The sequence below is a fragment of the Deltaproteobacteria bacterium genome, from assembly GCA_016709225.1.
Lineage (GTDB): Bacteria > Myxococcota_A > Polyangia > Nannocystales > Nannocystaceae > Xiheibacterium > Xiheibacterium phototrophicum.
This window is the reverse complement of sequence record JADJEE010000001.1, coordinates 346,029-576,714: the sequence shown is the minus strand read 5'-3', so window position 1 is coordinate 576,714 and position 230,686 is coordinate 346,029. Positions and strand designations below refer to the sequence as shown.

Annotated in this window: 184 protein-coding genes, 1 tRNA gene and 2 pseudogenes (2 of these 187 only partly in view); 93 read left to right on the top strand and 94 right to left on the bottom strand. The window is 72.0% G+C overall.

Annotation, left to right across the window (positions count from 1 at the left end; genetic code table 11):
- A protein-coding gene (locus IPH07_02405; GenBank protein MBK6916230.1) for a tetratricopeptide repeat protein crosses the window boundary here: on the top strand, nt 1-6,060 show its 3' portion. 3,084 nt of this gene lie to the left of the window's left edge; the window shows 6,060 of its 9,144 coding nt (coding positions 3,085-9,144); the start codon falls outside the window, past its left edge; it ends in the stop codon at nt 6,058-6,060.
- 66 nt (nt 6,061-6,126) lie between these two features.
- Here IPH07_02405 and IPH07_02400 read toward each other — a convergent pair whose 3' ends face one another.
- The 3 genes from IPH07_02400 to IPH07_02390 form a co-directional block, all read right to left on the bottom strand.
- Nucleotides 6,127-6,687 (bottom strand): hypothetical protein, encoded by a 561-nt coding sequence (locus IPH07_02400; protein ID MBK6916229.1) that lies wholly within the window; start codon nt 6,685-6,687, stop codon nt 6,127-6,129.
- 109 nt (nt 6,688-6,796) lie between these two features.
- The gene (locus IPH07_02395) at nt 6,797-7,789 is read right to left on the bottom strand and encodes a hypothetical protein (GenBank protein ID MBK6916228.1); all 993 of its coding nucleotides are present in this window, start codon (nt 7,787-7,789) and stop codon (nt 6,797-6,799) included.
- 130 nt (nt 7,790-7,919) lie between these two features.
- Entirely contained in the window at nt 7,920-9,083 is a 1,164-nt protein-coding gene (locus IPH07_02390) for a triacylglycerol lipase (GenBank protein ID MBK6916227.1), read from the bottom strand.
- 203 nt (nt 9,084-9,286) lie between these two features.
- On the opposite strand from IPH07_02390, the gene IPH07_02385 reads away from it, so the two are divergent.
- Nucleotides 9,287-10,252 (top strand): S1 family peptidase, encoded by a 966-nt coding sequence (locus IPH07_02385; GenBank protein MBK6916226.1) that lies wholly within the window; start codon nt 9,287-9,289, stop codon nt 10,250-10,252.
- A gap of 39 nt (nt 10,253-10,291) precedes the next feature.
- Here the strand turns inward: IPH07_02385 and IPH07_02380 are convergent, their stop codons facing one another.
- Nucleotides 10,292-11,971 (bottom strand): hypothetical protein, encoded by a 1,680-nt coding sequence (locus IPH07_02380; GenBank protein ID MBK6916225.1) that lies wholly within the window; start codon nt 11,969-11,971, stop codon nt 10,292-10,294.
- A 14-nt stretch (nt 11,972-11,985) separates the two neighbouring features.
- Nucleotides 11,986-13,167, bottom strand: coding sequence for a prepilin peptidase (locus IPH07_02375; GenBank protein ID MBK6916224.1), 1,182 nt, complete (start codon nt 13,165-13,167; stop codon nt 11,986-11,988).
- 63 nt (nt 13,168-13,230) lie between these two features.
- On the opposite strand from IPH07_02375, the gene IPH07_02370 reads away from it, so the two are divergent.
- From IPH07_02370 to IPH07_02330, 9 genes are all read left to right on the top strand, one after another.
- Nucleotides 13,231-13,902, top strand: a complete 672-nt coding sequence (locus IPH07_02370) for a hypothetical protein (protein ID MBK6916223.1) — start codon at nt 13,231-13,233, stop codon at nt 13,900-13,902.
- 118 nt (nt 13,903-14,020) lie between these two features.
- Complete coding sequence (locus tag IPH07_02365; protein ID MBK6916222.1) at nt 14,021-14,254, top strand: hypothetical protein; 234 nt, start codon at nt 14,021-14,023, stop codon at nt 14,252-14,254.
- A gap of 26 nt (nt 14,255-14,280) precedes the next feature.
- The gene (rsfS, locus tag IPH07_02360) at nt 14,281-15,144 is read left to right on the top strand and encodes a ribosome silencing factor (protein MBK6916221.1); all 864 of its coding nucleotides are present in this window, start codon (nt 14,281-14,283) and stop codon (nt 15,142-15,144) included.
- Between the two features lie 27 nt (nt 15,145-15,171).
- Entirely contained in the window at nt 15,172-15,600 is a 429-nt protein-coding gene (locus IPH07_02355; protein ID MBK6916220.1) for a 23S rRNA (pseudouridine(1915)-N(3))-methyltransferase RlmH, read from the top strand.
- Between the two features lie 44 nt (nt 15,601-15,644).
- The gene (locus IPH07_02350) at nt 15,645-16,280 is read left to right on the top strand and encodes a ComF family protein (GenBank protein ID MBK6916219.1); all 636 of its coding nucleotides are present in this window, start codon (nt 15,645-15,647) and stop codon (nt 16,278-16,280) included.
- Nucleotides 16,281-16,348: 68 nt separating this feature from the next.
- Nucleotides 16,349-16,837 (top strand): SsrA-binding protein SmpB, encoded by a 489-nt coding sequence (gene smpB, locus IPH07_02345; protein ID MBK6916218.1) that lies wholly within the window; start codon nt 16,349-16,351, stop codon nt 16,835-16,837.
- Complete coding sequence (locus IPH07_02340) at nt 16,834-17,469, top strand: hypothetical protein (protein MBK6916217.1); 636 nt, start codon at nt 16,834-16,836, stop codon at nt 17,467-17,469. Before smpB ends, IPH07_02340 begins: the two co-directional genes overlap by 4 nt.
- Nucleotides 17,466-18,947: an AAA family ATPase gene (locus IPH07_02335; protein MBK6916216.1), complete on the top strand. Its 1,482-nt coding sequence runs from the start codon at nt 17,466-17,468 to the stop codon at nt 18,945-18,947. The genes IPH07_02340 and IPH07_02335 overlap by 4 nt, the downstream gene beginning before the upstream one ends.
- A 60-nt stretch (nt 18,948-19,007) precedes the next feature.
- On the top strand, nt 19,008-20,552 hold the full coding sequence (locus IPH07_02330; protein MBK6916215.1) for a leucyl aminopeptidase family protein: 1,545 nt from the start codon (nt 19,008-19,010) through the stop codon (nt 20,550-20,552).
- 1 nt (nt 20,553) lies between these two features.
- Here IPH07_02330 and IPH07_02325 read toward each other — a convergent pair whose 3' ends face one another.
- Nucleotides 20,554-20,922 (bottom strand): PilZ domain-containing protein, encoded by a 369-nt coding sequence (locus IPH07_02325; GenBank protein MBK6916214.1) that lies wholly within the window; start codon nt 20,920-20,922, stop codon nt 20,554-20,556.
- A 253-nt stretch (nt 20,923-21,175) separates the two neighbouring features.
- On the opposite strand from IPH07_02325, the gene IPH07_02320 reads away from it, so the two are divergent.
- Nucleotides 21,176-21,358 (top strand): hypothetical protein, encoded by a 183-nt coding sequence (locus IPH07_02320; protein MBK6916213.1) that lies wholly within the window; start codon nt 21,176-21,178, stop codon nt 21,356-21,358.
- Entirely contained in the window at nt 21,355-21,744 is a 390-nt protein-coding gene (locus tag IPH07_02315; GenBank protein MBK6916212.1) for a hypothetical protein, read from the top strand. The genes IPH07_02320 and IPH07_02315 overlap by 4 nt, the downstream gene beginning before the upstream one ends.
- 21 nt (nt 21,745-21,765) lie before the next feature.
- Here IPH07_02315 and IPH07_02310 read toward each other — a convergent pair whose 3' ends face one another.
- Entirely contained in the window at nt 21,766-23,043 is a 1,278-nt protein-coding gene (locus IPH07_02310; GenBank protein MBK6916211.1) for a penicillin-insensitive murein endopeptidase, read from the bottom strand.
- A gap of 291 nt (nt 23,044-23,334) precedes the next feature.
- Here IPH07_02310 and IPH07_02305 point away from each other — a divergent pair, with 291 nt between their 5' ends.
- Both IPH07_02305 and IPH07_02300 read left to right on the top strand, forming a co-directional pair.
- Nucleotides 23,335-24,240, top strand: coding sequence for a hypothetical protein (locus tag IPH07_02305; GenBank protein ID MBK6916210.1), 906 nt, complete (start codon nt 23,335-23,337; stop codon nt 24,238-24,240).
- Between the two features lie 231 nt (nt 24,241-24,471).
- Complete coding sequence (locus IPH07_02300; GenBank protein ID MBK6916209.1) at nt 24,472-24,915, top strand: hypothetical protein; 444 nt, start codon at nt 24,472-24,474, stop codon at nt 24,913-24,915.
- A 16-nt stretch (nt 24,916-24,931) separates the two neighbouring features.
- Here IPH07_02300 and IPH07_02295 read toward each other — a convergent pair whose 3' ends face one another.
- The 3 genes from IPH07_02295 to IPH07_02285 all read right to left on the bottom strand — a co-directional run bounded on the left by IPH07_02295 (nt 24,932) and on the right by IPH07_02285 (nt 26,877).
- Nucleotides 24,932-25,345 carry a VOC family protein gene (locus IPH07_02295; GenBank protein ID MBK6916208.1) on the bottom strand — a complete coding sequence of 138 codons (414 nt, stop codon included), beginning with the start codon at nt 25,343-25,345 and terminating at the stop codon, nt 24,932-24,934.
- A complete protein-coding gene (locus IPH07_02290) occupies nt 25,342-25,746 on the bottom strand; it encodes a rhodanese-like domain-containing protein (protein MBK6916207.1) in 405 nt (134 codons plus the stop codon). Before IPH07_02290 ends, IPH07_02295 begins: the two co-directional genes overlap by 4 nt.
- A 69-nt stretch (nt 25,747-25,815) precedes the next feature.
- Entirely contained in the window at nt 25,816-26,877 is a 1,062-nt protein-coding gene (locus tag IPH07_02285) for a hypothetical protein (protein MBK6916206.1), read from the bottom strand.
- A gap of 118 nt (nt 26,878-26,995) precedes the next feature.
- Between IPH07_02285 and IPH07_02280 the strand changes: the two genes are divergently transcribed.
- Nucleotides 26,996-27,820: a tetratricopeptide repeat protein gene (locus IPH07_02280; GenBank protein MBK6916205.1), complete on the top strand. Its 825-nt coding sequence runs from the start codon at nt 26,996-26,998 to the stop codon at nt 27,818-27,820.
- Between the two features lie 24 nt (nt 27,821-27,844).
- Here IPH07_02280 and IPH07_02275 read toward each other — a convergent pair whose 3' ends face one another.
- Both IPH07_02275 and IPH07_02270 read right to left on the bottom strand, forming a co-directional pair.
- On the bottom strand, nt 27,845-29,425 hold the full coding sequence (locus IPH07_02275; protein ID MBK6916204.1) for an ABC transporter permease: 1,581 nt from the start codon (nt 29,423-29,425) through the stop codon (nt 27,845-27,847).
- 46 nt (nt 29,426-29,471) lie between these two features.
- Nucleotides 29,472-31,322, bottom strand: a complete 1,851-nt coding sequence (locus IPH07_02270; protein ID MBK6916203.1) for an ABC transporter permease — start codon at nt 31,320-31,322, stop codon at nt 29,472-29,474.
- Between the two features lie 60 nt (nt 31,323-31,382).
- Between IPH07_02270 and IPH07_02265 the strand changes: the two genes are divergently transcribed.
- The 5 genes from IPH07_02265 to IPH07_02245 all read left to right on the top strand — a co-directional run bounded on the left by IPH07_02265 (nt 31,383) and on the right by IPH07_02245 (nt 35,734).
- Nucleotides 31,383-32,045: a PilZ domain-containing protein gene (locus tag IPH07_02265; protein MBK6916202.1), complete on the top strand. Its 663-nt coding sequence runs from the start codon at nt 31,383-31,385 to the stop codon at nt 32,043-32,045.
- On the top strand, nt 32,042-32,653 hold the full coding sequence (locus IPH07_02260; GenBank protein ID MBK6916201.1) for a hypothetical protein: 612 nt from the start codon (nt 32,042-32,044) through the stop codon (nt 32,651-32,653). Before IPH07_02265 ends, IPH07_02260 begins: the two co-directional genes overlap by 4 nt.
- 227 nt (nt 32,654-32,880) lie before the next feature.
- Complete coding sequence (locus tag IPH07_02255) at nt 32,881-33,810, top strand: hypothetical protein (GenBank protein ID MBK6916200.1); 930 nt, start codon at nt 32,881-32,883, stop codon at nt 33,808-33,810.
- Nucleotide 33,811: 1 nt separating this feature from the next.
- Nucleotides 33,812-34,867, top strand: coding sequence for a hypothetical protein (locus IPH07_02250; protein ID MBK6916199.1), 1,056 nt, complete (start codon nt 33,812-33,814; stop codon nt 34,865-34,867).
- Between the two features lie 69 nt (nt 34,868-34,936).
- Complete coding sequence (locus tag IPH07_02245; GenBank protein ID MBK6916198.1) at nt 34,937-35,734, top strand: hypothetical protein; 798 nt, start codon at nt 34,937-34,939, stop codon at nt 35,732-35,734.
- A gap of 8 nt (nt 35,735-35,742) precedes the next feature.
- Here IPH07_02245 and tatA read toward each other — a convergent pair whose 3' ends face one another.
- Nucleotides 35,743-35,994 carry a twin-arginine translocase TatA/TatE family subunit gene (gene tatA / locus IPH07_02240; protein MBK6916197.1) on the bottom strand — a complete coding sequence of 84 codons (252 nt, stop codon included), beginning with the start codon at nt 35,992-35,994 and terminating at the stop codon, nt 35,743-35,745.
- A gap of 297 nt (nt 35,995-36,291) precedes the next feature.
- Between tatA and IPH07_02235 the strand changes: the two genes are divergently transcribed.
- The 4 genes from IPH07_02235 (at nt 36,292) to IPH07_02220 (ending at nt 41,400) form a co-directional block, all read left to right on the top strand.
- Nucleotides 36,292-38,262, top strand: a complete 1,971-nt coding sequence (locus tag IPH07_02235; GenBank protein MBK6916196.1) for a transglycosylase SLT domain-containing protein — start codon at nt 36,292-36,294, stop codon at nt 38,260-38,262.
- Nucleotides 38,262-39,464, top strand: coding sequence for a molybdopterin molybdotransferase MoeA (locus IPH07_02230; GenBank protein ID MBK6916195.1), 1,203 nt, complete (start codon nt 38,262-38,264; stop codon nt 39,462-39,464). Before IPH07_02235 ends, IPH07_02230 begins: the two co-directional genes overlap by 1 nt.
- 5 nt (nt 39,465-39,469) lie before the next feature.
- A complete protein-coding gene (locus IPH07_02225; GenBank protein ID MBK6916194.1) occupies nt 39,470-40,480 on the top strand; it encodes a hypothetical protein in 1,011 nt (336 codons plus the stop codon).
- A 161-nt stretch (nt 40,481-40,641) separates the two neighbouring features.
- Entirely contained in the window at nt 40,642-41,400 is a 759-nt protein-coding gene (locus IPH07_02220) for a serine/threonine-protein phosphatase (protein ID MBK6916193.1), read from the top strand.
- Nucleotides 41,401-41,454: 54 nt separating this feature from the next.
- On the opposite strand, the gene IPH07_02215 is transcribed toward IPH07_02220, so the two are convergent.
- Together IPH07_02215 and IPH07_02210 are read right to left on the bottom strand one after the other, a co-directional pair.
- A complete protein-coding gene (locus IPH07_02215; protein MBK6916192.1) occupies nt 41,455-42,693 on the bottom strand; it encodes an IgGFc-binding protein in 1,239 nt (412 codons plus the stop codon).
- Nucleotides 42,694-43,222: 529 nt separating this feature from the next.
- A complete protein-coding gene (locus IPH07_02210; protein ID MBK6916191.1) occupies nt 43,223-44,494 on the bottom strand; it encodes a hypothetical protein in 1,272 nt (423 codons plus the stop codon).
- Between the two features lie 73 nt (nt 44,495-44,567).
- Between IPH07_02210 and IPH07_02205 the strand changes: the two genes are divergently transcribed.
- From IPH07_02205 to IPH07_02190, 4 genes are all read left to right on the top strand, one after another.
- The gene (locus IPH07_02205; protein ID MBK6916190.1) at nt 44,568-45,197 is read left to right on the top strand and encodes a sigma-70 family RNA polymerase sigma factor; all 630 of its coding nucleotides are present in this window, start codon (nt 44,568-44,570) and stop codon (nt 45,195-45,197) included.
- Between the two features lie 71 nt (nt 45,198-45,268).
- The gene (locus IPH07_02200; GenBank protein ID MBK6916189.1) at nt 45,269-47,284 is read left to right on the top strand and encodes a hypothetical protein; all 2,016 of its coding nucleotides are present in this window, start codon (nt 45,269-45,271) and stop codon (nt 47,282-47,284) included.
- 92 nt (nt 47,285-47,376) lie between these two features.
- Nucleotides 47,377-48,741 (top strand): protein kinase, encoded by a 1,365-nt coding sequence (locus tag IPH07_02195; protein MBK6916188.1) that lies wholly within the window; start codon nt 47,377-47,379, stop codon nt 48,739-48,741.
- 15 nt (nt 48,742-48,756) lie between these two features.
- Nucleotides 48,757-49,485: a hypothetical protein gene (locus IPH07_02190; GenBank protein MBK6916187.1), complete on the top strand. Its 729-nt coding sequence runs from the start codon at nt 48,757-48,759 to the stop codon at nt 49,483-49,485.
- 110 nt (nt 49,486-49,595) lie between these two features.
- Here IPH07_02190 and gcvP read toward each other — a convergent pair.
- Nucleotides 49,596-52,569 (bottom strand): annotated as a pseudogene (gene gcvP, locus IPH07_02185) (aminomethyl-transferring glycine dehydrogenase).
- Between the two features lie 84 nt (nt 52,570-52,653).
- Entirely contained in the window at nt 52,654-54,204 is a 1,551-nt protein-coding gene (locus tag IPH07_02180) for a GGDEF domain-containing protein (protein ID MBK6916186.1), read from the bottom strand.
- Between the two features lie 137 nt (nt 54,205-54,341).
- Between IPH07_02180 and IPH07_02175 the strand changes: the two genes are divergently transcribed.
- A complete protein-coding gene (locus IPH07_02175; GenBank protein MBK6916185.1) occupies nt 54,342-55,436 on the top strand; it encodes a CHAD domain-containing protein in 1,095 nt (364 codons plus the stop codon).
- 7 nt (nt 55,437-55,443) lie between these two features.
- On the opposite strand, the gene IPH07_02170 is transcribed toward IPH07_02175, so the two are convergent.
- Together IPH07_02170 and IPH07_02165 are read right to left on the bottom strand one after the other, a co-directional pair.
- Entirely contained in the window at nt 55,444-55,710 is a 267-nt protein-coding gene (locus IPH07_02170) for a hypothetical protein (protein MBK6916184.1), read from the bottom strand.
- Between the two features lie 147 nt (nt 55,711-55,857).
- The gene (locus tag IPH07_02165; GenBank protein MBK6916183.1) at nt 55,858-56,118 is read right to left on the bottom strand and encodes a DUF4169 family protein; all 261 of its coding nucleotides are present in this window, start codon (nt 56,116-56,118) and stop codon (nt 55,858-55,860) included.
- A 288-nt stretch (nt 56,119-56,406) separates the two neighbouring features.
- Between IPH07_02165 and IPH07_02160 the strand changes: the two genes are divergently transcribed.
- Nucleotides 56,407-57,594, top strand: coding sequence for a choice-of-anchor L domain-containing protein (locus tag IPH07_02160; GenBank protein ID MBK6916182.1), 1,188 nt, complete (start codon nt 56,407-56,409; stop codon nt 57,592-57,594).
- Here the strand turns inward: IPH07_02160 and IPH07_02155 are convergent.
- A complete protein-coding gene (locus IPH07_02155; GenBank protein ID MBK6916181.1) occupies nt 57,522-57,989 on the bottom strand; it encodes a hypothetical protein in 468 nt (155 codons plus the stop codon). The genes IPH07_02160 and IPH07_02155 overlap by 73 nt on opposite strands.
- Nucleotides 57,990-58,159: 170 nt before the next feature.
- Between IPH07_02155 and IPH07_02150 the strand changes: the two genes are divergently transcribed.
- From IPH07_02150 to IPH07_02140, 3 genes are all read left to right on the top strand, one after another.
- On the top strand, nt 58,160-59,476 hold the full coding sequence (locus tag IPH07_02150) for a tetratricopeptide repeat protein (protein ID MBK6916180.1): 1,317 nt from the start codon (nt 58,160-58,162) through the stop codon (nt 59,474-59,476).
- The gene (locus IPH07_02145; protein ID MBK6916179.1) at nt 59,473-60,048 is read left to right on the top strand and encodes a hypothetical protein; all 576 of its coding nucleotides are present in this window, start codon (nt 59,473-59,475) and stop codon (nt 60,046-60,048) included. The genes IPH07_02150 and IPH07_02145 overlap by 4 nt, the downstream gene beginning before the upstream one ends.
- 158 nt (nt 60,049-60,206) lie before the next feature.
- Nucleotides 60,207-61,583: a hypothetical protein gene (locus IPH07_02140; GenBank protein ID MBK6916178.1), complete on the top strand. Its 1,377-nt coding sequence runs from the start codon at nt 60,207-60,209 to the stop codon at nt 61,581-61,583.
- Between the two features lie 90 nt (nt 61,584-61,673).
- Here IPH07_02140 and IPH07_02135 read toward each other — a convergent pair whose 3' ends face one another.
- On the bottom strand, nt 61,674-62,555 hold the full coding sequence (locus IPH07_02135; protein MBK6916177.1) for a sigma-70 family RNA polymerase sigma factor: 882 nt from the start codon (nt 62,553-62,555) through the stop codon (nt 61,674-61,676).
- Nucleotides 62,556-62,598: 43 nt separating this feature from the next.
- Here IPH07_02135 and IPH07_02130 point away from each other — a divergent pair, with 43 nt between their 5' ends.
- The 4 genes from IPH07_02130 to IPH07_02115 all read left to right on the top strand — a co-directional run bounded on the left by IPH07_02130 (nt 62,599) and on the right by IPH07_02115 (nt 69,642).
- Entirely contained in the window at nt 62,599-65,145 is a 2,547-nt protein-coding gene (locus tag IPH07_02130) for a tetratricopeptide repeat protein (GenBank protein ID MBK6916176.1), read from the top strand.
- Between the two features lie 39 nt (nt 65,146-65,184).
- Nucleotides 65,185-65,682 carry a hypothetical protein gene (locus tag IPH07_02125; protein ID MBK6916175.1) on the top strand — a complete coding sequence of 166 codons (498 nt, stop codon included), beginning with the start codon at nt 65,185-65,187 and terminating at the stop codon, nt 65,680-65,682.
- A 94-nt stretch (nt 65,683-65,776) separates the two neighbouring features.
- Nucleotides 65,777-68,548, top strand: a complete 2,772-nt coding sequence (locus IPH07_02120; protein MBK6916174.1) for a trypsin-like serine protease — start codon at nt 65,777-65,779, stop codon at nt 68,546-68,548.
- A 197-nt stretch (nt 68,549-68,745) separates the two neighbouring features.
- Nucleotides 68,746-69,642 carry a hypothetical protein gene (locus tag IPH07_02115; GenBank protein MBK6916173.1) on the top strand — a complete coding sequence of 299 codons (897 nt, stop codon included), beginning with the start codon at nt 68,746-68,748 and terminating at the stop codon, nt 69,640-69,642.
- A gap of 55 nt (nt 69,643-69,697) precedes the next feature.
- Here IPH07_02115 and IPH07_02110 read toward each other — a convergent pair whose 3' ends face one another.
- From IPH07_02110 to tsaE, 3 genes are all read right to left on the bottom strand, one after another.
- The gene (locus tag IPH07_02110) at nt 69,698-70,705 is read right to left on the bottom strand and encodes a hypothetical protein (GenBank protein ID MBK6916172.1); all 1,008 of its coding nucleotides are present in this window, start codon (nt 70,703-70,705) and stop codon (nt 69,698-69,700) included.
- A gap of 137 nt (nt 70,706-70,842) precedes the next feature.
- Entirely contained in the window at nt 70,843-71,037 is a 195-nt protein-coding gene (locus IPH07_02105) for a hypothetical protein (GenBank protein MBK6916171.1), read from the bottom strand.
- A 301-nt stretch (nt 71,038-71,338) separates the two neighbouring features.
- Entirely contained in the window at nt 71,339-71,884 is a 546-nt protein-coding gene (gene tsaE / locus IPH07_02100; GenBank protein ID MBK6916170.1) for a tRNA (adenosine(37)-N6)-threonylcarbamoyltransferase complex ATPase subunit type 1 TsaE, read from the bottom strand.
- Nucleotides 71,885-72,031: 147 nt separating this feature from the next.
- Here tsaE and IPH07_02095 point away from each other — a divergent pair, with 147 nt between their 5' ends.
- From IPH07_02095 to IPH07_02080, 4 genes are all read left to right on the top strand, one after another.
- Nucleotides 72,032-74,155: a M1 family metallopeptidase gene (locus IPH07_02095; GenBank protein ID MBK6916169.1), complete on the top strand. Its 2,124-nt coding sequence runs from the start codon at nt 72,032-72,034 to the stop codon at nt 74,153-74,155.
- Nucleotides 74,152-74,931: a hypothetical protein gene (locus tag IPH07_02090; GenBank protein MBK6916168.1), complete on the top strand. Its 780-nt coding sequence runs from the start codon at nt 74,152-74,154 to the stop codon at nt 74,929-74,931. The genes IPH07_02095 and IPH07_02090 overlap by 4 nt, the downstream gene beginning before the upstream one ends.
- A gap of 120 nt (nt 74,932-75,051) precedes the next feature.
- A complete protein-coding gene (locus IPH07_02085) occupies nt 75,052-76,644 on the top strand; it encodes a serine/threonine protein kinase (GenBank protein MBK6916167.1) in 1,593 nt (530 codons plus the stop codon).
- Nucleotides 76,620-78,737 carry a hypothetical protein gene (locus IPH07_02080; GenBank protein MBK6916166.1) on the top strand — a complete coding sequence of 706 codons (2,118 nt, stop codon included), beginning with the start codon at nt 76,620-76,622 and terminating at the stop codon, nt 78,735-78,737. Before IPH07_02085 ends, IPH07_02080 begins: the two co-directional genes overlap by 25 nt.
- A gap of 79 nt (nt 78,738-78,816) precedes the next feature.
- Here IPH07_02080 and IPH07_02075 read toward each other — a convergent pair whose 3' ends face one another.
- The 8 genes from IPH07_02075 to IPH07_02040 all read right to left on the bottom strand — a co-directional run bounded on the left by IPH07_02075 (nt 78,817) and on the right by IPH07_02040 (nt 87,718).
- On the bottom strand, nt 78,817-79,776 hold the full coding sequence (locus tag IPH07_02075) for a hypothetical protein (GenBank protein ID MBK6916165.1): 960 nt from the start codon (nt 79,774-79,776) through the stop codon (nt 78,817-78,819).
- A gap of 88 nt (nt 79,777-79,864) precedes the next feature.
- Complete coding sequence (locus tag IPH07_02070; GenBank protein MBK6916164.1) at nt 79,865-80,506, bottom strand: RNA polymerase sigma factor; 642 nt, start codon at nt 80,504-80,506, stop codon at nt 79,865-79,867.
- A gap of 18 nt (nt 80,507-80,524) precedes the next feature.
- A complete protein-coding gene (locus tag IPH07_02065) occupies nt 80,525-81,460 on the bottom strand; it encodes a sugar kinase (protein ID MBK6916163.1) in 936 nt (311 codons plus the stop codon).
- Between the two features lie 14 nt (nt 81,461-81,474).
- Nucleotides 81,475-82,386 (bottom strand): S-methyl-5'-thioadenosine phosphorylase, encoded by a 912-nt coding sequence (gene mtnP, locus IPH07_02060; protein MBK6916162.1) that lies wholly within the window; start codon nt 82,384-82,386, stop codon nt 81,475-81,477.
- A gap of 51 nt (nt 82,387-82,437) precedes the next feature.
- On the bottom strand, nt 82,438-84,075 hold the full coding sequence (locus tag IPH07_02055; protein ID MBK6916161.1) for a CAP domain-containing protein: 1,638 nt from the start codon (nt 84,073-84,075) through the stop codon (nt 82,438-82,440).
- A complete protein-coding gene (locus IPH07_02050) occupies nt 84,072-85,256 on the bottom strand; it encodes a carbohydrate-binding family 9-like protein (protein ID MBK6916160.1) in 1,185 nt (394 codons plus the stop codon). The genes IPH07_02055 and IPH07_02050 overlap by 4 nt, the downstream gene beginning before the upstream one ends.
- Before the next feature lie 31 nt (nt 85,257-85,287).
- Nucleotides 85,288-85,938, bottom strand: coding sequence for a hypothetical protein (locus tag IPH07_02045; protein ID MBK6916159.1), 651 nt, complete (start codon nt 85,936-85,938; stop codon nt 85,288-85,290).
- 10 nt (nt 85,939-85,948) lie between these two features.
- Nucleotides 85,949-87,718 (bottom strand): serine/threonine protein kinase, encoded by a 1,770-nt coding sequence (locus tag IPH07_02040; protein ID MBK6916158.1) that lies wholly within the window; start codon nt 87,716-87,718, stop codon nt 85,949-85,951.
- Between the two features lie 61 nt (nt 87,719-87,779).
- Between IPH07_02040 and IPH07_02035 the strand changes: the two genes are divergently transcribed.
- On the top strand, nt 87,780-88,535 hold the full coding sequence (locus IPH07_02035; GenBank protein MBK6916157.1) for a hypothetical protein: 756 nt from the start codon (nt 87,780-87,782) through the stop codon (nt 88,533-88,535).
- Nucleotides 88,536-88,592: 57 nt separating this feature from the next.
- Complete coding sequence (locus tag IPH07_02030) at nt 88,593-90,056, top strand: YihY family inner membrane protein (protein MBK6916156.1); 1,464 nt, start codon at nt 88,593-88,595, stop codon at nt 90,054-90,056.
- Nucleotides 90,057-90,068: 12 nt separating this feature from the next.
- Here IPH07_02030 and IPH07_02025 read toward each other — a convergent pair whose 3' ends face one another.
- From IPH07_02025 to IPH07_02010, 4 genes are all read right to left on the bottom strand, one after another.
- Complete coding sequence (locus IPH07_02025) at nt 90,069-92,180, bottom strand: caspase family protein (GenBank protein ID MBK6916155.1); 2,112 nt, start codon at nt 92,178-92,180, stop codon at nt 90,069-90,071.
- Entirely contained in the window at nt 92,177-93,058 is an 882-nt protein-coding gene (locus IPH07_02020; protein ID MBK6916154.1) for a hypothetical protein, read from the bottom strand. Before IPH07_02020 ends, IPH07_02025 begins: the two co-directional genes overlap by 4 nt.
- Nucleotides 93,055-93,783 carry a sigma-70 family RNA polymerase sigma factor gene (locus tag IPH07_02015; protein MBK6916153.1) on the bottom strand — a complete coding sequence of 243 codons (729 nt, stop codon included), beginning with the start codon at nt 93,781-93,783 and terminating at the stop codon, nt 93,055-93,057. Before IPH07_02015 ends, IPH07_02020 begins: the two co-directional genes overlap by 4 nt.
- Before the next feature lie 64 nt (nt 93,784-93,847).
- Complete coding sequence (locus IPH07_02010) at nt 93,848-94,936, bottom strand: hypothetical protein (protein ID MBK6916152.1); 1,089 nt, start codon at nt 94,934-94,936, stop codon at nt 93,848-93,850.
- A 162-nt stretch (nt 94,937-95,098) separates the two neighbouring features.
- Between IPH07_02010 and IPH07_02005 the strand changes: the two genes are divergently transcribed.
- The 4 genes from IPH07_02005 to IPH07_01990 all read left to right on the top strand — a co-directional run bounded on the left by IPH07_02005 (nt 95,099) and on the right by IPH07_01990 (nt 107,471).
- On the top strand, nt 95,099-95,821 hold the full coding sequence (locus tag IPH07_02005; protein MBK6916151.1) for a hypothetical protein: 723 nt from the start codon (nt 95,099-95,101) through the stop codon (nt 95,819-95,821).
- Nucleotides 95,822-95,966: 145 nt separating this feature from the next.
- Nucleotides 95,967-96,575: a hypothetical protein gene (locus IPH07_02000; protein ID MBK6916150.1), complete on the top strand. Its 609-nt coding sequence runs from the start codon at nt 95,967-95,969 to the stop codon at nt 96,573-96,575.
- Entirely contained in the window at nt 96,572-104,722 is an 8,151-nt protein-coding gene (locus IPH07_01995) for a hypothetical protein (GenBank protein MBK6916149.1), read from the top strand. The genes IPH07_02000 and IPH07_01995 overlap by 4 nt, the downstream gene beginning before the upstream one ends.
- Before the next feature lie 955 nt (nt 104,723-105,677).
- On the top strand, nt 105,678-107,471 hold the full coding sequence (locus tag IPH07_01990; protein ID MBK6916148.1) for an RHS repeat-associated core domain-containing protein: 1,794 nt from the start codon (nt 105,678-105,680) through the stop codon (nt 107,469-107,471).
- Between the two features lie 18 nt (nt 107,472-107,489).
- Here IPH07_01990 and IPH07_01985 read toward each other — a convergent pair whose 3' ends face one another.
- Nucleotides 107,490-108,905 carry an IS3 family transposase gene (locus tag IPH07_01985; GenBank protein ID MBK6916147.1) on the bottom strand — a complete coding sequence of 472 codons (1,416 nt, stop codon included), beginning with the start codon at nt 108,903-108,905 and terminating at the stop codon, nt 107,490-107,492.
- Between the two features lie 238 nt (nt 108,906-109,143).
- Between IPH07_01985 and IPH07_01980 the strand changes: the two genes are divergently transcribed.
- Nucleotides 109,144-109,407, top strand: a complete 264-nt coding sequence (locus tag IPH07_01980) for a hydrolase (GenBank protein ID MBK6916146.1) — start codon at nt 109,144-109,146, stop codon at nt 109,405-109,407.
- Nucleotides 109,408-109,673: 266 nt separating this feature from the next.
- A complete protein-coding gene (locus IPH07_01975) occupies nt 109,674-109,964 on the top strand; it encodes a hypothetical protein (protein MBK6916145.1) in 291 nt (96 codons plus the stop codon).
- 183 nt (nt 109,965-110,147) lie between these two features.
- On the opposite strand, the gene IPH07_01970 is transcribed toward IPH07_01975, so the two are convergent.
- The 3 genes from IPH07_01970 to IPH07_01960 form a co-directional block, all read right to left on the bottom strand.
- On the bottom strand, nt 110,148-110,714 hold the full coding sequence (locus IPH07_01970) for a transposase (protein MBK6916144.1): 567 nt from the start codon (nt 110,712-110,714) through the stop codon (nt 110,148-110,150).
- Nucleotides 110,715-110,898: 184 nt separating this feature from the next.
- The gene (locus tag IPH07_01965; GenBank protein MBK6916143.1) at nt 110,899-111,705 is read right to left on the bottom strand and encodes a hypothetical protein; all 807 of its coding nucleotides are present in this window, start codon (nt 111,703-111,705) and stop codon (nt 110,899-110,901) included.
- 5 nt (nt 111,706-111,710) lie between these two features.
- The gene (locus tag IPH07_01960) at nt 111,711-112,631 is read right to left on the bottom strand and encodes a hypothetical protein (protein MBK6916142.1); all 921 of its coding nucleotides are present in this window, start codon (nt 112,629-112,631) and stop codon (nt 111,711-111,713) included.
- 248 nt (nt 112,632-112,879) lie between these two features.
- Between IPH07_01960 and IPH07_01955 the strand changes: the two genes are divergently transcribed.
- Complete coding sequence (locus IPH07_01955) at nt 112,880-114,649, top strand: hypothetical protein (protein ID MBK6916141.1); 1,770 nt, start codon at nt 112,880-112,882, stop codon at nt 114,647-114,649.
- 76 nt (nt 114,650-114,725) lie between these two features.
- Complete coding sequence (locus IPH07_01950) at nt 114,726-115,364, top strand: RNA polymerase sigma factor (GenBank protein ID MBK6916140.1); 639 nt, start codon at nt 114,726-114,728, stop codon at nt 115,362-115,364.
- On the opposite strand, the gene IPH07_01945 is transcribed toward IPH07_01950, so the two are convergent.
- Entirely contained in the window at nt 115,349-118,420 is a 3,072-nt protein-coding gene (locus IPH07_01945; protein ID MBK6916139.1) for a tetratricopeptide repeat protein, read from the bottom strand. The two genes, IPH07_01950 and IPH07_01945, sit on opposite strands and share 16 nt — an antisense overlap.
- A 296-nt stretch (nt 118,421-118,716) precedes the next feature.
- Nucleotides 118,717-120,765, bottom strand: a complete 2,049-nt coding sequence (locus tag IPH07_01940) for a fibronectin type III domain-containing protein (protein MBK6916138.1) — start codon at nt 120,763-120,765, stop codon at nt 118,717-118,719.
- Nucleotides 120,766-120,952: 187 nt separating this feature from the next.
- Here IPH07_01940 and IPH07_01935 point away from each other — a divergent pair, with 187 nt between their 5' ends.
- Nucleotides 120,953-121,576 carry a class I SAM-dependent methyltransferase gene (locus IPH07_01935; GenBank protein ID MBK6916137.1) on the top strand — a complete coding sequence of 208 codons (624 nt, stop codon included), beginning with the start codon at nt 120,953-120,955 and terminating at the stop codon, nt 121,574-121,576.
- An 86-nt stretch (nt 121,577-121,662) separates the two neighbouring features.
- Here the strand turns inward: IPH07_01935 and IPH07_01930 are convergent, their stop codons facing one another.
- Together IPH07_01930 and IPH07_01925 are read right to left on the bottom strand one after the other, a co-directional pair.
- Entirely contained in the window at nt 121,663-122,991 is a 1,329-nt protein-coding gene (locus IPH07_01930) for a TldD/PmbA family protein (GenBank protein MBK6916136.1), read from the bottom strand.
- Nucleotides 122,988-124,622, bottom strand: coding sequence for a TldD/PmbA family protein (locus tag IPH07_01925; protein MBK6916135.1), 1,635 nt, complete (start codon nt 124,620-124,622; stop codon nt 122,988-122,990). Before IPH07_01925 ends, IPH07_01930 begins: the two co-directional genes overlap by 4 nt.
- A gap of 421 nt (nt 124,623-125,043) precedes the next feature.
- Here IPH07_01925 and IPH07_01920 point away from each other — a divergent pair, with 421 nt between their 5' ends.
- Nucleotides 125,044-125,733 carry a hypothetical protein gene (locus IPH07_01920; protein MBK6916134.1) on the top strand — a complete coding sequence of 230 codons (690 nt, stop codon included), beginning with the start codon at nt 125,044-125,046 and terminating at the stop codon, nt 125,731-125,733.
- A 10-nt stretch (nt 125,734-125,743) separates the two neighbouring features.
- Here the strand turns inward: IPH07_01920 and IPH07_01915 are convergent, their stop codons facing one another.
- Nucleotides 125,744-126,778 carry a hypothetical protein gene (locus tag IPH07_01915; GenBank protein MBK6916133.1) on the bottom strand — a complete coding sequence of 345 codons (1,035 nt, stop codon included), beginning with the start codon at nt 126,776-126,778 and terminating at the stop codon, nt 125,744-125,746.
- Between the two features lie 131 nt (nt 126,779-126,909).
- Here IPH07_01915 and IPH07_01910 point away from each other — a divergent pair, with 131 nt between their 5' ends.
- From IPH07_01910 to IPH07_01900, 3 genes are all read left to right on the top strand, one after another.
- On the top strand, nt 126,910-128,487 hold the full coding sequence (locus IPH07_01910) for a DUF1549 domain-containing protein (protein ID MBK6916132.1): 1,578 nt from the start codon (nt 126,910-126,912) through the stop codon (nt 128,485-128,487).
- Between the two features lie 15 nt (nt 128,488-128,502).
- A complete protein-coding gene (locus IPH07_01905; GenBank protein MBK6916131.1) occupies nt 128,503-129,738 on the top strand; it encodes a DUF1501 domain-containing protein in 1,236 nt (411 codons plus the stop codon).
- A gap of 140 nt (nt 129,739-129,878) precedes the next feature.
- Entirely contained in the window at nt 129,879-131,378 is a 1,500-nt protein-coding gene (locus IPH07_01900) for a hypothetical protein (GenBank protein MBK6916130.1), read from the top strand.
- On the opposite strand, the gene IPH07_01895 is transcribed toward IPH07_01900, so the two are convergent.
- Nucleotides 131,366-132,118, bottom strand: a complete 753-nt coding sequence (locus tag IPH07_01895) for a YIP1 family protein (GenBank protein MBK6916129.1) — start codon at nt 132,116-132,118, stop codon at nt 131,366-131,368. The genes IPH07_01900 and IPH07_01895 overlap by 13 nt on opposite strands.
- Before the next feature lie 165 nt (nt 132,119-132,283).
- On the opposite strand from IPH07_01895, the gene IPH07_01890 reads away from it, so the two are divergent.
- Both IPH07_01890 and IPH07_01885 read left to right on the top strand, forming a co-directional pair.
- Complete coding sequence (locus tag IPH07_01890) at nt 132,284-132,976, top strand: methyltransferase domain-containing protein (protein ID MBK6916128.1); 693 nt, start codon at nt 132,284-132,286, stop codon at nt 132,974-132,976.
- Complete coding sequence (locus tag IPH07_01885) at nt 132,943-134,970, top strand: 2,3-oxidosqualene cyclase (protein ID MBK6916127.1); 2,028 nt, start codon at nt 132,943-132,945, stop codon at nt 134,968-134,970. Before IPH07_01890 ends, IPH07_01885 begins: the two co-directional genes overlap by 34 nt.
- Nucleotides 134,971-135,013: 43 nt before the next feature.
- Here the strand turns inward: IPH07_01885 and IPH07_01880 are convergent, their stop codons facing one another.
- The 13 genes from IPH07_01880 to IPH07_01820 form a co-directional block, all read right to left on the bottom strand.
- A complete protein-coding gene (locus tag IPH07_01880) occupies nt 135,014-136,297 on the bottom strand; it encodes an HlyC/CorC family transporter (GenBank protein ID MBK6916126.1) in 1,284 nt (427 codons plus the stop codon).
- Nucleotides 136,294-137,550, bottom strand: a complete 1,257-nt coding sequence (locus tag IPH07_01875) for a M20/M25/M40 family metallo-hydrolase (protein ID MBK6916125.1) — start codon at nt 137,548-137,550, stop codon at nt 136,294-136,296. Before IPH07_01875 ends, IPH07_01880 begins: the two co-directional genes overlap by 4 nt.
- A complete protein-coding gene (gene argB / locus IPH07_01870) occupies nt 137,547-138,401 on the bottom strand; it encodes an acetylglutamate kinase (protein MBK6916124.1) in 855 nt (284 codons plus the stop codon). Before argB ends, IPH07_01875 begins: the two co-directional genes overlap by 4 nt.
- Nucleotides 138,398-139,489, bottom strand: a complete 1,092-nt coding sequence (gene argC / locus IPH07_01865) for an N-acetyl-gamma-glutamyl-phosphate reductase (protein MBK6916123.1) — start codon at nt 139,487-139,489, stop codon at nt 138,398-138,400. Before argC ends, argB begins: the two co-directional genes overlap by 4 nt.
- Nucleotides 139,490-140,330: 841 nt before the next feature.
- Complete coding sequence (locus IPH07_01860; protein ID MBK6916122.1) at nt 140,331-141,230, bottom strand: hypothetical protein; 900 nt, start codon at nt 141,228-141,230, stop codon at nt 140,331-140,333.
- A gap of 21 nt (nt 141,231-141,251) precedes the next feature.
- Nucleotides 141,252-141,419 carry a hypothetical protein gene (locus IPH07_01855; protein MBK6916121.1) on the bottom strand — a complete coding sequence of 56 codons (168 nt, stop codon included), beginning with the start codon at nt 141,417-141,419 and terminating at the stop codon, nt 141,252-141,254.
- Between the two features lie 90 nt (nt 141,420-141,509).
- Entirely contained in the window at nt 141,510-141,923 is a 414-nt protein-coding gene (locus tag IPH07_01850; GenBank protein MBK6916120.1) for a hotdog fold thioesterase, read from the bottom strand.
- 71 nt (nt 141,924-141,994) lie between these two features.
- Nucleotides 141,995-142,465, bottom strand: coding sequence for a hypothetical protein (locus IPH07_01845; GenBank protein MBK6916119.1), 471 nt, complete (start codon nt 142,463-142,465; stop codon nt 141,995-141,997).
- A complete protein-coding gene (locus IPH07_01840; GenBank protein MBK6916118.1) occupies nt 142,462-145,413 on the bottom strand; it encodes a tetratricopeptide repeat protein in 2,952 nt (983 codons plus the stop codon). Before IPH07_01840 ends, IPH07_01845 begins: the two co-directional genes overlap by 4 nt.
- On the bottom strand, nt 145,410-147,104 hold the full coding sequence (locus IPH07_01835) for a sigma-54-dependent Fis family transcriptional regulator (GenBank protein ID MBK6916117.1): 1,695 nt from the start codon (nt 147,102-147,104) through the stop codon (nt 145,410-145,412). Before IPH07_01835 ends, IPH07_01840 begins: the two co-directional genes overlap by 4 nt.
- Nucleotides 147,105-147,118: 14 nt before the next feature.
- Nucleotides 147,119-147,529: a hypothetical protein gene (locus tag IPH07_01830; protein ID MBK6916116.1), complete on the bottom strand. Its 411-nt coding sequence runs from the start codon at nt 147,527-147,529 to the stop codon at nt 147,119-147,121.
- 27 nt (nt 147,530-147,556) lie between these two features.
- Nucleotides 147,557-147,958: a hypothetical protein gene (locus tag IPH07_01825; GenBank protein ID MBK6916115.1), complete on the bottom strand. Its 402-nt coding sequence runs from the start codon at nt 147,956-147,958 to the stop codon at nt 147,557-147,559.
- 196 nt (nt 147,959-148,154) lie between these two features.
- Nucleotides 148,155-148,865, bottom strand: a complete 711-nt coding sequence (locus IPH07_01820; protein MBK6916114.1) for a hypothetical protein — start codon at nt 148,863-148,865, stop codon at nt 148,155-148,157.
- 120 nt (nt 148,866-148,985) lie between these two features.
- Here IPH07_01820 and bioA point away from each other — a divergent pair, with 120 nt between their 5' ends.
- Nucleotides 148,986-150,323 (top strand): adenosylmethionine--8-amino-7-oxononanoate transaminase, encoded by a 1,338-nt coding sequence (gene bioA / locus IPH07_01815; GenBank protein ID MBK6916113.1) that lies wholly within the window; start codon nt 148,986-148,988, stop codon nt 150,321-150,323.
- Complete coding sequence (locus IPH07_01810; GenBank protein MBK6916112.1) at nt 150,320-151,639, top strand: hypothetical protein; 1,320 nt, start codon at nt 150,320-150,322, stop codon at nt 151,637-151,639. The genes bioA and IPH07_01810 overlap by 4 nt, the downstream gene beginning before the upstream one ends.
- A 4-nt stretch (nt 151,640-151,643) precedes the next feature.
- Here the strand turns inward: IPH07_01810 and IPH07_01805 are convergent, their stop codons facing one another.
- The gene (locus tag IPH07_01805) at nt 151,644-152,759 is read right to left on the bottom strand and encodes a hypothetical protein (GenBank protein MBK6916111.1); all 1,116 of its coding nucleotides are present in this window, start codon (nt 152,757-152,759) and stop codon (nt 151,644-151,646) included.
- Between the two features lie 253 nt (nt 152,760-153,012).
- Nucleotides 153,013-153,654, bottom strand: coding sequence for a hypothetical protein (locus IPH07_01800; GenBank protein ID MBK6916110.1), 642 nt, complete (start codon nt 153,652-153,654; stop codon nt 153,013-153,015).
- Between the two features lie 152 nt (nt 153,655-153,806).
- Between IPH07_01800 and IPH07_01795 the strand changes: the two genes are divergently transcribed.
- From IPH07_01795 to IPH07_01785, 3 genes are read left to right on the top strand one after another with little or no spacing between them, the layout of a single operon-like run.
- Nucleotides 153,807-155,432, top strand: coding sequence for a site-2 protease family protein (locus IPH07_01795; protein MBK6916109.1), 1,626 nt, complete (start codon nt 153,807-153,809; stop codon nt 155,430-155,432).
- 2 nt (nt 155,433-155,434) lie between these two features.
- Nucleotides 155,435-156,178 (top strand): tRNA (adenosine(37)-N6)-threonylcarbamoyltransferase complex dimerization subunit type 1 TsaB, encoded by a 744-nt coding sequence (gene tsaB, locus IPH07_01790; protein ID MBK6916108.1) that lies wholly within the window; start codon nt 155,435-155,437, stop codon nt 156,176-156,178.
- On the top strand, nt 156,175-156,939 hold the full coding sequence (locus IPH07_01785; protein MBK6916107.1) for a crotonase/enoyl-CoA hydratase family protein: 765 nt from the start codon (nt 156,175-156,177) through the stop codon (nt 156,937-156,939). Before tsaB ends, IPH07_01785 begins: the two co-directional genes overlap by 4 nt.
- Nucleotides 156,940-156,988: 49 nt before the next feature.
- Here IPH07_01785 and IPH07_01780 read toward each other — a convergent pair whose 3' ends face one another.
- The 5 genes from IPH07_01780 to IPH07_01760 all read right to left on the bottom strand — a co-directional run bounded on the left by IPH07_01780 (nt 156,989) and on the right by IPH07_01760 (nt 162,211).
- Complete coding sequence (locus tag IPH07_01780) at nt 156,989-157,522, bottom strand: hypothetical protein (protein ID MBK6916106.1); 534 nt, start codon at nt 157,520-157,522, stop codon at nt 156,989-156,991.
- Nucleotides 157,519-158,382, bottom strand: coding sequence for an alpha/beta hydrolase (locus IPH07_01775; protein ID MBK6916105.1), 864 nt, complete (start codon nt 158,380-158,382; stop codon nt 157,519-157,521). The genes IPH07_01780 and IPH07_01775 overlap by 4 nt, the downstream gene beginning before the upstream one ends.
- A gap of 99 nt (nt 158,383-158,481) precedes the next feature.
- Nucleotides 158,482-160,050, bottom strand: coding sequence for a HAMP domain-containing histidine kinase (locus IPH07_01770; GenBank protein MBK6916104.1), 1,569 nt, complete (start codon nt 160,048-160,050; stop codon nt 158,482-158,484).
- Nucleotides 160,047-160,676 (bottom strand): DUF4390 domain-containing protein, encoded by a 630-nt coding sequence (locus IPH07_01765; protein MBK6916103.1) that lies wholly within the window; start codon nt 160,674-160,676, stop codon nt 160,047-160,049. The genes IPH07_01770 and IPH07_01765 overlap by 4 nt, the downstream gene beginning before the upstream one ends.
- Nucleotides 160,673-162,211, bottom strand: coding sequence for a BamA/TamA family outer membrane protein (locus IPH07_01760; protein ID MBK6916102.1), 1,539 nt, complete (start codon nt 162,209-162,211; stop codon nt 160,673-160,675). The genes IPH07_01765 and IPH07_01760 overlap by 4 nt, the downstream gene beginning before the upstream one ends.
- 257 nt (nt 162,212-162,468) lie before the next feature.
- Between IPH07_01760 and IPH07_01755 the strand changes: the two genes are divergently transcribed.
- Nucleotides 162,469-162,849 carry a response regulator gene (locus IPH07_01755; protein MBK6916101.1) on the top strand — a complete coding sequence of 127 codons (381 nt, stop codon included), beginning with the start codon at nt 162,469-162,471 and terminating at the stop codon, nt 162,847-162,849.
- Between the two features lie 16 nt (nt 162,850-162,865).
- On the opposite strand, the gene IPH07_01750 is transcribed toward IPH07_01755, so the two are convergent.
- A complete protein-coding gene (locus IPH07_01750; protein MBK6916100.1) occupies nt 162,866-163,606 on the bottom strand; it encodes an NTP transferase domain-containing protein in 741 nt (246 codons plus the stop codon).
- 362 nt (nt 163,607-163,968) lie between these two features.
- On the opposite strand from IPH07_01750, the gene IPH07_01745 reads away from it, so the two are divergent.
- Nucleotides 163,969-166,251 carry a DUF4388 domain-containing protein gene (locus IPH07_01745; protein ID MBK6916099.1) on the top strand — a complete coding sequence of 761 codons (2,283 nt, stop codon included), beginning with the start codon at nt 163,969-163,971 and terminating at the stop codon, nt 166,249-166,251.
- Nucleotides 166,252-166,259: 8 nt separating this feature from the next.
- Here the strand turns inward: IPH07_01745 and IPH07_01740 are convergent, their stop codons facing one another.
- Together IPH07_01740 and IPH07_01735 are read right to left on the bottom strand one after the other, a co-directional pair.
- Nucleotides 166,260-167,162, bottom strand: coding sequence for an N-acetylneuraminate synthase family protein (locus IPH07_01740; protein MBK6916098.1), 903 nt, complete (start codon nt 167,160-167,162; stop codon nt 166,260-166,262).
- 139 nt (nt 167,163-167,301) lie between these two features.
- The gene (locus IPH07_01735; GenBank protein ID MBK6916097.1) at nt 167,302-169,626 is read right to left on the bottom strand and encodes a S46 family peptidase; all 2,325 of its coding nucleotides are present in this window, start codon (nt 169,624-169,626) and stop codon (nt 167,302-167,304) included.
- Nucleotides 169,627-169,860: 234 nt separating this feature from the next.
- Between IPH07_01735 and IPH07_01730 the strand changes: the two genes are divergently transcribed.
- From IPH07_01730 to IPH07_01715, 4 genes are all read left to right on the top strand, one after another.
- Complete coding sequence (locus IPH07_01730) at nt 169,861-170,907, top strand: hypothetical protein (protein MBK6916096.1); 1,047 nt, start codon at nt 169,861-169,863, stop codon at nt 170,905-170,907.
- 56 nt (nt 170,908-170,963) lie between these two features.
- A complete protein-coding gene (locus tag IPH07_01725) occupies nt 170,964-171,962 on the top strand; it encodes a DUF3829 domain-containing protein (GenBank protein ID MBK6916095.1) in 999 nt (332 codons plus the stop codon).
- 166 nt (nt 171,963-172,128) lie between these two features.
- Nucleotides 172,129-172,869: a carboxypeptidase regulatory-like domain-containing protein gene (locus IPH07_01720; protein MBK6916094.1), complete on the top strand. Its 741-nt coding sequence runs from the start codon at nt 172,129-172,131 to the stop codon at nt 172,867-172,869.
- A gap of 88 nt (nt 172,870-172,957) precedes the next feature.
- Nucleotides 172,958-173,305 (top strand): hypothetical protein, encoded by a 348-nt coding sequence (locus IPH07_01715; protein ID MBK6916093.1) that lies wholly within the window; start codon nt 172,958-172,960, stop codon nt 173,303-173,305.
- A 22-nt stretch (nt 173,306-173,327) separates the two neighbouring features.
- Here the strand turns inward: IPH07_01715 and IPH07_01710 are convergent, their stop codons facing one another.
- Together IPH07_01710 and IPH07_01705 are read right to left on the bottom strand one after the other, a co-directional pair.
- A complete protein-coding gene (locus IPH07_01710; GenBank protein ID MBK6916092.1) occupies nt 173,328-174,581 on the bottom strand; it encodes a hypothetical protein in 1,254 nt (417 codons plus the stop codon).
- Between the two features lie 68 nt (nt 174,582-174,649).
- Nucleotides 174,650-175,516: an RNA polymerase factor sigma-32 gene (locus IPH07_01705; GenBank protein ID MBK6916091.1), complete on the bottom strand. Its 867-nt coding sequence runs from the start codon at nt 175,514-175,516 to the stop codon at nt 174,650-174,652.
- Nucleotides 175,517-175,865: 349 nt separating this feature from the next.
- Between IPH07_01705 and IPH07_01700 the strand changes: the two genes are divergently transcribed.
- The 4 genes from IPH07_01700 to IPH07_01685 all read left to right on the top strand — a co-directional run bounded on the left by IPH07_01700 (nt 175,866) and on the right by IPH07_01685 (nt 179,894).
- A complete protein-coding gene (locus tag IPH07_01700; protein MBK6916090.1) occupies nt 175,866-176,912 on the top strand; it encodes a zinc-binding dehydrogenase in 1,047 nt (348 codons plus the stop codon).
- Complete coding sequence (locus IPH07_01695; GenBank protein MBK6916089.1) at nt 176,909-178,420, top strand: hypothetical protein; 1,512 nt, start codon at nt 176,909-176,911, stop codon at nt 178,418-178,420. The genes IPH07_01700 and IPH07_01695 overlap by 4 nt, the downstream gene beginning before the upstream one ends.
- A gap of 103 nt (nt 178,421-178,523) precedes the next feature.
- Nucleotides 178,524-179,027 (top strand): DUF2505 family protein, encoded by a 504-nt coding sequence (locus tag IPH07_01690; GenBank protein ID MBK6916088.1) that lies wholly within the window; start codon nt 178,524-178,526, stop codon nt 179,025-179,027.
- 102 nt (nt 179,028-179,129) lie between these two features.
- On the top strand, nt 179,130-179,894 hold the full coding sequence (locus IPH07_01685; GenBank protein ID MBK6916087.1) for a hypothetical protein: 765 nt from the start codon (nt 179,130-179,132) through the stop codon (nt 179,892-179,894).
- Between the two features lie 27 nt (nt 179,895-179,921).
- Here IPH07_01685 and IPH07_01680 read toward each other — a convergent pair whose 3' ends face one another.
- The 6 genes from IPH07_01680 to IPH07_01655 all read right to left on the bottom strand — a co-directional run bounded on the left by IPH07_01680 (nt 179,922) and on the right by IPH07_01655 (nt 185,993).
- Entirely contained in the window at nt 179,922-181,061 is a 1,140-nt protein-coding gene (locus tag IPH07_01680) for a DUF418 domain-containing transporter (GenBank protein MBK6916086.1), read from the bottom strand.
- Complete coding sequence (locus IPH07_01675; GenBank protein ID MBK6916085.1) at nt 181,058-182,431, bottom strand: OmpA family protein; 1,374 nt, start codon at nt 182,429-182,431, stop codon at nt 181,058-181,060. The genes IPH07_01680 and IPH07_01675 overlap by 4 nt, the downstream gene beginning before the upstream one ends.
- A 121-nt stretch (nt 182,432-182,552) precedes the next feature.
- On the bottom strand, nt 182,553-183,911 hold the full coding sequence (locus tag IPH07_01670) for a hypothetical protein (GenBank protein MBK6916084.1): 1,359 nt from the start codon (nt 183,909-183,911) through the stop codon (nt 182,553-182,555).
- The gene (gene queF, locus IPH07_01665) at nt 183,908-184,273 is read right to left on the bottom strand and encodes an NADPH-dependent 7-cyano-7-deazaguanine reductase QueF (protein ID MBK6916083.1); all 366 of its coding nucleotides are present in this window, start codon (nt 184,271-184,273) and stop codon (nt 183,908-183,910) included. Before queF ends, IPH07_01670 begins: the two co-directional genes overlap by 4 nt.
- A gap of 100 nt (nt 184,274-184,373) precedes the next feature.
- A complete protein-coding gene (locus IPH07_01660; GenBank protein MBK6916082.1) occupies nt 184,374-185,327 on the bottom strand; it encodes a hypothetical protein in 954 nt (317 codons plus the stop codon).
- 108 nt (nt 185,328-185,435) lie between these two features.
- Entirely contained in the window at nt 185,436-185,993 is a 558-nt protein-coding gene (locus IPH07_01655; GenBank protein ID MBK6916081.1) for a sigma-70 family RNA polymerase sigma factor, read from the bottom strand.
- Nucleotides 185,994-186,134: 141 nt separating this feature from the next.
- Between IPH07_01655 and IPH07_01650 the strand changes: the two genes are divergently transcribed.
- The 5 genes from IPH07_01650 to IPH07_01630 all read left to right on the top strand — a co-directional run bounded on the left by IPH07_01650 (nt 186,135) and on the right by IPH07_01630 (nt 193,496).
- Entirely contained in the window at nt 186,135-188,990 is a 2,856-nt protein-coding gene (locus IPH07_01650) for a protein kinase (protein MBK6916080.1), read from the top strand.
- Between the two features lie 15 nt (nt 188,991-189,005).
- Nucleotides 189,006-189,419 (top strand): hypothetical protein, encoded by a 414-nt coding sequence (locus IPH07_01645; GenBank protein ID MBK6916079.1) that lies wholly within the window; start codon nt 189,006-189,008, stop codon nt 189,417-189,419.
- A gap of 191 nt (nt 189,420-189,610) precedes the next feature.
- A complete protein-coding gene (locus IPH07_01640; GenBank protein MBK6916078.1) occupies nt 189,611-192,289 on the top strand; it encodes a protein kinase in 2,679 nt (892 codons plus the stop codon).
- Nucleotides 192,290-192,481: 192 nt separating this feature from the next.
- A tRNA-His gene (locus IPH07_01635) sits at nt 192,482-192,555 on the top strand.
- A 38-nt stretch (nt 192,556-192,593) separates the two neighbouring features.
- The gene (locus IPH07_01630; GenBank protein MBK6916077.1) at nt 192,594-193,496 is read left to right on the top strand and encodes a hypothetical protein; all 903 of its coding nucleotides are present in this window, start codon (nt 192,594-192,596) and stop codon (nt 193,494-193,496) included.
- Between the two features lie 24 nt (nt 193,497-193,520).
- Here IPH07_01630 and IPH07_01625 read toward each other — a convergent pair whose 3' ends face one another.
- The gene (locus tag IPH07_01625; protein MBK6916076.1) at nt 193,521-194,126 is read right to left on the bottom strand and encodes a hypothetical protein; all 606 of its coding nucleotides are present in this window, start codon (nt 194,124-194,126) and stop codon (nt 193,521-193,523) included.
- A 177-nt stretch (nt 194,127-194,303) separates the two neighbouring features.
- Between IPH07_01625 and IPH07_01620 the strand changes: the two genes are divergently transcribed.
- Nucleotides 194,304-195,263 (top strand): serine/threonine-protein phosphatase, encoded by a 960-nt coding sequence (locus IPH07_01620; protein MBK6916075.1) that lies wholly within the window; start codon nt 194,304-194,306, stop codon nt 195,261-195,263.
- A 13-nt stretch (nt 195,264-195,276) separates the two neighbouring features.
- On the opposite strand, the gene IPH07_01615 is transcribed toward IPH07_01620, so the two are convergent.
- Nucleotides 195,277-196,098, bottom strand: a complete 822-nt coding sequence (locus tag IPH07_01615) for an N-acetylmuramoyl-L-alanine amidase (GenBank protein MBK6916074.1) — start codon at nt 196,096-196,098, stop codon at nt 195,277-195,279.
- 143 nt (nt 196,099-196,241) lie between these two features.
- Between IPH07_01615 and IPH07_01610 the strand changes: the two genes are divergently transcribed.
- The 3 genes and pseudogenes from IPH07_01610 to IPH07_01600 all read left to right on the top strand — a co-directional run bounded on the left by IPH07_01610 (nt 196,242) and on the right by IPH07_01600 (nt 198,919).
- Entirely contained in the window at nt 196,242-197,828 is a 1,587-nt protein-coding gene (locus IPH07_01610) for a hypothetical protein (GenBank protein ID MBK6916073.1), read from the top strand.
- A gap of 21 nt (nt 197,829-197,849) precedes the next feature.
- A pseudogene (locus IPH07_01605) lies at nt 197,850-198,452 on the top strand (IS5 family transposase).
- On the top strand, nt 198,365-198,919 hold the full coding sequence (locus tag IPH07_01600) for an IS5 family transposase (protein MBK6916072.1): 555 nt from the start codon (nt 198,365-198,367) through the stop codon (nt 198,917-198,919). Before IPH07_01605 ends, IPH07_01600 begins: the two are co-directional and overlap by 88 nt.
- A gap of 58 nt (nt 198,920-198,977) precedes the next feature.
- On the opposite strand, the gene IPH07_01595 is transcribed toward IPH07_01600, so the two are convergent.
- From IPH07_01595 to IPH07_01585, 3 genes are all read right to left on the bottom strand, one after another.
- Nucleotides 198,978-199,148 (bottom strand): zf-TFIIB domain-containing protein, encoded by a 171-nt coding sequence (locus IPH07_01595; GenBank protein MBK6916071.1) that lies wholly within the window; start codon nt 199,146-199,148, stop codon nt 198,978-198,980.
- 140 nt (nt 199,149-199,288) lie between these two features.
- On the bottom strand, nt 199,289-201,472 hold the full coding sequence (locus IPH07_01590) for a zinc-ribbon domain-containing protein (protein ID MBK6916070.1): 2,184 nt from the start codon (nt 201,470-201,472) through the stop codon (nt 199,289-199,291).
- A 101-nt stretch (nt 201,473-201,573) separates the two neighbouring features.
- Nucleotides 201,574-201,801 carry a hypothetical protein gene (locus tag IPH07_01585; protein MBK6916069.1) on the bottom strand — a complete coding sequence of 76 codons (228 nt, stop codon included), beginning with the start codon at nt 201,799-201,801 and terminating at the stop codon, nt 201,574-201,576.
- Between the two features lie 118 nt (nt 201,802-201,919).
- Between IPH07_01585 and IPH07_01580 the strand changes: the two genes are divergently transcribed.
- From IPH07_01580 to IPH07_01565, 4 genes are all read left to right on the top strand, one after another.
- On the top strand, nt 201,920-202,675 hold the full coding sequence (locus tag IPH07_01580; GenBank protein MBK6916068.1) for a response regulator transcription factor: 756 nt from the start codon (nt 201,920-201,922) through the stop codon (nt 202,673-202,675).
- Nucleotides 202,672-204,105, top strand: coding sequence for a HAMP domain-containing protein (locus IPH07_01575; GenBank protein MBK6916067.1), 1,434 nt, complete (start codon nt 202,672-202,674; stop codon nt 204,103-204,105). The genes IPH07_01580 and IPH07_01575 overlap by 4 nt, the downstream gene beginning before the upstream one ends.
- A 64-nt stretch (nt 204,106-204,169) precedes the next feature.
- Nucleotides 204,170-204,844 (top strand): orotate phosphoribosyltransferase, encoded by a 675-nt coding sequence (gene pyrE, locus IPH07_01570; GenBank protein MBK6916066.1) that lies wholly within the window; start codon nt 204,170-204,172, stop codon nt 204,842-204,844.
- Nucleotides 204,841-205,419, top strand: coding sequence for a hypothetical protein (locus tag IPH07_01565; protein MBK6916065.1), 579 nt, complete (start codon nt 204,841-204,843; stop codon nt 205,417-205,419). The genes pyrE and IPH07_01565 overlap by 4 nt, the downstream gene beginning before the upstream one ends.
- Here the strand turns inward: IPH07_01565 and IPH07_01560 are convergent, their stop codons facing one another.
- From IPH07_01560 to IPH07_01545, 4 genes are all read right to left on the bottom strand, one after another.
- Nucleotides 205,420-206,289, bottom strand: a complete 870-nt coding sequence (locus IPH07_01560) for a radical SAM protein (protein ID MBK6916064.1) — start codon at nt 206,287-206,289, stop codon at nt 205,420-205,422.
- A gap of 49 nt (nt 206,290-206,338) precedes the next feature.
- The gene (locus IPH07_01555; protein MBK6916063.1) at nt 206,339-208,204 is read right to left on the bottom strand and encodes a hypothetical protein; all 1,866 of its coding nucleotides are present in this window, start codon (nt 208,202-208,204) and stop codon (nt 206,339-206,341) included.
- A gap of 186 nt (nt 208,205-208,390) precedes the next feature.
- Nucleotides 208,391-209,299 carry a phosphoribosylformylglycinamidine synthase subunit PurQ gene (locus IPH07_01550; protein ID MBK6916062.1) on the bottom strand — a complete coding sequence of 303 codons (909 nt, stop codon included), beginning with the start codon at nt 209,297-209,299 and terminating at the stop codon, nt 208,391-208,393.
- Between the two features lie 25 nt (nt 209,300-209,324).
- Nucleotides 209,325-210,065: a hypothetical protein gene (locus IPH07_01545; GenBank protein ID MBK6916061.1), complete on the bottom strand. Its 741-nt coding sequence runs from the start codon at nt 210,063-210,065 to the stop codon at nt 209,325-209,327.
- A 156-nt stretch (nt 210,066-210,221) separates the two neighbouring features.
- Here IPH07_01545 and IPH07_01540 point away from each other — a divergent pair, with 156 nt between their 5' ends.
- A complete protein-coding gene (locus IPH07_01540) occupies nt 210,222-211,940 on the top strand; it encodes an outer membrane protein transport protein (GenBank protein MBK6916060.1) in 1,719 nt (572 codons plus the stop codon).
- Nucleotides 211,941-211,956: 16 nt separating this feature from the next.
- Here IPH07_01540 and IPH07_01535 read toward each other — a convergent pair whose 3' ends face one another.
- The 3 genes from IPH07_01535 to IPH07_01525 all read right to left on the bottom strand — a co-directional run bounded on the left by IPH07_01535 (nt 211,957) and on the right by IPH07_01525 (nt 217,973).
- Nucleotides 211,957-214,503, bottom strand: coding sequence for a S9 family peptidase (locus IPH07_01535; protein ID MBK6916059.1), 2,547 nt, complete (start codon nt 214,501-214,503; stop codon nt 211,957-211,959).
- Between the two features lie 30 nt (nt 214,504-214,533).
- Complete coding sequence (locus tag IPH07_01530) at nt 214,534-214,875, bottom strand: hypothetical protein (GenBank protein ID MBK6916058.1); 342 nt, start codon at nt 214,873-214,875, stop codon at nt 214,534-214,536.
- A 125-nt stretch (nt 214,876-215,000) separates the two neighbouring features.
- Entirely contained in the window at nt 215,001-217,973 is a 2,973-nt protein-coding gene (locus tag IPH07_01525) for a phosphoribosylformylglycinamidine synthase (protein ID MBK6916057.1), read from the bottom strand.
- Nucleotides 217,974-218,376: 403 nt separating this feature from the next.
- Here IPH07_01525 and IPH07_01520 point away from each other — a divergent pair, with 403 nt between their 5' ends.
- Entirely contained in the window at nt 218,377-218,946 is a 570-nt protein-coding gene (locus tag IPH07_01520) for a hypothetical protein (GenBank protein MBK6916056.1), read from the top strand.
- Between the two features lie 106 nt (nt 218,947-219,052).
- On the opposite strand, the gene IPH07_01515 is transcribed toward IPH07_01520, so the two are convergent.
- The 4 genes from IPH07_01515 to IPH07_01500 form a co-directional block, all read right to left on the bottom strand.
- Nucleotides 219,053-220,570: a hypothetical protein gene (locus IPH07_01515; protein ID MBK6916055.1), complete on the bottom strand. Its 1,518-nt coding sequence runs from the start codon at nt 220,568-220,570 to the stop codon at nt 219,053-219,055.
- Between the two features lie 304 nt (nt 220,571-220,874).
- Nucleotides 220,875-222,401 (bottom strand): hypothetical protein, encoded by a 1,527-nt coding sequence (locus IPH07_01510; protein ID MBK6916054.1) that lies wholly within the window; start codon nt 222,399-222,401, stop codon nt 220,875-220,877.
- A 347-nt stretch (nt 222,402-222,748) separates the two neighbouring features.
- Nucleotides 222,749-225,439, bottom strand: coding sequence for a leucine--tRNA ligase (locus tag IPH07_01505; protein ID MBK6916053.1), 2,691 nt, complete (start codon nt 225,437-225,439; stop codon nt 222,749-222,751).
- Between the two features lie 178 nt (nt 225,440-225,617).
- Entirely contained in the window at nt 225,618-226,112 is a 495-nt protein-coding gene (locus IPH07_01500; GenBank protein ID MBK6916052.1) for a hypothetical protein, read from the bottom strand.
- On the opposite strand from IPH07_01500, the gene IPH07_01495 reads away from it, so the two are divergent.
- Nucleotides 226,111-227,094 (top strand): hypothetical protein, encoded by a 984-nt coding sequence (locus tag IPH07_01495; GenBank protein MBK6916051.1) that lies wholly within the window; start codon nt 226,111-226,113, stop codon nt 227,092-227,094. The genes IPH07_01500 and IPH07_01495 overlap by 2 nt on opposite strands.
- A gap of 110 nt (nt 227,095-227,204) precedes the next feature.
- Here IPH07_01495 and IPH07_01490 read toward each other — a convergent pair whose 3' ends face one another.
- Nucleotides 227,205-228,404: a hypothetical protein gene (locus IPH07_01490; GenBank protein ID MBK6916050.1), complete on the bottom strand. Its 1,200-nt coding sequence runs from the start codon at nt 228,402-228,404 to the stop codon at nt 227,205-227,207.
- A gap of 96 nt (nt 228,405-228,500) precedes the next feature.
- On the opposite strand from IPH07_01490, the gene IPH07_01485 reads away from it, so the two are divergent.
- The 3 genes from IPH07_01485 to IPH07_01475 form a co-directional block, all read left to right on the top strand.
- The gene (locus IPH07_01485; GenBank protein ID MBK6916049.1) at nt 228,501-229,022 is read left to right on the top strand and encodes a VCBS repeat-containing protein; all 522 of its coding nucleotides are present in this window, start codon (nt 228,501-228,503) and stop codon (nt 229,020-229,022) included.
- Nucleotides 228,965-229,810, top strand: a complete 846-nt coding sequence (locus tag IPH07_01480) for a VCBS repeat-containing protein (GenBank protein MBK6916048.1) — start codon at nt 228,965-228,967, stop codon at nt 229,808-229,810. Before IPH07_01485 ends, IPH07_01480 begins: the two co-directional genes overlap by 58 nt.
- Nucleotides 229,811-229,996: 186 nt before the next feature.
- A protein-coding gene (locus tag IPH07_01475; protein MBK6916047.1) for a hypothetical protein crosses the window boundary here: on the top strand, nt 229,997-230,686 show its 5' portion. It continues 1,356 nt past the right edge of the window; the window shows 690 of its 2,046 coding nt (coding positions 1-690); the start codon lies at nt 229,997-229,999; its stop codon lies beyond the right edge, outside the window.

Genomic DNA, 230,686 nt, shown 5'->3' with positions numbered 1-230,686 from the left:
GCCGAGCGCGACCTCGAGCAGCCGGCGCGCGCACTGGCGTTCCTGCGGCAGGCGCTGGCGATCGACCACTTCGACGCGCGCATCGTGTCACGCGTGCACGAGCTCGCGGCGAAGGCGGGGCTGTGGCGGGAGTTGCTCGCGATCCACGAGGAGCGCTTCGGCTACCTCGGCGAGGCCGGGCTCGCGGGTGCGCAGGTCGATCTGTGCCTCGAGGCGAGCCGCTTGGCGCAGGCGAAGTGTCTCGACGCGCCGCTGGCGTTCGAGTGGGCCGAGCGCGGCTACCTCGCGGCGCTGCGCTCCGACCTGACGCTCGCCGCACCCGGGAAGCACCTGCGCTCGCTGGCCGAGGCACACGGCTGTTGGCGCGAGCTGCTCGAGGCCTTCGACCACGAGATCGCGGCGCTCGAGCGCCGCGAGTCGACCGACGCACTGGTCGCCCGACTGCGCGAGGCCGCCGGCGTGGCGCTCTCGCGGCTCGGCGACGCCGCCAAGGCGATCGGCTACCTGCAGCGGGCCCACCGCGCCGCACCGCTCGACGAGGCGCTCGCGGACGAGCTCGAGCGCACCGCACGGGAGCACGGCGCGTGGCAGGCGGTGATCGAGCTGCACGGCGGTCGACTCGGTCGCGCCGCGTCCGACCTCGGCCGCTACGACGCCTGCCGTGCGATCGCCCGCATCTACGAGGACGAGCTGCACGATCCCGAGAAGGCGTTCGAGTGGCTCCGGCAGGCCTGGCAGGACCTGCGCAAGACCGACACCACCCTCGCCGACGACGCGTTCGAGCAGATCCTGCAGGTGAGCGAGCGCCACCGCCTGTGGGCCATGCTCTGCGATCTGCACCTCGAGCGGGCGCGCAACGCCAGCGCCGGCGAAGCGACCATCGCCGCGCTCGAGAGCGCGGCGCAGATCTTCGACGAGCGGCTGCAGGATCCCCTGGCCGCGATCCGTGTGCTCGCGCATGGCCTCGACGAGGCCGGCGGCGACGTGCTGCTGCCGGACATCCGCCGGCTCTCGTTGTCGGTCGACGAGCGCCGCGACGGCGATCTACCGCCGGTCGGCGCGCTCGTGCTGCTGCAGCTGCTGCAGCGCTTGGTCGGGCGCAGCCGCGATCGCGACCGCACCATCGCGCTGCTGGCCGAGCGCGCCGAGATCCGCGAGCTGCGGCTGGGTGACCGCGCGGCCGCGATGGCCGAGTGGATGCGAGTGCTGCGGCTCGACCCCGACGACGAACGTGCGATCGCCGAGCTCGAGCGGCTCGCCGATGAGGGCGACCTGTGGCAGCTGTACCTGATGGTGCCGGCGGCGGCGCTCGAGGTCGCGCCGCAGCCGGTCGATCAGGCGCAGCTGCTGATCCGCATCGCGCAGCTGTACGAGGGCTCGCTCGGGCGACCCGAGTACGCCCTGCGCGCGCGGCTGTGTGCCTGGCGCACGCGCCCCAGCCTCCCCGCTGCCGACGGCGACGTCGGCGACGAGCATGCCGCGATCTGGCGGCTGGCCGAGCACACCGGCGGCTACCACACGCCACCGGTGCCCCGTGATCCGATGCTCACGCCCACGCTGGCACCGCCCGAGATCGCCGACGCCGCGGCGTGGATCGGCGCCGGCCTCGAGCCGCGCTTGGTCGAGACGATGCCGTCCCCACACGCGCCGCGCGTCGAGATCGCCGCACCCACGCGCGTCGGCGGGCCCCACACGCAGGAGATCCTGCTCGACGATCCCGACAGCGTGTCGGCGGCGGCCCCAGCCCCGACCGCCGCGCGCCCCGACCTCGCGCCGCCGATCTCGGTCGACCCCGAGAGCCTCGACTTCGAAGACCTCGAGGTCGACGAGCTCGAGGAGCTCGACGACGGCGCGGAGCTGCCGACCGTCGACCCGACCGTCGCGGTGATGCAGGCGCAGCTGCTGCAGCTGCAACGCGCCGACAACACCCGCGCATCGGCGGTGGTCGTGACGGCCCCGCCGCCGCCACCGCGCGCACCCGACCAGGGCCTGCCCGCGCTGCCGAAGCTCACGCGCCCAGTGCTGCCGGCCCGCCCGCGCGTCGCCAGTGCTTGGGAGGAGGTCGCGCTCGCGTACACCGAGATGCCGGCCGACAGCAAGCTGGCCAAGGTCGAGGTCGCGTTGTCGCTCGCGCGCCTCTGGGAAGAGGGCGCGCACAACCTCGAGCGCGCGTTCCAGGCCCTCGAGCGCGCGCTGCTGTGGGTGCCACGCCACGAAGAGGCGCTCGAGCGACTCGAAGGCCTCGCGGCGCGCCACGGCGTGATGGAGCGACTGCTGCAAGCGTACGAGCTGCTGCTGGCCGAGTCGGCCATGCCCGAGCACGTCGTCGCGCACAATCTCCGCATCGCCGAGCTCCACGCGGCGGCCGAGCACTGGGACGAGGCCGAGAGTCGCTACCGCGCCGTGCTGGCGGTCGCGCCCCACCACACCGGCGCGATGCGAGCGCTGCTCGACATCTACCGCGGCCTCGAGCAGCACGCGCAGTGGGCCGGGGTGTGGAGCGACCTGCTCGAGGTCGAGGCGCCGGATCTCGACGCCGACGAACGCATCGCGCGCACGCTCGAGCTCTGTCACGTGTTCGAGCAACGTCTGGCGCGTCCGCGTGAGGCCATCGAACGACTCGAGCTGCTCGCGCGCGAGCTGCCCGATCGCCGCGAGCTGCACGACGAGCTCGCGCGGCTGCTGATGTCGCAGCGACAGTGGCAGCAGGCCATCGAGGCCCTGCGCGTGGCCGCCGACCACGTGCCCGACGAGGACTACCGCCTGGCGGTGCTGGCCCAGATCGCCGACATCTACGAGCACAAGCTGAGCCTGCCCGACCGCGCCATCGCGGCCTGGCTCGAGCTCACCGAGCTGCGCGAGGATCCGGTCGCGCTGGCGCGGCTGCAGGAGCTCTACCTCGCGACCGGTCGCTTCGAGCCGGCGCTGCCGATCATCGAGCAGCGACTGGCGGCGTGCGACCCCGCCGACGGCGAGACCCGCACCTCGTTGCTGGTCGCCAAGGCGCGTGCGCTGCAAGAGGGCGGCGGCGATCCCGATGCCGCCACGGCGACGCTGGAGGAGCTGGTCCGCACCGCGCCCGACAACGACGAGGTCGCGCTCGCGCTCAGTCGGCTGTATCGCCGCCAGGGGCGGCGCGACGACGGCGTGACGCTGCTGCGCGGGCACCTCGAGCGGGCCGCCGCCGGCGACGAGGCCCGTCACGTACGCGTCGCGACCGCGCTCGCCGAAGTGCTCGACCGCGAGGACCACGATCCCAAGGGCGCGTTGGCGGTCATCGCCGCCGCGCTGGCGCAGCGGCCCGGGGTCGCGGCGTTGCTGCGCGCGCAGGCCAAGCTCGCCCGCGCCGTGCACGACGAGGCGCTGTTGGTCGAGTCGCTGGCGGCGCTGCCCGACTCCGACGGCCTGCTCGAGGCGGCCGACCTGCTGCGCGCGCGACTGCACGACAACGCCCGCGCGCTGCGGCTGTACTCCCGCGTGCTCGCCGAGGCCAAGGTCGCCGCCGACGATCCGGAGTCGCCGCGCCGCCTGGCATCGGCGCTCGAGGGCCTGGTGCGGCTGCGCGTCGACGACGGCGACATCGCCGGCGCGATGGAGTTCATGGATCGCCAGCTGGCCGAGATGAAGGGCCCGACGATCCGTGCGCAGCTGCTGGCCGAGATGGGCCGCATCACCTACCGCAGCACCGGCGACATCGCGGCCGCGCGCGTGCGCTTCGACGCCGCGCTCGCCGAGGATCCCGAGTACGCCCGCGCGAAGCTGGGGCTCGGCGAGATGCTGGCGGAGGCCGGGCGTCACGAGGAGGCCGAGGCACTGCTCGAGCAGGCCGTCGACGCGCTCGGCCTCGGCGGCGATCCGGTGCAGCTCGCGGGCGGCCTGCTGGCGCTGGCGCAGGTGCTCGAGCAGAGCAGCCGCCACGCGGACGCCCACCGACGGCTCACGCTGGCGGCGCGGCACGACCCCGCGAACCTCGACATCCGTGCGGCGCTGGTGCGCAACCGCGTGCTGGCGGGGCGCCACCGCGAGGCGCTGATGGCCGCCGACCAGCTCGAGGAGCGACTCGCCGAGGGCTTCGAGCGCACGCCCAAGCAAGTGCGGCTGCTGAGCGATGTGTTCGCGTTCGTGGCCGAGAGCGCGCTGGCGCTCAAGCAGGTCGAGGAGGCGCTGGCCCGCTACCGTCGCGCTGCGCTGCTCGACCCCAGCAACCCCAACGCCCTCGAGCCGCTGATCGGCCTGTGCCAGGAACGCGGCGCGCTCGTCGAGGCGGCCGAGGCTGCGGCTCGACTGGCGCGCGAGGTCGGTGACCCGCGCGCGCGCGGTCAGAAGTTCATCGACGCCGGCATGCTCTTCAACGACGCCGCGGCCGCGCTTGCGGACGGCGGTGATCCGCAGGGCCCGCAGACCGAGGCCGAGCTGCGCCGCGCCGCGTTCGAGAACATCCGGCTCGGGCTGGAGCTGCTCGAGGAGCACAACGTCGCCGCACTCGACCGCACCCAGCTCGAGGTCGCCTTCCGGGCCACGGCCGTGCACGACCCCACGATCGCGCTGCGTTGCCTCGATCGGCTGCTGCTGCAGCCCGACCTCGGGCGCGAGCGCCGGCACGACCTCCTGCTCGAGGGCTCCGAGATCGCACTGGCGCAGCCCGAGCGGGCCGAGCTGGCCGAGCGCTTCGCGAGGCAGGCCCGCGAGCTGCTGCCGAACTCATCGGCGGCCGTGCTCGCGCTGGCGCGCGTGCTCGAGGCCAACGGCCGAGAAGACGAGATCGAGCCGCTGGTGGAGAGCTTCTTCGCGGCGCTCGGTCGTCGCACCCGTGGCACCGACGTCGCGCCCCGCATCGCGCTGCTGCTGCGACTCGCCGAGATCCAGCGCATGCGGCCCGAGAAGGCCATCGCCGCGCTGGAGCTCGCGCTCGAGCTCGACCCGCACGCGCTCGGTCCCGCCGAGCGACGGACCCTCGCGGCGCTCTACGATGCGGCCGGGACCCAGGGCGAACGCGTGCTCGCAAACTTCGTCGAGGTGCTGACGGTCGATCCGCTCGACATCCGCGCGCTCGCGTTCATGGCCGCGCACCACGCCGAGCTGGGCGACCTCGATCGCGCGTGGGCGCTCTACGGTGTGTTGCAGCTCGCCGCCCCCGAGCACACCGCCGCTGCGGCGTTCTTCGACGGCGTCGAGCTGACCTCGGTGCCCGCCGGTGAGTTCGTGCCCGCCAGCGTGGTGCCAGCGCTGCCGGCCGACGGCGGCGTGGGCGAGGCCCTGCTCGCGCTGCAGGACGGCGGTGCGGCGCTGCTCGCCGAGCAGCTGCCTCGGCTCGAGATCCCGCCCGAGGCCCGCGTGTCGCCGCTGGGCGAAGGCCTGCTCGCGCAGTGCTGGGGCGAGGTGCTCAAGCGCCTCGGCAACAGCAAGGTCGCGCTCGTCGCCCGGCACGCGCTGCCGGAGACCCTGCCCGGGCTCGACGACGGTCCCGAGTTCGAGCCGGGGGCGCTGCTCGAGGTGCGCTGCCAACAGCCGCCGGTGATCCTCGCCCACGAGGCCGCCTTCGCGATCGACGACCCCGCCGTGCTGCGCTTCGCGCTCGCACGCGCGCTCCACGGCACGCGGCCCGAGGCATTGTTCGCGATGGGCCTTCGGCGGGGCCGCTTCGCGCAGCTGCTGTCGGCGCTGCTGCAGGCGTTCCACCCCCGCCACGGCCGTCGCAAGCACCACGCGCGCGACGACGACGCGACGCGCCTGAGCCAGGAGCTGCTGCGCAAGCTCCCGATGCGCACGGCCCGACAGCTCGGCAGCCTGTTCAAGGACCACGAGAACGAGCCCTTCGACAGCTCGCAGTGGCGCGCGTGGGTGCGGCGGGCCGGCAGTCGCATCGGCCTCGCGATCGCTGGGGACCTCGGCGCTGCCATCTGCGTGGTCACCGGCGCCAAGACGCCGCTCACCGGCGCCGAGCTGCTCGCACGCGCGGAGGTCGACGACGACCTGCGCGACCTCATCGGGTTCGCGACCAGTGGCGCGTACGCCGGGGTCCGACGCACGCTCGGCTACGCGGCCCGCGAGCGCGCGTAGCCAACGCCCTCACCCGCGCCCCCCGAGTGTCGATGACGACCGCTCGGGGTCCGCCGGCGCGGCGCACTACGGCATCGCGCCGCCGTCGATCCAGTCGTCGAAGAGCTGGATGTCCGCGTCGGCCAAGGGTGTTCCCTCGACGCCGACGGGGTTGCCCATCATGTCGGTGCCCAGCTCGAGCGGCATCTGGCGCAGGATCGAATCGGTGCCGTGGAGGGCGCGGCTGAGGAAGCTGCCGGCCGAGTCGTTGGGCACCACGAAGCTCGAGTCGCTGCTGTACACCGGCGCCTGCGTGGTGAGGACCGTGTAGGCGTTGGCCGCGGTGAGGTCCATCGCCGCATAGACGCCGCCGGCCTCATGGCAGCCCGCGACGCAGTTGGCGTCGATGAGCGGCTGGATCTGCGTGACGAAGTCGACCTCGGCCGGAGCCGTGTCCGTGCTCGAGCCCGAGTCGGACGCGGTGGTCGCCGTCATGGTCGTCGACGCCGTGGTGGCGGACGTCATGGTCGTCGATGCAGTGGAATCACCTGACGAGCCGCTGTCGGCGGCGTCGTCGTTGCCGTCGGCCGGACATGCGGTCAGAGCGAGCAGCAGGGCCGCCGCGAGCGATGGGATGCGAAGGGACATGGTAGTTGGGCTCCTTTCGAGCGGGCGCTCGAGCGCCCGCGCCTTGAGTAACCCAAGTTGGACGGGGCGCCAACTCCCGCGACCCCAGCAACCGCGTTCATCCGCGGGTCTAGAAGCGACCCTGCAACAGCAAGCCTTGGGAGGTCTGTCCGATCGCGGGCACGATCGTCATGTACGCGCGCTCGCGGTCACGGCGGTACGCAGTGCTCGGCACGCCGCCGTCGGCGGCCTTGCGCTTCTTCGCGCCGACCACGATGAGCGGCAGGCCGACCGCGAGACCGACCACGGCGACGCCCACGCCGACGAAGCCGAGCACGTTCGCGCGCTTGCCGGCCTTGTCGAGCTCGTCGACCTCGGGATCGCCCGGCATGTGCTTCTCGACTTCCTTCTGCTTGCTCGAGCTGATCGCCAGGCCCGCGATCGCGATCGACGCGCCACCCACGCCCACGGCCGTGAAGATCGAGCCGGCCGCAATGAGCCCGGTCCCGGGCTTGGCGTCGCCCTTCTCGCGCTTCTTCTTCTTCTTCTTTTTCCCCGCGCCGCCAGAGGCGACCTCGGAGGCGGCGGTCTTCTCGGCCTCGATCTCCTCGATGAGCGCCTGCGCCCGCTCGATCTGCGCGTCGGCCTTGTCGATGAGGCCGGAGGCGTCGGACGGCGAGATGACCTGCCAGTCGCTGGTGACCTGACCGGCGTCGACCGCCGCGTAGAAGTGAAGGATGTCGAGCGCGATGCGGGTGGTCGCGATCGCGGCCTCGGCGGCCTCGGTGTCGCGGTCCTTCTGGGCCACGTCGAGTCGCGCCTCGCCGGCCTCCAACATGGTGATCGGATCACCGAGCTCCTCGGCGTTGCGCTGCAGCCCGTCGGCGACGTTGCCCATGTTGCCGGCGTCGCGCTCGGCCTGCACCGAGTCGCGGATCGCTTGCCGCTTGGTGTCGGCCTCGGCGCTCGACAGCGCGGGGTCGCTCGACTCCTCGACGGCTGCCTTGGGCTTCTTCTTCTTCTTCGCCATCATGGCGAACGGCGCCCCTGCGACGCCGACACCGTGGGCCTGTGCGGGCGTGGGCAACAGCGTGCCCGCACACCACGTGAAGATCAGCCCCATCGACGCGCTTGCGGTTCGCCTGCCTGCCACGTCACCGACGATATCACGAATGGCGAGGCCGCCCGCCAGCGCCCGGCCGCACCCGCCTTCGCCGCACTACGCAAAAAGCGACAAAAGGTGCGCAGCTTCGCTAGCCGTATCCGCCGCGAGCGTCGTCCCGCGCACCCGCACTGCGAGCGATGAAGCGCCCGACCGCCCCCCACAACGCCCGAAACCGCGTGCGATCGAAACCCGAGCGCGTGACCAGCCAGTCGACATGGCTGGCGCCACCGTCGGGGTCGCCGTAGTAGCCCATGACGTCGAGGTGGTCCGCGCGCGCGACGTGGATGATCTCGCCCCAGATCTGCGAGCGGGTCGGGACCATGCCGTCGTTGGCGGTGGGCGCCGGCACCTTGCCGTACGCGCTGACCAACGCCTCGACCTGCGCGTCGGTGAGCGCGCCCAGCCGCGACAGCGGCATCGGCGAGGTCAGGCGATACAGCGCGTGGTAGAGCGCATGGGTGAGCTGCGCGATCGGATCGAGGCCGACCCGCAGCGAGCCCCACACCTGCGGCGGACGGGCGCGCGTCACGACGCACGCGTAGTCGACCCCGGGTCGATCCTCGGCGGCGGAGTTGAAGAGGTCGAGGCCGTCGGGTGTGATCTGGGGCAGCAGCGCCTGGTCGCCGCGCACGTGGCCGAGGAAGCGCTCCAGCGACTCGGAGCGCTCGTCGTCGAAGTCGGCGAGCACCTGCTCGTAGAGCTGCTCGAGCACGCGACCGCCGAGCCCGACGAGATCGTCGAGCCGCACCAACAGCTGCGCCGCCCTCACGGCGCCCCGCAGCGGGCGCTTGCCTGCGCGCAGGCCGTAGAGCGTGACCACCGACAGCGTCTGCAGCAGCCGCTGGCCCAACACACCGGTCGCCAGCGTCGCCAGCGGTGTGCCGTAGTGCGGCGTCGCGACCGTGACGACCGAGCGCGTGCGACGGCCGATCGCCGCCAGGTCGGCGGCGGTCGGCAGCGAGACCTGCGGCGTCATCATGAGCCGCACGTCGAGGCCGCCCGACGAGTGCCCCACGAAGTGCAGCGGGCCGTCGCCGGGCGCGATGGTCTCGACCGCCTCGGCGAGGATCGCCGCGCGCGATCGCAGCGACGCGGTCGGCAGCGTACCGACGGCGCGCACGTCGGCGCGGATGCCCAGCTGTTCGAGGCGCACCGTCAGCTGCTCGCACACGCGCGAGAAGTAGGTCAGCTCGCCGAGGTTGTGGAACCCGAAGAAGCCGGGGACGAGCACGACGTGATGCAGTTCGGACAAGGGTCGCTCCAGCCCAGCATACGCGCGTGGTGGATACGCGCGTGGTGGATACGCGCGTGGTGGATGCGCGCGTGGTGGTGGCACTTGGGCCCGATCGGCCGCGCGGGGATGCCGGCCGGCCCCGAGCTCGCAGGTGCCGCGGGGGCCCACTGCGGGCCTGCAGTCGACCAGCGCCGCCGCCGCGTGCTATATTGGCGAGATTCATGGGGTCACGGCGGCTGGGGTTCCAGGTGGCGATCGCGGCAGCGTGTCTCGGTGGCCCGGGAATCGCGGCGGCCGAGGTGCACGAGCTGAGGGTCGGCACGTCGATCGATCCGATCATCGGCGGCCAGGTCACGGAGCCCGGTGAGTTCGACGGCGTGGTGGCGATCCAGGCCGGCAACGGCCTGTGCACCGGCACCGTGGTCGCGCCGCGGCTGGTGCTGACCGCGGCACACTGCCTCGATCACCTGAGCAGCGACGCCGACGTCGTCGTGCACTACGGGCAAGAGATCAACCAGATGACGATCCAGGCCACCGGCTGGGGCGTGCATCCGCAGTTCTGTCCCGACTGCAAAGAGGACATCTACGACTACGGCTACGTCGAGATCGGCGCCGACTTCAACGTGCCGGGCGGCTACACCCTGCCGGTCGTGACGCAGGAGGAGTGGGACCAGGCCATGACCCCGGGCAAGGAGGTCACACTGGTCGGCTACGGCGACTCGTCCGATGACGGCGCGGTGCAGGGCGGCATCGGCATCAAGCGCAAGGTCACCACGACGATCCGCAAGATCAGCCCGGCGGGGCTCGAGTTCTACGCCGGCGGCAACGAACAGGACTCGTGCAACGGCGACTCCGGTGGCCCCGCGTTCGTGCGCGTGGCCTCGGGCGCGCTGCGGCTGGCCGGCATCACCTCGCGGGGCTCGAGCCCGTGCGGCAACGGTGGCTACTACGGCGCGCCCTACCCCGCGCTGTGCTGGATCCGCGATCAGACCGACGTGGACTTCCTCGGCTTCGAGTGTGCCAACTGCGATTGCATCGACACCGCACCGCCCGGCGATGACAGCCGCTGCGCCGTCGCGGGCACGCCGCGCTTCGACGATGCGCGCGCGTGGCTGGTGTCGCTCGCGGTGGTGCACGTCGTGGGTCGACGGCGACGTCGTCGTGCCGCCGCCGTGCGCCCGCGATAGCAGCCTGCCCGAGTTCGCGCCGTGTGCCGCCGGCCGCTGCTAGCGACGGCGCTTGCTGCGGCGCGACTTCTTCTTCTTCTTGGACTTGGGCACCGGCTTGCTCGGCGCTGCGACCGGCGGCTCGTCGGCCTCGACCACCACCGCTTCGTCGTCGGCCCCGGCCGGTGCCGCGCCGGCCTCGAGCGCCGGCCCTGCGTCCGCGGGCGCCTCGGTCGGCGGCGCGGCGGGCATGATGATCGGCGGCTTCGCCGGGCCCATCGTCACCTCGGTGAATGCCTCGAGCGCGCCGCCCTTCTCCTCGAAGTGACGGCCCTTCACGATGACCTCGGTCGGCTCGTGCTCGGCCAGCACCAGCAAGAAGCGGTGCGGTGCCTTCACGTCGACGTCGACGATCTTCACGCCCGGCGTGTACCCGACCAGCAGGCCCAACGTCGCGCCGGCGGTGTTGCTGCGCAGCTCGAGCGCCGCGGTCTGTTTGGAGGGCGCGCGCGAGAGCTTGGGTGCGTCGTGCTCGGGGATCGGCGGCACCGCAGCACCGGGCGGCACCGCGTCGAGGTCCATCACCACCGGGGCCGCGAGCTCGGTGCCCTTCACCACGCGCACGCGCGGCGCGAAGCCGGGCGCCGTGACCAGCACCATGTACTCGTGATCGACCGGCAGCTGCTCGAAGCGGGCGACCGGCCCCTCGCGCAGCTCGAACACCCGCGCGCCCTTGGGCGTGCTCGCGATCTCGATGGTGCCGTACTCGACCTTCGCCCGCTCCTGCTCGGCCTTGCGGGCCTCGAGGTCGGCGACCTCGGCGGCCTTCGCCTCGGCGTCGCGCTGCGCGATGACGTCGCCCTGCAAGAGATCGGTCTGGGTCGCGACCACCCATGCCAACGCACCGCCGAGCAGCAGCGTCAGCGCGATCCACAGCACCGGCAGGCGGCCGCGCCGCGGCGCGGGCTCGGCCTCGGCGACGGCCGCGGGAACCTCGGCACGCGTCGGCAGCGGCACCACCGGTGACACGCGACTGACCAGCGGCGACGCGAGATCCAGCTCCGCGGCGACGAGCTGCGCCGACACGGCCGGGTCGCCGGGCGCGGGGAAATCCACCGTCGCGCTCGCGGTCGGCAGCGCCCCGGGCTTGGGCATGGTTGCGATGACCGGCGTCGGGCGCCGCGGCCCTCGCGGCGCGACCGGCTTGGCGGTCGCCGACGGCACCGACGCAGGTGGCGTCGGCACCGACGCGGCCGCGACCTCCGCCGCAGGATCGCCGTCGAAGAGATCGAGCAGGCCCTCGAATTCGTCGAGCGCGGGTGAGGCGTCGGCGGGCGGCCCGTCGGGCTCGAGCAGGTCGGCGAGCGAGGGCGGCGGCGGCGGGACCGGGGCCTTGCCCGGCGCGTGCGTCCGGCTCGCCCCCGGCGGTGGCATCGGGGTCGACCGCGGCGGTGGCATCGGGGTCGGCCGCGGCGGTGGCATCGGGGTCGCGCGTGGCGGGGTCGGTGGGGACGCGACCACGGCGGGCGAGCTCGCCGGCGACGGCGCGAGGTCCGAGGGCGTGGCGTCGATCTCGATCTCGGCCTCGGCCTCGGCCTCGGTCTCGGCTGGCGCGGCGATCGACGGCGCGGGCGCCGGGCTCGACGTCGCCACGGGCAGTGCGACGTCGGGCGGCGCGATGCGTGCGCTCCACTCGAGTGCCGCGAACAGATCCGGCGCCGCGCGGCTGCCTGCGTCCATCGTCGCGCAGAATATCAGGTCAGCAGCGCCTGCAACAGCGCATCGATGCGATCGGAGAGCAGCACGTACTCCAGCGCGGCGACGCCGAGGAAGGGCCCGAACGGCACGTGGGTGCGCAAGACGTCGGGGTCGGCGTCGCCATCGATGCCGTCGCCGGCGTCGCCATCGGCGTCCGAATCGACTGCCGGATCGGGTCCGTGATCCGGTCCGTGATCGGGTCCGTGATCCGGTCCGTGATCCGGTCCGCCTGTGGGGGCCGACGACGGCATGTCCTGGGGCTCGCCGCCGTCGGGCGACGCAGCGCGGTCGTCATCGCGGCCCTTCGCGGCACTGCGCGCGGACACCAGGCCGTCGCGCCCGTGGACCTCGTGCAGATCGGAGTTGGCGATCGACTTGCCGAGCCACAGCATCGGCACCGCCACCAGCAGCCCCTGGATCGCACCGGCGCCGATGCACCACGCGAGCCCGACCGGACCGCACCAGGCCCCGACCATCAGCAGCAGCTTGGCGTCGCCCAGACCGAGCGCCTCGATCCCGCGCACGCGCAGGTACAGCCAGCGGATCGCGACGAAGCTGCCCCACCCGCCCAGCGCCGAGCCGATCGCGGCTTGCCAGGACACGCCCAGCACGTCGGGAACCAGCAGCGACACCGCGACACCGACGACCGCCATCGGCAGCACGATCGCGTCGGGGATGATCCACAGATCGAGATCCACGAACACCACCACCAGCAGCGCCATGCACAGCGCGAAGTGCAGCTGCCATGCGAGCACGCCCGGGGCCCCGCCGGCCATCAGCGGCACGGTCACCGCCGCCATGAAGGTCGCGAACGACAACAACCCGCCGAGCAGCTCGACCATCAGATAGCGCGGCGAGAACTTCGCCTTGCAGCGGCGACAGCGTCCGCGCAGCAGCAGGTACGACAGCACCGGCACGTTGTCGAAGCCCGCGATCGGCACCCCGCAGGCGGGGCACCGCGAGCCCGGCCGCACCACGCTTTGTCCCCGCGGGACCCGGTAGATCACCACGTTGGCGAAGCTGCCCCACAGCGTGCCCCACACGAACGCCAGCAGCCCCGACCACGGCGACAGCAGCAACCACAGCCACGGCTCGGCGACCTCGACCGGGAGCTGCGGCGTCGGAATCGGTGCCATGGCGAGGATCGCGAGCACGCCCAGGCCGGTAGCATACGCCATGCCCCCCGCGCGTGCCGCCCGCGTCGCGGCGGGTGCTGCTATCCTCCGCGCCGCAACGACGCCATGACGGTCGCCACGCCCGAGTCCCCATCGCCGACGCGTCGCACGACGCTCGCGCGCCTCGCCGCCGCGCCGAACCGTCGCGTGGCCGCGTTCGCGTGGGCCATGTTGTCGATCGCATCGGCGTGCGGCGGCGACGATGCGGCCGACGAGCAGGCCGCCGCAGCGAGCCCGACCACGCCGCCAGCCCGCAGCACGGCGCCGGCGAGCTGGGACGTCGCGGGGGTGCTCGGCGCCTGCGGCCTCTCGCATGCGCGCGCACGGGCGGTGCTCGGCCCCCATCGGCTGCACGTCACGACCACCACCGCGCTCGCGCCCGAGGGCGATCCCGCGACCCACGAGGCCGCGGTCGGCGAGCGCCGCCCGTTGTCGGAGTCGATCACCGACGATCTCGACCTGGTGTGGGCCACGACCGCCCCCAACCAGCCCCGCTTCTCGCTCACGCAATCCAACAATCACGATCGCGGCCGCGCGGTGGTCGTCGACGGCGAGCAGGTCTACACCCGCGACCACGGCCGCGACTGGTACGTGGCGCCGCTGCAGTCCGACGTGCACGAGCTGTGGCTCGACGACGCCGCGCGTGCGGTGCACGACGTGCTCGCCCTCGCGGCGCCGCAGCTCGCGGTGGCGGCGAGCTCGACCCCGGGGCCGGCATCGCCGGCGGCGACGCGATGACCATCATCCTCTCGCGCAGCGCCGATCGCGACGACGCGCGCGTGCCCGCGACGGTGCGCGCCGACCCCGCGCGGCGTGGCGTGCCCAGGCCACCATCGACACCATCGACGGCACGCTCGTGCTCGACGCGACCAGCGGGGTGTGGCTGTCGGCGACGGTCACCGTGGCGTATTCGACCCCCGGGCCCGACGGCCGGCGTCTGCGCGGTCGGGTCGAGCTGCGGGGCGAGACCACGCCGATGGCCGCCGAGGCCGCCAGCGTGAGTGTCCCCGCAGGTGCGCTGCCCCTGCTCGAACGGACCCGCTACGAGGTCGAGCGCGAAGAGCTCCTCGACGGGCTTGCCGGCCGGTGAAGGCCCGGGCTACAACGAAAACGTCAGTGACCAAGCATCCGGCGCAAACCGAAGAGCGGGCCGCACGGACGACGGCCCCCTCGGGCCGCGCCGGTGAGCCCAAGGACATCGCAACCTCGCGCGCGACCCTGCCCGTCGCGTTGGCCGCAGCGCTCGACGCTGCGATCGACAAGGGCGGCCGCGCGCCCGCGATCCTGCACGTGGCAGAGATCGCGGGCTACACCGACTACGTGTTGCTGGTCTCCGCCCGCAACGACCGTCAGGTCGCAGCCATCAGCGAGGCCGTGACGCTGGCGGCCAAGGCCGCGGGCGCGCGTGTGTGCGGCACCGAGGGTCAGGGCGAGCACCTGTGGGACCTCGTCGACTTCGACGACTTCATGGTCCACGTGTTCTTCCACCCGGTGCGACTGCACTACGACCTCGAGAGCATGTGGAGCGACGCGCCCCGCGTGCCGCTGGGGCTCGCCGCGGAGATCATGGACACCACCGATCTCGACGATCTCGCGCTGCCTGCGGTGCTGCCGAGCTATCGCGGCGATGCCACCTTCGGCGGCTTCGACGACGAGTTCGGGCCCGCCGGTGCGCCGAGCTCGGGCGCGAGCTGGCAGCCGCCCGCGCGCACGCGCCTGGGCCGACGACCGGCCGCCACCGACGCCGAGCACGCCGCCGACTCCATCGTCGGTGGCGACGCGGCCGCGGATGACGAGTTCGAGGGCGACGACTTCGACGACGACTTCGACGACGACTTCGAAGGCGACGACGAGCTCGAGGGCGATGATTTCGACGACGACTTCGAGGGCGACGACGAGCCCGACGCCGACCCGGCGTCGGCGGACGACGCCCCCGCGGCTGACACCGACGCGCCCCCGTCCGGCGGCCGTCGCAGCTAGCCATCGGCGGCGGGCCGGGGATCACCGTTGCGCCTCACCGTGATCGCGCAGGGCCGGCGGCCCGATCCCCTGCTCGCGGATGCGTGCGACGAGTACGTGCGACGCGCCCAGCCGCTGCTGCCCTTCGAGGTGGTGCACCGCGCGACCGCCCGCGCGCAGTGGGAGTTCGCGCGCAGCCGGGGCGGCGTGGTCGTGTTGCTGGACGAGCGCGGCAAGCAGTGCAGCTCGCCCGAGCTCGCGCAGCTGATCGCCAGCTGGCAGCGCCAGGCGCCCAAGCACGTGGCACTGCTCATCGGTGCCGCCGACGGCTTCAGCGACGACGAGCGACGCGAGGCGCAGTCGCTGCTGGCGCTCTCGCGCCTGACCCTGCCGCATCGGCTGGCGCTGCTGGTCGTGTGCGAGCAGCTGTACCGCGCGGGCACCATCCTCGCGGGACACCCCTATCACCACGGCTGACGCCGGCCGCAACGCCGCGTCGTCGATGGCCGAATCGCGAGGGCATGGCGCTGCTCGAGCTGCTGCTGCCGCCGGTGTGCATGGCATGCGGCCTGTTGCTGCGCCGCGATCGCACGCCCGAGCTGTGTGCGACCTGTCGTGCGCAGGTGACCGCGACCGGCGAGGCCGCACCGGCGGCCGGTGCCATCAGTGCCGCGTTCCTCTACGAGGGCCCGCTGGCGCTCGCGCTGCAGCGCTGCAAGTACGGCGGCGACGCGGCGCTCGCCGGGCCGTTGGGCCGCGCGCTGGCGGCCGCGCCGGGCTGGCGCTGCGATCGCGACGGCGTGGCGTGGACCGACGTGGTCGCGGTACCGATGCACTGGCGTCGTCGCCTGCGGCGCGGCTTCGATCACGCGCGCTTGCTGCTGCGCGCCGCGTGCATGCAGGGCGGTCCGCGGCGGCGAGACTCGCTGCGACGGGTTCGGCACGGCACGCCCCAGGTCGAGCTCGGCGCGAGCGCCCGCGCGGGCAACCTCGACGACGCGTTCGCGGTGTCGATGCGCACGACCTGGCTCGGCCGCCGCGTGCTGGTGGTCGACGACGTCACCACCACCGGCGCGACCCTGCACGCCGCCATGGCCGCGCTGCGAGCCGCCGGGGTCGAGGCCACCGCTGGCCTGGCGCTGATGCGGACCGCCTGACGACGCCCACGTCGGGGCTGCGCTTGGGCTTGCCCCGCGCAGGGTAAGCCGCGTAGAACTCTCGTCGCTTGTCGGGCAAGGGTGCCAGCGCGAAGAAGGCCGTCGGCGGCGAAGAAACGCTGTGCGTCAATCGGCGCGCGAGCTTCGACTACGAGATCCTCGAGCGCCACGAAGCCGGCATCATGCTGCTCGGCAGCGAGGTCAAGTCGGTCCGCGACGGCCGCGTGAGCCTGACCGAGTCGTGGGCACAGATCGAACGCGGCGAGGCGTGGCTCGTCGGTGCCCACATCGCCGAGTACGTGCTGGCCCACCGCCGCAACCACGAGCCACTGCGGCGCCGCAAGCTGCTGCTGCACCGCCGCGAGATCGACAAGCTGTTCGACGCGGTCAAGCGACAGGGGCTCACGCTGATCCCGCTGCGGGTGTACCTGAAGGGCCGCAACGTGAAGCTCGAGCTGGGTCTGTGCCGCGGCAAGCAGGCCCACGACAAGCGGGAGAAGGTCAAGGAGCGCGAGCACAAGCGCGAGGTCGACCGCGCGCTGCGGGAGCGGCGGTGAACGACCCCCGCGAGCTCGCGCTACAGACCGCCTCGCGCTGGCTCGACACCGCGCGACGACGGGCGCTGCGGGCCGACGAGTGCGCCGAGCTGGTCGACGCGTTGGGCATGGTGCCAGGCCTGCTGCGCACCGCGGTGCAGTCGCTGTCGTGTCAACGCGACGCCGCCGCGGTCGAGGCGCTGTTGGCCCTGCCGCCCGGCGTGCCGGGCTGGGTCGAGGCGCTGTACGGCGCGTTCGCCCACGGCGTGGCGCGACCGCAGCGGGACGGCGCCGCGTCGGTGCCGATGCTGGCGATGGACTTCCGTCGCGCGCGCACGGCAGCGTTCGACGACGCGATCGGCCGCGCACGCGCGGTGTTCGGCGACGCGCTCGAGCAGCTCGAGGTCGACGGCCGCGAGCACTGGCGCTTCGTCATCGATGCCCGTCGCGGGACCTTGGCCGGGCGCGCGGCCGCACTCGCGCTCGACCTGCAGTGGCTACACGGACGACTCGCCCGCATCAAGGGCACCCGCACGTGGCTCAACGGTTGGTGCTTCGACGCCGCCTCACCGGTGCGACCGACGGTGCAGATCCACCTGCTGCGCGCGTGGCTGAGCTGGGCCGCGAAGCAGATCCACACGGCGGCGCCATGAGTGCGCTGCAGCAGTTCGAGGCTGCGCTCGCGCGCGCGCTGCAGGCGGGGCTCCGCGGCGCCGTGATCGTCACCGACGAGGAGCACCGCGCGCTGGCCTCGCTCGAGCAGATCGCCCGCGCGCTGGCGTGGCCGAGCCACACGTGGAGCGCGGCCTCGGGGGTCGACGCCGACGGTAAGCGACGCAGCCTCGCCGAGCTGCTGGCGGGCCTGCGCGGGGGCAGCGACGATGCGCTGTGGATCGTGTTCGACGGCGGCACCGCGCTCGACCCCGTCGCGAGCCGGGCGCTGCGCGAGGCGGCGCAGCGCGTCGACGGCCCCGCGCTCGTGCTGGTCGAACCCACCGCGGGCGTCGCGATGACGCAGCGCGTGCCGGAGCTCGCGCGACTCGAGCTGCCGGGGCCCGACGCCGCCGAGCTCGAGGCGCGAGTGGCCGAGGTCGGCGCGGCGCTCGAGCGCGGCGGCTGGGCCGGCGCACGTGAGCGACTCATCGCCGCCAGCCGCCCGATCGTCCGCGCGGCGCTGGGCCTGCCGCTGCACGCGTTCGAACGACTGTTGGCCGAGGCCGTGCTCGTGCACGGGCTCGATCCCGCCGCCATCGCCCGCTTCGTCCGCGCCGCGAAGCCGCACGCGATCGCCGGCAGCGGGCTGCTCGAGTCCGTGACCCCGCGGCGCCGCGACGCCATCGGCGGGCTCGACGGCTTCCTGCGATGGCTCGCGCAGCGGCGCGCGAGCTTCGAGCCCGAGGCCGCGGCGTGGGGTGTCGGCCCCGCGCGCGGCTGTCTGCTGGTGGGCGTGCAGGGCTGCGGCAAGAGCCTCGCTGCGCGGGTGTGTGCCCACGAGCTCGACCTCCCGCTGCTGCGCCTCGAGCCGGGCCGACTGTTCGGCGGCACCGTCGGCGAGAGCGAGGCGAACCTGCGGCGTGCGCTCGCCGAGGTCGACCGGATGGCGCCGGCGGTGCTGTGGATCGACGAGCTCGACAAGGGCTTCGCCGGCGCCGACGGGGCCGCCAGCGATGCCGGCACGGCTGCGCGCGTGCTGGGCGGGCTGCTCACCTGGCTGCAGGAGCGCTCACGACCGGTGTTCGTGGTCGCGACCGCCAACCGCGTGGAGCTGCTGCCCGCCGAGCTGCTGCGACGCGGTCGACTGGACGAGATCTTCTTCGTCGACCTCCCCGGCGCCGACGAGCGCGAGGCCATCGCGCGCGTGCACCTGGGCGACGCACCGGCCAAGGCCCAGCCCAGCGCGGCCGAGCTCGGCGAGCTGCTCTCGATCGCCCGTGCCGCCGAGGGCTACTCGGGGGCCGAGCTCGCGGCCGCGGTCGCGGAGGCGCGGCTGGCCGCGTTCGGCGAGCGCCGTCCACTCGCGGCCACCGATCTGCGCGCGGCCATCGACGCGATGATTCCGCTGTCGGTGCTGCGCGCCGAAGACATCGAGCGTCTGCGTCGCTGGGCCGAGCGACGAGCCCGACGCGCGTGAGGCTACCCGGGATCCCGCGCGCGGGTTTGGGCACGCGGCGAAATCGCGTACGCTCTCGCCGTGCTCGAACTGGCCTTCGCGAACGCCCGCACCACCACCACCGGCTTCACCCACGTCGTCGTGGTCGCATCGGCCACCCGTGCGCAGGCGAAGCTGCCGACGGGGCTGTTCGATCGTCGCCGCGCGCAGCTCTACGCCGCGCTGGTGGCCCAGGCGAAGCCGGGTGATCGCGGCGCGCTGGTGAGCACGCTGAGTGACGATCCGACCTGGCTGCACGTCGCGGTGCTGCCCGATCGGCTGTCGCGGTACAACTCGCCGTCGCGCGCCGACAGCATCCGCCACACCCTCGAGCAGGTGCGCTGGGGCGCCAAGGGCAAGGCGTTGGTGGTGTTGCTCATCGACGACCCCGCCCACCTGCTGGCCGCCGCCAACGCGGTCGCACGCGCATTGCCGGGCTTCGAGGCCCGCCGCGAGCCCAGCGCGATGCGGGTGCAGATCGCTGCGTTCGGACCCGACGGCCAGCCGCTGTTGCCCGACGCGCGCGTGCGCGCCACCGTCGAGTACGCCCGGGTCGCCGCGCGCCTGGTCGACACCCCACCCTCGCAGCTGCACCCCAAGGCACTCGCGGACGAGGCCCGCGCGCTGATCGGCAAGGGTGTCGTCATCGAGGAAATCGTCGGCGACGCACTGTTGGCCAAGGGCCTGGGTGGCATCCACGCGGTCGGACGCGCGGCGGTCGAGGCCCCGCGCATGCTGGTCGCGCGCTGCGGCCCCGCCAACGCGCCGCTGCACGTCGCGCTGGTCGGCAAGGGCATCTGCTTCGACACCGGCGGGCTCCACATCAAGGCCCGCGGCATGATGGAGACGATGAAGGCCGACATGGGCGGCGCCGCGGCGGTGCTCGGAGCCTTCTGTACGCTGCTGCGCGAGGCGCTGCCGATCCGCGTCTCGCTCGTGTTGTGCATCGCCGAGAACGCAGTCGACGCCCGTAGCTACAAGCCCGACGACATCCTGCACATGCACTCGGGCAAGACGGTCGAGATCAACAACACCGACGCCGAAGGCCGCCTGTTGCTCGCCGACGGCGTCAGCTGGGCGGCGCGCGAGCTCGGGGCCGACGTCGTCATCGACGCCGCGACACTGACCGGCGCGCAGCTGGTCGCGACCGGGCTGGTGCATGCGGCGGTGATGAGCAACGACGCCGCGCTCGAGACCCTGGCGGTGGAGGCCGGCCGCGCCAGCGGCGACCTCGTGCATCCGCTGCCGTTCGCGCCCGAGCTGTACATGCACGAATTCCGCAGCCCCATCGCGGACATGCGCAACTCGGTGGCGAATCGCAACAACGCGCAGTCGAGCTGCGCCGCGCAGTTCGTGTACAGCCACATCGCCGACGCGCCCGATGCCGCGCGCCGCCGCTGGTGCCACATCGATCTCGCCGGACCCGCGTTCCCCAAGGAGCGCGCGACCGGCTACGGCGTCGCACTCATCAGCACGCTGGTGCGCCGCCTCGCCGAGCAGGCGCCCATCGCGATCGCCCAGGGCGGCGCAGCCAAGCGCGGCGACGCGGCGACCTCGGGCCGTCGAAGCAAGCGTCGCGCCCGCTGAGCTACTGCGGGTCTTTGCTCTCGAGGAGGCGCGCGACCAGGCCGTGGGTCCGCAGGCCCACGTGCCGCTGCGCCAGCGACGGCACGCGACGCGCGGCCTCGTCGCGCAGCAGGATCTTGCGCACCACGTCGCGCGCGGCGTCGTCGAGCTCGATGAACTCGACGCCCATGCCCGGCGGATCGGTGGTGTAGCGCACCACGCGTCCGCGGCCCTCGAAGAGGATCGGCTCCTCGGGGAAGACGGTGAAGCGCAGCTCGATCAACGAGCCGATGGGCAGCTGGCTGCCGGTGTGGACACAGCAACCGGTCTCGGAGAGATCGCTGACGGGGGTCGTGGTCCGCGGGTCGAGCTCGCTGAACGCCGCGCTCATCGGCACACGGCGTGCTCGTCGGCGGTCTTTGTGGCTCTCGGACGACACGGGCGGTGCTCGTGGCCCCAGCGGCTTGGCCAGGACGTTCCAAGGCCGATCCTGGCGCGTCGGCCCCGCCGAAGCAAGTCTCGCGCGCGTTTCGTCGCCGCGGCCGCCCCCAGCCCGCTGCCGTACGTCGAGCGCCCCACGGCGGCCGGCAGCCGCGGTAGGGTTCGTGCGGCCGGTGAACGACCGCGATGCACGCTTTCGGCGCTTGCGCCCCACGACCGGGGATCTGTTCGCGCACTTCGGCGTCGCCGTGCCGGTCGCCGAGCCGAGCCCCGAGGCCGAGCCGGCATCGCGGATGGCGGCCGCGTGCCCGCGCTGCGGGTGGTACGTGACCGCGGTCGAGTCGACCTGCCGCGTCTGTGGACCGAGCGCCGGCGAGGCCCGGTGAGTCGCTTCGTGCAGCTCGAGCTGGGGCTCGGCACCCTCGACGAGGTGGCGGCGGCGCTCGAGCGCCTGGGTGCCGCGGTCGAGCGCGGCGACGGCCCTCGGGCGCTGCGCGGCGGCATCGAGTGTGGCGACGAGCCCGTGATCCTACGCGTCGCAGCCGGGGCCTTCGATGCGGTCGAAGACTTCGGCTTCGTCGCCGACGCTGCGGGCCAAGCCGTGTTGGTGTGCGGCGAGCCCGATCGCCGACACCTCGAGCGCCGCTTGCTGCCCGAGCTGAGCGGCGCCCTCGCGCAGAACCGCATCGTCGCCGAGCAGGGGCTCGAGCTGATCGCCATCGAGCGCAGCCCCGACGGCGCGGTGCGGCTGCGCGTGCAGCCACGCCGCTAGCGGCTCCCGATCGCGATGCTCCTAGCCGCGGAAGCGGACGTGGAAGTGGTGCTGGTGGCTGCGCCAGTGCCGGATCATGCCGTGCGAGCGACCGCGCCCACGCGGGTACTGGAACAGCTCGTCGAGCTCGTCGTCGCCGACGCCGCGCTCCTTCGCAAACTCGTACAGCTGCTGCTGGAGGCCGTAGTCCATGAAGATCACCTCGACGTTGCCGGTGTCCACGAAGGCCTTGACCAACGCCCAGGTGCGCGCGACGTCGAGGTTGCTGCGGGTCACGCCCGAGAAGCGCGTGCGTTGGCCGTCGGCGCCGAGCAGTACGTAGCCGACGTCGACGTCGCGACCCTGGCGGTGCGACAGGTGCGGATGCAACGCGCCGCCGCCCCGCTTGCTGATGTCACCGATGTGCACCTGCGGCGCGTTGCGATGGCGCCGGGCGTACTGCGAGACCGCGCGCTCGATGGCGCCGATGGTCTTGGCGGTGCCCCAGGCCAGGTGCGGCCGCTTGACGAAGTAGTGCTGCTGCTCGAGCGACAGCTGGCGCGAGACCGCGGCGTGGGGCAGCCCCTTGACGCTCGCGGTCCGGCGTCCGCCGGCCTTGGGCTTGGGCACCTCGGCGGGCAGGAAGTCGGGCGCGATGCCATCGTCGACCACCAGCCGCAGCGTGCGGCCGGCGGCGAGCTTGTTGGGATCGGTCAGCGCGCCGCGCTGCATGCCGACCAACTCCGCGACGGTGAGGCCATGGGCGAGCGCGATGCCACCGACGGTGTCGCCAGGGCGTACCGTGACCTCGATCTCCTTGCGCAGGCGCGGCGCGATGTTGGGGCAGACGCGGATACGCTGTCCGGGGCGGATGAGGTCGGGGTTCGCGAGCTCGGCGTTCAGTCGCACGAGGTCGCCTCGACGCACGCCGTAGCGGCCGGCGATCCCCCCGAGCGTCTCGCCCTTGTCGACGACGTGCTCCCAGATCGGTACGTGCTGCTCGCAGTCGGGGTGGGCCGGCGCACGGGTGTGCTCCGGGATCTGGCGCTCGGGCGCGTCGGCGTCGTGCTCGTCGTCGTCCTGCGCGGCCGGCTGGCCGGCGGCGTGCGAGCGCGCGGGCGCCGGGGCGGTGCGCGTGGCCCCATCGTCGCGGACGGCCGCGGCTTCGACGTCGCCGCCGGCGGTGTCCGAGATCGCATCGCTGGGACGCTTCGGAGGGCGCGGTGACGCGGCATCGGCGGGTGTCAGCGCGAGCACAGCCGCGAGGCCGAAGGCACCGGCGATCATCGCCCGTACGGTGGGGTCTGTGTGGCGCAGCACTCGGTGGGACATCTCCCCACGACGACGTGGCACAGACGCGGCCCACGGGGCAAGAAACCGCCGATCGCGAGCGCGCGCAGGGCCGCGGCCGGGTCGCCGGCACCATGAACATCGTCACACCAGGGCCCGTCGTTAGGCCCACGGCGGTGGCCGCCGCTACGCTTCCGGCTTGCGTGGCGGCGTCAAACAGCGAACCCTCTGGCCACGCGCCCGCACTCGCCACGGCCTGCAGCGCTGCTCGCCGTCGAGGTTTCGCCGCTACCGGCACCGCGCGCCAACCACTTGCCCACGATGAAGACCCGCATGATGACCTGCAACTCGTCCCTCGCCGCCTCGCCCGTCGTCACCGCGTCCACCCCCCGTCGCCTGCACAAGGCCGCGCTGCTGTGCGCGTTCGCAGTGCTCGCGTGCGGCAAGGACGAGGAGTCCGGCACCGTCACGATCAACTACACGCTCGGCGCCGCCAACATGTGCGAGACCCTCGGGGTCGTCACCGTCGAGGCCGACATCGGCGCCGGCAAGGCCACCGAGTCCAATCCCTGTGATCCCAGCAACCCGCTGGTCGTCGACGGCCTCAAGGCCGGTCACTACGCGGTGTTGGTGCAGGGCTTCGACGCCGAGGGCATCGCCGTGATGGACAACCAGGGCGACGAGGACAGCACCAGCGTCGAGGTGGTCGGCGGCGCCTCCAAGGAGGTGAACGCCTCGCTCACCGCGACGCCCGCGATCGTCCGCCTGCGCGCGTCGCCGACCTTCGATGGTCAGCCCGCGATGTGCACCTTCGCGCAGCTCAAGCTGGCCGGCTACCAGGTGGTCGCCTACCAGAACTCGGGCACCAACCAGCTGCTCAGCCACGACTTCGATTGCGATCTCGATCCCGGCTACAACCCCGTGCCGGATCCCGATCGCCAGATCAACGGCCAGAACCTCGACTCGGTGACCATCGCCGCGGTCGATGATCAGGGTGCGGAGCTCGATCGCGTGGTCTTCACGTTCGACCCGCCAGGTCCCGGTCGCACCGTCGACTTCGACATCGTCTGCGACCAGGTCGGCGAGGAGGTCACGTGCACCGGCACGCAGACCGTCGGCGGTGGCGGTGGCGGTGGCACCGACGGCAGCGGCGGTCCGAGCTCGGAGAGCGGCGCCGCCGACAGCAGCAGCGGGGCCGCGGACTCGGGCAGCAGCACCAGCGGCTGACGCCCACGCGCGCAGGTGATCGCCCGCGACGCGACGCAGGGGATCACCTGGCGCCGTTCTCCCGCGGCGTGTCGGCACGCCTGTCTTGCCGCCACGATGCGCGGGCGGTTCCAACACAGATCGCACGGAACGTTGATCGTCGCGGATGCATCGCTACCGCGACGACCGGCGCTTTCGCGTTTGCGCCGGTTCGCGTCGTCGCACATCTTGAAAGAGATGGTGGACACGTCCTTGCGTACGGGGCCGCACGCGACGCCGCCGCGGCGGAGCTCTCGCCCAGGCCACCCTGCGCGCGAGGCTGCGGCGCGACCGTACACCCAGCAGCCCGCGGAGCTGTGGACGGCCAGCGACGCGAGCTCGGCGGTGGCGGTGCTCGCCGGCGGCGGCTTCTGGACCCTCGACATGGTGGACGGCGCGCTCGCACAGTTCCGCGACGACGACGCGCGACCGAGCGGGCTGCTCGTCGACCTGCGCGGCGTGATCGGCTACGAGGTCGGCTTCCGCACCGTCGCCGACGCGGTCGTGCGCGATGCCCTGCGCTGCGGCGTCGACCGCATCGCCTTCGTCGCGTCGTCGGCCGCGTTGCGGCTGGGCGCCGCCGCGGTCGCGCGCTACAGCGAGGCCCACGTCCGCGTGTTCGACGACGATCGCCGCGCGCGACGCTGGTTTGCGTGAGGCTGGCCGGCCGCGCTCAGGTCGGCGCGTCGGGCACGTGGAGGATCTGCACGAGGTTGCCGGCCGGATCGCGCAGGTAGAACGAGGTCGCGCCGTCACGGTGGGTCCGCACCGGCTGCGCGATCGTGATGTCGAACGACGCCGATGTGGCCACGAGCCGCTCGTGCCACGTGCGCACGGCGTCGGCATCGGCGACGAAGAAGCCCAGGTGATCGAGCGCGCCGTGCTCCTGCGAGACCCGCCGCGGCGCGACCGCGCGATGCAGCGCGAGGTTGTCGCCGGCGCCCGCGAGGTAGACGTTGTCGTCGTCGGGTTGCCAGTACAGGCGCATGCCCAGCCCGTCCCGGTAGAACCGCACCGTGGCCTCGAACGCGGCCGGGTCGATCCACAGCGCGAGGTGTCGCAGCGACAGCGGCGGCGCGTCGATCATGGGCTGCCACCCCCGGCACCGGGCTCGGGCTCGGCCTGCGTGGTCTGGGGCCCGCCGCTGCGGACCCAGCCTGGATCGGTGGCGTTGCCCGACCAGCCGCCCGAGTGATCGAGCACGCGCTCGAAGCCCAGCTGCAGGAGCATCGCAGCGGCACGCGCCGAGCGCCCGCCGGCCTTGCACGCCACCACCACGGTGCGGTCCTTGGGCAGCCGCGCTGCGACCTGCTCGGGGAACCCGGCGTTGGGGGTCATGCCGCCGCCTTGCATGTGCATGAGCGGGATGTTGACGGCCCCCGGCGCGTGGCCGGCCTCGAACTCGGGGATCGAGCGCACGTCGAGGAAGATGGCGTCGCTGCCGAGCAACGCGATGGCCTCGGCACTCGTGATGATCTGCACCGGCATGACTCCGAGACGATAGTCCGTCCGGCCCGGGCACGGCAACGAGGCCGGCTCGGGGCCCCTTCGCGCGCGTCAGGGCCGCGCGGGTGGTCGCGGCAATGTGCGCTGCTGCGTGACCCACAGCGCCCGCGTGTCGCCGTCGCCACACAGCGCGAGCTCGAAGTCGCCGCGTCCGTCCACCCGCAGCGCGGCCGCGCGTCGTTGCGGGCCGACGAACTGCAGCCGGCCACGCCCGTCATCGATCTCGAGGTGGTGGAGGTCCGCGATCCGCTCGGCGCGCGTGATCTCGCGGACACAGCGAACCTCACCGTCGCGCACCACGAAGCCGCCCTCGTAGGTGAGCACCGGGAACTGCGCCCGCTGGATCCACGTGATCGACTCGCCGTGGCGCACCAGGCACTGCACCGCGTGCTCGGGTGCGCCCCAGTCACGCACGCCCCAGCTGTGCGTGCGCACGCAGTCGGCGTCGATGGCGACGATCTCGTCGGCGAGCACCGCCTGGCCGCGCAGGCGCCCGGTCTGCACGTAGCCGCGCTGGCTCGAGCGGCGCACCGCCTTGGCCAGCTCGCGATCCCACGCGGCCTCACCGACGCGGCGTGCGACCAGCTCGGGGTCGTCGTCGACCCCGGGCACGAACGGCTCCATCGCCGCGTCGAACTCGAGCGCGAGTTCGCAGCGTCGGCGTCGCGGCGCGCCCTCGGTCGCGATCACGTCGCCGACGAAGTGCACGCGCCAGCGCTGCAAGGGCTGCAGGCAATCCAGGTGCAGGCCCCCGACCCGCCAACGATCGTGACGCGACTCGGTGACCAGCGTCTGCGCCGGCGGCAGCCACCAGGCCGCGTCGTCGCGCAACAACATCACCCACACGCGATGCGAGGCGCGGCCGGGCAGCCACTCGAGCCGCACCAACAATCCGAGCCCGTGCTGCATGGCGGCGAACACGTAGTCCTCGGCAAACCGACGGCGGCCATCCCATGCGTGGGTAGCCTCGTCGTGCGCCGCCGGACGCACGCCAGCGAGCAACGCGCGACGCTTGTGCAGCACCCAGCGAGCGAGCGCCGACTTCACGCCGGCGGCAGCGTCGGCCTGCGCCACGATGGACTTGCCCGCGTGGTCGCTGCGGTCACCCGACACCTCGAAGACGCCCCTGCCGACCGCCAGACTAGCAGGTCGCGTGCGCCGGCCCAAACCCCCCGGTGCGTCCGGCAAAGACGGCTTGCGCCGCCGCGCAAGCCCATGCAGTCTTGCGGCCATGCGCGCCACCATGCTCGCGTTGGTGATGGCCTCGATGTTCCCCTTCGGGTGCGACCGCACGCCCAAGGAGGACCCCGCCGACGCCCAGGCCAAGCTGCAATCCGATCTCAAGGCGGCCGCCGCCTTCACGCGCAACAACAAGCCCAAGGACGCGGAGAAGCTCTACGCCGACATCCTCGCCAAGCAGCCCGACGAGCCGCAGGCGCTGGCCGGGCTCGCGCGCCTGCGACTGTCGGCCGACAAGGTCGACGAGGCGCTGTCGATGATCGACAAGTCCATCGCCGGGGCGGGCGAGGACGCGGCGGTGCATTCGCTGCGCGGCGAGATCCTCGCCAAGAAGGGCGACCACGCCGAGGCTGCCGCGGCATTCGGCAAGGCGTTCACGCTCGCGCCCGAGAAGAGCGAGTACGGCCTGCCCTACGGTGTGCAGCTCAAGCTCGCCAAGAAGTACGACGACGCCGAGAAGGTCCTGCGCCAGGTGGCCGAACTCGACCCGATGGCGCAGTTCGTCTACACCGAGCTGGGCGACGTCATGCGGGCACAGGACCGCCTCGACGACGCCCTCAAGACGTACATGAAGGCGCTGTCGATGTGGGCCTCCGACAAGATGGCCCACGCCGGCGCTGCCCAGGTCTACGAGGCCAAGGGCGACATCCGCCACGCACTCGACGAGTGGTCGACCTACGTGCGCATGGACTGTTGCTCGCCCTACTCGGTCGACGTGGCCAAGAAGCGCATCCTCGCGCTGCAGGCGGCCTCGAACGGTGAGGACGGCGGCGGCGGTGCGGCGCCCGGGGGCACACCGCCGGCGCAGCCGGGCTGACGAACGCACCGCGGCGCCGAGGCCTCAGAGGCGATTGAGCGCGGCCAGGATGCGAACGCGGGTGGCCATCAGCGCCACCGGCCCGCTGGCGATCGAACACAACAGCATCGCGATGCACGCCGGCACCAGCATGTCGGCCGGGGCGATCGCGATCGGCAGATGATCGATGGGATACACGTCGCTCGACAGCGCGAAGTCGTAGCGGGCCATCACCGCGCAGTACAGCCCACCCAGCGTCAGCCCCAGCAACACGCCCACGCCGCCGGCGAGCAGGCCCATGGCCTCGAAGACCCAGAACAGCCCCCGCGCGTCGCAGCCGAGCGCGAGCAACACCCCGATGTCGTGTTGCTTGCGCCGCACCACCAGCAACAAGCTCGCGACCAACGATGCCGCGCCGACCACCCCCATCAGGCCCAGCATGATCGACACGACCATGCGGATCTGCATGAGGCTGTTGAACATCTCGGCGTTGGTCTCGCGCCAGGTGCTGACGCGGTAGACCGGCGGCAGGCGGGCCGCGATACCGTCCGCGACCGCGGTGGCCTGCTCGCCGTCGAACAGCTCGAACTCGATGCCTGTCACGCGGCCCGCGCGGAAGAACAGCGACTGCGCGGCCGTGAGGTGCATGAGCGCGAGATTGCGATCGATCTCGTTGATGCCGGTGTCGAGCTCGTCGGTGAGCTCGAAGACCACGTGCCGCGGCGCGGCGTCGCCGTCATCGTCGCGCCCCTCGAGCTGCGCGGGCACGACCACGCGCACGCGATCGCCGAGCGCCACGCCGAGTTCCTCCCGCAGCGCCCGGCCGAGCACGAGCCCGGGTGGATGACTCCAGTCGCCCGGTCGTAGGCCCGAGAGATCACCGCGGCCGAACGCAGACGCGATGTCCGAGAACTGCGACGCCCAGGTGGGGTCGATGCCCTTGCCGACGACGATCGCGGTGCGCTCGGGCTCGGTTCCGGCGCCCGCGGTCGCGCCGCGGACCTGCGCCGGCTGCTCGACCAGCGCGGCATCGGCCGCGATCGCGGCGTCCCACGCGTCGCCCTGCGCGGCGCGATCGGGCGGTGGCGCGGCCGCAGTGGCGGCGGCGGTCGGAGCCACCGCGCGACCGTCGTCGCGCACCAGCACCACCATCGAGTACGCGAACGGCGACGACGCGCGTACCCGCGGATCGCTCTGCACCTCGCGCGAGATGGCTTCGTACTCGACGAAGTCGAGCCCGTACTTGGTGAGCAACAGGTGGCCATTGAAGCGCGAGATGGTGTGGGAGATCTCGGTGAGGAAGCCGGTGGTGACGGCCAGCGCCGACATCAGGCTCGTGCACGACAACGCGATGCCGATCACCGAGACCGCCATCGCCAGCGGGAACGCGCGCATCACCACCGAGGCCAGCGCGACCATGCTCGCGACCCCGAGCACCGCAGCCACCGCCAGCGACTTGACCCCCAGCAGCAACGCCGCGGCGCAGGCGACCGTGGTCACCAGCGACAGCCACATCGTCCGCCGCACGCCGGCGCCGGGCCGGCGCTCGCGCAGCGCGAGCCGGGTCGCCACCAGCAAGAGCAGCGCCCACGGCAGTCGGCGATCGTGGGGCGCGTCGCGGGGCATGGCGGGGATCGTCGTCGGCGAAGGGGGGCGCATCGACGCGCGGGAATCACTCGCCGCGCAGGCCCTCGACGGGGCGCAGCTGCGCCGCCCGCAGCGAAGGTGGCACGGTCGCGAAGAAGCTGATCGCCATGGTCAACGACAGCACGCCGGCGATCTGGACCAGACTGATCTCGACCGGCAATCGCTCGATGAAGTAGACCTCGGGGTCGAGCGAGTAGCCGTAGAACTCGACCAACGCGCACAGCACCAGCCCGAATGCGACGCCGGCCACGGCACCGACGGCACCGAGCGTCATGCCGGCGAACTGGAAGATCCGCGCGACGCCGCCCTCGCTGGCGCCCATCGACATCATGATGGCGATCTCCGCGGTGCGTCGCACGACCATCGTCCACAGCGCCGCCAGCACGTTGAAGCCGGCCACCGTGCTCACCAAGCTGAGGATGATCGTGAGGATCGACTTCTGCGTGCGGATCGACTGGAACAGGTTGGCGTTCAGCTTCTGCCACTCGAGGATCGAGTACTCGTCGTCGCCGATCGTCCGCCGCAGCTCCTGCTCGACCACCGGCGCCTCGTACGGATCCGCGAGTCGCAGATCGACGCCGGAGACGGTGTCCTTACCGCGATACTTGAACCACTGCAGCTCGCGGATGTGCACGTAGATGAGCCGGCTGTCGTACTCTTGGAAGCCGGCGCGGAAGACCCCCGCGATGCGATAGCGGCGGAACTCCGGCGCCTCCGCGTGATCGAAGCCGGCGCCGGGATCGACCAACGTCACGATGTCGTCGACCTCGAGCGAGAGCTCGCGCGCGAGCGTGACGCCCACGAACATCGTCGGCAGATCACCATCTTGCGCGCCGCCGGGCGCCACCACGGTGGTCGGCTCGGCGTCGGGCCAGGGATCGCCGTCGTCGAACTCGAACTCGGTGTGGCGGCCATGGCCGTACTTCTCGGCGTCGGGCAGCGCGCGCCAGTGCGCGAGCGCGTCGGCGTACCAGCCCTCGCCGCGGGGATCCGGGGTCGCGGCGATGACCGCGGGCAGCTTGTCGTCGCTGCGATCGGGCAGCGGTTGCAGCTCGAGATCGGAGCTCAGCGCCGAGATCGACACCGGCGGCCGGCCGCTCGCGCGCAGGTGGTCCTCGAGGTCGATCACCTCGTGGGCGGTCGCGGGCTCGATGCCCTTCACCAGCACGGTCGCCCGCCGCAGCTCGGCCTCCTCACCGGTGCGGGGCGAGGGCGCCAGCGCCATCGCGTAGTAGACGAACGGGCTCGCCCCGACCACCCCGTCGACCCCGCGCAGGTAGGTCTCGAAGCGGCGGTACTCGGAGATGCCGAACGCGCGGGTGACGTTGATGTGGGCGTAGACCCCGAGCACGCGGCGCTCGAACTCGTGCTGGAACCCGGTCGCGACCGACTGCACGACGATGAGCGCGGCGACGCCGATCGCGATGCCGACGATCGACAGGCTCGCAAACACCGCGAAGCGCCGCACCAGCAGCAGCACCATCGCCGCCGTCGCACAGCCGGCGGTGGCGATCACGACCGCCGCGCTCTTGATGCCGAAGTAGAGCGCGAGCAGGCCGCCGACGCAGCCCGCCAGCGCCAGCACGGCCGGCATCCACGAGCTACGCGCGGGTCGGGGTCGACGCACGATCCGCAGGCCGGTGTGATGCTCGTAGCCCGAGAAGCCGGTCAGCGCCCACCAGGCCAGCAGCGCGAAGAAGGCCACCAGGCCCACGCGCCCGACCGTTCCCGCCCACGCGGGGCCGTCCGGCCACAGCACCAGCGCCCCCGTCAGCGACAACACCCACAGGATCAGCAGGATGCCGTGCTCGCGCGGCTCGAGCGTGCGGCGTGCGGCCCGAAGCGGTCCGCCGGGAGATTCGTCGTCGGGCTTCACCTTTGGGCTGTGACCGCCGATGCACGCTAACAGCCGCGGTCGACCCGTGGCAAGCACGCCATGACCGCCGCCGCGACCTACCTCGAGCCCGGTTCCGCCACCGCCTGCGACCTGACGCCCGCCAACGGGGGTCTCGCCGCGGCCTGGTACGGCGCGGGTGCGTTCGACACCGAGGCCTTCGGTGCAGAGACCGCGATGGGCTACGACGACCTCGCGCTGGCGAGCCCGCCCGCCACCGTCGCGGGGCCGTGCGATCGCGGCGAGAGCATCGTGCCGCGGCTGCTCGCGGTGCGCGGCGACGGCGAGCTCTACACCGGCGATCTGTGGACCGACATCCTCGAGTACCGCCGCCTGCGCATGCGAGATCTTCGGGGCGAGCCGCTCGAGGCCGACGACCGCGAGCGGCTGCTCGGCCACGAGCACCGCCTGCGCGACATCGAGGGCGGACGCAACCGCCAGTTCCTGCGCTTCCGCTGCCGCCAGCGCACCTGGGTGCTGTTGGCCGACGGCGCGCTGATCGGCGCGACGCTCCACGATCTCTCGGCGGGCGGCGCGAAGGTCGAGATCGACGGCGCGGCGCGACTGCCCGAGGGCGCCGCGCTGGCGCTGTGCGTCGAGGCGGCCAGTCCGAGCTGCAACACCGTGCTGCCCTCGCGGGTGGTGTGGACCAAGCCAGGGGTGTGCGGTCTGATGTTCGCGGGCCCGCCACGGGTGCAATCGTGAGTCGCGGCGCCGCCGGCCTCGTGGTGCTCGTGCTGATGGCGGGCGCCTGCGGCCACGCGCGCGCGCCCGCGGGTGCGAACCTCGAGAGCGCACGCGAGCGTCACCTGCTGGTCGCCGACGGCGTGCGCGTGCACGCAACCCGCTGGGACGCGACCCTGGTCGAGCTGGCGGCCGCGAACGTCGACGATGCCGCCGCCGCGAAGGCCGACGACGACGACGACGGGCTGCGGGCGCAGACCCAGGCCCGGCTGCGCGCGCGGCACGTGACCGCGGGGCCCAGCTTCACGGTCGTGGTCGAGCTCGCCCAGCGTCCCCACGACGGCGGGAAGCTGGCCGACCCGGCGTCGTGGTGGTTCGGCCTGCGTGCGCGCGAGCGCGGCCGCTGTCACGCGACCGACGTCGTGCGCCCGCGGGAGGTCGAGTTGGTCGCCATCGATCGCCATCCCACCCAGAACGGCGACGCCGATCTGCGACTGTCGTTCGACGTCACGTTCGCCGGCAAGCCCGGCCGCGACGCGTGCCTGGTGGTCGGCAACGCAGCGACGCTGGGCCGACGCACGTTGCTCGGACGACACGTTGCCCGCCACGGCGTCGCGCTGCGCTGGTGATCGGCAGGTCGGCGCCAGGCGAGAGCGCGCTCGCGCGAGCACGTTCCCGGCATCCGTGGCCGCCACTGCTCGTCGGGCGATCCGCGAGGCCCGTTCGCTTCGCGCACTCGGGTCGAGCGGATCGCTCGGGCAATCGCTAGCGATCTCGAACGCTTGAGCCGGGGCTCATCCTTGACATGGCGGCGTGTGCGACGCTACGCTGCGCCGTCCGCTGTTCGGAGCCCCGCATGCATCTCCGGCTCTTGCCCACCGCTACCCTCGTCGCGACCGCGTTGTCGCTCGTGCCCAGGGTCGCGCTGGCCGGCAAGTACGATCTCGACCTCACCGGCCTCGGCACACTCTCGGGCGGCAGCGTGGCCCAGGACAATGCGGGCTTCCGCAGCCTCTCGTCCGAGCTCGGCACGGTGATGGCGCCACGCCCGGTCGACCCCGCCGACTCGCTCGGTCTGGCCGGCTTCGCGATCTCGGCCGACTTCGGCGTGAACACCATCGCGGGCGGGCGCGACTACTGGTCGCGAACCACCCGTGGCCAGGCCGACAACGTCGCGCCGACGATGCAGATCATGGGTCGCAAGGGGTTGTGGCCGGGCATCGAGGTCGGCGCCGGCGCGACGCACCTGTTCGACAGCCGCATGTGGGCGATGTCCGGCTACGGCAAGATCGCGATCCACGAGGGCTTCTACCGCAAGCATCCCATCCCCTCGATCGCGATCCGGGCCAGCTTCTCGCGGCTGCTCGGCGCGAAGGACTTCAACATGACGACCGCCGCACCCTCGGTGTCGGTCTCGTACGTGTTCGGGCTCGGCAAGACCTTCAGCCTCACGCCCTACGCCGGCTACGAGGCGCTCATCATCCTCTCGCGCTCGACGGTGCTCGACGCGACGCCGAACTGCGACGAGTTCGTCGACGCGTACAACCAGACCTGCCCCGGGGTCGACACCGCGGCGAACAACGAGTTCGTGTTCCAGAACACCGGTGCGATCGTGCGGCACCGGCCCTACTTCGGCCTGCGCATGATCTTTGCGGTGATGCGCGTGGGCGTGGAAGCCATGCTCGTGCCGGGGGGCAAGCGCGCGGGCGAGTTCGAGGGCGCGTCGGTTGCCGACCGCTCCAAATTCCAGCAGCAGTACACAATCTCGGTGGGGCTCGACTTCTGACATGATCATCGCCTGTCCCGAGTGTGTGGGTCCGTTCGAGCTGCGTGATGGCGACATCGCCGAGCTGGTGCAGCTCGAGTGTCCCCACTGCCGCTTCCGGATGATCTTCGACTTCGCCGCCGCCAACGACGCGAGCCTGCGCGAGCCCGGCATGCGCATGGCCAGCGGCTACCGGTCGGTGGCCGACTATCGCAGCGCGGTCGCGCAGCCGCACGTGCACGCGGTGCCGGACGTCGCCGAACCCGAGGTCGCCGCGCCTGCGGCGGAGGTCGCGGTCGCGGTTGCGGCGGTCGAGGCCCCGATCGCGACGCCGCCCTTCGAGCGCGAGATCGGTGCGCCCGAGATCATCCTCGAGCGCGAGACGCCGTCGGACACCGTGCTGCCGCCGCTCGAGCCCGAGCGCCCGGCGGTCGCCGCCGCGCTGCCGCGACCCTCGATCGCACTCGGCGACGACGACGACATGGACTCCGAGACCATCGTGCGGCCGTCCGCGCCCGCGATGCTCGAGACGGCCCCGCGTACGCCCGCGTCGGACGTGCGAGCGACGGTGCCCGACCTGCCGACGCCCGCCGACGACGGCGTGCGTGCGACCGTGATCGGCATGCCGCCGCCGCCCGGCCTGGCCGCGAGTGCGGCCGCGGCCGCCGCTCGCACCGGCGACACCGTGGTGCGCGCGATGCCGACCGCGCGCGACGACGCACCGGCTCCGCGCGCGCCCGTGGCAGAGGTCGCGGCTCCGCGTGCGCCCGTGGCCGAGCCCGCACCCGCACGTCCGCGCACCCCCGCGGCGCGTACCGAGGCGCCGCGGCGCGAGCTCGCACCATCGGAGCCCGCACCCGCGCCCCGGCCGACCCGACAGGCCGCGCCGCCGCGGCCGGTACCGATCGACGACATCGAGCCCGAGCTCGACACGCCCAAGCGCGGCATGTTCGGCACCGTGCTGGTGGTGATCCTGCTGCTGGCGGCCGTCGCACTCACGGTGGCGAGCGTGGTCCGCAAGGGCACGCCGGACCCGAGGCCGCTGCTCGAGGACATCTACCGCCAGATGAAGGGCTGACGGCGCGGCCGCGCGCCGCGCTCGCGCGGCGTGTCGCCAACGGCCCACGAATTGGGCCACGATGGAGGCGTGCAGTCGGACGACGACGGGACGACGGACGTCGCGCATGACGTCGCGTCGTCGATCGAGCCCGCCGCGCGCCTGCAGCCCCGCGCCGTCGCGACCCGACTCGCGGCGCTCCCGGGCCGCGCGATGCGGGCGGTGCGACTGGCGGAGCTGCTCGAGCACGCCGCGCCGGGTGACGCCGCGTGGTTGCTCGACGCCTTCGCGACCGCGGGGCGAGCGGGCGGGCCCCCGTTCTCCATCGGACTGCTGGCCGCGGTCGATCTGCTCGAGGGCGAACGCATCGACGACGACACCCGCAGGGCCATCCACGCCGCCGCGGACGCGAACGGCCTCGCCGCGTGCAAGGACCTGCTCGGCGAGTGCGCCCACGGCAACGACAAGCGGGCCGCGGCCCCGCGCCCGCTGGTGCCGGGCGGGCGACCACTCACACTCGGCGAGCGCAAGTCGCTGGCCCGCTCGTGGTCCCGCGATGTGCTGACGCAGCTGCTGGTCGATCCCCACGCGGACGTGGTCTCGCTGCTGCTCGCCAACCCCCACGTGACCGAGGACGACGTGGTGCGCATCGCCACCGCACGACGGGCCTCGGGCGGCGTGTTGACGATGGTGCTGCGATCGACCCGCTGGAGCACCAGCCCCCGCGTGCGACGGGCCCTGGTCCGCAACCCTCGAATGCCGCTACCGATGGCGCTGCGCCTGGTCGGCCTGCTCGACACCACCGAGCTGCGCGACATCGCCGGCGACGCCCACCTCGCAGGCCCACTGCGCGATGCGATCCTGCGGCGCCTCGCGCCGCGGATGTGATCGGCGACCTACTTGGTCTCGCTCGCGCCCTTGGGGGTCACTTCGATCGCGTCGCGATCGTCGCCGCGCTCGATGACCTTCTCCGCCGACGCGACCTTCTCGTCCTCGATCGACTTCATCTCTTTCTTGAAGCCCTTGAGCATCTTGCCGATGCCCTCGCCCAGCGCGGGGAGCTTGGCGGGGCCGAAGATGAGCAGCACCACGACGAGGATGATGACCACCTCGGGGAGGCCGACGCCGAATCCGAGCAGGGTGTGCATGGCGGAAAGGTAGTCGGCTTTGCCAACCAATGCTAGCGTGCTCGCGTGAGCGCGCGGCCGCAAGTTGCGCAACGAACCCTGGCGCACGCCGTCGATGGCCCCGCCTGCGCGCCGTCGTTGCGGCCGCGGCCGCTGACACGTTCGGCCCTCGCCACATGGGTGGGCGCGCTGGCGAGCGCGCTGGTACTGCACACCACGCTCCCGACCGGCACGGCCTCGGCAAGCGCCGCGCCGAGGGCTGCGGCCCCCGCGTCCGCGCCCGCCGGGCGATCGGACGAAGCGACGGACGCAGCGAAGGTGGAGCGCACTGCGTCGGCCACGGCTCGCATGCGCGTGCGCGGCGATCGTCCGGCGCGTGGGTCGATCCACGGCGGGTGGTCACCCCCGGCGTACGAGCCCGACGGCGAGGATCGAGCGGCGCTGGCCGCCTTCGAGGCCAGCCGCAGCGTGTTGGTCCAGACCATCGTCGCCATCGCCCCCGAGCCGTGGATGACGTCGCTGCGCAAGCCGGACCTGCCGCTGCGATGGAACCGCGGGCTGCTGGACTACCTCGAGTACTTCACCAAGGACGAACGCGGCCGCGCGCTGATGCGCGCGTGGCTGCGCCGCGCCGGCCGCTACGAGGACCGCATCCGCAAGATCCTCCGCGAGCACGAGGTGCCCGAGGATCTCGTGTGGGTGGTGATGGCCGAGAGCGGCTTCAACCCCCGCGTCCGCAGTGCGGTCGGGGCCGCGGGACCCTGGCAGTTCATGGAGGGCACCGGCGGGGTCTATGGCCTGACCAAGACCTTCTGGATCGACGAGCGCCATGACATCGAGCGCGCATCCCATGCCGCCGCCGAGTACCTCGCCGATCTGCGGGTGCGCTTCGGCTCGTGGGAGCTCGCGCTGGCCGCCTACAACGCCGGCTACGGCCTCGTGATGACCGCGATCGAGCGCCACAACACCAACAACTTCTGGGCGCTCGCGGAGATCGAGAGCGGCCTCCCCCACGCGACCGTGAACTACGTGCCGAAGATCGTCGCGGCGGCGTTGGTGGCCCGCAACCGCGACCACTTCGGCTTCGGCGCCCGCGCGCTCGAGCCGATGCCGGCGGCCGACTGGGTCGAGGTCGAGCTGCAGCACTCGGTCACGCTGGCCACGCTCGCGCGCACGCTCGAGGTGGATCTCGATCTGCTGCAGGAGTGGAACGCACGCCTGATCCGCGGTCGCACGCCGCCGGGTCGCGGCCGCACGATGGTTCGCATCCCCCGCGATCGCGCGCAGGCCTTCGCGGCCGCGCGCGCGGAGATCCTCCGCGCCCACGAGGGCGAGGGCACGATCGTCGCACGCGAAGGCGAGCGGCTCGAGGCGCTGGCACGCCGCGGTGGCATCGGTGAGAAGGAGCTGCGCAAGCGCAACGGCATCGAGGACGCCGCCGAGGTGACCGGCGGTGTCACGCTGGTGGTGCCGGGCGACGGCACGCCGACCGCGGCGCCCGAGGGCCCGCGTCCGCTGGCGGCGGTACCCCCCTGCCCGCACCGCGACGACGAACGGCTGGTGTTCTTCGAAGTCACGCGCGCCTCGACGCCGGCTGCGATCGCGCGCGCGTTCGGGACCACGTGGGAGCGCGTGGTGCAGTGGAACGATCTCGACCCATCGGCGCGGCTACAGCCGGGCCAGCTGCTGCAGCTGGTGGTGCCGCGCAGCTGGAAGGGCAGTGAGCCGCCGTCGGCATTCCTCGAGCTCGATCAGGTCGAGCACGTCGCCCGCGGCTCGCGGGCCCACCTCGAGGCCGAGCTCGCGCGGCGCGGCAAGCTACGGCGCGCCGTCAAGGCGAGCAAGGGCGACACGCTCGAGCGCATCGGCAAGCGCTTCGGGCTGACGACCGGCGACCTCTCGCGCATCAACGGCTACGCCCGCGAGCACAAGCCCGAGCTCGGCGAGCTGGTGATCGTCTACGTCGACGCGAACGCCAAGCGCGGCACGCTCGATGCCCCGGCACCGCGTGGGCCGACCGCGAGCTTCGACCCCGCCGGCGACGATGCGCCGGCGCGCGAGGCTGCCGCGCCCGACGCCACCGCGGCGAGCCCGGATCGCGACGCCGCGGCCGAGCTGCCCGCGGTCGCCGAGCCCGCGCCGCGGACGACCGCCGCCGAGAGCGGCCGCGGCACCCCAGCCGGCGACAAGCCCCGCGGCCGCAGCGGTCGCAGCCGTCGCACACGACGCCACGACGCTTCGACCGCGGGCACCAGCCGGATCCCGGGCCAGCGCGACGGGGCCAAGTGATGATCGACGTCGACGCCGCGCAGGCGCGGCTGCTGGCGTCGCTGACGTCGCTGGCGAGCGAAGCGGTGCCGCTGGTCGCGGCCGACCGGCGCGTGCTCGCCTGCGATCACGCCGCAAGGTGGCAGCTGCCGGTGGCGCCGACCAGCGTGATGGACGGCTACGCGCTCGAGCTCGCGACGGTGCGCGGCGACGGGCCCATCGCGATCGCCGGCACCAGCAGTGCCGGACACCCCTTCACCGCGCCGTGGATCGCGGGCACTGCCGTGCGCATCGCGACCGGCGCGGTGGTACCCAACGGCGCGGAGCTGGTGGTCGCGCAGGAAGACGTGCGACGCCGCGACGACGGACGCATCGAGCTGCTCGACGACGCACGCACGCACGCACGCGCCGGCCGCTTCGTGCGCCCCGCCGGCGCCGACTTCGAGCGCGACGCGCCGCTGCTGCCGGCCGGCACCGAGCTCGCGGCCGCCGAGCTCGCGCTGCTCGGCGCCGGTGGCCACGCCACGCTCGAGGTCCACCGGCGGCCACGGGTCGCGATCCTCTCGAACGGCGACGAGCTGGTCGCGGTGGGGCAGCCGCCGGCGCCCGGCTTCGTGCCGAGCACCAACGGCACGATGTTGGCTTCGCTGGTCCGCGCCGTCGGTGGCGAGGTGGTCGAGTCGGTCGAGGTGCCCGACGATCGTGGGGCCCTCGATCGCGCGCTCGCATCGGCGTTGGCGCGCGCCGACGTCGTGTTGACCAGCGGCGGCGCCTCCGTCGGCGATCACGATCTCGTGCGCGACGCGCTGCGCCGCGCCGACGGCGACGAGTTGCTGTGGGGTGTCGCGATGCGTCCTGGCAAGCCCACCGGGGCGGTCCGCGTGGGTGCGGTGACCTGCATCGCGCTGCCCGGCAACCCCGCCAGCTCCCTGGTTGCGTTCGCGCTGTTCGCCGCACCGGTGCTCCGCGTGCTCGCGGGCGTGCGCGGCGATCCACGGCCGCCCGCCTTCACCGCCGTGCTCGGTGCCGCGGTCGAGGGTGAGCCACGCCGCGAGCACTTCGTGCGCGCAGGCTTCGACGGCGAGCGGGTGGTGCCGCTGCCCGACCAGCGCTCGGGCAATCTGCGCTCGATCGCCCGCGCGCAGCTGCTGGTGCGCGTGCCGGCGGGCGTCGCGACGTTGCCGGCCGGCGCCACCTGCAGGTGCTTGCGGCTGCCCCGGTGATCGCGATGCCGACGACCGTGGAGATCGTCGTCGAGGCGCCCGAGGACATCGGCGAGCGCGTCGACGTCGTGCTCGGTCGACGCGCGCCGGGCGTGTCGCGCCGGGTCGCACGCAGCCTCGCACTCGCGGGCGCGGTGCGACGCGATGGTGCGATCGTGCGACCGTCGCAGCGGGTCGCCCACGGGGATCGCTTGGTGCTCGCGGTGGACACCGCCGCCGCACCACCCGAGATTGCGGCGTTGCACGTCACCGATCGCTTCGTCTACGTCGACAAGCCTGCGGGTGTGCACACCCTGCGGCTGCGCCCCGACGATCCCCCGAGCCTCGCCGATGCGGTCGCTGCCCGGCATCCCGAGTGCGCCAGCGCCAGCGGGCCCGCCCGCGACGGCGGTGCGATCCACCGCCTCGATCGCGAGACCACCGGCGTCGTCGCGTTCGCCCGCTCGCCGGCGGCGTGGGTGGCCGGGCGCGCCGCGATCGCCCACGCGTCGACGCTCAAGCTCTACCTCGCGCTGTGTCACCTCGACGACGCGCGGCCGTGGCCGCCGGTGCGTGCCGGCGTCACGGCGGCGCCCGTGCCCGCGGCGCTGGCCGAGCTCGCGGTGCCGCTGCGCGCGTGCACCCAGCCGCCGATGCCGTCGGCGCTGGCCTCGATCCACGTCGACCTGCCGCTCGGCCACGGCGCGACGCGTCGTCACGTCGCCGTGCGCCCCGACGGTCAGCCCGCGCACTCGCAGATCACCGTGCTCACCCGCGGCGAGCACCACTGCCTCGTCGCCGTGCACCTGCGCCACGGTCATCGCCACCAGGCCCGCGTACACCTGGCCGCGCTGGGCATGCCGATCGTCGGCGACGCGCGCTACGGCGGCGGCGAGGGGGCGCTGCGGCTCCACGCCGCGGCGCTGCAGCTATGGCTCGAGCGGCAGCCCGAGCCGCGGGTACTCGCGCCCTTGCACGACGCGTTTGCGCAGCGGCTGCAGCAGCTGTCGTTGTGCGCGCCCCAACCACGGCCCTGAAGCGGCGCCAGGGCTCGCTCGCCACCCCGAGCCGTCACACCCCCCGTTCCTGCGCAGGCGCGCAGGCTGGTGACGGCACGGCCACGACCCCCTGCCCTCGTGCGCCGCACAGTGCGGGGCAAAATCGGTACACCATGGTAGGCTCGTCGACCGACCCCACCATGGAAATTCGCTACTTCGGTCACACGGACACTGGCTTGTCCCGCGACCACAACGAGGACGCCCACCTCGCCGATCCCGACCTCGGACTCTTCGTCGTCGCCGACGGCGTCGGCGGTCGCGCCAAGGGCGAGGTCGCGAGCCAAGAGACCGTCGAGCTGGTGTGGGAGTGGGTCAAGCGCCACGAGGCCACCATCCGCGAGGCCGCCGCCGGCGACCCGACCGCGCGCGCCGGTCAGCTGTGCCAGATCGTGCGCGGCGCGATCCAGAACGCCTGCTACATGGTCCACACCATGGGCCAGCTCGACCCCGAGCAGCGCGGCATGAGCACCACCGCCTCGGTGCTGCTGGTGTGCGGCCGCATCGGCGTGGTCGGCCAGGTCGGTGACTCACGGGTCTACCTGGTGCGCCAGGGCCAGGTCGAGCAGATCACCGAGGATCACACGCTCATCAACTATCAGCTCAAGCACGGCCTCATCACGCCGGATCAAGCTGCGAAGTCCCGCGCGCGCAACGTCATCACGCGCGCGGTCGGGCACAAGGACTACGTCGAGGTCGACACCATGCCGGTGCCGCTGTTCGGCGGCGACCGCTTCGTGCTGTGCTCCGATGGCTTCCACGGCTACGTCGAGTCGATGGACGAGATGCGCTACTTCCTCGATCTCGAGGTCGAGGACGCCGTGCTTGAGTCGATCCGCTTCGCCAACGCCAAGGGTGGCAAGGACAACATCACCACCCTGCTGGTCGAGCTGCAGGAGTAGCCGGGTCGGCGTGGCGCCGCGCGGCCGCGGCACGCCACAGCCGACCGACCATCGCTAGCCGGGCGGTCGGTTGGGCGGCTCCCACAGGCCGGCCACACTCAAGCCGCCCGGATACGCATAGCTCGCGGCGCAGTCGATCCCACCGACGTAGACGCCGACGGCCGCGTCCGCGGTGAGCAACTGCTGCCCGTCCGCGCATTCGCCTTCACCGCCACTGCCGTCGAGGTCGAGGTCGATCGCCGCGATCTCGTAGCCGCTGTCGCCGATGGCTTCGAAGCGCGCGTCCGGAATCACGCCGAAGCAGGCCAGTGTGACCGTCGTGCCGCTCGGGCGTACGACCGAGACGAAGTCGCGCACGTGCGACGTGTCGGTCGAGAACGGCAGGGTCTCCAGCCACTGGGCGGTCGGGACCATCTGCAACATCCACGGGTCGCCGGAGGGGATACCGCTGGTGCAGTCGGGCAGCAGTGCCTCGCCCCCGGTCATGTACTGGACGAGCATGAACGGGTGGTCATCGTCCGACGTCGCCACGAAGTGCTCGGTGGCGGTGAACTCGACGTATCCACCGGCGTCGCCGATGTGGATGGGGCCACCCACGACGTCCGGTGAGATCGTTACGGACGTGTCGCCCGTGGCGGCGACCACTCGCCACACCACCGATTCGTGGCCGTCACCCGGTGGCGTGCGCTGAGGGTGCATCGCACCGACGTAGTGGGTGCCCCAGGCCGACAGCGGCAACACCTGCTCTTCGATGTGATCGCACCATCCATGACCACCGATGGTCGCGCAGGTGTTGCCGGAGAACATCGCAATGGGAGCGTCGGCCGTGACGTAGAATCCGGTCGCTTCCCACCCGCCCACTGCAGGATCCGGGAAACCGTACACGTCGAAGGCGTCGAGCATCACATCGCCGGCGATCGTGGACACCGTCGTACCGTCCTGGGTCGCGACCACCTTCACATAATCGGATGCGCCGGACTCGTGGCCGAGCGCCAGATGGGTTCCCACCAGGGCCGTGGTCGGCAACAGCAGGCTCGCCTCCGGTACCACGCCCGCCGCACCTCCGACCGGGTTGATCTGCATGGCGGTGATGGGCTTGTCCGACGTGACGCGAAACGCCGCCCGCGGCGCGAGGCCGGCGAAGCTGGCGTGCTCCTGTCCGGCCAGGATCCCGGTCGCGCCGTTGACCGTGACCATCTCGCTGTTTCCAGCGCCGACGACGAACTCACCCACCACACGCAGGGTGTCCCCAGGCCCGCGCATGTCCTCGATGACGACCTCGACGTCGGCCAAACCGGGGTTGCCCAGTCCGATGCCCAGGCCGGGTTCTTCGTTGCCTGCGAAGTCGAGATCGACCGCCCAGAACTCGCAGCCGAGGCTGGTCGGTCCCGCGCGGCGCAGACTCTCGCACGAGGTATACTCCGGCCCCGACGGAAGGTCCGAGGCGAAGCCCAGATCGTACTTCGGCAGGCCGTCACCACCGGTCGAAGCGCCGGTGCTCGCGACCGCTCCGTCGTCGGCGGTTGGGCTAGACCCGCTCACCGAGGTGTCGGTGGAACCGTCGCCGACGCTCGCGGTGGACGTCGCGCTGGTCTCGGAGGGCCCGCTCGGGACCGAAGTCGTGTCCGCGTTGCATGCGGTCGCGAGCACGAAAGCCGCGGTGCGTTGGAGGTGGTGCATGTCTCGACTTCCATTCTTGCGCGACGCCGACGGCCACGGCAGCCACTTCGGTCGCCACGCCGACGGGGAATCCGCTCGGTGGAATGGAAGTCGTTCGTCGGACGGGTTTGTCACCGCGACGTCGATCGCGCGCCACGGGATGCTACGGACGAAGTCGAGCGATCCACGTCGTGCCGCTCGCCGCGTCTGCGCCGCCCACGATGCTCCCCCCGTCGTCGATCGCGACGATCGCGGCCAATGCTGCACTCGGCGCATCGGCGAGCACCCGCGTCCATGCAAAGGCGCCATCGACACGGACACGGGCGACCCAGGGAGCGTCGCCCGCTCGCCCCGCCACCGCCACCGAGCCGTCGCGATGGACCGCGAGCGCGGTGATGTTCTGGTCGTCGAGCGTCACCCACCACGCGCGCTGGCCATCGACCCAGCGCGCCAGCTGAGTCGGGCTCGCCAGTAGGCCAGCGCCGTCGCGGGCCAACGCGACACGTTCGTCGTCGTCGCCCACGCGCCATGTCGCCAGCGGAAGGCCGCCGGGGCCGAACCACTCGAGCCGGACGCCGTCGGACCCACGCAGCAACGCTGCAATACCACCGTCCTCGCGCCCCGCCGCGGCGCGCAGGTCGACGCCGGCACGCCGCGCTTCCCACGTCGCAGCGGCGAGCGGTCGAAGCAACGCACCGTCGTCGATGCGAGCAGCGACCACGATCGGCTCGCCCAGCGCGGCCACGAAGCCGTCGTCGCCCGGCTCGTCGAAGACCAGCGACTCGCGCACGCCGCTGTCATCGTGCAACTCGGCCCAGCCGCGGGCATCGATCGGACCGTCCTCGCGCCCGACCACCCAGACGCCAGCACCCGAGCGCATCACGCCCTCAGCCCGTCGCTCGCCGTGGGCGCTCGCCGTGCTCCGCACCGGCCACGCTGTCGCGCCGCTGTCGAGCTGCAACGCGGCCACGATGGCCTCGCCCTGCGCCGCGTTGCCGGAGTTTCCGACGGCGTACACGGTGCCGCCGGCGAGCGCGAGCGCGACCCACTCACCTTCGCCGTCCGCGTTCGCCCATCGCGTCGAGCCCGAGACCGTGCAGTCGGAGTTGCAGCCATCGGCGTCCTCGCGATTGCCGTCGTCGCATTCCTCGTCGTCGGAGACATCGCCATCGCCGCAGCCGGTCGACGAGCCACCGCTCGAGCCGTCGAGCATCTGCTCCACGCAACGCCCGGCCAGCGCCGCGCTGGCGTTGTCGCTGAAACGCGCGCCCGAGGGGCAGCTCTGGTCGGGATAGCTGCAATGGCCCTCGGCTTCGCAGCGCCCGAGCAAGCCGCCCAGCCGGCAGGCACTGTCGCGCTCGCAGGTGAACGGAGGCGCCTCGCAGTCGACGAGACCCAGCGTCGTTCCGAGCACCGCGTACACCCGTCCGCGCACGCTCGAGTGACGCTACACGAGAGCCGCCCGCGCCGCCATACCCCTGCCGCGCCGGGGGTATACTCGTCGCTGCATGGACCTTGCCGCGGCGAGCGATCTCGACTTGCTCCGGGCCTGGGCCGCTGCGGACCGCAGAGCCGGCGACGTGCTGATGCGCCGTCACTACACCGCCGTGCACCGCTTCATGGCGCTCAAGGCCACGGAGGCGGCCGACGACCTCACCCAGCAGGTGTTGTTGGCGTGCGTCGAGAACGCGGCAGCCGCCGCCAAAGCGACCAGCTTTCGTGCCTACCTATTCGGCATCGCGCGGCACAAACTCCTCGATCACCTGCGTCGATCACAGCGCGTCCAAGTCCTGGCCACGCTCCCGTTCGACGCACCGCAGACCGATCTGTCCCCCAGTCGGATCGTACGGATGCGGCGTGAGCATCGCCTGCTGCTACGCGCGCTCGAAACCCTGCCACCGGACGCCCTCGTCGCACTGCAGCTGTTCTACGGCGAAGAGCTCTCGACATCCGAGGTCGCGGGGGCGCTCGAGATCAGCGTGTCGGCCGTGACCACCCGCCTGACCCGCGCGCGGGCGCGGCTGCGCGAGCAGGTCGAGTCGCTCGAGTCCGACCCGGCCACGCGGACCAAGCTGCTCGCCGACGTCGAGAGCTGGACGGTGTCGCTGTTCGAGCGTGTGCGAGGCGCCCCGCCATGACGAACACCGCACCATGCCGCGCCGCACTCGTCCTCGCATGCCAGCGCGCCGCTCGGGCATTGGGCGTGGTCGTGGCCACGACGCCCGGACTCGCTCGCGCCGACATCTGGATCGACGGCGACGTGGTCGGGCCCGGCCAGTGCAACGGCACCGGTACCGAAGAGGATCCTTACGACAATCTCTATTGCGCCTTCGAGTCACCGATCGCGCCGGGAGAGCGGATCCTGCTGCGCGATGCGGCTGTGGCCTACGATGGCGAGAGCCGACCGGGGATCGCCATGTCGAACGGCACCGCGGCGGCGCCGATCGTCATCGAGGCCGCTCCCGGGCACAGCCCGCGACTCACGGGCACGATCACGCTCGACGACATCTCATACTGGACGATCCGCGGGCTCGTGTTCGTCGGCGACGGTTGCCCGGCCGAGCCGACCGCAGCCGCGATCAACGTGCGGTCCACCGGCTCGTCGATCACGGGGATCGTCATCGCCGACAACACGTTCATCGACTGGCCCGGCCCTGCGATCGAGCTCGATGGTGCCGCTGGCGAGCTGATCGCGCCCGAAGTCCGCGGCAACCGGATCGAACGCGCCTGCGGTCACGCAGTGAGGATCGATGCCGTCGATTCGGCGCGCGTGCTCGACAACGACGTCTCCGACGTGCAGTGCACGGTCTCGACGCTCGCGACATGCCTGCACTGCGGGCTGAGCGACTGCTGGCAGTGCGGTGATTGTCTCGACGTCGACCAGTCGAGTTGCCAGCCCGCCGACTGGCAGGAGTTCACGGTCGGATCGCGCATCGGCGTGAGCGTCCTGGGTTCGTCGGCGGGCGTCGAGATCGCGGGCAACCAGTTCCACGACTTCGGGTCCGACGCGTGCGGAGCTCCCCAGGCCCGATCCGTGGCCGTGTTCGCCACGCGCACGGCGTCGAACGCCGGTCACATCCATCACAACTTCATCTCGCGGATCGCCCCCGCCGCCGACGCGTCGGTCTACGGCGCGGCGATCCAGCTGATCCAGGGGGCCTCGGGCTGGAGTGTCGACGGCAACATCGTGGTCGATGCCGGTGACTGCGGGCTGTGTGAGAACGACATCCTCTTCCATGGTGGCGTCGGCAACCTGTGGAGCCACAACACGGTCGTGGGTGGACGCGTGGGCATCGACGCGGCCTGGGCCTCTGGCTCGATGTTCTCGGCCAACCTCGTGGTGGGCGCGAGCGACCATGCCGTTCATTTCGCCCCCATCGAGTTCGCCGCGCCGCCGACCGCCGACCACAACGTGTACTGGCCCGAAACGCCGACGCGAATCGGCAGCTGGGGCGGCGGCGGCGCGCTCGATCTGCTGGGCTGGCAAGACGCGTGTGGCTGCGACGGGGCGGCTGCGGTGGGCGACCCCGGTCTGCTCGCAGATGCACAGAACTTTGGGCTCACACCACGTCCGGGGACCGTCGCGATCGATCGCGGCGCGGTGAGTGCTGCCGCATACCACGGCGACGCGCCAGATGCCGGAGCACTCGAGGCCCCGCTGGCACTCGCCGCCACGTTGCTCGACGATCGTCCCGACACGATCGAGCTCACGATCGAGAACCGCGTTGCGCCGCCGTTGCGCGGCTTCGAGGCTTGCGTCGGGTTCTCGGCCACCTTCGATGGCGCCGCGGCCGAGTTCGTCGAGTGTCGCGCGCTCGACGACGAGCGACTCGAGTTGGTGCTGCGCACCCCCGTGGCGCCCGATGTGCCGGGCCAGCTCCGCTACGACGGCACGGCGGTCGTCGACAGTGCGTCGGTCGGCGGCTCGATTTCGGCGAGCCTCGGCGCGTTCACCGTCGAGGTCGAGGCTCACCACGGCCCGTTCCCCGGCACGAGCACGGGCGCGGCGACCGATGGAAGCGGTGCGGCGACGTCGGCGGACACCACCAGCTCGCAGACGCCCCAGGACGATTCGCGGACGAGCGGATGTGGCTGTCGCTCACATTCGCCGTCCCCACTCGCGGGCGCGTCACTGGCATCGTTGCTCCTGCTCGGTCGCCGCCGGCGTGCCCGAGGTCCGTGCACGACGGCTCTGCAGCGAGGACGCGCACCCGCGGAGGCTTGAACCACGGGCCCGACGCAGCGTAGCCTGCTGTCAGCTTGCCGAGTTCGCACGCATCCGGCCTCGGGATCGCTCGCCGACTGGGTCGATACACCTTGATCGATCTGCTCGCGCAGGGCGGCATGGCCGAGGTCTACACCGCGCGGGTCGAAGGCCCCGATGGCTTCAGCAAGCTCGTCGCGATCAAGCTCATCGCCGCCAACCTCCGCCACGAACACGACTTCGTCGCGATGTTTCTCGACGAGGCTCGGGTCGCAGCCCGGCTGCACCACCCCAACGTCGTCGGCGTCATCGACTACGGCCGCGAGCGCGCCGCGCCGTTCCTCGTCATGGAGTACGTGCATGGCCGCGACCTGCGCACATTGCTACGCGCCGGTAGCCAACCCAGCCGATTGCCCGTCACGGTCGCGCTGACGATCATTCGCGACGCCTGCCTGGGGTTGCACCACGTGCACAACGCCCGCGACGAAGCAGGCGTTCCGCTCCACGTCGTTCACCGCGACGTCTCACCATCGAACGTCATGGTTCGCTACGACGGCGTGGTCAAGCTCGTCGACTTCGGCGTGGCAAAGGCCGCCACCCAGGCCGCGGTCACAGGCTCCGGCGTGCTCAAGGGCAAGCTCGGCTACATGTCGCCGGAGCAGTGCCTCGGCGTCGACATCGATCATCGCAGCGACATCTTCGCCATCGGGATCACCGCGTTCGAGGCACTCACGTCGCGACGGCTGTTCCGCGGGCCCAACGAGGCGGCGATCCTCAATCGCATCATTTCGTGCGACGTGCCGCGTCCCACCTCGTTCGACCCCGAGTTCCCGCCATTGCTCGAAGCGGTGCTCTTGCGCGCCCTGCAGCGCGATCCCGAGGCGCGCTTCCCCAGCGCGCTGGCGATGGCCGAGGCCATCGAAGCCGCGATCGAGTCACTCGGCGCACGTTGCTCGAACGACGCGGTCGCAAACCACATGCACCTCGTGTTCGGTGATGTGCCACTGCCCTCCGTCGAACCGGTGACGCGGCCCGAGCCGCGCGACGACGTCACCATCGTGGAGTCCGAGCCGAGGGCGACGCCGCGTCGTGGCGCACGGCGACAGCTGGTGTTCGCAGTCGCAGGTGCGATGGGGTTGGGCGCAATGGCGACCGCGCTCGCGTTGCCACGCCAGGCGAGCGTGACGACCGCATCCGACGTGCCCGATGTCTCTCGCGCGCTCGAGACCGGTGATCGTGGCACCACCGGCGCGGTCGTTCCCGGCCCGGCGTTGCCGATTGTCGCGCCGGTGGTACTGCCATCATCCGCACCGAGTCCGCCCGCCACGACCGCGAACGAACAACGCGTCGCACCGCCGCGTCGTGAGCGGTGGCAGACGGGAAAGCGCCGGGTCGTTCAGCCCGCGTCGGTCGCCACGGACGCGCCCCCGCAGAAGCCACCCCCGGGAACGTCCCCGGATTCCATGATGCCTCGGTGAGCCTGCGTGCACGGCATGGTCACTGCCTTGACGCTGCTGCTGGCGACCACCGAGCCGGCGCCGTCTTCACCCACGCGGCAGAGTGCGGCCCAGCGCGCAGCTCGTCACTTCGACGCCGGCGAGTGGGATGCGGCGATCGACGCGCTCATCGAGGCCTACGCCGAGGACCCCGATCCCGACTATCTCTACGCCAGGGCGCAGGCCGAGCGCCTGCGTGGGCGGTGCGACCAGGCCCTCGAGCTGTACCGACGCTACCTGGCAGCCGACCCCAGCACGACCGGACGGGCCGATACCGAGCGCAACATCCGACTCTGCGAGGAGACGCTCGCGGCGACGCGAAAGGTGGAGCCATCAGCTCCGCCACGTCCACCGGAACCAGTCCCGACCGCACGACCGACCGCACGACCGACCGCCGAGCCAGCGCCGGACCGACCGCATCCGCGGCCCCGCCGTGTCGACGCGTTGGGCATCGCGCTCACAGCATCGGGCGGCGCTGTCGCGGGGGTCGGTGCCGGTCTGTGGATCGCAGGCGCGTGGAGCATCGACAACGCGCCCGGGCGAACGACGGAGGACGCCTACGTCGACGAGATCGATCGCGGGCGTCGGCTTCGAACGGCCGGCATCGCCGTGCTCACGACCGCGTTGTTCGTCGCGACCGGGGGCGTGATCCGACTCGCCGTGCAAGCCCGCCGCCGTGCCCGCGGTGTTGCGCGCCGATCTGGCGCGCAGCCCTTCGTTCGCTGACAGGGTCGCGACGGCGCGCCTCGATTCGAACGATGGGAACGCCACCGCCCGGGCCACACGGTCCGAAGCGCCTGCCGAAGGCCTGGTCGAGCGGTGACGTCGGTGCATCGTCAGCGGCCGCCGAGGCGCCCGCCGCCGTAGGCCCCGTAGCCCCCCGAGGCACCGTAGCCGGCGTAGGCCCCCGACTCACCGTAGGTGGTCGGCGCGTCGTAAGCCTCGAGCGGCGGACAGCTGCACACGAGGTTGCGATCGCCCCACGCGTTGTCGACGCGGGCAACCGGCGGCCAGTACTTGTGCGTGCGCAGCCACGCGGCCGGCCACGCCGCCTGCTCGCGGGTGTACGGGTGACTCCACGCGTCGGCGGTCACGGCCGCCGCGGTGTGCGGTGCGTGCTTGAGCGGGTTGTCGTCCTTGGGCCACTCGCCGCGCTCGATGCGGGCGATCTCGCGGCGGATCGAGATGAGCGCGTCGCACAGGCGATCGAGCTCGCCCTTGCTCTCGCTCTCGGTGGGCTCGATCATCAGCGTGCCCGCAACCGGGAACGACATCGTGGGCGCGTGGAAGCCGTAGTCCATCAGGCGCTTGGCGACGTCCTCGGCCTCGATGCCGCAGCTGGCCTTGAACGGCCGTAGGTCGAGGATGAACTCGTGCGCGACCATGCCGTGCTCGCCGCGGTAGAGGATCTCGAACTCGGACGACAGCCGCTTGGCCATGTAGTTGGCGTTCAAGATCGCCAGCTGGGTCGCGCGACGCAGGCCGTCGCTGCCCATCATCGCGATGTACATCCACGGGATCGGCAAGATGCTCGCGGAGCCCCACGGCGCTGCCGCGACCGGCCCGATCGCCTGCGCGCCGCCGAGCGCCGCCAGCGGATGCCCGGGGAGGAACGGTGCCAGCTGGGACTTGACGCCGATCGGGCCCATGCCGGGGCCGCCACCGCCGTGCGGGATGCAGAAGGTCTTGTGCAGGTTGAGGTGACAGACGTCGGCCCCGTAATCGCCGGGGCGGCACAGCCCGACCTGCGCGTTCATGTTGGCGCCGTCGAGGTAGACCTGGCCGCCGTGCTCGTGGACCACGTCGATGAGCTCGCGGATCGAGCCCTCGAACACGCCGTGGGTCGAGGGGTACGTGACCATCAGCGCCGCCAGCTCGTTGGCGTGCGCGGCGGCCTTCTTGCGCAGGTCGGCGACGTCGATGTTGCCGTGGGCGTCGCACGCCACCACCACCACGCGCATGCCGGCCATGATGGCGCTGGCGGGATTGGTGCCGTGGGCCGAGACCGGGATGAGACACACGTCGCGGTGGCCCTGCCCACGCGACTGGTGGTAGGCGCGAATCACCAACAGGCCGGTGTACTCGCCCTGGCTACCGGCGTTGGGCTGCATCGAGACCGCGTCGAAACCGGTGATGTTGGCCAGCCAGCACTCGAGCTCACCGATCATCTCGCGATAGCCATGGCTCTGCGAGGCCGGCACGAAGGGGTGCAGGTGCGCGAACTCGGGCCACGAGACCGGCACCATCTCCGAGGTCGCGTTGAGCTTCATCGTGCAGGAGCCCAGCGGGATCATCGACGTCGTCAGCGAGAGGTCCTTGGCCTCGAGGCGCCGGATGTAGCGCAGCATCTCGTGCTCGCCGCGGTGGCGGTGGAACACCGGGTGGGTCAGGAACGCGGAGCTGCGGGCGAGCGCACCCAGGCGATCGGCCGCCAGCGCGTCGGCCTGGCCCGCGAAGTCGTGCTCGGCGACGCCGCCGAAGGCCTGCACGAGCGCCCGCAGGTCGGCCTCGGTCACGGTCTCGTCGAGCGCGACCGCGACGCGATCGCCGTCGACCTTGCGCACGTTGATGCCGCGATCGAGTGCCGCGGCGACCACCGCATCGGCGCCGCCGGGGTCGCGGGTGCCGACCACGATGGTGTCGAAGAACGCGCCCGGCGGCACGCGGTGGCCCAGCTTCGCCAGCGCGCCGGCGAGCAGCTTGGTGGCACCGTGGACGCGCGTGGCGATCTTCGTGAGGCCGTCGGGCCCATGATAGACCCGCGTACATGCTGGCCATGATCGCCAGCAGCACCTGTGCGGTGCAGATGTTGCTCGTCGCCTTCTCGCGGCGGATGTGCTGCTCGCGGGTCTGCATCGACATGCGCAGCGCCATGTGGCCCGCCGCGTCTTTCGACACGCCGATCACGCGACCAGGGATCTGCCGCTTGTGCTCGTCCTTGGTGGCCATGAAGGCCGCGTGTGGACCCCCGAAACCCATCGGCACGCCGAAGCGCTGCGCCGAGCCGACCGCAATGTCGACCCCGACCTCGCCGGGCGGCTGCAGCAGCGTGAGCGCGAGCAGGTCGGTCGCGACCACTGCGAGCGCGCCGGCGTCGTGGATCCGCGTCACAACGTCGGCGAGCGGCGACGCGACGCCGTCGGTGTCGGGGTACTGCAGCAGGGCGCCGAACGGCGCCAGCGCGGCGAGGTCGGCGGTGGCCGGATCGCCGACCTCGACGCGCAGGCCGATGGCCTCGGCGCGTGCGCGCACCACCGCGAGCGTCTGCGGGTGCACGCGCTCGGCCACGAAGAACACGGTGCGATCGCCCGGCACGAGTCGATGCGCCATCGCCATCGCCTCGGCGGCAGCCGTGGCCTCGTCGAGCAGCGACGCGTTCGCGAGCGGCAGCCCGGTGAGATCGGCGACCACGGTCTGGAAGTTCAGCAGGGCCTCGAGGCGGCCCTGCGCGATCTCGGCCTGGTACGGCGTGTACGCGGTGTACCAACCGGGGTTTTGCAAGATGTTGCGCTCGATGACGCCGGGCACCAGCACGCCGTGGTAGCCGAGCCCGAGGAAGGACCGCACGACCTGGTTCTTGCGCGCACGCGTGGCGAGCATCGCGAGCGTCTCTTGCTCGCCCCGCGCCGGGCCGACGTCGAGGCCGCCCTTCATGCGAATCGACGCCGGCACGGTGCGCTCGACGAGCGCCTCGAGATCGGCGACGCCGACTGCGTCGAGCATCGCGCGCAGATCGGCGTCGGTGACGTCGATGTGGCGGTGGAGAAAGCCATCGGTGGGGCGCAGGAGCTCGCTGGGCGTGCTGGGCATGACGACGGCGCCGACCATACCGCGTCCACCGGCGGGCGCGTCAGAGGGCCCCGCTCGTGTCATCGCGCACGGGCCGGGCGCGCGTCAGGCCGCGCGCGGCACCGCCACCGTCCACGGCGTCGCCCCGGCCGCGGCGCGAACGCAATTGCGCCCCTGGTGCTTGGCCTCGTACAGCGCACGATCTGCGACGCGGTAGAGCTGCCCCGCCACGGCGTCGGGATCCACACTCGAGCCGTCGTGGGGCCCGGCGATCCACGCGACCCCGAGCGAGATCGTGAACGCCCGGCTGTGCCCGTCGGGGCACTGCAAGGTGGCCGATGCGACCGCGTTGCGCAGCGCCTCGGCGCGGGCGATCGCCGCGGCCCCGATGACGCCGGGCAGCACCACGCCGAACTCCTCGCCGCCCACGCGCGTGACCAGCTCGCCCTCGCCGGCGGCGGTGGCGAGCGATCGCGCCGCCGTGCGCAACACGAGGTCGCCGAAGTCGTGACCGTAGGTGTCGTTGACGCTCTTGAAGCGATCGAGGTCGCCCATCACGAAGGCGATCGGGCCGCCGCCCTTGAGGATGCGGCCGATCTCGTAGCTCAGCCGGCCCGACAGCGCCCGGCGGTTGGGCAGGCCGGTCAGCGCATCGGTGATCGAGAGCTGCTCGAGCTCGCGGTTACGGGCCGCGAGCTGTCGCGAGAGCGCCTCGGTCTCGGCCAGCGCACGTTCGAGGCGGCCGACGACCTCTTCGTAGGTGAGGTTGAGCTCGACCAGGCCGGCGTTCGCGGCCGAGAGGATCTCGTCCATCGTGGGCTGTCGGCCCACGCGGAAGCCGAGCTCGCCACCGATCTCGTCGACCCGACTCGAGAGCTGCCCGACCAGCGCGTCGGCGGCGTCGCTGTCCATGCCGACCTCGCGCCGCATGCCTGCTCGCGCCGCCCCGAGCGCAGCGCGCTTGTCGTCGCAGGTCAACACGTTCGCGAGCAGCTCGGCCTGTCCCGCCAGCGCCGCGCGACCGCGGTACTCGGGCGGCGCGAGGGCGGGCCGATGGTGGAAGCGCATCGGCATCGCGAGCTCGGGCGGCAGCGCCCACGCGGCGATGAGCTCGTCGGCGATCTCGTCGTGGGCGACACCGAACAGTCGCGACTCCTCGCGGCGACGATCGTCGGCCATGCGCCCGCGAACCTTGCCCCACTCACCGACGTGCTGGCTGTAGGTCTGCACGAGCGCGATGACGCCGAGGTCCTGCAAGAGGCCGAAGGTGAACGCCTCGACGGGATCGACCTCGAGCTGCGAGAATGCCTCGGCCAGCTGTCGGGCCGCGACCGCGCGGCGCAACGAGTCTTCCCAGAAGCCGTCGAGATCGAAGGCACCGAGCCCGCTGCGCACGCAGTTCTGCACCGCGACGCACAGCGCGAGGTTGCGCAGCGATCGATTGCCGAGCACCGCGACCGCACGATCGATGGTCGCGATGCGAGCACCACGGCGGTACATCGACGAGTTCACCATGCGCAACAGCTGCACCGATAGCGCTGCATCGCTGCTCACGGCCTTCGCCAGGGTCCCGAGCGGAACCGTGGGGTCGGACGCGGCCTGGATGACACGCGCGAGTGCGTGGGGCGGCGAAGGCAAGCGGAGCGGCGTCGACATTGGCGAGGGTGCGCGGGCCCGGGCAAGAGCTCGCGTCGTACGGGTTTGTTCGGACGGCAATGCCTGGCGCTTGAGCCCATTCGCGGGCCGTCGCAAAGCGCCCCGAACGCTTTCTTGGTAGGCTCGCGCCCGCGACGATGGCAGGGCTTACGCCACCTGCGCGTGGGCTCGCCACGCGCGCCGTTTCGGCGCTCCTCGAGCTGGGCGCGCGCAGCTGGTCGGCCTGGCAGCAGCGCAGCGACGGGTCCGCCGCGGGCGCTGCACCTGCGACGCCACCGCCGCGGACCGATGCGGCGCCACCGGCCGAGACGCCGGCGCGCACACCCGCCGGCGAGGCCGTGCCCGCGCCGTCCGGCCCATCGTGGGCCGCGGCCGCACGGGCCCACCTCGCCCACTACGAGGCCCGCATCCCGATCCCCGCCGAGCCCGAGGCCGACGAGGCGACGGGGCCGAGTGCGACCGCCGTCCGCCGCCGTCGCATCGCGATCCGGCGCCTACGACTGGTCGCGTCGTGGGTCGACGATGGCGACGACGCGCCGGTCGATCGCGCGCTGCGTCGACTCGGGCGCGGTCTCGGTGACGTCCGCGATCGCGACCTCGCGAGCGCGGCGATCCGCGAGCACGTGCACGCCTGCGGCGACGCGGATCTCGGCGCGCTCGAGCGGGCGGCGCTCGACGAACTGCAGGCCTGGCTCGAGGCACGACGCCGTCGTGCGGTCACACGGCACGCATCACGGGACGACGCGGCGGCGATCGATGCCGCACTCGCGGCGTTGCATCGCGCGCTCGAGCCGTGGTGGACCGACGAGGCACACGCGCGCTCGCGCGTGCAGCAGTGGTACGACGGCGCCGTGCTCGCGCTGCGCGAGCGGGTCGCGGCGGCGTACGGCGACCTCGATGTCGAACCACTGCACGAGCTGCGCATCGCGGCGAGGCGCCTGCGCTACGGCCTCGAGTTCGCCGGCGAGCTCGCGCCACCTGGCGCCGCGTCGGTGCTGCCGTGGTGCCGGCGCCTGCAGTCGGTCATCGGCCGCCACCGTGACCACGTGCTGTGGCAGGCGCTGCTGCGTCGTCGCATCGATCGCGCGCTCGCCCACCGTCGCTATGCCCTCGCCCGCGGGCTGGAGCCGGCGCGTCAGGCCGCCCAGCAGGCCCGCGCCGCCGCGTGGGAGACGCTGTCGCAGGAGCTCGCGAGCGCCCGCAGCCAGCTTTCGGTCGGGGCGTCGCGCTGAACTCGGGTCAGCTGCGCGCGCCCGCGGCCGCCTGCAGCGCCTCACCCAGGCGAACACCGCCGGGCCGCAGCGGTCGCGACGGCTCGGGGATCGCCGGCGACTCGATCACCGCCGAGTGCGACGCGCGGCGTTCATCCTGCGCGGCGGCGGAACCCGAGGCCGGCAGCGGCAACCAACCCTTCGCGAGCGCGAACGTGATCGTCGCGCCGAGCGCGACGCCCACGATGGCTCCCCAGGTGATGGTCTTGCGCATGGCGTGTCCGAGCGGGTTCATGGCCTCAACGCCCGTCGCCCTGCGAAGCTTTCGCCCCTGCGACGATTCGAGGTCGCTGCCAATACGCACCAGCGGCCGCGGAGGTTTCCAAGCGTGGCGTCGCGCGGTCGACGTCGCGTCGGCCGCCGACGTCCCGTCGCCCGCGGCCTACGTGGGGCCGTCGCCGTCGTCCGGGGGCGTCGCCGCGTCGGGCCCCGCGTCGCCGCCTTCGGCCGCAGGGGCCGGCACGATCACCGGTCCGCGGCGATGGCCCTCGTGGCGGGCATCGGCGCGCTCGGCCTCGGCTCGCAGCCGCCCACGCTCGGCCTTGGTGCGGCCGTGTCGCGCCGCGTTGGCGTCGGCCTGCGCGCGCGCCTGCGCCTGCGCGCGGGCCTTGCGGGCCTTGCCCAGCTTGATGACGTCCGCCATGGCTGCCGCGATCATGCCTGCGTCGCGGGGTCCGTGCACGCTGACTCCGGTCGCCGCGGCGCAGCGACGGTGCAAGTCGCCCATGCAGGGTGCCCAAGCGCGTGCGCGCCGGCGGGCCTCGCGACCGTGCGACGACCCCGGCCACGGCGCACGCCGACGCTGCTGCCGCGCGTCATCGCTGGCGGGTGCCCGCACCGCGCGGCCACGGGGCGGCGATGGAACGATCGATGCACCGCGACGAGCGCGGATGCGCCGACGCGACCGCCAACCACGAACCGAGGTGCGACGATGATCGATCGAACGCGACGTCTCGCGCGCCCGACCTGCCGGATCGCGAGCGTGGGCGCGCCCGCGATCGCGACGATGCTCGCGTGCTCGGCCGACGGCATCGGCCGCGGGGGCGTGGGCGGCTCGGTCGGCATCGCCAGCGCCGCCGACGACGCGGGCGCACCGGGATCCAGCACCGGCGGCGAAGACAGCTCGGCCGGGGTCGGCACCGACGACGACGTGACCGGCGGCGGCGGTCCGGGACCCAAGTTCGACCTCGGCGACGGCGATGGCAGCGGCGCATCGCCGGACGACGGCGGCTGCGGCACCGCCGACTGCGAGTGCACGATCCCCGATCACGTGCCGTGCGACGCCGGCACCACCGATCCGTTCCGCGCCATGGGCCTCAACTGCCCCGGCGAGCTGCAGGTGCAGACCAGCAGCCAGGGACCCGGCGGCGCGATCGGCCTGCGCAGCGCCTTCGGCGGCACCAACACCTTCGCGCCCCGCGAGGGCAGCCTCTACGCCGTCATCGGCTCGGGGCTGGTCGCCGATCTCGACCTGACGACCCCCAACGGCGACAGCAACGCGTTCCCGACCCACTGCAACGACGACCTCGGCAACTACGATCCCGGGGGCACCCTGCCCGCGCCGATCCAGACCGAGGATGTCGGCGGCGACTGCAGCACCAACGCCGCGCTGATCGGCACCGGCGACTGCTCGAACACGATCCACGAGCAGTTCTCGCAGGGCGGCAGCGCCGAGGACTACGTCGAGCTGCGCTTCGAGGTCGACGTGCCGCCGGACGTCATCTCGTTGAGCTACGACTTCGCGTTCTTCTCGGTCGAGTACCCGGTCTACTTCGGATCGCAGTTCAACGACATGTACATCGGTTGGCTCGAGTCGGAGCTGTGGACCGGCAACGTCTCGTTCGACGCGATGGGCAACCCCATCTCGCTCAACGCCGGCTTCCTGCAGTACAAGGACGATGGCGGCAACGCGCCCGAGTTCAGCGGCACCTGCATGCGCCAGCACGCCGGCACCGACTGGCTCACCACCACCGCGGGCGTGATGCCGGGCGAGCACATCACGGTCGCGTTCGCGATCTTCGATCTCTCGGACTCGATCCTCGACAGCTACGCGTTCATCGACAACTTCGGCTGGGGCTGCGATCCCACCGGCGTGCCGTCCACCGAGCCCGAGGGCTGAGCCCGCGCCGGGGTCCGCGTGAGCGCCCACGCCCACGCGACCAGCGGCAGCTGCAGCGGCACTCGCAGCCACGCGATGGTGGTGTCGCGCATGACCGGCGGCACCACGAGCTCGGGATCGATCCCGTGCAGCGCGTGGTGCCAGTTCGCGGGCCACACCGCCAGCAGCGTGACCACGCTGCACCAGCCGCCGAGCCTGCGCGTGCGCGGGTGCAGCAACGCCGCCGCGTTGCTCAGCTCGACCACGCCCGAGACCCACACCACCAGCAGTGGCGCCGGCAGCCATGGCGGCACGATCGCGGCGAAGAAGCCCGCGTGGGTGAAGTGGGCCAGGCCGGCCACCGCCCACAGCGACGCCAGCGGCAGGTGCACGAGCCCTCGCCATGGACCTGCCATCTGGCAGGCATACGCGGCGCAGCGACCGGCAGATCACCCGCAAGATCGCCGGCAGATCACGGATGGATCACCCAGCAGATCAGCCGCCACGCGTCGCGGCGGCCGGCGCCCCGCGCTGGATGTCGGCGCCATCGATCCGTGCACGCACACCGCCCGTACCGCCGGGCAGCATGGACCGACACTCCCCGCGATCCCTCGCGCTGGCCGCCGTGATGGCGCTCGGCCTCGGCTGCGACGCCCCGCCGTCCGACCCCGTCGCCGCCGCGGTCGCGGCCGTCGAGCCCCCCGACGAGGCCGCGCCTGCGGCTGCACTGGCGCTCTCGTACGCGCCCGGCGAGGGCACCACCGAGCAGGCGATTGCGGCCGCCCAGGCGGCCGTGCGGGCACGCCCCGACGACGTCGCGGCCTACGACGCGCTCGCGACGTGGCTGCTGCGTCGCGGTCGCGAGACCAGCGATGGCTCCTACCGACTCTACGCCGAGGACGCGCTGCGGACCGCGCGGGCGCTCGACCCCGACGACGGCCAGGCGCTGCTGCTGTCGGCGATGGTGCTGCAGGATCAGCACCGCTTCCGCGGCGCGGCCGCGCTCGCCCGCGAGTTCATCGCGGCGCATCCCGACGACTCGAGCGGCCCGCTGGTGCTGGGCGACGCGCTGCTCGAGCTGGGTGACTACGACCCCGCGATCGATGCCTATCAGCAGGCCATGAACCTGCGCCCCGATCTGCGCAGCTACAATCGCGCGGCCCACATGCGCTGGCTGCTCGGCGACGCCGACGATGCCCGCGAGATCCTCGTGCTGGCGATCGATGCCGGCAGCGAGCGCGACCCCGAGTCGCGCGCGTGGTGCTTCGTCGATCTCGGCGACATCGATCTGCGCACCGGTCGCATCGATCTGGCCGAGCAATCGGCCCGCGCGGCGCTGCACCTGGTGCCCGAGTACTGGCCCGCGCAGGTGCTGCTCGCCCGCGTGCTGCACCGCAAGGGCGACCGCGACGGCGCCATCGGGCAGCTGTCGGCCGCGCTGGCCCGCCGCAGCAGCGCCGAGGATCTGCTGCGGCTGTCGGACTGGCTGGTCGAGGCCGGCCGCAGCGACGAGGCCGCCCTGCGCGAGCGCGAGGCGCTGGCGCTGGTCGGCGCCGAGCCGCGGGCGTGGGCGCACTGGCTCGCGCGGCACGATCGCGAGCCCGCGCGTGCGCTCGAGCTGGCCGCCCGCGAGCGCTCGGCGCGGAACAACCTCGCCGCCCACGACACCCACGCGCTCGCGCTGCTGCGCAGCGGTCGACTCGACGAGGCCAAGGCCGCCAGTGCGAAGGCGCTGGCACTCGGCACCCAGGATCCCGAGCTGCTGCTGCACGCGGCGATGATCGACGCTGCGCGTGGCGACGTCGCGGCGGCCCGCGCGGGCCTGCAGCGCGCCCGCAGCCTCGATGCCGGCGTCGACCCCTTGCTGGCCGACGCGCTCGCGTCCGCGCTGGGGGAGGCATGAGCACGACACGACACGTCCTGCTGACGGCGCTGTTGCTGGGCGCGTGCACCGATGGCGTCGCGCGCGAGTCGGTGCCCGCGGAGGCAGAGCCCGAGCCCACCGCTGCGGTCGTCACGATCGACGGCCGCGATCAGTACGCACTGCTCGGCGACATCGAGGGCACGCAGGGCAACGCGCTCGCGCGCGACGGCGCCGCGATGGGACGCGTGCGGGCGGCCTGGCAGGGCGTGCGCGTGCGCTGGGAGGCCGCGTTCGTGGCCCCGCTGTGCCGCGACGCCGGCAGCTGTCACCTCGCGCCGTTCGACCACGCCCGCGTGACCGATCACCGCATCCAGCAGGGCTGGATGCCGCAGCTCGAGCTCGACGACGCCGGCGTCGCCGCCCTCGCCCGCCAGTGTGCGCCCCACCCCGCCTGCGTGGTCGAGTTCGAGGCGACCCTGCGCGAGTTCGTGTTCGACCCCGAGCACGCCACCGCGCTGCGCTTCGCCGACGTCGCGGTGCTCGGCACCCGCGCCGCGCGGGCCGACGAGTCGTGGCTCGCGACGCCCGGCCGCCCCCGCGGGCGCACCTGACGACGCGCAGGTTGCCGATCGCGCCCTCGAGGTTCCCGGCCGACACGGGCTTCCACGTGAGCGAACCCAGGGGCCCGACCCTTTTGCGACCCCGGCGTTCCACTGTTACGGTGCCGGGGTCGAACGCGCGCCGACGCGGGTGGACGACCGGGGGATCGATGACGACGACGCGCAGCGCTTCGTGGGGGATGTTCGCGTGCACGCTGGCCATCGCGGCCTGCGGGGACGATGCATCGAGCGTGTGGGATCAGGGCGGCGACGCCACCGCAGAGTCGGGCTCGGCGTCGGCCTCGATGTCGGCGAGCGGCTCGGCGAGCGCGGCCGACAGCGGCAGCGTCTCGGCCTCGGGCGGCACCGGCAGCAGCTCCGGCGCAGCGACGGCCGACTCGGGTGATCCGATCTTCGACGTCGCCGTCGGCGACACCGATCTGTCCGACAGCTGCGGCTGCGGCTACCAGTACATCTGGATCGCCAACGCCGACGAGGGCACGGTCTCGAAGGTCAACACCCGCACGCTCGAGGAGGAGGGTCGCTACATCACGCGCCCCGACGGCGTCGGCAACCCCTCGCGCACCTCGGTGAGCCTCTCGGGCGACGTCGCGATCGCCAACCGTCACGGCGGGCTCGTGAAGTTCTACGGCGACACCAGCAAATGCCAGGAGAGCAACGGCATGCCCGGCATCCAGACCTCGCTGGGCGCCAACAACGTGCTGGGCTGGGACGTCGAGGAGTGCCGCGCGTGGTACGTGCCGTTCTCGACCACCAACCAACGACCGGTGGCGTGGACGCCGGGCACGCTGTCGCGCGACACCTGCGAGTCGGCCGGTGAGAACGTGTGGACGGTGATGAGCGCGACCCCGGGCATCGCACCGGGCATCGGTGGCGCCGGTGGTGTGATCGCGACCTTGGTCAACGGCGACGACGGCTCGATCGTGCAGTCGGTGCCGGTCGACGACTTCCCTGGCATCCAGCTCGGGGCCTACGGCGGCGCCGTCGATGCGCAGGGCAACCTCTTCTTCACGCCGATGGGCGCGATCAGCTTCAACAACCAGCTGGCGCGCGTCGACATCGACGACCTCACGGTGCAGCTGTGGCCGATTCCCGCCGGCATCGCGCCCTACGGCATCACCGTCGATCACCTCGGCGACGTGTGGGTCAGCTCGACGCTGGGCGCGACCGCGGCGCGCTTCGTGGTCGCGACCGAGACGTGGGAGCCGGTGATGGGCGGCGTGCTGAGCCTGGGCGGCATCGTCGAGGGCCCCGACAATCAGATGTGGGTCGCCGTCGACGGCGGCGCGGTGTCGATCGACATGGCCACGCTCACCACCGGGGTCTCGTTCGTCAACGGCCAGACCGTGAAGGGCGTCGCGATCGACGTCGACGGCTACCTGTGGGCGGTCGACAACGCTGCCCACAAGGTCAACCCGGAGACCGGCGCACTGGTCGGCAGCTACAACGGCCTGAGCGGGCCGTACTCGTACTCGGACATGACCGGCCACGCGCTCAGCAACACGTACTGCCCACCGGCGGGCTGACGCGGGCGGGGCAGACCGGGCAAGGACGACGCGCCCTCGCGCGAGACGAACTCGCCCCCGGCGTGTCGTTGGTTCGTGACCCTGCGCGCCCTATGCATCGCGCTCGCGCGGACCGAGCAACGACCCGAGCGTGAGCGGGACCTGGGACAGCAGCGCCTTCGCCACGCTTTCGGCGGCCGCGTCGTCGAGACCTTCGCGTCGCGCCAGGGCCTTGCCGATCGCCTCGCGCATGCGCGCTCTCGCATCCGTGAGCCAGCGTGCGATGCTCGAACGGTGCACGCCGAACACAGGGGCGATGCGATCGATGCTGAGACCGTCGAGGTAGTGCAGTCGCAGCAACGTGCGACCACGCGCGTCGAGCGAGCCCACGGCCGCGCGCAGCGCAGCGACGAACGACTCGCGGTAGCGCTCGCGCAGCACTTCGAGCGCAGCGTCGCCCTCGGTCGCGCGCTCGAGTTCGTCGTCGTCGTCGGCCAGTGTCACGGTGCGTGCACGTCGGAGGTTGAGCGCAACGCGGACCACGGTCACGCGGACCCAGCCGGCGAGGCCGCCCTGACCGGCGTAGTCGGCGATTCGTGGGCCGCGAGCGCCGTCGCCGACGAGCAGCCGCTCGCGGACGATCTGTCCGGCGTCCTCGGCCAGTGCCGTGTCCGCCGGCAGCCGTCGCAGCAGACGTCCGAGGTCGGCGAGATGCGCGGCGTCGAACGCCCGCACGGCCGCGACGACGCCGTGCTGACACGCGATCGCGAGGTACAGATCCGCGGCCCGCTCGGTCATGCGCCGCAGCGCGATCGACTCGCCCTCGCCTGGCCTACGGCGCAGTGCCAGCTCGCGCACGAACGTCTCGTCGTCGAGCCACTCGGCGGGCCAGCTGGCGTGCGCGGCCGCGAGCACGGCCGCAAGCGCTGGCTCGCGCTCGTCGTCGTCAGGCCCCTCGCCGGCCCAAGCGCGCGAGAGCGGACGATTGGTCACCGCCGCACTACACACGCTTGCGCCCAGGAAGGCAATGCCGAGCGTGTCTGAGCTCGACCGCGACGGCTCGCAGCCCGTCGACGCAGCGCGGCCGACGATCGCGACGGCGTGCCCCGACGAAGCCACGGTGCAAGCGCTGCTGGAGCGGCGGCTCGCGGCCGATGAGGCCGCGCGCGTCCAGACCCACCTCGACGGCTGCTCGACGTGCCGCAGGTGGCTCGCCGCGGCGGCGCATGCGGTGCTCGAGCCCGACCCTGACCGGCAATCGGACGACGGGCTGCGCTCGCGCGGGGCCGAGTTCGGCCGCTACGTCGTGCTCGACGTGATCGGTCGCGGTGGCATGGGCACGGTGTTCTCTGCCTGGGACCCCGAGCTCGATCGCCGCATCGCGCTCAAGCTGCTGCGCGATGATCGCAGCCTTCGCGACGAGGATCGTCGCCGACTGCAGCGCGAGGCGCAGGCGATGGCCAAGCTCGCACACCCCAACGTCGTCGCGGTCCACGACGTCGGCACGCTCGACGGCGAGGTGTTCATCGCGATGGAGTTCGTCGAGGGTGCGACGCTGCGGCAGTGGCAGCGCGAGCGCGCGCGACCGTGGCGCGAGATCCTGTGCACGTACCTGATGGCGGGTGAAGGGCTGGCGGCGGCCCACCGGGTGGGGCTGGTCCACCGCGACTTCAAGCCCGACAACGTGCTGGTTGGCCACGACGGGCGCGCGCGTGTTGCCGACTTCGGGCTCGCGCGCGCGGGGCGATTCGCCGAGGAGCTGGAGAGTCGGCCCAGCGACAGTGAGACCAGCGCGCTGGCCGGGACCCCGGCGTACATGGCACCCGAGCAGCGCATCGGCGATGCCGTCGATGCGCGCGCCGATCAGTTCGCGTTCTGTCGCGCGATGCAGGAGGCCTTGGCGAGCTGCGCCAGCGATCGCGCGCCGAAGTGGCTCCATGCCGTCCTTCGGCGCGGGCAGGCGCACGCACCCGAGGCGCGCTGGCCCGCGATGGCGACGCTGCTCGGCGAACTCCGCCGCGAGCCCGCGCGACGCTGGCGACGGCTCGCGCTCGGTGGTTCGGCCGCGACGTCGACGATGGCCGTGATCACCGCGATGCGCGTGGGTTCGACGCCGTGCGACGACCTCGACGATGGGCGCGAGCAGCCCTGGGATCCGCGAGAGCTGGCCGCGCTCCAGGCTCGCATCGCCGAGGATCCACGGGCCGATGCCACGGCGATCGCGGCCCGCGTCGTGGGCGAGTTCGAGTCCTACGCCACCGCCTGGGTTGACATGCGCACCGACGCATGTCTCGCCCATCGCGTGCGCGACGAGCAATCGGCGGCGCTGTACGACCAGCGCATGGTCTGCCTCGATCGCCGGCGCAGCGCGGTCGCGGCATTCGTGGGCGCAGTGACCGAGGCCGAGACGCTACCGCTGCACGAACTCGTGCCCGCGGCGCTCGGCCTGCCGCGGATCGCCGACTGCGCCGATCTCGAGCGCCTGGCCGAGGTGCTACCGCTGCCGGGCGATCAAGCGGCACGCGACGGCCTCGCCGCGGCCACCGACACGCTCGAACGCGCGTGGATCGATCGCTACTTGTTCGGCGACTCCGGCAGCCTCATGGGCCCGGTGTCGTCGGTCTACGAGGCCGCAAGCAACCTCCACTATCCGCCGCTGCAGGCCAAGGCCGCGTCGTTGCTCGCCGATCTACAGCAGGACGCAGGCGACTTCGCGGCGGCGCACCGCACCCTGCAAGATGGGCTCATCGCGGCCACCGCGGGCCACGACGATCGCACCGCGGGCGTGCTCGCGATCAAGGTGGCCGCGCTGCTGGGAATCGAGCAGCGGCGGTTTGCCGAGGCCGAGACGGCGGTACGCTTCGCCGAGGCCCTGCTCGCGCGAGGGCCGAGCCCCGCGGAGGACCAGGCGGGGCTGCGCTCGGTGCGAGCGTTGCTCGCACGACTGCAGGGCGATCCCGAGGGCGCGCTGGCGCTGCATCGCGAAGCGTTGGCACTGATCGACGGCGCATCCGGGGCCACGCCGGGCGAGCGCGCCGGGGAACGCAGCAACTACGCCGCCACGCTCATGGCGCTCGACCGCCACGCCGAGGCCGCGCGCGTGCTCGACGAGGCCGTCGCCCTGGTACAGACCGAGCTCGGCGACCGGCACCCCGTGGTCGCCGCGATCCTGCAGAATCAGGCCCTCGCGCTCGCCGGCGCCGGTGACCTCGAGCGCGCGCTCGAGCTCACCGAACGCGCGCGGTCGCTGTTCGCGTTGGCCTACGGTGCCGACGACCGTCGGGTCGGCGATGTGCTCCGCAACCTCGCGGTGTTCGAAACGGAACTCGGACGCACCACTGCAGCACGCGAGCACGCGCGCAAGGCGCTCGAGATCCTCGAGAATGCGCTCGGCCATGAGCATCCCATGGTTGGTGAGACACTCACTGCGCTCGGCATCGCCGAGCGCTCGCTGGGCGCGTGCGGGGCTGCACGCGACGCGTTCACGCGGGCGATCGCGATCACGACGGCGGGCGACGACGCTGCGGAGTCGCAGCGGATCGCTGCGTTGGCAGCCCTGCCCTGCGAATCCGCGATCCCGTGAGACGGATCCGCGGGCAGCGTGTCCTCCACGGAGGACCCCATGACCAGCCCACGCTTGTTCCGCGTCGTCGCCACCCAGTTGCTCATCGCCGTCACCGTGCTCGCGGCCCATGACTCCGAGGCCGCAGCCGCGCCTTCGCCCAGCTATCCGCTGCGCTGTCGCGGCGGCGCGAGCATGGACATGTCGCTGGCATCGAACGGTTTCGGCTTCGTGCTGAGCTTCCCTTTCAGCCACGCGGCGGGTGGCGACCCGCAGACCGTGGCCGCCGGCGCGTGCACGTGGCTCGATCGGCCGCTCAACCCGGACGAGCCCACCACGCTCTCGTTCACGCACTCGACCCGTGCTCGATTCAGCCTGCCATCGGTGAGCGGCAGCGATCCAACCGGAGGGTTCTCCGCGAGCACCGACAGCTACGCCGACCGCGATCACATCAAGCAGGCCAACGCACTCGCCAAGGCCATCCGCGAGGGTGCGATCTTCACGGTCGAGGCCTATGGCAGGGATGGTGCGCTGGTGATCACGCGCGTGGACATGTGAACGACCTGCACGAAGTGCGAGACCACCCGCGCGCGAGCGTGTCCTCGATGGTGCCGGCCGAGCCACGAAGGCCGCGACCTCGAGGACCGTTGCCATGCCCACCACCAAGCTCCGCCCCCACGCCCGACTCGCCGCACTGGCACTCGCGACCGCCTGCGATGTCGACAACCACACCGATGGCGTCGACCCCGAACCGTCGTCGCCACGCATCCGCCAGGGCTGGGACGACGTCGACGGGCCGTTCGCCAATGCATCGGTGCGACTGAACCGACCCGGCGGCGGCACCTGTACCGGCACGCTGATCGCCCGCAACCGCGTGCTCACGGCCAACCACTGCCTGACGGGATCGATCACCTCCACCGAGACCAAGCTGGGTCTATGGGCCGGCGCGTTCAAGGAGAGCCCCTACGGCGCGGCCGCGGGCAAGTGGGCGAAGGCGGTCGGCGGCGCGATCGAGATCGGCATCGGCCTCGACGACTCGTCGTTCGCCACGCAGCACGTGACGGCAACCGCAGGTTGGGTGCGGCATCTCGGCCCGATCCTCGAGGACGAAGCCGACTCGGACGTCGCGGTGCTCGAGCTGTCCGAACACGTGCCCGTCGGCGTGGGACCGGGGCACTGGAACGTACGACCGGTGCACCCGTGGGAGCCCGGCCGCAGCTGCCCATCCGACTTCGAGGGGCGCTACAGCGGCTGGGGCCTCGTCGACGACGGGGCCGGGCTGGCGACCCGACGCCAGGCGTATCAGGAAGACGCGTCGTGCGAGGACGGCGTCTGCGAGATCGGCTTCGCCTTCGAGGCGTACCACGGGATCCTCCCGGGCGACTCGGGCGGTCCGCTGTTCACCACCGACGCCACGCCGCTGGTCTGTGGCGTCGCCTCACAGACCGAGTCGGCGCCCTGGGGCCGAACGGCGGTGTGGACCTCGACCAACGATCCGGACACGGCCGACTTCATCCGCGACACCTCGTTCTCCACCGCGACGGGGCTGTGGTCGGGCGAATGCGGCGGGCCTGACAGCGACGGCGACGGCGTGGGCGATGCTTGCGACAACTGCCCATCGACGCCGAATCCGACCCAGCGCAACTCCGACGCCGACGGCCGCGGCGATCACTGCGACAACTGTCCCAGCATCGCGAACGGTGACCAGAAGAACGCCAACCTCTTCGCCGAGATCGAGACCTTCGGCGCGCCGCCGTCTCCACCGCCGAGTGCGACATTCCTGGGCGAGAAGTACCCCGGCGACGTCTGCGATCCGCACCCCGTGACCCGACTCGCGAACACCTACGATCGCTTCGACGATCCCGACACCGACGGTCGACGCATACCCTGCGAGTTCGCACACGAGCCGATCTGCGGCGGCACGCCGAGCGGTGGTACCTGCGGCGTGTCCTACGGCAACGTCATCGTGGCGGAGCCCGTGGTCGGGAGCACGGCGCCGACGTTGGGCACCACGCGAATGATGTACTGCGACTGCGCGCCCGGCTACGACATCTACACCTGTGCGTTCGGCTCGGGCTGCGATCGCGACGACGTCGGTGCTGCAAGCTATGGCTGGAAGCCGATGACGCTGATCGACGCCAATACCGGCGCAGGCATCACGCCGATCAAAGGCTACGTCGACACCGCCCACGCCGCGATTCAACCCGATGCCAGCGGGCCGAAGTCGGCCAAGAGCTTCCGCTGGGGCTGGGCCTACTGGAACGATCTGCTGCTGTCGCCCGTGCTGCCCGGCACCAGCTACGCGGTATTCGACGGCTGGGTGTGGTCGTGGGTGAAGAACTACGGCCCGAGTGGCGGCGGCTACGGGCTGCTCCCCACCGGCGACACCAACGCGCAGCGACGTCGCCAGCACCTCACGCGCATGCACGTCGACGAGGTCACGATGCCGTCGTTTCCGCTGCCGTGTCCGACCATCGAGGTCGTCCGCATGCCGCTCATCGACTTCGACGAGGATCCGTTCGACATCCCGTGCACCGGCTGCGACGAAGCCGATGCGGGGTGGTTCACGGCGATTCCACAGGAGGACGGGCCGTGGAGCGGGGCCACGGCGATCTCCGCGACCCACGGCTCGTTCGACGCGATGGGCAAGCTCGACTGGGAGCTCGTCCGCGCCATGCGGGATCCGGAGCTCCGGACCGTGTGCGCGAGCGACGGCGCGGGCACAGCGTCTGGCACCGCCATCGGAGTCGTGCTCGATGCCGGTGGCCGCGTGTTCGGGACGATCCGCGCCGACCAGCCCATCCATCTCGGAGCGTCGATTGCCAGCGATCCGCTGCAGCCGCAGCAAGCCCCGGCGCCGGCCGCGTTCTCGCTGCGTCGGCAGGAGCTCGCGCTGTTCGAGCGCGATCCCCAGGGCCGCGCCCTGCTGCGCACCGTCGATCTCGCCGCCGGCAGCACCGAGTACGAGTACTTCGTCGGTGATCTCCAGCCCGACGACGTGCGTGCCCTGGCCTACGACGCCAGCGACGACGCATACTACGCGGTCGAGCGCACCGACGGAGAATTCGGCGCACGCCTGCTGCGATTCCCGCGAGGTCGCACCGTCGAGCTCGTGGGTGCGTGGCCCGACGCACATCGCTTCGAGGAGTTCGCGCTCACGATCGGTCCCAACGGCGAGCTGGTGCTGACGTCGTCGGGACCGTGGCAGGTGATGGTCTCGCTGCTGACGTTCGATCGCGAGGGCGTGCGGCTGTGGCAACAGGCGTTCGCCCAAGACCTGCTGGCCTCGCCGGCGATCCTGAACGGCGGCGCGCTGCGCTACGCCGCCCAGCGCTGGCAGGACGCGCCGGTGGTCCGCACGATCGCGGAACTCGACGCCGAGCCCCAAGAGCTCGACATCCGCGCGATGGAAGGTGCGTTCTGAAGGCCGCTGGGCTCGCGCTCGCCATGGTGGCCATCGGCGGCTGCGGCGATGCCCAGGCGGTCGCTCCACCACCTCGAGCAGCCCCGGCGGCGTGGACCCGCGCAAGCGAGGCTGCGCGCTGCGGCGCGACCGTCGCGAGTGACGCGGCTCTCGCGATGCTCACGCCGAGCTGGGCCTCGTGCGGTGAAGGCTGCAGGGTGACGACCGCCGACGGGAGCTTCGTCGTCGGCGGTCACGAGCCGGTGCGAAGCATCGACGGCGTACCGTACCTGGTCGCGACCGCCTTCACACCCGACCTCGGGCGCTGGACCACCAGCGTCGGCCCGCTCGGCGCGGCACCGGTGTTCGCGATCTCGCATCGCCTCGACGCCGACGACGGCTGCACGGCCCGGGTCGCCGTCGGCGACGACGGGTTGGCGGTCGCCCTGCACGTCGACGGCTCGCTCGCCGACGAGCTGCTCGTCGACCTCGACCGCGGCGCGCCGCGAGTGGTGGCGATGGACGACGTGGTCGTCGGCCTCGCCGTCGGGGACACGGCGGCGTGGGTCGGGCTCGATCACATGGGGCTGCGTCGCGCCGACGGTGCCGTCGTCACCGACGGCTGGGTCCATCCCCGGGCGATCGACGACGCCATCATCGTGCGCAGCGTCGATGGCCACCGGCTCGGTCGCATCGCCGATGGCGTGCTCACGCCATGGACCAGCAGCCCACGCGCGACCAGCGAGGTCACCCTCGATCGAGCGCGCGCGCGCGTGATCTGGATCGAAGCCGACGAGGTCGCGACCGGCTTCCACGATCCCAGCCTGTGGTCGGCGACGACGCGCGGCGACGATCGGCGGGCCCACGGCGCGGTGCCGGGCGGGGACGGCCGCGGCGGATGGGGCATGGTCGCCGACGACGATCGCGTGCTCGTGATCGACGGACCCGATCACGCTTGGGTGACGCCGCTCGATGGCTCGCCCACGATCGACCTGCGCCCACCGGTGGGGCTGGGGTGGATCCGTCCGCTGTGGATCGACGCGCACGAGGCCTGGCTGCTCGCCGGGCCCCCGCACGGTCGCGCCAACGCGATCGTCCGCCGACGATGGCGCTGACGATGACGCCGCCATTGCAACGACCCCGCCTCGCCTCCGCCGGGTGAGCCCCGCTTCAGTCCCCGAGGTACCGCCCCGGCGTCCACACGCGATCGAGCGGCCGTGCCTGCGCGCGCGCCCAGCCCTCGTCGACGCCGGGCATCTGCGGCATCGCGGCGGCCTGCGACTTGTCGACCAGCTCGTCCAGCAGCTGCTGGCCATCGTCGGGATCGATCACCGCGCGGCGCACGAGGTCGGCCAGCTGCGCGGTGAGCTTGGCCGGCTCGACGCCGCGGTGGGTCATCTCCGAGGCGACGCGGCCGATGCCCGCGCGGGCGATGCAGCCCAGGCGCCACAACACCAGCGCCATCTGGAACGCGCCGGTGCACGGCACGACCCCGGGCGCGAAGTCGAGGAAGGCCTCGGGCGCATCGTGACGCTCGAGGCGGATGAGCGCGCGCGAGACCCCGCGGCCGCGCTGCAGGTACCGCACCGACGACGCGATCGCCTTCGCGTCGACCGGCAGCACGCCGTTCAAGGCCAGGATCCGCGCGGCGTCGTCGTCACGGATGCGACCCGCGGTCATGTCGGCGTAGAGGCAGTAGGTCAGCGGATCGTGCTCGAGGTCGTCGCCCAGCAGGTACTCCTCGGCGCCCCGCGGCAGCTCGGCGCGGTGGGCCAGCAGCGCGGTGAGCTTGAAGCCGATCTGCTCCTTGAGCCGATGCAGGCGCATGCGAAACGCGACCGCGCCCCAGTCCTTGAAGGTCGTGCCGTCGAAGCCGATGCCGTCGAGCGCCATCTTGCGCTCGATCACCGGCCGCAGCTGTCGCGGGCTCGCCGAGACGAAGTACAGCGGCGTGTCGCGGCCCGACGCATCGGGCCCGTTGCGGATCTCGCGGAACAGCCGCGCCATGCCCTCGATGTCTTGCTTGTCCTCGGCGCGCTCGAACGGGATGCGAGCCATGCCCTGGAAGCTCGAGAACCGCGTCATCAGGTAGGTGCGATCGATGTCGGCGACGAACACCGGGCCGACGAAGTCGGGGTCGAGCGTGCGGTAGCTGGCGCGGTGGATCGGGAACGACAAGGCAGACCTTCGGGCTCGATCGTTGCGACCTCGCGGGGCCAATGCAAACGCCGCCCGAAGCTCCCTTCACAGGGCGACTTGGGCGGCGTCTGGCCGAGAGTTCCGCCGACCGCAACGAGGTCGGCGGCGCTCGCCGATCACAGATCGTGCGGGCGAACGGTGCTGCGGTTGTTGTCCTTGCAGCGCTTGATCGCGTCTGCGAGCAGGTCGTGGACCTTGTCCGAGACGGCCTGGACCAGTTCTCCGTCGCTACGGAGGCCAGCTTCCTTGATGACCTCCTTGACCTTCGAACCGACGACAACGATTTCCTTGGGCTTCGACGACTTCGCCATGATGGTGATCCTCGCTTGTAGTGCGTGTTTCGAGTGCGTTCGCTGGAAGTTTCGGCATCGCTTTGCCCGCAAACGCGGCCAAGCTGCGAGACCAACAGTGCTTCGCACTCTAATCCCGCTCCCGCGGGCTTGCAAAGGGGGTTTCGGAGGTAGCCCCCCTGCAATCGTGCATAATTCGCCCGAATTCCGCGGGTCGCTTCGGAGATCTGCCCCGCGGGGCCGGGATTCGCAGAAATTGACGGAATCCGGCGGACGACCTGGGCCGGATCGGGCCCACGCGGGCCGCCGACCGGGACCGGCGTCACGGTGGCGGTTCGGCCGTGCACGCGGCCCAAGCGGCCGCGAGGGGGCGCTCCCACGCCGTCACGCCAGCGGCCTCGAGCGCACGCAGGTGCGGCGCGGCCCCCCGCGCGAGCGTCAGCGACAGCGCGCCGACCGGTGGCACCGGCAACAGCTGCGCCCACTCGATCGCCAGCACGCACGCGCCTGCGGCCGCGCGGGCGAACAGCTCGTCGAGGCCGAGTGCCTCGAACGCAGCGCTGCCCTCGTCGTCGCCACCGAGCTCGCCGAGCCGGCACAGATCCACGTGCACCAGCGGCAGCGGCCCGTCGTGCTCGCGGCACAGGTTGAAGGTCGGGCTGCACACGCGATCGGGTCGCGTCACGCCCAGGCCGATCGACAGCGCGCGCGTGAACGTGGTCTTGCCGGCGCCCATCGGGCCCGACAACAGCAGCAGCGCGCCGGCCTCGGCGACCCCCGGGCCGTGGCGCAGCTGCTGACCGAGCGCGCGCGCGAACGTGGCGAGGGTCGACTCGTCGATCGCGCGCAGCTGCAGCGGCCACGTCATGCGTGCCGTCGCGTGGGAGTCGCTCGCCTCGGTCACCGGCGCACCGCAGTCTAGCAGGCCACCGGTGCGACGCCGCGACGCGATCGCACCCGCATGCACCCTCGCCTTGCCGAAGGCATGCGGGCAGTGGTAGCGCTGTGACCGGCGTTGTCCCTGCGCACTCCCAGCTCCGCGCCCCCGCTCGCGTTCGCTCGCCGCAGCCGTCGTCTGCAGGCCGCGCTCGCGCTCGTGATGGCGTCGGCCTGTGGTCCCACCGTGCCGGCTGCGCCCGCGCCGACCCCGGAGCCGAGCTCGCCGCTGCGCGAGCCCGCCATGCTCGGTGTGGTGCCGGCCGACGCGCGCGTGCAGCAGTGGTCGATCCGCGCCACCCTCGACGAGCAGGCCCATCGCATCGACGGCCACGCGACGCTGCGGTGGCGCAACACCAGCCGCGTCGCCGTCGACCGCATGCCGCTGCACCTCTATATGAACGCGTTCCGGGCCCCGGACACCACCTGGATGGTGCAGGGCCGCGGACGCCACCGCGGCAACGCGCCCCACGAGCCCGGCGGCTGGGGCTACGTCGACGTCCGCAGCGTCAGCCGCATCGACGCCGCCCGCGAGCGCGCCGCGATTCCCCTGGTGATGACCGAGCAGGCCGAGCCGACCCTCGGCGAGCTGCGCTTCGATCGCCCGCTCGCGCCCGGTGACACCATCGAGCTCGAGCTCGACTTCGTGACCCAGCTGCCGCAGGTGTTCGCGCGCACCGGCTACCGCGGCGACTTCCACATGGTCGGGCAGTGGTTCCCCAAGCCCGGCGTGCTGCAGCCCGATGGCAGCTGGCGCGCGCACCCGTTCACCTACCACAGCGAGTTCTACAGCGACTTCGGCGACTACGACGTGGTGCTCGACGTGCCGTCGCGCTTCGTGGTCGGCGCGACCGGCATCCAGGTCGAGCAGCACGACGACGGCGTGCGGCAGCAGCTGCGCTACCGCGCCGAGCTGGTGCACGACTTCGCGTGGACCGCCGATCCCGACTACTTGGTCTACACCGCCCAGCACGACGGCATCCGCATCCGGCAGCTGCTGCACCCCGAGCACGCGTTCTCGGTCGCCGCCCACGAGGACGCGCAGCGGGCCGCGCTCGACAGCATGCAGCGGCGCTTCGGGCCCTACCCGTGGAGCACGATCACCATCGTGCATCCGCCCGACGGCGCCGAGGGGGCTGCGGGCATGGAGTACCCGACGCTGTTCACGACCAGCGCGGTGCAGCCGATCGCGTGGCCGGTGCGGGCGCTGGGCCTGGAGGAGCGCGTCAGCGGCGTGTTCACCACCGTGCACGAGTTCGGCCACCAGTACTTCCAGGGCCTGCTGGCCTCCGACGAGTACAGCCAGCCGTGGCTCGACGAGGGCATGAACACCACCAGCAACGCGCTCGTGCTCGAGGATCGCGATGGGGTCGACGGCTGGGTGGTGCGGGTCGGCCCGCTGTCGCTCTTCGCCGACGACTTCGTGCGCCTGGCCCAGCACGACGTCGACACCCTGCAGAGCATCGATCAGGACGCCGACGCGTTCTCGCCGGTCATCGGGGGCTACGGCGGCACCGTCTACCGCCGCACCGCCGCGCTCATGCTGACGCTGCGCAACGTGGTCGGCCACGAGGCCTTCGATCGCGCGCTGCACGACTATGCGATCGCGCAGCGCTTCGCCCACCCCACCGGCGCCGATCTCGAGCGTGCGTTGGTCGACGGCATCGGCGCCCACGTGGTGCTCGGCACCGCCGACCCCGACGATCCCGCGACCGCGCAGGTCCGCTTCGATGTCGCGGCCTACCTCGCCACCGGCCTGCGCGACACCGCCGAGGTCGACTACCGCGTGCACGCGATCGTCAACCGCAAGGCGGTCGCCGCCGGCGGCTGGCACCGCAACGACGAGGGCGTGCTGGTCGGCGGCGAGCCGCCCGACACCGAGGGTGCGGCCGACGAGGCGGTGGTGGTGATCCACCGCCGCGGCGACTTCGTGGTGCCGGTCGAGCTGGCGATCACGCTCGACGACGACACCGTCGTGCGGCGCATCTGGTCGGGTGCGAAGCGCACGCTGACGCTCGAGTTCGCCGGCCACCACGTGCAGTCGGTACGCATCGACCCCGAGGGCAAGCTGCTGCTCGAGGCCCACCGCCTCGACAACGCCCGCGTCGCCCCCGGCGCCGGGGTCGACGACGGGCTGTCGGGGCCGCTGGGCGCCGCCGCCGAGGCGGCCGCGTTGCTGGTGCTGGTGGGGGTCGGACCATGAACGCGGTGCGCCAGGTGATCCGCGCGTGGCCCGTGGTGCTCGCGATCTGGCTGGTCGAGATCGCGATCGCGGCGACCGCCGCCTTCGCGCTGCGCACCCACGTGGCGGCGGCGCTCGACGACTTCGTGCTGCCCGATCACCACGTCCTGTACGCGGCCGCGGAGCTGGGCTCGTGGCACCCGCAGCTGCTGGTCGGCGCGCTGGTGGGCATGATGCTCTCGGGTCTGCTCGGCCTGGTGGTGTGGAGTCTGGTCGCACCGGCGGTGCTGCTGCGCCTGCACGGCGGCCCGCAGCGCGCCCGCGAGCTCGGTGCGCGGTGGCTGACGGTGCTGCCGGGCGCGCTCGCGACCACGGCCTGGCACGGCGGCCTGCGGGTGTTGATCGTGCTGGTGGTCGGCAGCACGCTCGGTGGTGTCGGCGGCCCTGCGCTACCGATCGCGCTGCTGGTCGTGTGGGCACTGGCGACCTGCGCCCTCGATCTCTCGCGGGTCGGCGTGGTCGTGCACGACGCCCGCGGCGTGCACCCCGGCACCGCCTTGCTCGGCTACCTCCAAGCCTTCAAGCAGCCGCGCGTGCTCGCGGCCTCGTTGCTGCTACAGCTGCTGGCATGGGGCGCGGCCGGACTCGGAGTGTGGGCCCTCGTCCAAGGCGGCGGCAACGCGATCGGCGCGACCCGGGCGTGCGCACTGCTGGCGGTGGCACTGGGCCTGGTGCGGCACGCCGTGAGCCTCACCGCGGGCCCGCTGCCGGTGCGCCCGGCCGACGCGCCCACGTGACGGCGGCGGCTGCGAGCCCGCGGCGCCAGGGCACAGGCGCCGGCCTGCGCATGCCGGCGCAGGGTCGCCACTGCGACCCGCGGCGGCGCCGACCCGCCCCGGTCGTGTAAATTCGCCGGCGTGACCGAGCCCGCCGAGCTGCCGCAGCCGCGCGCGGACGATCCCATCCGCCTCGCGACGCCGCGCTTCGACGACGTCGAGGCCAAGCGGGCCCGTGCCGCGGTGGCCTCGCGGATCTTCGGCGGGCCCAAGCAGCCGGTCCACGTCGGTCGCTATCAGGTGCAGGGCCGCATCGGCAAGGGCGGCATGGGCGTGGTCTACCGCGCCCACGATCCCGAGCTCGATCGCGACGTCGCGGTCAAGCTGATGAACCCCGAGTCGGTCGGCGACACCGAGACCGCGACCGCACGCGCGCGCCTGGTCCGCGAGGCGCGGGCGATGGCGCGGCTGGCCCACCCCAACGTCATCCACGTCTACGACGTCGGCGCGGTCGAGGACGGGGTCTTCATCGCGATGGAGCTGGTCGACGGTGAGTCGCTCGCAACCCGCATCGCCGGTGGCGAGCTCGACTGGCACGACATCCTGCGCATGTACATCGCCGCGGGGCGCGGGCTCGCAGCGGCCCACGGCGCCGGCATCGTGCACCGCGACTTCAAGCCGGAGAACGTGCTGGTCGGCAGCGACGGACGCGTCCGGGTCGGTGACTTCGGCCTCGCCGGCGCGCCCACGCCGCTCGAGGGCGGCTCGGGAGAGGAGCTGCCGCCCGACGCGAGCGCGCTGGCCGACACGCCGGTGGCGGCCAGCCTCACGCGCACCGGCGCCCTGCTCGGCACGCCGAAGTACATGGCGCCCGAGCTCGAGCGCGGCGAGCTGGCGAGCGCACGCAGCGATCAGTTCAGCTTCTGCGTCGCGCTCTACGAGGCCTTGTACGGCCGGCCGCCGTTCGACGGCACCACCGTCGCCCGCTACCGCCGCGAGGTCCGGGCCGGCCGCGTGGTCGCGCCGCCGTTCGACACCAAGGTCAAGCCGTGGGTCCACGCCGAGATCATCCGCGGCCTCGCGGCCGATCCGGCGCAACGCCACCCCGGCCTCGGCGTGCTGCTCGATCGCCTCGGCGACGCGTTGGTCGATCCCGCGGTCGCGCGTTCGTGGTGGCGGCGCACGGTGGTGCTGGGCCCGCTGCTGGCCGCGGCGGTCGGCGTCGGCGTGCTGGTCGGCTCGCGCAGTGGCGAGCTCGAGCCGGCGACGCTCGACACCGGCGACGCGATTGCCAGCGCCGACCCCGAGCCGCTGCAGTCGCGGGAGCCGGCCGACGACGATCGCCCGGTGATCCCCGACGCCGCACCGCCGTCGCGCGTGCCCACCGCGGGCGTCCGCGGGCCTTCGGTGCCGGCCGGGGCCACCGAGCGCGGCGGGCCGCAGGCCCCCGAGCCGGCCGCCAAGGCCCCGCCGCGCGGCGCCAGTCGTGACGGCGGCCTCACCCACGAACGCGGCCGCAAGCACTGCTACTTCCACGAGGACGAGAAGACCCGCGTCGGCACGTCGGCCAAGCGCGAGACCATGATCCTCGGCGACCAGGATCAGTGTTATCGCTGTCGGCGGACCAAGGACGCGTGGATGATCGACACGCTCGAGCCCAAGACCGATTGCGGTCAGTTCTACCTCTGTCAGAAAGAGGACGACGAGGCGTGCACGCCCGCCGCACCCGAGTAGTCGCGCGGCGGCTCGCGTCGTGGTGTTGGGCGGCGTGCGTGTGCGCGGGCCTGCTGGCGTGGTGGGGACTCGACCCGGCCGTCGCGCGCGCGGGTGAGCGACGCGGCGTCGTCACGCTCGATCTGCGCCCGCAGTCGGGTGCCACGCCGACGCATCTGTGCGTGGTCGCCGAGGCCAGGAGCGAGCGCGCCCGCGATCGGCTGTGGGACCTGCTCGAGTCGCAGCCCGAGCGCGTCAGCGCGGCCGGGGGCGTGGGCGGCACGCAGTGGCGGGTGCTGCCGGCGGCGTGGGACGGCGAGGCCGGCTCGGCGGACTCGCAGCGCTGCAGCGATGATCCGATCGGCGACTGCCGACCGCGCGTCGACCTGCCCGCGAGCCTCACCCACGCCAACGACTTCTACGCCGCGTGCACCTACGACAGCCTCGCCGACGGCGGCGCGACCGAGGATCCGCGGCCGCTGTTCGTGCTGCTCGAACACCTCGAGGGCTCGCCGCCCCGCATCGAGTCGATCCGGCTGACCGGTGGCATCGCGGCGATCGGTGTCGACGCCGATCTCGACCGCGTGGTGGTGACGGCGCGCAGCCTCGGCGGCTCGTATCTCCCCCACAAACGCAGCGAGCGCGGCGTGCGAGAGGACCCCGCCGAGGGCACCGGCCACGGCGCGCGGCAGGTGCTGGTGGTGCTGCCGTTGGTGCCACGGTGTCAGATCGTCGAGCTCACGCTGCCGCGCACCACCATCGGCCCCGAGGACCGTGAGCGACTGGCGGTGCGGGTGCACGGGGTCGCGTTCGACGTCGATCGCTGCGTCGGCCCGCTGGTCGACACCGAGGTGCTGCAGGTGCGGCTGCCCCAGGCGCCGCTCGGCCTCGGCACCATCGACGTCGAGCTGCAGGCCCGCGGCGCCCGACTGGGCGCGCGCTTCGGCGGTCGCTACGACGGCCCGTGGCCCGAGAAGATCCCCTTCGCGCTGCGCTTCAAGCAGGTCAGCTTCAGCTGGCGTCGGCCGGCCTGCATCTACCCGATGGACAAGTGTCCGGCGGCCACACTCGCCAACGGCATCGAGTGCAGCGGCAAGCCCACCAAGACCGGCTGCGACTACCGCTGCCCGGGCACCTTCGATCGCCAGGCGATCGATCTCGAGCTGCCGATCGAGGTCACCTTCGAGAAGACCGGCCCGGTGCAGCGCTGGAAGGACACGCTGGCCCACACCGGTCAGACGCTGTCGTCCTACGTCGGCGCCGACGAGATCCACCTCGACGCCGACGTCAGCCGCTGGAAGACCGACGTACCCGACAACCAGATCTCGCGGGTCGAGCTGTTCGGCGAGGACGGCACCGCCAAGCAGTACGGCGTCACCCACGTGCCCAACCTGCAGCTCAAGGTGCCGGGCGCCTCGTGCGAGCCGGTGCGGTTCCGGCCGGTCGGCGATCGCAACTACGACGAGGGCATCGCGACCGTCTCGGGCGGCAAGATCGAGTTCGGACCGTCGGAGCGGATGGCGCGGCGCATCGGCTTCAACGTCATGCTCGCGGTCGGTGGCGGCCCGGCATGGTCGACCTACAACGATGGCGTGAGCCAGCCGCCGCTGTACTTCAGCGGCCTGGGCATGTTCGCGATCGAGATTCGCCCGCGCAAGCCCAAGCTCTCGCGGCTCGCGGTCGAGCTGCGCTTCGGCGGCACGCTCGGGCGCTACGCGGTGGTGAAGCGCGACGACACCACGACCACGGATCCATCGACGACGGCCACCAGCCAGGGCCGCGACACCGGCTGGGCGCGGCTGCTGTTCGAGCCCGCGCTGGTGTTCTCGGCCCACCAGCGCATCGGCATCGGCGTGGGCCTGGGGCTCGGCGTGTCGCTGCCGTTCCGCTCCCAGCAGGACCTCATCAGCGACCGCCTGCGGTTCATCGCGTCGCCCAACGTCGACCTGCGCTTCCGCGTGCGCCGGTGGCTCAAGCTCGTGCTGCAGCTGCGCGGCGTCGTGCACGAGCAGCCGTTCCAGCAGGGCGACGGGACGCCGACCGAGACGTTCGACCCCAAGCGCGACACCGCGGGCTCGTTCATGACGCTGTTCGGCGTCCAAGCCTCGTTCTGACGCGCTGCCCCGCGCTTGGGGCCGTGCGCGACGCTACGCGTGCCCGTCGCGTGCCTGCGGCCCGGGGTTGCCGCGTCGCTCAGCAGTCGCCATCGTAGGCGACGTTGACCCCGTTCGCCGCCGCCTCGCACTCGTTCGAGTACGTCTGCATGTCGCAGCCACAGACCGGGGCATAGATCGCGCCGCAGATCATCGGCATGTCGGTGCACACGCCATCCTCGGCGCCGCACATGCCGGCCCCGACCATGCAGTACTGTCCGGGCCCGCAGTCACAGGTCGCAACGACCGCGCAGTCCCCCGCGTAGGCGACGTCGACGCCCTCGAGTGCGGCGTAGCACTCGTTGCTGTACGTCGCGCCATCGCAGCCGCAGACCGGGTCGTAGACGTCGTCGCACGCGTCGGGCAGCGCGACGCAGTCGCCGGCCTCGCCGCCGCCGCACTGGTCGTCGGGCCAGTCGCAGTACTCGCCGTCCTGGCAATCGCAGGCCGGCATCTCGCAGGGCCCCGCGAACGCCACGTCGACGCCGGCGGCCGCCGCCTCGCAATCGTTGCCGTAGGTGTTGTTGTCGCAGCCGCAGACCGGGTCGACCACGTCGGGGCAGGCGTTGGGGAGCGGCAGGCACACGCCGTCCTGCCCCGCGCCGCACTGGTCGTCGGGCCAGTCGCAGTACTCGCCGGCATTGCATGCACAGCCGGCCCCGGAGGTCTCGCCCCCCGAGCTGCTCGAGCCCTCGACGCCGCCCGAGCTGCTCGAGCCCTCGGCGCCGGTGGAGCCGCTCGAGCCACCGCTCGACTCCCCGCTGGAACCACCGCCGCTCGAGCCACCGCTCGAGCCACCACCCGAGCTGCCGTCGCTCGAGCCCGCGCTGCTCGAGCCCTCGGTGGTGCTCGCCGAGGTGCTGCCCGCCGAGCTGTCGGCGGAGCTGCCGCCCGAGCTGCTCGCGCCGGTATCACCGCTGGTGGTGTCGTCGCCGCATGCCGGCAGGCACAGGGTGGAGGTGAGCAGGCCCGTCAGTGTCCAACGCGAAGCAATGGTCATGGCGCTGGTGCATGGCCCGAGCGCGCGAACGGCTTCGCGCAAAAGCGACGACGGGGTCCGAGGCGCACTGCCCGGCCCGATCGACGGCTCACGCCTTGGGTGGCGTCTGCGGCCGCAGGTGCTGCTGCAGCTCGCGCGCCCAGCGATCGAAGTTGTCCATCGTGCTCTTGAGCAGCGCGTCGGACTCGGACAGCTGCACGATGATCTCGTCGAGCCGCACACGCGCGCGCTGCAGACGGCTCTTGACGGTGCCGATCGGTGTCTCGAGCACGTCGGCGATCTCGGCCACGCCGAGCTCCTCCCAGTAGAACAGCTCGAGCGCGACCTGCATCTCGATCGGCAGCCGTCGCAGCGCCTGCAGCAGCAGGTGCTGCTCCTGCCGCACCAACACCGCGCGCGAGGGCGACACCAGCCCGAGGTCGGCGACCGAGGTGGTGCCGTCTTCGACCGGCTCGCGCGCGCGATCGCGATCGCGCAGGTACGAGTACAGCCGCTTGCGCGCGATCATGAAGACGTAGGTGCGGAAGCTGGCGTCGCCACGGAAGCGATCGCGCCCCTGCACCAGCCCCATGAAGGTCTGCTGCACGAGGTCCTCGGCGGCGTCGTCGACCTTGTTGCGGAAGAAGCGATAGACCGCGTCGAAGTAGCGCTCGAACAGCTCGCGCCCGGCGGGCTCGTCGCCGCCGCGCCAGGCCTCGAGCAGGCTGAAGTCGTCACGCACCTGCGCCATGGCCACCGCCGCCCGCCATCATCGCAGCTCTGCGCGGCGGAAGTCGGTCAGCTGCGCGAAGGTGTCGAAACGGGCCCGAATCGCCTCGGCGTCCAGCGAGCCGATGCCATCGTACGAGAAGCCCTGCACCGCGAAGCTGGCGAGCACCGAGCCGTAGATCATCGCGGTGCGCAGCTGGGCGCCGTGGGGCTCGTCGCTGCGCGCCAGCCAGCCCATGAAGCCGCCGGCGAAGGCATCGCCGGCGCCGGTCGGATCGATGACCTCGTCGAGCGGCAGCGCCGGCGCCGAGAACACGTCGTCGCCGTGGAACAGCAGCGCGCCGTACTCGCCGCGCTTCACGATCACGCTGTGCGGGCCCATGCGCTGCACCGCCTTGGCGGCCTTGACGAGGTTGTGCTCGCCCGAGAGCTGCTTGGCCTCCTCCTCGTTGATGAGCAGCGCGTCGACCTTGCCCAGCACCTTCAGCAGCGCCGGCTTCGCGATGTCGATCCACAGGTTCATGGTGTCGAGCCCGACGACCCTCGGCCTCTCGACCTGCGCGAGCACTTCGAGCTGCAGGTCGGGCTGGATGTTCGCCAAGAACACGTACTCGCTGTCGCGGAACGACGCCGGCAGCTTGGGCTCGAACGACGCGAACACGTTGAGCTGCGTGTCGAGGGTGTCGCGGCTGTTCATGTTCTCGTGGTAGCGGCCCTTCCAGCGGAAGGTCAGGCCGTCGCCGACGATCTCGAGCCCATCGGTGTCGACGCCGTGGGCCTCGAGGTCGGCAATGGCGGCGGCCGGGAAGTCGTGGCCGACCACGCCGACCAGCCGCACCGGCGCCAGGTACGACGCCGCCATCGAGAAGAACGTCGCGGAGCCGCCGACCGCCTCGGGTCGCTCGGCGCGGGGAGTGATGATCCAGTCGATGGCGACGCTACCGACCACCAGCAGGCGGGGACGTGGAGTGGACATGTTCGTGCTTTCCTCTACAGGTAGTGGCCGATGATGAGATCGAGGCGCGCGCGGGCCTCGTCGGTGATCTGCGCGCGGTCGGTCATCATCGCGAACCGACAGGCCTCGGGGTACGGCAGCTGCTCGCTGCTCGCGGGCAGGCGCCGCGCCAGCTCGAGGATGCTGCGCTGCGCCAGTGCGACGTTGGCCGCGACGGTGGCCATCACGGCCTCGACGCTGACCTCGGCCTCGGCCTCGTGCCAGCAGTCGTAGTCGGTCGCCAGCGCCAGCACGGCGTAGCCCAGCTCGGCCTCGCGCGCGAGCTTGGCCTCGGGCAGCGCGGTCATGCCGATGATCGACGCGCCCCAGCTGCGGTGCAGGTGCGACTCGGCCTTGGTCGAGAACGCCGGGCCCTCCATCACGACCAACGTGCCACCGTCGTGGACGGTCGCGCCGGCCGCGACCGCGGCGTCGCGCGCGAGCTGGCGCAGCGGCGCCCACGTCGGCTCGCCGAACTGCACGTGGGCGACCACGCCGCCGCCGAAGAAGCTCGCAGCGCGCTCGCGCGTGCGATCGATGAACTGATCGGGGAACACGACGTGGCCGGGGACGATCTCCTCGCGCAGCGAGCCGACCGCCGACACGCTCAGCAGGTGCGTGACGCCGAGCTGCTTGAAGCCGTGGATGTTGCTGCGGTAGTCGACCTCGGTCGGCAGCAGGCGGTGGCCGATGCCGTGTCGCGGCAGGAACACCACCGGCTGCGCCGAGCCGTCGGCGCGCGGCAGCTCCGCGACGGTGTACGGCGCGCTCGGTCGCCCGAACGGCGTGCTCAGCTCGACCGTGCGGCCGTTGGCCAGCGCGTCCATGCGGTACAAGCCCGAGCCGCCGACGACACCGAGCACGACGCGCTCGCGCGCGGCCTTGGAAGCGGGATGGGGGGTCGCCATCGTGGAAGCGGCGCGAGCATACGCGGATCGGCCTGGTGCTGGCGACCCCCGTCAGGGCACCACCAGCACCACCATCACGAAGCGACCGTCGCGGTCCTTGGCGATGCCGATGCCGGCGTGCAGCGAGGGCGCGCGCCACAGCTCGACCCCGGCGAGCGCGTCGTACTCCGAGCTCACGACCGCGTGGGCATCGACGCTCGCGTGGCCGTGCGCGAACACGTCCCGCTCCCAGGCGTTGCCGGGCTCGCGGCCGGCCGCGCGGAGCTTGGCCAGCCGCGCCGCGACATCGTCGAGCGCGTCGTCCCACTGCGCGGCCGCCAGGCCCTGCGCGCGCCGGCGCTCGGCCACGCGCCGCTGCAGCGTCGGCACCCACGCCGACGAGGCCGGCGCGCCCGCGCCCGGCGGTCGCAGGAAGTTCTGCGTCAGGAACACCGGCCGCGGCGCATTCGCGGCCTCGCTCTCGGGCGGGCCGATCACCACGCCGATGCCCACCGCGGTCACGTCGGCGGCGAGCAGGTTCGCGCGATGGCCGGGCGAGCGCATGAGGCTGTCGTGGATGCCCGCGGGCCCGTAGCCACGCGCGACGTTCTCGCGCACCAGCCCGGCCTCGATGCCGGCCCGCTCGAAGCGGGCCCCGACGTCGCCCGTGCGTGGGGAGACGTGGCCGACGAAGTCGTGCTGCTGCATGTCGAGGCTGTGGGCGCGCGCGACCGCGGCCGCGCGCTCGTCCCAGGTCAGCGCCGCCAACCCACGCGCGCGTCGGGTCTCGTTGAGGAAGTGCAGGTTCGCGATCGCGACGTCGGTCGCGGTGACGTCGGGCGACAGGCGCTCGACCTCCGCGACGATCTCGGCCGGTGGCTCGACGCCGCAGAACAACGGGAAGTTGGCCACGACCTCGATGCCGTGCTCGCCGTCGGCGAGGATCTCGAGCTGGTAGACCCCGTCGCCGGCATCGCAGCGCAGCGTGGTTGCGATGTCACCCTCGCCGCCCCCGCGCGCCAGCCCCAGCGCTCGTGCCTGACCGCTCGGCAGCGTCACGTCGATCGCCGGCCGCACGCGTCCGCCCTGCAGGCGGCCGCGGACCTCGATCGCACCACCACTGCCGATCCGCGCCACCATCGGCGACAGCACCACCGCGCGCTCGACCACGCCGACGATCATGCGGGTCGCACCGCGATCGGTGCGCGCGACCCCGACACCCGCATGGGCCCCGCGATCGGTCGCATCCCGGACTCCCCGCACGAGATCGTCGATGGCCTCGTCGCACGCCTTCGACGGTGCGCGCCAGCAGCCACCGGGGTCCTCGCTGAACTCCACCACCACCAGACGCGGCGCGGGGTCGATCACGCCGGCCCACGCGAGCAGCCCGTCGGTCAGCGCCGAGGGCATGTTGGTGTGGCCGGGGGCGAGCCGGGCCAGCTCGCGCATCGCCTGCGACAGCGCCGGATCGGTCGGCAGCCCCGCGCCGCGCAGCCGCGCCGCGATCGCCTCCTCGGTTGCCGACAGACGATGGCTGCTGCTGGCGCCGTAGTGGCTCGCCCACGCCGACGACGGCCGCAGCTCGAGGTGCACGCGCTCGATCCCCGCCAGCGCGCGCCGCAGCTGCGCGCCGTCCTCGGGGCTACGGGTGGCCGGACACGCCGACACCACCAGCAACGCCGCCGCCAGCGATGCGACGCCACGCATCACGGTGCCAGCTCCACGATCGCGCTGTGCTCGGGCGCGTGGAAGTCGGTGACCCGCGTCGGCGCCAGTGACAGCGCGATGGGGTTGGCGCGGCGCGGACGATCGAGTCGGAACACGTTGGCGCGCATGCGATCGCCCGCCTGCGGCGGGCAGTGGCTCGCGGTGTGTTCGCAGATCTCCGCGAACGGCACCGCGAACTCGGCGGTCAGACCGCGATCGCGATCGTCGCGTCGATCGACGGTGCCGTCGATCTGCACCGCCGCCTGCCAGCGTCCGTTCCAGGCCTCGTCGCCCTTGCGGTACTGCGCGAAGCGGGCGTCGAACTGGACCCCGCGCGGCGACACCTGCAGCTCGAGGTAGCGGCGACGCGAGGCGTCGCCGAACAGGAACAGCTCGATCGCCTCCTGCTTCCACAGCGGCTCGTCGCGCGTGGTGTAGTCGGACCACACGTCGTCGTCTTGGGCCCGCACCGCCACGTAGAGCGCGGTGTCGTCCCACGCGAGCGCAGCCGCGGTCGTGGGCCCCGCGGGCTCGCCCTCGAGGCTGTCGCCGAGCGGATACCAGCGGGCGCCGGACCACACCGGCTCGTCGAGCACGCCGTCGATCTGCAGCGCGGCGACGCTGCGCTGCGCCACCACCACGGGCGGACGATCGACCACGTGCACCAGCCCCGCGAGCCCGAGCCCGTCGCGCGTGCGCGGGCCCGCGACCACCGGCACCATGTCGCCGTCGCTGGGCCGGGCGACCGTGAGGATCGCGGTGCGGGGCTGCCAGGGCGACGGCACCGTGAGCGTGGCTTCGACATCGCCGCCGGCCGGGCGCACCTCGGCGAACACGCTGCGCTCGTCGGGCGTGCGCGCGGCCAGCTCGGCATCGACGCCGCTGCCGAGCACGAGCTCGCGACCGCCGACCTGCGGTGGCCACAGGCCCACGACCAGCGCGCCGACGCCCTCGCTCGCCGCCAGCGTCACGGTGACCGCCGCGCCGGGCTCGACCGGGTCGGGCGCGATCGCCAGCACGCGCACGCGGGCGCCGTCGTCGAACGCGAGCGTCGCGATCGCATCGTCGCGATCGCCCTGGGCCTCGCGCTGCGCGGTGCCGCATGCCAGCACGCCCACGAGCGGCGCGAGCCCACGCGCGTGCGCGAGGGCGGTGGCGGCCGGCGAGATCGCACGCGATGCCATGGCGGTGATCGGAGCGCGCTCCTCGGGGCCGCTAGAAGCGCAGCACCGCGCCGGCGGGACCACCCGCGGTGCCCCGCGGACGTGCGGTCGAGCGGTCGAGCGCATCGGGCTTGTCGTCGCGCGCCGCCTTGATCGCGATGCCGGTGATGGCCGCGGCCGACGCTGCGATCGCGCCGAGCGTGACCCAGAAGTACCACTTGCGAACGATGCGATCGTCGCGGCGCACCGGCGGCGGCCCGTCGGGTCGGGCCTTGGGCGGATGCGCGGCCGGCCGCGCAGCGGTGCGCCACCTGGCATCGAGGCGCTCGCGCTGGGTGGACGCGCCCTCGTCGGCCACCGCACCGCGGGCGTGCTCGATGACGCGATCGCGATCGCGACGGGCGGCTGCGCGGCCGGCCTCGTCGGTCTTGGGCAGCGCGGCCTCGAGCGCCTCGTAGGCGGTGCGTGCGGTGGCATCGTCGCCGGCCTGCTCGGCGAGCTCGGCCTGCGCGCGCAGGTTCTCCGGCGTCGGCGAAGCGGCGACGCGGGCCGCGGCCTGCTCGCGCGCCGCGGTGAGATCGTCGGCGCTGGCCTCCGCCCCGGCGACGGGCTCGAGCACCGCGTGCGCACGCGCGTGGGCGGGTGCGGCCGACGATGCGGTCACGCAGGCGAGGACGAGCGGGGCGAGCGAGCGCAGGATCATCGGCGGCACATCAGTCCTTGAGCGGAGGCGGGCGGGGCGTGGGGGTCGTGGGCGCGGTCGGACCCGCCGCCGGTGGGGGCGGTCGTCGGGGCTTGCGCGGGGGCTTGGGCCGCGACGCCGCGGCGGCGGCACGGCTCGCCTCCGCCGGCGCGGCGATCGGCTCGGCCTGCGGCGCGGCGATCGGCTCGGCCTGCGGCGCGGCGATGGGCTCGGCCTGCGGCGCGTCGATCGGCTCGTCGTCGCTGGGGCTCGCGGTCGTCGGCGTCTGCGGCAGCGCGGCAGCGGAGGACTGGACCGGGGCCGGCGCGGCCGCCGGTGGCGTGGTGGGCTCGGCGTGGTCGCGGGCGGCCGACGGCGCAGCGGCGGCCGGCGGCGGCGTCTCGCCGCCGTGTCGCTGCGTGCGGGCGATCATCCATCCGCTCACACTACCGACCGCGATCACCACCGCGGCGATCGCCAGCGGCCGCGACGCGCCCCTGCCAGACGACGGCAAGCCCTCGCGCATCGAGTTCGATCCCAGCGCGCGGGTCGGCAGCCGCGGGGCGAGCTCCGGCGCCGGCACGCGCGGAACCTGGCGCCCCTGCGTGACCACGTTGCGCCCGAGCTCGTCGTCGACCGGCGACACGACCGCGGGCGACACCGACGACACGTCGACCGCGGGCCCGGTCACGGTCTCGACGTCGTGCAGCGAGCGCGCAGCGTCCGGCACCGCGGTCGGACGCGCCGCGAGCTCGTCGATGTGCGAGGTCGGCTGGGCATCCCCCGAGGGCTCGTGCAGGCCGGTGCGCACCCGGGCCAGCGCGTCACCGTGTGCGGCGAGCTGAGCCTCGATTGCGGCCGCCACGGCGCCGGCGGTTGCGGGACGACCTTCGGGATCCTTGGCGAGCAAGGCCATCGCGAGCTGCGCGACGCCGTCGGGGATGTTGCGCGCCGGCGCGGCCTGGCGAGGATCGAGCGGCGGCGCCTTGATGTGCTTGGCGAGCACGCCCATGAACGTCGTGTCGACGAACGGCACCGAGCCGGTCAACAGCTCGTACAGGATCACGCCGAGGCTGTAGAGATCGGCGCGCGGATCGAGCGGCTTGCCGAGCGCTCGCTCGGGTGCGAGGTAGTACGGCGTACCGAGCACGGTGCCCGCCGCGGTCGCGATCGCGGTGTGGTCGCTGGCCGCGAGCTTGGCGATGCCGAAGTCGAGGATCTTCGGCTGCACGCGACCGTCGTTGCCGCGGTGCAGGAACAGGTTGGCGGGCTTGAGATCGCGATGCACCACGCCCGCGGCGTGGGCGGCATCGAGCCCATGGGCGATCTCGGCGAGGTAGGTGAGGCCGTCGCGGAGGTCGCCGGGGCCGCTCAGCCACTCCTCGAGCGAGCGGCCGCGCAGCAGCTCCATCACCATGTACGCGACCGGCTCGTTGGGCGACGCGAAGTCGATGACGCGCACGATCGATCGATGGCCGACGAGATTGGCGGCCTCGGCCTCCTGCCGGAAGCGTGCGAAGTACTCGGGCCCGCGCTTGTCGGCCCGCAGGATCTTGAGCGCGACGCGACTCGCGAGCGAGAGATGCTCGGCCTCGTAGACGCGGCCCATGCCGCCTTGGCCGAGCTCACGCACGACGCGGTAGCGACCACCGATCACCGCGCCGGCCGGCAGCGCCGCATCGCGGGGGCCGCCCTCGTCGATGCCGTGGCGAAACGGTCGCGTGGCACCCCCGGCGACCGATGACGCCGGCGACGCGCCCGGCGACCACTGGGCCGTGGCGGATGGAGCGGAGCCGCCCACGACCTCCACGCTACCATCTTTGGCCGCGGGGGTGCTATACGCGGTCCTCGGAAGAGACGCTTTGGTCGCCGCCACGGACAAGCTCGAAGCCCTGCTGCGCAAGCTCGAACGCTCCGGTGCCGACGCCGCGCGCCTCGACGCGCTGCGCTGCGCGCAGCAGTTCAAGCGCAGCTGGGTCGAGCTCGCGGGCAAGCTCGTCGCGGTGCGCCGCGACCGTGCCTATGAAGCCTGGGAGTACGACGACTTCTATCGCTACTGCGCCGATGAGCTCCAGCTCAAGCGCGCGACGGTCGACAAGCTGACGATCTCGTTCTCGACCTTGGAGCGGGTGGCGCCACAGGTGCTCGCGTGGGACGGCGTCGCGAAGACCATCCCCAGCTACGAGGCCGTCGACTATCTCTCGAAGGCCATGCGACTGCCCCCCGACCCCAAGCTCGACGACGCCGAGAAGCCGCGGCCGCGCCGCGACCTCGGCCCCGAGCCGCCGCGCGAGCTGATCAAGGAGCTGCGCCAGGCGGTGTTCGACGAGGGCCAGACCGTGGCCGAGCTGCGCAAGCGCTTCGATCCGGTGCTGTGGCCCAAGCCCAAGGGCGCCGAGAAGCTCGAGATCCTCACGCGCGCCAGCGGCCTGGCGCGCAAGCTCGCCGAGGCGCTGCCGGAAATCGACGGCCTCAGCGACAAGCGCGTGGCCGGGCTCGAGCAGGCCCTGGGCGCCCTGCGCCAGGAGCTCGAGGCGCTGGCGGAGCCGCTGCGCGAGAAGCTCGAGCGCGGCAAGAAGCGCGCGGCTGCCCAGGCCACGCGCGCCGAGTCGAACTAGGCCATCGCGGCCGTCGGCGCCGCGGTGGTCGTCGAGCTGCGAAACGACGCGACGACGGTGGACGAGCAACGGCCAGAGCACGACGACGCGCCGAGCCCACCCGCGCAGGCCGGCGAGACCGCGGCGTCCACACCTCCATCGGGGCGCAACGCGCTCGCCGACGCGGCGGCGCACTACGCCGGCACCAAGCTCGACGCGACAGCGCCGGAGGCCTCGCTGTCATCGGCCGCGATGTCGCGCCTGCGCGGCGTGCGGGCGCGCGTGGTGCCCGACGAGCCCGAGTACCGCCCGAGCGCGCGACGCCGGGTGTGGCTCATGACGATGTACGTGCTGCGACGCTGGGCGATCGAGGACCGCGCGGCCGGCATGTCGGGCCTGCTCACGATGCACACGCTGCTGTCGACCGTGCCGATCATCGGCGTCGCGCTGCTGGTGGTGGCGTGGATGGACGACAGCGCCGGTGCGAGCCTGCTCGAGAGCCTGTTCCGCGCGCTGGTGCCGGAGAACGAGCGCGCCGCGGAGCTCGCCGCCGGCGCGCTCGCGCTCGCGCAGAACGTCACGCTGTCGCGGCTCGGCGCGTGGGGTTTCCTCGCCACGCTGGTGATCGCGTTCGTGTTGTTCTCCACGCTCGAGCGCACCTTCAACCGCATCTGGCGGGTCGCGCGGCGGCGCAGCGTGCTCGTGCAGTTCACGATGTTCTACACGTTGGCCACGCTGGGCCCGCTGCTCATGCTGTTCAGCCTCGCGACGCCGCTGCTGTCGGGCGTGACGGTGGTGCTGGCCTCACCGGTGCTGCTGTCGTTTGCCGGCCTCGTGCTGCTCAACCGCTTCCTGCCCTACACGCGGGTGCGTTGGCGCGCGGCGCTCATCGGCGGCTCGATCTCCGCGGCGCTGCTCGAGCTGGCCAAGATCGGCTTCGGTTTCTACGCGACCCGCTTCGCGCTGCGCACCTACGAGGGCATGTACGGCTCGCTCGCGATGCTACCGATCGTGATCGTGTGGGCATACCTGTCGTGGATGGTCGTGCTGCTGGGCGCCGAGATCACCTACGCCGTGCACAGCGAGCGCGCCATCGCGCTGCAGGGCTTCATCAACCGCTACGTGCTCGCGCGCAGCTCGTACCTGCGCCCGACCGGACGCACCGCCGCGCGCATCATGCTCGCGATCTGCGACCACTTCGCCAGTCGCCGTGTCGGCATCTCGATCGAGGCGCTGGGTGAGCGCTTCCGGCTCGGGCTCGACCACGTCGGCGACGTGGTCGACGCGCTCGAGCGCGCGGGCTGGGTCATCGAGACCACCGAGCCGTTGCAGCTGGTGATCCCCGGCTGTCCGCTCGATCAGATCCGCGTGCTCGACGTGCTCGTGCTGTTCGACAAGGACCAGACCATCGGCGCGCGCGAGGACGAGCTGGGCGCGCTGCTGCAGCGTCTCGATCGCGAGCGCGGCAACATCATCGCCGACACGACCTTCGCCGAGCTGGTGGCGCGGCCGCGCGCGCCCGCCAGCGACGCCTCGACCTGACGCCGCCTGCGGTCAGCGACGCCGTCCCCGCTGGTGCGCCCGGCTCGGCTTCGTCTTCTGCAGCGGGAAGCCGGCTGCAATGCCGGTGATGATGGTGAAGCCCTCGTTGGAGAAATCCGGCACGCCCTTCAGGCGCCGCCGCGCGCTCCACAGCTGCTGCACCTCGGCCGTGATCGCCACGTAGTTGGTGATGCGCAGCTCGAGGCCCGCGTGCAGCTCGAAGCCGATGCGCGCGCTGACATCCCGCAGGCGGTTGGACGCGCGGCGGGCATAGTCGACCCGCAGGATGTCGACCCCGGCGCCCATGCCCATGAACGGCCGCAGGGGGAAGTTGTGGAACGGGTAGAAGCTGCCGCCGACGAACAGCGGGATCGTCACGTACGACAGCGAGGTCGCCGTGCCGGCGCGCGTGTCGGTGCTGACGAAGTCGGCCGCTCCGGCGGTATAGCCCGAGCGGAAGTAGCCGACCCAACGCGGGTAGCGATCGTGGGCACGCAGCGAGGTGAAGTTCCACCGCAGATCCATGCCGCGGAAGGCCGCGGCACGCCGCGGTCCACCGAAGCCGTTGGCGGTGACGCGCTTGAGCCCGTCGGTGTGGATCGCCGCACCCTGGGCGAACGGCGTCACGATGGTGCCGAGCGAGATGCTGCCCCACGGCTCGCGCTCGTCGTCCTCGTCGCCGGACTTCGCCGCCTCGGGCGGACGCGCGGCCGTCGCGACCACCGGCGGCGCCGATGTCCCCGGCGACGCGGCCGGCGGCTGGGCGGGCGCCAGCGCGGTCGCCCACACCGGCGGCACGTCGCTCTCGCGCACCGGCAACAAGCCCGTGCGATCGACGAAGCCGGCGTAGTACCCGGGGCCGAACGGGGTCGCGAACAGGCCCGCGCGCAGCGACTCGTCGATCGCACCGCGCCCCTGACGGGTCGGCGCGCCGAACTCGAGCATCGACGCCAGGATGATGCCGGACTGCGAGGCCGCGATGCGGCCCTCCTCGTGGACGGTCCCGTCGTCGCCGGGCCGCTCGCGCGCGACGAAGATGTCACCTTCGGGCAGCCGCAGGTAGCCGGGGCGTTCACCGCTGCGTCGCACGTCGGCGATGCGGATGCCGTGGTCGTCTTCGAGGGTCCAGAGATCGGCGCCGTCGCCCGTGAGCAGCAACATGCGGCTGCCCATGAGGTCGCGGTGCACCAGCATTGCGTGACGCTCGTCGTCGGCGGGCGGCCGCACCACCACCTGTAGGCGCGCGCGCGGATCATCGACCGAGCTGTTGGCCGCCGACACGAACGCGCCGAGCTCGCTGTACTCGATGTGACCGTCACCGTTCAGATCGGCGCCGCCGCGCAGGCCCGAGACCAGCTCGTGGGTGAAGATACCGCCGTGGTAGCGCTCCCACTCGTGGGTCTGCTGATCGACCGAGTGGGCCAGGATCACGCCGGTGTTGGGGAACGCGCCCAAGTGGTGGGTATCGAGGTAGCGCTTGACCGCCTCGCCGTAGCTACCGTCCGCCTGGTCGCCCCGCCAGCGACCACGCCCGCGCGAGAGCACGAACTGCTCGCTGCGACAGGCGTCGATCAGCACGTGGTTGAATTGCGCCGGCGAGGTGGCGAGCAGCGTGCCGAACAGATCGGCGCGGGTGAGCTTGCCGTCGTCGAGCGTGAGATAGCCCTGACCGTCGGGCCCGACGTCGCCGTGGCCGCTGTAGAAGAACAGCAGCTCGACCGGATGCCCGTCGGCCTTGGCCGCGGACATGCGATCGCGCAGGCCTTGCCACTGCGCGTGGAGGTTCGCGCGGGTCGGCGCGGCGGTGGTGCCGGCGAGTTCGGGGTTGCGCGCCTGTGACTCGTGATCGAGCCGCACCAGCAGCGTCACGTCGACCTCGGCCTGACGCAGCGCGTCGGCCAGCTTGGCGGCGTCGTCGTCGGCGTAGCGCAGCTGGCTCTGCCGGCGATCGAGGGCGTGGTTGCTGCCGACCACCAGCGCGAAGCGCCGCACCGCAGCGGGCTCGACCGGCGGCACCGCGGCCGCGGCCGTGGTCGGCTCGCCGGCCGCGTGTGCAGCCACCGGCGCCAGCATGGGGCACGCCAGCGCCGCCGAGATCAGCCACCGGGTCAGCTTGCGATTCATCGGGGTTCTCCGTCGATCACGAGTTCGGACGTCGCGAACGCGCAGCGCCAGGCATCGCAGCCGCGCAGCAACGTCGCGTCGGGCGGCAGACGCTCGGACCACGGCCGATCTTCTCCGGTCGCAGACGAGCGCGCGAGCGCGGCGGCGGCCTCGTCGATCGCTGCGAGGCTCGGCGCGCTCGGGAGCAGCGCTGCGTACACGCGCACGACGCCGGCGTGGTGGTTCACCGATAGCGTGACCGCGCGCGTCAGCGGCTGCCACGCGTCGCGCGGCCACGACACCACCTCGGCGGGCTCGTCGGGCGTGGGCAGGTAGTACTGCACATCGCCGCGATCATCGACGCCGAACACCACCAGCACCTCGCCGCCGCGGTGCGTGCCGGCGACGCGGATCGCGAACGCCAAGGTGCCGCCGAGCGGGCAGTGGCCCCCGCGATCGTCGACCGAGGGCGGCACGCGACGGTGATCGTCGCACAGCAGCTGCAGACCCAAGGGGCGCGTGTCTGCCCCACCCTTCACGCCGAAGCCGTCGGCGGGCTGCGGCGGCGCCGGCGGTCGCAGCAGCCACACCGCCGCAGCGGCGGCCATCGTGGCGGCCAACGCCAGCGGCCACGCGCGCTGCCGGGGCGCCGCCGCCGGGCCGAGTACGCCGTCGGCGGTCAGCCACTGCTCGACCAGATCGATCTCGGCCTGTGCGACCTCGGCGTGCTCGAGCACGCGCATCGCGAGCATGCTGCGATCGAACGCCCGCCGCAGGCCCGGCTCGTCGCGCAGGCGACCAAACAACCGCTGCACATCGCGTGCGCCGAGCTCACCCAGTGCGGCGCGCTCGATCGCCGGCCGTCGCCAGCGTCGCCAACGCCCGGCGATCCACCTCATCGCAGTGCCTCCGCGAGCAGCCCCGCCAGCGTCACCGGCAGCGCGCCCAGCAGCTCGAAGGGCTGACCGCCGTCCTTGCTGCGCAGCCACACCAACAGCGCCTCGCGCAGCCGAGCCTCGCGCGCGCGCACCTGCTGTCGCCCCAGGCCCAGCGCGTCGGCGGCATCGCGCTGCGAGAGGCCGTCGACGAAGCGCGCCTGCAGCAGCGCTCGATCGTCGGCACCGACCTGCGCGAGGAACTCGCGCACGACCGCCTGCAGCTCGCGCTCGAGCGCGCTCTGCTCGGGGCTCGGCGCGTCCGACTCGAGCACCACCCCGAGGCCTTCGTCGTGGCCCGCGTCGTCCTGCACTGGGAACATCTCGCGGTGCTTTCGAAAGCTGCGCAGCACCACGTTGCGCGCGATGGTCCGCAGGTAGGGCCCGTACGGCCGGATGCCGTCGAAGCCCTGGCGCGCGGCGGGCTCGAACGCCCGCACGAAGGTCTCGTGCAGCGCGTCGTGGAGCTCGAAGGCCTGCTGCAGCCCGACGAAGCGATGCGAGCGGCCCGCGGCCGTGAAGCCGAAGCCGTGACGCAGCAGGCCAGTGATGTCGCGGACGTGCATGCGATAGACCTCGCGCAGGGCCTGGGGTTCGCCGGCGCGAAAGCCCGCCAACAACGCGTGGCTCCACCCGCAGGGGGCTTCGGTCCGCGTGCTGTCGTGCGGCGGCTGCACCGGCGTCATCATGCTCGCAAAGCGGGCGAGCGAGGGGCCGCGCGGAACATCGCGGGGCGTGGCGGCGCGCGATGGATCATTGCGGGCCCACCTCGGGCGCAGGCGCGAGCGCGGTCGGGGCCGGCGCGATCGCAGCGGGTGCGGCCGCGGGCGCCTCGGCGGCGGGCATGGGGCTCGCGGGTGCCGGGGCCGCCGCGGCCGTCGGTGCGGGCGCGATCGCGGGTGCGGGCGCAGTCGTCGGTACAGGCGCAGCCGTCGGTACAGGCGCAGTCGTCGTTGCGGGCGCAGCCGTCGGCGCAGGCGCGGACGGGGTCTGCCGCGTCACCGTCGTCGTGCGGCGCACGTGCGCGTGGCCGCGACCGTGCCGCGAGCGGCTGGGGATGCTGATCGCCACGCCGGCCATCACCGTGAGCCCGGTGTTCGAGACGTCGGGCACGCCGCTCAGGCGCCGCCGCGCACTCCACAGCTGCTGGACCTCGGCGGTCAGTGCCACCACGTTGGAGATGCGCGCCTCGAGGCCCGCGTGCAGCTCGAAGCCGATGCGTGCACTCGCGTCGACCAACGCGCGCGACTGGTGCCGGGTGTAGCGCAGTCGCATCACGTCGAAGCCCGCGCCCGCGCCGACGTAGGGTCGCACGGGAAAGTGGCGGAACGCGTAGAGACTGCCGCCGAAGAACAGCGGCACCGCGACATACGCCAGCGAGCGCGCCTCGCCGCGTCCGAAGCCCTCGGCGTGGGCGGGGTCGAAGTCGGCGCGCCCGGCCCCGTAGCCGGTGCGGAAGTAGCCGACCCAGGTCGGATAGTCCCACGCATCCTTCGTGCGATAGAACTGCAGGCGCACGTCGAAGCCCCGCAGCGCGCTGCACTGCCGCGCACCGATCGGATCGAGGCACGCGCGCATGGCGTTGCCCTCGACCTTCGAGCCGGGACGGAACCGGCCGCTCGGCGACACGGGCGTCGCGACGGCGCCCGCGAGCAAGCCGAACCATGTCTGCGAGCGCCCGTGGTGGTGCGCGTCGTCGTCGTCGTCGTCGTCGTCGTCGCCTACCACGACGGTCTGCTGCGTGGTCGTGGTGGTCACGGTACCCGGCGCGGCCACCACCGCCGGGGGCGGCGCGGCGAACAGCGAGACGAGCGCGGGCAAGCGAAGCAGGAGGGCGATCATGGTGGGGTCCTTCGCGGCCGCAAGGGCGCGGCGGAGGTCCCTATGCGCGAGCGTCCGGCTTGGGTTGCCGCCACGCAGGATTGCTCGGATCTCCACGGAATCACGGGGCTTCGTGACGGGTCGCGGCCCCCGCCGTACCATCGTCGTCGGAGCCCGACGTCGTTGTCCGTCCACGAAGGCAGCTTTGGTCCGCCGCCGCCCCTGCCCGACCAGCGCCTGGCCTCGCTCGCGCGGCTGGGCGCCCTCGACGAGCGACCCATCGGTCGGCTCGCCGGCCGTCGCACCGGCGAGGCCGGCAACATCGAGCTGGTGCCGTGGCCAGCCCAGCCGCTCGGTCGCCTGCGCGTGGTGCATCGCGGCGCCACCGTGCTCGTCGTCACCGACGGCCTCTCCGACGCGTGGGACCCCAGCCTGCACGTCGAGCTGCCGAACTTCCGCTACTGGATCGAGCTCGCGATCGAAGCGCCCGTGTCGGGCGACGCCAACGCGCCGGTGCCCGCCTGGGTGGCGCCGCTGTTGTGGGCCGCGAGCAACTGGTTGGTGACGCAGCGCTTCGATCTGCGCGCACGACTGCGGCATCACCAGTGCCTCACGCTGGGCGTCATGCCGGTCCCCGGCCTCGAGGCCTGGCGCAGTCACCACGGCGTGCACGGCACGTTGGTCGGCATCCCGTTCTCGGGCGAGACCCTCGGCGCCCACGCGGTGCTCGCCCGCGATCACGGCGACCCGGTGTGGATCCTGCCGATGAAGCTGCTGCACCCCGCCGAGTACGACTGGGCGATGGCGGTGCGCGACGCCTCGCGGGCGGTGTGGCTGACGCAGGCATTCCTGCTCGGCGAGCGCCACCTCTCGCGACTCGATCGCGGGCCGGTGGTGACGCCGTAGACCCTCCGTCGTGGAGCTCCAGGGCGCCGCCCCCTGCCCGATCGATCGTTGCGCAACGAGCCGACCTGACCCCGACGGACAGCTTGCCGTGCCTCCGCATCGACGGCACGCTGTGCACCGACCACGACGGCGACGATTCCACGAGGTGACGGTGATGTCCCAGCTGCTGCTCTGGGGGTTCGAGGCCGACTGGGAGTTGGTCGAGCGGACGCCGGGTCGCGCGCCCGAGCTCGCGCAGCGCCGCGGGTACGTCGACACCCTCGCACGCCTCGTGGCCAGCAGCGCCAGCAATCGCGCGCTGCTCCGGCGCTTCGTCGCGCAACGCGTCGCGCCCGGCTGGCGCTGCGACGACGACGTTTCCGAGGGCGATGAGGTCGAGCTGCTCGTCGAGCTCACGGCTGACGCCATCGCGCGCGGCCTGTTCGAGCTGCGAGCGATCCCGCGTGCCGTCGGTGGGCGCTGGGAGCACCGAGCGTCGGCCTTCGACGAACCCGCGCTGCCGCTGCACACGCTGATCCGTGATCCGGTGCCGACCGAGCAGGACACGACCTTCGTCGCCTTCATCGTGGTCGACCAAGACTTCCATCCCCTCGCCGGCCGCTTCGTCTGCACGATCGACGCCGACGATCGCCGCGGCGACCTGCGTGGGCAGCCATCGGCGAAGCCCATCCACTACGCGCCGATTCGCGTGCGCGCGCGCGTGGAGCTCGACGTGACGCAGGTCCGCGCAGGCAGCCTGGACGACGAGCGATGACCGAGCCCCGCCCAGGCTTCGACGTGCGCATCGATGCGCGGCTGATGCCCGACGGCAACCTGGGCCGGTTCGAGCTGCAGCCGGGCAAGCGGCACGAGATCGTCACGTTCGTGCCCGGCGGTGAGGCGCCGGGTGCCGTCGTGCCCGAAGCCGGCAAGGCGACCGCCGGGATGGCGCTGCCCAAGGTCGGTGAGAAGTGGTCGACCAACGCGCCGACCGGTGCCGGCAGCGTCGCGATCGCCATGCCACTGCCGGTCGCACGCGGGCTCACGCCGCAGGTCGCGATCACGTACACGACCGCGGGCGGCAACGGGCCGTTCGGCTGGGGGTGGCGCGGGCCGGTGCCCTACTTCACGCGCACGTCGAGCAAGGCGATCCTGCGCGAGCACGGCCGCGGCCTGCCGGAGTACGACGACGACGCGGAGAGTGACGTGTTCCAGTTCTCCGACGCCGACGAGCTGGTGAAGATCGGCACCGGCGTCGACGCGGCCACCGGCGCTGCGGTGATCGCCTACCGCGCGCGGACCGAAGGCGGCTTCGCACGGATCGAGCGCCACGTGCTCGGCGGTCGCTCGCACTTCGTCGTGCGCACGGCCGACAACGTGCAGTCGATCTTCGGCCTCGAGCCCGAGTCGAGCGTCGCCGACCCCGACGATCCGACCCACGTGTTCCAGTGGTTGCTGCAGGAGCAGCGCGACGATCGCGGCAACGTGATCGTGTATCGCTACAAGGCCGAGGATCTCACCCACGTCGACGTCACGGATCCCGCCGAGCGTGCGCGCTGCGGCGGCGAGCAGCCGCAGCGCTATCTCAAGCGGATCCTCTACGGCAACCGCGACGTACCCGGCGACGCGCCGATCGCCCTCGCCTCGCTCGACGACGACGGCGCGCGTTCGCGGTTCATGTTCGAGGTGGTGTTCGATCACGGCGAGCACGCGAAGGGTGGCGACGCCGGGGTCGACGACGACCACGGCTGGCCGGTGCGCCCCGATGCCTTCAGCGGCGCGCGTGCGGGCTTCGAGATCCGCACGCGCCGGCTGTGCCGACGCGTGCTGGTGTTCCACCGCTTCGCGCAGCTCGGCCCCGCGCCCGTGCTGGTGCGCGCGCTCGAGCTCGGCCACGACGAAGACCCCGCGGCGAGCTTCCTGGTCTCGGCGACGCTCGTCGGCTACGGCGAAGCGCAGACCAACACCCTGCCGCCGCGACGCTTCACGTACACGCCGCGCACGATGACGCCGACGACCCGCACCGTCGATGCGGCGACGCTCGGCGAGCTCGATCTCTCGCCTGCGCGCGTCGACGCCGAGCTATTCGATCTCGACGGCAACGGTCGCACCGGCCTGCTCACGCGCGAGGGCGGACGGTTCATGTATCGCGCCGCCGGCGATGCTCCCGGCACGTTCGCGCCGGCCGAAGCGATCGCGTTTGGTGCATCGCCGTCGCCCGATCCCGCCGCCCACCTGCAGCGCTGGCTCGACGTGACGGGCACCGGTCAGCCGGCGCTGGTCGAGTTCGGACCCACCGACGGCACCGTGTTCGCGCGCGCCGACGACGGCGTGACGTGGCAGCCCGGTGCACAGATCGCAGCGAGCAAGACCCCGCCGGTCGGCAAGGACGGCTACGCCGAGCAGCACCGGATCTATCTGATGGATCTCGACGGCGACGGGCTGTGCGACGTGCTCGTCGCGCGCGACGGCGCGTACACCTGGTGGCGCCGCATGGGCGCGCAGCCGAACGATGGCTGGGAGCAGCAGCCGGAGATCGCCCACGACGGCGACGAGGCCAACGGCCCGGGCCCGGTGCTCTTCGATGCCGAGCGCGACCTGGTGCCCGACGGCACGCCCGTCACCGAGGCGATCGTCGTCGCCGACATGACCGGCGACGGCTTGCCCGACATCGTGCGCGTGCGCAGCGACGAGATCGCGTACTGGCCCAACCTCGGTCGCGGTCGCTTCGGCGGCAAGGTGGTGATCGGCGCGGGCGCGGGCGGGCCGGTCGATCCGCGGCAGGTGCGGGTGCTCGACATCGACACCTTCGGACCGTCCGATCTGTTGATCCTCGATCGCGCCGGCGGCGGTCGGCTGTATCGCAACCTCTCGGGCAATCGCCTGGTGCCCGGGCCGTCGGTCCCGACCCCACCGCTGGCAGAGCTCGGGCTGTCGTCGCTGACGCGCATCGACGCGTTGGCGACCGGTTCGTTCGCGTGGGCGAAGAAGGAGCACGCACCGACCATCACGATCGTCGACTTCATGGCCGAGCGCCCGGGCCTGCTGGTGCGCGACGACGGTGGCACGGGCCTGCGCACGACGATCCGCTACGGCACCAGCACCGCCCACGCGATGCGGGCCAGCGCTGCCGGCACGCCGTGGCGCACGCGACTGCCGATCACGGTGACGGTCGTCGACGGCGTCGTCGTCGAGGACCTCGTGCGCGGCAGTCGATTCTCGTCGTCGTACCGCTACGCCCACGGCCACTTCGACGGACCCGAGCGCGAGTTCCGGGGCTTCGGCTTCGTCGAGCAGATCGATGAGGAGAACGTCGGCGGCACCGGGGCGCGCTCGAGCGCGTTCCAGACCGACGACCCCACGCACACCCTGCCCGCCCTGCGCGCGCGCACGTGGTTCTGGAACGGATCGGAGCTCGATCTGTCCGACGAGTACGATCGCTTCGATGCCCAGGCGAAGGTCCTGCCGCCGCCGGACCTGTCGGCGTTCGGCGAAGACGATCGCCGCGAGGCCGCACGCGCGCTGCGGGGCGTGACGCTGCGCAGCGAGAGCTACGGCGATGCGCCGGGGCCCGGCGGCGATGTCGACGCTGCGAAGCGACCGCTGGTGACGACCACCCACGGGTGGTCGGTGCGCGCGATCCAGGCCAAGGGCGGCGAGCACCACGGCGTGATGCTGCCGCTCGCCGAGCAGTCGCTGACGTATACGTACGAGCGCCAGAGCACACCCGATCCGAGGTTGGTGCAGACGGCGGTGCTCGAGACCGACGAGCTCGGCTTCGCCACGCGCACCGCCACGGTCGCGTATCCGCGGCGCGCCGCGGCACCCGAGCCGCCGGTGGTACCACCGCCGCCGCCGAAGCCCGATCCCGGCACGCCCGGCAGCGTGCTGCTGCGCCTGGTCGGCTTCGCGTTCGACACCGACAAGAGCTTCGTGTTGCCGGGCGCGATCGCGGGCCTGGTGGTGCTCAAGGCCCAGTTCGCCGCGCAGGCCGCCGCGGGATCCGGCGGCGAGGTGCTCGTGGTGGGTCACACCGATCGCGTCGGTGCGACGGATGACAACCTCGGCATCTCGCTGCAGCGTGCCCGTCGCGTGGTCGAGTTCCTGCGCCACGACGTCGACGGCTGGCTGCTGCTGTACGACCCGTCGATGCCGGCGTCGATCCGCTGGGGCGCACACGAAGACGCGCTGATGCTCGAGGCCGTCGGCTTCGGCGGCGACCTCGGCGGATTCCAGCGCAGCGTCGACGGCCTCGATGAAGGCGGTGCGATGGGCCCGGACACCCGGCGCGCGTTGGTGCAGCGGTACATGGATCGTGCGGGTCCACCGATTGCGGCGACGCTGCCCGTGCATGCGATCGGAGCCGGCGAGTCGTTCCCCGCCGAGGCCACCGCCGATGGTGTCGCGTCGGCGATCAACCGTCGCACCGAGCTCTTCTTCTTCCGCGACGCCGTCGATCCGCCGGCGCCCGAGACGTTCCTGTCGCCCGACGATCCGGCGTACGCCACGTGGGTCTCGCGCGTCACGCAGCGCGCCGACGTCGAGGCCGCCAGCGGCAGCGTGTCGCCGGTCGACGGCGCGGGCCTGGTGCCGGCGCCCGAGCCCGAGCCGCGCCCCGAGGCCGCGACGCCGACGATGGCCACCGACGACCCGCAGCTGCGCACCGCGTTCGTGGTCGCCGAGGTGCAGCTGGTGCATCAGCAAGGGGCCGACGTGCATCGGCTCGGCACGGTGGTCGAGTCGCGATCGTTCGAGGTCCACGGCAAGCCCGGCGATCCGCGAGCGCCGATGTCACTCGCCGCACTGAAGGCGGCCGGCAGCGGCGGCGCCGAGATCCCGTTCGCGCAGGCGCCCTCGGGTGGGCACGAGCGCCGGCTGCTCTCGAAGTCGCGGGCCTACTTCTACGACGACGCGCTCGCGCACAAGGCCCCGCTCGGCGTGGTCGGCAAGCGCGCGTTGCCGGCGAAGTCGCTGGCGATGGCGTTCACCAAGGAGCACGCCGCGGAGATCCTCGCACCGATGATGGTGGCGTCCCGCGGCGACGTCGCGGAGGGCGTGCTCGCCGCGGGTGGCTATCTCGAGGAAGACGGCGGCTGGTGGGTGCCGTCTGCGCGCACGGTGTTCTCGGCCGACGCGTTCTACCAGCCGGTCGCGACCATCGATCCGTTCGGCAACATGACGCAGTGGATCGCCTACGACCGCGATCACTACCTGGTGGTCCGACAGGTGACGGTACCCGCCGAGGGCACGCGCCTGATGTCGAGCGTCGCGTACGAGTACCGCAGCTTCGGCGCGCGCGGCAGCTTCGATCCCAACGGATCCGCCACGATTCGTCACTTCGACGGCCTCGGCCGCGTGACCTCGGAGATGCGCCGCGGCGACCCCTCGGGCAAGGAAATCGAGCCGAGCGACGACGGCAAGCCGCTGCGTGCGAGCGACATCGGCAGCGAGGGCGACGTCGAGGAGAGCCCGACGGCGCTCTTCACCTACGACGATGATGCGTTCGTGCGCGGCGGCGGACCGCGCTCGGTCACGCGCGCGGTGAAGATCGAGTACGGCCGCCAGCAGCTGCGCGTGTCGCTGGGCGTGACCTACCTCGACGGCGCCGGCGGTGTGCTGCAGGAGAAGGTACGGACCGCCGGCGGCAAGTTCCGCGCGTCGGGCCGCACGGTGGTCAACAACAAGGGGCTGCCGGTGCTCGAGTACGCGCCGTTCATCGCGGGCGGTGCCGGCTTCGATCCGAGCGCGTCACAACTCGTGGCGCGGCTGCACTACGACGGGCTCGGTCGTTGTGTCCGCGTCGATGCGCCCGACGGCACGCACACGCGCACCGAGTTCGATGCGTGGGAAACGACCGCGTTCGATCGCAACGACACCGTGCTCGACAGCGAGTGGCTCGCGGCAAATCGCGAGGGCACGCCCGCGCAGCAAGCTGCGGCGGCGGGCGCCGTCGCCCACGCGAACACGCCGACCACCACGCGACTCGACGTGCTGGGCCGGCCGGTCGCGGTGTTCACCCGCCATCGCGACGAGGACGGCAACGACGTGCTGCTCGCGACCCGGCAGGACCTCGACATCGCCGGCAACGTGCGCGAGGTGATCGATGCGCGCGGCAACGTGGCCGAGCGGCGCGAGCATGGGATGCTCGGTCAGGTGCTGCGGACGGTGTCGGTCGACGCCGGTGAGTCGCGCGGGCTCGCCGACGTCGTCGGTGCGCCGCTGCGTGCGGTCGATGCCCGCGGCAACAAGTTCTTCGTCGTGTATGACGTGCTGCGCCGGCCCATCGAAGAGTGGGTCAGCCCCGCTGGCCAGGGCGAGGTGCTGCTGACCAAGCGCGTGTGGGGCGACGGCGTGAATCAAGACGCCGCCGGCGGCGTGCGACAGCGCGGGCGACTCGTGCGCGTCTACGACGGCGGCGGCGAGACGCGGATCGAGGCCTACGACCTCGACGGTCACGCAACGAAGGTCTCGCGGCGGGTGCTCGACCTGCCGCGCATGCTGACGATGGCGCAGAACGACGGCGTGGCCCCGCGGGCGCGGATGGACTGGTCGTCGCTGGGCGGCGCGGTCGCGCTGGCGGAGATCGACGAACTCGTGGCGATGGTCGGCCGGCTCGAGGACACCGCGTACGTGACGACGACGCGCTACGACGCGCAGGGTCGCGTCGTGCAGACGCGGCTGCCGATGTCGGGCTCGACGCACCGCAGCAGCTACACCGACGACGGCCTGCTCGAGCGCATCGATCGCGAGACGGCCGCCGGCACCCACGAGCGCGTCTACGAGGCCGAGGACTTCGATCACCTCGGCCGGCCGCGCAGCGTCCGGCACGGCGAGCACGCCGCGCGGACGAGCTTCACCTACGACCCCGTGACCGAGCGACTGCTGCGCCTGCAGAGCCACGGCGGTGGGCACTCGCTGCAGGACCTCCACTACAGCTACGATCCAGTCGGGAACCTCACCCAGGTGCGAGACGCAGCGCAAGCGATCGTGTACCGCGACAACGCGGCGCTCGAAGCGGTCAACGACTACCGCTACGACGCGCTGTACCGCTTGGTCGAGGCCAGCGGTCGCGAGCACGAGGGCCAGGCCGCCAACGGCCGTACGCCGCGGACGAGCGACGCGGTCGTGGTGCCGCTGCGTGCGACCTCGCCGAATGACCCGAAGGCGATGCGGCGGTACGTGCAGCGCTACCGCTACGACGCCGTCGGCAACCTGCGCACGCTGCAGCACCACGCTGGCGCGGGCTCGTTTCGTCGCGAGTATGCGTACGCCGAGCACGGCAACCGACTGCGCGCGACCGGCAACGCCGCCGAGTCACTGCACGAGCGGTACGCGTATGACGTCGCCGGTCACATGGTCGCGATGCCGCATCTGCAGAAGCTGGTGTGGAACGAGAACGATGCGCTCGAGCTCGTGCATCGGGGCACGCAGCAGGTCTGGCTGCAGTACGCCGGTGGCGTGCGCGTGCGCAAGCTGGTCCGCAGCGGTGAGGGTGTCGTCGAGGACCGCGTGTACCTCGGTGCCGAGGAGCTGTACACGAAGCGGCGCGCCGGTGTGGTCGTCGAGCGGACGCTGACCGAGCACGTCGGTGGTGCGCTGCAGGTCGACATCAAGCTCGTCGCGGACGGGAACACGATCGCGAAGCCCGTCGCGCTGCGGCGGTATGCGCTGGCGGATCATCTCGGGAGCGTGAAGCTCGAGATGGATCCCGACGGGCAGGTGATCGCGTACGAGGAGTTTCATTCGTACGGAACCTCGAGCTACCGCGCGATGCGGAGCGGGCTCGATGCGGCGGCGAGTCGGTATCGGTATACCGGCATGGAGCGCGACGAGGAGACCGGGCTCGCGCAGCACGGGGCGAGGTACTACGCGGCGTGGTTGGGGCGGTGGACTTCAGCCGATCCGACGGGGCTCTCCGACGGCGTGAACCGGTATGCGTACTGCCGCGGAAGCCCGACCGGGAGCCGAGACCGCGACGGCGCGCGAACCGAGGACATTCCGGTGCTCGTGGGCGCCGGTGCCTCGGAGGAGCTCGTGCTCGACCTGCACGACGAGAACGGCGCGCCTCTTCGCGCGCGCACGTGGGACGAGACCGCCGCCGACGTGCGCGAGCGATACCAGGAGGCCCAGCGGGCGAACAACGAGCAGCTCGCGTGGGACTGGACGATGGAGATCGCCGCCGCGCAGTTCATCGAGGCGCAGGCGAAGCGGCATGCCCCCACGATCGAGGAGCTGTACCCCGCGCTCGGCGGCTACTTCACCGAGAAGCACGACAAGGCGGTCGCCACCGCCTTCGATCGCTCGGCGCCGTGGCTCGAACGAGAGATCGCCAGCATCGAGGCTCCGGCCCTGGCGCTCTTCGCCCTCGGCGACAGCATCGGCTCATCGATTCTCAACCTCCCACGCAACGGCGACCTCGCGATCCAGCACGCGATGTTCGGCGAGCCTGGCGAGGCGCTGCACTTCGGCCTCCTCGCGGTGTTCGGGTTGCTCGACATCGCAGGCATCGCCGCCTTGCGGCCACGGCCTCCGGCGCGGATCGTGATCGGCGACGGGGCGCTCCTTGCCGCAGAGGGGGGAGGGCTGCTGCGTGAACTCGCCGCCGCGGGCGTGAAGCACAACCCGTCCGAAGTTCTCGTGGTCGAGAAGATCGGCGGCCGCATCATGTTCTTGGAGAAGGGAACGTCGAAAGCGGGTCTCCAACACATCGTCGGAGAGCATGGCGCGGACTTTGCAGCACGCGGCATCGCCGAGACGGAGATTCCCGAGGCGTTGTTCACCGCGTTGCGCAGCGGTACGCAGGTAGGCATGCAAGGCAGCCGCCCCATCTACGAGTTCACCTTCAAGGGCGTTCAGCAACGAGTCGCCATTACGGTCGGGGACAACGGCTTCATCGTGGGGGCAAATCCCGCGGCGCGTTGAGGGACAGACGCATGCAGATACGACTTCACGCCGAGTACGAGTGCCATCCGTTGTGGGCGCCGGAGAGCGACGGGCTACGGAACTTTGATCCGCAGGAGCTCCCGATTTCGGCGACGCTTGTGGCGCGGATACGGGCCTGGGCCGCGCGCTACGAGGCGACGTATGATCGAGCAGACCCGGTGTCGTCGGGATTCTCATCGCCCGCAGAGGAAGAGGACTTCGACCGCGATGGACGCGAGCTGTGGCATGCGCTTCGCGAAGCGTTGGGCCCGACTCATCAGGTTGTCTACTACAGCGTAGCGCGTGGATGGGAAGGCGTCGGGACGGAGCGCGGCACGTGAGCGTGCGGCGCTTGCACGCCGGTGCTCGCGCGTGCTCGGGCCCGCCGACACGGGCAAGAATCAACGGGGGAGGCGTCCACTTGCACCCGATGGCGGCGACTTCGTCCGCAGGACTGTGGGGAGTCTGGCCTTGCCCCGTTTTCGTGGACAGGTCGAAGAGGTTCTTGCGGAGGCCGAGGTAGCGCGCTCGGGTGCCCTGCTTGCGAGCGTGGTGAGCGAGACGATGCTCGATCGCGAGACGTTGACGGAGGCGAGCGCGACTGCGGGGCGTGGCGATCGCGGCGCGGAGCTTCTGCTGCAGGTGCTGGTCGAACGCGATGTTGACCCACCGCAGCAGCTACACCGACGACGGCCTGCTCGAGCGCATCGATCGCGAGACCGCCGCCGGCACCCACGAGCGCGTCTACGAGGCCGAGGACTTCGATCACCTCGGCCGGCCGCGCAGCGTCCGGCACGGCGAGCACGCCGCGCGGACGAGCTTCACCTACGACCCCGTGACCGAGCGACTGCTGCGCCTGCAGAGCCACGGCGGTGGAAACTCGCTGCAGGACCTCCACTACAGCTACGATCCAGTCGGGAACCTCACCCAGGTGCGAGACGCAGCGCAAGCGATCGTGTACCGCGACAACGCGGCGCTCGAAGCGGTCAACGACTACCGCTATGACGCGCTGTACCGTTTGGTCGAGGCCAGCGGTCGCGAGCACGAGGGCCAAGCCGCCAACGGCCGCACGCCGCGGACCGGCGACGCGGTCGTGCTGCCGCTGCGCGCGACCTCGCCGAATGACCCAAAGGCGATGCGGCGGTACGTGCAGCGCTACCGCTACGACGCCGTCGGCAACCTGCGCACGCTGCAGCACCACGCTGGCGCGGGCTCATTTCGTCGCGAGTATGCGTACGCCGAGCACGGCAACCGACTGCGCGCGACCGGCAACGCCGCGCAGGCGCTGCACGAGCGGTACGCGTATGACGTCGCCGGTCACATGGTCGCGATGCCGCACCTGCAGAAGCTGGTGTGGGACGAGAACGATGCGCTCGAGCTCGTGCATCGGGGCACGCAGCAGGTCTGGCTGCAGTACGCCGGTGGCGTGCGCGTGCGCAAGCTGGTCCGCAGCGGCGACGGTGTCGTCGAGGACCGCGTGTACCTCGGTGCCGAGGAGCTGTACACCAAGCGGCGCGCCGGCGTGGTCGTCGAGCGGACGCTGACGGAGCACGTCGGCGGTGCGTTGCAGGTCGACATCAAGCTCGTCGCGGACGGGAACACGATCGCGAAGCCCGTCGCGCTGCGGCGGTATGCGCTGGCGGATCATCTCGGGAGCGTGAAGCTCGAGGTGGATCCCGATGGCAAGGTGATCGCGTACGAGGAGTTTCATCCGTACGGGACCTCGAGCTACCGCGCGATGCGGAGCGGGCTCGATGCGGTGGCGAGCCGGTATCGGTATACCGGCATGGAGCGCGACGAGGAGACCGGGCTCGCGCAGCACGGGGCGAGGTACTACGCGGCGTGGTTGGGGCGGTGGACTTCAGCCGATCCGACGGGGCTCGGCGACGGCGTGAACCGGTACGCGTACTGCCGCGGAAGCCCACTCACGTTCAGCGACACGAACGGCTGCGACGCCGTGTCGGCGACCGATCCAGCCGTGCTGACCGCGATGCTGCAGGCCGAGTCGACACGGCAGGCAGCGGTGCAGCACGCCTGGCGTTCACAGATGCAGCATGCGCTCGATGGCGTCGATGAGGTCGATGTCGCGATCGCTGCCGCGTCGGCCAGCGAAGCGCTCCACGGACCGGACCTGCCGGAGGCGAGCTGGTCCGGTGCGGTCGAGAACTTCTTGGCCGACGCGGCCGTGACGAGTGCGCAGATTGCCCTGGTTCCACTCATGTGGAAACCCGATGCGCCGGCCGTTCGTTGGGCCGGCGAACTCGAGGCGTACAAGAATCCCTACGTGGTCCGCGAAGAGCACCGCGCGATACAGGCGGCTTCCGAGTGGGTCCTCATCGCCGCGACGATCGTGTTCGAGCCCGGCAACGCCGCTGGAGTTGCGTCCATCGCTCGCGGCGGGCTCGCGCAGCTCAGGCGTCTCCGAGGGGCGGTGCTCCGTCCTTTGGGCGCCAAAGCCGATGACGCCATCCGGCCCGCGGTCAGGCTGGCGCACAGGGTCGATCTCTCCGCGGGCGGCGAGCTTATCGATGATGGGGTACGGAGCGTTGACCAGCCGCTCGCGAACACCGCCGCCGAGGGGGGAGGGTTGAAGGCGCTTCCCCCGGCGCGCACGTTCACGAGCTTTCGTGATCAAGCCGCGTTTGACCAACACTTCGCCAAGCACGCCGCGGAATGGGGCGAAGGGAACATCACGCAGGCAGGCTACCTCCGCCGTGCGCAGTCATTCGGCATGTGTCAACGAGAATGAGATTTTTGGGTTGAGAGTTTAGTGAAGTCCGAGCTCGCTCTCCGAGCGATTCTCGGGTGGGTTGATCCAGACTGCCTTGGGGAGCGTGGGCACCTGCGGTGGGCCTGCGACGAAGCGCTCTGGGTTCTTCGCGAAGGCTTCGTTCATCACGAGCTGGCGCTGCGCGAGGACCTCGGTGGCGCGCCCGAAGAAGACGTCGGCGGGAGTGAGGCGAGCGATGCCGGAGTGCCGGTGCTCGTCGTTGTACCAGGCGAAGAAGCGCCGGCAGAAGTCGCGCGCGTGGTCGAAGCTCTCGAAGCGCTCCGGGAAATCTGGGTGCGACTTGAGGGTGTGGAACTCGGACTCGGAGTGCGGGTTGTCGTTGCTGACGCGCGGTCGGCTGAACGACGCCGTGATCTCGAGGTCGCGCAGCAGCTGCTTCACAGTCTTGCCCCTGGGCACGGGCCCGCGGTCGGCGTGCAGCTTGAGCGTGCCCGGTTCGATCCCGTGGCGGTTGCACGCCTCGCGGATCAGCTTCGCCGCGAGCTCGCCGCTCTCCTCGTGGGCGAGCATCCAGCCCGGGTTGTAGCGGCTGAAGAGATCGATGATCACGTACAGCGGGTAGTAGGTGTACTTCACCGGACCGCGCAGCCACGTCACGTCCCACGTCCAGACCTGGTTGGGTGCCGTGGCGATCAGTTCGGGTCGCGCGTACTTTGGGTGCCGGGCTTGATCGCGGCGCTCGCGGATCTCGTCCTGCAGCGCCAGAATCCGATACATCGTGCGGGGATGGCAGAGGTAGTGCTGCTCGTCGAGCAACGTGGCGTGCACGGTCGCCGGCGCCTTGTCGACGAAGCGCTCGGAGTGGAGCACCTCAAGCACGTTGGTCCGCTCGGCTTCGGAGAGCGCGCGTGAAGGTCGTCGACGTGGTCGGCGGGGGCCATGCAGGGCCGGCTGCCGCCAGCGGTACGCAGTGCTCCGCGGCACGCCGAGCGCCTCGCAGGCGACCGCCACGCCGAGCTGGTCCGCGAGTTCGTCGACCGCTGCCTTCACGTCGGCTCCTCGGTGTCGTCGCTGTCCAGCCCCAACACCTCCGAGAGTTTTTTTGACCTCGATGATCTTCTCGGCCTTGCGCAGCTTCTCGCGCAGGCGCTCGTTGTCACGCCGCAGCTTCTCCAGCTCGGCCTGCTCCGCCGTCTGCTTCGGCTTGGGTCCGCGTTTGCGCTCCAACGCCTTCAACGTACCCTCGAGCCTCTGCCCGCGCCAGCTCGTGAGGTGCGACGAGTACAGGCCCTCTCGCCGCAGCAGTGCGCCCACTTCGCCCGGCTTCGTGCAGGCGTCGGCATCCTGCAGCACGCGCAGCTTGTACTCCTTCGTGAAGCGCCGCCGATGCGCTCTCTCTCGGGTCTCCGTCTCGACCTTCCGTGGGTTCGCGCTCGATGTCATTTCGTACATGGTCCCTCGCGCCCCTCAGTAAATTCCGGCTCGGCAGTGTCTCATCCCTCGTTGGCACAGGGGGATTGCTGGGCAAGCAACCCAGCGGAGAAATTCTCGGCCATACCAGAGCAAACGGCGACATCCTCCGGTACAACACGAGGACGAACGAGTTCGCTGTCGGCGCTTCCGATGGGACCATCCGGACTCTGTTCCGACCTTCGGGGGGCATGGACTACTGGAAGAGTCAGGTCTCGCCATGAGAACGAAACACCCTTGTCCTTGCTGTGGCTTCTTGACGCTCGACGAGCTGCCGCCGGGAACGTTCGCGGTTTGTCCGGTCTGCTACTGGGAGGACGACGACGCTCAGTTCAGAGACCCCAACCTGGCCGGTGGGGCCAACGAGGTTTCTCTCGTTCGGGCACGTATGAACTTTCGAGAGTTCGGCGCCAGCAGTGCGGCTCACGCCGGCTCGGTGCGGCAGCCGCTTCCGGCTGAGCAGCCGCCGCCTTCATCTCGATGACCGGCTTGAGGACGAGGCGCCGAGGGCCGTGGAGTTGGAAGTGGAACGCGCCTGATGGTTCAAGCAGCACGAAGCGTGCGTCCACTTGCACCCGATGGCGGCGATTTCGTCCACGGAATTGTGGCGATTCCGATCGAGCGTGGTGATGTGAACAGTGCGGCGAAAACGGGTGTGGATCCGAGCCTGAGCCATGCGGTGGGAGAAGTGTTGGCGGCCTAAGGCCGATGGAGTGGCGGGGATGACAACGCCGTGGTCTCGTTGTGCGGATGACGACGCGAAAGGCCAGCGGTGGTGCGGGGGCGAAGGACGAACGGTTCGACGCGCTGGTGGCCGAAGGGATAGCCTCGGTGCGGGCGGCCGCCGACCATCCGCTGAGCTTCGAGGAGATACAGGGCGCGATCGGTGCGGTGCTTGCGGAGGTGATGCGAAGGCTGCGCGAAGAATCGTCGAGCGACGGGATTTCGGGAACCGAGTCGACGGTTGAGGCTGACCATGCGGAGCCAGACGAAGAAGCAGCGACTCTCGAAGGCGGACACGATCGCGGACGCGATCGCTGAGCAGCTGTACGTGACGATCTCTGGCGAGACGTTCGGCCGACTGACGTTCGAGGAGAAGCAAGACGCGATCGCGAACGGGTTGCGCTCGGTGGGCGCGAGGATGGAGGAACGAGCACTCCGAGAGTCGATGAGCAATGCAGTGCTGGGAGGTATTGTCAATAGTTGTGGATCGGCCGTCCATGATCAGGCGGCGTGCTCCTCCGACTTGTTCCGCTCTTGACGAACTCCGTCGACGAACTTCACTCCGGCTCGGACAAGGGGGAGCAGTTGATGGCCATCGAGTCGACGCCACCGTGCCCCTGCTTGCTGCAGCAGCTTGAACGCCATCGTGAGCGCCTTCTTCCGGCAGCCCGGGCCCTTCGTGACGCGCGTCCTGAGGCGCACCGTCGCGAACGTCGACTCGATCACGTTGCTGGTGCGCAGGTGCTTCCAGTGCTCGGCGGGGAAGTCGAAGAAGGTGAGCAGCTTCGACTCGTCCTTGCGCAAGCACTCGACGGCCTTGGGGTGCTTGGCGCCGAACGTCGTCGCGAACGCCTCGATCGCCTTGCGTGCGGGCTCGCGTCCCTCGGCGTACACGATCTCGTGCAGTGCCGCCTTTGCCTTCGACCGCAGCGACTTCGGCAACTTGTCGATCACGTTGCCGAGCTTGTGGAACCAGCACCGCTGCTCGCGAGTCTCGGGCCGCAATTCGCGCACGGCGGCCCAGAAGCCGAGCGCACCGTCGCCGACCGCGAGCGCCGGAGCTTGCATGCCTCGCGTCTTGAGCCTGCGCAGGACGTCGAGCCAGTGCGGATTCCGGACCATCGTGAACACGAAGATCGGACCCTCGTGAACGCGCGGATCGGACCATCGTGAACGGATCGCGCGCGGGCGCTGACTGCTGGCCCACACGCGGTGCGCCAGCGGTGTCACCGACGGTGCCACCGGCGCACGACTATGCCCCGGCCCGGCGGATCGAGCCGAGGATGGCGTCGGCCTGCTCGATCTCCGACTTCGGCGCGTCCTTGTCCATGAAGACGACCACGGCCATGTCGTTGCCGTCGCCGGGCTCGACCAGCGCGCGGAGGATGACGATCTCGGTCCCGTCTGCGACCTTCGCCTTGCCGACGCGCAGCGACGTCGGCAGCTCGTCGTGTCCGAGCTTGACCGTCTTGGGTTCGCGCCACTCGACCGTGGTGACCTTGGTGAGTTGTCCGAACTTCTCGAGGATCTTCGCGGCCTCGTCGCGCGTCGTGTAGGGCGCCGCCAGGATGCCGAGCTTCTGGTCCGGCGCGACGAAGCCCTCGATGCCGTCCTTGCCGCCGACCTTCCACTCCGGCGGGGTCGCGACCGAGAGGTGACCGCCGGGGAGCATCTGCAAGGTCGCGCTGGCGAGGGTGGGATGCGGCGTCGCCGAGCCGCCGAGCTTCGGCGCAGCGCTGGCGTCGATGCTCGTGGGATCGGTGTTGACCATGCCGCCGCTGGGCGCCGAATTCTCTGCGAGGAGATCGTGGACATCGACCTTCGGCGGCGGCGCGGCCACTGGGCTCGCAGGCGGCGGCGTCACTGGAGTCGCCGGAGCTGCGACGACCGGCGCCGCCGCGGGTGCGGTCGTCGGCGCCGGTGCGACGCTGGCTGTCGCCGGTGGCTCGGATTTGGTCTCCGACGCAGCGGGCTCGTCCGCGAACACCTTGCTGAGCTTGTCGCAACCACCCGCGCACAGCAGCGCGAGCACGATCCGATGCGTGTGTCGTCGTCCCATGTCCTTCACTTCTTCCTCAGGTGAGCGGCGAGCAGGCCCTGCCACGCCTTGTCTTTCTGTTCGTATTCCTTCTGACATCGACCCGCGCGCGCCGACGGCAACAAGCCGCGCTCGACCATGGGCAGGTACTTCATCGGATCACTGCCGAAGACGACGCAGGTGATGTTGTAGAAGCGCTGCTCGCCCATGGAGTGCTCGTCGAAGTAGACGGCCTTCTGGCCCTTCGACAACAACGTCATGGAGCGTGCGCCGTCGAAGGCCCAGTCGGGGTGCCCGATGTCGACGAGCAGCAGCGCGGCCAGGTCGTCGACGGCATCCTCTTCGCCGCCGGTCACCCCGAGCTCGAGCTCGCCGATGGCGGCGTGGCCGAGTTCGTGCAACATCACGAACGTCAGCGCGTTGAGCGTCGCATCGGCCGCAGTCTGATCGTCGGCGCCGCCGTCGAGGAACGAGCGATAGAACAGGTCGGCGAGCTCGTAGCAGATGACCACGCCGTGCTTCTTGGGGGCATAGAACGCGTTGGGTGTGCCGCACTCGAGCGGCACCACCGGCACCGTGCGCGGCAGCTCGACGACGTTCATGGCCGCGACCACGCTGCTCAGCCGGTGATGCTCGAACAGCGGCTGATAGCGCTTCATCGCCGCTTGCTTCGGTGGTTCGAACACCCACTCGAACGATCCGGCGGGCGCGTTCGCGGATGGCGTCGGCATCGGAAGGTCGGGTGTGGATCCCGGGACCGCCGACGATGGCGCGGCCGCGACCGCAGGCGCAGGCGCCGGGGTCGGTGCGGGGGTTGGGGCCGCCGCTGCCGCGGCGGCGACGGGCTTGGCATCGTCACCGGTGGCGTCGTGCAACCACCCGCGCACGGTGTCGCAACCGGCCAGCAGCGCGAGCGCGGAGAAGGCGAGGATTCGGGGGGTCGTCATGGGTCCTGGGGCGCGACTGCGAACACCGTCGGCGCCCCTGAAGACCGCGGATCGCGGAGAGTTGATCACTCGCGCCGAGGGCACCCGTGGAAAGCCTGGCGGACCGCGGGCGCCAAACGACGACGGCGCCGTCGTGTCGTTCAGGATTGCCGGAGCGTCGACGAGGTCGCGGAGACCGTACGACCCCCGGCGCCGCGGACGGTCGGAGCGATCGCGCCGCGCGATTCGGTCGCTCGGAGACCCGTTCCATGACGACGATGCGCCTTCGCGGCTTCGCCCGCGCCACCACCACCTCGGTTCTGTTGCTTGCCTCCTTCACCGCCGGCGCGATTCCGCAGCCGGCCGCCGCCGCGCCGCATGTGCCGGTGCTGCCGCTGCTCGCGGACGACCCCTCGACGGTGAAGGCCAACGAGCTCTCGACGCTCTTCGTCGCGGCGATCGGCGAGATGCTCGCCGATCGCCCGTCGGGCAAGCAGAGCGCCCGCGAGAACGCCTATGCCGCGCTGGTCGCGATGTGGATCGCGGCCTGCGGCGCGGGAGCGGGCAATGTCACCGGGCTGACCACGCTGGGCGGCGGCATCGGTGCTGCCGTCGGCGGGGTCGCGGGCGCGGCCCTCGGCACCGCAGTGTTCCCCGCGATCGGCACGGCCACCGGAGGTGCACTCGGTGCCGGCGTCGGTACCCCGATCGGCAGCGGTGCCGGCTTCTTCGCCGGCACCAACCTCACCGCGGCCGAGTTCGTCGCCCTCGGGATCGTGACGATGCTCGTGGTCGATCGTCTCGAGGACAAGTACCCCGAGACCGCCGCGCTCGATCCGGCGCTGCGTGGCGATGCGACTGTGTTCGGCTACCTGCCGTCGTCGGCCAACCGAGCCGCGTGGGCGAGCATGGAGACGAAGTACGCCGGTGTCTACGAGTCGATGTTCGTCAACCTGGTCGACATCAGCTTCAGCGACAAGATCTTCGAGCTCGCCGACAAGTGGCAGAGCATGCCGGGGCTGACCGAGGCGCAGAAGGCCAAGCTCGGCGAGATGTCCGGCCTGCGGCGAGCGGTGCAGAAGTTGGCGTTCGTCAAGCGCAACCACAAGGTCGCGCCGTCGGCGAGGCCGGCCGCGCCGCTGCCGAGCTGGATGGTCGATGCCCACGCGGTGCTGGTCGGCGACTCGCCCAAGGTCCGCAAGGCGTGGATCGACGCGCTCGGCATCGGTGAGCTGTCGGTGGACATCTCTGGCGGAAAGCTGTCGATCAAGACCTCGAACCAGCTGAAGGACGTCGGTACCCCCGCGATGATCGAGGTGGACCTCCCGAAGATCGAACAGTCGATCTCGGCCCTCGGCAACACGCTGAAGGCGTCGCTCTCCCTCGAGTGCGGCCATCTCTCGGTCAGCAAGGCCGAGCTGCTCGAGTCGGGGCCCGATGCCGGCCTGGTGCGAATCAAGCTCGGCATCGGCAGCAACGCGGTGCTGGCAAAGGGCTCGCTCTCCTATTCGGGCCCGGTCGGCAACGCGTCCGTCGACGCCAAGATCAAGACCACCAGCGCGGTGACCATCAGCGTGTACTTGAAGTTCGCTGGCAATCTCCTGGCCCCATCGAGGATCGATGTCGGTGGTCTGTCGGTGGCGTCCGAGCTCGGCGGTGTCCCCGGCCCGATCAACGCCGCCGCCAACGACCTGCGCAACAAGATGAACTCCGCGGCCGCCGGCGCATTCGACAAGGCGAAGCTGACCGATGGCTTCAGCCGCCTGGCGAAGGACTCGATCCGTGCCCTCGCCAAGACGCTGGTCCCCGACACGCACATCGACACGATCAAGACGATCGACGCGATCGAGTTCCGCGACGGGAAGCTGCGGGTGTCGGTGTCCGGCAAGAAGGTGGGCTGGCCGGCGCTCGCCGACGCGGCGACCGCGATGGCGGCGCTCCGCGATGCCGCGCGGGCGCCGAGCAAGCCCGCGCCCGTGATGGGCAAGCCCGGCAACACCACGCCCGCCCAGCCGGTCGCCAAGCCCTCGCTTCGGTAGCAACGACCCACGAGACACTGCTGCGGGCCCGCGACGATCGCCGTCGCGGGCCCGCCGTCATTCGAGGCACACTATGATGGACGTGACCGAACTTTCCGACTTCGAGCTCCTCGAGCGCTGGCGTGCGGGCGATCGCGGCGCCGGTGATCGGCTGTTCTCGCGGCACGTCAAGCCGCTGTTCCGCTTCTTCCGCAACAAGGTCGACGATGCGCTCGCCGAGGACCTCACGCAGTCGACCCTACTGGGGTGCGCCGCGTCCCGCGATCGATTGCGCGGCGAGTCGAGCTTTCGCACGTATCTGTTCGCGATCGCTCGCAAGCAGCTGCTGATGCATTTCCGTGGACGCCTGCGAGACCGCCACGAGGTCGCGCTCGAGACGATGTCGGTCGTGGACCTCGGGGCGTCGCCGAGCACGATGCTGCGGGCGGGTGCCGAGCAGCGGCTGCTGCTCCAGGCGCTCCAACGCCTGCCCGTCGACTTCCAGATCGCGGTGGAGCTGTACTACTGGGAGGGGCTGTCGACGGCCGAGATCGCCGGCGTGCTCGAGGTCGCCGACGGTACGGTTCGCAGCCGACTCAGCCGTGCACGGACCCAGCTCGCCGAGACCATGGCCGTACTCGCCGACGCGCCGGCACAGGCCGACTCGGGCCTCGAGCGGCTCGAGACGGTCGCACGATCGCTCGCCGATCTCGATCGCGATCAGCCGGGCGGGTGACCCACGAGCCAATCGTCGATGCGCGCGCGCTCGTCGGCGGCGACGACACTCTCGCGCCAGGCCAGCAGCGACGCGCGGGCGAGCAGGTGCTCCCGGCGCGCCCAGCGGGCGTCCGCACGGACGATCTCGATCGCGACGCGGTCGTGGTCGACCGGCGCGGACTCGCGGTACAGCGCGTCGGCGCGCCCGAGCAGGTCGAGCGCGTCGTCGGGGCGACCGAGGTCGAGCGAGGCCGCCGCGAGCGTCACCCACGACGCTGCCGCGAGCGGGTGATCGAGGCCGACGGAGCTGGCGATCGCCGCGAGCGCACGCAGCTCGATTGCCTGGGCCTCGAGCGGGCGGCCGCGGCGACGCACCGTGTCGGCGAGGCCTTGCAACACGGCCGCGAGGCGTTGCCGATCTGCGCCGGCGCGGCGAGCGACGTCGATGGCCTCGCCGTAGCGATCGCCGGCGGCGACGAGGTCGCCGCGCGCCTCCTCGATCTTCGCGAGGGTCTGGACCACGTGGACCTCGTCGTAGTGGGGTGGGTCGTAGCCCGCGAGCAGGCTGCGCGCGTGGGTGGCGTCGGCGATCGCGTCGTCGTAGCGGTGCTCCTGCGTCAACGCGCGCGCGCGGGCGACGTAGGCAATCGCGCCGAGGTGAGACGCGGGCGTAGTGCTCTCGAGCTGCTCCAGCGCGCCGATCGCCTCGTCGGCGTCGCGGTGGGCCTGCTGCCAGCGCTCGAGCGTGCCCGCGATCATCGCCCGGCTGACCAGCGTCTGGACGTAGTCGAGATGCAACGGCCCGACCACCCGCCGCTCGGCTTCGACGAGGGCGTCGATCTCCGGCCACGCCTGTTCGAACTCCGATGCGCGAACCAGACCGCTGACGGAATTGGCGCGTGCCAGCAACACCCGCGGATGATCGCCGCCGAGCGCCTCGGTGCCGATCGCGATCGCGAGGCGGTAGTCGGACAGCGCATCCTCGACGAATCCTGCTCCGAGCTCGTTGTTGGCGAGGTTGTTGAGCAGCACGAACACCCGGTAGTCGCGATCGCCGAAGGCGGCCCGAGCGCTCGCGAGCTCGCGACGCAGCCGTGACAGGGCAGCAGGTGCGTCGTTCTCGGTGGTGGACAGGTTGGCGATCGCGTTGCCCAGCAGGTAGGACGCGTTCGGGTCATCGCCCCGGTGCGCGAGCGTGGCCTCGCCGAGCCCCGCCCAGTCGTGCGCCGAGTAGATCTCGCCGGCCGCCGCCAGCTCCCACACCAACGCGGCGGCAGCGCGGGTGAACACCTCGTCGACCCCGGCGCGCTGGGCCGAGCGCGCGGCCTCCTGCAGGGCATGTCGCGCGGCGCCCGAGTCGCCGAGCAATCCGAGTGCGTCGCCGCGCAACAGCTCGGCCTCGGCCCGGGTCGGATCATGCGCGAGCGCGTCGACGTCGAAGGTGGCGAGCACCGCGTCGGCGTACGCGAGCGCGCCGTGGTAGTCGCCGGCGTCGAAGGTCGCGCGGCCGATCGCGAGCAGCCTGCGCAGCTCGAGGACCGTCGCGGCGACCTGCGCATCCTCGGGCAGCGGCACCGTCTCGCGCAGGGCGAGGACATCGGCACAGCGCTCGAGACTCGGCAGCGACGACACCGCGCTCACCACCCGCGCGACCGCGTCGCCCTCGGCGTGCTCGACCACGTCGATCATCGCGCCGAAGCGCTGGCGGCGGTCGGCGAGGCAAGCCATCCGCCGATCGAAGAGGTCGTCCGACTGCTCGCCCGCCAGGTGAGCCTCGCAGGCGTCGCGCGACGCGGCCACGAAGGCTCGTGACCACGCGTCGAGCCCACCGCGCGCGGTCGCCCAGCTCGCGGCGGCATACGGAAGCCCGCTGGCGTCGAACGCTTCCTCGATCGCGGTCGCGCGGGCGGGGCTCCAGATCTCGTCCAGGGTGTGGATGCTGGCCTCGCAATCCGGCGCCGCCCCTCGCGGCCACGCGAGCAACCCGAACGTCGCAGCCGCACCGATCGCGACGAGCACCGCGGCGCGCCGGCGCAGGGAGTGGCGCTCGAGCTGGCCGAGCAGCGCGTCCATGTCGGCATGCCGCCGGCGCGGGTCAGCCGCGAGCCCGCGTTGGAGCACGCGACGGGTCCGCGACGGAATGCCGCTGCCGTCGCCGACGCGACCGACGAGCTTCTCGGCCAGCAACCCCTCGATGCTGGCCGCCTCGAACGGCGCAGCACCGTGCAGCGCCTCCCACAGCGCCACGCAGAAGGCGAACTGATCGCAGCTCGGGTCGAGGTCGACGCCGACGTGCTGCTCGGGCGCCATGTAGCGCGGCGTGCCGGCGATCGCGAGCGAGCGAGCACCTGCACGATCCGCTGCGCCCATGCGCGGGATCGTCTCGGCGGCCTCGAGTGCATCGTCGTCGGCACCGGCGCCCACGATCGAATCGCCGAGCTGGGGTCGGGTGATGCCGGCGAGGTCGCCCACATCGACCCGCGCGAGCCCGAAGTCGACCACCCGTGCACGTCCGTCCTCGCCGACGATGACGTTGGCCGGCTTGAAGTCGCGGTGGATGATGCCGGCCCGATGCGCCGCCGCCAGCCCGCGGCCCGCTTGCACGAACATCGCGAGCTTGTCCGCGACGCTGCGCGGCTCGAGCTCGAGCCAGCGCGCCAAGGTGGGGCCGGCGAGCAGCTCCATCGCCACCACCAGCTGCTCGTCGCCGCCATCGGCGCTCCACTCGATCACGTCGTAGACCGCGACGACGTGGGGGTCGGACAGGCGCGCGAGCGCCTGCGCCTCGCGGAGCATCTGTGCGTAGCCCTGTCCGCGACCGGCTCGCGCATCGAGGCGATGGAACTTGAGCGCAACCCGGCGACCGAGCTTCTCGTCCCACGCCGCCCACACCGTGCCCATGCCACCCTGGCCGAGGCGCTCGTGCAGGGTGTAGCGACCGACCCGCAGCGGCGCGGCCACGTCGCCGAGCACAGCCTCGCGCAGCCGTGCCGCGACCACGTCCTCGGTCACGCCGCGCTCGGGCGCGGCCGCGACGATCATCCGCTCGAGGTCCGCCATCCGTCCCTCACCCATCGGCGACGACGCGAGCTACGGCGGCCCGCTCGTGGCGGAGCACCGCACGCCCGGCGATGAACGTCGGCCCCCGTCACGATCGCCGATGCCGCCACATCCCCGAGTACCACGGCCGGGAGCCGTCGGTGTGGCCATGCGCCCCGCACTCGCCGAACGCCGGACCGAGCTCGTCCGGCAGCGCCAAGCTGGCGTCGTCGGGGTCGCGGCCCCTGCCCCGCGATCGATCCGTCGATCGATCGGTCGAGCGAACGGGGCGCTTACCAACGGGTGGGCAGGCACGTTCGAGGAGGACTCACTCACACGATCACACCGAAGTTCGCGATGCGGTGTGATCCGACCAGAAAGTCCCAGATGAACGCGCCGGGGTGGCGCAGCGGCGCGACGTGGAATTGCACGGTGGTCTCCTCGTTCGCAGCCAGCCCCCCCTGCACGTCCGCGAACGCCGGCGGCGGCGGCAACACGTCGGAGTCCGCGCGGATGCGCTGCATTCGGACCGTGAACGGCCCGGTCGGCACCACGCCCGTGTTCCGCAGCCGGAGATTGACGTTGAAGTTGTCCGCCGGACCTGGATGCGGAGGCACCAGCGTCAGCGTCGTCGCGCCGAGGTCCGCGATGCCGTCGGGGACACCGCTGCACGCGTGGGTGATCTCCGGTGACGCCGGGCCTTCACCCGCGTCGTTCCGCGCGACCAACCGGAGGACATACACGGTCCCGTTGCTGAGGTTGCTGACGCGGAAGCTCGTCACCGCGCCAACGTCGTAGCTCGTCGCGGTGATGTGGGACTCGGTGCCAAGCAGCAATCGATAGTCGACGGCACCATCGACATCATCCCACTCGACCTCGAGCCAGTGATCGCCGGATCCACCTCGTCGTAGCGTCGGACGAGCGGGCCTCACCACCGCCGGCGCAGCCGCGGGGCCGATCGGCGTCCACTCGCCCCAATCAGACCCTGCCTGATGTTGCGCGCGTGCGTAGGCCGCCCGCTCGCCAAGCGGTTGTTGCTGGACGATCACCAGGCGACCGTCGCCGGCGCGGCCGGCCGCGAACGGGTGACGCAGACCGAGCGGCTCGAAGCGGCCGAGCACGACCCCGAGCGACGACCAGTTCGCCCAGCTCCCTCCGGCGCTGGTCTGCCAGCGATGAGCGTAGGTCCCGTCGGACCGCGTGACGAACACCTCGAGGCGACCGTCCGCGTTGTCGATCGCATCGAGATCGTCGGCGACCCACATCCCACCGAGCGAGCTCCACGAGCTCCACGAGCCGGCGGAGCTGGTCTGCCACACGTGCCAGATCGCGCCGTCGGTCCCCTGCGCGAACACTTCGAGCCGGCCGTCGTGGTTGCGCGCGACGGCGAGCGGGCCCGCGACGCGCGTGTCGACGAGCTCGGACCAGCCACCCCAGCCCGAGTTCGGCGCCTGCTGATGAATGTGGGCAATCCGACCGGAGACAGCGTGCGTGAAGAGATGAAGCCGCTGTTGCCCATCGAGGGCGACCTCGATCGCGGCGCGATCGACGAGTTGCCCACCGAGGGACTCCCAACCGCCCCAGCCGCCGCCGGGTGCCTGCTGCCAGCGATGCCACAGCGCACCGTCGGTACCGCGCACGAACACCTCGAGTCGACCATCTTGGTTCGATGCGACGGCGAAGCTGCCGCCCGACGCGACGGTCCCGCCCAGGGACGTCCACGCCTCCCAGCTGCCCCCGGGGCTCTGCTCGCGACGCACCGAGAGCGCGCGGTCACCATCGATCCCGACCACGACCAGTCGACCATCGGCCTCGACGCCGAACCGCAGCGGGCCGCCTCCACGCAGGCGATCGCCGAGGTCGATCCAGTCGCTCCACACCCCCGGCATCGTCTCACGCGCCACCATCACGCTCGACGAAGCAGCCAGTGGACGCATTGCCACGGCCAGCGGCCCCCGCCGCGTGATGGCGAAGACCTCGCGACGACCTGCTCGTCCGACGCGCGAGAGCGACTGAGCGGTCGGGAGGAACGGGATCCGCTGCCGCAGGTGCTCGTCGCCGACGTCGAACCGACACTCGAGTCGGTAGTCGGGCACATCGAGGGGGTCGACCACGTCGACCGTGTGCGTGACGCGGACCGGGGTGAAGTTGCCGTGGGCGGGATCGGCCGGCTCCCATGTCGTCACCTGCTCGCTGTGGCGATCGATGCCCCACGCGGGATCGTAGCGCCCGTCGAAGGCCCCCGACTCGTTGGTGGTGCCGGCCCGCCGCGTCATGTCGTCGTCGCTGCCATCGCGATCGAGATCGATCGCGCGCACCTCGACGCCGGCCGCCGGCGTACCGTTGCCCCAGAGGATGGTTCCGAAAAATGGTGTCTCCATGCCCGCTCCTTTGCGACGTCTGTCGCGCCGGTCGACACCGGCAACGGAGTGGTTGCGCGCGCCGTCTCGTCGCTCCCGGTCGGGTGCCGATGCGCTCGCGGAGCATCGAGAAGCCACTGCCCCGCCCGGCTGCGCGAGACCTCGACGGCGACGATTCTAGGGCGCGAGTCGAGCTATCCTCGCGGGCGTGAGCGACGACTGGAACGACAACTACGTGCAGGGCCACCTGCCTTGGGACGTGAGCGAGCCCGATCCCGTGCTCGTCGAGTACGTCGATGCGCACGGCATCGCGCCCGGCCGTGCGCTCGACATCGGCTGCGGCACCGGCACGCACGCGCGCTGGCTCGCGTCGCGGGGCTTCGAGGTGCTCGGCGTCGATCTGGCACCGCGCGCGATCGAGATGGCCCGCGAGAAGGTCGCGTCCGAGCCGTTCGCCGCGCGTGTGCGCTTCGCCGTCGGCGACTTCCTGGCTGCAGCGCCCGACGGTGGACCGTTCGACTTCGTGTACGACCGCGGCTGCTTTCACTTGTTCGACGCCGAGGACCGCGCGCGCTTCGCTGCGCATGTCGCTGGCGTGCTCGCGCCTGGCGGCATCTGGCTCAGCCTCGCGGGCAGCACCGAGGGAGCGCCCCGCGACAGCGGCCCCCCGCGGCGTTCGGCGCGGGACCTCGCGAACGCGATCGAGCCGGTGCTCGAGATCCTCGAGCTGCGCGGCACGTCGTTCGATCTCGGCACCGCCGAGCCGCCGCGCGCGTGGGCCTGCGTATCGCGACGGCGCAGCGAGCCCGCACAACCCTCGTCGCGCCACTAGCCCACTCGCCCATTCGCAGCGATCAGCACGCCGCAGGGCTCGCACGCGGAGGCGACGGCCTCACCGCGGGCGCGCGCGTCCGCCCGTCACACCGCGTCGGAGCTGCTCTCGAAGCGGAAGCCGTCGACCACCAGCGGCGGCACGACCCACACCCGCTCGGTCACGAGTCCGGCCCGCACCGGGGTCCCGAGCGCGACGAGCTTGCTGAGCACGGTCACCGGCCCGTCGTTGTAGCGCAGGTTCTTCACCGCATGCGCGAGCTTGCCGTCCTCGATCCAGAACGTGCCGTCGCGGGTCAGACCGGTCGCGACGATGCCCCGCGGGTCGAGCATGCGGTTGTACCAGAGCCGCGTGACGAGCACGCCCCGCTTCACCCCGGCGATCAACGCATCGACACTCTGCCCGCCGCCATCCATGAAGATCGAGCTCGGCCGTGGCGTGGCGGGAATCGACGCGCTGGCGGCGAACCCCCGACCGGCGTGGAGCGCCTGCGGCACGCCGCGATCGATCCACGTGAGCGTCGGCTGCGGCCGACCATCGTCGGCGACCGGCGACGACGGGTGCTTGCGATCGGCCGGGTTCGAGCGGAGCACCACGCGGGGATCGAAGACGGGCTGCCCGAGCTTGGTGCCACCACCCTCGGCGGCGAAGAAGCTGCGCCCCTGCAGGGCTGCACGCGCGCCCATGGCGTCGACGAGGAACTCGAGCAGCTCGGCGACCGCGTCGGGCATGAGCACGACGGTGTAGCTGCCCGGGTCGATCGGCTTGGGTTCGCGACTGCGCAGCGCGACATCGGCGACCTGCTCCGCGAGCGCGCGCGGAGCCAGCCCCGCGAGCGCGTGCGAGGCGAAGCCGCCCTTGCTGCTGCCAGTGCCGTCGGGCGTGCGACAGGTGCAGGTCATGCGCAGCGTGGTCGCGTCGTGCGCGAACGAGAGGCCGCGCCGATCGGCGAAGGCCTCGACCAGCTCGCCGTGCACGAGATGCCCCGAGACCTCGAGCCCCTTGGCGACGCCGGCCTCGATCGCCTCGGCCACGCGATCGGCACGTGCGGCGGCATCCATGCGCGCGACCTTGGGATCGCGCGCGAGCACGCGCGGCGGCTTGACCGGCCCGAGTGGTCCTGTGGCCTCGGGATCGACCGGCGCGAGCGCGGCCGCCTGCTCGGCCTGACGCACCAGCGCGGCCAACGACGCCTCGTCGGTGCGATTGCCGGTGACGGTGGCCTCGCGACCGTCGCGCACCGCGGTCACCGCGATGCTCACGGTCTCGACGTCGCCGCCGGTGGTGGGCTGCGAGGCAGCAAAGCGCAGATCGCCGGTCTGCTGCGCACGCACGCGCACGCGCACGTCGCCGAAGCTCGCCTGCGCGAGCACGGCCTTGCACAGCGCCTTGGCGGCGGCGATGGACATCGTCATCGGTCACCTCCGGTGCGGATCACGTTGGCGCGAAAGCGGGCCGGCGGACAGCCGTGACTGACCGCGTTGCTCTGCTGTGGCTCGCCCTTGCCGTCGCCCATGCTGCCGCCCAGTCGATAGCTGCGGGCACCGCCCACGAGATCGCAGCTGCGCCAGAACTCGAGCGTGTTGGCCTGGTACGCCACGTCGCGCAGCACCTCGGCGATGCGCCCCTTGTGGATGCGGTAGAACATCTGCCCGCCGAACTGGAAGTTGTGGCGCTGCTGATCGATCGACCACGAGCCGCGCCCGGTGATGTACACGCCGTCCTCGGTCGAGTTGATGAGATCCTCGGTCACGAGGTCGTCGGCGCCCGGTTGCAGGCTGACGTTGGGCATGCGCTGGAACTGCACACCGTCGTAGCCGTGCCCGTAGCTGCAGCCGTGGCTCGCGGTCTGACCGATCCAGGCGGCCTGCTCGCGGGTGGTCTGCCAGTCGACGAAACGACCCGCGCGCACCAAGTCCCAGCGCGATGCCGGCACGCCCTCGTCGTCCCAGCCGACGCTGGCGAGCCCGCCGGGTTGCGTGCGATCGGCCACCACCGACACCTTCGCGCTGCCGTACTCGAGCTTGCCGGCGTCGTCGCGGTGCAAGAAGCTGGTGCCGGCGAAGTTGGCCTCGAGCCCCATCGCGCGATCGAGCTCGGTGGGGTGGCCGATGCTCTCGTGGATCGTCAGCCACAGGTTCGACGGCGCCAGCACCACGTGCTGCAGCCCCGGCTGCACCGTGGGCGCGTGGAGCTTCTGCAGTACCTCGGTGGCGACCTTCGGCGCCGCGTTGGCGAGACCGAGCTCGGTGACGTACTCCCAGCCGGCCTGCATCGGCGCGGCCTCGTGGTCGCGGGTGGCGAAGCGACCGCGGCGGCGATCGACCGCGGTCGCGCTGAGCTCGGGCGCGATGCGCAGGTGCACCTGGTGCACGCGCGTGCCGTCGGTGGTCACCAACAGCTTGTCCTCGCGCACGCACGCGACGCTGGCATCGGCGTGACCCACCCCCTTGGTCGCGAGCGCGGCGGCGGTGGCCTCGAGCAGCAGCGCAGCCTTGTCGGCGGCCGGCACCGAGAACGGATCGATGGTGTGCGGCGTGACCCACGTGCCGGTCGCGGCCGGGGTCGCGACCAGCTCGACCGCCGGCGTGCCGAGGCGCTTGCGCAGCGCCGCATTGGCCTTCGCGGTCGCGAGTGCGCGATCGGTCAGCTTGGTGACGTTGGCGGCGTCGAGCTGCGGCGAGGCGGCGAAGCCCCACGCGCCATCGACCAGCACCCGCACCGCGATGCCGAGCGACTCCGATCGGGTGAGGCGATCGACCCGGCTGTCGCGCACGCCGACGTTCTCCGCGGTCCACGACACCAGGCGGGCGTCGGCATAGCTGGCGCCCTTCGAGCGCGCGCGATCGATCGCTGCGGTCGCGAGCTGGGCCAGCGCCGGCAACGGGCTGGTCGACACCAGCGTCGCGTCGGCGTTCGAGGCCCCGGCGCTGCCGGGCGCCGGCTGCTTCACGCCCGCGGGCAGTGCCCGCGCGTGCCCGGGCAGCGCCAGCTGGGCCGCTGCGAGCGCAGAGCTGGCGAGGAAGACGCGCCTCGTGGTCGGCATCGCGGCGGATGATAACCGCTTTGGCGTGCGGGCGTGGGCGTGCGCGGCCGCCCGCCTGCGATCAGCCGCCCGCGCGTGGCAGCGGCATCCACCAGTCCTCGAAGCCCGCCGCGGCCGCGTCGGCATCGCAGTGCGGGTCGTCGGCGCCACCGGGCGCACCGGCCGTGAACGTGCTGCGCTGCGTCGGATGTCCGCGGTCGTCACGTCGGCATCTTGGCGTGCACGCGACGCGATCGTGGACGCGTCGCCTCTGCGGGGTCCGATATCGCTTTCGTACGTCGCGATACCCCGCAGGTATCCGTGCACGTTCGTGCACGACCCCTCGCGTGCCCCTCGCATGGGAGCACCTCACGCCGACGCTCGGCTGTCGGCGGCGCGCCGGCGATGCTACGCTGCCGAGGCCGCGGGCCTACGCGGTCCCATGCCCCTGCGCACACTGCCGCGACGCCCTTCGTTCTCGCAGATCTACGCGCTCGCCGGGGGCATGCTCATCGGCGCCTGCGATCGCGAGCACGACCCCGTCGCCACGCCGTCGCCAGCGCGCCACGCCGACGCCCCCCGCGATCCATCCACCGAGCCGTCGCCGTCGGCGGTCGCCGCCGCCGAGCCGGAGCCGTCGGAGTCCGCGACCCTCGCGATTGGCGACGCGATGCCGCGCATCGACGTGATCGAGGCCTCGGGCGCACGCAGCTGCGCCAGCTGTGAGCCGGGCCCGCGCCTGCTCGTGATCACCGGCGCCGACGCGGCGCGCCAGGACGACACCGTGCGCGACCTCGACGCGATCGCGCGCTTCTGGGCCGACAACGGCCTCGCGACCGTGATCGTGCTGACCGATCTCGGAGCGGTCGGCGCGGCGCCCTTGGCCGACGCGCAGGCCGAGGCCGCGCGTGCGGAGGCGGCGAGGCTCGCCGCCGAGCAACGGCTCGGCTCCACGATCGCGGCCGCGATCGCGGCGACGCCCGAGCGGTGGTCCCCGAGTCTGCCGCCGCACACCACCGCGGTGCTCGTCGACCGAGCCGCGAAGGTCGCGTGGGTCGGCCGCGGCGAACCGCACTGGCGCGGGCTCGACACCGCGATCGCGGGGCTGCTCGCAGTCGCATCGCCGCGGTAGCGGCCCGCGATCAACCGACCGGGATGTTCGCGCAGGCCTGCGCGACCGCGTCGGCCAGCACGCTGCCGACGAGATCGTCGTAGTGCGCGACGTCGGTGATGTCGGACCAGCTGGGCTCGGCACCGAACAGCCCCATGAACTGCCACAGCTTCTGGTTCACGCCGGCGATGCAGCCGGGCACCAGCCCCGCCACGAACACGCAGGCATCGCCACCGCAGCCCTGCTTGGCGTCGCGGATCATGCCGGCGTAGACGTCCTTCGACTCGGGCGACTTGTCGGGCTCGTCGGTCAGGAAGAAGATCACGAGCAGCGCGTCTTCGTCGCGCAGGAATCCCGCATTGGTGTCGTCGTTGGCGGGGTGGGTCGCGAAGCCGGCGGCGGCGACCGGCATCTCGAACGAGCACCCCGCCTCGCCCGCGGCCGTGGCCGCACCCGAGAACCACTGCGACAACGCCGCAGGGTCGTCGCTCGACGAGGCCTCGAACCATCGCTTGCCGGCCCACTCGAAGAGCCGGCCCTGCGTGCCGTTGCCGCCATCGTCGCCGCTGGTCGGCGGCTGGTAGTGGCTCTCCACGTCCGCGAGGCTCGACGAGGTCTGACAGTTGGCGGTCGCCTCGGCGGCGCTGCACTGGTTGTCGAAGTCGGTGGTGGTGACCCCGACGTGCACGTCGATGCCCGGTGGAATCGCGTCGAACATCGCCGAGACGAACGCCGGGAATTGCTCTGCGAGCGCGTCCTGGTAGGTGTGCATCGACTGCGAGTTGTCGATCACGAACAGCAGATCGATCGCGCTGCAGCCCCCGGCCATCACGCCGAGATCGAGCTTCTCGCCGGCGGTGCCGTCGACACCGACGGCGGTCGATCCACCGGCGCCACTGGTGTCGGCGTCCGTGACCGTGGTCGGCTCGGTCGCGGACGATGCCACGCTGGTCATGGTCTGCGTCGGCTGGGGATCGTCGCGCGTGTCGACCGAACACCCGCCACCGCCGACACCCACCGCCAGGGCCCAGATCGCGGGATTGCTCGTACGCGTGCTCGTCGTCACCACGATGCACCATGGTAGCAAAGCACCGCGGTAAACCGCGCGTGAAACCGGCGGCGGTGGCGACCGGACGTGACAGGCTGCAGGGCATGCGACTGCGACGGCCAGCGACCCGCCCTCGACGAAGCCCCGCGGTGCCCCTGCGATCGCGCGGCCGCGCGATCGCGGTCGCGGCCGGGTTGCTGCTCGTCGCCTGTCGACCGACCGCGATCGCACCGCGCGGCGGCGACGAGGCGCCGGCGGCGGCCGACGCCTCGCCGGCGAGCGGCACGCTCGAGGCCGCGATCGCGCGCCACCTCGCCGACGCCGGCTTCGGACCGCCGGCGGCCGACGACGACTTCGCGCTGCTGCGTCGCGCCAGCCTGGACCTCCTGGGGCGCATCCCGACCGCCGCGGAGCTCGACGCCTACCGCGGGGCCGACCCGCGCACGCGCTACGACGCCGCCATCGATCGCATGCTCGCCGACCCCGAGCACGCCGCGTTCCTGGCGAGCACGTGGACCGACGTGTTGCTGGCGCAGGCGCTCAAGGATCGTCCCGCCATCGAGCAGGGCACCGCCGCGTGGTTGACCACTGCCTTCGCGTCCGACCGCGGCTTCGACGACGTCACGCGCGAGATCTTGGTCGCGCAGGGCGAGTTCACGGCCGAGGGCCCGGCCGGCTTCCTCGCCAGCTTCGGTCGCAAGGGCCGCACCGCCGCGCTCGCGGGCGAGACGGCCCGCATCTTCCTCGGCACGCAGATCCAGTGCGCGCAGTGCCACGATCACCCCGACGCCGCATACACGCAGCGCGAGTTCCACGCCTTCGCGGCCCACTTCGCACGCACGCAGGTGCGCCCCGTGAAGGGTGACGACGGCCTCGCAGTGCGGGTCAGCGAGCGCGCGCGCGGCCAGGGCCGCCTGCCGCGCCCCGAAGATCCGCCCGACGAGCCCACCGGAGAGATCGTGCTGCCGCGCTACTTCGGCACCCCGACCACCGCCGGTGATCATCGACGGGAGGCGCTGGCGACGGCGATCCTCGGCGATCGTCGCTTCGCACGGGCGATCGCCAACCGCACGTGGGCACAGCTGCTCGGCGCCGGCGTGATCGAGCCGGTCGATGCCTTGCCGGTGGACGGTGCAGTGCCGCCCTTGCTCGACGCGCTGACCGACAGCTTCATCGCCGGCAACCATCGGCTCGACACGCTGATCGGCGCCATCGTCCGATCGTCGGCCTATCGCGCCGCGGGTCGGGGCGACGGCGACGGCGCGGCACGGGTCGCAGCCTTCGCCCAGGCCCGCGTGCGTCCGCTGCCGTCGACGGCGCTGCTGGGATCGCTCGGCGTCGCCGCCGGCCTCGCCGCTGGCGAGCGCCCGCAGGGCCTGCCGGGCGCACGCGCGGCCCTGCGAGAGTTCCGCTTCGCCTTCGACGACGACGAGGGCGCCGCCGCCGATCAAGGTCCGAGCCTGCCGCAGGCGCTGCTGCTGCAGCACGGCGTGCTCGACGAGGCTGCTGCGCGCCCCCGCGGCGACACGGTGTTGGCCCACGTGCTGCGCGAGTACGACGACACCGACGCGCGCATCGAGGCGCTGTGGTGGCGACTGTTCACCCACGCCCCCGACGACGAGGAGCGCGCGCTTGCCCGATCCGCCGTCGAGCGCGGCGGCCCCGAAGCGTGGAGCGACCTCGTGCACGCGATGCTGGTCTCGAGCGAGTTCACCACCAACCACTAGAAGCGAGCGCCACCCATGACCACGACCCCGAACGTCTCTCGCCGCAACTTCCTGCTCGGTGGCCTCGCACTCGCCGCGGCCCCGGGCCTCGCCCACGGTGCCAGCGCAACGGCACCGCTCGCGGCGTCGTGCATCGTGCTGTACCTGCACGGCGGCGCCAGCCAGCTCGAGACCTTCGATCCCAAGCCCGGCAGCAAGACCGGTGGGCCCACCCGTGCCATCGCCACGGCGCAGGACGGCGTGCGCTTCGCGGCGTCGCTGCCCCTGCTGGCCGCGCGCGCCGACGCCCTCGCGATCATCCGCACGCTGTCGGCCCGGGAGGGCAACCACGATCGCGCCCGCTACCTCATGCGCACCGGTCACGCGCCGCAGGGCGGCGTCGTCCATCCCGGCCTGGCGGCGATGGTCTCGGCGCTGCATCCCGAGCCCGCGCTGGTCGGCGCGGTGTCGATCGGTCCGCCGACCCAGGGGCCGGGCCTGCTGGGTGCTCGACACGCGGTGCTGCCGATCCGCGACGCCGAGCGTGGGGTCCGCAACCTCGAGCCCGCGCGCGCGCTCGCGCCGGAGCGGAGTCGCACGCGCGCCGAGGTGCTGGATGGTTTGCAGCAGCACTTCGCCCACGGCCGCGCCCACGGCCCGGTCGACGCCCACGGCGAGATGCTCGCGCGGGCCCGCGAGATCGCTGGCTCGCCACGGCGCGACGCCTTCGATCTCGACGACGAATCGGCGACCACCCGCGATCGCTACGGCCGCGGTCGCTTCGGCGCCGGCTGTCTGCTCGCGCGCCGTCTGGTCGACGCCGAGGTGCCGTTCATCGAGGTCGGGCTGCCCGGCTGGGACACCCACGAGGACAACTTCGCGCGCACCGCCACGTTGTCGGCCGAGCTCGATCGCGGCTGCGCGGCGTTGCTCGACGATCTGCGCGCGAGTGGTCGACTCGCGCGCACGCTGGTGGTGTGCATGGGTGACTTCGGCCGCACGCCGAACATCAACACCCGCGGCGGACGCGATCACTGGCCCCGGAGCAGCGCGGTGCTGCTCGCCGGCGGCGGCGTGCGCCCCGGCGTCATCGGCAGCACCAGCGACGACGGTCGCGAGATCGCAACCCGACCGGTGAGCGTGCCCGAGCTCTACCGCACCATCGCCGCGCGCTTGGGCATCGACGCCGACACCCAGCTGATGTCGCCCGCCGGTCGACCGATCACGTTGATCGACGAGGCCGCCCCCATCGCAGAGCTGCTCCCGTCGTAGTCCGATCCCCGCGGCGCGGCGGTGGGCGACTCGCGCAGCGCGGGCATCACCGCACGGGTGCCGCACCGCTGCGACTCGACTGCGAGCTGGGCAATTCGCCCATTTGCCGCCGATGCGGGCCCCGTTCCACGCTGCCGATCGTGACGTCGATCGTACTGCTCGCGCTCTCGTTGTCGCTCTCGGCCCCGGCGCGTTACGACGACCACGCCATCGTGCGGGTGTGGGTCGACGACCACGCCGAGCTCTCGTGGCTGCGATCGGTCAGCGAGGAGCTGCTGCAGGAGCGGCCGGGGCCCGGCTTCGTCGACGCGCGGGTGACCGACGCGCAGCGTCGAGCGCTGGCCGCCGCCGGCGTGTCGTACGAGCTGCGGCGCGAAGACCTGCAGCACGACATCGACGCCGAGCGTGCACGGCTGGCCGCCACCCGCACGCCCGTCGCCGGCGCGTGGTTCGACGACTTCCGCGACTACGACAGCATCATGGCCGAGCTCGATCGCATCGCCGCCGACGCGCCCACGCTCGCGCGCGTGGTCGAGCTCGGCAGCTCGCTCGAGGGTCGGCCGATTCGCGCGCTGCGCTTGTCCCACGCCCCAGAGGGTGCGAAGGCCGTGCTCTTCACCGGCACCATGCACGCGCGCGAGTGGCTGGCGACCATGGTCTCGATGTGCGTCGCAGACGCGTTCGCCACCGGCGATGGCGTCGACGACGACGTCACCGATCTGCTGGCGAGCGTCGAGGTGTGGGTGGTGCCGGTGCTCAACCCCGACGGCTACGTCATCAGCTGGACCGACGATCGCTACTGGCGCAAGAACGCCCGCGACGGCTACGGCGTCGACCTCAATCGCAACTGGGACTATCAGTGGGCGGTGGTCGGCGCCAGCGACAATCCCTACGACGAGGACTACCACGGACCGTTCGCGTTCAGCGAGCCGGAGACGGTGGCGCTGCGCGACTTCATCGTCGCGCGACCGCAGATCGTCGCCCACATCGATTTTCACAGCTACTCGCAGCTGGTGCTGCGCCCGTGGGGCTACACCTACGCCGCGCCCTCCGACGAAGCCACCCTGGCCCAGCTCGGCGAGCAGATGTCCGACGCGATGTGGGGCGCGACGTCGACCGACTACGCGTCGATCCACGCCGCCGAGCTCTACCCCGCCGCGGGGGCCGTCGACGACTGGAGCTACGGCGATCGCGGCATCATGGCCTTCACCATCGAGCTGCGCGGCGACGACTTCGTGGTGCCGCCGAGCCAGATTGCGCCCGCATGCGCCGAGAGCGTCGCCGCCGCGCGAGCGCTCGCGACGTGGGTGCGCGAGCAAGTACCGCCCGATCCCGGCGGCCAAGCCGACGGCAGCGACGGGGCCGACGGGCACGAGGGCGATCCGACGGTCTCCGACGAAGGCACCGGCGCAGGCACGACCGACGACACGGCGATCGACGACACCGCCGGGCAGGACGACGACGCGCACGACGGCGGCGTCGCGGACCCCGACGACGGCGCGCTGCCGCCGGGCTTCGGCCAGGACGGCGCTCGCACGGGCGGCTGCGCCTGCGTCAGCGCAACACCGCTTGTCGCGGGCGACGCCGCGCCGCTGCTCGTGCTCACCGCGTTCGCGCGACGGCGACGCTACGGCACGTAGTAGGCCTGCTCCGGCACCGGCAGCCCCGGGATCACGCGCAGCACCAGCGCGGCACGGGCGACCGTCACCCCCAAGAGCAGTGCGGCCGGCAGCAGCGACACCAGCAGCCCACGCAGCTGAGAGAACTGGTGCGTGCGCGCCAGCGCCATGCCGCAGCCGAACAACAGCAGCACGATCGAGATCGCGACCGCGCACAGGTACGCCATGGCCGGCACATCCATGAGGTAGAGCGGCAGGTCCAGCAGCGCGATCACCAGCAGCGCCGGGCCCGACGCATAGCCGACTGCGCGCATGCTCGCACCGATCGATCGCGACGCACCGCCGGTCAGCGCGATGCCGACGTGGGCGAGCAGACCGCCGAAGAAGTAGAGCAGCGGCAGGCCGACCGGCACCATCAGCACCAGCCACGCCGACAGCGCCTGCGCGAGCGGTGGCTCGATGAAGTTGTGAATCGATCGCAGCGGCAGCGCCGGGGTTCGGTCGCCGGCCAGTCGCGAGGCTTCGATCGCGAGCAGCAACGCCCAAGCCGGCAGCCGCAGTGTCGCGAGGTAGCCCAGCACGCGCCCGTGCGCGACCGGCTCGGGGCAGCGGCGGAAGCTGGCGGTCGGCCGCGTGAACGCGCGGATCAAGGTCGCGGTGCACGCCGCGATCCAGCCCCGCTGCGGACCATCGTCGCGGCCGCGATAGAGCGACGCCTCGACGGGGATCGCATCGTCGTCGTCGCGCGTGCCACCGTTCATGGGTCGCGCGAGCATACCCGAACGCCCGGCCGCGGCGGGTCCGCGCGCCCATCCAACGCGCACGCGCGCGCTGGGCCGCGAGCACGGGGCGCGCCCAGCTCGCCAGTGTCGCAAATCGGCGCCACTTCCCAGCGCGGGCGCCCGCGACTACGCTAGGACCCCGCGATGCTCCCTCGGTGCGCCGCTTCGACCCTGCTCCCTCGCTCACTGGCTGTGCTGGTGCTGCTCGCGACCGGCTGCCCCAAGCGCGGCAGCGGCGGCCCGCCGCAGCACTACGACGATCCCAAGGCGATGATCGCCGTGTTCGAGGCCGCGCAGCGCGACGAGTGGCAGCAGCCCGACCGCGTGGTCAAGGCGCTGCCGATCGAGCGCCGCGACATGGTGCTGGCCCACATCGGCGCCGGCTCGGGCTACTTCACCCGCCGACTCGCGCAGCGGGTGCCGGAGGGCCGCGTCTACGCGGTCGACGTCGACGGCGAGTTCGCGGACTACCTGCTGGCCCAGCGCGAGCAGTGGGGCACCCCCAACATCGAGCCGCGGCTGGCGATGTACGACGATCCGATGCTGCCGCCCGGCGAGCTCGATCTGGTCTTCACCGCCAACACGTACGCGTACATCCGTGATCGCGTCGACTACTTCCGCAAGGTCCGTGACGCGCTCAAGCCTGGCGGACACCTGATCGTGCTCGACTTCAAGCCCGACGCCACGGTCGCGGCGACCATGGCCCCCGATCCCCGCTACCGGGTCACCCGCGACACGGCGGTCCACGAGCTCGAGCTCGCCGGCTTCCGCGTCGTGGACGAACCGAACTTTCTGGCACTGCAATGGTTTCTCGTGCTCACGCCCACGCCGAAGTGATCCCCGATCCCCGCCTCGATGCCGCGCAGGCCCACCGCCGCGCCATCGAGTGGCTCGCCGGGGCGCAACAGCCCGGTGGTGCCTTCGCCGGCGAGACCATCTGGAATCCGATGCTGCCGTGCCAGTACGTGATCCTGTGCCACATCCTCGGGCACACGATCTCGCCGGCACGGCGCGCACGCATCCGTCGCGCGCTCGAGCAGCAGGTCCGCCCCGACGGCGGCTGGGGCATGCATCCCGACAGCCCCTCGTATCTCTTCCACACCACGCTCGGCTACGTCGCGCTGCGCTTGCTCGGCTACGACGCCGATGATCCGCTCTGCGCCGACGCGCGGGCGTGGATCCGCGATCAGGGCGGCGTGTGGACCATCCCGACCTGGGGACGCATCTGGCTCGCGATGCTGGGGCTCTACTCGTGGGACACCATCCAGCCGATCGTGCCCGAGCTGTGGCTGCTGCCCGAGTCGGCGCCGCTGCATCCGCGGCGGCTCTACTGCCACATGCGACTCATCTACCTCGGGCTGTCGTTCGTGTACGGCCATCGTTTCGTGGCGCCCATGGACCACGCGATCGCATCGCTGCGCAGCGAGCTGTACCCCGAAGGCTATGACGAGCGCCGCTTCGCCGCCCATCGCGACGAGGTCGCACCGACCGACCTGTTCGAGGCCCCCAGCGCGGGCCTGCGCCGGGTGTTCGAGCTGGTGCGGCGAGCGCAGCAGGTGATGCCCGCCGCGGTCGCCAAGCCGCTGCGTCGTCGCGCCTTGGCCCGCGCGCTCGAGCACATCCAGTTCGAGCTGCGCAGCACGCAATCCGTGTGTCTCTCGCCGGTCAACGGGCTGCTGTTCTGCCTGGCCCTGCACATCACCGACCCCCGCCACCCGGAGCTGTCGAAGGCCCTGCGCGGGCTCGAGTACTGGTTCTGGGAGGACGACCAGGACGGCCTGCGGATCGCCGGCGCACGCAGCGACATCTGGGACACCGCGTTCGTGCTGCAGGCCTTCAGCGAGTGGGCGCAGCCGGAGGCCGTGCGCCCGCTGGCCGCGCGCGCGTGCAGCTGGCTGGCGAGCGCGCAGATCCAAGAGGAGATCGTCGGCGGTGCCGAGCACTACCGCGAGCCCGCCTACGGTGGCTGGGGCTTCGCCAACGAGCGTCACCCGTGGCCGGTCTCCGACTGCACCGCCGAAGCCTGCGAGGCGCTGCTGCGCTGCCAGCACACCGGACTCTCCGACGGCGCCGGCCGTCTGCAGCACGGCCGCGTGCTGGCGGCGATCGAGTTCGTGTTGCGTCGACAGAACGACGACGGCGGCTTCGGCTCCTACGAGCCCCGTCGCGGCAGCATGCTCCTGCGTCGGTACAACCCGGCGGAGATCTACGGCAACTGCATGCTCGAGTACAGCTACGCCGAGTGCACCGGCAGCTGCATCCGCGGCCTGGCCCTGGCTGCCCGCGCGCTCGGCAAGGAGCTCCCGCCCGAGCTCGCCGCGCGCGTGCGCAAGGCGATCGCCGCCGGTCGCGAGGCCCTACTCGCGCAGCAGGACCCGTGCGGCGGGTGGCTCGGGTTCTGGGGCATCAACGTCACCTACGGCACGTTCTTCGCGGTCGGCGGGCTGCTGGCCGCGGGCCTCGGGCCCAGCCACCCCGCGATCGTGCGCGCGTGCCGATGGTTGGTCGAACACCAGCGCGCCGACGGCGGCTGGGGCGAGAGCTACCTCGGCAACCTCCACGACCGGCCGATCGCCCTGCCCGAGCACGTGGGCTCGACCGTCACGCAGACCGCGTGGGCGCTGCTCACCCTGCTCGAGGCCGCACCGCACGAGCGCGAGGCGATCGATCGCGGCATCGCGCTGCTGTGTGCCCGTCAGCAGGACGATGGCGACTGGCCGCGCGAGCTCGCCGCGGGCGTGTTCTTCAACACCGCGGTGCTGGACTACGCGCTCTACCGGCGGCTGTTCCCGATGTGGGCGCTCGCGCGCTACCAGCGGACCTACGCCTGAGCTGCGCGCCGGTGTCGCGCGGCCGCCGGATCGACGACGCGACCTACTCGTCGTCGTCGTCGTCGTCGTCGACCTGAACCTGCTCGACGCTCACGCGCAGCACCCGGCGATCGTCGGCGGCCAGCACCTTGAGCCGCAACCCCTCGACCACGAACAACGAGCCGGCGATCGGCATCTGCCCAGCCAGCTGCGTGAGCAGGTCGCCGACGCTGCTGACGCCCTCGTCCTCCTCGAACTCGATGTCGAACATCTCCTCGAGCTTGCGCAGGCTGGTCTGGCCGTCGAAATAGTGGATGCCGAGGCCGTCCTGCGCCGGCTGTGGCGCGTGGTCGCTCTCGTCGAAGATGTGACCGACGATCTGCTCGAGCACGTCCTCGAGCGTGACCACTCCGACGGTATGCCCGCCGTCGTCGACCACGATCGCCAGGTGCACCCGGCGCTCCTTGAAGCGTTCCAGCAGGTCGCTGATCATCAAGCTCTCGCTGACGAACAGCGGCGGCCGCATCAGTCGCTGCACGGTCTCGCGATCGGGGCCGGCGGCTCCGACCAGCTGCTTGATGTGCAGGACCCCGCGGATGCGCCCGAGATCGCCCTCGTAGGCGGGCAGGCGGCTGTGGCCCGAGGCCTGCGCGACCTCGATGATCCGCGGCACCGACCACGCGAGGTCGATCGCGGTCACGCGATCGCGCGGGACCATGATGTCGCGGACGATCTTGTCGTCGAACTGGAACACGCGCCGCAAGAGCGCCGCCTGGTCGGCGGGGATCGAGCCCTCGCGCTGCCCGACCTTGACCAGGTAGTCGAGGTCCTCGGAGGTCACGCGCTGCGCCGCCGAGTCGCCATCGGCAGTGCGCAGCACGAGATCGGTGAGCTTGGTGGTGACGAACGTGAGCGGCGCGAAGGCCTTGCCGAACACCTGCAGCGCGGTCAGTGCGGGCAGTGCGACGCGATGCGCGTACAGCTTGCCGACGGCCTTGGGCAGGATCTCGCCGAACACGATGGTCAGCCCCGCGGCCACGAACACCGCCAGCGGGACGCTGTAGCGCGACAGCTCACCGCCGCCGACGTGGCGGATCACGGTCGCGGTCGTGACCGCGCCGATCAGCGTGTTCACGAGGTTGTTGCCGACCAGGATGGTCGACAGCACCCGCACCGGGCGCTCGACCCACTCGCGCGCGACCCGGGCCGGACGGCCGCCGTCCTCGACCAGCTTGCGCCACTGGTGATCGCCGAAGCTCGTGATCGCGGTCTCGCTGCCCGAGAAGAACATGCTGCCGCCGAGGCACAGCACCATCACCAGCGCCGCCAGCAGATCCGCGTCGGTCACGTGCGTTCCAGCTCCTGCGCCAGCACCAGCGCGAGCGCCTGCGTACGACGCCGCAGGCTGGTCAACGAGCTGTACTCGCTGGTCTGATGGAAGTTCTTCCCCCACGGCCCGAGGCCGTCGATGCTGGGCACGCCGAACGCCGCCAGCAGGTTGCCGTCGGAGCCGCCGCCCTGGCGCGGCGCCTCGCCGACGCCGAGGCCGACCGCGGCCGCGCAGGTCTCGTAGCGCAGGCGCAGCGCTTGGCTCGCCGGCGAGGGCTCCATCGGGGGCCGCGTCATGGCGCCGCCGAGGCTCGCGCGGACGGTTCGTAGCTTGTCGGGCACGTCGTCGTCGGGACCGAACGGCTGCGCCGCCCAGGCCTGCAGCTGCGCGATGACCCGCTGGGCGTCCGCGAGCGTGTCGAAGCGGGTGTCGAGCAGACACCGCGCGCGCTCGGGCACGGTGTTCTTCGAGCTACCACCCTCGATCACGCCGACGTTCACGGTCACGCCACGGGCGTAGTCGGTGAGCCCCTCGAAGCGGGGTACCAGCAGTGCGAGTGCATGGATCGCATTCACGCCAGCGGCGTGGTCGTTGCCGGCATGGGCCGCGCGGCCGTGCACGGTGAACTCGAACATGCCGCCGCCCTTGCGCGAGGTGACGATGCGATCGGCGTCGCGACCGGCCTCGAACACCAGCGCGGCGGTGAGGTGTGGCGCGAGCTCGCGCAGCAACGGCTCGCTCGACGGCGAGCCGACCTCTTCGTCGCTGTTGATGATCATGCGCAGGCACAGCGCCTGCGCGTCGTCGCCGTAGACCCGCCGTACCGCCGCGATGGCGCCGAGCATCGCGGTCAGCCCCGACTTCATGTCGAGCACGCCGGGGCCCCGCACGAGGTCACCGGTGCCGGGGCCGTCGGGACCGTCGTCGCGCGCGAACGCGAGAAAGCCGAGGCTGCGCGGAAACACGGTGTCGATGTGGCCGATCAGCGCGAGGCTGCGGTCACCATCGCCGCACGCCGAGGTGGTGTAGACGCGGTGGTCGGCGTAGACGCCCTGCGGATCCGGGACCCGACGCATGCGCAGGCCGGCGGCGTGGGCGGCCTCGTCGAGCACCGCGGCAGCGGCCTCCACGTCGGCCTTCGCCCCGGTGTGGCTCGGCATCTCCACCAGCCGACGCAGCAGCGGCACCTGCTCGCGCTCGAACGCGTCGTCGACCGCCGCGCAAAGCTCCGCCTGACGAACCGAACCCGTCGCCCCCGGAGGTTCGTTCACGGGTGCCCCCCGTCCTCGACGAGCACCGTGCCGCGGGCACCGGGCGAGCGAACCGCGTCGTGCAGCGCCCCGGCGCCCAGGATGTGCACCGCGCCGATGCCCTGCGCGAGGTTGTCGAGCGCCTCCTCGACCTTGGGAATCATGCCGCCGGCGATGATGCCGTCGGCGATCGCCTGACGTGCAGCGCTGCGCGTCAGCGTCGGGATCACCGAGCTCGGATCCTCGCGATCGCGCAGGACCCCCGGCACGTCGGTGATCAGCAGCAGGTGATCGGCGCGCAATGCCGCGGCGACCGCGGCCGCGACCGTGTCCGCGTTGATGTTGAACACCGCACAGGGCTGGCCCGGCTCGGCCTGCGCCGCGACCCCCAACGAGTTGACCACCGGCACGAAGCCGCCACGCCACAGCTGCTCGAGCAGCTCGGTGCGAATCGTGTCGATGTCGCCGACCAGGCCGAAGTCGACCGGTGCCTCGCCACCGCCACTGACGCGCTTGGGCGGGCGACGGTGCGCGGTCACCAAGCCCGCGCTCACCCCCGAGAGCCCGACAGCGGGCACGCCGGCCGCGAGCGCGGCCGCGACCACGTCGATGCTGACCTCGCCGGCCAGCACGCACTTCATGATCTGCAGCGTCGCAGCGTCGGTGATCCGGCGACCGCCGACCTTCACGGTCTCGACCCCGAGCCGCTGCTGCAGCGCGCTGGCCTGGGGCCCGCCGCCGTGGCAGAGCACCACCGCCGCGCCATCGCGGCGCAGCTTGGCGACCTCGGCCAGCAACCCCGACAGCTCGGCCGGGCGCGCCACGACCTCGCCGCCGAACTTCACCACCACGCGCAGAGCCGACGCGCTCATGGCCACAGCGGCACCGCGTCGATGCCGGTGCCGTCGCGCAGGCCCAACATCACGTTCATCGATTGCACGGCCTGCCCGGCGCCGCCCTTCACGAGGTTGTCGAGCGCCGATGTCACGACCAGGTGCCGAGTGCCGCCGACGCCGATGGGCCCCAGCGTCCACGACAGATCGGCCCACATGCTGCCCTTGACCGCGACGACCTCGGCCTGTCGCTTGCCACCGCCCAGCACCCGTACCAGCGGCGAGTCGGCGTAGCAGCGCGCGAACACGTCCGCGACCGCGGCGTCGTCGACCTCGGCCGGCACGTCGACGAAGCTGTTCGCGAGGATGCCCCGCGACAGCGGCGCGGACACCGGCACGAACAGCAGCTGCACCACTCCCTCGTGCCCGGCGAGGGCGAGCGCGTCACCGAGGGTCTGTTCGATCTCCGGCGTGTGCTGGTGATCGAGGACCTTGTAGGTCTTGAGGTTGTTCACCCGCACCGGGTGGTGCGTGCCCTCGCTGGCGTACGCCCCCGAGCCCGACGAGCCGGTCGCCGCGACGGTCCGGATCGGCCCCCGCAGCCAGCCCGCCCGCACCACCGGCAACACGCCGAGCGCGATGGTGGTCGCGAAGCAGCCCGGCGAAGCGATGCGCCTGGCGCTGCGGATCGACTCGCGGTGCAGCTCGGGCAAGCCGTACACGAAGCTGCCCAGCAGCTCCGGGTGAGGGTGCACCTGGCCGTAGAAGCGCTTGTAGGTCTCGGCATCGCGGAGGCGGAAGTCGCCCGAGAGATCGATGACCCGCGCCTCGGTCTGCTGGATCGCGGGCGCCAGCGCGGCCGTGACCTTGTGGGGCAGCGCGAGGAAGACGACGTCGACGTCGCGCATCGCCTGCTCGGGCGGCGTGTCCTCGAACCGCAGGCCGGTGGGGCCCAGGTTGCGGTGGACGGCCTCGAGCGGCTCGCCGACCGCATCGATGCTCGTGACGCGCACGAGCTCCACGTTGGGGTGCACGTGCAGCAGTCGAATCAGCTCGGCGCCGCCGTAGCCGGTGCCACCGATGATCGCCACACGGACCCGACCAGAGAAGGACGCGTGGTTGGTCACCCGGGACGCTTAGTACACCACGCAGGCCCGGCCGTCCCTACGCGAATGCTCACGGAGGGATCTCGCGCGCCAGCGCTGCGGTCGGCGGGCCCCGCGACAAGCCTGTCACGGTGGCCAGTGCCGCGCGCGCCACTTTCGGACATCCGCGTCATACCTAGCGCGCTCCGCTCCGGAGGCCGCGCGTGCCGTTCTGGCAATTGCGCAGTCATTCCGCGCCACCATGTCGGTTGGCCCACCCCCTGCACATTGGCCCGCCGCAACCTGGCTTGGCTTTCAGGCTCACGCCCACTTGGCTTACGCGACAACTTGACCCTTGGCTTGCTGCCCCTTGGCTTCCCGCTTTTTTCTTCGACTTGGCTTCTTCGGGTTTGGCTTCGACGTCTCGCGCTTCGCTCGCTTGTCTTAGATTTCTTGGCTTCGCTTTCTGCCGCCCTACTTGGCTTCTCGAGCTTGGCTTCGAACCTTCCTTGATCTGACGTCCCTTCGAGCTTGGCCTCCGATCCTCCGTTCCTGCCGGCCTGTTTCCTTTGATCCCGGCCAGGGACGCGGTTTCGCTGCTCTCGCTCGAGCGCGTCGCCCGTTCGGGTGCCCCCTCGCTGCGGTTGTCCGCGACGGGTCGCCGCGAACGAGGTGAAGTACGCCGGCGCTCCTCCCGTGGGGCGTCGCGGGTACCGCTCCGTCGACGCGCGCATGGAATTTCCGGGTGCCCCACGCCTGCTCGGCTTGGGGGGCCCGGGCGGTGAACTTCGGTGCATCCGTGAGAACCTGGGGAGACCCAGGACGGCCTGGTCCGCTGTCCTGGGTCTTCGTTCGTCGTGCGCCCGACGTTCGCGACGGTGCTTCAGTGTCGATGGTCGTCGGGCTCCGCGACGTGGTCCGCCAGCCGCGTGATCCGATCGGGGCGCACGACCGACTGCAGCGTCGCGAGGGTGTCGTCGGCCCCGAGCACGTCGTTGACCAGCAGCCGTGACCGCGACAGCACGACGTGCTCCCGCGTGGCGCACGGGGCCGCCAACGGCAAGCCGTGGTGGGCCGGCACCGCCCCCCGGCGTCGCAGCGCCTCGGGGTCGAAGCCGATCGCCGCACCACAGCGCGGACACGTGATCGCGCCGCCGCTGCCCTCGTCGGCGACGGCGAGCAACGGGTCGCCGCTGCGGGCCGCACCGCGAAGCCCCGCGAACACCCCGGAGAGGTCCGTGGGCAGCACGTGGGCGGCAAGCCACGCGGCCGCGACGTAGTACGCCGGTCGTGCCCCACCCTCCCCGTCGCGCGCCTCGACGAACAGCGCCGGCGCATCGAAGTGGGTGTCGGCCCGCCAGGCCGCGACGAGGCTGGTGTGCCGATCGCCGTCACGGGTGACGAAGCAATGCCCCACGACCACGCGCGTCAATCGATCGGCGAGCACGAACAGGACGTTGTCGAGCTTGCGCCACGGATCGATGTCACCGTCGCAGACCTTGAGCTTGTCGCAGACGAGCCCCGCGCGCGTGCGCCAAACGGTCAGCAGCTTGATCTCGATGCGCCGCTCCCAGTCGGGCTCGGCACGCGCGTCGTGGGGCGACAGCCCGAGGTGCCACTGCAGGGCATTGCCGTGACGACCCCGCGAACGCGGTGAGGCGATCGCGGCCGCGGCCGCCCCGAGCGGCAAGCCACGGGCCGCCGCGGCGAGGCGCGCCAAGTGATCGCAGTTGGCGACCTCGGCCGGGGCCGACGGTGGCGGATGGACGAGCGGCAGACGCATGGGGCCGTCGCGCCGCCCGCGTCACTCCGGGGTCTTGGCCGGGGCGACCTTCGACTCGCCCTTCTTCTCGTCCTTGCCCTCGGCCTTCTTGTCGGCCTTCTTGTCGTCGTCCTTCTTCTTGCCCGGCTGCTCGGCGCAACCGAGGGCCAACGACGCCACCACTGCCAAGATCGTCGCGCGTGCGAACATAGCGGGCGCTAGCGTAGCACCGGCGTGATGGCGTCGGGTCCCGCAGGCTTTGCCGCCGGCGCGCCGCGAGGGCGCGGGCCGCCGCCCACGTCACGGCCGCGGCATCGCGCGCGGGCGTCCCGCGTCGTCGATGTGCACGTAGACCACCTCGGCCTGCGTGACGTCGCGCTCGGGCTCGCCCCGCGCCTGCGCCGTGGGCGACTGCGCGACCACGCGAACGATCGAGGTCACGCTCGTGCGCCCGACCCGGACCACCCGCACCCAGCAGCTGACGAGGTCGCCGACGTGGACCGGCTGCTTGAACTCGACCTCGCGCATGGCCACCGTGACCAGCTTCTCGGCGCCCAGCGCGTGGGCTGCGATCGCCCCCGCCTGGTCGATGAGGCTGAGGATGTGACCACCGAAGATGGTGCCGTGCGCGTTGGTGTCGCGCGGCATGACGGTCACGCGAATCGCGAGGATCTCGGGCTGGACGTCGGTCACGCGACAGCGATGCTGCCCCATCGCCGCGCGCGTCCGCAAGCCTGCGCACCCCGGACCGGCGACGCTGCGCCGGCCCATTGCGACCGCAGGTGTCAGGCCGAGCGACCGACCGCCCGCAGGATGACGGTGCGGATGGTGTTGGCGTCGGCGTAGTCGGGGCAGTAGCCGAGCGCGGGATCCCGCTCGCTCAGGGTCCGGAAGCGGCGCTCCTCCGGCCCGAAGTCGTAGCTCAGGATGACCGGTCCGCTCCAGCCGCTCTCCCGCAGCGCCCGCAGCACGAACAGCCCTTGGTTGTCCTGCTGGAATCGCCGCGCCCGCGCGACGTCGCCGTTGAAGCGCGCGACCAGCTCGACCATGTTGCCCAGCAGCTCGCCCTCGGGCGTGCGATCGAAGCGCATGTCGAGGTACACGAGGTCGGTGTGCTGCTCCGACACCATGCGGCACGCAAGCGCGCCGCTCTTGGCCTGGCGGTAGTGGATGCCCTCCGACACGAAGGTCGAGAGGTTCGTGACGTACTCGTCGCCGTCCTCGACGACCAGCACCTCGACCGGCGCAACGCTCATGCCGCCACCGTCGCGACGCTGGTGCCGTCGTCCTCGAGCATGAAGAATCGTACCACCACGGCCTTGTTCCAGCCGGGCTCGGGCTCGACTGCGATCGAACCGTCGTAGCGCGACAGCAGGTCGACCGTGATGCCCATGCCGCGCTCGACATACCGCCCGCGGAGCATCTCGTTGCTCAGCTGCTCGAAGGAGCGGTCCTTGATGCGGATCGCGAGCGTGCCCAGGCCGGTGATCTCGTCGAGCTCGGTGATCAGCTCCACACCGAGCCCGACCGGTGGCTGTGCGTACGACAGGCTCGAGCGCAGTGAATTGCGGATGACGTTGGCGAGGATGTCCTCGAGATCGGTCCGGAAGATCCGCACCGGTGCCCCGAGGCCCGCGCACTGCAGCGGTGCCAGCGACGAGCTGGCGAACTGCGCCTCACCGGCCACCTGGGCGTAGGTCGCCTCGATGAAGCGCGCATCGACGTTGACGATGCACAGCTCGCGGATGAGCCCGGACAGGCGCTCGAACGCCTGCCGGCCCAGGACCTGCGCGCTGCGGCGCAGCACCTTGGCGAGCTCGAGGCGCCGGCCCGAGCGCAGGCCATGCACCGCTCGCAGCTCGCCCGCGCGCGCGGCGAGCTCGTCGAACGCGCGAATCATGGGGCCGAAGATGGGATCCTTGCGCTGGAGGTTGAGCGTCACGCGGTGGGCGCGGCCGACCTTGTCGAGTTCCTCGACGTAGCCGAGGAAGCGCCCGTAGATGCCGGGCAATCGCGCGGGCTCGCGGGCGCCGACGCGACCGGGGATTTGGTCGCCGAACATTCGCTGCGCGAGCACGGCCGCGCGCGCCTCGGCGTCGGGTGCATCGTGCTCGAGCGCGCGACCGACGTCGCCGAGGAACGCGGTGTTGTGCTTCAGAATCTCGTGCCGGATCAGGCTGAGGATCCGCGCAACCTCGGGGAAGCTCTTGGGATCGCGTTCGAGCAGCTGGCGCAGGCTCTTGCCGCGCAGGCGTCGATAGATGCGCCAGGTCGGCCACGACAGCAGCGCGAAGAGGGCTGCGCCCGCGACCAGGTAGAACTGCAGCAGCCGGCGATCGATGGTCTCGCGCAGCGCCAGCGCGCGTTCGTAGTCGAGGTCGTAATCGCCGGCCACTGCGAGGTAGCGATCGAGCTCGGCCGATGCGCGCCACGGGCTCGGCTGCGCCCACAGCAGCTCGGCGAGCACGTAGCGCGCGGTCAGCGAGCCCAGGTCGGCGGCGCGTTGCAGGTGGGCGATGGCCTCGTCGGGCAGCTGCGAGCGCAGCAGCAGCCCCAGGCGCTCGTGGACCTCGACCTGGTCCTCCTGCAGCGCGAGGCTCTGCTCCCAGTACTGGCGCGCGTCGCCGGTGCGATCCTGCGCGAAGGCCATGTGCGCGAGCTGGTTGTAGACCACCGGCTCGGTCGGGAAGCGGTCCTTGGCCTCGAGCAGGATCTTCTCGGCGTACGCGAGGTCCTGGTACTCGGTGCTGCGCAGGTACGCCTCGTTGATCATCCGCTGCAGGTCGGGCGACACCGAGCGCAGCGACTCCTCGGCGGGTGGGGGAATCGCCGCGGGCTCCTCCTGCCGGATCTCGCGCTCGAGGTCTTCGAGCGCGCGGCGGGCCTTGGCGGCGTCTGGATCGTCGACCGCGCTGGCGCGCAGGAATCGCTCGTAGTGCTCGCGGGCCTTCTCGCGATCGGTGCGGGCGTAGAGCTCGCCCAGCAGCAGGTGCAGCTGCGAGAGATCCGGCCGCAGTCGCAGTGCTGCGGCGAGGTGCTTGATCGCGAGCTGATCCTCCGCGCCGCCGAACTCCTTCTTGTAGAGCAGGCCCAGGGTCATGTGCGCCTGGTGATCGGTCGGCGCCATGTGGATCGCACGCTGCAAGGCCTCGACCGCGAGCCCGAACTCGGCCTTGCGCGCATGGGTCACGCCGAGGGCGTAGTGGGCGCGCGGGAACCACTGCGTGGCCTGGACGGCAGCCTCGAACTCCGCCTGCGCGGCGTCCAGATCGCCGGCGCGCAGCAGCTGCAGCCCGCGACCGTAGGCCTCCAAGGCCTCGTCGTTCGGGCGAATGCCCTGGGTCGCATCGAGGCGCTTGAGCTCGCGCTGCATCTCGAGGTCGCGGAGGATCTTCGTGACGCCGGTGGTCGCGCTGGAGTCCGGGTGCTGCTCGACGAGCTGCTTGTAGATCGGCACCGCGCGCTCGGGCTCGCCCGAGTCGTTGTAGATGTCGGCCTGCAGCCGCAGCGCCGCCGCGGTGGGCGGGCTGTGGAGCTTCTCGCACTCACCACGGTAGCGCTCGAGCTCGAGCAGCGCGGCGGCCCGGGCCGCCGAGGGATCGCTGCGCGGATCGTCGTCGCCGACGCCCTCGATGAGCAGCTGGGCCACCAGCACGCGGATGTCGGAGGCGCGACCGGGCGCCCCGGGCTTCTCGGCGGCGATCTCCTTGGCGAGCAGCAGTCGATCGGCGGCGTAGGTGGGACCGCACGCGGCCATCCAGCCCACCAACGTCGCGCGCTGCTCGAGCCACGCGCCGCGTGGATCGTAGCTCTCGAGCAGGCGCAGGTCGCCGATCGCCTGCGTCGGACACCGATCGGGCGCGGTGCGGGCCTTGCGAGCATTGGCGCGTCCCAGCAACGCCGTCGGATCGCCGGGCTGCAGCCGCAGCGCCGCGGTGTACTCGCGAATGGCTTCGTCGTGGCGCTCGCGGGTGATGGCCGCCTGTGCGCGCTGCAGGTGGCCCTCGAACTCCTCTTGTCGCCGGGCCGCGACGTCCTCGGGGCGCTCGCCTTCGGTGTCGCCATCGGTGTCGGAGCTGGGCGGCGGCGGCAACGTGCCGGTGCCACCGCCGGCGGGCGGGGCCGCGGCGGCCATCGCCGCGAGGCAGCCACCGACCCACAGGCCGGCCAAGCCCGCGCACCAGCGCTCGAGCGTGCCGCTCACGAGGCCTTCCCGCGGCGCTTGAGCTTGCGCAGCTTGATGCCGAGTTGGTTCATGCGCAGCTGGACCTTGCGACCCGCGGCCGGATCGCCGAGCAGCGCCTCGGCCATGCGCCCGAGATCGCCGCCGTAGTTGTCGTAGAGCCGCTCCATGTACTGTCGCTCGACGTCGCAGCTGACCGCGTTGAGCGAGTCACCCGGCTGCACGACGACATGCATGCGCAGGCTGCCGTCGTCCGGCTCGGTGCCGGCCGCACCGGCCTGGTCCTGCGGCAGCTCCATCGGGCGCAGCAGATCACGCACGACTCGCGGTGGGATCGGCACCACGTCGGGACGGCTCGCCTGCCCCGGATCGCCGGGCTCGATCACGTCGGCCTGGTCGACCAGCTCGACCATCGTCAGGGTGATGAGATTCGACAGGAACATCTCGAGCTGGCGGAAGTTGCCGGGCCACGCGAACTCGCGCAGGGCCTTGAACGAGGTCGGGTGCAGCAGCAGGTGCAGGCGTCGCGGGTCGAGCTTCGCCGGCAGCGACCGCGCAATGACGATCGGCATCGGCGCGCCGTCGGCGGGGACCTGCAGGCCGCGCTGCTCGGCGTACTGCAGCACCAGGTCGCGGTTGTAGGGCTCACGCGCCACGCGGATGATGAACGCATCGAGCAGGGCGCCGAAGTCCTCACCGCGCTCGCGCAACGCCGGCAACGTCACCGCCGTCGCGGGGTTGAGCCGCATGTACAGGTCCTCGCGGAAGCGGCCGGCCGCCACCATGCTCGCGAGCTTCTCGTTGGTGGCGACCACCAGCTTGATGTCGACCACGCGCTCGTCGACCGAGCCGACCGGCGAGTAGCGGCCGTCCTGCAGCACCACCAGCAGCTGCTTCTGCAGGTCGAGCGAGAGGTTGCCGATCTCGTCGAGCAGGAGGGTGCCGCCATCGGCGCGGGCGAGCACGCCCTCGCGCGACGCGGTCGCGCCGGTGTATGCGCCCTTGACCACACCGAACAGGTGCGCGCCCATCAGCTCGTGGGGCAGCGTCGAGAGATCCACGGCGACGAACGGCCCCGATCGCTGCGACCTGGCGTGGATGAACTCGCGGGCCAGCAGCGTCTTGCCGGTGCCGGTCTCGCCCAGCAAGATGATCGGCAGGCGCCCGCGCGCGAGGATCGACAGCCGCCGTCGCAGCGCGAGCATGCGTGTGGTCTGCCCCCAGTAGAACGGCTCGTCGGCGGCCGGCGGGCGCGAGCGTCGCGCGAGGATGCCCTCGACCTGCAGCCGCAGCGAGCGGGCATCGAGGTACTCGTCGTCGAGCAGATAGGTGTAGTCCTCGGCGTTGAGTCGCTCGGCGTCGGCGTCGAGCGGCAGGTCGTCGCGCGAGGTCATCACGATCACCGGGAGGTCGGGGTGGGTCCGCCGCAGCCGGTCGAGGATGTGCAGGCCCTGCGAACGTCGCAGGCGCTCCAGGGTGCGGTTGCGATCGCCCTTCGACAGCAGCTCCTGCTTGTCCTCGGGCAACAGCTGCTCCTCGGGGATGTCGAAGTGGACGTCGAGCAGCACCAAGTCGACGTCCCGGTGACGCGCGAGCGCGTCCTGGGCCTCACGGAAGTTGCGGGCCGGCGGCAGGAATTGATGCTCGGGCATGAAGCGCGAGCACAGCTCCCAGTACTTGTTGGTGTCGTCGATGATGAGGATCGAGGACATCGAGCACGCGGCCTCTACGCGAGCGAGCGTACCAGCGCCGCCAGCTGCGTGCGAATGCTGGCCTGCGCGGCGCGGATCTGCGGTCGCGCGGCGGCGATGTCGTCGCGCGCGTCGGCCTCGAACGCGCGCTGCAGGCCTCTTAGTCCATCGATCGCCGTCGCGACCGCCACCAGCGCTGCGGGCCACGGCCGCGGCCAGTCCGCCGCGAGCCGATCGAACAACGCCCACGCGGACTCGTCACCTGATGCAGCGGCGCGGGTCGCCATCAGATCGCAGCGCAGCGCCTCGAAGGTGGTGTCGTCGAGCGGGCCGGCCCAGGCCTGCTCGGGCAGGTTGATGCTGCGCCACGCGACGTACTTGCCGAGGTCGTGCTTGAGCGCGGCCGCCAGCTCGCGCAACGCCTCGTGATCGGGGTCGGACATCATCGGATCGCGTGACCGCCCCCGCGCCTTTCAGGCCGGCGAGTAGCGAGTCGCGCGCGCGCGGCCCGAGCTGGTGACCTTGCCGGCCTTCTTCATCCACGTGAGGTAGCCGCGCAGCTCCTCGGTGTCGACGTCGAGCTTCTTCGAGAGCTGGCCGATGGTCAGCGAGTCGTGCTCGAGCGCGGCGAGAATCTCGCGGAAGACCCGCTCCTCGCGGCTCTCCTCCCACTGCGCGCTGCGGCTCGGCCCGGTGGGCGGAGCGGCGACCCTTCGACGGGCGCCCGCCTCCGCGCGTGCACGCGGCTGATACCCGGCCTGCTGCAGCGCGAGCCCGAGGTCGCGCAGGGTCAGTGCGCGCACGGCTTCGCCAGCGTCACTCTCCAACAGCTCGCGCAGCGTCGTGGACGGCGGCATCTGGGCGAGGGTGTTCATTGCGGCCCGCGAGAGGCTCGCGCGCAACGCCGACTCGAAGAGTTGGGCGATCTCCGTCATTGGAAAACAGTCGCGCGCCGCCTACCACGGTCTTTGCCGCGCGCGTCGGTCCGACTATGCCACCGAGAGGGGGTCACGTCCACCATCGATGGCGCGTTCACCCCGCGACCCGAGGTCGCACCGGCAATGGAGGGGTTCATTCGCAGGCGAGCGGGGCCAACTCGACCGTGTCGGAAGCACACGGCTGGCAGCAATCATCGCATTCCCCACGACCATCGAGTCCGATTCCCCATTGACGATCGCCGGCCTGCGCGCCGAAGCACAGCAGCTCGCCATCGAGACACTCGACGGACTCATAGGACGGCTCGTGCGGCGCCACGCTCGTGAACACCGCGTCGGGACCCGGCCACAGCCAGTCGCGGTCCATCGAGAACACGCGCCATTGGATGGCGAGGCCATCGTCGCAGGCATCTTCGAGGGTCCAGGTCTGCACCGAACCGGCGAAGCACACCATCGGGTCCTCGTCGGATCCATTGACACAGTCGGGCGTGCCGTCGCACAGCTGTCCGATGGGGATGCAGTCCCCGGTGCCACACACCGCCACGAAGCCCTCGGCGCAGCTGCACGCGGTGCCGTCGCAGAAGGCGTTGAGGCCGCAGGTGGTGTCGCACGGCGACAGGCCGTCGACCGGCTGGCAGCCATGCAGCGCGTCGGGATTGCCGACGTAGTTGGGGTCGCAGAAGCAATCGCCAGCGTTGCAGTAGGCGTGCTCCGAGCAGTTCCGGGCCGCGCAGGCCGAGGGCACCGGATCGTCGGTGGGGATGTCGACGAAGCACGCAGCTGCGGCGGACACCGTCAGTGCGAGCGCCGCTGCAGGCCGCGAGGTGCCCCGGATCGAACGCGTCATCGTCGGGTGGTAGCGTAGCGCATCGCGCCGCCGGTGCACGCGCACGGCTGCGGGGGCGCGCACGGCGGGCTGAACCGGCTCGCGGCAGCCGCCGGCGGTGGTGGTATGACGTCTGGCGCAATGGCCGACGAGGCACTGCTCGCGCGCGACCTCGCGTCACTCTGGCACCCCGCCAGTCACTTCGACGATCACGCGCTGCTGCCCCCGGTGCCGATCGCCAGCGCCCACGGGCCTTGGCTGGTGACCACCGCGGGCGCGCGGATCCTCGACGCGATTGCATCGTGGTGGACGTGTGTACACGGTCACTGCGAGCCCGCGATCGTCGAGGCCATCGCCGCCCAGGCCCGCACGCTCGACCACGTGATGTTCGCGGGCTTCACCCACGCGCCCGCGGTCGCGCTCGCCGAACGGCTGCTCGCGCTCGCCGGTCCGCCGCTGTCGCGGGTGTTCTTCGCCGACTCGGGTGCCGATGCGATCGAGATCGCGGTGAAGCTGAGCCTGCAGCACCATCGCCAGGCCGGCGCACCGGCGCGTCGCCGTGTCGCCGCGCTCGCCCACGGCTACCACGGCGAGACCCTCGGTGCGCTGGCGCTGTGCGGCAACGAACCCTACCGGGCGCCGTTCGCTGGGCTGCTGCACGACGCGTTGTTCCTGCCCACGCCCGAGATTTCCCAGCATCGCCACGGCGATCTGCTCACCGACGCCGGCGCCGACGATGCCGCCTGCGAGCAGGCCATCGCGCTGCTCGAACGGCACGCCGACGAGCTGGCGGCGCTGGTGGTGGAGCCGTTGGTGCAGTGCGCCGGGCGCATGCGCATGACCGGCAGCGGCTTCCTACGCCGGATCGCGGACACGGCCCAGTCGCTCGGCATCCACCTCGTCACCGACGAGATCGCGGTCGGGCTGGGCCGCAGCGGCCGCGCCCTGGCGGGGCACTGGTGCGGACTTCGACCCGACATGGTCTGCGTGGGCAAGGGCCTGTCCGGCGGCGCGCTGCCGCTGTCGGCGGTGTTGGTGGCGGCGCCCATCGAAGCCGCGTTCCACGGCGCGCCCGATCGCGCGTTCGCCCACAGCCATACCTTCTGTGGCAACCCCATCGCCACCGCCGCGGCGTGTGCCAGCGTGGAGCTCCTGCGCGCGCGCTCGGGCGCGCAGCTCGAGTCCACCATCGCCGCGCTCGACGACGCCCGCGCCGAGGTCGCGGCGGCGTGTCGCGCCGTGCAGGCCAGCCGGCAAGTCGGCACCATCGTGGCCTTCGACCTCGCGCCCCATACCCGCGCGGCACCGGACGGCCGCACCAGCCTATCGATCCGGCGCGCTGCACTGCGCCACGGCTTGTTGCTGCGCCCGCTGGGTGACACTCTCTACTGGATGCCGCCGCTGTGGATCGATCGCGAGGCCGTCGCGCACCTCACCGCGGGCACGATCGCATCGATCCACGAGGTGCTCGGCGGATGAGAGCGCTACGCACCTGGCCGCTGGTGGCGCTGTCGGGCTGCCAACCGTTCCCGCTCGACCCCATCTCGCTCGACGTGTCGAGCAACTGCGCCGAGGCCGAGGTCATCGTGCAGCGCGAGCAGCTGCACTCGGCCTACGACTGGCACACGGTGGTGGCCGCCGCCGCCGATGCGCCGGGACTCCCGGGCGCGTGGCTGCTCGTGATCGGACAGCCGCCCGGGGGGCTCGACCAGCTCGAGCTGGTCCACCTCGACGACGACGGCGTCGTCGATCATCGGGTGCCACAGGGGGTCTCGCCCGGGTTCGCCGACGAGTTCGAGCTCATCCCCGGCGCCGAACCGGGTGAGGCGTGGTTGTCCCAGCGTAGCCCCGGCATCCACTACGTCGGGCACTACGACGCGCGCGAGCCGTTTCCGCAGCTGGCGAGCTCATCCAACCTCGCGACGCTGGCAGTGCCGTGCGACGCCGACGGCGACGGCGACTACGAGTCCTGCGACGCCTCGGCGTGGTTTCAGGCGCTGGTCTTCATGGCCGACCCCGCACCGCAGCCCTATGTCATCACGTTCCCGCCGAGCAGCGTCGACTTCAGCATCGAGATTGTGCCGACTCGCCTCGACCTCTCCTTGTCGCCGACGTATCCCCTCGATCCCGATCGTACGCTCGACTTCGCGCCGCAATGCGACGAGGGTCTGCCGCCGGAGGAGATCGAAGCCTGCCAGGCCGCCTTCGCCGGTCGGCACTATCCGAGCCTGGCGCCGATGGGCCTGCTCCGCGACGCGCGGTCGAGCTTCAGCTCGTTGGTGATGTACCGCGAGACCGCGCAGGACGATGGCCCGGTGACCACCGCCGACGTGCCGCTCTTCACCTTCGCCATCGGTGGCCTCGATCGGCCCGCGGGGCTGCTGCGCGTCGACCCCACGCTGCCGACGCCGCGCGCCGATGCGCTCGGCGCACTCGCGATCGATCATAACGCGACGTACTTCGCCTACGCAGCCAGCGACGGCGAGCCGGTGCTCGTGCGCGCACCGCATGCGGGTCTCGAGTTCGCCGAGCTGGGCCGCACGCTCGGGCTCGAGGGCGAGGTGACGCTGCTACAGCTCGACGCTGACATTGCGATCGGGCGCATCGTCGACGGCGCGTGGGAGGTGCTGAAGCTGTTCCCGGATTCCCCAGCCCAGTCGCGCACGACCAGCTGGCGCGGCGAGGCCGACGTGATCGCTGTGGATCCCGCCGGCCCCGGTAGCTTCGTCGTGTACGACGCGGACGACGATGCGACGCTGGTCCAGGTCCGTTGCGCCGCACCGTCTTCGCCGTAGCGAACTACTTGCGCACGAGCGTGGTGGTGTCGCTCGGCGGGAACAGGTTCTCCTTGGGGATGGCGACCTTCTCGCCACCGTCCTTGCCCCACATCAGCTGCAGCCCGCGCTCGCCGGCGGCGGCCTGGAAGTACAGCAGGTCGAGCTTGTACTCGCCGGGCTCGATGCTGAGCGTCTCGCACTTGAGCGTGGTGTCGTGCACGCCGTCGTCGTCGACGACGAGACCGTCGTCGAGGTAGAGCTGCGCGCCGTCACCGGCGTTGAGGCACAGATCGTAGGTGCCGGCCTCGGTGACGTTGAGCGAGCCCTGGAAGTGCAGCGCGAACCACTCGCTGACCTTGCCGGCAGGACCCACGAATGCGCCCTTGAACTCGCCCGCCGGCACGTCGAGGTTGTCGACCGCGAAGGTGGCGAACGGCGCCCCCAGATCATCGAACGCCGGCAGCTCGGTGACCGGCTTGCTGATCGCGTAGACGTTGGCGACCAGGCCCAGGTTGACATCGGTGCGCGCGGCCCCGAAGCCACCCTCGACCGGCAGCGCATGGAACGGCGCGGTCGACTTGAGCAGCACGGGCGTGCGCTTGGTGCGGCCGGGTTGGAGCCCGAGGCGCTGCGACAGCACCATCGGGCCCGACGCCCCCTCGCGCACGCGCACGAGCATGTGGCCCTCGCCGACCTCGAGCACCTCCTGCGCCTTGCCACCGATGAGCACGCGGGTGTTGCCCTTCTTGCCAAAGCCGGAGCCGAACACCTCGATGACGCTGCCGGCGGGAGCGTTGGTGGGCAGGAAGCCGTCGAACGCCAGCACCTCGGTGGGCGGCACGGTCGGGCGCGGCTTGGGCTTGGTGCCACCGGGGACCGGCGGCTTGCGGGCCGAGAGCGCCTTGCCCTTGCGGGTCGGCGCGCCGCTGGTCGACGTCATCGTACGCGGCTTCGGACGGCTGGTATCGCCACTGTCAGACTGACCACCGGCATCACCACCAGCGGCGCCGTCGTGCTTCACCTCGCTGTAGTAGCCGTCGTAGTTGCCAGCGTCGGGGTTGGTGCTGGCTGCGTTCTTGGACGTGCAGGCGACCAGCGCAGTGAGGGTCACGATCGCGAGGCGCGGGAGACGAGTCATGGTGAAAATGCGTCCTTGCCGCCCGGAAGGGTGGCGCGCCGGTGTGGACGCGCCCTCGTGGAGTGGGATTCAGGCGACCTCGAGGCGACGCGAGGGGCCATGTGTGGCGCACGAGTGCTCGCGCGCCGCCGCGGAATGATGGGACATCCGACCGCCGGTTCGCAAGTGCGAGCGCGTTGGCGCGAAGCAGCGAGGCGTGGCGACACGCAACGGTGGCGGGGCGAACGGCCACGCGGCCGCACGCGCGAGGGGATCACTGGGTCTGCGCACGGGCGCGCACGCGGACCTTGCTCCCGCGGACCTCGACCTCGAAGCGCAGCGCCCGAGCGCCGTGCTGCTCCGCGAGCTTGGGCGCCTCGCGGTTGAGCTTGCGAAGGAAGGCCTGGAACGTGAGCCCATCGGTGGACTCACCCATCGATTGCTTGGCAGCGACGAGCCGATCGAACACGTCGCGCGCGTGCTCGGGGTCGATGAGCGGCGCGCCGGTGGTGATGCTCGCGGCCGCGGCCGCGGCGAGCGGAGCCGTCGCGGCCTCGCCCACGGAGCTCGGCGTGTCGGGCTTGTCGGCGCCGCGTTGTGCCGCGCGCAGCACGTCGCGTCGAAACACGCCGCGCTCCATCTGATCGAGGATGCGGGTCCAATACTGCGCGTACGAGATGTAGCGCGCCCGCAGACCGCCGAGTCGGAACCGCAGCGCCGTCGAGCTGATGTGCACGCCCTCGAGCCCGCGGATCTTGCGATCGAGGCGCTCGCGCGGGCGCGACGGCGGCACGCGCTCGATGCCGAGGAAGTACTTGTCGTAGAGCACGCGAAGCGCCTCGATGTCGGCCTCGAGCTCGTCGAGCATCGACACCGGATCGGGCGTCGGCGCCTGCGGCTTGCGCGTCGAACTCAAGGCGCCGATGCTAGCGCGATCCGAGCGGTGCGACCACGCCGCGCTGGGCGGGCGGACAACGCCGACGGGCCATTGGCGCCAGCCCTCGCGGCACGACGGCGGGGCGCGCGATCGCACCCTCGGCCCGGCCCGGCCTGCTATGCTGGGCCGCGATGGGCAACCTCTGGGCCTTCATCCTGCTCATCGGGCCGCTGATCTTCGTCCACGAGCTGGGCCATCTGCTGGCCGCCAAGCTGGTCGACGTGAAGGTCATCCGCTTCTCGATCGGCTTCGGCCCCGCGCTGCTCCGGGTTCGCTTCGGCGAGACCGAGTACTGCCTGGCACCGATCCCCCTGGGCGGCTACGTGTCGATGCTCGGGCAGGGCGGCGCCGACGACATCCCCGCCGCCGATCAGGACCGCGCCCTGTCGAACAAGCCACTGTGGGCCCGCTACCTCGTGCTCGGGGCCGGGCCGCTGGCGAACCTGCTGCTGCCGATCCTCGTCTACTTCTTCTTCTTCCTGCAGCACACCACGCTGACGCCGGCGGTGATCGGCACCGTGCTGCACGGCTCCGCGGCCGACCAGGCCGGGCTCGTGCAGGGCGACCGCATCGTCGCCATCGACGGCCACGACATCCGCTCGTGGAAGGAGATGACCAAGACGGTCTCGGAGGCACCGGGCGTCGATCTCGAGATCCAGGTGGAGCGTGACGGCAAGCGGCTCGATCGTACGATCACGCCGACCAAGAAGATGAACCGCAACGCCCTGGGCGTCGCGACGCCGGTCGGGCGCCTGGGCGTGATGACCGGGTTCTATGCGCCGCAGATCGGCATCATCGACGTGCAGTCGCCGGCCTACCTCGAGGGCTTGCGAACCGGCGACACCATCACCTCGATCAACGGCGAGCCGGTGCGCACGGTCGAAGAGCTGCAGCGGATGCTGGAGGGCACCGGCGGCGCGCTGGTGCGGCTGACATTCCTGCGCGCGACGCCGGTGGCGTCGCCGCTGGGCACGCTGCTGTGGTACGAGTCTGCGCACGCGCAGCTGCTACCGGGCAAGGACGGTGGCGGTACCGGCATCCTCCCCGCCAACAACTTCGTGCGTTCGGTCGAGCCCGGCTCGCCGGCGGCGCACGCAGGCATGCGCGCGGGCGACCGCGTGCTGTCCGTCGACGGCACGGCGACGGCTCAGTGGGAGCTGCTCGCCGATACGATCGGGCAGCGACGCGAGGAGCCGATGCAGCTCGAGATCCAGAGCCCGGGCGAGGCGCCGCGCACGATCACGCTGCAGCTCGAGACCCGCACGTGGCGCGACATCTACCAGCAGGACCGCCAGCAGCTGTGGTTCGGCGCCCATCCGTTCGCGAAGCTGTACACCTCGGAGCCGGAGCCGATCCGCGGCCGCTTCACCTACGCACTGGGCTCGGCGGTCGAAGAGACCGGCGCGGTCATCTCGATGATGTGGACCACGCTCGTGCAGATGGTGACCTTCGAGCGCGGCGTGGAGGACCTCTCGAGCGTGGTCGGCCTGTTCAAGGTCGCCGGCACCGCCGCCGAGCAGGGGCCGGGTCAGTTCCTGCTGCTGGTCGCACTGCTCAGCGTGAACCTCGGCTTCGTGAACCTGCTGCCGATCCCGATCCTCGACGGCGGTCACCTGCTGTTCTTCACGATCGAAGCCGTGCGACGCCGGCCGCTGGGCCAGCGCGCCCGCGAGATCGCCAGCGCCGTGGGGCTGGTGGTCATCCTGTTGCTGCTGCTGGTGGCGGCGCGCAACGACATCCTGCGGTACTGGATGTGACGGTGACCAGCGACTCGCCGTGGCTGCTGGCGCTCGACGCCTCGACCTCGCACTCGGTGCTCGTGCTCGGGCGCCGTCGTGAGGGCGCGGACGCGGCACTGCTCACCGATGTGCACGACGACCGCGCTGGCTCGGCGTCGACGCGCCTGCACGAGCGCATCGCCGCGCTGCTGGTCGCCGCAGGCCTCGACGACGCGCGAGCGCTGGGTACGCTCGCGTGCGGACGCGGCCCCGGGACCTTCACGGGCACGCGGGTCGCGGTCGCGACCGCCAAGGGGCTCGCGCTGGGCCTCGAGCTCGGCGTGGTGCCGTGCTCGACGCTGGCGGCGATCGCCGCCACGCACGACACCGACGACGAGGTGCTGGCCGTGATGGACGCGCGGCGTGGCGATGTCTATGCGGCGCGCTACCGGCTCCACGATGGATTGCCGCACGCGCTCACCGAGGAGTGCTGCGTCGCCGCGGCCGAGCTCGCGCCGCTGTCGGAGGGCGTGGCGATCGCGGCGGGACCAGGACTCGTGGCCGCCACGGCCGGCCTGCCCGACACGTTGCCGCGCCTGTCGGTGGCGGGTCCTTCACCGCGGGGTCTGTGGCGGGCAGCGCTCGCCGCCGGAGCGCCGCGGCCGGCCGGCGAGCTGCAGGCGGTGTACCTGCGCGAGAGCTACGCCGAGCTCGGGCTCAACACCCCGCGGCGGCCGCCGTTTCGCAACCCGCTGCTGCCGCCCGCGGACACGGGTTCGACATGAGCGTCCGCAGCGAGCGCAGCGGCGCGGTCACGACCGTCGTGCTCTCGCGGCCGGCGGTACGCAACGCCGTCGACCGCGAGACCGCCGACGCGCTCGCCGCGGCGTTCCGTGCGTTCGAGGCCGACGACGACGCCCATGTTGCGGTGTTGTGGGGCGAGCACGGCCACTTCTGTGCCGGTGCCGACCTGCACGCGATCGCCGAGGGTCGCGGCAACCGGCTCGATCCCAGCGGCGACGGGCCGATGGGTCCCTCGCGCATGGTGCTGCGCAAGCCGGTGGTGGCGGCGATCGCCGGCCATGCGGTCGCCGGCGGACTCGAGCTGGCGGCGTGGTGCGATCTACGGGTGGCCGAGCGCGACGCGACGCTCGGGGTGTTCTGCCGCCGTTTTGGCGTGCCGCTCATCGATGGCGGCACCGTGCGACTGCCCCGCATCATCGGGCTCGGACGCGCGCTCGACCTCGTGCTCACCGGCCGGGCCATCGGCGCTGCCGAGGCCCTCGCGATCGGGCTGGTCGATCGCGTGGTCGAGCCAGGCTGCGCCCGCACGGCCGCGGAGGCACTCGCCGCGGAGATCGCCGTGCTGCCGCAGGCATGCCTGCGCAGCGATCGCGACAGCGTGTACGACGGGCTGGACCTCTCGCTGTCGCAGGCGTTGGCGCGGGAGTTCGAGCTCGGCCGCGCGACGCTCGAGCGCGCCGAGTTTCTCGACGGCCCACGGCGCTTCCACGGCGGCGCCGGTCGGCACGGCGAACCCACCTGACGTCGGCGAGCGTCGTCACCGGCGCGCGCAACCTCGCCGATCTCCACCGTCAGCCGCCCCAGCGCTCCGTCAGCACGTCGAGCTCGAGCCAAGGTCCGAAATCATCGTCGTCGAACGACAGCAAGCGGTCGAGGCGGTGGCCGCCGCCGATGGCGGGCCACGGCGGCGGCGGCTGCAGCCACGTGCCGTCGGGTGCTCGCATGTGCCGTCGATCCGAGGCGAACTCGCGCCGGTAGAACTCGGCGGGGATGCAGCGAAGGCGCGGCGCAGGCACCCCCGGCAGGGCGCGCAGCGTGGCGCGGGCCCACGCCGATGCGGCACACGGGAACGCCAGCGTGGTGTCGAGATCCCAGATCCAGTGCGCGCCCTCGGCATCGCGGGAGCTGACCAGCACATGGTAGTCCCACAGCACCGGGCGAGAGGGCGCGCTCGCAGCACGCTGGTGCCACAACGCGACGCAGCGATCGGGGTTGCTGATCACCACGACCGCGCAGGCGTGCCCGTCGAGGCGCGCGTCGGCGCAGAGGTGCCAGGCGTTCTCCTCGCACCAAAACGGCGCGTCGTGGGCCGCGCGCGGGCTCACGCGCCGCCGAGGTGCTCCGCGATCGCGGCCGCGACCGGCTCGGGGTGCTCGAGGTGCAGGTGGTGGCGGCCCGGCAGCGTGACCATGCGGAGCCCGCTCACCAGGGCTGCGCGCCGATCGACGCGTTCCCCGTCGGGGAAGAAGCCCGATGCGCCGCGCACGAACAGCGTCGGTGCAGTGATGGCCCGCAGCAGCGACTCGACCTGGGCTTCGACCAGCCGCAGCCGCGATTGCCAGCGCAGCCGTGGATCGGCCCGCCACGTCACACCACCTTCGACCTCGATCAGGCCGCGCTCGCACAGCACCGCAGCGGCCTCGCGCGACAAGCCCATCACGCCGGCGACCAGGCGCTCGATCGCCTCGTCACGCGTGGCGTACACCGGCGCGCGACGGCCTCGCTTCTCGCGGGCCTCGGCGAGCGCGCGGCCGAGCGTCGCGGCGGCCTGCTCGGGCGCGTCGGTGAGCGGGCCGAGGCCTTCGACGAGCACCAGCGACGACACCCGTTCGGGCTGCGCGCCAGCGAGCGCCAGCGCGAGCGCGGCGCCCAGCGAGTGGCCGATGACCGCCACGCGCGACCACGCTCGTGCATCGCAGGCCGCGGCGACGTCGGCGACCGCGTCGATGAAGGCGTACCCGAAGCCCTCGCCGCGGTGCGCCGAGTGGCCGTGGCCGGGCAGATCGAGCGCGACGAAGCGGTGCTGCGGCAGCCGCTGGGCCAGCGCCGGCACCACCGTCGCGAAGCTGGCGGCGTTGTCGAGCCAGCCGTGCAGGCACAGCACCGGCGCGCCGTCCTCGGGGCCGAACGCCCGCGCGGCCAGGCGCAAGCCGGGGATGTCGATGCTCAGCTCGCGCCAGCCCATCTCGCAGGCCCGAGCATGCCCGCCCCGCCGCGGCGCTGCAAAGCCCGCGATTCCCGAGGCTCGCGAGGGCCAGGGTTGGTGTCCTCGCGTCCGGGCGCTTCACTTCGGGCTGCTCGAGGCGCGCTCCGGCGCGGACGACGACGCCGCGGCCGCGCGGGGCAGTCGCACCACGAAGCGCGCGCCGCCGAGCGGACTCGATGCGACCCACACCTCGCCGCCGTGATCGAGCACGACCTTCTTCACGATCGCCAGGCCCAACCCGGTGCCCTGCGCGCGCGTGGTCTGGTAGGGCTCGAACACCCGCTCGCGGAGCTCGTCGGGCACGCCGGGGCCGTTGTCGTCGACGCGGATCTCGACGTGATCGGCGGCGACCCCCACCGTCAGCTCGACGCGGACCGGATCACGACCCGCCTCGCGTGCCGAAAGCACCGCGTTCTCGACCAGGTTGACCAGCACCTGCTTGAGCAGCTGCCGATCGGCGAGCACGATCACCGCGGGCTCGGGTGCGACGACCACCAACACGTCGTCGGCGCGCTCGGTGAGGTGGCCGTAGGCCCGCTCGAACTCCTCGATCACCCGCGCGAGCTCGACCGCGGCGGTGCGCACCTCGGGGACCTTCGCGAACTGCGAGAAGCTGGTGACCATCCGCCGCAGCGCCTCGATCTCGTCCTCGACGATCTCGACCGCGCTGCGCAGGGTCCGCGTGAACGCCGGCGACAGGCCCGGGTCCTTGTCGCGCAGCTGCTGCACCGCCAGCTGGATCGGCGTCAGCGGGTTCTTGATCTCGTGCGCGATGCGGCGCGCCATCTCCTGCCACGCGCCGATGCGCTGCAGGTACGCCACCCGCAGCTGCGCGTGGGCCAGCTCATCGAGCATGCGGTTGAAGGCCGCGGCCAGCCGCGCGATCTCGTCGTTGCCGTGCACGCCCGCGCGGGCCTCGAGCTGCCCGCCGGCGACCCGCGTCATCACGCCCGACAGCTGACCGAGCTTGCGCGTGATCGTGCGCGCCAACAGCAGGCCCAGCGTCAACGCCACCAGCAACACCAGCACCGAGGCGATGCCGATGACGCGGATCACCGCCGACTCGACCTCCTGGGTGTCGCGGCGCTCGCGATCGATCTCGCGACGACGGACGCCGACGTCCTGGTACCGGGCGTCGATCTCCGGATCGATGCGATAGATCGCGCGCAGCTGGCCGCGGTCTTCGCTGGCGCGGATCGACAACGGCGCGGTGACATCGAACCACTCGAAGCGGTCCTCCGGGAACTCCTCGCTGCGATCGACCTCGGTGGCACCGCCGCCCGGCCGTACCAACGACAGCCCCACGAGGTCGGGCTGCGCCGCGAGCATCGCGTCGAGGCGCGCGCGATCGTCGAGGCCGTCGCGCTCGCGATCGCCGAGTGCCAGCTCGAGGGCGTCGGCGCGGGTACGGGCCTGGTACTCGCCGATCTTGGCCGCGACCAGCTGGCGATGGAATTCGCCGGCGTGGGCGGTGCCCTCGTGGGCGCGGGCCAGGGCGTCGCCCCAGCGGCCGTCGAAGTACGCCACGGTGAGCTGCACGAGGTACGCCGAGCTACCCACACACAGGGTGCCGATCAGCACCAGCGCCGCGATCACCCGCGATTCCAGCCGGCCCCACCACGGCAAGCGTCGCGCCGGCGTGCTCATCGCGACACCAGGTAGAAGGCGTTGGTGCGCACGTGCACGGTCTCCTCGGCCTCGGGGCGCTCGCCGGCCAGCACGTTCACGAGCTGCCCGAACCACTCGAGGTCGCGGCCCTGCGGCCGCGTGGCGCCGCCGAAGTCGGCCGGCGGATCCAGCGGGTTGCGCAGCGCCAGCACGGTCACGAAGTAGTAGGGCCCGTCCTCGCCGCGGGCGAGCTCCGCGGCTGCGGCCACCCGCACGCGGTCGAGCTTCACGGCCGCTGCCACGGCGGCATCGCGCTCGCTGAAGGTGCGCTTCGACCAGCGACCGTCCTCGCGGGTCGCCACCACGTAGCGCTGCTTCCACGGGTCCCAACGGATGCGGACCAACAGCTCGCGGGTGCCGATCAGCTTGCGGGTGCCGTGCTGCCACAGCTTGAGGGTGAAGTGCAGCGAGGTGTCGAAGCCGGAGTCGATCGACTCGAGCGCGTCGCGATCGTAGCGTCGGATGAGCGCCGGGAGGTTGAGGCTCATCAACACCGCGTCGCCGACCTCCTCGAAGCTGGCGCGCTTGATCGGCAGCGCGTCGGGTCGCACGCTCATCGCGACCGGCAGCACCACCGCCCCGCGCAGGAACTCGCGGCGCCTCACAGCGGGGTCCTCCGCAGCAGGTTGCCGATCGAGAGGTTGAAGGTGCCGGCGGCGGTGTCGATGCGCAGACCGAGGTTGGCGGCGAAGCCCGCGGGCGCGACCTGCTCGCGCGCCGCACGGTGCTCGCGACGCTCGGCGGCATCACCCACCAGCGTGAACACGCCCGCGTTGATGAACAGATCACCGCCGTAGATGCCACGCGTTCGCAGGCGACGGAACAGCGGGATGGCGTACTCGAGATCGAAGCGGCCGAACAGCGTGCCGTAGGTCCGGGTGTCGATACCGGTGCCGAAGACGTCGATGGGGTTGCGCGTGGAGTAGCGGACGCCGAGCTCGCGACCGGGGGTCCACGGGCTCAGATCCCCGCTGTAGAACCGCTCGAAGACCGGCGCACGGCCAGCGATCTGCCCGCCGCTGGCGCTGGGCGTGAGCCAGTGCCGCCACGGCAGGCGGAAGCTGTAGCCGCCCGCGATCGTGAGCTTGACGTACTCGTACTGCGAACCGGTCGCGGGTGACGACAGCTGGAGATCGAACGCCACGCGGGCGCCCTTGCCGGCGAGGATGACCTCGTCGCGGGCATCCCACACCAGGCCGAAGTGCGCCGAGGTCAGCCGCCGCTGGCCGTCGACCAAGCCGAGCTCCACCGGCTTGGCGACGCCGTCGGGCCGCACCCACGTCGGCGCGCTCGAGACCACCGCATCGACGCGCTCGAAGCGATAGTCGACGCCGAGCGTGAGGGTCGGCAGCACCGGGAACACCAGCCCGACCGCACCGCCGATGCGGCCGACGTCGATCGCACGGAAGTTGGCGGGATCGGGATCATCGGCGGCCCCCGACGCGCGGTAGGGCTCGGCGGCCGAGATGACGTAGCCCGACGCGCGCACGCCGAGCGGCGCATTGCCCAGTCGCGGCGCCTCGACGAAGACCTGATACGCCTGCTGGCGGCGGCTCTGCTCGATGCGCGGCAGCGTGCCCCACACCAGCGCGCCGCCGAGATGGATCGCGCGACCGAGGAAGTTGCGCTCGGCCACCGCGAAGCCGCCGTGGAACGGCGTCATGCGCGAGCTGCCGGCGTAGAGCTCGGTCAAGGTCAGGGAGCTACGCTCGACCAGCTTGAGTTCGAGCGCGACGGCATCGTCGCGATCGGCCAGCGGTACCACCCGCACGCTCACCGACTTGAAGTATCCGGTCGCCCGTAGTCGATCGCGGGCCCGCGCGATGCGGACATCGGAGGGCCACAGCACGTCGGCGCCCGCGATCAGGCCCTCGCCGCGCAGGATCGCGTCGATCTGGCGCGCCGAGACCTGCTCGCGACCGATGATCCGCACCGAGGCGATCTGCAGCGCGCGGGCCTCGGTCGGCTCCACCTCGTCGTCGGCCGGGCGCGGTGCGGCACGGGCCGCGGGGGTCGCCAGCGGCGGCGGCACGCGATGCCGCACCGGGCGCGCGACCGTCGGCGTCGCATCACCCCGGACCCGCGGCCGCGCCTGGGCGCTCGACGTGGTGCCCGTGAGCGACCCGGCAAGCGGGAGCACGACCGGGAGCACGGCCCAGAGCACGGCCCAGAGCACGGCCCGGTGCAGCGCACACCTGCGATGACGAACGAAGGACACGGGCGGGGTTGCATGGCCGCTGCGGCGGCCCCCGAAGTGTACCGTCTCCGCTGCGCCGCCCCACCCGCGCGCACGCAGGGGCGCTCGCGGGCCCCGGCCCCCTCGTCCGCTGCCACACCGCCTGGGCCGGCGTCGTGGACCGCGGCTCGCCGCGCAGGTACTCTGCTTGCGCCCCGGAGATGACGCGCACGCGCATCCTCTACGTCGAGGACAATGCCGCCAACCTCGCATTGGTGCGCAAGGTGCTGGAGCACGGCGGACGCCATGAGGTCATCGGTGTCGCGACCGGCGAAGAGGGCCTGCAGTCGGCGCGGCGCGAGCCGCCGGCGCTCGCACTCGTCGATCTGGATCTGCCGGGGATCGACGGCTTCGAGTTCGCGCGGCAGATGCAGGCCGATCCGCAGCTCGCCGCGATCCCGCTGGTCGCGATCAGTGCCAGCGTGATGAAGCACGAGCGCGAGGCCGCGATCGCGGCTGGCTGCGCCCGCTTCATCGAGAAGCCGTTCGACATCGCGGAGCTGCGCGCGGTGGTCGAGCAGATGCTGCAGCGGGCGCCCTGACGGCCGCGCGAGCGCTTCAGCGCCCGAGCGCGATCGCCTCGAGTGCGCTCAGCTCCTCCGGCGTGTTGATGCCGGCGGCCTCGTGCTCGGGAATGGCGACGGTGGCCAGCCCGCGACCGGCGAGCGCCGCAATCACGTCGGTCAGGTAGATCTCGCCCTGCACGTTGTTGCTGCCGACCCGCGGCAGCGTCTCGCGCAGCACCGCGGCGTCGAAGCAGTAGAGCCCAGCGTTGCACTCGCGGATCGCGAGCTCCCGGGCATCCGCATCGCGGTGCTCGCGGATCGCCTGCACGTGGCCGGCCGGGTCGCGCACGATGCGGCCATAGCCGCTGGGGTCGGCGGGCGTGAACACGCCGAGCGCGACCGTGCCCGACACGAGGCAGCCGTCGACCAGCGCTTGCAACCGTTCGGGGGTCACCAGCGGCACGTCACCGGAGCACACCAACACCGGTCCCTGCACGTCGTCCATGCACGACAGCGCGCACAGCACCGCGTGGCCGGTGCCGCGCTGCTCGGCCTGCACCGCGAAGCGCAGCTCGGGATCACCGTCGCGCCCGTGCGCCCGCACGGCCTGCTCGACCGCCTGTGCGCCGTGACCGACGACCACCACCACGAGCGTCGCGCCGGCGCGACGCACCGCCCGCAGCGGATGCAGCAGCAGCGGCTCGCCGCGGAACGGATGCAGCACCTTGGGCAACGTCGAGCGCATGCGCGTGCCCTTGCCGGCGGCGAGGAGGATGGCGGCGGTTGCTGTCACGGTCACTCGAACGCTACGCGAGCGCCACAGCCCCCGCAAAGCCGAAGCTCGGCCTCGGCGTCGTGCCGGTCGGGCCGCCATCGCGGACCACGCGCGCGCCCGCGGGTGCGCCAGGGGTCTTGGCGCCGTCGTTCCCCGCCACGGGGCCCCAGGGTCGCCCCCTGCCCGGCCCCGGCCGTCCACGTCCGCTTGGTCGCTCCGAGCGCGCGGACCCGAGGCCGGCGACCACGAGGGCGCGTCCGGCAATTTGAAGCGCCCCCTGCCCCCTGGTCGCTTCCAAATTCGCGACCGATTTGCGTACGATGATGCTGCGAACGAAGCGGTCGGCGGCCGACCGCTTCGTCCCGCGCAGACCGCATCCGATGGCGACGGCGCAGGCGACCCCCGAACCGCAGCTCGGTTTTCCGACCAAGGGATCGTTGCGTCGCTTCGCGTTCCCGCGGCTCATCCGCGAGATCGCCCGCGCGAACCTCACCGGCAGCCTCTACCTGCTCTCGGGGCAGAGCAAGAAGGTCGTCTTCTTCGAGGGCGGTCAGCCGGTGTTCGTACGTAGCAACGTGCTGTCGGAGTGCCTCGGCCAGGTGCTCGCCCACGAGGGCCTCATCACGCAGGAGCAGTGCGAGCAGACCCTCGAGGCCATCCGTCGCACCGGCAAGAAGCAGGGCGAGCTGCTGGTCGAGATGGGCATCCTCTCGGAGGGCAACCTCCGCTACGGCCTGCAGGCGCAGCTGCGCGCCAAGCTCTTCGACATCTTCTCGTGGGAGGACGGCCGCTACCAGTTCAAGTCCGAGAGCGAGGGCCAGACCTTCGGCGTGCGGCTCGACACCTCGGCCGAGGGCGTGATCCTGGCGGCGATCCAAGATCGCTACACCGAGGACCGCGCGCGCGCTGCCCTGACCGATCAGCTCGGGCTCTACCCGACCCTGCGCGGCCACCCGGCGGAGTTCGCCCGCGAGCTCGGGCTCGAGCTCTCGCTCGAGGAGGGCTTCTTCGTGGCCTGCCTCGACGGCAGCCGCATGCTGAAGACCGTCGTCGCGCCCGGCAGCGATCCCGGCATCCCCAACCCCGCGGCGCTGCTGTACGGCTTGGTACAGGCCGGCGTGGTGGCGCTCGTCGACGAGCCCCAGCCGCCGCGCACGACCCCGGCGCGCCCGAGCTTCATGGGGTCGGACCAGGACGACGACGCCTTCGCGCCCGGCTTCGAGGCGCAGGACGTCGTCACCGAGTACGAGGACACGCCCCTGCCCGGCGAGCTGCCGAAGGTGCGCGCACTGCTCGGCGACCACGAGGCCGAGTTCGCCGGCGTCGAGGACGAGGACGGCCAGGGTCCGACGCTGCACTCGGTGTCGGCGATGCGACCCAAGCCTGAGCTACCAGAGTCGCTGGTGGCGGCGGAGCCGGCCGGCGTGGTGGAGGCGTTCGAAGAAGCGATCGACTTCGGCGAGGACGAGAGCTTCGAGGGCCTGATGGACGGCCCGCTGATCCCGACCGCGCCGTCGGAGATGGACGCCGCGCCGGTGCCCGCGGTCGCGCCCGCGCCCGAGGCCGCCGCGTCGCCGACCACGACCGAGCCCGCGGCGCTCGAGGCCGTCTCGGTCGAGCCCGCGTCGGTCGAGCCGGACTTCGCCGAGACCCTGCAGCCCGGCGCCATCGAGGCCATCGACGAGCTCGTCGACGACGCCGTCAACGAGCCGCCGAGCGAGCCTGCGCTCGCGCCCGGTGACTTCGGTGACCCCTCGGTCTACGACATCCTGCCGCACGACCTCGAGACCGTCGCCGAGCCCAGCTCACCGCGCCCGGTGCCGCGCGACGGTACGCGATCCGACCCCGACGCGACCGTGCTCGAGGGTGGCCTCGCGCCCATCTCGACCGACGCGATCGGCCACGACCTGCTCGGCGTCGACGAGCTCGACGGCGTCCAGCTCGACGACGCCGACCTCGCGGGCCTCGAGCTCGATCCCGACGACGAACTCGATCCGCTCGTGGGCGGCGACGCGCTCGAGCCGCTCGATGCCGACACCGGCGAGGACATCCCCGAAGCGCCGTCGGCCCTGCTCGAGACCGCGACCCACGAGCTCTCGCCCGAGCTCCTCGGCATCACGCCGGACGCCATCGACGACGACCTCGCGCTCGACGAAGAGCCACCCTCGCTGACCGGCGCCAACGACCTCATGGGCTTCGACGAGCTCGACGGCATCGAGCTCGGACCCGGCGGCAGCCCACTCGACGGCCCCGCGCGCCACGCCGGCGCGGAGTCGACGATGGAGCAGGACGCCAACCCCGAGATGATCGGCGCCGTGCGCTTCAACGAGGCCGAGATCGCGATGGCAGGCGCCGACTGGGCGCAGGCGGTCGGGCTGCTCGAGGAGGCCTACGACAGCGGCTTCGACGTCGCCGAGCTGCACGCGATGTTGGCCTACGCGCGCTTCCAGGCCTCCGGTGGCGATCGCGAGACCGCCGACCACGCGCTCGAGCTACTGGACTACGCGCAGACCATGGACCCGAGCCTCGACCTCGTGCACGCGTACCGCGGCGCAATCTACAGCGCGCTGCGCCAGCCGGACCGTGCACGCGAGGCCCTCGATCGCGCGCTCGAGCTGAATCCGTACTGCGAGCTCGCGATGCAGATCATGGACACGCTGTAGCGTCGCTGCTACGCGGCCTTGATCAAGCGCGGCCGCGCGACGTGCTTCAGCTTCGAGCGGGCGGCCCGCTCGACCTCGAGGATCTCCTCGTCGCGGAACCGCAGCGCGCCGGCGACGTTGCGCACGTCGCGACATAGCCGACGCATGCCATCGGGCTCGAGCGAGGCCGCGTGGTCGGTGCCCTTCCACGTGCGATCGAGGGTGAAGTGCCGCTCCACCCACGCCGCGCCCAGCGTGATGGCGGCGATGTCGGCCGCGATGCCGAGGTGATGACCGGAGAACCCGATCGCCGCCACACGATCGCCGTAGTCGTCGGCGAGCCGCGAAATCTCCAGCAGACACAGGTCTTCCATCGCGACCGGATAGCCCGACGTGCACGAGTACAGCACGGTGTCGCCGAGCCGGCCGTGGGCCTCGAGCAGCTCCATCAGCGCGCGCTCTTCGGGCTTGGTGGTCATGCCGAGGCTGACGTGCAGACCGCCGGCGTAGTGCTCACACAGCCAACCGAGCATCGCGTAGTCGGTGTTGCACGCGCTCGGGATCTTGATCCACGACGGTTGCAGCGACGCGATCTCCTTGGCCGACGTCAGGTCCCACGCGCTGCTCGAGTAGTCGATGCCGAGCGACTCGCAGAGCGTCTTGAGCTCGGCGTGTTGGTCGACGTCGAGCTCGAGGAACTCGCGGTGCTCGCCGTAGGTGCGACCGTAGGCGTGCGCGGGATCGGGGTGCGGCGCGTCGTACTGCTCCGGCGACAGCAGCTCCCGCGGCGTGCGCTTCTGGAACTTCACCGCGTCGACGCGACAGAACTGTGCTGCGGTCTGCACCAACTCCTTCGCCAGCGCGAAGTCGCCCTTGTGGTTGCAGCCGATCTCGGCGATGACGAGGGGAACCGCATCGGGTCCGGTGTGCATGATGTGGCCGTAAAGGTGGCCGCGGGGCGCCGCAAGCCTTCGGCCCAAGTTGGAGGTGCGCCGGCGGAGCACCGCGATGCAGCGCGTCCGCGATCGGAACCACGGACGCGAGGACATCGAGGCGGGCGGGCCCGCGTGATCAGGGCGCGACCGGGGCGGGCGCGCCGGCGGGCGGCTCGGGCACCGCGGGCTGCTCCGGCTGCACGGCCTGCGCCGGCGCGGGCTGCTCGCCGGTGGCTCCGTTGGCGGCGGCGACCAGCTCGGGTGTGACGCCCATCTCGAGCAGCAAGTGATCACCGTCGTCGACCGCGTCCAGCACCCACTGCACGAAGCGGATGTCGACGTGGATCGAGCGCGTGATGCCGGGGATGAACAACCAGTTCGAGGCGATCGACTCGTAGTTGCCGTCGAACGCCAGCCCGACCAGCTCGCCCTTGGCATTGAGGGTGGCCGAGCCGGAGTTGCCACCGGTGATGTCGAGATCGGCGAGGAAGTCGAGCGGCACGTCGCCGAGCTCGGGCACGAGGTAGCGGCCCTTGGCGGCCTTGGCCGCCGCGAGCAGGGTCGGCGGCGCGTCGAAGGGCTCGGTGCCGGTGTGCTTCGCGACCATCTGCGACAGCGTGGTGAAGGGCTCGTAGGCGGCCGCCTCGGCGGTCGGCTTGTAGCCCTTCACGGTGCCGTAGGTGATGCGCAGCGTGCTGTTCGCGTCGGGCGCGAGCGGTACCTTGCTCCACTCGCGCAGTGCGGCCACGAACTGCGGACGCAGCCGCGACATGTTCCCGAGCCGTGCCTCGTCGCGGCTGCGTGCGTCGGCGTAGGCGGTGCGCACCGCGACCGCGGCCTTCACGAATGGATCGGGCAGCTTCGCCATCGCGGCGGCGTCCTTGGCCGCCGCCAGCTTGGTGCGGAAGCGCGGATCGGTGAGCTTGGTCTTGGCGTACAGCTTCGCCACGCCGGACTCGATCCACGCCTGCGTGGTCTGCTTGCCCTTGCGGGGGCCGAGCAGTGCGACCATCACGTCGTCGGGCCGGCTGTCGTCGGGCAGTCGCGCGGCGCGGGTGAGCGCGAGCTGCAGCAGCGGGCGGTCGAGCTCGGGCTCGAGCGAGTTCGCGGCGGCGTCGACGTTGGCCTGCAGCTCGGCGCGCGGCACCTCGGACGTGTCGAGCATCACCGCGAGGCCGAGCACCGCACCGAACAGCCCGCTGGACTCGACGATCTCGCGCAGCGCGGCGTCGTGATCCCGCGTCTTGCGGTACTCGGCGTCCATCGCCGCGAGCTCGTCGAGCACGGTGCCCCACTTGGCCTTGCGCGTGGCGTCGGCCTCGATCCAGGTGCGCAGCTCGGCCTCGTGGGTGGCCTTGCGCTCGGCGAGTCCGCCCTTCTCGAGCCCCTCGAGCATGCCCTTGAAGTTGGTGTAGTAGTTCGCGAGTCGGCGGGTGCGACCGGCGGCCTTGATCGCGAGCTCGGGCTTGCGCTTGCCGATCGACTCGAGCAACGCGATGGTCTCGCCGTAGCGCTCGATGTCCCGGGGGTAGCGCCACTGCATGGCGTCCTTGACCTCGTCGGCGGTGCTCAATCGGTTGGTACGGCCGGGGTAGCCCGCGACCATCACGAAGTCGCCGGCGCCCAGCGGCGTGGTGGCGATCTTCAGGTGGTGCGGAGGCACGTAGGGGACGTTGTCGGGCGACGGCGCGGCGGGCTGGCCGTCCTTGCCGACGTAGGCGCGCAGCATCGAGAAGTCGCCGGTGTGTCGGGGCCAGCGCCAGTTGTCGACCTCGCCACCGAACACGCCGATGCCGGCGTGGGGGGCATAGACCAGCCGCACGTCGCGGATCTCGAGCGCATCGACGAGGTAGTACTGCGCGCCCTCGAAGAACGACCGCACCGCGCAGGCGTGGCCGGGGTGAGCCGACTCGCAGCGCTCCTGGATCGCGCGCGTGCGCGACTGCAGCTCCACGTAGCGCCCCTTGGGCTCGGTGATCGCATCGAGCCCCTGGGTCATCTCGCCGGTGACGTCGGTGATCGCCTCGGTCACGTAGATGTGCTGGTGATCGCCGGCGGGCTTCTCGTCGGCCTTGGTCTTGGCCACGTAGCCATCGACCAGCAGGTTGTGCTGCGGGGTCGAGTTGTGCTGCAGCGCTCCGATCACGCAGTGGTGGTTGGTGATGACCAGGCCCTGGTTCGACACGAACGAGCCCGAGCACCCGCCGAGGCTGACGATCGCGCCCAGCGGGAACGAGGTCGGGTCCTGCAGCGTCTTGGGGTCGAACGCGAGCCCCAGTGACTTCAACGTGTCCTGCTGATCGGCGAGCTGGGCCGGCATCCACATGCCGCCGGGGTTCTCGAACGCGGGCGTCGTCGCGGCGCCGTCGTTGGCCGGTGGCGGGGTCGTGGCGGCGGGCTTGCACGACGTCGCGCACAGGGCGAGGCCGAGCGCGAACGACAGGACGCGGGCGGTGGACATCGGCGCCATGCCTAGCAGATCCCGCCGCGGCCGCGTCGGTTTCGCGCGGCCTTCGCGGGGGCCCCGGGTGGGCGCTGACGCACGTGCGGAAGGGGTCGCGGCGACGAAACCAACGCCGCGGCCGCGTGGTCGAGGGGGCCGGCGGCGGCCGTCCCGCGAGCCCACGGCCGAGGGCGGCGCCCGCGTCGATCGATCACGCACGCGCCGGCGGCTTCGCATACGCTGTCCGTCGCCTTGGTGCGCGAACGCGACCGCGTGACCCTGCTGGTCGCGAACCCGACCGCCAGAAGCGGCAAGGCCAAGCGCTTCATCGACGACGCGATGGCGGTGCTCGACGACGCCGGCCTGCGCCCCGAGTTCTTCGCGACGCTACCCCAGGGCGCGACCGTGCCGGCGCTGGCCGAACGCATCGAGCGCGAGGACGCGGCGCGCGTGGTCTACATGGGCGGCGATGGCACCTTCGCCGAGGCCGCCAAGGCCATCATCCTCGCACGCGAGCGCAGCGGCATCGACATCCCGCTGGGCATGCTGCCGATGGGCACCGCCAACGATCAAGGCCGCAGCTTCGGCATCGTCGCGGGGGTCCGCGCGCTGCGTCACAACGTCGAGGTCATCCGCAACGGCGTCGAGCAGTGGCTCGACGTCGGCCGCATCGAGGCGTTCGGCGCCGACGGCGAGCCGGTCGCGCGCGATCTCTGGTTCGACAGCTGCGGCATGGGCTTCTCGGCGCGGGTGCTGGCCAAGCGCAACCGCGAGCGCGAGTGGGTCGAGCGGGTGCCGCTGTTGCGGGCGGTCTACCGCGACAAGCTCGTGTACACCTCGGCGACCCTGCGCACGCTGGTGTTCGGCGCCCTGGGCGGGGCCAACTTCGACGCCGAGATCCTCGTCGACGGCGTGGCGTCGCAGTACGCCAAGGTCACCGACATCCTCGTGCAGGGCACCATCGTCTACGCGGGCGACTGGATCTTCGATCCGGGCGCCAAGCCCGACGACGGCAGGTTCGAGCTGGTGGTGCTGCGTGGCCATGCCGACTGGGCGGCGGCGGCGATCGGCGGCCACAAGCGCAACCCCGTCACGGGCGACGACCTCGCGGTGCTGGGGCTGCCGCGGCGCGAGGTCCCGCGGGGCCAGGTCTTCGAGATCGCAATCGAGCCCCGCAAGCGCTCGCGCATCCACGCGCAGATCGACGGCGAGGAGTTCGTGATCGCCAGCCGCTATCGCATCGAGAACCTGTTCCACCACCTGCGCATCGTGGTGCCCGAGGATCCCCACTGGGTGTGACGTCGTTGCGACGCGCCGCCGCGCGTGGCAGCCTTCTCGCCGACGGTGTGCGTGCGATGAGCGGCCCTACCCCGCGATGGCCCGTGTTGCTGCTGGCGGTGGTCGGCTGCGATCGGCTGGGCGCGGCGGTCTCCGAGCGGGTGCAGGCCGAGCTCGAGGAGCGCATCGCCGCGGTCGGCACCGAGATGCCCGGCACGCTGCCGCCGCCGGCGCTCGACGAGCAGCAGCGCCTGGCCGACAAGCTCGCGCTCTACCACGAGTGCCTGCGGCGCTCGCGGGGTCGCGTGGTCGAGAGCTGGCGGCGCTGGCAGGCCGGCATCGATCCCAAGACCAACGTCGCACGTCGCGGCGGGCCCAAGCCGTTGGTCTACCCGGTCACGCGCGAGCTGCAGCCGTGCGCGCGCGCCCGCGACGAGGGGCCCGGGTTGTCGCCGACGCTACCGACCGTCGAGCACGCACTGTCGCGCTACGACGAGGCCGCTCGCGAGTTCGCGGGCGTGGCCGACGAGCTCGACACGTATCTCTCCGACGAGGCCTACCGCAGCGACGCCTGGGCCAAGGGCAAGGAGCTGGGGCCGCGGCTCGGTGAGGCGTTCACCGCCTTCGACACCGCCGAGACCGCGCTCTCGGCCGAGCTGACGCGCATCGACGATGGCCTCGACGAGCTCCGACTCGCGCAGGTCGAGGCCCGTCACGGACGCCGACTGGAGTGGCACTGCCATCGCGTCGAGCTGGCGGCCAAGACCTACGCCGCGTGCGTGCGGGGCGATCCCACCGAGGCCGGTACCTGCGCCGACCCGCTGGCGGATCTCGAGCGCCACGCCGAAGCCCTGCGCAGCTACGCCGAGGCCCACGCCGACGAGCGGGCCGACGCGTTCTGGTTGCTGAGCTTCGACGCCGCGCTCGGCAACTTCCTGGCCGACGCGACCGCGTTCGAGGCCTCGCTCGGCGTCAAGAAGGCCAACACCGAGCGCGAGCGTCTGCGCGAGGCCCTGCGCGACCGCTTCGAGGAGCTGCGCTCGGCGTTCGACAACCTGCGCTTCGACCTGCCCTGAGCGCGTGGGGCCGGCGGCGTCGCGCGCGACGAAGCACCTCCTCGTTGGGGGTGCCCGCAGCCCAAGGCGAAGCCGGGCTTCGAGGGCGGTGCGTTCGCGTCGCGGAGTCTCACCGCGGGCTGCTAGGGTGCGCTCGATGGCTCCCCGACGTCAGCCCCGCCGTTGCATGGTCCTCCCCGCGCTGCTGCTCGTGCTCGGCTGCGCCGACCCCTTCGCCGACGACGGCAGCACCGGCTGCGCCGACACCGATCACGACGTGTCGACGATCGAGGTGAGCGGCGACGCGTTCGCGTTCACGCTACCCGGCACGCCGTACGGCCTCATCGCTGGCGCGACCATCTCGATCGTCGAGCAACCCGGCATCACGACCACCACCGACGAGGCCGGTCACTTCGTGCTGCCCGAGGTCCCCGCCGGCAGCCTCGCGACCTTCGAGATGGTCGCCGACGGCTTCCCGCGCGCGCGCACGAAGACCTTCACCCTGCCCGACGACGGGTCGCTCGAGCGCGTGACGTTCCAGATCCCCGGCGACGATCTGTTCGCGCTGCTCGCCGACCTGCTGTCGGTCGAGGTCGACCCGGGTGCGTGCCAGATCGTCAGCACGGTGACGCGCGTCGGAAAGTCGATCTACGACGACGGCGCCCACGGTGAGGCGGGCGCCACGGTCACGCTCGAGCCGTCGATCGATCCCGCCCGCGGCCCGGTGTACTTCGGCGCCGACGTGGTGCCGGACCCGATGCTGACCGAGACCACCGAGGACGGCGGCGTGCTGTTCAGCAACGTGCCCGCCGGCAGCTACGTGCTGCGCGCGATGAAGGACGGCGTCAGCTTCGAATCGGTGACGTTGAACTGCGAGGGTGGCACGCTGGTCAACGCATCACCGCCCTACGGCCTGCAGGCGCTGTAGCGCCGCGCCGCCGCCGTCGACGCAATCGTCACCGGCGACGCGGATCACGCCGCGCTCGCGCGCATCGGGCCCGGGCATCCCTGGACGCATGGTAGCCGTGGGCGCCCACGGCAGCGTCATCGCCGGGCTCGCCACCGACCATGGTGGGTCGATGAAGCGGTGGTTGTCGTTCTGCGGACTCGTGGCGGTCGCCCTCGGCTGCCGCGCGGTTCCGTCGACGCAGGCGACGCACGCCCGAGCTTCGGGGCCGTTGCCCGCGACCGAGGTCACGGGCGACGCACCGGCCCCGCGGGCCGACCGGGCCACCGCTGCGGCCGGTGGCGCGCCCGCGCTCGACGGCCGCGGCGAGCTCGAGCGACGCAGGCCGAGCGGCGCGGGGCCCTCGCAGCCGCCGCGCTACGACGTGACCCACGCCGCCTTCGCGGAGCGATGGTAGTGCGGCGGGGCGGCGCGTGCGATCACGGCATCGAGAGATACTCGGCCACGCCATCGAAGCGCGCTGCGATCGCGTCGAACGCCGCGGTCGCATCGCGGCACTGCAGCGTCTCCTCGAAGGCCGCCGTCGTGGCGTAGTCGATGATCGCCCACGCGTCGGCGTCGGCGATGAGATCGGGCGAGCACTGGAACAGCAGCCCGGCGAACTGGGCCCCGCACACGCCGGCCGCAGTCGCGACCTCGAGCAGGTCGTCGCCCGCCGCATTCGCCAGCGAGCAGATCTCGGAGAAGCCGAGGTGTCCGCCCTCGGCGATGCCGACCAGGCGCTTGGGCGACGGCGACGTCCCGTAGCCATCCTGCTGTGCACCGTAGTCGACCACGGAGTCCGCGGTGCCACCCATCACGAGTGTCGAGCGCAGCGTCGCGCCGGCTTGGGTGCCACCCGCCGCCAGCGGCACCAACACCGCCGCCCGGTCCCCCCACGACGCGATCGCGGCTCCGCCGGCGCTGTGACCGGCCATGCCCACGCGCGTGCCATCCTGCCGATCGCCCAGGAACGCGAGCGCGTCGCCGCGCCCCTGCACGGCCGCCAACACGCGCTCGAGATCGCCGTCGAGGTCCTGCGCGACGTTGCCCGCACCACAGGCACTACCGAGCAGATCGCCGAGCTTCAGGCCCGGGTGATCGGCAGCCACGACCACGAAGCCGCGGCTGGCCCAGTGCACCATCTGCGGCAGCGACTGCGTGCGGAAGCTGGCGGTGCCGTGCACGAAGACGATCACGGGGTATGGGCCGTACTCGAGGTCCGGCGCGAGCTCGCGGTAGCACTCGCACGGCTGCCACGGGTTGTCGGCGTCGCTGATCTTGCCTTGCTCGCTGGCGGGGAGCTGCTCGCGGATGTCGTAGATCGCCTTGGTCGCGCCGCGCTCGCTGCCAGGCTGCGCCGGGTACCACACCTCGACGGTGAGACCGTCGAGGTCGATCGTGCGGGCGCCGACCGGCCACGGGCCCAGCGTGCCGGGATCCTCGGGCAGCGCGCGCAGCTGCTGATCGGCGCACGCGCCGGGCTCTCCGGTGGTGCCGCCGCCGGAGCCACTGCTGTCGGCGGTGGTGCTCGCGACGTCGGTGGTGCCGCCGCTGCTGCCGACGGGCGTGGTGCTGCCGTCCTCGTCGCTGGCGCCGGTGGACGACGACGTGGGCTCGGCCGTCGCGTGGCCACACGCGAGCAGCGACGCCAACGAAGAAACCAGGCTCGGCTTGCGGATCATCCGGATCATGGTCGCGGCTCCGACCGGGAGCATCGCACGACCACCGCGCGATGGCTCGGCCGTCGCCGCGGCGTCGATCAGGCGGCCTCGGCCATGGTGCCCTCGGGCGCGAGGTCGGCCAGGCTGCGGCGCAGCTTGGTCTTCACGCGCTGCTCGAGCTGGCGCACGCGCTCGCGGGAGAGCCCGAGCTGCTTGCCGATCTCCGACAGCGTCTGACGCTCGCCGCCGATGAGGCGGTGGTGCACGATGATCTGCTCGCGGGCGTCGAGCCGGGTGAGCGCATCCTCGACGCGCTCCTGCACGAGCGCATGGACCTCGTCGGAGAGCAGCGCGTTCTCCTGGTCGGTCTCGCCGTCGGCGAGCGTGTCCATGATGGTCGAGGTGCCGTCGCGGAAGGCCTTCGCATCGAGCGAGAGGTCGCGACCGTCGATGCGCTGCTCCATCGAGCGGATGCGCTCCTCGCTGGTCTGGAAGGTCTCCGCGAGCTTCGCCGTGAGGTGCTCGCCGGTGCCCAACCGCGCCGCGAGCTTGGCCTTCTCGCGGTGGAGGCGGAAGAACAGCTTGCTCTGCATCGGGCCGGTGCCCACACCCACCAAGCTCCAGTGCTTGAGGATGTACGACAGCACGTGGGCGCGGACCCAGTACGAAGCGTAGGTCATGAACCGCAGGCCGCGCTCGGGCTCGAAGCGGCGCACCGCCTGCAACAGCCCGAGGTTGCCCTCGGCGACGAGTTCGTTGATGCGAAAGCCGTAGCCGCGGTAGCCCTGCGCGATCTTGACGACGTAGCGCAGGTTGCAGCACACGAGCAGGTCGCCAGCGGCCTTGTCACCCGCGAGGAACGACCGCGAGAGCGTGAGCTCACGGTCGCGATCCAACACCGGGTAACGCTCGATGGCGGTGAGGTAGCGGGAGAGGCCTTGATCGGTGGCGAGCGCGTCGAACATCTGGGTATCTCCATCGTCGGCGGACAAACGACCTGAACTCGGTCGTATGCGCCCCTCGCGGTCCCGGTTCGGGACAGCGCCTTCGCGGACACCGGGCCGGCGGCCCAGCAGTGTCGATCCGCGAGATCGATGGGAACCCTGCAACGAACACCGGCGATGGACGTCGGCGGACCAGTCGTGCGAACCCCCCGGCGCGCACGTCTCGTCTCCACCCTTATGCGGGGGTCCGGCGCGCGCGGCAAGGCCGATGTCGAGGTCGCTGCAATTTCGGTGGTACCGTCGCACACACCGGTCGCGGCCGCGTCGCCGGTGCGATGATCGAAGGATCGTCCGAGCGCGGGATCAAGCCATGCGTGCCATCACGTTCGAACGTCACGGTGACCCCTCGGTGCTGAACGTCGCGACCTTGCCAGAGCCGCAGGCGGGGCCCGGCGAGGTCGTGATCGAGGTCGCGGCCTGTGCCCTCAACCGCCTCGACCTGTGGGTCCGCGCGGGTCTGCCCGGCGTCCGGATTGCCCTGCCCCACGTGCTCGGCAGCGACATCGCCGGCCGCGTCGTCGCGTGCGGCGAAGGGGTGGACACCGCGTGGCGCGACCAGGCGGTGGTGGTCAACCCCGGCCTCAGCTGTGGTCACTGCGAGTCGTGCCTGTCGGGCTGGGACAACCTGTGTCGGCACTATCACATCCTCGGGGAGACCGCGCCGGGCGGCTACTGCGAGCGCATCGCGGTGCCGGTCGCGAACCTGCTGCGCAAGCCCGACGGGCTCGACATGGCCGCCGCCGCCGCGGTGCCGCTGACGTTCCTGACCGCGTGGCAGATGCTGGTGGTGCGCGCCGCGGTGCGCCCCGGCGACGTCGTGCTCGTGCACGCGGCCGGCAGCGGCGTGGGCGTGGCCGCGGTGCAGATCGCCAAGCTGCACGGCGCGAGCGTGATCGCCCTGGCCAGCAGCGAGGCCAAGTGTGCGCGCGCGCTCGAGCTCGGCGCCGACGCGAGCGTGTGCACCAGCGATCCGCAGTGGCCACAGGCGGTGCGGGCCCACCCCGGCGTCGGCAAGCGCGGCGTCGACATCGTCGTCGAGCACACCGGCAAGGACACCTGGCCGCACAGCCTCGCGCTCGCGCGCAAGGGCGGCGTCGTGGTCACCTGCGGCGCGTCGTCGGGCTACGACGCCAGCACCGACCTGCGGCAGGTGTTCTTCCGCCAGCTGCAGATCCTCGGCAGCACCATGGGCAGCAAGGCGCTGCTGCATCGGATCCTGCCGTTGGTGGAATCGGGCGCGCTGCGACCCGTGGTCGATCGCGTGTTCCCGCTCGCGCAGGCCGAGCTCGCCCATCGCCACCTCGACACGCGCACGCAGTTCGGCAAGGTCGTGCTGCAGGTGGGATCGGACGCTTGAGTCGCACACCCGCCCCGCTGCCCGAGGCCGGCATCGCGGTGCCGGTGGCCCTGCTGGCGCTGCTGCTGGCCGCGATGGTGAGCCTGCCCTGCGAGGACTTCGCCCTCGACGACGCTTGGATCCACCTCGACTACGCCAAGAGCCTCGAGCTCGGCGAGGGTTGGAGCTACAACCCCGGCGATCACGAGGCCGGCTGCTCGAGCCCGCTGTGGGTGCTGCTGCTGTGGGCGTGGCCGACCGCCGGCGCGACCGTGCCGCGGGTGTTCACGCTCGCGATGCTGCTGCATGCGCTCACGGCCTGGTGCGCCGCCGGTCTGACCATCGCGATCGCTCAGCGGCGCGCGAGCGAGCCCGCCCCGCTGCCGCTGCGATCGATCGCGTGGCTGACCGGCGCGCTCGTGGCCAGCGCACCGCTGTCACTGCACGGCGTCGCGAGCGGGATGGAGGTCTCGCTGGCGTCGGCGCTGGCGCTGGCGCTGACGTGGGCGATCGTCGACGGCCGGGCGCGCGCCGCCGCGGTACTCGGCGCACTGGCGGTGTGGGCCCGCCCCGAGCTCGCTGCGCTGCCGTTCGTCGCGTTCGCGGTCGCGTGGCCGCTGCGGGCCCGGCTGCCGCCGTCGCTGCGACGGGCAATCCTCGCGGCCGCGCTCGGTGCGACGATCGCCGCCGCGGCGTGGAGCGCATGGCTGCTGGCGACCGTGGGCGCCCCGCTGCCCAACGCGTTCTACGTGAAGGGTCGCGGCGGTGGAGCGTCGGGCCTGGCCTACCTCGCCGAGCAGGTGCTGCCGTGGCAGCCGTGGTTGGTGGGCCTGGGCGGGGTCGTGCTCGCCGCGGCAGCGCTGCGCCACGAGTGGCGGGCAGGCGCGGCCATGCTGGCGTGGCTGGGCGGCACCACCTTTGCGATGGTGCTGCTGGTCGCCGGCACGCGTCCATTGCACGCCGGCGTGCAGTTCTTCGAGGCCCGCTACTTCGTACCGTTGCTGACGCCGGCGGCGATCGTGGTCGCCTTCGGCCTCGCCGCGCTGCCGCGGCGCTTGGCCGCGTTGGCGGTGGCGCCCGTCGCGGTCATGGTCGGCCTGCAGGCGCGGGACACCGTCGCGCGGGCCCGCGCCGCCAGCGAGGACACCCACGTACTGCACACCCAGCCCGCGCGCTGGGTCGCCGCCGAGCTGCCGCGGGATGCCGTGGTCGCGACTGAGGGCGCAGGCGCCTTGCGCTGGGGCACGGCGCGGACGATGACGATCGTCGACCTCGTGGGTCTGAACGATCATGTCGCGGCCCATCGCCACTTCGATCGCGCCGCGAAGATCTGCCGCTGGGTCGCGCGCGCGCCGACCCACGCGGTGGTTCCCGCGCACTGGCTGCCGGTGCTCGCCGAGGTGTTCCCGCTGCAGCCGCTGGCCAGCTTCGACGACGCCGCGTACACGCAGGTCGAGCCGGTCGGGCCCATGCGCGTGGTCGTCGTCGCGCTCGGGCCCGCCCGCCGCGCCTGCGACGACGGCGACTGAAGCCGGCCCCGCGAGCGGGCGCGCCGGTGACCCCGCGGCCCCGGGATCACCGGCGGCCCACGCGGGGACGGCGGTGATAGGCTCCCGCGCGCACGAGGCCCCCTTGATCGAGTTCACGCTCATCCACGACTTCGACCTCACGCCCGCGCGCTTCTGGCAGCTGTTCTTCGATCCCGGCTTCACCCGCGAGATGCTGCTCGACGGGCTCGGCTTCGGGGTCTGCGACATCGACCCGGTGATCGAGGCCGGCGGCAAGCGCTCGCGGATCATGCGGGTCCAACCCAAGCTGGACCTGCCGGCGGCGGTCGCCAAGCTGCTGGGCCCCAAGCTGGGCTACACCGAGCACGGCCGCCAGGACGTCGCCACCGGCGAGTGGTCCTACGAGATTTCGATGTCGGTGCTGACCGAACGCATCCGCATCGGCGGCCGCATGACCGTGGAGGCGCTCGGCGCCGAGCGCTGCCGCCGGACTTCGCATCTGTGGAACGAGGTCCGCATCCTCGGCGTCGGGGGCCTGGTCGAGAAGGCCGCCGAGCGGAACATGCGGGATGGCTGGGAGAAGGCCGCGACGTGGATGCGGGGCTGGATCCGCCAGCACCCCGGCTGAGCGCGGAGCCGGGGCCGGGCCGCGGTCACCCGGCGAATCTTTCGCAGTGGACGGCTGCGAACGAGCTTGCACACTGGGGCCGGCGATCCCATGGTTGCAAAGATGCCTGCGCTGGACGAAGCCACCACCACCCGGCTCTCGCGCGGCCCGTGGTCGCTCGTGCGACAGACCATGGGCGACCGTCGCGCCTTCCGCCAGAAGCTGCGCGCATTGTCGAGCGCCCTGCACGGCTACGGCGACAACGATCGGGTCGAAGGCCGGCTGCGTCGGCTGCAGCAGCTCGGCCACATCGACATCATCCCCACGAGGATCCAGCGCATGGTCGGGGCCCTCGACATGCTGCGCTTCTTCATCGTGCCCTGCGCGGCCGACTACTACCGCAGCAAGGGGCTCGACTTCCGCTTCCACACGCTGCTGCGATTCCTCGACGATCCCGCCTCGCTGATCGATCCCACCGGCTTCAACAGCACCCGCGACGCCATCATCGGTCACGTGATGCAGGTGGTGCACGCCAACCCGCAATACGACTTCCAGCTGCTCGAGTCCTTCAACGACGGGCTCGACGAGATGGAGCAGCAGGTGCTCGATCTGCTGGCCCGTCGTCACCCGCGGACCGCGTCGATCCTCGCGATCGTGGAGGACCCGGCGTACCACGAGCGCCTGCTCGAGCACATCCGTGCATTCCGGCAAGACCCGACGGTGGCGCCGCTGCTGCGTGAGAACGTCGCGAGCAACCCCCACTTCGCGGCGATCGAGCGCACCTTCGGCACCGTGCCGGGCGCGATGCGCTACTTCGCGAAGATGCCGCGCACGCCGCTGGCCGCCGCACGGCACCTGCTGACGGTGCACGAGTTCCCGGGCGCCTGACGCCACAGCACCGCGTGGTGGCGATCCTCAACGGGCGGTCGTCGCGGTCGCAGCGTCGGGCCTGCGATCGGCCAGCCGACGCAGCCACCACTCGGCGCCGTAGCGGAAGTCGACCCGAGCCCACGCGCGTGCGACCCACAGGCACAGCAGCGTGAAGCCGACCACGAAGGCCAGCGTCGGCGCCGGCGCCAGCGCGCTCCACAGGCCGAGCGGCCGGCTGAGCTCGCGGAACAGCGGCGCGTGCACGATGAAGACCGTCAGTGACATGCGGCCCATCGCGACCAACGGGTGATCGGCGCGCAGCGGTCGACGCCGATCGCGACGCACGACCGCCGCGATGATCCACAGCGTCGGCGCCAGCAGGCCCATCACGATGACGACCGGCGCCGGGAACCAGCCCACCTTGAAGCGGTAGCCGTACCACAGCACGCTGCCCTCGGCCGCCGCGGTCAGGCGCAGCGCGAGGTGACCGAGCACGGTCGCCGCCGCGAGCACGAGCCCGACGCGCACCAGCGCTGCCAGGCGATCCTGCAGGATCATGCGGCCGGCCCAGTAGCCCAGCAGGTAGGTCGAGAGCCACGGCAGCAGCGAGTACTGGCTGCCCGCGAGCCACAGCCGCAGCACGCCGCCCGGCAGGCTGGTGTCGCGCATCTCGGGGTTGCTCAACTCGCCCGGCAGCGCGAGCGCGGCCTGCACCCACGGCGTGATCGCGAGCACCGCGAACGCGAGCCCGAGCAGCGCGCGATCGGACAGTCGTCGCCACAGCGGCGCGCACGCGATCGACACGCCCATCAGGTGCAGCGCGAAGAACGAGCCCCACGAGAACCAGCTCGGGGTCAGCAAGTTCACCAGCAGGCCGTAGCCCACCAGCATCGCGCCGCGGCGCAGCAGCGTGGCGTCGAGTCCGGGCCGGTCGGCGCGGCGAGCCAGCATCGCGGTGCCAAGCCCGGACAGCACGAAGAACATCGGCGCACCGATCACCACCATGGTGTTGAGCAGCACGAGGCCGGGGTAGTCGAAGTTGGTGCGGCCGGGGTCGGGGCCCCGCCACAACCAGATGCTGACGTGCTGGTGGATCATCGCGAACACCGCGAGGCCACGCAGCGCATCGAGGGCCGCCAGCCGCGGGCCGCCGCGATCGTGCGATGGATGCTCGGGCGTGCTCACGCGCGACGGCGGCGACGCCAGGCCGCGAGCGCGAGCAGCAACAGCAACGCCGGCGCGTCGCCGTCGCTGCGCGAGACGGCACAACCCTTCTTGGTCGCGCCCGGCTCGCCCTCGACCGGCGGCGGACCCGAGACGTCGGTCGGCAGCTGCGCCTCGGGCTGCGGTTGCGCGGTACCGCCGTCGCCGGAGCCGGTCGCACCGCCGTCGCCTTCGGTGTCGGTGCCCGGCGGCGTCGACTCGCCGGCGCTCGCCTCACCGCCGCCGCCGCTGCGACGCTCCTCGCGGTACTTGGCCCACTGCGGCGGCAGGGCCGGCAACGTGAAGCCGACTGGCTTGGGCCGCGCGCCCGAGAGCTTGGCCCAACGCGACGGCACCTGGCCGCCACCCGGCGGGGTCTCGACGCCGATGAGGTAGAGCGCGCGACGGTTGCGGACCTCGTCGACGTTGTCGGCGGTCTCGACCCGCAGCGCGCGCTCGCCCATGCCCTCGTAGTAGATCTCGGCCCAGAAGCCCTTGTCGAAGAAGTACTTGGCGATGGCCTTGGCGCGGTTGCGCGACAGCTCGTCGTTCTTGGGGCCGGGCCCGACGGTGTCGGTGTAGCCGACGATGTAGAGCCGCGGCGTGATGTTGGCCTGCACGGCCTCGTTGACCTTCTCCAGCGCGTCGAGCTCGTGGAAGGCCACCGCGACCGCTTCGTCGAGCTTGGCGGACTCGTCGCTCTTCACGTCGAACTTGCCGGAGTCGAAGTTGATCTCGGTGTGCGGGATCTCGACCGACCACGGCACCAGCTTGAACTCCGTGAAGCGGCCGTGCTCGTCCTCGCCGCGCACGTAGATCATGAAGACCTCGGCGTTGCTGCTCCACTTCACGGTGAACGTGCCGCCGGCGGGCACGGGATTGTCGGCCACCACGGCCTGCGCGATGATGTCGCCGTCGCTGTCGTAGACCTTGTACTCGTAGTTGGTCAGCGCGAACGAGGTCTCGTAGGTGGCGTTGTGCCGCTTGACGACGTCCTCGCGGCTGCTCTTGACCTTGAGCTTGCCGACCTTGCCGGCCGCGACCGGCTTGACCATCTCGAACGCGAAGTCGGCACTCACCTCGCCGCCGTCGATCACCAGCTGGTACTTCGCGGTGCCCGACTTCTGCTTCCACGTCAGCTTGTGCTTGGCGCCGGCCTTGAGCGCCGGCACGCTCTTCTTGATGGTCTGGCCGTCGCCCGAGATGCTGACCTGGAAGGCCGGCAGGTCGTCGTTGGCGACGATGACCAGGTAGGTCGCGCCGGAGGCGTCGGTCTGCCCCGGATACTCGAACGAGAACGGGTCGGCCGCGTGGGCGTACGAGGCGATGGCTGCGACGACGACGGGGATCATGGCGCGGGGGGCTCCTTCGGTCGGCGGGGGCCGATGGGCGCTAGGGCACCCACGTGGCCTGTAGGTTCCGCCGCGCCGGTTTTAGCATCATCGATGGCGGCCCGGCGCCCGTTCGGCGCGGCTATGGTCCTCGATCGGGCGCCCGCGCCGGGGCCACCTGCGCCGACCACGCCCCGGCCGCAAAGGCGGCCTCGGCCCCCGGCCGCAGCCACGGCGCCAGCTCGGCGAGCCCGAGCATGTCGACCAGCTCCGTCGGCTGTCGCATCGTGACGGCGACCGCGGCGACCGGGCGGCTCGCGACCGCGAACACGGCCGCGCGCGACAGCGGCAGCGCGGCGGCGGCCTCGGGCAACGCATCGCGCAGCGCCGCGTGCACGCGGCCGTGCACGTCGTCGCGGCGCAGCGCGGCCTCGATCGCCGTGAACGCGTCGTGCAGCGCGGTGCCGTAGCGCTGCCACCAGTGCGCGAACTCTGCCCGCGCGTCGCCCTCGAGTGCGGACAGCAGCGCCGCGGCGGCGCGACCGACCTGCGGCGCGATCACATCGCGACGCAGCGACTCCCACTGCGCCCACGGCAGCGCGGCGTCGGGCCCGGCCCAGGTGCGCGCGAGCTGCTGCCCCCAGCGGAACAGATCGCGCGCATCGTCGCTGCCGTCGCCGGTCTTGATCGCGCGCCCGAGGCCCGCGACCCACTCGGCCTCGAGCTTGCGCACCGCCGCCAGCGCGTGCAGGACCGCGGGATCGGGAGCGCCCGACACCAGCTTCGTGAGCGCGGCGCCGCGCGGAGCGAGCGGCCGCGTGGCAATCACGGCGACACCGGCCGCGGCCGCGGCCGCCAACGCGACGTCGTCGCGCAGGCTCGCGGTCTCGAAGAGGTTCATCGCCACGCGCACCACCGCGATCGCGTGTCCGGAGGCGGCGAGTTGCTGGGCGATCACGAGCGCACGCGCGAGCGGACTGGCATCGCCGATCACCAGGTCGTCGGCGTCGAGCGCGAGCCCGAGCGCGCCGAAGCGGCCTTGCGCCCGCGCCGACGCCAACGCCTCGGCCTCGCGTCGCAGCCCCGCCACATCGGCGCCATCCGTGACACGCAGCAGCACCACGTCGACGTGGGCGAGCCCGAGGCGCGCGAGCGCGTCGGGCAGCGCCGAGGCGCTCGCCACCGTCAACAGCACGATCACCGCCTCGCGCGTCACGCCGCCGTCGGCGATCGTCCGCGCGAGCACCCGACCCACCAGCCGCTGCGCCTGCGGCTGCATGTCGGCGTCGCCGCAGTCGACCAGGCCAAGCCCGCGAAGGAGCCCGCCCTGCAGCACGCGCGCGTGGGCGGGGTCGTCGTCACGCAGGCGTGCGGCCGCGATCGCGATCGGTGCGGTGCAGAGGCCACTGGCGCCCAGCGGACGCGTGCAATCACCGAAGCGGCGCGCGTGCTCGAGGGTCGCCGCCGCGCTCGCGCGGCCGGGCAGCGGCGCGCCGTTCATCGGCCAATGCCCGGCCCGTGCCGGCACTCGACCACGGTGCGGATGCCGCCGCGCACGAGGAAGTCACCCTCGACGACCATCCGCAACGGCTGCACCGCGGCCACGAGGTCGTCGAGGATGCCGTTGACCACCGCCTCGTGGAACGCCCCCTCGTTGCGGTAGGACCACAGATACAGCTTGAGGCTCTTGAGCTCGACGCAGGTGTCCGCCGGCGTGTAGCGGATGCGGATGGTCGCGAAGTCGGGCTGGCCGGTCTTCGGACACAGGCAGGTGAACTCGGGGCACTCGAAGCGGATCTCGTAGTCACGCCCCGGGCGAGGGTTGGCAAAGGTCTCGAGGGAGCGGGACGGCGCGGACGACATGGGCGGCGCTCGAACTTGTCACGCCCGCGTCGGCGCGACAAGACCCCGGTCGTCGCGAGGTCGACGGCGCCGATCGCCGTCGACCCCCGCGAGCGGCCGATCACTTCGGCACGGTGTAGTAGATGCTGTTGTAGGAGTCGAGCACGACGATGGTGTCGACCACGCCGTCACCGTTGGTGTCGATCGCGACCTCGTTCCAGCCGTGCGTCATCGAGCCGGTCGCGGTGTTGCCGTAGCCCATCTTCTTGAGCACCTTGTAGAGCGAGCCCATGTGATGGCGGCAGACCTTGTCGCCGCTCGCGTCGGCCGTGCCATCGACCGCCACGTCGACGGCCTTTGCCACGCACAAGAGCTTCTCGATCTCGGTCGGCTTGCCCTTGCAGTTGTCGATGATCTGATCGACCTGCGCGTCGGTGAGATCGTTGAACGTCAGCGGTGCATTGACCCACGGGTTGCTGCACGTCGCGGTGCGGAACTGCTCCATCCAGCGGATGCTGATGAGCTTGGTGCCATCGAGCGGATTGGCGCCCGCCGGCAGCGGCGGGTAGCAGTTGCCCTTCTTCTTGTCGGCGCTCGGGCGTAGCGGTGAGGTGAAGCCGAGTTCGTCGTCCTGCTCGAGGCCGACGCCACCGGTGCCCCACGGCCCCTCGGGCGTGTCGGGCTCGGGCAGCGGCAGGCCGCCGTCGCTGCCCGCACCAGGTTCGGGTTCGGGCTCGGGCTCGGGCGCCGGCGGCACCTCGCCGGTGTCGTCGTCGATCTCGTCGACGCCGCACTCGGGCACGTCGAAGGCCGGCTCGACGAAGCCGCAGCCGTCGCAGGTCTCGCCACCGCAGTCGATCGGGCACACGGCGTCGTCGACCGCCGGCTCGAGGCCGTCGGAGCCACCCTCGAGGCCACCCTCGGAGCCGCCGAGATCGGGAATCTGCTCGCGATCGACGGCCTGCGCTTCGACGTCACGCGGACCGAAGCTCGGATCGCACGCGGTCAGTCCGAGCAGCGCGCCGAGGCTGAGGGGGAACAGGAGAGTACGCAGTCGCTGGTGTGGTTGGGTCATGGACTCCTCGAAGGGCCCTACCCGCGCACGCCCGTGCGGTTGCATCGCGCCAGAAATTTTTTTTCGAGGTCGCCGCAACGCCCCAGCGCGGACGAGTACCTCGACACACTAGCCCGCAGGCGCGTCGTGCAGCAACGCGTGCAGCTGTGCCCGCGCCCGGAACAGTCGCGCCTTGATGGTGCCCTCGGGCACGCCCAGCGCGTCGCCGATCTCTCGCACGCTCAGGTGCTCCCAGTAGTGCAGCTCGAGCGCGATCTGGGCGTCGAGCGGCAGCGACTGCAGCGCGGCGTGGAGGCGTCGTCGATCCTCGCGCACCGCGAGCTGGCTGCTGGTCCCGCCGGTGAGCTGCGCCACGGTGGTGACCAATGGATCGAAGCGATCGGCGTGGCGCTGCTGGTCGCGATAGAAGTTGAACAGACGATTGCGGGCGGCCGCGAACAGATAGCTGGCGAAGCTGCGGCGTCCGCCGTCGTCGTCGATGCGATCGCGGGCCTCGATGCACGACGCCCAGGTCTGCTGGCAGAGGTCCTCGGCGCCGGCACCGACCTTGTTGGCGAAGAAGCGCAGCAATCGCGCGCTGTGGCGTCGCACCAGCTGCTCGCCGGCCCGCGCATCGCCGCCGCGCCAGCGCTCGAGCAACCACAGGTCGGACGGATGCTCGGCCATCGGCGGGGCGCCGATCCTACCAGGGTCGCGACGCGTAGCTGCCCTCGAGCCGGCGCGGTGGTTGCAGCATCCCGCGTCGATCGCCCACGGATCACGGGGAATCGAGCCATGGCCTTGCGCGAGTTGAGCACGACATCGCCCTTGTCGGGCACGGTTGGGATCTCGGCGCTCTTCGCCCGCTGTGGCGGCGACGATCCCAGCCCCTCCGACACCTGGATTCAGCAGGTGGCCGCCGCCGCCCGGGGCGAGCGCCGGCAGATCGGCCGCTACCTCGTGGGTGAGCGCCTGGGCGCGGGGGGCTTCGGGGTCGTGTACGCCGCCTTCGACCCGCTGCTGGATCGCGAGGTCGCGATCAAGCTGGTCCGACGCCGTCGCGCCGGCGACCACGCGGCGCTCGACCTGCGCAGCGAGGCGCAGGCGCTCGCGAGCGTGCAGCACCCCAACGTGGTGCCGGTGTTCGACGTGGGCTGCTGCGGCGAGCGTGCGTTCATCGTCATGCAACGCATGCACGGCGCGACGCTGGCGACGTGGCTCGCCGAGGGACGCGCGCGCGAGCGCGTGCTCGCCGTGATGATGGCGGCCGGCCGCGGGCTCGCGGCCGCCCACGCCGCGGGCCTCATCCACTGCGACTTCAAGCCCGGCAACGTCATCGTCGGCACCGACGATCAGCCGGCGATCCTCGACTTCGGACTCGCGCGCTGGGCCGCACAGGACGACACCGGCGACGATCTCGACACCGACGACGACGACCGCCGCGATGCCGACACCCCCGCGGGGATGGGCGGTACGCCGCAGTACATGGCCCCCGAGCAGCACCGCGGCGAGCCGGTCGACGCGCGCACCGACGTCTACGCCTACGCGCTCACGCTGCTGGAGGCGCTGCTCGGCACGCGCGCGCTGGCCGGCAGCTCGAGTGCCGCGCTCTACCGCGCCAAGATGGCGCAGTCGTGGATCGATCCCCACGCGGTGCCCGGGCTCGCGCCCGAGATCGCCGACGCGATCGTGCGGGGACTGTCGCCGCATCCCCGCGACCGCTTCCGCGATCTCGCTGCGATGCTGCGCGCGATGCAACGACCGCGGGGCCGCTGGCGCGGGCGATCGGCGGCGGTCGTGATGGGCCTGGGCGCGGTGCTCGTGCTGGGTGGCGGACCGCGGGCCGATGCCTCGAGCTGCGACGGCGTCGGCGCGGCCGCCGACGGTCATCACCGCGACTGGTCGCACCACCGCGACGCGCTCGCGGCCGAACTCGCCGCGGCCGAGGTCGTGGCACCGGTGCGGGCGACGCTGACCACGCTCGCCGATCGTCATGCGGAGGGCTGGCGGGCCGCGGCCGCGGGCGTGTGCGACGTCCCCACGCCGCGGCGCGCTGCGGTGGCGCGCTGCCTTGCGGCCGACTTCGCCGACTTCACCGCGGTGCTGCGGGCGTTGCCGCAGCAGGGCGGTGACGAAGCGCTCGCGGCGGTCTCGGATCTCGCCGATCCGGCCCACTGCGCCACCCAGGCCAGCCCGCGCGGCGCCACGCGCAGCGACGACGTGCTCGCGCACCTGCACGCGGCCACCGTGCACACGCTGACGCTCGAGTTCGACGCGCTCGAACACGACCTCGCGTGGCTCGATGAGAACGCCGACGGCGACGATCTCGAGCTGCAGGCCCGCGTGGCGCTGTGGCGACACGGCTCGGCGCGCCACCGCGGCGACTGGGCGTCGGGCCGGCGTGATCTCGAGGCTGCCTTCGCGCTGGCCCGTGGCGTGCGGGCGGATGCCTTGGCGCACCGCGTCGCGCTCGACCTCGCCGAGGAGACGGCGCTGCTCCACGGCGACCTCGACGGTGCGGCCGACTGGCTGCGCACCGCCGACGCCGTGCTCGGCGATCCCGTCGATCCGATGGCACGCGCGCGCCGTCGTGCCGCCGACGCGAGGATCGCCGTGCGGGCGTTCGACCCCGCCACCACCATCGCGCAGGCCCAGCTGGCGCTCGCCGAGCTCGAGCGTGCCGGCCTCGAGACCAGCGCGCTGTCCCTGCGCATGCAGGTGCTCGCGGCCGAGGCCCGCCTGGTCGCCGGCGAGCTCACCGGCTTCGAGGCGTGGGCCAAGGGGTTCATCGCGCTCGCCGGTACGGCCGCGGGACCCCGCAGTCGTGCGGTCGCCGATGGTCACCGGCTGCTCGGGCAGTACTACGTCAACCTCGATCGCGCCCGTGAGGCCACCGCCGAGCTGGTGGTGGCGCGCGAGCTGCTGGAGGTGCACGGGGAGCGCTTGTTGCTCGCGCAGGTGCACAACTCGCTGGCCCACGTCGCCGCGCTCGAGGGCGACATCGATCGCGCGGTGGCGAGCTACCGCGAGGCGATCGCGGCGACGCCGGCCGACGGCGAGGCCGACCGCGGCGCCACGCTGCTGAACCTCGCCAATGCCGAGCTCGCAGCCGGTCGCAGCGACGACGGCGAGCGCGACCTGCTGGCGGCCGAGGTGGTGTTCGCGCGGGTCTATGATCGCGACCATGCCAGCTGGGCCTACGTCGCCGATGCCCACGCCGAGCTCGCTGCCCTGCGCGGACGGTGGCACGACGCCGCCACGCACGCCCGCGAGGCCGCAGGGCGCTTCGAGACCGCGTTCGGCGACGGCAACTGGTTGGCGGCCGACTCGTGGCTCGCGGCCGCCGAAGCCGAACTCGCGCGCGGCCGATTCGCGGCGGCCGCGGATGCACTGCGCCACGCCGATGGCGTGCGCGATGCGGCGGCCACATTGTTGGTGCGCCGCGATCTGATCCGGGCCGACGTCGCGCTGGCGGGTGCTCGTGGCCAGCCCGCGCTTGCCCGCGCGTCGCTGTTGGCCGCGCAGATCCGACTCGCGGCGCTCCACGACGCGGAGCACGACGAGCTCAGCCGCCACTGCGCGACGAAACTCGCCGCGCTCGACGATCGATCACCACGTCGCCGCGTCGGCGTCCCCGCGCGCTCGGCCGATCCTCGGGCGCACAGCCAGGCCGCCGCCGGCTAGGCCGGACCGCCGCCGGTGCCCGAGCTGGTGCCGGAGTCACTTCCCGTACTGCCCGAGTCGCTACCCGAGTCGCTGCCCGAGTCGCTGCCCGAACCACTGCCCGAGTCACTGCCCGAGTCGCTGCCCGAACCACTGCCCGAGTCACTGCCCGAGTCACTGCTCGAACCGCTGCCGGAGTCGCCGATGCCCGAGGTCTCGCCGCCTGCGCTGGTGTCGGCCGCCGTCAGCCCGCTGGTGCTGGGATCGGCGCTGGTGTTGTCGGTCGTCGCTCCGCCGTCGCTCGCGGTCGCGCTCGCGGAGGCCCCGCCGGTGCTGCCGCCGTCGTTCTGCGAGCCAGTGCTGACCTCGGTGCCCTCGATGCCGGCACAGGCCGCGCTCAACCACGCCATCGCCACGACCAACGCGCTACGCATAACCAAGGCAGCGTAGCGCCCGCACCGACCAAGTGCCACCAATCCGGCGAATCCGGGCGCGCTCGGCCGCCTCCGGCCCATGCAACGATCGCGCGCGCAGGGCGTGGCGTCGCCGCATCCGCCACCGCACGGGCACGGGCCGCCGGAGCGGGCGCGCATCCGAGGCGGCGCTGTCATAGGATCCCAGAGACCGGACCCCCGCCCCAGGTGTCGCAACCCTCGCCACACACGCCGGCCGAGACCACCCCCGGCCTGGCGCCGGCCCTCGAGGCGCCCACGCCGGGTCGGAGCGCGCCGGCGTTCCTGTTGCGCGGCGACATCGTCGGCCGCTACGTGGTGCTCGACAAGATCGGCACCGGCGGCATGGGCATCGTCTACGCCGCCTACGATCCCGAACTCGACCGCAAGATCGCGCTCAAGCTGCTGCGTCCGGGCGCCCGCGGTCGCGCCGAGATTGCACGGGCACGGCTGCTGCGCGAAGCCCAGGCGCTCGCGCGGCTCAACCACCCCAGCGTGATCGCGGTGCACGACGTCGGCACCTTCGAGGATCAGGTCTTCGTCGCGATGGAGTTCGTCGACGGCATCGACGCGGCGAAGTGGCTGCAGAGCGAGCGACGCACGTGGCGCGAGGTGCTGCCGGTGTGGCGACAGGCCGCCGAGGGCCTCGCTGCGGCCCACGCCGCAGGCGTCGTCCACCGCGACTTCAAGCCCGAGAACATGCTGGTCGGCAACGATGCCCGCGTGCGCGTGCTCGACTTCGGGCTCGCCCGCACGGCCGGCACCGACCCCACCGTCGAGCGCAACGTCGACGAGGTGCCCGCGGAACGACTCACGCAGAGCTCGGCGTCGGTGCAGCTCACCCAGGCCGGTGCGGTCATGGGCACGCCCGCGTACATGGCCCCGGAGCAGCACACCGGCGCGCCCCTGGACGCGCGCACCGATCAGTTCTCGTTCTGCGTCTCGCTGTACGAGGCGCTCTACGGCGAGCGACCGTTCGCGGGCGAGCGCGTGCCCGAGATCGCCTTCAACGTCGTGCGGGGCCGCGTGCGCGAGCCGTCGCGCGAGGGCCCGACGGTGCCGGCGTGGCTGCGCAAGGTGGTGCTGCGCGGGCTCGCCACCGACCCCGATCAGCGCTGGCCCGACATGCGCGCGCTGCTGGCCGCGCTGGCGGCCGACCCCGCCGCCAGGCAGCGTCGCTTCGCGCTGATCGCCGTCGCCGGCGGCGTGCTCGGGGCCGGTGCGCTGATGCTGTCGAGCCTGCGGCCCGACGAGGCGGTCTGTCGCGGGGCCGAGCGCAAGCTCGAGGGCATCTGGGATCCCACCGTCCGCGCCGCGCTCGAGCAGGGCTTCGCCGGCAGCACGCTGCCGTTCGCCACCGACGCGCTGGCGTCGACCACCGCGCTGCTCGACGAACACGCGGCGCGCTTCGTCGCCCTGCACACCGACGCGTGCGAGGCCACCGCGATCCGCAAGGAGCAGTCGCAGGACATGCTCGACCGTCAGGTCGCGTGCCTCGAGCGGCGACTCAAGGACGTCCGCGCGCTCACGCGGCTGCTCGCCCACGCCGACGACGACGCGGTCGCGCAGGCCGTGACCGCGACCTCGTCGCTGCCGTCGTTCGAGCCGTGCGCCGATCGACAGGCGTTGCTCTCGCGCGAGCCGGTGCCGAGCGGCGAGCAGGCCGCGGCGCTGGCCGAGGTCGACGATCAGCTGGCCGCGGGCCTGCAGCAGCTGCGCCTGGCCCACTACCGCGAGGCGCTGCAGACCGCCGAGGCCGCCGTGACCGCGGCCCGCAGCACCGCCGACCCCGGCACCATCGCGCAGGCGCTGGTGCTGCTCGGCCGCACCCAGCTCGCGCTCGATGACGGCGAGGCCGCCGAACGCAGCCTGCGCGAGGCGGCGTGGACCGCCGACGAGGGCGGTGCGGATCTGGTCCGCGCCGAGGCCGACAAGGACCTGGTGTGGGTGGTCTCGGCGATGCCCGGGCGCGCGCGCGAGGCCGAGGACCTCGCGGCCTCGACCACCCACACGCTCAAGCGCATCGGTGGTGACGCGCTGGTCGAGGCCGACCTGCACGAGAACCTCGGCGTCGCGGCGCGGCGCCGCGGCGCGATCGAGCAGGCGGTCGCCGAGCACGAGCGCGCGCTGGCGCTGCGGCGCGAGCACCTGCCCACCGGCGACCCACGCATCGCCGACAGCCTGCTCAACCTCGGCACCGCGCTCACCGACGCCGGCACGTACGACGCCGCCGATGCGGCGCTCGGCGAGGCCGAGCAGATCGTTCGCGCGCGCTATGGTGGCAGGCACCCGCGGGTCGCCAACGCGCTGCACTCGCGCGGCATCGTGTTGTTGCGCCGTGGCGACCCCGCCGGGGCCGCCGCGCTGCTGCGACAGGCCACCGAGATCCGCGAGGCCGCGCTGCCGCAGGGCCACGCGGTGATCGCCGGCTCGCACCACGATCTCGGCGAGGTGTTCGCGGTCGCGAAGGACTGGGCGCAGGCCCGCACGCAGTTCGATCTCGCGGTGCGACTGCGCGAGGCCGGCAAGGCGACCCACCCCGCCCACCTGGCGAACTCGCTGCGCGGCCGCGGCCTCGCGGAGCTCGAGCTGGGCCAGATCGAGCCCGCTCGCGCCACCCTCGAGCGCGCGTGGCTGCTGCTCGAACACAGCCAGGACGCGGCTGCGCGCGCGGAGATCGACTTCGCCTACGCGCGAGCGCTGGTGGCCAGCGACGCGCGCACGGCGATCGCCCTGGCCCGCACCGCGCGCGGGGCCTATCTCGCGATCGACGCCCAGCGCCCGGGCGCCGTCGGGCGGGCCGCCGCGGTGCAGGAGATCGAGGCCTGGCTACGGCAGCACGATCCCGATCGCGCGCCCCGGCCGTGACGGGACGAGGCACCGTCACCGCCCCGCGTGCACCCAGCCCATGGCCACGCGCCAGCGGGCGCAAGCGGCCCCAAGCCCCAGACACCCCCTGCAGCCCCATCACGAGCGCGATCACCCGCGGGCACGCGCTGGGGTCGAAAACCAGGGCTGGCGCCAGCCGCGTCGGCTGTGCTAGACAGTCGCCCCCGCACGGCGAGCATAGCTCAGTTGGTTAGAGCGCTGGATTGTGATTCCAGAGGTCACGGGTTCGATTCCCGTTGCTCGCCCCGCCGTGACAGGACTTGCAGTAGCGTTGGCCACGTCGATGCGTCGCCCACGCTTGAGCCCGTCGCGGTTGCTGTCGTTCCTGCTGATGTCGTCGGCGTGCACGGTCACGCCGCGCGACGAGCAGACCACCGGCATCGCGACGCTGTCGACCACGATCGGCGCCGGCTCCGAGTCGAGCAGCGGCGACGACGGTGACCCGACCGGCATGAAGCTCGACGCCGCCGGTGACAGCGGCGGCGTGTCGGAGATCGCCGAGGTCTTCGGCCACAGCGCGACCACGCTGTACCGGCTCGATCCCACCACCAAGCAAGTCACCGTGGTGGGTGACTTCGTCGGCTGCGACGCGTCGATCATCGACATCGCGCTGGATGCCGACTCGAACATGTACGGCGCCGCGTTCGGCTCGCTGTGGTCGATCGATCGCACCACCGCCGCCTGCACGCACATCGCCGACGGCGAGTATCCGACCTCGCTGTCGTTCGTGCCCGCCGGCACCGTCGACCCCGATCGTGAGGCGCTGGTCGGCTTCGTCGATGCCGACTACATCCGCATCGACACCCAGAGCGGCGCGGTCACGCCGCTCGGTACCCTCGCCGGTGGGCTGGCGTCGAGTGGCGACCTGGTCGCGGTCGCCGGCGGCGGCACCTATCTCACCGTCACCGGCGGCGACCTGTGCGGTACGCTCGACTGCGTGATCGAGCTCGACCCCAGCGACGGCACGCTGCTGGCGAACTTCGGCACGGTGCCCTACCCCGAGGTGTTCGGGCTGGCGTTCTGGGCCGGCCGCGCCTACGGCTTCGCGCGCGCGGGCGACCTGTTCGAGATCGACTTCGTCGACAACCAGGTCACGACCACCGCGATCCAGATCCCCGGCGCGCCCGCGAGTCTCGAGTTCTTCGGCGCTGGCTCGACCACCTCGGCACCGCCCGCCGAGGGCTGAGCTGCCGGCACGATCGCTCACGCCTCAGCTCGCGGCGCGCTGCGGCGCCTCGCCGACGAGATCCAGCGAGCGCGCGTGGCGACGCACGCGGTAGCGCCACGCCGTGACCGCCCCCGTGGTCATGCCCAGCGCTCGGGCCACGTCCTCGACCGCGTGCTCGCCTGCAAACAACAGCTCGAACAGCCGCGCGTCGCGGCTGTTCGGTTGCACGCGCAAGCGTTGGAGCAGCAGCTCGAGCTCGCGGCGCACGGCCAGCTGCGCCGCGGGGTCGACGAGCTCGTCGGCATCGCCCGGGGCCGCGACCACGTGCAGGCGCGGTCGACCCAGCCGACGATGCACGCGGCGACGCGCCAGCAGGCGCACGAAGCTGTCGAGCGAGCGGCCGCGCGCGGGGTCCCAGCGCAGCAGCTCCTGCCCGTCGCGCTCGAAGAGGTACAGCATCACGTCCTGCACGAGATCCTGCGGCAGCTCGTCGGCCTCGCCGTAGCCGTGACGATGGCGCAGCGCGAGCTGACACGCGACCTCGCGCCGGATCGCGAGGTAGAGCCGATGGGCGAGCGCACGACGGGCGGCGGGTTCGTCGTCGAGGGCGCGCAGGAGCTGTTCGCGGTCGGTGTCGTGGATCGACATGGGCGGTGTTGGCGGCGGGTCACCGAAGCGGGCGCCGCCACCTCCTTCGCCTGCGTTGGAGGCCCGTCGGGCCGCTCGGATCACGGACGCGTGCCCGAACCCGCGATCGAGGTGCCAGCGCCCCAAAGCGCGCCGCGGTCGTCGACGCGCCGCACGGATCGGCGGTATCAACGGGGGGTGAGCGACGACGCCAACCCCGGGGACACCCAGCCCAGCTCGAGCACCGCGAACCGCACGCTCAAGCTGCTGTCGTCGAGTCCGACCTTCGGGCTGCGCAGCCTCGCGGACGCCAGCGCGATCGCGGCCAACCCCGCGGTCGTCGCCGAGGTGTTCGGCGCGACCGATGTCGGTCGCGTGCGCAAGAACAACCAGGATCAGTTCCTGGTCGCAGCGCTCGAGCGATCGTTGCTCATCGAGGGCTCGAGCCTGCCCGCGCAGGCCGGCACGCGCCTGGTCGACACGCCCCAGGGTCGCATCCTCGTGGTCGCCGATGGCATCGGTGGCCACGGCGGTGGCGAGGTCGCGAGCGCGGTGACCATCGATGCGATGGCCCACTACTGCTTCGAGGCGATGCCGTGGGTGCAGCGGCGCAGCGAGTGCAGCAGCGACGAGCTGGCGCAGGGGCTACAGGACGCGGTGCGCACCGCACAGCAACGCGTGCGTCGGGTGGCGGAGCGCAAGGCGCTCGACAAGTCCCTCGGCACCACGCTGACCATGGCCTACGTGGCCTGGCCCGAGCTGCTGCTGGTGCACGTCGGGGACAGTCGCGCGTACCTCATGCGCGACGACGAGCTGCATCGGCTGACCATCGACCACACGCTCGCGCAGCAGATGGTCGACGGCAACCTGCTGACGCCCCAGGAGGCCGCCCACTCGCGACTATCGCACGTGCTCGTCAACGCGGTCGGCGGCAAGACCGACGATCTCGACATCGAGCTGCGCCGCATCGAGCTGCGCATCGACGATCAGCTGCTGCTGTGCACCGACGGGCTCTACGACATGCTCGACGACGACGCGCTCACGGCCGCGCTGCGGGCGACCCACCTGCCGGTGGAGGCCGTGGTGCTGCGGCTCATCGAGCAGGCCAACGCGGCCGGCGGGCGCGACAACGTCACCGCGGTGCTGGCCCGCTTCTAGTAGCTCGATCACCTCAGCGCGCCGGCGCCGACGACTCGCCGCCCTGCGGCGCGCGACCGATCGGCCGCACTCGCTGGGCGCGGCGGTACTGCTCGATCAGTGCCTCGGCGACGCCGATGGCGATCTCGTGGCGCTGCGGACCGTCGACCAGCACGCGGTGGTCCGCGTCGTGATCGAGGAATCCGGCCTCGAACAGCACCGCCGGCATGTGCACCCCGAGCAGCACGTCGAAGCTGGCCTGGCGCACGCCCCGGTTGGCGCGGCCGGGGAAGCGCTCCGCCTGGCCCTGTTGGATCGCGGCCGCGAGCGCGACCGCGGCGTTGCGGTGGGCGGCGGCCCGCAGCTGCTCGACCATCGCCTGGGCCTGCGGCGTGGCCCCGCCGGCGACCGGTGCGGTGCCCTCGCCGGCGTTCTCGCGCCGCGCAGTGATGGCCGCGTCGAGGCTGCTGGCCTTGGCGTCGAGCACGTAGGTCTCGAAGCCGCTCTGGTCGTGGCGCGGCGACGCATTGGCGTGGATGCTGACGAACACATCCGCGCCGTCCTCATTGGCCAGCGCGACGCGATCGGCCAGCGCGAGCGTGCGGTCGTCGTCGCGGGTCAGCACCACCTTTGCGTGGGGCAGCCGCTCCTCGAGGATCGCGCGGACCTCCCGCACGAGCGCGAGGCTGACGTCCTTCTCGTGCACGTCGCCGCGGCCGTTCGCGCAGCCGGAGTTGGTGCCGCCGTGCCCGGCATCGAGCACGATCGTGTAGGCGTGCTCGAGCACGGGCCGCGGCCCGACCGGCGCGGCCGTGGGGCTCGCCGCCGCCAGGACCCCCGCGAGGATCGCCGCCATCGCCCCTGAGATCAGCCCGGATCCGAACATGTGCCTACATGTAGGACAACTCGAGCCCGGGGGCCAAGAAACCGGCGCCAAGCGGGCACCCGAGGCCGAAAGCGTGCGCTCGTTCGTGCTACACCAGGCTCTTCCGAGCGACCGTGGACGCACGATCGACCGCAGCCACGCTCACCGCGTTCGCCCTCGTCGGTGGCCTGCTGCAGGTCCTCGCGAGCGCCGTGCTCGGGATGGAGCGGCTCGACCAGCTCACGTTGGCCTCGCAGGAGGGCCCCTGGGTCTACCTCGCGGCGGCGACCGGGGTCACCGTGGGGCTCGCGGCCCTGTGGGTGCTGCGCCGGCGGGTGCTGGTCGCCGCGGCGGTGTTCCTGACCTGGCAGGTGTCGATCCTGTGGCCGCTGTCGCGGCGCATGACCAGCGTCGGGCTGGCGCTGCACGGTGAGTTCCTGCTGCATCACTTCGTCGCGATGCTGTGCGTGCTGGCCTGCGCCGTGATCGCGGTCGGGCTCGCCCGCGATCGATCGCGACCGTGGTGGCGTTGGCCGATCGCGGCAACCATCGCGGTCGCGGTGTCGGCCGCGAGCTGGGGTCATCTCGCGCAGCTGCGCGAGGCGCCGCGCGAGGTGATGCTCGCCCACGGCATCACGGTGATCGCGGTGCTGCTCGCCACCTTCGCGCTGGCGCTGCTCGAGCTGGTGAGCGAGCCACGCTCGCGCATCCGCTGGGCCGCGGTGGTGCTGTGGCTGCCGCTCGGTGTGCGCGCGCTAGCGTCGGGTCCGTTCGCGCTCGGTCAGGCCGCGGTGCCGCCGGGCCTGCGCGCGGTGTTCCTCGGCCTGCTCGTGGCCGCCGCCGCCGCCCTCACCGTGCTACTGCGCCCGCGCCCGCCGCGGGGCATCGCGATCGTGATGACCGGCCTGTCGGCGCTGTCGGTGGCCACGCTCTACCTCGTCTACCGCGGCAGCTTCGGCAAGCTCGAGGACGGGCTCGGGCCGCTCGCCCAGTCGATGCTGGGCTTCACGCCGCCGTACCCCGAGTACGTGTCGACGCCGGTGCTGCTGGTGGTCATGGTCGGCGCGTTCCTGGCGCTGCAGACCGCCGGCGGCTCGCTGGGCTCGGACGACGCGCGCGACCGCGGCATCGGCTTCGCGTTGGTGTTGGTGGCGGGCGTGGGTTGGTCGAGTCCGCAGCTGGTGATGATGTCTGCCGCCGGCCTCCTCCTGTTCCTCGTCGATCTGGACGGCGTGCGCGCCCCGGCCCGACCGCCGACGCGCCCGATCGCAGCGGTGTTCGACACCATCGCGGCCACGCTCGCGCTCGAGCACACCACCGTCGCCGGCGACGGCCGTCGCGCGCCGCTGCTCCACGCGGTGCGCGGCCAGCTGCGTGGCCTGCCGCTCGAGCTCAAGGCCCACGTCCGCGGCGAGCGGATCCACGTCGGCGCGCGGCTCGGCGGGGCCACACACGGCCGCGCCGACGTGGTGCTGTGCCCGGGCGAGGGCAACGTACGACCCAACCATCCACTGGCGCGGACGCATCGCGTGCAGGGCTCGGTCCGCGCGCTCGAGCAGCACGGCGAGGGCTTGCTCGACGCGTGCCTGCCGTTCCCCACCCTACAGCTGTCGCTCGCGCCGACCGGTGCCACGCTCGAGTTCGGCGACGATCTGCATGGCTTCGACGACGGCTCGGTGGTCGCGCTGCTGCGGGCGCTCGCCCGCAGCTACGGCGACTAGTACCTCGACACAGCGATAGTGATGGGTCAGAACGCCGTCATGGCCGCGACTCCGCAAGGCGCCGTGCCGCCGGAATACCGGGCGTATTTCAAGGTGCGGCAACGCAGCGAGGCGCGGTCAGGGCGGTGTTATGGCCCGTCACTATCGCTGTGTCGAGGTACTAGGCTGTGTCCGGTTTCCCCGAAACCGTCAAGTCCTTGGGCGGATCGGGGATCCGTGATCCAAGGGGGCATGACCACGACGGGCATGCCTCGCCACCGCCTTACCGACGCGCAGTGGGAGCTGATCGGGGACCTGTTCCCGACGAACAACTTCAAGACCGGTCGGCGGCCGCGGGATCGTCGTCTCATGCTCGACGCGATCTTCTGGGTGTTGCGAACTGGGGCTCCGTGGCGAGACCTACCGGAGTGCTTCGGCCCATGGTCGACCGCCTGGGACTTCTTCGACAAGTGGACGAAGGACGAGACGTTCGACCGCGTACTTCGGCGATTGCGGAGCATCGCCGTCCCGCACGACGCGGACCCCTCCGAGTTGTGGTGCATCGACGGGACATCGATTCGAGCTGCGCGCTGCAGCAGCGGCGGGGGGAAAAAGATCCGATCCGCAGGAGCCAGCGGATCACGCTCTGGGGCGCTCCGCGGGGCTGGGGCACGAAGATCCACATCCTGTGTGACGTTGAGGGCCACCCACTCCACTTCGAGCTCAGCGCCGGACAAGCCCACGACGGACCGATGCTCGCGCCGGTCCTTCAAGGTGCTGACGAAGCACTGCATGATGATCGAGGTGTCGTCATGGAGTGGCCGTTGGCACTCGCAGGCGACAAGGGCTACCGCGCGGAGTGGATCGATAGGTATCTCCTCGCCCTGGGGATCACACCAGTGATCCCCACGAAGCCCAACGAGACTCGAGCGCTGCGCCCGGTCGCCTTCAACAAGCGCCTCTACAGGCGCCGCAGCATCGTCGAGTGCCTCATCGGCTGGCTCAAGGAGTCGCGACGCGTGGTGACCCGCTTCGAGAAGACCGCCATCAACTTCGGCGGGATGGTCCGGCTTGCCTTCATCCACCGCTATCTACGCATCTTCGGGGCTTGATGGGAAACCGGACACAGCCTAGTACCTCGCTAGCGCGGCGGTGGGCCGCCGCTGGCGCTCACGCACCGGCGAACAGGCGGCGCAGCGCCTCGAAGAAGCCCGGCTTCCCGGCGAGCTCCTCGAGCTCGCCGTCGTCCAGCCAGACGCCGCCGCAGGCGAAGCACTTGTCGACCTTCACACCGCGGAACGTGATCTCGCTCAGCTCCATGCCGCACTTGGGGCAGTGCATGAGATGCAGCTTCCGCAGCGCCTCGCGCTCGGCGGGGCTCAGCTGCGCCGAGCGACGCGCCTGGGCCTCGCGTTGCGTCTGCAGGTCATCCCAACTCAATCCGTCGTCGTTGTCCGCCTCGCCCACGCGCCCCCTCCCAGTCAGCCCGTTTCGCCGGCATCGCCGGCCCCATCCGCCTCGCCCGCGTGCGCGTCGACGTACGCGCGGGCCTGCGCGTGCGACGGATCGTGCTCGAGCAATCGCTTGTAGTACCCGACCGCCTTGGCCGTGCGTCCGAGCTTGGCCGCGGCCTTACCCGCGCCCTGCAGCCCCGACATCATGTTGGGCGAGCGCTCGAGTAGCTTGGCGTAGGACTTGAGCGCGTTGTCGTAGGCGCCGCTGCGGCTGTACGCGTCGCCGAGACACAGGAGCCCGTCGAGATCACCGGGCTTCTTCTCCAGCGCCTTGCGCAGCAGCGCGATGGCCCCCGGTGCGTCACCGGACTCCGACTTGCGGCACCCGCGATCGATGAGGCGATCGGGTGACTCGCCGACCGCCTCGGGCGCGGTGCCCTGGCCAGCGGTCGGCTCGACCACCGTCGTGGCGACGGGAGCGACCGCCTCGGGCGTGGCCTGGGCCACGGTCGCCGGCAGCTCGAGCGCCCGCACGATGGCACGCGCGACGGGTTGTCCGGGCGCCTGCGCAAGCACTGCCTCGGCGATCGCACGCGCGCGCTCACGGTCACCGGCGTGCAGCCGATCGAGCGCGAGCACCAGCCGCGCCAGCGTCGTCGGCCGCGCGAGCGACTGCAGGGCGTCGCGTGCCGGCCCGGCGAGCTCGGCCTTGGCGTCGCGCAGCAGCGGCGCGGCTGCCAGCAGTGCCGACAGCTCGGGCTGATCGGTGAGCGCGAGGCCGTCGGCGTCGCTGCGCCCCTGCGCGACCCGCAGCAGCACCGCAGCGCGCATGCGTCGCGAGGTGCCATCGCCGGCGGCGGCATCGAGCAGACCTGCGGCCCGGCCCGCGTCCTCCTGCGCCCAGAAGCGGGCGTCGGCACGCATCGCCGGATCGACCGCGCCCCATAGCTCGTGCACGAGTGCGCGCGTCGCCAACACCTCGGCCTGGGCGTCGCCGAGCGCCGATGCACCGCCGGCGATCGCAACCTCGAGCGCCGCGTCGGCGCGGGCCAGCGCAGTCGGATCGGCGGCGACGATCGCCGCGTCGGCGTCGGCGAGCAACGGCGCATCGTCGCGCACCGGCTCGGCGATCACGGCCTCGGTCGGCAGCGGCGTCCCGAACACGCGCGCGCGCACCTGCGGGATGCCGAACACCACCGCGGCGCCCGCGAGGATGCCGAGCGCGGCCCACACCGGCCACGCGCCCCGCCGACGCCGCGGCTCGCTGGGCTCGAGGTGCAACGCGGGCGCGGCCACCGGCTCGCTGCGCGGCACCGTCGCGGCCTCGCCCGCAGCAGCGGCGGGCGGCGGTGCGACCGGCGGTGGCGGGGGCGCGGGCGCGGCGGGCCTGCGCGCGCCCTCGGGCGACGGCCCGGTGATGGGCCGAACGTGGTGCGTGACGACGTCGAGCATCGACAGCGCGCGACCGCTGCGATCGTCGTGCACGGCGGTCGGGGTCGCGCCGCTGCGCGGGGGCGCGAGGGTGCCGCTGCGCGGAGCCGGCGGCGGCGCGGGTGCGGCCCGCTCGCGCTCGACCGCCGCGACACTCGACGCGGAGGCCGAGCTGCGCTCGATCTCCTTCGCCGGCGCGCGCATGGTCGGGATCGCGATCTCACCGGTGCCTTCGACCGCCTCGCCGAGCACCGGGTGGGCCGACGCCGAGCTGGCCGCCGCGCGCGAGACCACCTGCTCGAGCGCCGACGAGCGATCGGTCGCTGCGGGCTCGGGCACACCGGCCAGCGCGGCGCTGTCGTCCTCGCCCGCGTGGGTGCCGAACGCCGGCGGCGGCCCCAGCAGGTCGAGCGCCGAGCGCTCGCTCGGCGGTCGATCGCGGGGCTCGACGAGGCTCGGCAGCCCGGGAAAGCCGGCGAACGCGGTGGCGAATTCGGGCATCTCGCCCAGCCGCACGAAGTGACGACCGGAGCGCGAGACACGGTCGTCGGGGTGGAGACGCCCCTCGAGGATCCACGCCCGCAGCGTCGCGAGGTCGGGCGCGGTGAACAGCAGGTCGTCGATCGTGCGCACCTGCCACGGCGGCTGCGCTGCGACGTCGGAGGCGCTCACGCGGAACACCGCGGCGCACGACAGACAACGCACCGACGCGCCATCTGGACCGACCTGGCGGTCATCGAGCGCGAACTCGGTGTTGCAACTCGCGCAGCGGACGATCAATGGCCTCGGGCTCGGCCCACGAGACTATCAGATGGCACCGCAGCGCGCGAACGTTCGGACGCCCCGACCGCCCCGGGCGCCCATGGGGCGAAGCGCCGGCGTCATCGCGATGAGGGCGTCGCGCCGCGCTCGTGACCCATGACGAAGCCGAGCACCCCACCGACCGCGCTCGCCACCAACACCGCGCCCAGCAGCAGCCCGAACAGCTTCATCGGCGGCGCGGGTGCGTGGTGCCGCTCGAGTCCGGCCTCGACGTGACACCGCGGGCACTCACCCGGCGACGCATCGGCCTCGAACGCATGATGGCAGGCGCTGCATCGGTACTGCACGGCGAGCGCAGCGTAGCAGCCCGCCGCGCGGCGGGGCAACGAGCGGCCCGGCCCGCCGGTGCGCAGGGTCGCCGGCGGCGGCGTGCGTGGCCTTCACCGCGGCTTTACGGCCCTGCCGGTGCTCGCCGGGGCATGGAGGTGGCAGACTCCCGATCACACCGTGCGAGTCCTGCTCATCGAAGACGTGAAGCTGGCGGATCGCACCGCCGAGTACCTCCAAGGCCATGGCGCCGAGGTCGAGATCATCGCCGACGGCGCCGCGGGGCTCGAGCGCGCGCGGGCCGGCGAGCACGAGATCGTGCTGCTCGACCTGATGCTGCCGGGCATGGACGGCCTCGCACTGTGCCAACAGCTGCGACAGAGCAGCGACGTGCCGATCATCATGCTGACCGCGCGCGGCGAGGAGGTCGACCGCATCGTCGGCCTCGAGCTCGGCGCCGACGACTACATGCCCAAGCCCTTCAGCCCCCGCGAGCTGCTCGCGCGCATGCGCGCGGTGCTGCGCCGCGGCGGTCCGCCGGCACCGGGGGAGCCCGCGCAGCTGATCGAGTTCGGCGCGCTGGTGATCGATCGCGATCGCCACACCGCCAGCTTCGAGGGCCACGCCATCGAGTTGACCGCGTTCCAGTTCGACCTGCTGTGGGTGCTCGCGCGCTCGGCCGGCAAGGTGCTGCCTCGCGAACAGATCTACAACGACGTCCGGCGGCTGCGCGGCGAGCCGCCGGTCGATTTCGACCCGGCGGTCGATCGCTCGGTCGACGTGCACATGTCGAAGATCCGCGCCGCCCTCGGTGCGGCGTCGCCGAGCGGGACGACGTTGGTGCGGACCATCCGCGGCGTGGGCTACGTGCTGGGCGGCGGAGACGACGGATGAGCCGCTCAGCGCCGCAGCGGCGCTCGAGCCTGTTCCGGCGCATCTACGGCACGTTCGTGCTGACGTTCGTGGTCGCGGCGGTGCTGGTCGGCAGCGGTGGCTGGCTGCTGGCCCGGGCGCTCGGCAACGAGTGGGTCTCGGAGGCGCTCGAGTTGCTCGAGACCGACAACGACGGCTGGGTCGCCCAGCTCGCCGACCCCGCCGCGCTCACGACCACGCTGCGACGCTTCGATGACCGGCTCGGCACGCGCACGGCCATCTACACCCCCGACGGCGACCGCGTGGCGGGCCAGGGTCCCGAGCACGTCCCGGGGCGCTTCATGCAGCGCGAGCGTCGACTCCGACGCGGGCGCCCCATCGTGCATCGCCAGGGCGAGCACCCGATCGTGGTGTTCCCCCTGACCGACGCCGAGGGCGAGATCGTCGCGCTGGCCCACGTCGTGGCCGCGCCGCCGCAGCTGCTCGGCATCGGTGCCGCGATCACGCTGCTGTTCGCCGCCGCGTTCGGGCTCGGGGCCAGGCGGCTATCGCGATCGCTGACCTCCCGCATCGCCACGCTCGAGACCAGCGTGGGCCGCATCGCCGACGGCGAGCTCGCCCACCGCGTTGCGGTGCCGTCACGCATCGCCGACGAGATCGACGAGCTCGGCGGCGCCGTGAACCACATGGCCGAGCGACTCGAGCGGCTGGTGGCGGGGCAGCGCACGCTGCTGGCCAACGTCTCCCACGAGCTGCGCACGCCCATCGCTCGCACCAAGGTCCTGCTCGAGATCCTGCAGGAGCGGCTGGCCCAGGTCACCGCCAACGGCACGCCCGCGCCGGTGGCCACACCCGCCAAGCCGGGCTCCAAGCCGATCATCGATCCCATCACCCGCGTGCAGCAGGGCCTGCTCGAGATGGCGCAGGACATCGTCGAGGTGGAGTCGCTCATCGGCGATCTGCTCACCGGCGCCCGGCTCGAGCTGCGTGCCGGCGAAGGCGCCGTGATCGACGCGACGGCGCTACCGCTGGCGCCGCTGCTGCAGCGCTGCGCGGGCAAGGTCCACGCCCAGGTCGACGCCGCCGCCACGCTCACGGTCGCCGGCGACGAGTTCCTGCTCGAGCGTCTGTTCAGCAACCTGCTCGCCAACGCACGCCGCGCCTGCCCGGACGGCACCATCGAGCTGGCCGCCGCACGGCACGGCGATCGCATCGTCGTGCGGGTCCAGGACGAGGGCCCCGGAATCGCCCCCGAGCACCGCGAGATCGTGTTCGAGCCGTTTCGCCGCCTCGACGACGCGCGCTCGCGCGACCGCGGCGGCGTGGGGCTCGGCCTCTACCTGTGCCGCCAGATCGCGCACGCGCACGACGGCTCGCTGGTCGCGCGCGAGCGCCCGGACGGTCGCCGCGGCGCGTGCCTCGAGCTCGAGCTGCCGGCCGCGACGGGCTGACGCGACCCCGCCGCGATCGCGCGTCGGAAGCGGGCGCGCGGGCGGTGATATGCTGGCGCCCGCGATGCTCCCGCACCAGGCTGCCTTCCTCGAGCTGCTGCTCCGCTTCGAAGTCCTGCGCTTCGGCGATTTCACGCTGAAGTCGGGCCGCCGCTCGCCCTACTTCGTCAACGCCGGTCAGCTCCGTACCGGCGCTGCGATCGCGGCGCTCGGCCAGGCCTACGCGGCCCACGCACGCCACCACGGGCTGCGCTGCGACCTCGTGTTCGGGCCCTCGTACAAGGGCGTGCCGCTGGCGGTCGCCACCGCGATGGCGTTGTCGGATGGCGCACGCGACGTCGGCTACGCCTTCGACCGCAAGCAGGCCAAGGACCACGGCGAAGGCGGCGTGTTCGTCGGCATGGCGCCGGCCTCGGGCATGCACGTGCTCGTGGTCGACGACGTCGTGACCTCGGGCCAGTCGATCCGCGAGGCGGTCGCGTTGGTCCGCGAGGCGGCCCCCGACGTGGTCGTGAGCGGCGTCGTCGTGGCGATCGATCGACAGGAGCGCGGCCGCGGATCCAAGACCTGCGCCGACGAGCTGCGCGACGAGCTGGGCCTGCCGATCCTCCCGCTGCTGGGCATCGAAGAGACCGTCGCCCACCTCCACGGTCGCGACATCGACGGTCGCGTGCTGGTCGACGACACCCGCGCGCAGGCGATCCGCGAGCACCTCGCCGCGTTCGGGGCCACCGCGTGAGACGCCCCCCGGCCGCGCTCGCGCTCGCGCTCGCCACGATGGGCGCCGCGGTGGGTGGCTGCGCCGACCCGATCGGTGATCTCGATCGCGAGCGCCTGCGCGAGCTGGCGCGCACGCCTGGAGACGCCGTCGGTGACCTGCACTCGGGCAGCTGGACCACGCTGTTCGAGCTCGAGCGATGCACCTGCCTCGAGCTCGCGCAGTCGTTCTCGCCCTGCGTGCCGTCGGAGCCGCCGGTGCCGCTGGTCGGCACGCTGGCGCTGGTCGAGGCCGACGGCCTGCTGGCGAGCTCGTTCTCCCTGCAGCTCTCCAACGGCAACCGCTTGGGCGCAACGTTCTCGGGGGGCGTCGACGCCGACGGCGGCTTCGTGCTCGCAGCGGTCCGCCACGACAGCACCGTCGGCGTCACCAGCGACCTGCTGAGCCGCATCGACGGCGCGTTCGACGAGGACGGCGGCGCGAGCTTCGAGGCGACGCTGGCCGTGCGGCTCGCCACGTCGTTGGCGGTCGAGGTCGAAGGGCTGCCGCAGCACCTCGATTGCCGCGGCGACTACAGCCTCACCGGCACGCGCTGATCACAGCCCGCGCGACCGCTCTGGCCGCAGCGGGATGCGGCCCTCGAGCGCGGCATCGATGACCTCGACGATGCGCTCGCGATCGGCCGGCAGCCGCCCGCCCAGCGGCAGGTAGTTCGAGGCGTGGTTGGTGCGGAACATGGCGTTGCTCGGCCGCGCGTGGAGCACGATGCCACGCAGCTCCCGCAGCAGCTCGGGCACCGCCGGCACCGCGAACTTGTCGCGCGCGGCCAGCTTCGCGAGCGGTGTGCCCGGCACCACCGTCACCGTCAGCGCAGCGACGAACTCCGGATCCATCGCCGTGATGAGCTCGCCGGTGGCGCGGGCGTGCTCCTCGCTGCGCTCGCCGGCGATGCCCAGCAGCGTGATGACGCTCAGCTCCATGCCGGCGGCATGGGCCCGCGTCGCCGCCTCGACGTGGGCGGCCGCGTCGTCGCCCTTGGCAATGCGCCGCAGCGTGGCGTCATCGCCCGACTCGGGGCCGATGTACAGCCGCGACAACCCCGGCGCCCGCAGCTGTGCGAGCTCGTCGTCGGTCTTCCCGATCACGTTGCGCGCCATCGCGTAGCACGACACACGCCGCAGCCGGGGCAGCCGCGCCCGCGCGCGCTCGAGGATCGGTCGCCACTGCGCCAGCGGCATCACCAGCGCGTCGCCGTCGGCGACGAACAGCTTGTCGATGTGCGCGCCGGCCTGCGCCGCCGCGGTGTCGAGATCCGCCAGCGTCGGCTCGAGCGCACGCACGCGGAACTGCTTGTCGCTGTACATGTCGCAGTACGTGCAGTGGTTCCACGAGCAGCCGATCGTGGCCTGCAGGATGAGCGCGTCGGCCTCCGACGGCGGACGGTAGATGCGGCCCTCGTAGCGCATGGTGGTGGCTGGTCGGCGTGCTCGGTCCCCGCGCGCGGGGCCGAGCGCGCTACGGCTCGGCCGCGACCATGCGCGCGGCGGTCACGACCCACTTGCTGCGCGGCAGCTCGACGCGGGTCTCGAACACCACGTGCTTGCCGTCGGCGGTGAACAGCGGGCTGCTGTCGCGCAGCTCGTTGCGCGTCAGCACGCGCATCGACGCGCGGTTGGTGTCGACCACCGCGATCTCGGCGTCGTCGTCGTGGTCGGGGTCGGTGTCGCCGCCGCGGACCACGAAGGCTGCGTGGTGGCCGTCGGGCGACACCACCACGTCGGTGATCTGCGCGGTGCTGGCCAGCAGGGTCGCGCTGAACAGCGTCGGATCGAGCTCGTACACCGTCGGTCGCGCGTCGGCGACGATCGGCGTCTTCTCGGGCGCCAGCGGCGGCTCGGCGAACATGCCCGCCAGCGGCCGCGACATCGACACCCGGAACAGCCGATCCTCGGCACCACCGAGCACGGCGAGCAACGCCGGCTCGCCGGGCACCGCCACCACGTCGCGCAGCGACATCGCGCCCTCGACCACGCTGGTCGAGACCACCAGCACCTTCAGGCTCTCGCTGCGGCTGAAGAACATCAGCCAGCGGCTGCCGTCGAGTTCGTAGGTGCCGATCGCGACCAGCCGGTCGTCGTCGATCCACCGCAGGTCCGACAGCGACGTCGACTCGAGCATGCCGAGCAGCTGCTCGGGCTCGCCGGGTGCGACCACCGAGATCACACCGAGCCCGCCGAGACTGCCGGTGCGCGCGACCATGCCCTTGCCGTTGACGTGCGGGTCGCCCTCGATGCCGGCCCGCGCCGGCGCCACCGCGCCGAGCGCGGTCCAGCTGCAGCCGGGCGTCGTGGCGTCGAAGCGCCACAGCGTGTCGCCGTGCTCGTGTGAGCCCGACAGCAGCGCGGCGCCGTCGGGCGACCACCAGAAGCCCCGCCAGTCGCCGACGTGGGCGGTGCCACCGAGCAGCGCGCTGCATGGCGTGCGCTGCCCCGGCTCGGCCCCGACCGCGCCCGCCAACAGCGATTCTTCGGGTGCGAGATCGAGATCGGCGCGCACCGCATCGCGGGTGACGATCTCGAACGCACGGCTGGTCGACAGCAGCGTGTTGTCGGGCAGCGGGTGCGCCACGACGCTCTCGAGCGGCTCGCCGATCAAGCTCGGCATCGCACCGCGCTCGCCCTCGGTGAGCATCTCGCGGATGTCGTCGACGACCTTGTTGGCCATGCGCTCGGCCTCGGGCACGTCGTCGAGCTTGCGCAGCGCCTCGCGCAGCTTGTCACGCAGCTGCAATTGCGCGACCGGCAGCGCGTCGGGCTCCCGCAGGGCCGCGAGCTGCTCCTGCTCGAACAACGCCTGCAGAAGCGACACGGTGCCGTCCTTCAGGACCTTGCTGGGCTCGGGGTTGACGGTGAGGTGGTGGGGGAACGCGAAGTCGCCGGCCGAGACCGCGGCCCAGCGCACGTGCTCGGGGAAGCTCGGCACGCCGCCCTCGAGGTCGAGCTTCGAGAAGTCGACCTCGCCGGGCTGCTCGAACACCACGAAGCCCCAGCCGAAGCGATCGGCGAGCGCCATGATCGCCTCGGTGCCGTCGACCTTCAGGTCGGGGACCTCGTCCTTGGCCTTGTTCACCCACGCCTCGAACGAGCCCTCGGCGGCCTCGAAGCCGACCCGCTCGAGCACCACCGAGTAGCCGACGTGCGTACCGCGCGTGACGACCAGGACCTTGCCGGCCTCCTCGGGGTTGCCGGTGCCACCCTTCTTCAGGAACGAGTAGCCGGCGGCCCCGAGCGCGCCCGCGATCAGCACGCCGAGGACGATGAACTTACCCCGCCCGCTGCGGCGCAGCGTCTCGAGATCGGTGCTCGATCCGAACTCCGTCATGGCAGGCACATTGACATGGTTTGGCGCGCCCGATCTGCATGCCCGGCCCTGGGCCCGCTGCGTGTGTGAGCCATCGCCGGCCCCCCGGCCGGCGCGAGGTCCAGCGTGCAACCATGTCGACGGTCGACACGTCGCCGGGCCGCGCGGCGCTGCCCGCGTGCGGCATGTCGGCCCATCGGACGCGCGTCAGCGCAGGACGGAGCGCAGGCCGCTGGCGAGGACACCGAGCCCGTCGCCGTGCACCGGTGCGTGACCGCGCGCGCGCCAGCGGGTGAAGTCGGGATGGGCCTCCGGATAGAGGAAGGCCTCGGGGTGCGGCATCACGCCGAAGACGCGACCGCTGCGATCGCACAGCGCGGCGGCGGCGTCGGTCGAACCGTTGGGGTTGTCGGGCCAGTGCTGGGTCGGGCGGCCCTGCGCGTCGACATAGCGCAGCGGCACCAGGTGGTCGGCCAGCGCGCGATCGCACGTGGCCTCGTCGGCGAAGATCAGCTTGCCCTCGCCGTGTCGCGCCGGCACCTCGAGCACCGCGCCCGAGCCGTCGCGGGTGAACGCGCACGGGCTCGCGGGATCGAAGCCCAGCCGCACCCACGCGTTGCGATAGCCGAGGCGGTCGTTGTCGACGATGGAGATCTGCTGCGGCGCGAGTCCGTCGCCGGGTCGGCGATCGAAGGCCGGCAGCAGCCCCAGCTTGGCGATGGTCTGGAAGCCGTTGCAGATGCCGATCACGTGGCCGCCGTCGTCGACGAAGCGGGCCAGCGCGTCGCCCATCCGGAAGCGCAGACGATTGGCCAGCACGCGCCCCGAGGCGATGTGGTCACCGAACGAGAAGCCGCCGCAGAACGCCAGCATGTGCACGCCCTGCAGCGCGGCCGCGCCGGCCTCGAGCAGTGCCCCGGTGTGGATGATCTCCGCGCGGGCGCCGAGCATGGCGAAGCCGGCGGCGGTCTCGGCCTCGCAGTTGAGGCCATAGCCCGAGAGCACCAGCACGCGCACCGCGGCCGCGCCCGCGACCGGTCCCAGCTCGAAGGACCATGCACTGCGCGGCGGTGCCGACGACGGCGACGCGGCGGTGATCGGAGCGGACGACGACATGGCGAACCCCAGCGGCGGACGCCTGTTAGCCCGAGCTGCCCGAGCCGCCCGAGCCGCTGCCGTCGGTGCCGTCGGTGCCACCGACCGGACCCGACGGGCACGCGTAGAGCACCTCGGTCGGCAGCGCGTCCATGCCGGTCACGCGCTGGGCGGCGAAGGTCGAGCCCATCAGATCGAGCATCAGCGGCTGCGTGACCATGCCCGTCACGGTGCCACAGAAGACGTCCTCGGTCTGGATCACGCCGGTCAGCTCGAGGGTCGCGACGATGTCACCGCCGGTGATCGGGTTGGCCGCACCGGTGACCATCACGGGGTTCTCGATCACGAAGCCGAACGCACCCGCGGCGTCGACCGGCGTCGCCGGCAGGCTCAAGATCTCGCCGACCGGCATGCGCGGCGCGGTGGTGCTGCCGACGTCGAGGCTGAGCGGCTGCAGCTCCATCGCCAACGTGCCGCCGTCGCCCCCGGGGGTGAAGGTGGCGGTGGTGTAGAACTGCATCGGGTGCGTGGGGTCGATGACGGCCGACAGCGCGAACAGGAACGTGCCGCTGACGTCCGCCAGCGCGCCGCCCATGTCCATCTTGGTGTTGGCCGCATCCTCGCGCTCCTCCTTGGTCTGGTCCAAGAAGGCGTCGTACTTCTCCTGCGGCTCCGGGGACGGGCAGCCGGCGGCCAGCCACAGCGGCGCCGCCACGGCGAGCCGACGCAGGTGCGATCGCGATCGAGCGAGCGTAGCGACGTGGAGGGGATCGAAGGCCTGCGTCATGTCGGATCCGGGCGGGCACGTCGGGGCGAAGTCCGACGGGTGGTCGCCGCCGAAGCATGCCGCAATCTCCCGCCCCGGGGAAGCCGCCGCCGTTGTAGAGTCGCCCGCGGGGCACCCTCCCTCGTGCTCCACAGTCCGCAACCGACGAGACCAGCGATGGCCCACGCGAGATCGAACCACGCGACCCGAACGACCCTCCCGACGATCGCCGCGCTGGGCCTGCTGACGGCGGCCGCGGCCTGGCCCACGCAGGCGCACGCCTCGGGCATCGCCGCCGCGCGTTTCGGCGGCGAGCACGGCCATCCCACCACCGACAACCCGACGGCGCTCTACTACAACCCCGCCGGCATCGCGCTGTCGAAGGGCACGCACATCTTCGTCGACGGCACCATCGCGCTGCGCTTCGCCAGCTACACGCGACCGGCCTCCGAGGTGAACAGCCCGCAATCCACCGACATCGCACCGGGCGCCAACGACGGCAAGGCCACGCTGTTCAACGCCGTCGCCGCGCCGTTCTTCGGCGTGACCTCGGACTTCGGCACCGACTTCATCTACGGCGGCCTCGCGCTGTACTTCCCGTTCGGCGGCTCCGCCGTGTGGGACAAGAACAAGACCTACCAGGGCAGCTCGCAGTTCCCGGGCGCCGCCGACGGCGTGCAGCGGTGGTACTCGATCGACGGCACCATCCGCTCGATGTACGTGACCGGCGGGCTGGGCTTCAACATCCGCAAGATCGGCCTCTCGCTCGGCGTCACCGGCAGCGCCATCAAGTCGAACGTCGTCACGATCCGCGCGCGCAATGCCGACGGCACCGACGACCTCGTCAACGGCATGCCGCCGGACACCTCGCTCAAGGAGGGCCGCAGCTACATCAACGTCGACGGCTGGCAGGGCGGCTTCGGCATCGGTGCGATCTACGACGTGCTGAAGCAGGGCAAGTACTTCATCGGGCTGTCGTACACCAGCCAGCCCAACGTCGCCGGCGGCATGACGCTCAAGGGCACGCTCGACAACACCCTCGCGCTCGGCGAGCCCTCGCAGAGCCAGGTCGAGCTCACCCAGACCATGCCCGACATCCTGCGCCTGGGCTTTCGCGCGCGCCCGACCGCGAAGTACGAGATCCGCGTGTTCGCCGACTACACCCGCTGGTCGGTGTTCAAGAACCAGTGCGTGCTCGATCGCTCGGTCGCGGATCGCAACTGCGACTTCGCCAACATCGACAACGCACTCGACGATCCGACCAACTTCGGCGGCAACGCCAACCCGGCGGTGGTGCAGCACCTGCCGCGGTTCTGGAAGGACGCCGGTGGCGTGCGCGTGGGCGCCAGCTACTGGTTCGTGCCACAGGTCGAGGGCTACGTCGGCGTGGGCTACGACAGCACCGCGGTGCCGCTGCAGACGCTCGACCCTGCGCTCATGGACGCGCACAAGATGAGCATCTCGGCCGGCGTGCGTTGGCAGATCATCAAGAACTTCGCGCTCGCGTTCACCGCCACCGAGCTGGCGTTCTTCCGCACCAGCACCAAGGGCAAGAGCGCGCTCAACCAGTTCCAGTCGCCGACCAAGCAGCCCTCGGCCAACGGCGTCTACCGGCAGTTCTTCCAGCTGTTCAACATCTACGTCGACGTCTCGTTCGGCTACGGCGGTCGCAAGAACAAGGACAAGGGCAGCAGTCGCAAGCGCACCAAGCAGGATCCCGAGGTCGCCGCACCGGTCGCGACCCCGGACGCGAGCGTGGGTGTGGACGCCAGCGTCGGCGCGGAGCCGGCCCCAGAGCCGACCCCAGAGCCGACCCCGCCGGCCGACGAGCCCGCGGCGCCCGAGGGCGACCCGCCGGCCGACGCCACCGCCGAGGACGCGCCGCCGCAGCCCTGAGGCTGCGACGCCGGCGTTAGTCGGTCGCGCCGCGCTTGCCCGCGCCCTCGGTGCGCACGGGGCTGTCGGCCGCCGGCTTCGCGAGGTGGGTGTCCAACCACTCGATCTCCTCGGCGAGCAGCTGCAACAGGTTCTCGCGCGCGGTGTAGCCGTGGGCCTCGTGGGGCAGCACCACCAGTTTCGCGACGCCACCGTTGCCTCGGATGGCCTGGAACAGCCGCTGCGACTGCAGTGGAAAGGTGCCGGAGTTGTCGTCGAGCTCGCCGTGCACGAGCAGCAGCGGCTCGTCGATGGCCTCGGCGTGCATCAGCGGCGAGACCTCGACGTAGGTGGCCTTGGCCTCCCACAGCGTGCGTCGCTCGCTCTGGTAGCCGAACGGGGTCAGCGTGCGGTTGTACGCGCCCGAGCGCGCGATGCCGGCGGCGAACAGGTCGGTGTGCGCGAGCAGGTTGGCGGTCATGAACGCGCCGTAGGAGTGGCCGCCAACGGCGACGCGTCGACGGTCGATGTCACCGGTGGCGACCGCCGCGTCGATCGCCGCCGCGGCCGACCACGTGAGCTGCTGCAGCAACGTGTCGTTCATGGTCTCGGGATCACCGACCACCGGCATCGCCGCGTCGTCGAGCACGGCATAGCCGGCCGCGAGCAGTGCCAGCGGCGAGCCGCCGGTGACGCGCAGGAATCGGTTCGGTGAGGCCCGTACCTGACCGGCGGTGTCCTTGTCGTTGTACTCGAGCGGGTAGGCCCACAGCAGCATCGGCCAACCACCCGCGGGCGCCTCCCCCGGGGGTCGCCACAGCGTCGCCGACAGCTCCACCCCGTCTTGCCGACGGTACTTGAGCAACGTGCGGGTGACCCCCGCCAGCTGCGGATGGGGGTCGGGCCATGCCGTCAGCGCGCGGGTCGCATCGACCTCGCGCAGGTGCAGGTTGGGCGGCACACGCTGGGACTGCTCGCGCACGATCATGCGCGCGCCCGCGGGCCCGGCGGCGAAGCCGACCAGCTCGCGCGAGGCGTCCGCCGGCGACTCGAGCACGCGCGTGCGCGTGCCGGTGGCGAGCTCGAAGCGATCGACGAACGGCCGATCGCCCTCCGGCGTGGCGCCTTCACCGGCGAGGAACATGGCACCGTCTTGCACGATCACTGCGTGCCCACCGTCGGGCAGCGCGCGCTCGACCGGCTCACCGGGATCGCCGTAGGCGTCGTTGCTCGAGCGATCGAACAGCTTCGATGGCGGTGTGGCGCCGTCGAGCGCGATCATCCAGGTGGTCAGCCACCGGCGATCGCGGTCGTACTCGGTGGCCAGCACGCTCGCGCGATCCTCGAGGTGACGTAGGCCGCGTGCGCGATGGCGCAGGCGGGTGACCTCGACCGGTGCATCGAACGGCGGCAGCGCTCGCAGCAAGCGATCACGGTCCTCGGCGGGTCGTCGGGGATCACCGCCGTCGGTGGCCTCGAACCACACCAGCGTGGCCGGCTCGCTCGGTGCCCACTGCACCTGGCGCGGCCCCGTGCGCACGCCGTCGATGGGGATGGTCTCGGCGGGGCCATCGTCGGCGAGCGTCGCGACCACGTGGCCGCCGGCGTCGCGGACCTCGATGACGCGCGCGAACCTCGAGCTCGGCACCGCGTACGAGAACGGCCGACGGATGCGCTCGATCAAGACGTAGCGCCCATCGGGCGAAGCCTCGACGTCGGTGAACATGCCGACCTCGGACAGCGAGGTCTTGGCGCCCGTCAGCGACACGCGCGAGAGCCCCGAGCTCGCGAAGTATTCGAACAGATCGGCGTCGTGGGCGTTGCGCAGCAGGTCCTGCCAGGTCCGGTTCTGCGCACGCTCGCCGTTGGCGAGCTCGATCATCGGCCCCGCCGGTACCCGCGGCGCCGGCGGTGCAGCGCCCTCGCGGCGGGCCTCGAGCACCAGCAGTGCATCGTGACCGACCCAGCGGTACGCCGGCGCCAGCACGTCGACGACGTCGAGCAAGCGCCGCGCACCGCTGCCGTCCTTCGCCGCGACCCACAGCTCCACGTGGTCGTCGGCCAGCGACAACCACGCGACGTGGGCACCATCGGGCGACCAGCTCGGTGCGGCGATCTGGGCATCGCCGATCGGCACGACCCAGCGCTCGTCGCCACCATCGATGCTCAGCACCGAGAGCCCGTGCAGGCTCCGCACGCGTCGCGTCGAGCCACGGCGGCTGTCGATGCGCTCGCCCGCGAGCGCCGCGAACGGACGAGCGACCTCGGACAGCGGCGGCATCGCGGGCGCGTGCCCGAGCAGGATCGATCGCCCCTGCGGATCGACCCACGGGATCGGCGTGGGCGGCGACGAGACCAGATCGCGGACCGCCGCGGTGGGCTCGCGCCACTGCGCCTGGGTCGGCCCGTCGGCGGTCGCGGGCGGCGGCGACACCTCGACGCCGAGCGTCGTGCCCGGGGGCCCGGGCTCGACGGCGGCGTCGGCCGCCGCGGGTGGGCAATCGGCGGCGTCCGGATCGCTGCGCTGCGCGCAGCCGGTGAACACCAACCACGGGAGCGCTGCAATCCACCCACGTCGCGTCACGGCCGCGCAAGCGTAGCAGTCGATCGACGACTACGGCGCGTCGGGGATCTCCGGGACCTCCTGATCGCAGGCGCCGTCGGGGTAGCCGTAGCCGTACGGGTTGCAGAAGCCCTCGCCCGGCCGAGGGATGTCGCAGAACACGTAGTCGTCGGGCAGCCCGCGTCCGCGACAGTCGCCGTCGTTCTCGCACGACACCTGGCAGTAGGTGACGTGGCCCTCGCAGACCCATTGGCAGACGTCGTAGCGATCGTCGGCCTCCATGCAGGCCTCGTCGGTGGTGCACTGCGAGACCGGCACGAGCGCCCGTACGTCGTCCGCGCTGCAGGCCGCGACCCAACACCCCCAGGCCGCGACCAGCAGCCGCACTCCCACCCCCGCCGTCCGGCGCCCCACGACATCCATCGATCGCCCTCATCCCCGGCCATGGCCGCATCCGTCACGGACCGTGGCCGTCGTCGGCGCCCCTGGGATGATCGACGTGGGCGAGACGACGTTTCTCAGTCGACGACCCAGCGCGCCCGCAGCTGCGTCGTCGAGAGATCGACGATCGCTCGACCGCCACGCTCGATGCGCAGCCCCGCGCGACCACGGCGTGCATGGCCGAGCGCGACGAGGCCATGGCGACCCAGCGCGGCCTGCACCGCACCGCGGCGCTCGGGCGCGACGCCCAGCAGCACCCGCGAGGTCGACTCCGAGAACAACGCGACGAAGCCCGAGGCCACCGCCAGCTCGTCGACGCCGACCTCGATGGACAGCTCGCTCGCGAGCGCGGTGTGGGCCAGCGCGAGCGCGAGCCCGCCCCGCGACAGCGGCAACGCGCTGCGGAGCTGCCCGTCGGCGACGAGCTGCGCGAGCGCTCGATGGCGCGCCGCCGCGGCCGCGAGATCGGTCTGAGGCACGGCGCCGGCGAGGCCGTGACCGAGCAGGCGATGGATGCTGCTGCCGCCCAGCTCGTCGGCCGTGGGCCCGAGCAGCCACAGCTCGGTGTCCTCGATGACAACCGGATCGAGCGCGCCACCGACGTCGTCGATCTGCGCCATCACGCTGACCAGCAAGGTCGGCGGGATCGAGATCTTCACGCCGCCGATCGAGGCGTCGTTCTTCATCGAGTCCTTGCCGCTCACCAGCGGCACACCGAACGCGACGCAGGCCTCGCGCAAGCCCTCGCAACACGCGACCAGCTGCGCCAGCTTGTGGGCGCCGTCGGGCGTGCGGTCGCTCTGCACCGGATCGGGCCAGCAGAAATTGTCGAGTGCGGCGATGCGATCGACCCGCGCGCCGGCGGCGACGACCCGGCGCACGGCCTCGTCGACGCAGGCGTGGGCCATCGCGCGGGCGTCGAGGTCGGCGTAGAACGGGTGCACGCCCTCGCCCAGCACCACGCCCTCGCGGCGACCATGCCGTGCGCGCATGACGGTCGCGCCGGCGGGCACGTCGCGATGGACCCCGACGTGGGGCTTGATCACCGACAGCCCCTTGACCTCGTGGTCGTAGCGTCGCGTCAGCGCGTCGTTGCATGCGTGCTCGGGCATCGCCAGCAGCGCGAGCACGAGCTCGGGCAGCTGCGCGTCGGCGGTGCGCGACGGATCGGGCGCGGCGGCCACCTTCGCCGCCGCCAGCTCGGCGCGCAGCGGCGGCAGCGGCACGCCGTCGTGGAGGAACGACAGCGGCAGATCGACCACCTCGAGCTCGCCGTGACGCACCACCAGGCGGCCGCTGTCGGTGAAGCGACCGAGCACGGTGGCCTCGACCTCGTAGCGTCGGGCGAGCTCGAGGAACGCGGGCAGCTGCGCCGGCGGCACGGCCACCGTCATGCGCTCCTGCGCCTCCGACACCAGGATCTCCCACGGCTGCAGCCCGGGGTACTTGAGCGGGGCGCACGCGAGGTCGAGCTCGGCACCGCCGCTGCTGGTCGCCATCTCGCCGACCGACGACGACAGCCCGCCCGCGCCGTTGTCGGTCATCGAGCTGAACAGCCCGCGATCGCGCGCGACCGTGAGCATGTCGAACATCATCTTCTGCGTGATGGGGTCGCCGATCTGGACCGCCTGCACCGGCGCGTGCTCGTCGAGCCGCTCGCTCGAGAACGTGGCGCCGTGGATGCCGTCCTTGCCGATGCGTCCGCCGACCATGACGATCGCGTCGCCGACCTCGGCGCGCTTCTCGTGGGTCGGTCGCCCGGCGCTGGCAACCGGCATCACGGCCACGGTGCCGCAGAAGACCAACGGCTTGCCGGCGTAGCGTGGGTCGAACAGCTCGAAGCCGCGACTGTACGGGATGCCCGACTGGTTGCCGCCGTCGATGACGCCATGGTGCACGCCCTCGCGGATGCGCTTGGGATGCATGAGCCCGGCCGGCAGCGCATCGGCGTGGTCGGGCGCGCCGAAGCAGTAGCCCCACACGTTGGTCAGCAGGTCGGCGCCGCGCCCGGTGCCGAAGCTGTCTCGGTTGACGCCGACGATGCCGGTCATCGCCCCACCGTAGGGGTCGAGCGCGGACGGCGAGTTGTGGGTCTCGACCTTGTAGACGAGGTGGTCGTCGTCGGTGAAGCGGACGACCCCGGCGTTGTCGTGGAACACCGACACCAAGAACGGCGCGTCGCCGTCGTCGCGCGCGGCCGCGACCGCCTCGGTGGCGCCGCGGATGAAGCTGCGGAACAGCCCTTGCGACAGCATCGTGGTGGTGCCCCCCGCGACCCGCTCGATCGGCGACGCGAAGATCTTGTGCTTGCAGTGCTCGCTCCACGTCTGCGCCAGGCACTCGAGCTCGGCGTCGGTGGGGTCGCGTCCGCGGTCGCGGAAGTGGGCCGCGATCGCGCGCATCTCCGGTAGCGACAGCGCCAGCACGCCCTGCTGCGAGATGCGCTGGAGGGTCGCGTCGTCGGCCACGCGCAGCGGCACCGTCGCGACCCGCGGCGGATCGGCGGCGCCGGCCTTGGGCAGCTCGAGGTCGAGCACCCGTGGCAGCCGGTCGACCCGTGCGCGCTGGATCAGCGGATTGCACAGCAGCCGCCGCGCGGCCTCGAGCATCTCGTCGCGACGCGGGCCCGCGAACGCGTAGGCGTGCGCGCTGTAGGCCGCCCCCGCGAGGGTGCGACCGAGGCAATCCTGCGCGGCGCGCTTGAGCGTGGTGCCGACCGCGTCGGTGACCCCGGGACGGAAGCCGATCGTGAGCACCGCGGTGTCGGCCGGCCACGCCGCGTCGGACAACATGCCGCTCGCGCCGCGCTCCGCGACCGGATCGACGACGGCCGCGAGCACGCGCGCCGCTTCATCGTCGGTCAGCTCGAGATCCAGCAGGTAGACCCGGCGAGTGTGGATGTGGGGGCGCAGCGTGGACGCCAGCGACGTGATCGCGTCGGCCTTCGCACCCGCGCCTGCGAGCTGTGCCGCAACTCGATGCGCGCATTCGGCGGCCAGTGCGTCACGGCCATGCCCGCGTGGCTCGACCTCGAAACGATGGATCGCCACCAATGCCTCGGCCGCCCTTGTCCCCGATGGGCGTGCCGCGGTCAAGCCGCCCGCGGGCATGCGGCGAAGGGGGGTCGCGGTCGCACCGCTCGCGCATCGCGGGCCTTGACAATGTCGGCCGTCGCTCTGCAACATCGTCGTCGTTCGAACGAGATGGTGCGCTTGGGTCGGTGCTCGTGCAGCCACCCATGGCGCGACCTGGACCCGGTGACCGGCCCCTGGTGAAAGGGGGCGGTACGTCGCACCCAACCGACGGCCCTTCGAGATCGAGCCCTGCCCGCCCGTGGCCGGGTCGCTTCGAGAAAGGCCACGAAGGCACCGCGAAGCCCGACTTGGGGCCGCGGGCCGGTCGAGGCTCCACCTCGGCCGAACCTCCCTCCTTCCTCGAGGCAAAGAGATCCGCATGGGGCATCCCGAGCAGCAGCCGGAGGCTGCGCAAGCCACCGATCGAGCCGATGATGCGTGGGCCGAGTCGCTGCGCACCGTGATGCGCGACGTCATCGCCTCACTCCCCGATCACGCGACGTTGGGCGAGCTGGTCGCGGCGACCCGCGCGAGCGCCAACATGTCCGCGGTCCTGGGCCTGTTCACGGTGCAAGAGCTGATCGACGCCGTGCGCAAGCGGCCGCCGCCGGCACCGCGCGCGGCGCCGAAGAACGGTAGCCCCCGTGCACCCGAGGTCCAGCTCGACGCCGACGGCAACCCGGTGATGGACCTGGGCGATCCCAGCGCGCTCGTGATCCGACGACGCGCCGACGTCCCCGACGGCGACATCCGGGTGCTGCGCTGCCTCGCCGAGCGCGGTGGCTTGCGCGAGGGCGAGCTGGGCTCGCTGGTGAAGCTCACCGGTGAGCAGCTCCGCATCATCCTGCGTAGCCTCCGGGCCAAGGGCTTCGTGCATCTCGAGGGCAGCGGCGTGAAGCGTCGCCTCAAGATCACCCGGCACGGCAACGCGTTCCTGCGCAAGCAGTGACGCCCAACGATCGACGGGCGTGGACCCTGGTCGGACCAGGTCCCACGCCCGTACGCGTGCGGCCGCGGCGACGGCACCCGCGGCGCCGCGCCGGATCGCAGGGGCCTCAGCCGGCCGGCGGAATCGCCGACGAGATGGCACCCGTCAGGCAGTTGATGGCGGCGCTGAAGTCGTCATCGCAGATCGACTCGATGCAGCAACGCGCCGACGACTCGTCGATGCTCGGCGTGGCCGGATCGTCGGGCTGGTTGAGGCCCTCGCAGACCTCCTGCACGCGGGTCGGGAAGATCGCGCTGCCGTTCTCGTTGTTGCAGCCCGGCGCGATGTTGCCGAACTCCCACACCTTGTCCTCGACCTCCACGCCGTCGTCGAGGTCGGCCTGGGTGAGATCGGTGTCCTCCCAGACGCGGAACTCGAGCGCAGCGACACCGCCGGCGGTCGGCTCGTACGGTGGGTCGGGGTTGTGCGCGGTGACCTCGGGCACGCCGAGGATGCCCAGCATCACCACCGGCTTCTTGCGGTCCTTCACGAGGTAGTCGAGGTACGCGGTGTAGCGCTCGGTCGGGTGCAGCACGCCGTTGTCGGTCGAGACGCAGTCCGTGTACGCACCGGTCGCGTCGGGACCACTGCACTGCACGCCCGCGTTCCAGCAGATCGCCGACGACGGCGCCGGGCTGCCGGTGTGCGGGTTGACCTCCCAGAACTCGTTCTGCGCCTCGTTGGTGAAGTACGAGAAGCCCTCGGGTGCCGCGACCGAGCAATCGACCTCGTCGGTCACGATCGCGATCGCCAGCACCGCGCCGTCACGCAGGAACGGCTTGCTGAACTGCCCCCACTCCTCCGAGGCGTTGCACTCGTCGGTGTTGGGGTTGTTCCAGCAGGCGGTGGGGTTGATGGCCTGCAGCATGGTCTCGAGCGGAGCCTCGTAGCCGCAGCCGTCGATGCCCTGGGGGCCGATGCACGACAGCGCCTTGGCGGGGTCGTCGGTCGGGACGTTGGTGCCGAGCGCATCGAAGTGCAGGAACTGGTCGGCCGGGGCGATGTCCATCGGACAGCTCGCGGTGCAGGCCTCTTCGATGACGAAGGGGTTGTGGTTGCCCAGGCCGGTGAAGCGGTTGATGCGGGCGTTGCAGCCCTGATAGACCGGTGCGCCGCGGCGCGGCTCGTAGTCGGGCTTCTCGAACGGCGTGCACAACGGGTGACCGAAGTCGGTCGTGGTCACCATGATGTTGACGCTCGGGTAGAGCATGTTGCCCGCGGCGTCGGTCAGGTTGCGCAGCTGGTTGACGAGCAGCGGGAAGTTGGCCGCGAGGTTGAGCTGCTCCTCACCCATGGTGCCGCTGTTGTCGATGACGAACACGAGGTCGATCATCGTGCAGTTGCCGTCGCCCACGCAGTCGCCGGGGCCGCCGGTGGTGTCGACCAGCGAGTCGAGCTTGGGCCCGGTGGTGCCGCTCTCCTCGGCGGTGGTCGAATCGGCACCGACCGTGGTGGTGATGGTCACCGACGACATCGTGGTGTCGTCCGCCGAGGTCAGCATGGGCTCGTCCCGGCCGTCCTGGCAGCTGGTGAGCCCGAACAGGGTGGCGGTCGCCGCCAGCAGTGCAACCTTGCGCGTCTTCATCGAAGGAATCTCCACGTTGTTCGGCCTCGGGCGGCCGCGAAGCCAGAATCTCGTGCGTGCACCGCGGGGGTCGCCGCGGTCGCGCCAAAAGTGTGTCAGAGCGATCGCGTGGTCACAAGATTCGCCGACCCCGCCGCATGGATGGTCGCGTCGCCGTGGGCCCTTCGGCCGGAGCCACCGCGCGCCGCGACCGGTGCGGCGTGCGTCCACCCACACGCCAGAACGACAAACGCGCGTGAACGCCCCCGTCGAGGGGCTTCCACGCGCGCTCGCGTCGATGGACCGCGCCGAGGCGCGCGCCCGATCAGCCGGGCTGCTGGATCGACTCGCCGATGATGCCGGTGAGGCAGTCGATGGCCGGCGAGTAGTCGACGTCGCAGATCGACGTGATGCAGCAGCGGATCTTGTCGCCGGTCGCATCCGAGTAGTCGAGCGCGTGGCAGACCTCCATCACGCGGGTGTTCGGCGTGGCCTGCCCGGTGAAGTTGCCCATCGCGTCCTGGCCGGTGCAGCCGGGCCCGATGCCGAAGTCGAACTGCTTGTCCGCCGCCTCGACGCCGCTCATGAACTCCGCCGGCAGGATGTCACCCGCCGGGTACTGGCCGTCGCGCCAGTCGCGGTACTCGAGCGCGAGCTCGCCGCCGGCGATCGGGTTGTAGGGCGGCATCTCGTTGTAGGCGGTCACCAGCGGCACACCGAGGATGCCGAGCATGATGACCTCCTTGTTCTGGTTCTCGCGCAGGTCGTTGACGAGGTACTGCGTATAGCGCTCGATCGGCTGCAGCTTGCCGTCGTCGAGCGAGGTGCAGTCGCTGTACACGCCGGAGGCGTCGGGGCCGTTGCAGCTGACACCGGCGTTCCAGCAGATCGCCGACGAGGCCTGCTTGTTGCCGTTGTTCGGGTTGATCTCCTGATAGGCCTGGTCCTCCATGATGGAGTAGTCCTTCACGGAGCACTCGACCTCGTCGGTGACGATGGCGATCGCGAGCAGTGCGCCCTGGCGCAGGAACGGCTTCGCACCCTTGTTCCACTCGGCGCCTGGGTTGAGCGCCTGCAGCATCGTCTCGAGCGGGGCCTCGTAGCCGCAGCCGTTGATGCCCTGCGGGCCGATGCAGCCCAGCGCCTGCGCGACCGCGGAGTCGAGCTGGCCGTCGGCGTTGATGTCCTTGGGCGCCACGTCCGGCACGTTCTTGGTGTCGGTCGAGGCGTTGAAGGCGATGAAGGGATCGCTCGGCACGATGTCCGACGCGCACACGTTCGTGCAGGCCTCCGGCACCATCGTCGGGTTGCTGCCCAGGCCGGTGAAGTCGTCGATGCGCGAGTTGCAGCCGGTGACCGTGGGCGCACCCTTGGCCGGCTGGTAGCCCGCGGGCTGGAACGGCGTGCACAACGGATTGCCGAAGTCCGTCGTGGTCACCATGATCTGCACGTCGGGCTGGATCGAGTTGCCCGCCGAGTCCATCAGGTTCTCGAGGCGGTCGACCAGCAGCGGGAAGTTGCGCGCGAGGTTCTGCTGCTCCTCGGCCATCGTGCCCGAGTTGTCGATGACGAACAGCAGGTCGATCTGATCGGTGCAGCCGAGATCGACGCTACCGCAGCCACCACCGGTACCGGCACCGACGTCGAGCTTGTCGCCGCTGTCGGCCTCGCCGATGGTGTCATCGGTGGTCGACGGGTCGGTGCCCCCGCCGGTCAGCGTGGTGATGCTGGTCATCGTCATCGAGTCCGATGCGGTCTCCTGCTGGCGATCCTTGTCGCCACACGAGGCCAGACCGAGCGCCAACACCCCGAGAAGCCCGCCGTACGAAACCAGCTGTCGATTGCGTGTCATGTCTAGATGTCTCCCCTTGCACGAGGCCGTCGCAGCGTGGCCCCTCTTCGGCGCGCCGCCCGTCCGGCGGGTCGCGCTGCGATGTTTCCGCGACGACGAAGGTATCAGAGTCGACGACGCGAGGGCCGGGAATCGGCGCATCGCGATCGTCACTTCGTGCGGGGTCATCGAACCTCGCAGGCGCCCGTGAGCTTGCCACCGACGCGGCCGTCACGATCGCGTGAGCCGAACCGAAGCGGTCGCGTCGTCGGGCTCTGTGGGCGCCGCCGCGGACGGATTCCTGCCGAATCCACCGCGGGGTCGCGCCCACCGTCGGCCGCCGCGGGCGCCCACGCCCACGGTCGTCGTCACAGCACGAAGTTCACCAGGCGCCCGGGCACCACCACCACGCGCTTGGGCTCGGCGCCGCCGAGGTGCCGTGCGACGTCGTCGACGGCGCGGGCGAGCGCCGCGAGCTCGTCCTTGCTCGCCGACTTCGGCGCAGGGATCTCCGCGCGCCACTTGCCGTTGATCTGCACGACCAGCGTGAAGCTGTCGTCGACGAGCCACGCGTCGTCGGCCGCCGGCCACGCCTCGTGGGCGAGCGATCGCGGCTGGCCGATCCGCGACCACAGCTCCTCGGCGAGATGGGGCGCAAAGGGCGCGAGCAGCAGGCAGAACTGCGCCGCGGCGTCGCGCGGCAGCGCCGACTCGTCGCCGTCACCCGCCGCGATCACGTCGCGCACGAACACCATCAACGAGCTGATCGCGGTGTTGAACGCCATGCGATCGATGCGATCGGTGACCTCGGCGATCGTGCGGTGCAGCAGGCGACGCTGTCGCGGCGTGCCCTCGCCCGCCACCAACGCCCGCGCGGCCTCGTCGGTCGCGCCCTCGGGCGCCGGCAGGTGGAACAACTTCCACACCCGCTGCAGGAAGCGGTGGACGCCGGCGAGCCCCTCGGTCTGCCACGGCGCGCTGTGCTCGAGCGGGCCCATGAACATCTCGTAGAGCCGCACCGAGTCGGCGCCGTAGGTCGCCACGACCTCGTCGGGGTTGACGACGTTGCCGCGGCTCTTCGACATCTTGTCCCACTGGATCTCGACCACCTCGCCGGTGGCCTTGACGACCCACTGCTTGGCGCCGGGCCGCTCGGGATCGTCGCGCTCCTCGACCTCGGGCGGCAAGAACACCAGCTTCTTGCCGCTGTCGTCCTTGCGTCGATCGAGCGGCAAGAAGGTCGCACCGAGGATCATGCCCTGGTTGACCAGGCGCTTGAACGGCTCGGGCTCGTGCACGTGGCCGAGGTCGAACAGCACCTTGTGCCAGAAGCGCGAGTACAACAGATGCGTGGCGGCGTGCTCGACCCCGCCGACGTACAGATCGACCGGCATCCAGTACGACTCGGCGTCCTTCGACCACGGCAGGTCGCCGTTGCCGGGATCGCAGAAGCGCAGGTAGTACCAGCAGCTGCCGGCCCACTGCGGCATGGTGTTGGTCTCGCGCAGGGCCCCGTCGGGCAGCTGCTTCCACGCGGTCGCTCGCGCCAGCGGGGGCTCGCCGTCCTCGCTGGGATCGTAGTCGGCGACCTCCGGCAGCTCCACCGGCAACGGGTCGATGGCGTAGATGCTGCCGTCGCTGCGATGCGCCAGCGGGAACGGCTCGCCCCAGTAGCGCTGCCGCGAGAACAACCAGTCGCGCAGCTTGTAGGTCACACGGGCGCGCCCGCAGCCCTGCGCCGCGAGGTGCTCGGTCATCGCCCGCTTGGCGGCGGCGGTGGCCTGCCCTTCGATGTGCGGCGAGTTGACGGCGATGCCCTCGCCGACGAACGCCGCGACCGCGACGTCGACCGGCGCGCCGCCCTCGGGTGCCACCACCTGCACGATCGGCAGTCCCATCGCGCGGGCGAAGGCGTGGTCGCGATCGTCGTGGCCGGGCACCGCCATGATCGCGCCGGTGCCGTAGCCGAGCAGCACGTAGTCGGCGATCCAGATCGGAATCGCCGCGCCGGTCAGCGGATGGGTCGCGAACGCGCCGGTGTCGACGCCGGACTTCTTGCCCTCGATCGACTCGGCCTGGCGCTCGCGCTCGCTGCGACGCGCGGTGCGATCGACATACGCGGTCACGGCCGCTCGCTGCGCGTCGGTGGTGATCTTCGCGACCAGCGGATGCTCCGGCGCGAGCACCATGTAGGTCGCGCCGTAGAGGGTGTCGGGCCGCGTCGTGAACACCGACAGGCTGGCGTCGTGGCCGGCGATCGCAAACGTGATCTCGGCGCCCTCGGAGCGCCCGACCCAGTTGCGCTGGATCTCGAGCACGTGGGGCGGCCACTCGAGCCCGTCGAGGTCGGCCAGCAGCCGCTCGGCGTACTCGGTGATGCGCAGCACCCACTGCTTCATGGGTCGGCGCACGACTTCGTAGCCGTCCTCGACCTTCTCCGCGACCTCTTCGTTGGCCAGCACCACGCGCAGGGCCGGGCACCAGTTGACCGGCGCCTCGTCGAGGTAGGCCAGCCGACGCGCGTCGCGGTAGGCCGCGACCGCGGCGTCACCGACGGCGGCGACCTCGGTGGGGATCGGCAGCTCGGCGATCGGCCGCGCGCGCCGGGCCTCGCGGTCGTACCACGCGCCCCACAGCTGCAAGAAGATCCACTGCGTCCACTTGTAGTACTTCGGATCGGTGGTGCTGAACTCGCGGCTCCAGTCGTACGAGAAGCCCAGGCGCTGCAGCTGACGACGGAAGTTGGCGCTCGCGTTGGCGATGACGGTCGCCGGGTGCACCCCGGTCTTCATCGCGTGTCGCTCGGCCGGCAGGCCGAACGCGTCCCACCCCATCGGGTGCAGCACGTTGAAGCCGCGCATCCGCTTGTAGCGCGCGATGATGTCGGTCGCCGTATAACCCTCGACGTGTCCGACATGGAGGCCGTCGCCCGAGGGATACGGGAACATGTCGAGCACGTAGAACTTCGGGCGCTCGTGATCGACCTGGGCGCGGAAGCTCTCGTGCTTCGCCCAGTACTCCTGCCAACGGCGCTCGATCGCTTGGTGGTCGTAGACCATGTGCAGGCGACGCTAGCAGCCCGCCGCGGCCGAGGGCAACGCGGCCGCACCGGGATCCGCTGCGCTCGCGGCCCCACGCTTGGAGCGCGGGCAGCCCGCGAGGCGGGTACGGGTACGGGCACGGGCACGGGCACGGGCACGGGCACGGAGGAGCGAGACCCCTTGCGGGGTCACGCTCCTAGCCCTCGGGACAGGGCTGCCCGACCGCGACGAGTTCCTTGGTCGCGCGCACGTCGAGATCGATGCCGGTCACGAGCACGCTGCGCGCCATCACCGAGGCCGCGTAGCACTCGGCGGTTGCAGCCTCGGGCGAGCGATCGGCGACCACCTCGACCTCGAACTCCGCCGCGAAGTCGACCTCGACACCGAGCGCCCGGGTGGGATCGCTGATCGGACAGGTCGCGCTGTCGCCGGTCAGCAGCGGCGGATCGGCGGGCTTGGTGCACGGCGCGGGGGCCGGGCGCTCGCAGCCGATCTGGCGCGCGGTGACCTGCACCGACACCACCTTCGGATCGTCGCAGACGGTGTTCGGCACCTGCGCCAGCAGGGTCGCGTGGGGCTCGCTCGGACCGGTGGAGCTCGATTCGCCGTCGGCGGCGGGCTCGTTGCATCCGGCCGGCCCCGCGAGCATCGCGAGCGCCAGCAGGGGCGCCGCGCCGAGGACCGACGACATGCGGGGAATCGACCGTGGGGACATCGTCATGGGCGGCGAACCAGGGCCGCCAGCCTACCACGCCCGCGCGCGCCGCCGTCCGATGCGCTACGCTGATGCGCAGATGCATTGCGGTTCGTTGGTGTCGGTATGCTTGGCGGGCGCGCTCTCGGTCGCGCCGGTGCGCGCGGCCGCAGCCCCTGCGTCCGAGGCCCCGGCCCCCGTCGAGGACGGCGCCGATGCGGCGATCGACCGCGCCCGCGCGCTCTACGAGGAGGGCAAGGCGTTGTTCGCCACCGCCGACTACGAGGGCGCCATCGCGAAGTGGACCACCGCGTTCCAGCTGGTGTCGAACCAACCCGACGCCGGCCGCATCAACGCGCTGCTCATCTACAACATCGCGACCGCGCGTGAGAGCGCCTACGACGTGACCGGCGACCTCACGCAGCTGCGCCAGGCCAAGAAGCTGCTCGAGAGCTTCGCGGCCAGCATCCCCACGCTGTACGGCGACGGCGAGCAGGCCGAGGCCGAGCGCGCGACGATCACCGCGCGACTCAACACCATCACCGCACAGATCGAGCGCGCCGAGCAGGCCCGCGCCCGCGATCGTCGGCGTGAGCGCGGCCCCGCCGACGATCGACCGACCGACGACGACGACCACCGGGGCGACGGTCGCGTCGCGATCGCGGTCGGCGCGGCCTCGCTCGCGCTCGGCGTCGGCGGCCTCGCGATGATGGGCGCCGGCCTCGGCATGGGCCGCGCGGCCAACGATCTCGACGGCATCTCCGCCGACGACATCGCGGCCCGCCGCGCGCAGTTCGACCGCGGTCGCACCGGCAACACGCTCGCCGTCGCCGGCGGCGTGATCGGAGGCGCGCTGCTCACGACCGGTGCGGTGCTGCTCGGCGTCGGCCTGTCGCGGCGCGCGGTCGGCCGCAGCGCGGCGCTGGTGCCCGCGGTCGGCCCCGGCTACGCCGGCCTGTCGTGGCGCGGCCGCTTCTGAGCCGCGGACGCCCGCGAAGCCTGCCCCGGCGACAAAGGCAGGCAGCGAAGCGAGGCGCGATGGCGACGCGGGACTCGCCGGCGATCCGCGGGGGCCGGCGATCCGCGGGCTCAGGGCACCGGGAACGGTGCGACCACGACGTCGTCGATCCACCATCCACGGGTCTGGGTGTCGTCGACGCACTGCACGCAGTCGACGCCGAACACGAACTCGAGCTGCACCTGCATGCCCGAGAGGCCGCTGAGATCGAACGCGACCGCGCCGCTGCGCATGCCCGAGAACGCCGCACCGCCCCCGCTGGTGAGCGGGTTGGGCGGGTGGTCCGTGCCCGGGGGGTCGCAGTAGTCGGCGAGCGTGTTGGGGTAGGCCCCGATCGGATTCAGCAGCTCGGGCTGGCCGTCGACCAGCACCCGCACGACGCCGCCGTCGCCCTGTGCGAAGTTCATGCAGGCGTCGACGTAGAGCTCGTGCTCGAAGCGGAGCTCCATCCGAAAGCCCGGCGGCAGCGCACCGGCGTCGGGGATCGCGAGCGCGGGCGTGCGGAGGATCGTGATGCCTGGGTAGGCGTACTGATCGCCGGGGTTGGTGATCTGCGGCACCGCACCGCTGTGCACGCGGCCGTTCGCGGCCGCCCAGCCCGGCGCGTCCGCGACGCCGAACTGCGAGAGATCGTAGGGCTCCACCGTCCAGCCCTCGAGCGCGCCGTCGTCGAAATCGGCGGCGAGCAGCGTCGGCTGACAGGCGTTGGTGCAGGCGTCCACCTCGACGGCGTTGTCGTCGTCACAGGTCTCGGCGGCGGCGTTGAAGTGGCCGTCGCCGCACTCGGGGATCGTGCAGTCGACGTCGCAGTCGTCGGCGTCGACCGAGCCGGGGTCGCACTGCTCCACGCTGACCCCGTCACCGACAGCCGTGTTCAGCGCGTAGCCATTGACCAGCCCGTCGCCGCACAGCGGCAGCGTGCAGTCGATGTCGCAGTCGGCATCGGGCGTGCCCGCGACCGCGGGCTCGCACTGCTCGCCGGGATCGGCCATGCCGTTGCCGCATCCCGCGGGGATGTCCGATGTGCTGCTGCCGCCGTCGCTCGATGAGGCGCTGGTGCCCCCGGTGGTGACACCGTCGGGGGGCCCGCCGCAGAAGCCCGCGACGCAGCGATCACCCACGCCGCAATCGCGATCCTGCTCGCACGGCAAGCCCTGCGCGGCGTCGCCCTTGAAGCAACCCGCGCTCAGGCACGCCAGCGCGAACGCCAGCGCGCGTGCGCCGTCCATGCGCCACACCGCACCGCCCACGGGGTCATCGAACACGTCCATCGAGGCCAATGCTGGGATGCTAGCAGGCTTGTGGTGGCGCGTGCAGCCGTCCTGGTCGGGCGCCCCTGCGCAGCCGACATGCTACGCTCCTTCGCCATGCACGCTTGGTTTCGCATGGTGTCGATGGTGGGATGCGCGGTCGCGGCCGTGACTGCGACCGCGTGCAAGGACGATCCGTCGGGCAACGCCGACTCGGCCTCGACCGGCGGCAGCTCGTCGGCCAGCACCACCTTGCCGAGCGACTCGTCGGGCATGTCGGGCGTCCCCATGGATCTGGGCGAGGTCGCAACCACCGCGAACTCGATGGGCGGTAGCTCCGAGTCCGGCACCACCACCGGACCCGACGTGCAGTGCGGCGACGGCAGCTCCGATCCCGGCGGCATCTGTTTCGGTGCCTCGACGGTGGTCTTCGACGACGCTCCCAGCGCTGCCGTGGTCGCGCTCGACCTCGACGCCGACGGCATCATCGACCTCGCGATCGGCCACCGCGATGGCCTGACGATCCTCTTCGGGATCGGCGACGGTGGCTTCACGATGGGCCAGGAGTTGGCGCTGCCGGGGTGCTCGGGCTCGCGCGCGGCGATCTCGGCGGCGACGCCCTGCCCGATCTCGTGCTGACCCACGGCGACGACGACAGCATCACCGTCGCGATCAACGACGGCGACGGCACCCTCTCACCGCAGTCACCGATGGCCGTGCTCGGCGCGCCGCCGCCGGCCGGCCCCGACGGCGTCGCGGTGGCGGACTTCGACGGCGATGGCGACGACGACCTCGCCGTCGTCGGTGCGCTCGATGCCTCCGCGCACCTGTTCGCCCAGACCGCGGGTGGCTTCGACGAGGTCTGGACCGGATCCACCGGCGGTAGCCCAGGCGGGCTCGCAGGCGGTCGCATCGGCGCCGCCGCGCCGGGGCTGGCGATCTCGAACCTCGCCGGCACCTCGGTCGCGGTGCTGACCTACGGCGGCGGCGGCTTCGACACCAGCGACAGCGTGGTGGTCGGCGCCGGGCCCCGCGGCGTCGCGCTGGCCGACCTCTTCGGCGGGGCGCAGAGCGAGCTCGTCGCGGTCGCCGGCGAGGACGGCACGGTCGCGATCGCGAGCGGCACCGACGCCGGCTTCGCCGCCGTGCAGGTGTTCGCGGTGGGCCCCCAGCCGCGCGCGCTGGTGATCGACGACATCGACAACGACGGGCGCCACGACGTCGCCGTGACCTTGGCGGGCGCCAACGCGGTCGCGGTGCTGCTGCAGCAGGACGACGGTGCGTTCGCGGCCGCGCAGACCGTGGCGAGCATCACTTCGCCGGGCGCGATCGCGAGCGCAGACTTCAACGGCGATGGCCTCGCCGATCTCGCGGTCGGCAGCGCAGCGCGTCTGGGCGGTGTCGCGGTCCTGCTCAGCGATCCTTAGCGAGCGCGGCCCTCGAAAGCCGACGCGCATCGGCGGCCCCTGACATGGGCGTCACACCTTGGGACGCCCGTGGCTGTGGTGCAGGGCTCGCACCTCGAGGGCGATGCGCCACCTCGCCGACGCGCGGCCGCTGGCGCATCGCGGTGGACGCGTGCTAAGCTGGCTCGGCTTATGTCGTTGGTTGGAATGCAGCGTAGTTCGTGGTTCGGACTGGTCGCGGCCCTCGCGTTGACGTCGGCGTGTAGCTCCGCCGACGCGACCAGCGACCTCGGCGAGGCCGCGACCGATGGCGCCGAAGGCAGCACCGGGAGCAGTGCCACCGGCGGGGCCGATTCCACCGGCGACGGCCCCGCGGACCCGGGCTCGGGGGACGAGACCGGATTGACCACGGGGGGCGCGGGTACCGACGGCACCGGTGGCGACAGCGAAGACGGCCTCGCCGACATCCTCTGCAAGGACGTCGACTGCAGCGGCGCCGGTGCGTGCCAGCTGGTCGACGACGCGCCGGTCTGCGTCTGCGACGCGGGCTTCGCCTCGATCGGCACCGACTGCGTGCGCTGCGAGCCCCCCAAGAGCGAGGCCATCGGCCTCGACATGGCCCACGTCGAGCTGAGTGTCACACTCGCACAGCTCGCGCCGCCGGCCTCGGCGTTGGAGTACGGCGAGCTGTGGCTGCGCAACCGCGCCACCGGCGACGAGATCGCGCTCGGCGACACGCGGACCCCGACCGTCGCCGCCGACGTGCTGGTGGGCAGCTACGACCTCGTCTATCAGTTCGTCGCGGGCCAGGTGGTCGCGCCCGCCAACCGCCGCGTCCGCGTGGGCGTGCTCGACGTCGACGGCGACGTGCCCGCGGCGGTGATCGACATCCCGGTC

What these genes read in the sequence shown, in the direction of transcription:
- IPH07_02230 (MBK6916195.1), top strand. Translation starts at nt 38,262, where the DNA reads ATGATCGACGTCGACGCCGCGCAGGCGCGGCTGCTGGCGTCGCTGACG.
- IPH07_02305 (MBK6916210.1), top strand. Translation starts at nt 23,335, where the DNA reads ATGAAGACCCGCATGATGACCTGCAACTCGTCCCTCGCCGCCTCGCCC.
- IPH07_01560 (MBK6916064.1), bottom strand. Translation starts at nt 206,289, where the DNA reads ATGCGCTACGAGGGCCGCATCTACCGTCCGCCGTCGGAGGCCGACGCG.
- IPH07_02220 (MBK6916193.1), top strand. Translation starts at nt 40,642, where the DNA reads ATGGAAATTCGCTACTTCGGTCACACGGACACTGGCTTGTCCCGCGAC.
- IPH07_01830 (MBK6916116.1), bottom strand. Translation starts at nt 147,529, where the DNA reads ATGATGTCCGACCCCGATCACGAGGCGTTGCGCGAGCTGGCGGCCGCG.
- IPH07_02370 (MBK6916223.1), top strand. Translation starts at nt 13,231, where the DNA reads ATGACGGTCGCCACGCCCGAGTCCCCATCGCCGACGCGTCGCACGACG.
- IPH07_02290 (MBK6916207.1), bottom strand. Translation starts at nt 25,746, where the DNA reads ATGCCGGTGCAGATCATCACGAGTGCCGAGGCCATCGCGTTGCTCGGC.
- IPH07_01845 (MBK6916119.1), bottom strand. Translation starts at nt 142,465, where the DNA reads ATGAGCGTTGCGCCGGTCGAGGTGCTGGTCGTCGAGGACGGCGACGAG.
- IPH07_02395 (MBK6916228.1), bottom strand. Translation starts at nt 7,789, where the DNA reads ATGGGGCTGATCTTCACGTGGTGTGCGGGCACGCTGTTGCCCACGCCC.
- IPH07_02165 (MBK6916183.1), bottom strand. Translation starts at nt 56,118, where the DNA reads ATGGCGGACGTCATCAAGCTGGGCAAGGCCCGCAAGGCCCGCGCGCAG.
- IPH07_01980 (MBK6916146.1), top strand. Translation starts at nt 109,144, where the DNA reads ATGAGAACGAAACACCCTTGTCCTTGCTGTGGCTTCTTGACGCTCGAC.
- IPH07_02275 (MBK6916204.1), bottom strand. Translation starts at nt 29,425, where the DNA reads ATGCCCCGCGACGCGCCCCACGATCGCCGACTGCCGTGGGCGCTGCTC.
- IPH07_01755 (MBK6916101.1), top strand. Translation starts at nt 162,469, where the DNA reads ATGACGCGCACGCGCATCCTCTACGTCGAGGACAATGCCGCCAACCTC.
- IPH07_02265 (MBK6916202.1), top strand. Translation starts at nt 31,383, where the DNA reads ATGACCGCCGCCGCGACCTACCTCGAGCCCGGTTCCGCCACCGCCTGC.
- pyrE (MBK6916066.1), top strand. Translation starts at nt 204,170, where the DNA reads ATGCTCCCGCACCAGGCTGCCTTCCTCGAGCTGCTGCTCCGCTTCGAA.
- IPH07_01630 (MBK6916077.1), top strand. Translation starts at nt 192,594, where the DNA reads ATGCGTCGCCCACGCTTGAGCCCGTCGCGGTTGCTGTCGTTCCTGCTG.
- IPH07_01720 (MBK6916094.1), top strand. Translation starts at nt 172,129, where the DNA reads ATGGTCCTCCCCGCGCTGCTGCTCGTGCTCGGCTGCGCCGACCCCTTC.
- IPH07_01995 (MBK6916149.1), top strand. Translation starts at nt 96,572, where the DNA reads ATGACCGAGCCCCGCCCAGGCTTCGACGTGCGCATCGATGCGCGGCTG.
- IPH07_01515 (MBK6916055.1), bottom strand. Translation starts at nt 220,570, where the DNA reads ATGAAGACGCGCAAGGTTGCACTGCTGGCGGCGACCGCCACCCTGTTC.
- IPH07_01795 (MBK6916109.1), top strand. Translation starts at nt 153,807, where the DNA reads ATGGGCAACCTCTGGGCCTTCATCCTGCTCATCGGGCCGCTGATCTTC.
- IPH07_02150 (MBK6916180.1), top strand. Translation starts at nt 58,160, where the DNA reads ATGGACCGACACTCCCCGCGATCCCTCGCGCTGGCCGCCGTGATGGCG.
- IPH07_02190 (MBK6916187.1), top strand. Translation starts at nt 48,757, where the DNA reads ATGGTCACTGCCTTGACGCTGCTGCTGGCGACCACCGAGCCGGCGCCG.
- IPH07_01485 (MBK6916049.1), top strand. Translation starts at nt 228,501, where the DNA reads ATGCACGCTTGGTTTCGCATGGTGTCGATGGTGGGATGCGCGGTCGCG.
- IPH07_01985 (MBK6916147.1), bottom strand. Translation starts at nt 108,905, where the DNA reads ATGTACGAAATGACATCGAGCGCGAACCCACGGAAGGTCGAGACGGAG.
- IPH07_01660 (MBK6916082.1), bottom strand. Translation starts at nt 185,327, where the DNA reads ATGACCCAACCACACCAGCGACTGCGTACTCTCCTGTTCCCCCTCAGC.
- IPH07_01510 (MBK6916054.1), bottom strand. Translation starts at nt 222,401, where the DNA reads ATGACACGCAATCGACAGCTGGTTTCGTACGGCGGGCTTCTCGGGGTG.
- IPH07_02280 (MBK6916205.1), top strand. Translation starts at nt 26,996, where the DNA reads ATGCGCGCCACCATGCTCGCGTTGGTGATGGCCTCGATGTTCCCCTTC.
- IPH07_01895 (MBK6916129.1), bottom strand. Translation starts at nt 132,118, where the DNA reads ATGAACGGTGGCACGCGCGACGACGACGATGCGATCCCCGTCGAGGCG.
- IPH07_01705 (MBK6916091.1), bottom strand. Translation starts at nt 175,516, where the DNA reads ATGTTCGACGCGCTCGCCACCGATCAAGGCCTCTCCCGCTACCTCACC.
- IPH07_02015 (MBK6916153.1), bottom strand. Translation starts at nt 93,783, where the DNA reads ATGATGACGCCGGTGCAGCCGCCGCACGACAGCACGCGGACCGAAGCC.
- IPH07_01745 (MBK6916099.1), top strand. Translation starts at nt 163,969, where the DNA reads ATGGCGACGGCGCAGGCGACCCCCGAACCGCAGCTCGGTTTTCCGACC.
- IPH07_01545 (MBK6916061.1), bottom strand. Translation starts at nt 210,065, where the DNA reads ATGACGCAGGCCTTCGATCCCCTCCACGTCGCTACGCTCGCTCGATCG.
- IPH07_01920 (MBK6916134.1), top strand. Translation starts at nt 125,044, where the DNA reads ATGCCCCTGCGCACACTGCCGCGACGCCCTTCGTTCTCGCAGATCTAC.
- IPH07_01940 (MBK6916138.1), bottom strand. Translation starts at nt 120,765, where the DNA reads ATGGAGACACCATTTTTCGGAACCATCCTCTGGGGCAACGGTACGCCG.
- IPH07_02155 (MBK6916181.1), bottom strand. Translation starts at nt 57,989, where the DNA reads ATGGCAGGTCCATGGCGAGGGCTCGTGCACCTGCCGCTGGCGTCGCTG.
- IPH07_02145 (MBK6916179.1), top strand. Translation starts at nt 59,473, where the DNA reads ATGAGCACGACACGACACGTCCTGCTGACGGCGCTGTTGCTGGGCGCG.
- IPH07_02050 (MBK6916160.1), bottom strand. Translation starts at nt 85,256, where the DNA reads ATGGCATCGCGTGCGATCTCGCCGGCCGCCACCGCCCTCGCGCACGCG.
- IPH07_01810 (MBK6916112.1), top strand. Translation starts at nt 150,320, where the DNA reads ATGAGAGCGCTACGCACCTGGCCGCTGGTGGCGCTGTCGGGCTGCCAA.
- IPH07_01625 (MBK6916076.1), bottom strand. Translation starts at nt 194,126, where the DNA reads ATGTCGATCCACGACACCGACCGCGAACAGCTCCTGCGCGCCCTCGAC.
- mtnP (MBK6916162.1), bottom strand. Translation starts at nt 82,386, where the DNA reads ATGGCGACCCCCCATCCCGCTTCCAAGGCCGCGCGCGAGCGCGTCGTG.
- IPH07_02335 (MBK6916216.1), top strand. Translation starts at nt 17,466, where the DNA reads ATGAGTGCGCTGCAGCAGTTCGAGGCTGCGCTCGCGCGCGCGCTGCAG.
- IPH07_02250 (MBK6916199.1), top strand. Translation starts at nt 33,812, where the DNA reads ATGATCATCGCCTGTCCCGAGTGTGTGGGTCCGTTCGAGCTGCGTGAT.
- IPH07_01970 (MBK6916144.1), bottom strand. Translation starts at nt 110,714, where the DNA reads ATGCAAGCTCCGGCGCTCGCGGTCGGCGACGGTGCGCTCGGCTTCTGG.
- IPH07_02010 (MBK6916152.1), bottom strand. Translation starts at nt 94,936, where the DNA reads ATGATCGCCCTCCTGCTTCGCTTGCCCGCGCTCGTCTCGCTGTTCGCC.
- IPH07_01855 (MBK6916121.1), bottom strand. Translation starts at nt 141,419, where the DNA reads ATGTTCGCACGCGCGACGATCTTGGCAGTGGTGGCGTCGTTGGCCCTC.
- IPH07_02375 (MBK6916224.1), bottom strand. Translation starts at nt 13,167, where the DNA reads ATGGCGTATGCTACCGGCCTGGGCGTGCTCGCGATCCTCGCCATGGCA.
- IPH07_01595 (MBK6916071.1), bottom strand. Translation starts at nt 199,148, where the DNA reads ATGCACTGCCCCAAGTGCGGCATGGAGCTGAGCGAGATCACGTTCCGC.
- IPH07_01740 (MBK6916098.1), bottom strand. Translation starts at nt 167,162, where the DNA reads ATGCACACCGGACCCGATGCGGTTCCCCTCGTCATCGCCGAGATCGGC.
- IPH07_02400 (MBK6916229.1), bottom strand. Translation starts at nt 6,687, where the DNA reads ATGTCCCTTCGCATCCCATCGCTCGCGGCGGCCCTGCTGCTCGCTCTG.
- IPH07_01655 (MBK6916081.1), bottom strand. Translation starts at nt 185,993, where the DNA reads ATGGCCGAGCATCCGTCCGACCTGTGGTTGCTCGAGCGCTGGCGCGGC.
- IPH07_01885 (MBK6916127.1), top strand. Translation starts at nt 132,943, where the DNA reads ATGGTTTCTCGTGCTCACGCCCACGCCGAAGTGATCCCCGATCCCCGC.
- IPH07_02075 (MBK6916165.1), bottom strand. Translation starts at nt 79,776, where the DNA reads ATGACCATTGCTTCGCGTTGGACACTGACGGGCCTGCTCACCTCCACC.
- IPH07_02175 (MBK6916185.1), top strand. Translation starts at nt 54,342, where the DNA reads ATGGCAGGGCTTACGCCACCTGCGCGTGGGCTCGCCACGCGCGCCGTT.
- IPH07_01555 (MBK6916063.1), bottom strand. Translation starts at nt 208,204, where the DNA reads ATGACGGAGTTCGGATCGAGCACCGATCTCGAGACGCTGCGCCGCAGC.
- bioA (MBK6916113.1), top strand. Translation starts at nt 148,986, where the DNA reads ATGGCCGACGAGGCACTGCTCGCGCGCGACCTCGCGTCACTCTGGCAC.
- IPH07_02180 (MBK6916186.1), bottom strand. Translation starts at nt 54,204, where the DNA reads ATGTCGACGCCGCTCCGCTTGCCTTCGCCGCCCCACGCACTCGCGCGT.
- IPH07_01905 (MBK6916131.1), top strand. Translation starts at nt 128,503, where the DNA reads ATGACCACGACCCCGAACGTCTCTCGCCGCAACTTCCTGCTCGGTGGC.
- IPH07_01945 (MBK6916139.1), bottom strand. Translation starts at nt 118,420, where the DNA reads ATGGGTGAGGGACGGATGGCGGACCTCGAGCGGATGATCGTCGCGGCC.
- IPH07_01890 (MBK6916128.1), top strand. Translation starts at nt 132,284, where the DNA reads ATGCTCCCTCGGTGCGCCGCTTCGACCCTGCTCCCTCGCTCACTGGCT.
- IPH07_02295 (MBK6916208.1), bottom strand. Translation starts at nt 25,345, where the DNA reads ATGATCGACGCGCCGCCGCTGTCGCTGCGACACCTCGCGCTGTGGATC.
- IPH07_02065 (MBK6916163.1), bottom strand. Translation starts at nt 81,460, where the DNA reads ATGTCCACTCCACGTCCCCGCCTGCTGGTGGTCGGTAGCGTCGCCATC.
- tsaE (MBK6916170.1), bottom strand. Translation starts at nt 71,884, where the DNA reads ATGACGTGGCCGCTGCAGCTGCGCGCGATCGACGAGTCGACCCTCGCC.
- IPH07_01835 (MBK6916117.1), bottom strand. Translation starts at nt 147,104, where the DNA reads ATGTCCTCGATCCTCATCATCGACGACACCAACAAGTACTGGGAGCTG.
- IPH07_02225 (MBK6916194.1), top strand. Translation starts at nt 39,470, where the DNA reads ATGCCGACGACCGTGGAGATCGTCGTCGAGGCGCCCGAGGACATCGGC.
- IPH07_01550 (MBK6916062.1), bottom strand. Translation starts at nt 209,299, where the DNA reads ATGTCGTCGTCCGCTCCGATCACCGCCGCGTCGCCGTCGTCGGCACCG.
- IPH07_01805 (MBK6916111.1), bottom strand. Translation starts at nt 152,759, where the DNA reads ATGACTCGTCTCCCGCGCCTCGCGATCGTGACCCTCACTGCGCTGGTC.
- IPH07_02325 (MBK6916214.1), bottom strand. Translation starts at nt 20,922, where the DNA reads ATGAGCGCGGCGTTCAGCGAGCTCGACCCGCGGACCACGACCCCCGTC.
- IPH07_01860 (MBK6916122.1), bottom strand. Translation starts at nt 141,230, where the DNA reads ATGCGTCTGCCGCTCGTCCATCCGCCACCGTCGGCCCCGGCCGAGGTC.
- IPH07_01785 (MBK6916107.1), top strand. Translation starts at nt 156,175, where the DNA reads ATGAGCGTCCGCAGCGAGCGCAGCGGCGCGGTCACGACCGTCGTGCTC.
- IPH07_01715 (MBK6916093.1), top strand. Translation starts at nt 172,958, where the DNA reads ATGGTAGCCGTGGGCGCCCACGGCAGCGTCATCGCCGGGCTCGCCACC.
- IPH07_02140 (MBK6916178.1), top strand. Translation starts at nt 60,207, where the DNA reads ATGACGACGACGCGCAGCGCTTCGTGGGGGATGTTCGCGTGCACGCTG.
- IPH07_02380 (MBK6916225.1), bottom strand. Translation starts at nt 11,971, where the DNA reads ATGGACGCAGGCAGCCGCGCGGCGCCGGATCTGTTCGCGGCACTCGAG.
- IPH07_01770 (MBK6916104.1), bottom strand. Translation starts at nt 160,050, where the DNA reads ATGAGCACGCCGGCGCGACGCTTGCCGTGGTGGGGCCGGCTGGAATCG.
- IPH07_01615 (MBK6916074.1), bottom strand. Translation starts at nt 196,098, where the DNA reads ATGGCGGCGATCCTCGCGGGGGTCCTGGCGGCGGCGAGCCCCACGGCC.
- IPH07_02045 (MBK6916159.1), bottom strand. Translation starts at nt 85,938, where the DNA reads ATGATCCTGCGCTCGCTCGCCCCGCTCGTCCTCGCCTGCGTGACCGCA.
- IPH07_02025 (MBK6916155.1), bottom strand. Translation starts at nt 92,180, where the DNA reads ATGAATCGCAAGCTGACCCGGTGGCTGATCTCGGCGGCGCTGGCGTGC.
- IPH07_01725 (MBK6916095.1), top strand. Translation starts at nt 170,964, where the DNA reads ATGAGCGGCCCTACCCCGCGATGGCCCGTGTTGCTGCTGGCGGTGGTC.
- IPH07_01520 (MBK6916056.1), top strand. Translation starts at nt 218,377, where the DNA reads ATGGGGCATCCCGAGCAGCAGCCGGAGGCTGCGCAAGCCACCGATCGA.
- IPH07_01950 (MBK6916140.1), top strand. Translation starts at nt 114,726, where the DNA reads ATGGACGTGACCGAACTTTCCGACTTCGAGCTCCTCGAGCGCTGGCGT.
- IPH07_02090 (MBK6916168.1), top strand. Translation starts at nt 74,152, where the DNA reads ATGAACGCGGTGCGCCAGGTGATCCGCGCGTGGCCCGTGGTGCTCGCG.
- tatA (MBK6916197.1), bottom strand. Translation starts at nt 35,994, where the DNA reads ATGCACACCCTGCTCGGATTCGGCGTCGGCCTCCCCGAGGTGGTCATC.
- IPH07_02160 (MBK6916182.1), top strand. Translation starts at nt 56,407, where the DNA reads ATGATCGATCGAACGCGACGTCTCGCGCGCCCGACCTGCCGGATCGCG.
- IPH07_01975 (MBK6916145.1), top strand. Translation starts at nt 109,674, where the DNA reads ATGACGACGCGAAAGGCCAGCGGTGGTGCGGGGGCGAAGGACGAACGG.
- IPH07_01575 (MBK6916067.1), top strand. Translation starts at nt 202,672, where the DNA reads ATGAGCCGCTCAGCGCCGCAGCGGCGCTCGAGCCTGTTCCGGCGCATC.
- IPH07_01495 (MBK6916051.1), top strand. Translation starts at nt 226,111, where the DNA reads ATGCGGGGAATCGACCGTGGGGACATCGTCATGGGCGGCGAACCAGGG.
- IPH07_01670 (MBK6916084.1), bottom strand. Translation starts at nt 183,911, where the DNA reads ATGAACGGCGCGCCGCTGCCCGGCCGCGCGAGCGCGGCGGCGACCCTC.
- IPH07_02385 (MBK6916226.1), top strand. Translation starts at nt 9,287, where the DNA reads ATGGGGTCACGGCGGCTGGGGTTCCAGGTGGCGATCGCGGCAGCGTGT.
- IPH07_02170 (MBK6916184.1), bottom strand. Translation starts at nt 55,710, where the DNA reads ATGAACCCGCTCGGACACGCCATGCGCAAGACCATCACCTGGGGAGCC.
- IPH07_02255 (MBK6916200.1), top strand. Translation starts at nt 32,881, where the DNA reads ATGCATCTCCGGCTCTTGCCCACCGCTACCCTCGTCGCGACCGCGTTG.
- IPH07_01675 (MBK6916085.1), bottom strand. Translation starts at nt 182,431, where the DNA reads ATGATCCCCGTCGTCGTCGCAGCCATCGCCTCGTACGCCCACGCGGCC.
- IPH07_02020 (MBK6916154.1), bottom strand. Translation starts at nt 93,058, where the DNA reads ATGAGGTGGATCGCCGGGCGTTGGCGACGCTGGCGACGGCCGGCGATC.
- IPH07_01540 (MBK6916060.1), top strand. Translation starts at nt 210,222, where the DNA reads ATGGCCCACGCGAGATCGAACCACGCGACCCGAACGACCCTCCCGACG.
- IPH07_01685 (MBK6916087.1), top strand. Translation starts at nt 179,130, where the DNA reads ATGCCTGCGCTGGACGAAGCCACCACCACCCGGCTCTCGCGCGGCCCG.
- IPH07_01825 (MBK6916115.1), bottom strand. Translation starts at nt 147,958, where the DNA reads ATGAACACCCTCGCCCAGATGCCGCCGTCCACGACGCTGCGCGAGCTG.
- IPH07_01955 (MBK6916141.1), top strand. Translation starts at nt 112,880, where the DNA reads ATGACGACGATGCGCCTTCGCGGCTTCGCCCGCGCCACCACCACCTCG.
- IPH07_01710 (MBK6916092.1), bottom strand. Translation starts at nt 174,581, where the DNA reads ATGATCCGGATGATCCGCAAGCCGAGCCTGGTTTCTTCGTTGGCGTCG.
- IPH07_02105 (MBK6916171.1), bottom strand. Translation starts at nt 71,037, where the DNA reads ATGGCGAAGTCGTCGAAGCCCAAGGAAATCGTTGTCGTCGGTTCGAAG.
- argB (MBK6916124.1), bottom strand. Translation starts at nt 138,401, where the DNA reads ATGAGCGCGTCGGCTCTGCGCGTGGTGGTGAAGTTCGGCGGCGAGGTC.
- IPH07_02125 (MBK6916175.1), top strand. Translation starts at nt 65,185, where the DNA reads ATGACCAGCCCACGCTTGTTCCGCGTCGTCGCCACCCAGTTGCTCATC.
- IPH07_01820 (MBK6916114.1), bottom strand. Translation starts at nt 148,865, where the DNA reads ATGACGCGTTCGATCCGGGGCACCTCGCGGCCTGCAGCGGCGCTCGCA.
- IPH07_01490 (MBK6916050.1), bottom strand. Translation starts at nt 228,404, where the DNA reads ATGGACGTGTTCGATGACCCCGTGGGCGGTGCGGTGTGGCGCATGGAC.
- IPH07_02070 (MBK6916164.1), bottom strand. Translation starts at nt 80,506, where the DNA reads ATGGCGCAGGTGCGTGACGACTTCAGCCTGCTCGAGGCCTGGCGCGGC.
- IPH07_02350 (MBK6916219.1), top strand. Translation starts at nt 15,645, where the DNA reads ATGGCGCTGCTCGAGCTGCTGCTGCCGCCGGTGTGCATGGCATGCGGC.
- IPH07_01500 (MBK6916052.1), bottom strand. Translation starts at nt 226,112, where the DNA reads ATGTCGTCGGTCCTCGGCGCGGCGCCCCTGCTGGCGCTCGCGATGCTC.
- IPH07_01960 (MBK6916142.1), bottom strand. Translation starts at nt 112,631, where the DNA reads ATGACGACCCCCCGAATCCTCGCCTTCTCCGCGCTCGCGCTGCTGGCC.
- IPH07_01735 (MBK6916097.1), bottom strand. Translation starts at nt 169,626, where the DNA reads ATGTCCACCGCCCGCGTCCTGTCGTTCGCGCTCGGCCTCGCCCTGTGC.
- queF (MBK6916083.1), bottom strand. Translation starts at nt 184,273, where the DNA reads ATGTCGTCCGCGCCGTCCCGCTCCCTCGAGACCTTTGCCAACCCTCGC.
- IPH07_01930 (MBK6916136.1), bottom strand. Translation starts at nt 122,991, where the DNA reads ATGACGATGTCCATCGCCGCCGCCAAGGCGCTGTGCAAGGCCGTGCTC.
- IPH07_02205 (MBK6916190.1), top strand. Translation starts at nt 44,568, where the DNA reads ATGGACCTTGCCGCGGCGAGCGATCTCGACTTGCTCCGGGCCTGGGCC.
- IPH07_02120 (MBK6916174.1), top strand. Translation starts at nt 65,777, where the DNA reads ATGCCCACCACCAAGCTCCGCCCCCACGCCCGACTCGCCGCACTGGCA.
- IPH07_01505 (MBK6916053.1), bottom strand. Translation starts at nt 225,439, where the DNA reads ATGGTCTACGACCACCAAGCGATCGAGCGCCGTTGGCAGGAGTACTGG.
- IPH07_01925 (MBK6916135.1), bottom strand. Translation starts at nt 124,622, where the DNA reads ATGCCGACCACGAGGCGCGTCTTCCTCGCCAGCTCTGCGCTCGCAGCG.
- IPH07_01700 (MBK6916090.1), top strand. Translation starts at nt 175,866, where the DNA reads ATGCGTGCCATCACGTTCGAACGTCACGGTGACCCCTCGGTGCTGAAC.
- IPH07_01965 (MBK6916143.1), bottom strand. Translation starts at nt 111,705, where the DNA reads ATGGGACGACGACACACGCATCGGATCGTGCTCGCGCTGCTGTGCGCG.
- IPH07_01775 (MBK6916105.1), bottom strand. Translation starts at nt 158,382, where the DNA reads ATGGGCTGGCGCGAGCTGAGCATCGACATCCCCGGCTTGCGCCTGGCC.
- IPH07_01850 (MBK6916120.1), bottom strand. Translation starts at nt 141,923, where the DNA reads ATGGGGCAGCATCGCTGTCGCGTGACCGACGTCCAGCCCGAGATCCTC.